Annotated in this window: 199 protein-coding genes, 10 tRNA genes and 2 riboswitches (1 of these 211 running past the window's edge); of the genes, 130 read left to right on the top strand and 79 right to left on the bottom strand. The window is 64.2% G+C overall.

Annotated features, from left to right (window positions below; all coding sequences use genetic code 11):
* From MRBLMU1_RS19390 to MRBLMU1_RS19360, 7 genes are all read left to right on the top strand, one after another.
* Nucleotides 1–97 carry the 3' portion of an acetolactate synthase 3 catalytic subunit gene (locus MRBLMU1_RS19390; RefSeq protein WP_363504345.1) on the top strand. It extends 1,655 nt beyond the left edge of the window, so only the last 97 of its 1,752 coding nucleotides appear in the window; its start codon lies off the left edge, out of view; its stop codon occupies nt 95–97.
* A 1-nt stretch (nt 98) separates the two neighbouring features.
* Nucleotides 99–590, top strand: coding sequence for an acetolactate synthase small subunit (ilvN, locus tag MRBLMU1_RS19385; protein WP_090314507.1), 492 nt, complete (start codon nt 99–101; stop codon nt 588–590).
* Between the two features lie 61 nt (nt 591–651).
* Nucleotides 652–1,668 carry a ketol-acid reductoisomerase gene (gene ilvC, locus MRBLMU1_RS19380; RefSeq protein ID WP_090314506.1) on the top strand — a complete coding sequence of 339 codons (1,017 nt, stop codon included), beginning with the start codon at nt 652–654 and terminating at the stop codon, nt 1,666–1,668.
* A 130-nt stretch (nt 1,669–1,798) separates the two neighbouring features.
* The gene (locus MRBLMU1_RS19375) at nt 1,799–2,194 is read left to right on the top strand and encodes a hypothetical protein (protein WP_363504340.1); all 396 of its coding nucleotides are present in this window, start codon (nt 1,799–1,801) and stop codon (nt 2,192–2,194) included.
* Nucleotides 2,187–2,609 carry a hypothetical protein gene (locus MRBLMU1_RS19370; protein WP_363504337.1) on the top strand — a complete coding sequence of 141 codons (423 nt, stop codon included), beginning with the start codon at nt 2,187–2,189 and terminating at the stop codon, nt 2,607–2,609. Before MRBLMU1_RS19375 ends, MRBLMU1_RS19370 begins: the two co-directional genes overlap by 8 nt.
* Nucleotides 2,610–2,794: 185 nt before the next feature.
* The gene (locus tag MRBLMU1_RS19365) at nt 2,795–3,490 is read left to right on the top strand and encodes a PEP-CTERM sorting domain-containing protein (protein WP_363504334.1); all 696 of its coding nucleotides are present in this window, start codon (nt 2,795–2,797) and stop codon (nt 3,488–3,490) included.
* A 76-nt stretch (nt 3,491–3,566) separates the two neighbouring features.
* Nucleotides 3,567–3,842 (top strand): hypothetical protein, encoded by a 276-nt coding sequence (locus MRBLMU1_RS19360; protein ID WP_363504331.1) that lies wholly within the window; start codon nt 3,567–3,569, stop codon nt 3,840–3,842.
* Here the strand turns inward: MRBLMU1_RS19360 and MRBLMU1_RS19355 are convergent.
* The 3 genes from MRBLMU1_RS19355 to MRBLMU1_RS19345 are packed head-to-tail and all read right to left on the bottom strand — an operon-like array spanning nt 3,833 to nt 5,780.
* Nucleotides 3,833–4,348, bottom strand: a complete 516-nt coding sequence (locus MRBLMU1_RS19355) for a YcxB family protein (RefSeq protein WP_363504328.1) — start codon at nt 4,346–4,348, stop codon at nt 3,833–3,835. The two genes, MRBLMU1_RS19360 and MRBLMU1_RS19355, sit on opposite strands and share 10 nt — an antisense overlap.
* Before the next feature lie 15 nt (nt 4,349–4,363).
* Nucleotides 4,364–5,257 (bottom strand): prolipoprotein diacylglyceryl transferase, encoded by an 894-nt coding sequence (locus MRBLMU1_RS19350; protein ID WP_363504325.1) that lies wholly within the window; start codon nt 5,255–5,257, stop codon nt 4,364–4,366.
* A 10-nt stretch (nt 5,258–5,267) separates the two neighbouring features.
* Complete coding sequence (locus MRBLMU1_RS19345; RefSeq protein WP_363504322.1) at nt 5,268–5,780, bottom strand: type II CAAX prenyl endopeptidase Rce1 family protein; 513 nt, start codon at nt 5,778–5,780, stop codon at nt 5,268–5,270.
* A 151-nt stretch (nt 5,781–5,931) separates the two neighbouring features.
* On the opposite strand from MRBLMU1_RS19345, the gene MRBLMU1_RS19340 reads away from it, so the two are divergent.
* The 5 genes from MRBLMU1_RS19340 to MRBLMU1_RS19320 all read left to right on the top strand — a co-directional run bounded on the left by MRBLMU1_RS19340 (nt 5,932) and on the right by MRBLMU1_RS19320 (nt 11,072).
* Nucleotides 5,932–6,693: an SIMPL domain-containing protein gene (locus MRBLMU1_RS19340; RefSeq protein WP_363504319.1), complete on the top strand. Its 762-nt coding sequence runs from the start codon at nt 5,932–5,934 to the stop codon at nt 6,691–6,693.
* Nucleotides 6,694–6,760: 67 nt separating this feature from the next.
* Complete coding sequence (locus MRBLMU1_RS19335) at nt 6,761–7,531, top strand: SIMPL domain-containing protein (protein ID WP_363504316.1); 771 nt, start codon at nt 6,761–6,763, stop codon at nt 7,529–7,531.
* A gap of 104 nt (nt 7,532–7,635) precedes the next feature.
* Nucleotides 7,636–8,508, top strand: a complete 873-nt coding sequence (pssA, locus tag MRBLMU1_RS19330; protein WP_363504313.1) for a CDP-diacylglycerol--serine O-phosphatidyltransferase — start codon at nt 7,636–7,638, stop codon at nt 8,506–8,508.
* 72 nt (nt 8,509–8,580) lie between these two features.
* Complete coding sequence (locus MRBLMU1_RS19325; protein WP_363504310.1) at nt 8,581–10,128, top strand: 2-isopropylmalate synthase; 1,548 nt, start codon at nt 8,581–8,583, stop codon at nt 10,126–10,128.
* Between the two features lie 8 nt (nt 10,129–10,136).
* A complete protein-coding gene (locus tag MRBLMU1_RS19320) occupies nt 10,137–11,072 on the top strand; it encodes a sugar kinase (RefSeq protein ID WP_363504307.1) in 936 nt (311 codons plus the stop codon).
* A gap of 37 nt (nt 11,073–11,109) precedes the next feature.
* On the opposite strand, the gene MRBLMU1_RS19315 is transcribed toward MRBLMU1_RS19320, so the two are convergent.
* Together MRBLMU1_RS19315 and bamE are read right to left on the bottom strand one after the other, a co-directional pair.
* Nucleotides 11,110–11,922 (bottom strand): hypothetical protein, encoded by an 813-nt coding sequence (locus tag MRBLMU1_RS19315; protein ID WP_363504304.1) that lies wholly within the window; start codon nt 11,920–11,922, stop codon nt 11,110–11,112.
* A gap of 111 nt (nt 11,923–12,033) precedes the next feature.
* Nucleotides 12,034–12,522, bottom strand: coding sequence for an outer membrane protein assembly factor BamE domain-containing protein (gene bamE / locus MRBLMU1_RS19310; RefSeq protein ID WP_363504301.1), 489 nt, complete (start codon nt 12,520–12,522; stop codon nt 12,034–12,036).
* Between the two features lie 167 nt (nt 12,523–12,689).
* Here bamE and rpsO point away from each other — a divergent pair, with 167 nt between their 5' ends.
* From rpsO to MRBLMU1_RS19290, 4 genes are all read left to right on the top strand, one after another.
* On the top strand, nt 12,690–12,959 hold the full coding sequence (gene rpsO / locus MRBLMU1_RS19305; protein ID WP_008450438.1) for a 30S ribosomal protein S15: 270 nt from the start codon (nt 12,690–12,692) through the stop codon (nt 12,957–12,959).
* A gap of 253 nt (nt 12,960–13,212) precedes the next feature.
* Nucleotides 13,213–15,333 (top strand): polyribonucleotide nucleotidyltransferase, encoded by a 2,121-nt coding sequence (gene pnp, locus MRBLMU1_RS19300; protein ID WP_363504297.1) that lies wholly within the window; start codon nt 13,213–13,215, stop codon nt 15,331–15,333.
* 119 nt (nt 15,334–15,452) lie between these two features.
* Nucleotides 15,453–15,896, top strand: a complete 444-nt coding sequence (locus MRBLMU1_RS19295; RefSeq protein WP_363504294.1) for a DUF29 domain-containing protein — start codon at nt 15,453–15,455, stop codon at nt 15,894–15,896.
* A gap of 25 nt (nt 15,897–15,921) precedes the next feature.
* The gene (locus tag MRBLMU1_RS19290) at nt 15,922–16,377 is read left to right on the top strand and encodes a DUF29 domain-containing protein (RefSeq protein ID WP_363504291.1); all 456 of its coding nucleotides are present in this window, start codon (nt 15,922–15,924) and stop codon (nt 16,375–16,377) included.
* A 75-nt stretch (nt 16,378–16,452) separates the two neighbouring features.
* Here MRBLMU1_RS19290 and MRBLMU1_RS19285 read toward each other — a convergent pair whose 3' ends face one another.
* The 14 genes from MRBLMU1_RS19285 to MRBLMU1_RS19220 all read right to left on the bottom strand — a co-directional run bounded on the left by MRBLMU1_RS19285 (nt 16,453) and on the right by MRBLMU1_RS19220 (nt 36,270).
* Entirely contained in the window at nt 16,453–17,877 is a 1,425-nt protein-coding gene (locus MRBLMU1_RS19285; RefSeq protein WP_363504288.1) for a PQQ-dependent sugar dehydrogenase, read from the bottom strand.
* Nucleotides 17,878–17,947: 70 nt separating this feature from the next.
* Nucleotides 17,948–19,537, bottom strand: a complete 1,590-nt coding sequence (locus tag MRBLMU1_RS19280) for a methyl-accepting chemotaxis protein (RefSeq protein ID WP_363504285.1) — start codon at nt 19,535–19,537, stop codon at nt 17,948–17,950.
* A gap of 181 nt (nt 19,538–19,718) precedes the next feature.
* A tRNA-Sec gene (locus tag MRBLMU1_RS19275) sits at nt 19,719–19,811 on the bottom strand.
* Between the two features lie 17 nt (nt 19,812–19,828).
* The gene (gene selB, locus MRBLMU1_RS19270) at nt 19,829–21,754 is read right to left on the bottom strand and encodes a selenocysteine-specific translation elongation factor (protein WP_363504282.1); all 1,926 of its coding nucleotides are present in this window, start codon (nt 21,752–21,754) and stop codon (nt 19,829–19,831) included.
* Complete coding sequence (gene selA / locus MRBLMU1_RS19265; protein ID WP_363504279.1) at nt 21,751–23,208, bottom strand: L-seryl-tRNA(Sec) selenium transferase; 1,458 nt, start codon at nt 23,206–23,208, stop codon at nt 21,751–21,753. The genes selB and selA overlap by 4 nt, the downstream gene beginning before the upstream one ends.
* Nucleotides 23,205–24,218: a formate dehydrogenase accessory protein FdhE gene (gene fdhE / locus MRBLMU1_RS19260; protein ID WP_363504276.1), complete on the bottom strand. Its 1,014-nt coding sequence runs from the start codon at nt 24,216–24,218 to the stop codon at nt 23,205–23,207. The genes selA and fdhE overlap by 4 nt, the downstream gene beginning before the upstream one ends.
* A gap of 96 nt (nt 24,219–24,314) precedes the next feature.
* Nucleotides 24,315–24,989, bottom strand: a complete 675-nt coding sequence (locus tag MRBLMU1_RS19255; protein WP_363504273.1) for a formate dehydrogenase subunit gamma — start codon at nt 24,987–24,989, stop codon at nt 24,315–24,317.
* Entirely contained in the window at nt 24,986–25,900 is a 915-nt protein-coding gene (gene fdxH, locus MRBLMU1_RS19250) for a formate dehydrogenase subunit beta (protein ID WP_363504270.1), read from the bottom strand. Before fdxH ends, MRBLMU1_RS19255 begins: the two co-directional genes overlap by 4 nt.
* 20 nt (nt 25,901–25,920) lie before the next feature.
* Nucleotides 25,921–28,992 (bottom strand): formate dehydrogenase-N subunit alpha, encoded by a 3,072-nt coding sequence (gene fdnG, locus MRBLMU1_RS19245; protein WP_363504267.1) that lies wholly within the window; start codon nt 28,990–28,992, stop codon nt 25,921–25,923.
* Between the two features lie 153 nt (nt 28,993–29,145).
* On the bottom strand, nt 29,146–30,681 hold the full coding sequence (locus tag MRBLMU1_RS19240) for a histidine-type phosphatase (protein WP_363504264.1): 1,536 nt from the start codon (nt 30,679–30,681) through the stop codon (nt 29,146–29,148).
* Between the two features lie 2 nt (nt 30,682–30,683).
* Nucleotides 30,684–32,792, bottom strand: coding sequence for a TonB-dependent siderophore receptor (locus MRBLMU1_RS19235; protein WP_363504261.1), 2,109 nt, complete (start codon nt 32,790–32,792; stop codon nt 30,684–30,686).
* A gap of 118 nt (nt 32,793–32,910) precedes the next feature.
* Nucleotides 32,911–33,828, bottom strand: coding sequence for a carbohydrate kinase family protein (locus MRBLMU1_RS19230; protein WP_363504258.1), 918 nt, complete (start codon nt 33,826–33,828; stop codon nt 32,911–32,913).
* A 1-nt stretch (nt 33,829) separates the two neighbouring features.
* Nucleotides 33,830–35,041, bottom strand: coding sequence for an AGE family epimerase/isomerase (locus MRBLMU1_RS19225; RefSeq protein ID WP_363505117.1), 1,212 nt, complete (start codon nt 35,039–35,041; stop codon nt 33,830–33,832).
* Nucleotides 35,042–35,205: 164 nt separating this feature from the next.
* Nucleotides 35,206–36,270, bottom strand: coding sequence for a LacI family DNA-binding transcriptional regulator (locus MRBLMU1_RS19220; RefSeq protein WP_363504255.1), 1,065 nt, complete (start codon nt 36,268–36,270; stop codon nt 35,206–35,208).
* Between the two features lie 313 nt (nt 36,271–36,583).
* On the opposite strand from MRBLMU1_RS19220, the gene MRBLMU1_RS19215 reads away from it, so the two are divergent.
* The 6 genes from MRBLMU1_RS19215 (at nt 36,584) to axe2C (ending at nt 44,737) form a co-directional block, all read left to right on the top strand.
* Nucleotides 36,584–37,852, top strand: coding sequence for a sugar MFS transporter (locus MRBLMU1_RS19215; RefSeq protein WP_363504252.1), 1,269 nt, complete (start codon nt 36,584–36,586; stop codon nt 37,850–37,852).
* A gap of 38 nt (nt 37,853–37,890) precedes the next feature.
* Nucleotides 37,891–40,194 (top strand): glycoside hydrolase family 3 C-terminal domain-containing protein, encoded by a 2,304-nt coding sequence (locus MRBLMU1_RS19210; RefSeq protein ID WP_363504249.1) that lies wholly within the window; start codon nt 37,891–37,893, stop codon nt 40,192–40,194.
* A 26-nt stretch (nt 40,195–40,220) separates the two neighbouring features.
* Nucleotides 40,221–41,552: a glycoside hydrolase 5 family protein gene (locus MRBLMU1_RS19205; protein WP_363504246.1), complete on the top strand. Its 1,332-nt coding sequence runs from the start codon at nt 40,221–40,223 to the stop codon at nt 41,550–41,552.
* Nucleotides 41,553–41,562: 10 nt separating this feature from the next.
* Nucleotides 41,563–42,777, top strand: coding sequence for a glycoside hydrolase family 27 protein (locus MRBLMU1_RS19200; RefSeq protein ID WP_363504243.1), 1,215 nt, complete (start codon nt 41,563–41,565; stop codon nt 42,775–42,777).
* A 149-nt stretch (nt 42,778–42,926) separates the two neighbouring features.
* The gene (locus MRBLMU1_RS19195) at nt 42,927–43,673 is read left to right on the top strand and encodes a GDSL-type esterase/lipase family protein (RefSeq protein ID WP_363504240.1); all 747 of its coding nucleotides are present in this window, start codon (nt 42,927–42,929) and stop codon (nt 43,671–43,673) included.
* A complete protein-coding gene (gene axe2C, locus MRBLMU1_RS19190) occupies nt 43,673–44,737 on the top strand; it encodes a bifunctional acetylxylan esterase/glucomannan deacetylase AxeC2 (protein ID WP_363504237.1) in 1,065 nt (354 codons plus the stop codon). The genes MRBLMU1_RS19195 and axe2C overlap by 1 nt, the downstream gene beginning before the upstream one ends.
* Nucleotides 44,738–44,780: 43 nt before the next feature.
* Here axe2C and MRBLMU1_RS19185 read toward each other — a convergent pair whose 3' ends face one another.
* Entirely contained in the window at nt 44,781–47,447 is a 2,667-nt protein-coding gene (locus MRBLMU1_RS19185; protein WP_363504234.1) for a TonB-dependent receptor, read from the bottom strand.
* 469 nt (nt 47,448–47,916) lie between these two features.
* Here MRBLMU1_RS19185 and MRBLMU1_RS19180 point away from each other — a divergent pair, with 469 nt between their 5' ends.
* The 31 genes from MRBLMU1_RS19180 to ispF all read left to right on the top strand — a co-directional run bounded on the left by MRBLMU1_RS19180 (nt 47,917) and on the right by ispF (nt 80,277).
* Entirely contained in the window at nt 47,917–49,245 is a 1,329-nt protein-coding gene (locus tag MRBLMU1_RS19180) for a sugar MFS transporter (protein ID WP_363504231.1), read from the top strand.
* A gap of 43 nt (nt 49,246–49,288) precedes the next feature.
* Nucleotides 49,289–51,934: a TonB-dependent receptor gene (locus tag MRBLMU1_RS19175; protein ID WP_363504228.1), complete on the top strand. Its 2,646-nt coding sequence runs from the start codon at nt 49,289–49,291 to the stop codon at nt 51,932–51,934.
* Between the two features lie 27 nt (nt 51,935–51,961).
* Entirely contained in the window at nt 51,962–54,547 is a 2,586-nt protein-coding gene (locus MRBLMU1_RS19170; protein ID WP_363504225.1) for a family 20 glycosylhydrolase, read from the top strand.
* Between the two features lie 101 nt (nt 54,548–54,648).
* The gene (locus tag MRBLMU1_RS19165; protein ID WP_363504222.1) at nt 54,649–56,052 is read left to right on the top strand and encodes an ABC transporter substrate-binding protein; all 1,404 of its coding nucleotides are present in this window, start codon (nt 54,649–54,651) and stop codon (nt 56,050–56,052) included.
* Entirely contained in the window at nt 56,027–56,734 is a 708-nt protein-coding gene (locus MRBLMU1_RS19160) for a response regulator transcription factor (RefSeq protein ID WP_363504219.1), read from the top strand. Before MRBLMU1_RS19165 ends, MRBLMU1_RS19160 begins: the two co-directional genes overlap by 26 nt.
* The gene (locus MRBLMU1_RS19155; protein ID WP_363504216.1) at nt 56,727–58,199 is read left to right on the top strand and encodes an ATP-binding protein; all 1,473 of its coding nucleotides are present in this window, start codon (nt 56,727–56,729) and stop codon (nt 58,197–58,199) included. The genes MRBLMU1_RS19160 and MRBLMU1_RS19155 overlap by 8 nt, the downstream gene beginning before the upstream one ends.
* A gap of 197 nt (nt 58,200–58,396) precedes the next feature.
* A complete protein-coding gene (locus MRBLMU1_RS19150) occupies nt 58,397–59,167 on the top strand; it encodes a GIN domain-containing protein (RefSeq protein ID WP_363504213.1) in 771 nt (256 codons plus the stop codon).
* A 31-nt stretch (nt 59,168–59,198) separates the two neighbouring features.
* Complete coding sequence (locus MRBLMU1_RS19145) at nt 59,199–59,807, top strand: tetratricopeptide repeat protein (protein WP_363504211.1); 609 nt, start codon at nt 59,199–59,201, stop codon at nt 59,805–59,807.
* A 74-nt stretch (nt 59,808–59,881) separates the two neighbouring features.
* Entirely contained in the window at nt 59,882–60,862 is a 981-nt protein-coding gene (locus tag MRBLMU1_RS19140) for an NAD(P)H-quinone oxidoreductase (RefSeq protein ID WP_363504208.1), read from the top strand.
* A 108-nt stretch (nt 60,863–60,970) separates the two neighbouring features.
* Nucleotides 60,971–61,726, top strand: a complete 756-nt coding sequence (gene tpiA / locus MRBLMU1_RS19135; RefSeq protein WP_363504205.1) for a triose-phosphate isomerase — start codon at nt 60,971–60,973, stop codon at nt 61,724–61,726.
* A gap of 140 nt (nt 61,727–61,866) precedes the next feature.
* Entirely contained in the window at nt 61,867–62,283 is a 417-nt protein-coding gene (gene secG / locus MRBLMU1_RS19130) for a preprotein translocase subunit SecG (protein ID WP_363504202.1), read from the top strand.
* 215 nt (nt 62,284–62,498) lie between these two features.
* Nucleotides 62,499–62,583 (top strand) — tRNA-Leu (locus tag MRBLMU1_RS19125).
* Nucleotides 62,584–62,758: 175 nt separating this feature from the next.
* Complete coding sequence (locus tag MRBLMU1_RS19120) at nt 62,759–63,118, top strand: NADH-quinone oxidoreductase subunit A (RefSeq protein ID WP_090314448.1); 360 nt, start codon at nt 62,759–62,761, stop codon at nt 63,116–63,118.
* A 3-nt stretch (nt 63,119–63,121) separates the two neighbouring features.
* Nucleotides 63,122–63,598 (top strand): NuoB/complex I 20 kDa subunit family protein, encoded by a 477-nt coding sequence (locus MRBLMU1_RS19115; RefSeq protein WP_008450353.1) that lies wholly within the window; start codon nt 63,122–63,124, stop codon nt 63,596–63,598.
* Nucleotides 63,599–63,616: 18 nt separating this feature from the next.
* A complete protein-coding gene (locus MRBLMU1_RS19110) occupies nt 63,617–64,207 on the top strand; it encodes an NADH-quinone oxidoreductase subunit C (RefSeq protein ID WP_090314447.1) in 591 nt (196 codons plus the stop codon).
* 3 nt (nt 64,208–64,210) lie between these two features.
* Nucleotides 64,211–65,464: an NADH-quinone oxidoreductase subunit D gene (locus MRBLMU1_RS19105; protein WP_315214675.1), complete on the top strand. Its 1,254-nt coding sequence runs from the start codon at nt 64,211–64,213 to the stop codon at nt 65,462–65,464.
* Nucleotides 65,465–65,475: 11 nt separating this feature from the next.
* A complete protein-coding gene (gene nuoE, locus MRBLMU1_RS19100) occupies nt 65,476–65,967 on the top strand; it encodes an NADH-quinone oxidoreductase subunit NuoE (protein ID WP_363504195.1) in 492 nt (163 codons plus the stop codon).
* Nucleotides 65,964–67,259, top strand: coding sequence for an NADH-quinone oxidoreductase subunit NuoF (nuoF, locus tag MRBLMU1_RS19095; protein ID WP_008450345.1), 1,296 nt, complete (start codon nt 65,964–65,966; stop codon nt 67,257–67,259). The genes nuoE and nuoF overlap by 4 nt, the downstream gene beginning before the upstream one ends.
* 22 nt (nt 67,260–67,281) lie before the next feature.
* Nucleotides 67,282–69,621: an NADH-quinone oxidoreductase subunit NuoG gene (gene nuoG / locus MRBLMU1_RS19090; protein ID WP_363504191.1), complete on the top strand. Its 2,340-nt coding sequence runs from the start codon at nt 67,282–67,284 to the stop codon at nt 69,619–69,621.
* Complete coding sequence (gene nuoH / locus MRBLMU1_RS19085) at nt 69,621–70,706, top strand: NADH-quinone oxidoreductase subunit NuoH (protein ID WP_315214686.1); 1,086 nt, start codon at nt 69,621–69,623, stop codon at nt 70,704–70,706. Before nuoG ends, nuoH begins: the two co-directional genes overlap by 1 nt.
* A 12-nt stretch (nt 70,707–70,718) precedes the next feature.
* A complete protein-coding gene (gene nuoI, locus MRBLMU1_RS19080) occupies nt 70,719–71,207 on the top strand; it encodes an NADH-quinone oxidoreductase subunit NuoI (protein ID WP_090314443.1) in 489 nt (162 codons plus the stop codon).
* A 91-nt stretch (nt 71,208–71,298) separates the two neighbouring features.
* Nucleotides 71,299–71,943: an NADH-quinone oxidoreductase subunit J gene (locus MRBLMU1_RS19075; protein ID WP_315214689.1), complete on the top strand. Its 645-nt coding sequence runs from the start codon at nt 71,299–71,301 to the stop codon at nt 71,941–71,943.
* Nucleotides 71,940–72,248 (top strand): NADH-quinone oxidoreductase subunit NuoK, encoded by a 309-nt coding sequence (gene nuoK / locus MRBLMU1_RS19070; RefSeq protein WP_363504186.1) that lies wholly within the window; start codon nt 71,940–71,942, stop codon nt 72,246–72,248. Before MRBLMU1_RS19075 ends, nuoK begins: the two co-directional genes overlap by 4 nt.
* Nucleotides 72,249–72,296: 48 nt before the next feature.
* Complete coding sequence (nuoL, locus tag MRBLMU1_RS19065; RefSeq protein WP_363504183.1) at nt 72,297–74,417, top strand: NADH-quinone oxidoreductase subunit L; 2,121 nt, start codon at nt 72,297–72,299, stop codon at nt 74,415–74,417.
* 31 nt (nt 74,418–74,448) lie between these two features.
* Nucleotides 74,449–75,948, top strand: coding sequence for an NADH-quinone oxidoreductase subunit M (locus MRBLMU1_RS19060; protein WP_363504180.1), 1,500 nt, complete (start codon nt 74,449–74,451; stop codon nt 75,946–75,948).
* A 19-nt stretch (nt 75,949–75,967) separates the two neighbouring features.
* Complete coding sequence (nuoN, locus tag MRBLMU1_RS19055) at nt 75,968–77,473, top strand: NADH-quinone oxidoreductase subunit NuoN (RefSeq protein WP_363504177.1); 1,506 nt, start codon at nt 75,968–75,970, stop codon at nt 77,471–77,473.
* Complete coding sequence (locus tag MRBLMU1_RS19050; RefSeq protein WP_363504174.1) at nt 77,473–77,778, top strand: DUF2818 family protein; 306 nt, start codon at nt 77,473–77,475, stop codon at nt 77,776–77,778. The genes nuoN and MRBLMU1_RS19050 overlap by 1 nt, the downstream gene beginning before the upstream one ends.
* A gap of 30 nt (nt 77,779–77,808) precedes the next feature.
* Nucleotides 77,809–78,363, top strand: a complete 555-nt coding sequence (locus tag MRBLMU1_RS19045; RefSeq protein WP_363504171.1) for an NUDIX hydrolase — start codon at nt 77,809–77,811, stop codon at nt 78,361–78,363.
* Nucleotides 78,364–78,367: 4 nt separating this feature from the next.
* Nucleotides 78,368–79,063, top strand: coding sequence for a hypothetical protein (locus tag MRBLMU1_RS19040; RefSeq protein WP_363504168.1), 696 nt, complete (start codon nt 78,368–78,370; stop codon nt 79,061–79,063).
* A gap of 5 nt (nt 79,064–79,068) precedes the next feature.
* A complete protein-coding gene (gene ispD / locus MRBLMU1_RS19035) occupies nt 79,069–79,773 on the top strand; it encodes a 2-C-methyl-D-erythritol 4-phosphate cytidylyltransferase (protein WP_363504165.1) in 705 nt (234 codons plus the stop codon).
* Between the two features lie 15 nt (nt 79,774–79,788).
* Nucleotides 79,789–80,277 (top strand): 2-C-methyl-D-erythritol 2,4-cyclodiphosphate synthase, encoded by a 489-nt coding sequence (ispF, locus tag MRBLMU1_RS19030; RefSeq protein WP_363504162.1) that lies wholly within the window; start codon nt 79,789–79,791, stop codon nt 80,275–80,277.
* A 10-nt stretch (nt 80,278–80,287) separates the two neighbouring features.
* On the opposite strand, the gene MRBLMU1_RS19025 is transcribed toward ispF, so the two are convergent.
* Nucleotides 80,288–81,139: an NAD(P)H-binding protein gene (locus MRBLMU1_RS19025; protein WP_363504159.1), complete on the bottom strand. Its 852-nt coding sequence runs from the start codon at nt 81,137–81,139 to the stop codon at nt 80,288–80,290.
* A gap of 98 nt (nt 81,140–81,237) precedes the next feature.
* On the opposite strand from MRBLMU1_RS19025, the gene MRBLMU1_RS19020 reads away from it, so the two are divergent.
* Nucleotides 81,238–82,143, top strand: coding sequence for a LysR family transcriptional regulator (locus MRBLMU1_RS19020; RefSeq protein WP_363504156.1), 906 nt, complete (start codon nt 81,238–81,240; stop codon nt 82,141–82,143).
* An 83-nt stretch (nt 82,144–82,226) separates the two neighbouring features.
* Here MRBLMU1_RS19020 and MRBLMU1_RS19015 read toward each other — a convergent pair whose 3' ends face one another.
* The gene (locus MRBLMU1_RS19015) at nt 82,227–82,736 is read right to left on the bottom strand and encodes a DUF433 domain-containing protein (RefSeq protein WP_363504153.1); all 510 of its coding nucleotides are present in this window, start codon (nt 82,734–82,736) and stop codon (nt 82,227–82,229) included.
* On the bottom strand, nt 82,654–82,938 hold the full coding sequence (locus MRBLMU1_RS19010) for a BrnT family toxin (protein WP_363504150.1): 285 nt from the start codon (nt 82,936–82,938) through the stop codon (nt 82,654–82,656). The genes MRBLMU1_RS19015 and MRBLMU1_RS19010 overlap by 83 nt, the downstream gene beginning before the upstream one ends.
* A gap of 188 nt (nt 82,939–83,126) precedes the next feature.
* On the opposite strand from MRBLMU1_RS19010, the gene MRBLMU1_RS19005 reads away from it, so the two are divergent.
* Entirely contained in the window at nt 83,127–83,429 is a 303-nt protein-coding gene (locus tag MRBLMU1_RS19005) for a hypothetical protein (protein WP_363504147.1), read from the top strand.
* Nucleotides 83,430–83,570: 141 nt separating this feature from the next.
* Here MRBLMU1_RS19005 and MRBLMU1_RS19000 read toward each other — a convergent pair whose 3' ends face one another.
* Entirely contained in the window at nt 83,571–84,818 is a 1,248-nt protein-coding gene (locus MRBLMU1_RS19000) for an MFS transporter (RefSeq protein ID WP_363504144.1), read from the bottom strand.
* A gap of 104 nt (nt 84,819–84,922) precedes the next feature.
* Between MRBLMU1_RS19000 and MRBLMU1_RS18995 the strand changes: the two genes are divergently transcribed.
* Nucleotides 84,923–85,531, top strand: a complete 609-nt coding sequence (locus MRBLMU1_RS18995; RefSeq protein WP_363504141.1) for a TetR/AcrR family transcriptional regulator — start codon at nt 84,923–84,925, stop codon at nt 85,529–85,531.
* A 161-nt stretch (nt 85,532–85,692) separates the two neighbouring features.
* On the opposite strand, the gene MRBLMU1_RS18990 is transcribed toward MRBLMU1_RS18995, so the two are convergent.
* From MRBLMU1_RS18990 to MRBLMU1_RS18975, 4 genes are all read right to left on the bottom strand, one after another.
* Nucleotides 85,693–86,691 (bottom strand): FHA domain-containing protein, encoded by a 999-nt coding sequence (locus MRBLMU1_RS18990; RefSeq protein ID WP_363504138.1) that lies wholly within the window; start codon nt 86,689–86,691, stop codon nt 85,693–85,695.
* Nucleotides 86,688–88,280, bottom strand: coding sequence for a S1 family peptidase (locus MRBLMU1_RS18985; protein WP_363504135.1), 1,593 nt, complete (start codon nt 88,278–88,280; stop codon nt 86,688–86,690). The genes MRBLMU1_RS18990 and MRBLMU1_RS18985 overlap by 4 nt, the downstream gene beginning before the upstream one ends.
* Nucleotides 88,281–88,310: 30 nt before the next feature.
* Nucleotides 88,311–88,964 (bottom strand): GTP cyclohydrolase II, encoded by a 654-nt coding sequence (gene ribA, locus MRBLMU1_RS18980; protein WP_363504133.1) that lies wholly within the window; start codon nt 88,962–88,964, stop codon nt 88,311–88,313.
* 135 nt (nt 88,965–89,099) lie between these two features.
* Complete coding sequence (locus tag MRBLMU1_RS18975) at nt 89,100–89,801, bottom strand: pirin family protein (protein ID WP_363504131.1); 702 nt, start codon at nt 89,799–89,801, stop codon at nt 89,100–89,102.
* A gap of 173 nt (nt 89,802–89,974) precedes the next feature.
* Between MRBLMU1_RS18975 and MRBLMU1_RS18970 the strand changes: the two genes are divergently transcribed.
* The 6 genes from MRBLMU1_RS18970 (at nt 89,975) to MRBLMU1_RS18945 (ending at nt 95,902) form a co-directional block, all read left to right on the top strand.
* Nucleotides 89,975–90,907, top strand: a complete 933-nt coding sequence (locus MRBLMU1_RS18970) for a LysR family transcriptional regulator (RefSeq protein ID WP_363504129.1) — start codon at nt 89,975–89,977, stop codon at nt 90,905–90,907.
* 113 nt (nt 90,908–91,020) lie between these two features.
* Nucleotides 91,021–92,031, top strand: coding sequence for an EAL and HDOD domain-containing protein (locus MRBLMU1_RS18965; RefSeq protein WP_363504127.1), 1,011 nt, complete (start codon nt 91,021–91,023; stop codon nt 92,029–92,031).
* A complete protein-coding gene (locus MRBLMU1_RS18960; RefSeq protein ID WP_363504125.1) occupies nt 92,024–94,183 on the top strand; it encodes a putative bifunctional diguanylate cyclase/phosphodiesterase in 2,160 nt (719 codons plus the stop codon). The genes MRBLMU1_RS18965 and MRBLMU1_RS18960 overlap by 8 nt, the downstream gene beginning before the upstream one ends.
* A 123-nt stretch (nt 94,184–94,306) precedes the next feature.
* Entirely contained in the window at nt 94,307–94,888 is a 582-nt protein-coding gene (locus tag MRBLMU1_RS18955) for a BPSL1445 family SYLF domain-containing lipoprotein (RefSeq protein WP_315214749.1), read from the top strand.
* Between the two features lie 247 nt (nt 94,889–95,135).
* The gene (locus MRBLMU1_RS18950) at nt 95,136–95,501 is read left to right on the top strand and encodes a glutaredoxin (protein WP_363504123.1); all 366 of its coding nucleotides are present in this window, start codon (nt 95,136–95,138) and stop codon (nt 95,499–95,501) included.
* Nucleotides 95,501–95,902 carry a PPC domain-containing DNA-binding protein gene (locus MRBLMU1_RS18945; protein WP_363504121.1) on the top strand — a complete coding sequence of 134 codons (402 nt, stop codon included), beginning with the start codon at nt 95,501–95,503 and terminating at the stop codon, nt 95,900–95,902. Before MRBLMU1_RS18950 ends, MRBLMU1_RS18945 begins: the two co-directional genes overlap by 1 nt.
* Here the strand turns inward: MRBLMU1_RS18945 and MRBLMU1_RS18940 are convergent.
* The 3 genes from MRBLMU1_RS18940 to MRBLMU1_RS18930 all read right to left on the bottom strand — a co-directional run bounded on the left by MRBLMU1_RS18940 (nt 95,899) and on the right by MRBLMU1_RS18930 (nt 97,545).
* On the bottom strand, nt 95,899–96,198 hold the full coding sequence (locus tag MRBLMU1_RS18940) for a protealysin inhibitor emfourin (protein ID WP_363504119.1): 300 nt from the start codon (nt 96,196–96,198) through the stop codon (nt 95,899–95,901). The genes MRBLMU1_RS18945 and MRBLMU1_RS18940 overlap by 4 nt on opposite strands.
* A 17-nt stretch (nt 96,199–96,215) precedes the next feature.
* Nucleotides 96,216–97,247, bottom strand: coding sequence for a M4 family metallopeptidase (locus tag MRBLMU1_RS18935; protein WP_363504117.1), 1,032 nt, complete (start codon nt 97,245–97,247; stop codon nt 96,216–96,218).
* Nucleotides 97,248–97,335: 88 nt separating this feature from the next.
* The gene (locus MRBLMU1_RS18930) at nt 97,336–97,545 is read right to left on the bottom strand and encodes a DUF3820 family protein (protein WP_315214762.1); all 210 of its coding nucleotides are present in this window, start codon (nt 97,543–97,545) and stop codon (nt 97,336–97,338) included.
* Between the two features lie 194 nt (nt 97,546–97,739).
* On the opposite strand from MRBLMU1_RS18930, the gene MRBLMU1_RS18925 reads away from it, so the two are divergent.
* Together MRBLMU1_RS18925 and MRBLMU1_RS18920 are read left to right on the top strand one after the other, a co-directional pair.
* A complete protein-coding gene (locus tag MRBLMU1_RS18925) occupies nt 97,740–98,951 on the top strand; it encodes an MFS transporter (protein ID WP_363504115.1) in 1,212 nt (403 codons plus the stop codon).
* Between the two features lie 151 nt (nt 98,952–99,102).
* The gene (locus tag MRBLMU1_RS18920) at nt 99,103–100,737 is read left to right on the top strand and encodes an ATP-binding domain-containing protein (RefSeq protein ID WP_363504113.1); all 1,635 of its coding nucleotides are present in this window, start codon (nt 99,103–99,105) and stop codon (nt 100,735–100,737) included.
* Nucleotides 100,738–100,749: 12 nt separating this feature from the next.
* Here MRBLMU1_RS18920 and MRBLMU1_RS18915 read toward each other — a convergent pair whose 3' ends face one another.
* Nucleotides 100,750–101,304: a sugar O-acetyltransferase gene (locus tag MRBLMU1_RS18915; protein ID WP_363504111.1), complete on the bottom strand. Its 555-nt coding sequence runs from the start codon at nt 101,302–101,304 to the stop codon at nt 100,750–100,752.
* Between the two features lie 161 nt (nt 101,305–101,465).
* Between MRBLMU1_RS18915 and MRBLMU1_RS18910 the strand changes: the two genes are divergently transcribed.
* The 3 genes from MRBLMU1_RS18910 to sppA all read left to right on the top strand — a co-directional run bounded on the left by MRBLMU1_RS18910 (nt 101,466) and on the right by sppA (nt 105,708).
* Nucleotides 101,466–102,248: a DeoR/GlpR family DNA-binding transcription regulator gene (locus MRBLMU1_RS18910; protein WP_363504109.1), complete on the top strand. Its 783-nt coding sequence runs from the start codon at nt 101,466–101,468 to the stop codon at nt 102,246–102,248.
* An 89-nt stretch (nt 102,249–102,337) separates the two neighbouring features.
* Entirely contained in the window at nt 102,338–103,801 is a 1,464-nt protein-coding gene (locus MRBLMU1_RS18905) for a sodium:solute symporter (RefSeq protein WP_363504107.1), read from the top strand.
* Nucleotides 103,802–103,833: 32 nt separating this feature from the next.
* The gene (sppA, locus tag MRBLMU1_RS18900) at nt 103,834–105,708 is read left to right on the top strand and encodes a signal peptide peptidase SppA (protein ID WP_363504105.1); all 1,875 of its coding nucleotides are present in this window, start codon (nt 103,834–103,836) and stop codon (nt 105,706–105,708) included.
* A 41-nt stretch (nt 105,709–105,749) separates the two neighbouring features.
* Here the strand turns inward: sppA and MRBLMU1_RS18895 are convergent, their stop codons facing one another.
* A complete protein-coding gene (locus MRBLMU1_RS18895; protein WP_363504103.1) occupies nt 105,750–107,015 on the bottom strand; it encodes an ATP-binding protein in 1,266 nt (421 codons plus the stop codon).
* On the bottom strand, nt 107,015–107,743 hold the full coding sequence (locus MRBLMU1_RS18890; RefSeq protein WP_363504101.1) for a response regulator transcription factor: 729 nt from the start codon (nt 107,741–107,743) through the stop codon (nt 107,015–107,017). Before MRBLMU1_RS18890 ends, MRBLMU1_RS18895 begins: the two co-directional genes overlap by 1 nt.
* 287 nt (nt 107,744–108,030) lie before the next feature.
* Here MRBLMU1_RS18890 and MRBLMU1_RS18885 point away from each other — a divergent pair, with 287 nt between their 5' ends.
* The 9 genes from MRBLMU1_RS18885 (at nt 108,031) to MRBLMU1_RS18845 (ending at nt 125,215) form a co-directional block, all read left to right on the top strand.
* A complete protein-coding gene (locus MRBLMU1_RS18885) occupies nt 108,031–109,404 on the top strand; it encodes an MdtA/MuxA family multidrug efflux RND transporter periplasmic adaptor subunit (protein WP_363504099.1) in 1,374 nt (457 codons plus the stop codon).
* On the top strand, nt 109,404–112,523 hold the full coding sequence (locus tag MRBLMU1_RS18880; RefSeq protein WP_363504097.1) for an efflux RND transporter permease subunit: 3,120 nt from the start codon (nt 109,404–109,406) through the stop codon (nt 112,521–112,523). The genes MRBLMU1_RS18885 and MRBLMU1_RS18880 overlap by 1 nt, the downstream gene beginning before the upstream one ends.
* The gene (locus tag MRBLMU1_RS18875; RefSeq protein WP_363504095.1) at nt 112,520–115,819 is read left to right on the top strand and encodes an efflux RND transporter permease subunit; all 3,300 of its coding nucleotides are present in this window, start codon (nt 112,520–112,522) and stop codon (nt 115,817–115,819) included. The genes MRBLMU1_RS18880 and MRBLMU1_RS18875 overlap by 4 nt, the downstream gene beginning before the upstream one ends.
* A complete protein-coding gene (locus MRBLMU1_RS18870; protein WP_363504093.1) occupies nt 115,816–117,267 on the top strand; it encodes an efflux transporter outer membrane subunit in 1,452 nt (483 codons plus the stop codon). The genes MRBLMU1_RS18875 and MRBLMU1_RS18870 overlap by 4 nt, the downstream gene beginning before the upstream one ends.
* 161 nt (nt 117,268–117,428) lie before the next feature.
* Entirely contained in the window at nt 117,429–120,035 is a 2,607-nt protein-coding gene (locus MRBLMU1_RS18865; RefSeq protein ID WP_363504091.1) for a chemotaxis protein CheB, read from the top strand.
* Nucleotides 120,032–121,771, top strand: coding sequence for a PAS domain S-box protein (locus tag MRBLMU1_RS18860; RefSeq protein WP_363504089.1), 1,740 nt, complete (start codon nt 120,032–120,034; stop codon nt 121,769–121,771). The genes MRBLMU1_RS18865 and MRBLMU1_RS18860 overlap by 4 nt, the downstream gene beginning before the upstream one ends.
* An 83-nt stretch (nt 121,772–121,854) precedes the next feature.
* Nucleotides 121,855–123,993, top strand: a complete 2,139-nt coding sequence (locus tag MRBLMU1_RS18855; protein ID WP_363504087.1) for a S46 family peptidase — start codon at nt 121,855–121,857, stop codon at nt 123,991–123,993.
* On the top strand, nt 123,993–124,670 hold the full coding sequence (gene pnuC / locus MRBLMU1_RS18850; RefSeq protein ID WP_363504085.1) for a nicotinamide riboside transporter PnuC: 678 nt from the start codon (nt 123,993–123,995) through the stop codon (nt 124,668–124,670). Before MRBLMU1_RS18855 ends, pnuC begins: the two co-directional genes overlap by 1 nt.
* Complete coding sequence (locus MRBLMU1_RS18845) at nt 124,667–125,215, top strand: ATP-binding protein (protein ID WP_363504083.1); 549 nt, start codon at nt 124,667–124,669, stop codon at nt 125,213–125,215. The genes pnuC and MRBLMU1_RS18845 overlap by 4 nt, the downstream gene beginning before the upstream one ends.
* A gap of 47 nt (nt 125,216–125,262) precedes the next feature.
* Here the strand turns inward: MRBLMU1_RS18845 and MRBLMU1_RS18840 are convergent, their stop codons facing one another.
* Complete coding sequence (locus MRBLMU1_RS18840; protein ID WP_363504081.1) at nt 125,263–127,413, bottom strand: TonB-dependent siderophore receptor; 2,151 nt, start codon at nt 127,411–127,413, stop codon at nt 125,263–125,265.
* A 56-nt stretch (nt 127,414–127,469) separates the two neighbouring features.
* Nucleotides 127,470–127,568: riboswitch (TPP riboswitch) on the bottom strand.
* A gap of 197 nt (nt 127,569–127,765) precedes the next feature.
* On the opposite strand from MRBLMU1_RS18840, the gene MRBLMU1_RS18835 reads away from it, so the two are divergent.
* Nucleotides 127,766–128,254 carry an Imm26 family immunity protein gene (locus tag MRBLMU1_RS18835; protein ID WP_363504079.1) on the top strand — a complete coding sequence of 163 codons (489 nt, stop codon included), beginning with the start codon at nt 127,766–127,768 and terminating at the stop codon, nt 128,252–128,254.
* Here MRBLMU1_RS18835 and MRBLMU1_RS18830 read toward each other — a convergent pair.
* The 3 genes from MRBLMU1_RS18830 to ompR are packed head-to-tail and all read right to left on the bottom strand — an operon-like array spanning nt 128,238 to nt 131,113.
* The gene (locus MRBLMU1_RS18830) at nt 128,238–128,954 is read right to left on the bottom strand and encodes a hypothetical protein (protein WP_363504077.1); all 717 of its coding nucleotides are present in this window, start codon (nt 128,952–128,954) and stop codon (nt 128,238–128,240) included. The two genes, MRBLMU1_RS18835 and MRBLMU1_RS18830, sit on opposite strands and share 17 nt — an antisense overlap.
* Nucleotides 128,954–130,321 (bottom strand): sensor histidine kinase, encoded by a 1,368-nt coding sequence (locus MRBLMU1_RS18825; protein WP_363504075.1) that lies wholly within the window; start codon nt 130,319–130,321, stop codon nt 128,954–128,956. The genes MRBLMU1_RS18830 and MRBLMU1_RS18825 overlap by 1 nt, the downstream gene beginning before the upstream one ends.
* 24 nt (nt 130,322–130,345) lie before the next feature.
* Nucleotides 130,346–131,113, bottom strand: coding sequence for a two-component system response regulator OmpR (gene ompR / locus MRBLMU1_RS18820; RefSeq protein ID WP_315214819.1), 768 nt, complete (start codon nt 131,111–131,113; stop codon nt 130,346–130,348).
* Nucleotides 131,114–131,284: 171 nt separating this feature from the next.
* On the opposite strand from ompR, the gene MRBLMU1_RS18815 reads away from it, so the two are divergent.
* From MRBLMU1_RS18815 to MRBLMU1_RS18805, 3 genes are all read left to right on the top strand, one after another.
* Nucleotides 131,285–131,680: a hypothetical protein gene (locus MRBLMU1_RS18815; protein WP_363504073.1), complete on the top strand. Its 396-nt coding sequence runs from the start codon at nt 131,285–131,287 to the stop codon at nt 131,678–131,680.
* 252 nt (nt 131,681–131,932) lie between these two features.
* On the top strand, nt 131,933–133,843 hold the full coding sequence (locus MRBLMU1_RS18810; protein ID WP_363504071.1) for a flagellar assembly protein A: 1,911 nt from the start codon (nt 131,933–131,935) through the stop codon (nt 133,841–133,843).
* A 121-nt stretch (nt 133,844–133,964) separates the two neighbouring features.
* On the top strand, nt 133,965–135,833 hold the full coding sequence (locus MRBLMU1_RS18805; RefSeq protein ID WP_363504069.1) for a flagellar assembly protein A: 1,869 nt from the start codon (nt 133,965–133,967) through the stop codon (nt 135,831–135,833).
* Here the strand turns inward: MRBLMU1_RS18805 and MRBLMU1_RS18800 are convergent.
* Nucleotides 135,830–136,738 (bottom strand): LysR substrate-binding domain-containing protein, encoded by a 909-nt coding sequence (locus tag MRBLMU1_RS18800; RefSeq protein ID WP_363504067.1) that lies wholly within the window; start codon nt 136,736–136,738, stop codon nt 135,830–135,832. The genes MRBLMU1_RS18805 and MRBLMU1_RS18800 overlap by 4 nt on opposite strands.
* Before the next feature lie 82 nt (nt 136,739–136,820).
* Between MRBLMU1_RS18800 and MRBLMU1_RS18795 the strand changes: the two genes are divergently transcribed.
* A complete protein-coding gene (locus MRBLMU1_RS18795) occupies nt 136,821–137,606 on the top strand; it encodes a sulfite exporter TauE/SafE family protein (protein ID WP_363504065.1) in 786 nt (261 codons plus the stop codon).
* On the opposite strand, the gene arfB is transcribed toward MRBLMU1_RS18795, so the two are convergent.
* Nucleotides 137,596–137,994 carry an alternative ribosome rescue aminoacyl-tRNA hydrolase ArfB gene (arfB, locus tag MRBLMU1_RS18790; protein ID WP_363504063.1) on the bottom strand — a complete coding sequence of 133 codons (399 nt, stop codon included), beginning with the start codon at nt 137,992–137,994 and terminating at the stop codon, nt 137,596–137,598. The genes MRBLMU1_RS18795 and arfB overlap by 11 nt on opposite strands.
* 168 nt (nt 137,995–138,162) lie before the next feature.
* Between arfB and MRBLMU1_RS18785 the strand changes: the two genes are divergently transcribed.
* Nucleotides 138,163–138,666, top strand: coding sequence for a chemotaxis protein CheW (locus MRBLMU1_RS18785; RefSeq protein WP_363505114.1), 504 nt, complete (start codon nt 138,163–138,165; stop codon nt 138,664–138,666).
* 21 nt (nt 138,667–138,687) lie between these two features.
* Here MRBLMU1_RS18785 and MRBLMU1_RS18780 read toward each other — a convergent pair whose 3' ends face one another.
* From MRBLMU1_RS18780 to MRBLMU1_RS18765, 4 genes are read right to left on the bottom strand one after another with little or no spacing between them, the layout of a single operon-like run.
* Nucleotides 138,688–140,688, bottom strand: coding sequence for an ATP-binding cassette domain-containing protein (locus tag MRBLMU1_RS18780; RefSeq protein ID WP_363504061.1), 2,001 nt, complete (start codon nt 140,686–140,688; stop codon nt 138,688–138,690).
* Nucleotides 140,689–140,736: 48 nt separating this feature from the next.
* A complete protein-coding gene (gene prmB, locus MRBLMU1_RS18775) occupies nt 140,737–141,624 on the bottom strand; it encodes a 50S ribosomal protein L3 N(5)-glutamine methyltransferase (protein WP_363504059.1) in 888 nt (295 codons plus the stop codon).
* Nucleotides 141,625–141,684: 60 nt separating this feature from the next.
* The gene (gene dapE, locus MRBLMU1_RS18770) at nt 141,685–142,818 is read right to left on the bottom strand and encodes a succinyl-diaminopimelate desuccinylase (protein WP_363504057.1); all 1,134 of its coding nucleotides are present in this window, start codon (nt 142,816–142,818) and stop codon (nt 141,685–141,687) included.
* An 8-nt stretch (nt 142,819–142,826) separates the two neighbouring features.
* Nucleotides 142,827–143,180 (bottom strand): ArsC family reductase, encoded by a 354-nt coding sequence (locus tag MRBLMU1_RS18765; protein ID WP_315214850.1) that lies wholly within the window; start codon nt 143,178–143,180, stop codon nt 142,827–142,829.
* 189 nt (nt 143,181–143,369) lie between these two features.
* On the opposite strand from MRBLMU1_RS18765, the gene MRBLMU1_RS18760 reads away from it, so the two are divergent.
* Nucleotides 143,370–143,543, top strand: coding sequence for a hypothetical protein (locus MRBLMU1_RS18760; protein WP_363504056.1), 174 nt, complete (start codon nt 143,370–143,372; stop codon nt 143,541–143,543).
* A 14-nt stretch (nt 143,544–143,557) separates the two neighbouring features.
* On the opposite strand, the gene MRBLMU1_RS18755 is transcribed toward MRBLMU1_RS18760, so the two are convergent.
* From MRBLMU1_RS18755 to dapC, 3 genes are all read right to left on the bottom strand, one after another.
* Nucleotides 143,558–144,700, bottom strand: coding sequence for a PilT/PilU family type 4a pilus ATPase (locus MRBLMU1_RS18755; RefSeq protein WP_363504054.1), 1,143 nt, complete (start codon nt 144,698–144,700; stop codon nt 143,558–143,560).
* A gap of 144 nt (nt 144,701–144,844) precedes the next feature.
* On the bottom strand, nt 144,845–145,672 hold the full coding sequence (gene dapD, locus MRBLMU1_RS18750) for a 2,3,4,5-tetrahydropyridine-2,6-dicarboxylate N-succinyltransferase (RefSeq protein WP_363504052.1): 828 nt from the start codon (nt 145,670–145,672) through the stop codon (nt 144,845–144,847).
* Between the two features lie 11 nt (nt 145,673–145,683).
* The gene (gene dapC / locus MRBLMU1_RS18745) at nt 145,684–146,901 is read right to left on the bottom strand and encodes a succinyldiaminopimelate transaminase (RefSeq protein ID WP_363505111.1); all 1,218 of its coding nucleotides are present in this window, start codon (nt 146,899–146,901) and stop codon (nt 145,684–145,686) included.
* A 179-nt stretch (nt 146,902–147,080) separates the two neighbouring features.
* On the opposite strand from dapC, the gene MRBLMU1_RS18740 reads away from it, so the two are divergent.
* Complete coding sequence (locus tag MRBLMU1_RS18740; protein WP_363504050.1) at nt 147,081–148,922, top strand: DUF4153 domain-containing protein; 1,842 nt, start codon at nt 147,081–147,083, stop codon at nt 148,920–148,922.
* A 27-nt stretch (nt 148,923–148,949) separates the two neighbouring features.
* Here MRBLMU1_RS18740 and MRBLMU1_RS18735 read toward each other — a convergent pair whose 3' ends face one another.
* Complete coding sequence (locus tag MRBLMU1_RS18735; RefSeq protein ID WP_363504048.1) at nt 148,950–149,924, bottom strand: dipeptidase; 975 nt, start codon at nt 149,922–149,924, stop codon at nt 148,950–148,952.
* Between the two features lie 117 nt (nt 149,925–150,041).
* Between MRBLMU1_RS18735 and MRBLMU1_RS18730 the strand changes: the two genes are divergently transcribed.
* The gene (locus MRBLMU1_RS18730) at nt 150,042–151,310 is read left to right on the top strand and encodes a DEAD/DEAH box helicase (RefSeq protein ID WP_363504046.1); all 1,269 of its coding nucleotides are present in this window, start codon (nt 150,042–150,044) and stop codon (nt 151,308–151,310) included.
* An 18-nt stretch (nt 151,311–151,328) separates the two neighbouring features.
* On the opposite strand, the gene MRBLMU1_RS18725 is transcribed toward MRBLMU1_RS18730, so the two are convergent.
* The 6 genes from MRBLMU1_RS18725 to MRBLMU1_RS18700 form a co-directional block, all read right to left on the bottom strand.
* On the bottom strand, nt 151,329–151,679 hold the full coding sequence (locus tag MRBLMU1_RS18725) for a translation initiation factor Sui1 (protein WP_363504044.1): 351 nt from the start codon (nt 151,677–151,679) through the stop codon (nt 151,329–151,331).
* Entirely contained in the window at nt 151,676–152,662 is a 987-nt protein-coding gene (locus tag MRBLMU1_RS18720) for a nucleoside hydrolase (protein WP_363504042.1), read from the bottom strand. The genes MRBLMU1_RS18725 and MRBLMU1_RS18720 overlap by 4 nt, the downstream gene beginning before the upstream one ends.
* Nucleotides 152,663–152,761: 99 nt before the next feature.
* Entirely contained in the window at nt 152,762–153,433 is a 672-nt protein-coding gene (locus MRBLMU1_RS18715; protein WP_363504041.1) for a hypothetical protein, read from the bottom strand.
* Nucleotides 153,430–154,410 carry an MlaD family protein gene (locus MRBLMU1_RS18710; RefSeq protein ID WP_363504039.1) on the bottom strand — a complete coding sequence of 327 codons (981 nt, stop codon included), beginning with the start codon at nt 154,408–154,410 and terminating at the stop codon, nt 153,430–153,432. Before MRBLMU1_RS18710 ends, MRBLMU1_RS18715 begins: the two co-directional genes overlap by 4 nt.
* Nucleotides 154,411–154,431: 21 nt before the next feature.
* The gene (locus MRBLMU1_RS18705; protein WP_363504037.1) at nt 154,432–155,220 is read right to left on the bottom strand and encodes an MlaE family ABC transporter permease; all 789 of its coding nucleotides are present in this window, start codon (nt 155,218–155,220) and stop codon (nt 154,432–154,434) included.
* Nucleotides 155,221–155,272: 52 nt separating this feature from the next.
* Nucleotides 155,273–156,139 carry a LysR family transcriptional regulator gene (locus MRBLMU1_RS18700; RefSeq protein WP_363504035.1) on the bottom strand — a complete coding sequence of 289 codons (867 nt, stop codon included), beginning with the start codon at nt 156,137–156,139 and terminating at the stop codon, nt 155,273–155,275.
* A 115-nt stretch (nt 156,140–156,254) separates the two neighbouring features.
* On the opposite strand from MRBLMU1_RS18700, the gene MRBLMU1_RS18695 reads away from it, so the two are divergent.
* Complete coding sequence (locus MRBLMU1_RS18695; RefSeq protein WP_363504033.1) at nt 156,255–157,658, top strand: MFS transporter; 1,404 nt, start codon at nt 156,255–156,257, stop codon at nt 157,656–157,658.
* Between the two features lie 104 nt (nt 157,659–157,762).
* On the opposite strand, the gene ribB is transcribed toward MRBLMU1_RS18695, so the two are convergent.
* A complete protein-coding gene (ribB, locus tag MRBLMU1_RS18690; RefSeq protein WP_363504031.1) occupies nt 157,763–158,425 on the bottom strand; it encodes a 3,4-dihydroxy-2-butanone-4-phosphate synthase in 663 nt (220 codons plus the stop codon).
* A gap of 95 nt (nt 158,426–158,520) precedes the next feature.
* A riboswitch (FMN riboswitch) is annotated at nt 158,521–158,670 on the bottom strand.
* Between the two features lie 95 nt (nt 158,671–158,765).
* Between ribB and MRBLMU1_RS18685 the strand changes: the two genes are divergently transcribed.
* Together MRBLMU1_RS18685 and MRBLMU1_RS18680 are read left to right on the top strand one after the other, a co-directional pair.
* Nucleotides 158,766–161,612 carry a M16 family metallopeptidase gene (locus MRBLMU1_RS18685; RefSeq protein ID WP_363504029.1) on the top strand — a complete coding sequence of 949 codons (2,847 nt, stop codon included), beginning with the start codon at nt 158,766–158,768 and terminating at the stop codon, nt 161,610–161,612.
* Between the two features lie 53 nt (nt 161,613–161,665).
* Nucleotides 161,666–161,866 carry a hypothetical protein gene (locus MRBLMU1_RS18680; RefSeq protein WP_363504027.1) on the top strand — a complete coding sequence of 67 codons (201 nt, stop codon included), beginning with the start codon at nt 161,666–161,668 and terminating at the stop codon, nt 161,864–161,866.
* Between the two features lie 7 nt (nt 161,867–161,873).
* Here the strand turns inward: MRBLMU1_RS18680 and MRBLMU1_RS18675 are convergent, their stop codons facing one another.
* Nucleotides 161,874–162,272: a VOC family protein gene (locus MRBLMU1_RS18675; RefSeq protein WP_363504025.1), complete on the bottom strand. Its 399-nt coding sequence runs from the start codon at nt 162,270–162,272 to the stop codon at nt 161,874–161,876.
* Nucleotides 162,273–162,409: 137 nt separating this feature from the next.
* Between MRBLMU1_RS18675 and MRBLMU1_RS18670 the strand changes: the two genes are divergently transcribed.
* The gene (locus MRBLMU1_RS18670) at nt 162,410–162,856 is read left to right on the top strand and encodes a hypothetical protein (RefSeq protein WP_363504023.1); all 447 of its coding nucleotides are present in this window, start codon (nt 162,410–162,412) and stop codon (nt 162,854–162,856) included.
* A 3-nt stretch (nt 162,857–162,859) separates the two neighbouring features.
* Here MRBLMU1_RS18670 and MRBLMU1_RS18665 read toward each other — a convergent pair whose 3' ends face one another.
* Nucleotides 162,860–165,298 carry a TonB-dependent receptor gene (locus tag MRBLMU1_RS18665; protein WP_363504021.1) on the bottom strand — a complete coding sequence of 813 codons (2,439 nt, stop codon included), beginning with the start codon at nt 165,296–165,298 and terminating at the stop codon, nt 162,860–162,862.
* 285 nt (nt 165,299–165,583) lie between these two features.
* Here MRBLMU1_RS18665 and MRBLMU1_RS18660 point away from each other — a divergent pair, with 285 nt between their 5' ends.
* Genes MRBLMU1_RS18660 through MRBLMU1_RS18650 form a run of 3 tightly spaced genes read left to right on the top strand, consistent with a single transcriptional unit; the run spans nt 165,584 to nt 169,405 of the window.
* Nucleotides 165,584–166,984 (top strand): flavin-containing monooxygenase, encoded by a 1,401-nt coding sequence (locus tag MRBLMU1_RS18660; RefSeq protein WP_363504019.1) that lies wholly within the window; start codon nt 165,584–165,586, stop codon nt 166,982–166,984.
* Nucleotides 166,985–166,992: 8 nt separating this feature from the next.
* A complete protein-coding gene (locus MRBLMU1_RS18655; protein WP_363504017.1) occupies nt 166,993–168,510 on the top strand; it encodes an aldehyde dehydrogenase in 1,518 nt (505 codons plus the stop codon).
* A 19-nt stretch (nt 168,511–168,529) separates the two neighbouring features.
* On the top strand, nt 168,530–169,405 hold the full coding sequence (locus tag MRBLMU1_RS18650; protein ID WP_363504015.1) for an SDR family NAD(P)-dependent oxidoreductase: 876 nt from the start codon (nt 168,530–168,532) through the stop codon (nt 169,403–169,405).
* Nucleotides 169,406–169,425: 20 nt separating this feature from the next.
* On the opposite strand, the gene MRBLMU1_RS18645 is transcribed toward MRBLMU1_RS18650, so the two are convergent.
* A complete protein-coding gene (locus MRBLMU1_RS18645) occupies nt 169,426–170,490 on the bottom strand; it encodes an AraC family transcriptional regulator (RefSeq protein ID WP_363504013.1) in 1,065 nt (354 codons plus the stop codon).
* Nucleotides 170,491–170,665: 175 nt separating this feature from the next.
* On the opposite strand from MRBLMU1_RS18645, the gene MRBLMU1_RS18640 reads away from it, so the two are divergent.
* Nucleotides 170,666–171,853: a hypothetical protein gene (locus tag MRBLMU1_RS18640; protein ID WP_363504011.1), complete on the top strand. Its 1,188-nt coding sequence runs from the start codon at nt 170,666–170,668 to the stop codon at nt 171,851–171,853.
* Here MRBLMU1_RS18640 and MRBLMU1_RS18635 read toward each other — a convergent pair.
* From MRBLMU1_RS18635 to MRBLMU1_RS18620, 4 genes are all read right to left on the bottom strand, one after another.
* Complete coding sequence (locus MRBLMU1_RS18635) at nt 171,831–173,189, bottom strand: diguanylate cyclase domain-containing protein (RefSeq protein WP_414646094.1); 1,359 nt, start codon at nt 173,187–173,189, stop codon at nt 171,831–171,833. The genes MRBLMU1_RS18640 and MRBLMU1_RS18635 overlap by 23 nt on opposite strands.
* 317 nt (nt 173,190–173,506) lie before the next feature.
* Nucleotides 173,507–174,700 (bottom strand): PLP-dependent aminotransferase family protein, encoded by a 1,194-nt coding sequence (locus tag MRBLMU1_RS18630; protein ID WP_363504007.1) that lies wholly within the window; start codon nt 174,698–174,700, stop codon nt 173,507–173,509.
* A 105-nt stretch (nt 174,701–174,805) separates the two neighbouring features.
* Entirely contained in the window at nt 174,806–175,267 is a 462-nt protein-coding gene (locus MRBLMU1_RS18625) for a RidA family protein (protein ID WP_209715361.1), read from the bottom strand.
* A 101-nt stretch (nt 175,268–175,368) separates the two neighbouring features.
* Nucleotides 175,369–176,256, bottom strand: a complete 888-nt coding sequence (locus tag MRBLMU1_RS18620; protein ID WP_363505108.1) for a DMT family transporter — start codon at nt 176,254–176,256, stop codon at nt 175,369–175,371.
* A 224-nt stretch (nt 176,257–176,480) separates the two neighbouring features.
* Between MRBLMU1_RS18620 and MRBLMU1_RS18615 the strand changes: the two genes are divergently transcribed.
* A complete protein-coding gene (locus tag MRBLMU1_RS18615; RefSeq protein WP_363504004.1) occupies nt 176,481–178,124 on the top strand; it encodes a PLP-dependent aminotransferase family protein in 1,644 nt (547 codons plus the stop codon).
* 93 nt (nt 178,125–178,217) lie between these two features.
* Complete coding sequence (htpG, locus tag MRBLMU1_RS18610; RefSeq protein WP_363504002.1) at nt 178,218–180,137, top strand: molecular chaperone HtpG; 1,920 nt, start codon at nt 178,218–178,220, stop codon at nt 180,135–180,137.
* Nucleotides 180,138–180,265: 128 nt separating this feature from the next.
* Here the strand turns inward: htpG and MRBLMU1_RS18605 are convergent, their stop codons facing one another.
* The 4 genes from MRBLMU1_RS18605 to kynU all read right to left on the bottom strand — a co-directional run bounded on the left by MRBLMU1_RS18605 (nt 180,266) and on the right by kynU (nt 183,817).
* Nucleotides 180,266–180,886 carry a CHRD domain-containing protein gene (locus tag MRBLMU1_RS18605; protein WP_363504000.1) on the bottom strand — a complete coding sequence of 207 codons (621 nt, stop codon included), beginning with the start codon at nt 180,884–180,886 and terminating at the stop codon, nt 180,266–180,268.
* Nucleotides 180,887–180,966: 80 nt separating this feature from the next.
* Nucleotides 180,967–181,512, bottom strand: a complete 546-nt coding sequence (locus MRBLMU1_RS18600) for an RBBP9/YdeN family alpha/beta hydrolase (protein ID WP_363503998.1) — start codon at nt 181,510–181,512, stop codon at nt 180,967–180,969.
* A 156-nt stretch (nt 181,513–181,668) separates the two neighbouring features.
* Nucleotides 181,669–182,556 (bottom strand): tryptophan 2,3-dioxygenase, encoded by an 888-nt coding sequence (kynA, locus tag MRBLMU1_RS18595; protein WP_363503996.1) that lies wholly within the window; start codon nt 182,554–182,556, stop codon nt 181,669–181,671.
* 10 nt (nt 182,557–182,566) lie between these two features.
* Nucleotides 182,567–183,817 carry a kynureninase gene (gene kynU / locus MRBLMU1_RS18590; RefSeq protein WP_363503994.1) on the bottom strand — a complete coding sequence of 417 codons (1,251 nt, stop codon included), beginning with the start codon at nt 183,815–183,817 and terminating at the stop codon, nt 182,567–182,569.
* 630 nt (nt 183,818–184,447) lie between these two features.
* On the opposite strand from kynU, the gene flhD reads away from it, so the two are divergent.
* The 16 genes from flhD (at nt 184,448) to MRBLMU1_RS18510 (ending at nt 198,850) form a co-directional block, all read left to right on the top strand.
* Nucleotides 184,448–184,765 carry a flagellar transcriptional regulator FlhD gene (flhD, locus tag MRBLMU1_RS18585; RefSeq protein ID WP_018059336.1) on the top strand — a complete coding sequence of 106 codons (318 nt, stop codon included), beginning with the start codon at nt 184,448–184,450 and terminating at the stop codon, nt 184,763–184,765.
* Nucleotides 184,766–184,843: 78 nt separating this feature from the next.
* On the top strand, nt 184,844–185,389 hold the full coding sequence (gene flhC / locus MRBLMU1_RS18580) for a flagellar transcriptional regulator FlhC (protein ID WP_363503992.1): 546 nt from the start codon (nt 184,844–184,846) through the stop codon (nt 185,387–185,389).
* Nucleotides 185,390–185,451: 62 nt separating this feature from the next.
* Entirely contained in the window at nt 185,452–186,186 is a 735-nt protein-coding gene (locus MRBLMU1_RS18575; RefSeq protein ID WP_363505105.1) for an SAM-dependent methyltransferase, read from the top strand.
* Between the two features lie 132 nt (nt 186,187–186,318).
* Nucleotides 186,319–187,179, top strand: a complete 861-nt coding sequence (gene motA / locus MRBLMU1_RS18570) for a flagellar motor stator protein MotA (RefSeq protein WP_363503990.1) — start codon at nt 186,319–186,321, stop codon at nt 187,177–187,179.
* A gap of 45 nt (nt 187,180–187,224) precedes the next feature.
* Nucleotides 187,225–188,172 carry a flagellar motor protein MotB gene (gene motB / locus MRBLMU1_RS18565; RefSeq protein ID WP_363503988.1) on the top strand — a complete coding sequence of 316 codons (948 nt, stop codon included), beginning with the start codon at nt 187,225–187,227 and terminating at the stop codon, nt 188,170–188,172.
* A gap of 54 nt (nt 188,173–188,226) precedes the next feature.
* Nucleotides 188,227–188,775, top strand: a complete 549-nt coding sequence (locus MRBLMU1_RS18560) for a chemotaxis protein (RefSeq protein WP_209715333.1) — start codon at nt 188,227–188,229, stop codon at nt 188,773–188,775.
* An 84-nt stretch (nt 188,776–188,859) separates the two neighbouring features.
* On the top strand, nt 188,860–189,225 hold the full coding sequence (locus tag MRBLMU1_RS18555; RefSeq protein WP_090314352.1) for a response regulator: 366 nt from the start codon (nt 188,860–188,862) through the stop codon (nt 189,223–189,225).
* A 39-nt stretch (nt 189,226–189,264) separates the two neighbouring features.
* Nucleotides 189,265–191,460 carry a chemotaxis protein CheA gene (cheA, locus tag MRBLMU1_RS18550; RefSeq protein ID WP_363503985.1) on the top strand — a complete coding sequence of 732 codons (2,196 nt, stop codon included), beginning with the start codon at nt 189,265–189,267 and terminating at the stop codon, nt 191,458–191,460.
* Between the two features lie 31 nt (nt 191,461–191,491).
* Nucleotides 191,492–191,980 (top strand): chemotaxis protein CheW, encoded by a 489-nt coding sequence (locus tag MRBLMU1_RS18545; RefSeq protein WP_315214975.1) that lies wholly within the window; start codon nt 191,492–191,494, stop codon nt 191,978–191,980.
* A gap of 135 nt (nt 191,981–192,115) precedes the next feature.
* Nucleotides 192,116–193,843 (top strand): methyl-accepting chemotaxis protein, encoded by a 1,728-nt coding sequence (locus tag MRBLMU1_RS18540; protein ID WP_363503983.1) that lies wholly within the window; start codon nt 192,116–192,118, stop codon nt 193,841–193,843.
* Between the two features lie 62 nt (nt 193,844–193,905).
* The gene (locus tag MRBLMU1_RS18535) at nt 193,906–194,781 is read left to right on the top strand and encodes a CheR family methyltransferase (protein WP_363503981.1); all 876 of its coding nucleotides are present in this window, start codon (nt 193,906–193,908) and stop codon (nt 194,779–194,781) included.
* Between the two features lie 3 nt (nt 194,782–194,784).
* Nucleotides 194,785–195,381: a chemoreceptor glutamine deamidase CheD gene (gene cheD, locus MRBLMU1_RS18530; protein ID WP_363503979.1), complete on the top strand. Its 597-nt coding sequence runs from the start codon at nt 194,785–194,787 to the stop codon at nt 195,379–195,381.
* A 56-nt stretch (nt 195,382–195,437) separates the two neighbouring features.
* Nucleotides 195,438–196,508: a protein-glutamate methylesterase/protein-glutamine glutaminase gene (locus tag MRBLMU1_RS18525; protein ID WP_363503977.1), complete on the top strand. Its 1,071-nt coding sequence runs from the start codon at nt 195,438–195,440 to the stop codon at nt 196,506–196,508.
* Between the two features lie 180 nt (nt 196,509–196,688).
* Nucleotides 196,689–197,078 (top strand): chemotaxis response regulator CheY, encoded by a 390-nt coding sequence (gene cheY, locus MRBLMU1_RS18520; RefSeq protein ID WP_008450066.1) that lies wholly within the window; start codon nt 196,689–196,691, stop codon nt 197,076–197,078.
* A 92-nt stretch (nt 197,079–197,170) separates the two neighbouring features.
* The gene (locus MRBLMU1_RS18515; protein WP_363503974.1) at nt 197,171–198,400 is read left to right on the top strand and encodes an EAL and HDOD domain-containing protein; all 1,230 of its coding nucleotides are present in this window, start codon (nt 197,171–197,173) and stop codon (nt 198,398–198,400) included.
* Nucleotides 198,401–198,484: 84 nt separating this feature from the next.
* Nucleotides 198,485–198,850, top strand: coding sequence for a hypothetical protein (locus MRBLMU1_RS18510; RefSeq protein ID WP_363503972.1), 366 nt, complete (start codon nt 198,485–198,487; stop codon nt 198,848–198,850).
* Here MRBLMU1_RS18510 and panC read toward each other — a convergent pair.
* The 3 genes from panC to MRBLMU1_RS18495 all read right to left on the bottom strand — a co-directional run bounded on the left by panC (nt 198,847) and on the right by MRBLMU1_RS18495 (nt 200,901).
* Entirely contained in the window at nt 198,847–199,686 is an 840-nt protein-coding gene (gene panC / locus MRBLMU1_RS18505) for a pantoate--beta-alanine ligase (RefSeq protein ID WP_363503970.1), read from the bottom strand. The genes MRBLMU1_RS18510 and panC overlap by 4 nt on opposite strands.
* A 69-nt stretch (nt 199,687–199,755) precedes the next feature.
* Nucleotides 199,756–200,673 carry a segregation and condensation protein A gene (locus MRBLMU1_RS18500; protein ID WP_363503968.1) on the bottom strand — a complete coding sequence of 306 codons (918 nt, stop codon included), beginning with the start codon at nt 200,671–200,673 and terminating at the stop codon, nt 199,756–199,758.
* An 18-nt stretch (nt 200,674–200,691) separates the two neighbouring features.
* Nucleotides 200,692–200,901, bottom strand: coding sequence for a DUF3460 family protein (locus MRBLMU1_RS18495; protein ID WP_090315205.1), 210 nt, complete (start codon nt 200,899–200,901; stop codon nt 200,692–200,694).
* A 137-nt stretch (nt 200,902–201,038) separates the two neighbouring features.
* Here MRBLMU1_RS18495 and MRBLMU1_RS18490 point away from each other — a divergent pair, with 137 nt between their 5' ends.
* Entirely contained in the window at nt 201,039–201,941 is a 903-nt protein-coding gene (locus tag MRBLMU1_RS18490; protein ID WP_363503966.1) for a DMT family transporter, read from the top strand.
* Here MRBLMU1_RS18490 and MRBLMU1_RS18485 read toward each other — a convergent pair.
* On the bottom strand, nt 201,938–202,849 hold the full coding sequence (locus MRBLMU1_RS18485; protein ID WP_363503964.1) for a LysR family transcriptional regulator: 912 nt from the start codon (nt 202,847–202,849) through the stop codon (nt 201,938–201,940). The two genes, MRBLMU1_RS18490 and MRBLMU1_RS18485, sit on opposite strands and share 4 nt — an antisense overlap.
* A 121-nt stretch (nt 202,850–202,970) precedes the next feature.
* On the opposite strand from MRBLMU1_RS18485, the gene MRBLMU1_RS18480 reads away from it, so the two are divergent.
* Entirely contained in the window at nt 202,971–203,594 is a 624-nt protein-coding gene (locus MRBLMU1_RS18480; protein ID WP_363503962.1) for a glutathione S-transferase family protein, read from the top strand.
* Between the two features lie 3 nt (nt 203,595–203,597).
* Entirely contained in the window at nt 203,598–204,572 is a 975-nt protein-coding gene (locus tag MRBLMU1_RS18475; protein WP_363503960.1) for a pyridoxamine 5'-phosphate oxidase family protein, read from the top strand.
* Nucleotides 204,573–204,714: 142 nt separating this feature from the next.
* Here the strand turns inward: MRBLMU1_RS18475 and MRBLMU1_RS18470 are convergent, their stop codons facing one another.
* A complete protein-coding gene (locus MRBLMU1_RS18470) occupies nt 204,715–205,650 on the bottom strand; it encodes a LysR family transcriptional regulator (protein ID WP_363503958.1) in 936 nt (311 codons plus the stop codon).
* Between the two features lie 137 nt (nt 205,651–205,787).
* On the opposite strand from MRBLMU1_RS18470, the gene MRBLMU1_RS18465 reads away from it, so the two are divergent.
* The 4 genes from MRBLMU1_RS18465 (at nt 205,788) to MRBLMU1_RS18450 (ending at nt 212,680) form a co-directional block, all read left to right on the top strand.
* Nucleotides 205,788–206,576: a putative hydro-lyase gene (locus MRBLMU1_RS18465; protein WP_363503956.1), complete on the top strand. Its 789-nt coding sequence runs from the start codon at nt 205,788–205,790 to the stop codon at nt 206,574–206,576.
* Between the two features lie 84 nt (nt 206,577–206,660).
* Entirely contained in the window at nt 206,661–207,938 is a 1,278-nt protein-coding gene (locus tag MRBLMU1_RS18460) for an MFS transporter (RefSeq protein ID WP_363503954.1), read from the top strand.
* A gap of 36 nt (nt 207,939–207,974) precedes the next feature.
* Entirely contained in the window at nt 207,975–211,598 is a 3,624-nt protein-coding gene (locus MRBLMU1_RS18455) for a hydantoinase B/oxoprolinase family protein (RefSeq protein ID WP_363503952.1), read from the top strand.
* A gap of 17 nt (nt 211,599–211,615) precedes the next feature.
* Nucleotides 211,616–212,680 (top strand): porin, encoded by a 1,065-nt coding sequence (locus tag MRBLMU1_RS18450; protein WP_363503950.1) that lies wholly within the window; start codon nt 211,616–211,618, stop codon nt 212,678–212,680.
* A gap of 57 nt (nt 212,681–212,737) precedes the next feature.
* Here MRBLMU1_RS18450 and MRBLMU1_RS18445 read toward each other — a convergent pair whose 3' ends face one another.
* The 4 genes from MRBLMU1_RS18445 to metG form a co-directional block, all read right to left on the bottom strand.
* Nucleotides 212,738–213,097, bottom strand: a complete 360-nt coding sequence (locus MRBLMU1_RS18445) for a hypothetical protein (protein WP_363503948.1) — start codon at nt 213,095–213,097, stop codon at nt 212,738–212,740.
* A 146-nt stretch (nt 213,098–213,243) separates the two neighbouring features.
* Entirely contained in the window at nt 213,244–214,980 is a 1,737-nt protein-coding gene (locus MRBLMU1_RS18440; protein WP_363503946.1) for a PHB depolymerase family esterase, read from the bottom strand.
* Between the two features lie 543 nt (nt 214,981–215,523).
* Nucleotides 215,524–216,003: a GNAT family N-acetyltransferase gene (locus MRBLMU1_RS18435; protein ID WP_363503944.1), complete on the bottom strand. Its 480-nt coding sequence runs from the start codon at nt 216,001–216,003 to the stop codon at nt 215,524–215,526.
* Nucleotides 216,004–216,016: 13 nt separating this feature from the next.
* Nucleotides 216,017–218,170 carry a methionine--tRNA ligase gene (gene metG / locus MRBLMU1_RS18430; RefSeq protein WP_363503942.1) on the bottom strand — a complete coding sequence of 718 codons (2,154 nt, stop codon included), beginning with the start codon at nt 218,168–218,170 and terminating at the stop codon, nt 216,017–216,019.
* A gap of 133 nt (nt 218,171–218,303) precedes the next feature.
* On the opposite strand from metG, the gene apbC reads away from it, so the two are divergent.
* The 3 genes from apbC (at nt 218,304) to MRBLMU1_RS18415 (ending at nt 220,575) form a co-directional block, all read left to right on the top strand.
* A complete protein-coding gene (apbC, locus tag MRBLMU1_RS18425; protein WP_414646093.1) occupies nt 218,304–219,392 on the top strand; it encodes an iron-sulfur cluster carrier protein ApbC in 1,089 nt (362 codons plus the stop codon).
* A gap of 16 nt (nt 219,393–219,408) precedes the next feature.
* Nucleotides 219,409–220,023 carry a TetR/AcrR family transcriptional regulator gene (locus MRBLMU1_RS18420; RefSeq protein ID WP_363503938.1) on the top strand — a complete coding sequence of 205 codons (615 nt, stop codon included), beginning with the start codon at nt 219,409–219,411 and terminating at the stop codon, nt 220,021–220,023.
* 147 nt (nt 220,024–220,170) lie between these two features.
* Nucleotides 220,171–220,575: a VOC family protein gene (locus MRBLMU1_RS18415; protein ID WP_363503936.1), complete on the top strand. Its 405-nt coding sequence runs from the start codon at nt 220,171–220,173 to the stop codon at nt 220,573–220,575.
* Between the two features lie 34 nt (nt 220,576–220,609).
* Here the strand turns inward: MRBLMU1_RS18415 and MRBLMU1_RS18410 are convergent, their stop codons facing one another.
* The 3 genes from MRBLMU1_RS18410 to MRBLMU1_RS18400 are packed head-to-tail and all read right to left on the bottom strand — an operon-like array spanning nt 220,610 to nt 222,341.
* On the bottom strand, nt 220,610–221,473 hold the full coding sequence (locus MRBLMU1_RS18410) for a DUF2141 domain-containing protein (RefSeq protein WP_363503934.1): 864 nt from the start codon (nt 221,471–221,473) through the stop codon (nt 220,610–220,612).
* 29 nt (nt 221,474–221,502) lie between these two features.
* On the bottom strand, nt 221,503–221,793 hold the full coding sequence (locus MRBLMU1_RS18405; protein WP_363503933.1) for a transcriptional regulator: 291 nt from the start codon (nt 221,791–221,793) through the stop codon (nt 221,503–221,505).
* Nucleotides 221,794–221,804: 11 nt separating this feature from the next.
* Nucleotides 221,805–222,341 carry a hypothetical protein gene (locus MRBLMU1_RS18400; RefSeq protein WP_363503931.1) on the bottom strand — a complete coding sequence of 179 codons (537 nt, stop codon included), beginning with the start codon at nt 222,339–222,341 and terminating at the stop codon, nt 221,805–221,807.
* Nucleotides 222,342–222,520: 179 nt separating this feature from the next.
* On the opposite strand from MRBLMU1_RS18400, the gene gltX reads away from it, so the two are divergent.
* From gltX to MRBLMU1_RS18355, 9 genes are all read left to right on the top strand, one after another.
* Nucleotides 222,521–223,927 carry a glutamate--tRNA ligase gene (gene gltX / locus MRBLMU1_RS18395; RefSeq protein ID WP_363503929.1) on the top strand — a complete coding sequence of 469 codons (1,407 nt, stop codon included), beginning with the start codon at nt 222,521–222,523 and terminating at the stop codon, nt 223,925–223,927.
* A gap of 83 nt (nt 223,928–224,010) precedes the next feature.
* Nucleotides 224,011–224,086 (top strand) — tRNA-Ala (locus tag MRBLMU1_RS18390).
* A gap of 60 nt (nt 224,087–224,146) precedes the next feature.
* Nucleotides 224,147–224,222: transfer RNA gene (locus MRBLMU1_RS18385), tRNA-Glu, on the top strand.
* 127 nt (nt 224,223–224,349) lie between these two features.
* A tRNA-Ala gene (locus MRBLMU1_RS18380) sits at nt 224,350–224,425 on the top strand.
* A gap of 44 nt (nt 224,426–224,469) precedes the next feature.
* Nucleotides 224,470–224,545, top strand: a tRNA-Glu gene (locus tag MRBLMU1_RS18375).
* Nucleotides 224,546–224,612: 67 nt separating this feature from the next.
* Nucleotides 224,613–224,688: transfer RNA gene (locus tag MRBLMU1_RS18370), tRNA-Ala, on the top strand.
* Nucleotides 224,689–224,710: 22 nt separating this feature from the next.
* A tRNA-Glu gene (locus tag MRBLMU1_RS18365) sits at nt 224,711–224,786 on the top strand.
* 184 nt (nt 224,787–224,970) lie between these two features.
* Nucleotides 224,971–225,046, top strand: a tRNA-Glu gene (locus MRBLMU1_RS18360).
* A gap of 61 nt (nt 225,047–225,107) precedes the next feature.
* Nucleotides 225,108–225,183 (top strand) — tRNA-Glu (locus tag MRBLMU1_RS18355).
* A gap of 55 nt (nt 225,184–225,238) precedes the next feature.
* Here the strand turns inward: MRBLMU1_RS18355 and MRBLMU1_RS18350 are convergent.
* Nucleotides 225,239–227,114: S8 family serine peptidase (locus tag MRBLMU1_RS18350; RefSeq protein ID WP_363503927.1), on the bottom strand; the 1,876-nt coding region annotated here is incomplete at its 5' end.

The following is a 227,114-nucleotide window of genomic DNA, read 5'->3' as shown; positions in this document are numbered from 1 at the left end:
CATGAACTTCATTACCGATCAATCGGAAAACGTCTGGCCGATGGTGAAAGCGGGCAAGGGGCTCTCTGAAATGCTGTTGGGTTCGGAGGACTTATAAGATGCGACACATTATCTCTGTATTGCTGGAAAACGAAGCCGGCGCGCTGTCCCGCGTCGTCGGGCTGTTCTCGGCGCGCGGCTACAACATCGAAACGTTGACCGTGGCCCCGACCGAAGATCCGACCCTGTCGCGCATGACCATCGTCACCAGCGGCTCGGATGACATCATCGAGCAGATCACCAAGCACCTGAACCGCCTGATCGAGGTGGTGAAAGTGGTGGACCTGACCGAGGGTCAGCACATCGAACGCGAGCTCATGCTCATCAAGGTGCGCGCGGTCGGCAAGGAACGGGAAGAGATGAAACGGACGGCGGACATTTTCCGCGGCCGCATCATCGACGTCACCGAGAAGACCTACACGATCGAACTGACCGGCGCCAAGAGCAAGCTCGACGCGTTCATCGATTCGATCGACCGCGCCTCCATCCTGGAGACGGTACGTACCGGCGGTTCCGGCATCGGACGCGGCGAACGCATCCTCAAAGTTTAATTGGCATGGCCGCGAGGCCCGCCGACACCCCAACATTAAAAATTATTACTAAGGAATTATCATGAAAGTTTTCTACGACAAAGACGCCGACATCTCCCTGATCAAGGGCAAAAACGTTGCCATCATCGGCTACGGCTCGCAGGGTCACGCGCACGCACAGAACCTGAGCGATTCGGGCGTCAACGTCACCGTCGGCCTGCGCAAGGGCGGCGCCTCGTGGAACAAAGTTGAAAAGGCCGGCCTGAAAGTCGCCGAAGTGAACGACGCCATCAAGGCCGCCGACGTCATCATGATCCTGCTGCCGGACGAGAACATCGCCCAGGTCTACAACGAAAACGTCGCGCCGAACGCCAAGCAGGGCGCGGTGCTGGCCTTCGCCCACGGCTTCAACGTGCACTACGGCCAAGTCGTGCCACGCGCCGACCTGGACGTGATCATGGTCGCACCGAAGGCCCCGGGCCACACCGTGCGCGCCACCTACACCCAGGGTGGCGGCGTGCCGCACCTGGTCGCCGTGTACCAGGACAAGTCCGGCATCGCCCGTGACATCGCCCTGTCGTACGCCTCGGCCAACGGCGGCGGCCGCGCCGGCATCATCGAAACCAACTTCCGCGAAGAAACCGAAACCGACCTGTTCGGCGAGCAAGCGGTTCTGTGCGGTGGCGCCGTCGAGCTGATCAAAGCTGGTTTCGAAACCCTGACCGAAGCTGGCTACGCTCCGGAAATGGCGTACTTCGAGTGCCTGCACGAGCTGAAGCTGATTGTCGACCTGATCTATGAAGGCGGCATCGCCAACATGAACTACTCGATCTCGAACAACGCCGAATACGGCGAATACGTGACCGGTCCGAAGGTCGTGACGTCGGCCACCAAGGACGCGATGCGCCAGTGCCTGAAGGACATCCAGACCGGCGAATACGCCAAGTCCTTCATCCTGGAAAACAAGGCCGGCGCACCGACCCTGATCTCGCGCCGCCGTCTGACCGCCGAGCACCCGATCGAAGAAGTCGGCGCGAAACTGCGCGCGATGATGCCTTGGATCGCCAAGAACAAGATGGTCGACCAGTCGAAGAACTAAGTTTTATCTTCGTCATGAAAAAGCCGGCGCGAGCCGGCTTTTTTGCGTCTGGGACAGCGTTGGTGAGAATGTACGTACTTTGAGGTGTTTCATCCGAGTATGATTGCCAATCCATAAACTTCGTTGGCCCATGATGAAACGTCCCACCTCCGTCTCCATTATCGCCTGGTTCCTGATCGCGACCTCGCTCATTTCCGTCATCACCAGTTACACCAGCCTGGACAATCCCATTGCGCAGGAACTGATGGCCAAAAACCTGTTGCCGCTCTCCGTGCAGTACGTGATGTTGTACTTCGGCCTGGCAATTTCCGTGGCGTCGGGTGTCGCGATGTTGAAGGGCTGGAACTGGGGACGCACGCTGTATGTCGCCTGGAGCGTGTTTGGACTGGTGATCGGCTTGGTGACGTCGCCGATGAAACTGGTTTTGATCCCGAGCGCCATCGTCCTGGCGATTATTGTGTTCTTCCTGTACCGCCCGAAAGTGAACGCGTTCTTCTCGTCACGGCAGGCCGCCAACGATGCGTAAGGTGCTGAGCGTCCTGTGCCACATCGTCGCGGGCTTCCTTTTCAACATTGTCAGCGTGCTGGCATTCATCAGCGCGCTACCGGCGACCGCCAAATTCCTCATGCTCGCCGGATTTTCGCTGCCGGCGCTGATCGCTCTTGTCGTGGGGCTGGCGTTCACGGGCTTCCGCGATTGGAAGAGGGATGCCGGCATTGTGCTGCTCTCGACGTCGGCCTGGAGCGCCTTCATGGTCTTGACGATGGCGTGCTTGCTGATGAGCGAAGAATTCACCAGGCTGGTCCCGCAGAGCGCCTCCGCGCCGATGGACGATTACCTCACGGGCGGCCTGTTCATCATCGTGCTGGCGATTGGGGGATGGCTTCTGTTCAAGGGCGGGGAGCCAGCGGGGCGGGGCGCCGCGGCCGGGATGAAGTGACGCCGTCGCGTCGCGCCGCGCGACAAAAGTGATGCTGGTTTGCTGCACTGCAGCGATTTCGATAGACTTCCGGTCAATAATATTTTTATAATTAGTTGCGAGATTTGAAATTTTGCTCTCGTCGTGCGCGAGCCGCTTCCCGCGTCGGAAGCCGCCCGCTTTATCCACCTGATGATGGAGTAACGATGACAACGCTTAAATATTCGACGCTGGCCGCCGCCGTCACGCTCTGCCTGCTGTCCGCCACCGCCTCCGCCGACCCGGTCCGTATCACCTTCGACGCCGATGATCCGATCGGCGGGCTGGCCGAAGGCGAAACGCTGAGCAATCAATATGCCGCCTACGGTGTGACCTTCGCTCCCAGTCCGTTCACGGGTCCTGGCGGACCCGTCACCGACTGGGCCACCAACACGGATATGACGATCGTCTCATCCGAAGGCTTCGACGTTGGCGGCGTGGGGACCCCCCCACTGGTCAGCGGCAACGTCTTGCACAGCTTTTTCGGTTGGCTGGCTGAAGACGGCGATCCCAACTTTGGCGCCTACTTCAGCCAGGGTGTGACGTCATTCAGCGTCGACTTTGCCGGAGTGTTCTTCCCGGACTCGGTCGCCTTGTACGCCTACAACGGCTCGACCTTGCTGGGCACGGTGGGCAGCACCGTCCAAACCGGCCAGTTCACGCTCAGCTTCGCCAGCGCCACGCCGATCACCAGCGTTGTCATCAACCACGGCGCCTTTGATGATTGGGTCGGGGTCGACAACATCACCTTCAACACGGCGGTGTCGGCGGTGCCGGAACCGTCCACGTACGCCATGTTCGGCCTCGGATTGGGTTTGCTGGGGATGGTGGGGCGCAAGCGCGCCATTGGCGGCAAGCGGTAATTAAACGGCCCTTCATTGTGCAAAAGCCGGCGGGAGCCGGCTTTTTCTTATATGGGTTCGTTGGTCGATGGACACGATGGATCTACAAAATTACACAAACCGCTACGATGACAGCGATCCAAAACGCGATACCGATGAATGTGGCGGTCTCGCCGCCAATCACCACTTGCCCGTCTTCGCGCCACCACAACTTAAACGTTGTGAGGTATCGGCGCGCACTCCATTTGTCGACGCGCGCCGTACCCAAGGACAGCACTGGAATGACGACTCGTCCGGTGCCGTAGCAAAACACTTCCGCGACTATTCTTACCAGCACTTCGCCCACGAAATCGAGCGCCATGGCTACCTCTGAATCATCGCCCTGAAGCGGGCGCGTTGATCGGCGTTCAACAGGCGGTAGGGGATGGGCATTGAGGTATCCGCCAGGCGCAGCAAATAACCGGTCGGATAGGGCCGGACCTCGCGCACGTCGCGCCAGCTCCAGACCGACGTGCCGCCGGCGCCGGTTCGCCTGATCTGCTGCTCGTCGATGTCGATGGCGCTCGCTGTCTCATGGCGCACGCGCAGGTAGTACCACAGCGCGCCTGCCACCGTGTCCGGCAGGCGCATTTTGTTTTTCTTCGATCGGGTATTCGCCCACCGGAAATCAAGATATTCTCGCAGCTGCAACGCCACGCTGATGCGGATCGGCGCGGCGATCCCTGCCATCGCGCCGGCTCGCTGCCTCCACTCGGGGATGGACACATCCTCGTGCTCGACCATAATGGTGGTCGTATCCGGCGGCGGCAGCGTTTTTTGCTCGGCCATCTGCATGGCGACCGCTTTGGTGATGAAGGGCTTGGGATGGCTGAACCACATATCGCTTGTCCTCTCTCAGCTTGGATTGAGCAGTTTTCCGTCGTCGGCTTGCCGTTGGCCGAGCAGCACCGCGCCCGCCAGTCCCAGCGCGATCAGCACGACGGCGATCAGCTCCGCCTGCGTGGCGCGCACGCCCAGAAAGTCCAGCACCGGATTGACGCGTATCTGCTCGATCAGCAAGCGCTCCACGCCGGCCAGGATCAGATACACCGAAAATAGCCAGCCCGTGCGGAACGGATGCCGGCGCAGCGCCCACAGCATCAGGAAGCACACCGCCGCCATCGCCGTCTCGTAGATCGGCGCCGGATACACGCCCGGCGCGGCGAGCACTTCGCCGAAGATGTTGTTGTCGTAGGTTTGCGCCCAGAACCACGTCGGCAACCAGTCCGGCTTGAGCGCCATGTTGGCGACGGTGCCCCAGTCGCCGTCGCCCGACACCTGGCAGCCGATGCGCCCGATCGCGTAGCCGATCATCATGGCCGGCGCGGCCGCATCGAGCAGCGGGCGCACCGGCAGGCGCCAGCGCCGCACGCAGACCATGCCGGCCAGCGTGCCGGCGATCAGTCCGCCGAAAATACTCAGTCCCGAGCGCGTGAAGATCATGCTCATCGGATCGGCCATGAACTGGCCGGTGTGCTCAAGGATGTGGAACAGCCGCGCTCCGATCACGCCGGCGATCAGCACCACCACCATGAAGTCGCTGACCACGTCCTGCGGCGGCACGGCCACGCCGCGCCGTTGCGCCGGTCCGATGCGCCCCGTCTGGTGCAGACGCTGCAATTCGGCCCTGAAGCACGCGGCGGCGGCCAGCGCGCCGAGCGCCACGAACAGACCGAACGTGGCCAGCGGCAGCGGCAGGTCGTAGCCGGTGTAGTCCTTCACTACGTCACTTAAATAGGGGTACGACATGTTTGTCCTGTTATGAAAACAAAGGGACCACTGCATAAAAAAGCAGTGCGTTGTGGCTTGCATGCGCGCTGAACGCAGCCATGTAGCTCGCGCCGACGCCCCGCTCGCGCACCGACACATAGGCGTAGGCGAAAACGCCCCCGCCGATGAAGGTCGCAACGGCATTGGCAATGCCGCCGTTGTACAAGTGCCCGAGGCTAAATAGCGCCGCGCTGATGAAGATGCACACTTGGCCGCTCGCACCGCCGCGACGCGCCAATTCGATCGGCAAGATCTGACCGACGACGGTCTCGAATAAAGGCGCCAACACGACGGCGGCGAGGAAAATGTACCAGCCAGGTTTTCCGATCAGCCCCTCCGCTGCTGAACTGCCCAATACGTCCAAAGGAAATGCCAAGTACAGAATTCCCGTCGCGATGGACGCAAGGGACACGCTGACGAGCGACAGGCTCATTCCCCTAGCCACCGGATGGCGGGGCAGGCGTGCGCCACTGACCGCGATCCAATTCCTTGCTGCCAGCATCGGGGTTCTCCATGTTGTCATTTCCTGAACAAACTCTAGCACACCCACTTAGTTGCGTGGCAATGTTACAAAGAGTCACCATGTCTTACAAGTACAACGTGTAATTTCGGGTAAAGTTCGCCTTGTCGTAATCTCAACTTTGGAGTCCGCAATGACCGTAATGAAAAATCTCGCCGCAGCCGCTGCCGTCGCCTTCGCACTCGCCGCTCATGCCGCGCCGGCCGACTCGCTGCCGACCACCGGCACCTTGGTGGTGGTGCCCGCCTTCGGCGAGGTCAAACACGCCAACGATCAGGTCATCGCCACCCTGGCGATCGAAGAGCAGGACAAGGACAAGGCCGCCGCCGCCTCGCGCGTCAACCAGAAGATGAAGCAGGGCCTCGACATCGTCAAGGCGGCCGATCCGCAAGCCAAGCTCAAAACGCAGGGCTACTACACCTATCCCGTGTATCCGGAAGACCGTCCGCTGCCGAACGGCCAGATGCCGAAGCAGCGCGTGCCGACCGCCTGGCGCGTGGGCCAGTACCTGGAAGTGACCACCACCAACCTCGACAAGCTGCCGAAGACCGTGGCCGCCGCGCAGAAGGTGCTGACCCTGAACGGCCTGCAGTTCGGTTTGACGCCGGAAACCACCAAAAAGCTCGACGACGAGCGCATCGCCGCCACCTACAAAAACCTGAACGAGCGCATCAACTCGATCGCTAACGCCATGGGCCGCAAGGTCGGCGACGCCGTGCTCGACACGGTCGACTTCGAAGGCTCGGGCAACTACGCGCAGGAGCGTGCCCAAGCCCCGGCACCAATGATGATGCGCGCCAAGATGGCTGACAGCGCCGAGGTCGCCGAGCCGAGTTTCGAGCCGGGCGAAACCACCCTGCAGATGCAACTGGTCGGCAAGGTGCGCTTCAAGTAAATCCGCGCCGCGCAAGTGTTTCAGGTAAAGTTGAAATTGCTTTTCCATTAACTTCGGAGATCGACCAATGACCCACCTGAAACACCTGGCCGCCGCCGTGGCGGCCGCCTTCACGCTGGCCGCGCACGCCGCGCCGGAATCCCTCGCGACCACCGGCACCTTGGTGGTGGTGCCGGCCTCCGGCGAGGTCACGCACGCCAACGACCAGGCGGTCGTCACCTTCAGCATCGAGGAGGTCGACAAGGACAAGGCGGTGGCCGCCTCCAAGGTCAACCAGAAGATGAAGCAGGGCACCGAGATCGTCAAGCGGGAAGACCCGCAAGCCAAGCTCAAGACCCATGGTTACTACACCTACCCGGTCTATCCGGAGGAACCGCCGGTGCCGGCCGGTCAGCCGGTCCGGCCATCCAAGCCGCGCGTGCCGACCGGCTGGCGCGTGGGCCAGTCGCTGCAGGCGACCACGACTACGCTGGCGACCCTGCCGAAAACGGTGGCCGCCGCGCAAAGCGTGCTCGCGCTCAATGGCGTGCGCTTCGGCCTCGCGCCCGAAACCACCCGCAGGCTCGACGAACAGCGCATCGCCGCCACCTACGCCAACCTGACCGAGCGGATCAATTCGATCGCCGCCGCCATGGGGCGCAAGGTCGGCGACGCCGTGCTCGACACCGTCGATTTCGAAGGTTCCGGCAACTACGGTGCCCGCAATGTGACCGCTTACGCGAGCGCTCCGGCGCCGATGAGCTTACGCAGGAGCGAAACAGCCGTGGCCGAACCCAGTTTCGAGCCGGGCGAAACCACCTTGCAGATGCATCTGGTCGGCAAAGTGCGCTTCAAATAAGTAAAGTTGTGCAGAATAGGGGGATGGGGCGCCATCCCCCTTTTTTATTGTCGGCTCCTCTATAATGATGGCGCAGCAAGACCACATAATGAGAATGGAACCCTATGCCGAACTTTCCCCGCCGCCGCGCTAAAAACGTCGCCGCCCAAGCCAAACTGCCCAAGACGTCGCGCTTCAGCCGTTTTGCGCGCCGCGCCAGGGGCGAGGGTCTCGACAAGCCGCGTCACCGTGGGATTTACCTGCTGCCGAACGCCTTCACCACCGCCGCGCTGTTCTGCGGCTTCTACGCCATCGTCATGGCGATGAACCAGAAATTCGAACACTCGGCCTGGGCGATCTTCATCGCCATGGTGCTCGATGGCCTAGATGGCCGCGTGGCGCGCCTGACCAACACCCAGAGCGAATTCGGCGCCCAGTACGACAGCCTGTCGGACATGGTCTCCTTCGGCGCCGCGCCGGCGCTGGTGATCTACGAATGGTCGCTGCGCGGCCTCGGCAAGCTGGGCTGGATCGCCGCCTTCGTCTACTGCGCCGGCGCCGCGCTGCGCCTGGCCCGCTTCAACACCAATATCGAGGTGGTCGACAAGCGCTTCTTCCAGGGGCTGCCGTCGCCGTCGGCCGCCGCGCTGGTGGCCGGCTTCATCCTGCTGATGGTCGACCAGGAGGTCTCGGGCCTGGAACTGCGCTGGATCTCGTGGGGCATCGCCGTCTTCGCCGGCCTGTCGATGGTGACCAATGTGCCGTTCTATAGCTTCAAGGACGTCAACTTCCGCAAATCGGTGCCGTTCATCGCCGTGTTCCTGATCGCGCTGGTGTTCGCGCTGGTGTCGATCGACCCGCCGAAGGTGCTGTTCCCGATCTTTATCGCCTACGGCCTGTCCGGCTACGCGGTGCTGGTGTGGCGGCTTGCCAAGGGCAAGCCGGTGAGCCTGATCCAGACCGAAACCGACAGCGACGATCCGAGCGAGCGCCACTAACCCGGGTCTTCAACATATGGGCGGTAGGCCCTGAGCATTTTCAAGCAACGCAGCCACAGCAACGGAGCTAATATGAACAACTCATCCAACCGCCTGATCATCTTCGACACCACCTTGCGCGACGGCGAGCAATCGCCCGGCGCGTCGATGACCAAGGACGAAAAGGTCCGCATCGCCAAGCAGCTCGAGCGGCTGCGGGTGGACGTCATCGAGGCCGGCTTCGCAGCCGCCTCGCAGGGCGACTTCGAGTCCATCAAGGCGATCGCCTCGGTGGTGCGCGAATCGACCATCTGCTCGCTCTCGCGCGCCAACGACCGCGATATCGCCCGCGCCGCCGAGGCGCTGGCGCCGGCCGAGCGCAAACGCATCCACACCTTTATCGCCACCTCCAATCTGCACATGGAGATGAAGCTGCGCATGCTGCCCGACCAGGTGCTGGAACAGGCCAGGAACGCGGTGCGCTTCGCCCGCCAGCATACCGACGATATCGAATTCAGCCCCGAGGACGGCAGCCGCTCGGACGAGGATTTCCTGTGCCGCGTGCTGGAAGGCGTGATCGCCGATGGCGCGACCACGATCAACTTCCCGGACACCGTCGGCTACGCCGTGCCGGAGATTTTCGGCGAGACCATCCGCCGCCTGCGCGAGCGCATTCCCAACTCCGACAAGGCCGTGTGGTCGGTGCACTGCCACAACGACCTGGGGCTGGCGGTGGCCAACTCGCTGGCCGGCGTGATGATAGGCGGCGCGCGCCAGATCGAATGCACCATCAACGGCCTCGGTGAGCGCGCCGGCAACACCGCGCTGGAGGAGGTGGTGATGGCGCTGCGCACGCGCGGCGGCTACTACAACCTGGAAGTCGGCATCGACACCACGCAGATCGTGGCGGCGTCGAAGCTGGTGTCGCAGATCACCGGCTTCGCCGTGCAGCCCAACAAGGCGGTGGTGGGCGCCAACGCCTTCGCGCACGCCTCGGGCATCCACCAGGACGGCATGCTCAAATCGCGCGAGACCTACGAGATCATGCGCGCCGAGGATGTCGGCTGGGCCGCCACCAAGATCGTGCTGGGCAAACTGTCCGGCCGCAACGCTTTTAAGCAGCGCTTGCAGGAGCTGGGCATCGACCTGGAATCGGAGGCGGAGGTCAACGCCGCCTTCATCCGCTTCAAGGAACTGGCCGACCGCAAGTCCGAGATCTTCGACGAGGATATCCTGGCGCTGGTCTCGGACGAGCAGCAATCGCAGGAAAGCGAGTTCTATCGATTCGCCTCGCTGTCGCAGCAATCGAACACCGGCGAGACGCCGAGCGCCAAGGTGGTGTTCTTCATCGACGGCGAAGAGCACACCTCCGAAGGCAAGGGCGACGGCCCGGTGGACGCCACCGTCAACGCCATCGAATCGGAAGTCGGCAGCGGCGCCGAGCTGGTGCTGTTTTCGGTGAACGCCATCAGCACCGGCACCCAGTCGCAGGGCGAGGTGACGATGCGCTTGTCGAAGGAGGGGCGCATCGTCAACGGCGTCGGCGCCGATCCCGACATCATCGTCGCCTCGGCCAAGGCTTACCTGTCGGCGCTGAACAAACTGCACTCGAAGATCGAGCGCGTCAACCCGCAACCATGAGGTTTTGAGTGGCAAAAGATTCTGAGAAGAGTTTCGACATTGTGGCGCTGGGCGAAGCCATGGTGGAGTTCAACCAGGCCACGCCCGGCGAAGCAAACTACCGCCAGGGCTTTGGCGGCGACACCTCCAACGCGGTGATCGCCGCCAGCCGGCAGGGCGCGCGCACCGCGTATCTGAGCCGCGTCGGCGACGACACTTTCGGCGGCATGCTGCTCGATTTATGGCGGGGCGAGGGCGTCGATGTCAGCGCCGTCGCGCGCGACGCCGATGCGCCGACCGGCCTGTATTTCGTCACCCACGGCCCCGATGGCCACGCGTTCAGCTACTTGCGCGCCGGCTCGGCGGCCAGCCGCATGCAGCCACGGACGATGGATCTGGGCCTGATCGAATCGGCGCGCTGGCTGCATGTGTCGGGAATTTCGCAGGCGATATCGGCCAGCGCATGCGACACGGTATTCGCCGCGATCGACATCGCCCGCCGTGCGGGTGCGAAGGTCAGCTTCGATCCGAACCTGCGCTTGTCGCTGTGGCCATTGGCGCGTGCGCGCGCGATCATGGGCGCCACCATCGGCATGACCGATCTGTTCATGCCCAGCCAGGACGAGGCGGTGGCGCTGGCCGGCACGGACGACGTGGAGACGATGTTCGCGTGGTGCCGCGCGCAGGGTGCGCGTTCGGTGGTGCTCAAGTGCGGCCCCAAGGGCGCGTGGTATGCGGGCGAGGGCGAAGCACCGCGATTGGCCGAGGGCTATCCGGTGCAAGCGGTGGACGCCACCGGCGCGGGTGACTGTTTCGACGGCAGTTTGTTGGCGCGTCTGGCGGCGGGCGATGCGCTGGGCGACGCCGTAAGGTATGCCAACGTCAGCGCCGCGTTGTCGACGCAAGGGCACGGCGCCGTCGCGCCGATACCGAGCGCCGCGCAAGTGCGCGCGGCGTTGGCATAAATGCCGGCCAGCGGCAAAGCCGCCTGGCCGGGCTAACTTAGAACCGCACCTTGAGATAAGCCGCCGGTCCGTTCAAACGGATATTCACCGCCAGATCGTCGCGCTCGCGCCTCAAGCTGATCTTCGATGCGCTGTACTCGGCCACCACGCCCACCATCGGCGTCACATACCACTCCACCCCGACGGCGCCGCCGTAAATGTGGCCGTTGATGCTGCCGCCATTCTTCTTGATGCCGTTGGCATCCGCATACATGCGCACCTGCGGCGAGAACTGATGGCGCCAGCCCAGTTCCACCAGCGGCGCGTAAGCGCTCTCGTTCTCCGAATAACGCGCATTGCCGCTGATGCCATTCAGTACCCCGTTCGCGGTGCCGTCGATGCGCGCGCGGTAATAGGCAGCGCCCACGCCCACGCCAAACACATCCGCGCCGCTACCGAGCCACCATTTATAAGCGACATTGGCCAGATCCAGTTTCAGCTTCGCGTTCAGCTTGCCGTTGCCCGTCAGCGGCAAACCATTGACGTTGGTGCTGCCCGTCAGGCCCGGGTTGTATTCTTTATCGTAGCGGTAGTAATCGAAGTCGAACCCGTGCGAGTCGCCGATCAGTACGCTGGCCTTGGCGCGCGGCAGCGTGACGTTGTCCGATTTATAGGTGCCGGTGTCGATGCGGCCATAGTTGGTGTCGCCCTCGACCTTGATGCGCGGTTCGGTGTAGAACGCGCCGGCCGACAGGCTGACTCGGTCCAGCGCCGGCGACGGTTCCGCCCAGGCCATTGCGGTGGCGGTGGTCAGTGCGATAACGGTGGCGGTGTAAATAGCGTGGCGTGCGGAAGGCGTACGTAAAGACATGAATTCTCCGAAGTGGGTTGCGTTTGATATAAGAAAATCATAGCAACCAGGAGAAATATTTCACGTCGGCGCACTGCCAAACTGCGCGTGGGACTGCTCCTACCGACCCGGTCAGCGCAGCCAGCGCGGTTCGCGTTCCTCGTCCGGTCCGTTGACCAGGGCCTGCACCACGCCATTGCGGTCGAACTGCACGTCCATCAGCGAGTTCCACACATCGCTTTCCTTGTAGCGGTATTGCCAGACGTCGCCGTCGACGCTGTAATAGCGCACCTGTTTGGCCGGACGGCCGAGGATGGCCAGCACGCTGTCCTTGGTGTCCCGGCCGATTTTGATGGTGCCGAACTTGGCGTTCGTCAGCACCTGCTCGTAGGTGACCAGCCGGCCGTCCGGGCCGATGCGCGCCATCCAGGTGTATTGGCCGAGCGGCCCCATGGCGTACTCGAGCATCGTGTCGGGACCGTTCCGGTAGACGCCGGTCGGCTGGCCCAGCTTGGTTTTGACCACCTCGGCGCTGTCGCCCGGCGCCGGTGGCGGGCCGAACAAGCTGGCGCAGCCGGCCAGCGATCCGCAAAACGTTGCCAAAACAAACAGTCTTTTCATGTCGCAGCTCCAAAAAGAGGCGGGAAGGTGACAAATTGTAGCCAAGCCGGGATACACGCGGCGCTTTTTCCGCTATACTTTCGGGTCTGGTCTTCGGACCGGTTTTTTTTGAAGTTCACGGTGTGCAGGGTTCAGACTCCGCGCACCGCATGTTAAAGGTAAATATCATGACCGTAGAAAACATCAACAAAGCCGCGATCATCGCGGACAACGCCCGTGGTCAAAAAGACACCGGCTCCCCAGAAGTGCAAGTTGCACTGCTGACCGCGCGCATCAACGAACTGAACGGCCACTTCAAGGCCCACAGCAAGGATCACCACTCCCGTCGTGGTCTGATTATGATGGTTAACCGTCGTAAGAGCCTGCTGTCGTACCTGAAGGGCAAAGACGCAACCCGTTATCGCGATCTGATCGCCAAACTGGGCCTGCGTAAGTAATATTTGCGTCATCCGGCTTAATCGAAATGCCTGCGCCAGTTTGTCTGTCGCGGGCATTTTGTCATTTTCGCGGGTAAAAACTTGCCAGATGGAATTCGATCTTGGCAACGCAGCATGGAATCCCGGAGACACGTAACCAACGTGATCCAATGTTTTAGCAAGTGTGGTTGTAGCAAAGACGGCGGGTATGCCGTCTGTGGTGAGGTGAACGACAGCCCCTGAAAATCTGTCGGCAAATAGAAAGGGATTACCCATGTTTAACAAAGTTACGAAAACCTTCCAGTACGGCCAACATACCGTCACGCTGGAAACCGGCGAAATCGCTCGCCAGGCATCCGGCGCGGTGATGGTGTCGATCGAAGACACCGTCGTACTGGCAACGGTCGTGGCACGCAAGGATGCCAAGCCAGGTCAGGACTTCTTCCCGCTGACCGTCGATTACGTCGAAAAAACCTACGCTGCCGGTAAGATCCCGGGCGGTTTCTTCAAGCGCGAAGGCCGTCCTTCGGAAAAAGAAACGCTGACGTCCCGTCTGATCGACCGTCCTATCCGTCCGCTGTTCCCTGAAGGCTACCTGAATGAAGTGCAGGTCATCATTCACGTGCTGTCGGTCAACCCGGAAATCGATCCGGACATCGCCGCCATGATCGGCGCATCGGCCGCCCTGTGCGTGTCGGGCGTGCCATTCAACGGCCCGGTCGGCGCCGCGCGCGTCGGCTACGCCAACGGCCAGTACATCCTGAACCCGACCGTCGAACAACTGAAGACTTCGCAAATGGATCTGGTCGTCGCCGGTACCGAGACGGCCGTGCTGATGGTCGAATCGGAAGCCCAGCAGCTGTCCGAAGAAATCATGCTCGGCGCCGTGGTCTTCGGCCACACCGAAATGAAAGCGGTCATCGACGCGATCCACGACCTGGTGCGCGACGGCGGCAAGCCGGAAGTCGAATGGGTTCCACCAGCGAAAAACGAAGCGCTGATCGGCCGCGTGGCGCATTTCGCCGCCAGCAAGATCAACGAAGCCTACCAGACCAAGGACAAGCAGGAGCGCACCGCCAAGCTCAAGGCCGCCACCAGCGAAGTGCTGGCCGACCTGTCGGCTGAAGCCGCCGCTTCGGGCGCCGCGCCGATCGACGCCGCCGAGGTGAACAACATCCTGTTCGACATGGAAGCGAAAATCGTCCGCACCCAGATCCTGGACGGCGAGCCACGCATCGACGGCCGCGACACCCGCACCGTGCGTCCGATCTCGATCCGCACCTCGGTGCTGCCACGCACCCACGGTTCGGCCCTGTTCACCCGTGGTGAAACGCAGGCGCTGGTCGTCGCCACCCTGGGCACCGCCCGCGACAGCCAGAAGATCGACGCGCTGATGGGCGAGTTCACCGACTCCTTCATGCTGCACTACAACATGCCACCGTTCGCCACCGGCGAAACCGGCCGCGTCGGCACGCCGAAGCGCCGCGAAATCGGCCACGGCCGTCTGGCCAAGCGCGCGCTGATCGCCGCGCTGCCGGCACCGGAAGAGTTCAGCTACTCCGTGCGCCTGGTGTCGGAAATCACCGAATCGAACGGTTCGTCGTCGATGGCTTCGGTCTGCGGCGGCTGCCTGGCGCTGATGGACGCCGGCGTTCCAATGAAAGAGCACGTCGCCGGTATCGCGATGGGCCTGATCAAGGAAGGCGGCAAGTTCGCCGTGCTGTCGGACATCCTGGGCGATGAAGACCACCTGGGCGACATGGACTTCAAGGTCGCCGGCACGCGCAACGGTATCACCGCGCTGCAGATGGACATCAAGATCATGGGCATCACCAAGGAAATCATGCAAGTGGCGCTGGCGCAAGCCAAGGAAGGCCGCGAGCACATCCTGGGCGAAATGCAAAAAGCCATGCCGCACGTGAAAACGGAACTGTCCGATTTCGCGCCGCGCCTGATCACGATCAAGATCAACCCTGAGAAGATCCGTGACGTCATCGGCAAGGGCGGCGCCGTCATCCGCGCGCTGACCGAAGAGACCGGCACGCAGATCGACATCAGCGACGAAGGCGTGGTCACCATCGCCTCCGTCGACGCCGCCGCCGGCCAGGAAGCCAAGCGTCGCATCGAAGAGCTGACCGCCTCGGTCGAAGTGGGTAAGACCTACGACGGCGTGGTGTTGAAGCTGCTGGACTTCGGCGCCATCGTCCAGGTCATGCCAGGCAAGGATGGTCTGCTGCACATCTCGCAAATCGCCAACGAGCGCGTCAACGCCGTCGCCGACTACCTGAAAGAAGGCCAGGCAGTGCGCGTCAAGGTTCTGGAAACCGACGACCGCGGCCGCCTGAAGCTGTCGATGAAAGCCGCCGCTGAAGAAGCGGCCGCCGCAGCGAACTAATCTCGGACCAGTCCGCTAAAAACCGCGCCGTGTGCTTGCACATGGCGCGGTTTTTTTTCGTCTTGAACTTTTGATCATGGTGCCTGTCCAACCTGGTGTACGCGGTTGGAGGAGAAGTCATGGGCACGCTTTACGACGAGGATGTTGTCGCCTGGGCCGAGCAGCAGGCGGCGTTGCTGCGCGCGGGTCGGTGGTCGCAGCTGGACATCGACAATATCGCCGGGGAGATCGAGGATATGAACATCAGCCACCGGCATCAGTTGGCCCATCGCATGACGAAGCTGTTGGGACATCTGCTCAAGTGGCGATATCAGCCGACCCTACGCGGCGCCAGCTGGGAATGCACCATCCGCAACCAGCGCAACAGGATCTGCAAACTACTTCAGCGCATGCCCAGCCTGCGGCGTTTGTTGAGCAGCGACGAGTGGCTGGCCGAAGTATGGGAGGATGCGCTGGAAATTGCCGTCCACGAGGCGCATCTGGAGCTTGCGGACTTGCCTGCCGCGTTGCCTTGGAGCGTGGAACAGGTGCTGTCGCCAGACTATCTGTCCGACGCGACTTGACGGGCGTGTGACCGGGAGTTCAATCATGGGCAATCTTTACGACGACGACGTCATCGCATGGGCCGAGCAGCAAGCCTCGCTTCTTCGCGCGGGCAGGTGGTCGGAGCTGGACATCGACAACATCGCCGAGGAGATCGAGGATGTGGGCAAAAGTGAAAAGCGGGAATTGCAAAACCGGCTCGCGTTGTTGATCGCACATCTGCTGAAATGGGCATATCAGCAGGATATGCGAGGCCACAGCTGGGTCTACACGATTCGTGAGCAGCGCGCCGCGATCCAGCAGGATCTTACTAAAGGTCCGGGGCTAAAACCCTTGCTGACGGACACCGCATGGGTGCGGCAAACCTACCGTTATGCAAAAGTCAAGGCGTACGAAGATACGCATGACCTGATACTGCCGGATGAATTGCCTTGGACGATGGAACAGATTCTTTCCACGGATTTTATGCCGGATACGGGAACGGATTATTCGCCGCCATAAAATGAGCCCTGCCGACGCCCGTGGGTGTCCAGCAGCCGTTTTGCCGCGCGAGACACCCACCGCCGTCTTCATGAATCACTTGCCGTCGTACGTTACGCGGAACACACGCCCGCCATGATCGTCCGACACCAGCATCGAGCCGTCGGCCAGGGTGACCACGTCGACCGGCCGCGCTACCACTTCCTCGCCGCGCAGGAAGCCGTCGATGAAGGCGGTATCGCTGACGACCTTGCTGCCGTACAGCGTGATCAGGCGCACGCTGTAGCCGCTCTTGGTGGTGCGGTTCCACGAACCATGCTCGGCGACGTAGACGTTGTTGCGGTATGCCTCGGGGAACTGCTTGCCCGTGTAGAACGTCAAGCCCAGCGGCGCGACGTGCGGCCCCAGCTTGGCGACCGGCTCGACGAACTCCTCGCAGGCGCGGCCCTTGAAGGTCGCGTCCGGCACCACGCCGCCGTGGCAGTACGGGAAGCCGAAATGCAGGCCGGCCTTGGGCGCGATGTTCAGTTCGCACGATGGGCTGTTGTCGCCCAGTTGATCGGCGCCGTTATCGGTGAACCACAAGGCCTTGGTGGTCGGATGGAAGGCGAAGCCGACGGTATTGCGGATGCCGCGCGCATATTCTTCCAGCCCGCTGCCGTCGGCGTTCATGCGGTAGATTTTGGCGTGCTTGGTGTCGTCGGTGTCGCAGATGTTGCAGGGAGCGCCCACCGGAATGTACAGCTTGCCGTCCGGGCCGGCCTTGATGACCTTTTCGCCGTGCCATTTGTCGTCCGGCAGATCGACCGTGACCACTTCGTACGATGGTTTTTGCGCGTAGCGCTTGTCGATATTGTCGAAGCGGATCACGCGGCTGATCTCGCCGACGTACAGCGCGCCGTTGAGCAGGGTGACGCCGATCGGATTTTCCAGGCCGGAAGCGATGGTGACCACCTCGGCCGTCTGTTTGTCGCCGCGCGGTACCAGCGCGTACACCTTGCCGGCCTTGCGCGAGCCGACATAGACGATGCCGCTGTCGGACACGGCCATGCTGCGCGCGGCGTCGACCTGGCTGGCGTAGACGCTGATGCGGAAGCCTTTGGGCAGTTTGAAACCGCTCAGGTCGATACCGTCCGGGGCGGCCTTGGCGGCGGCTGCCGGCGCGGCGGCCGCCACGGTGGTCGGGGCAGCGGCAAGGATCGGCTTGTTGGCGCCGGCGGCGATGTAGTCGGCCAGCAGCGCGATCTGCGGTGCGCTCAGCGCGGGGGACCAGGCCGGCATGTTCTTCTCCGGCACGCCCTTGCTGATCACCTTGATCAGGTTGGCCTTGGTTGGCTCGCCGTGCAGCCAGGTGTGCTTGCCCAGGGTCGGACCGATGCCACCCTCCATCTTGACGCCGTGGCAGGAGGCGCAGTTGGCCTGATAAAGTTTTTCTGCTGCCACCGACGGTGCGGCGGCGTGCGCGGCATACGATGCGAACGCCATGGCGATGGCCAAGGCGCGCGGAGCGATGTGTTTCATGTATGTCCCCAGGTAAGTGATGGCGTATTGTGCCAGTATTCTTGCGCTGGAGACATCTTGAAAGTGGGAATCAGCGCAAGGCCAGCGCTTGCCCACGCGCGGGCGTGTCGTCCAGCTTGAACATGCTGACCAGCTGCGCCAGATGGCCGGACTGCCCTTGCAAGGCAGCGGCGGCGGCCGCCGCCTGTTCCACCAGCGCCGCGTTTTGCTGCGTCACGCCGTCCATCTCGACGATGGCCTGGTTGATCTGCTCGATGCCGGCCTCCTGCTCGCCGCTGGCGGTGGCGATCTGCCCCATGATGTCGCTCACGCGCTGCACGCTGGCGACGATCTCGGTCATCGTGTCGCCCGCCTGGCCGACCAGCTTGGCGCCGTCGTCGATCTTGCCGACCGAATCCCCGATCAGCTGCTTGATGTCCTTGGCGGCGCTGGCCGAGCGTTGCGCCAGATTGCGCACTTCCGACGCCACCACCGCGAAGCCACGGCCTTGTTCGCCGGCGCGGGCCGCTTCCACCGCCGCGTTCAGGGCCAAAATATTGGTCTGGAAAGCGATGCCGTCGATCACGCCGATGATGTCGACGATGCGGCGCGACGAGGCGCTGATCGAATCCATCGTCGTCACCACCTCGGCCACCACGCCGCCGCCGCGCACGGCCACCGAGGCGGCGCTGGCGGCCAGCTGGTTGGCCTGGCGCGCGTGGTCGGTGTTTTGCTTGACGGTCGAGGTCAGCTCTTCCATCGACGAGGCGGTCTCCTCCAGCGAGCCGGCCTGCTGCTCGGTGCGGGTCGACAGGTCCATATTGCCGCTGGCGATCTCGTTCGACGCGGTGGCGACGGCGTCGGTGGTGCTGCGCACTTCGCCGACGATGGCCGCGAGCCGGTCGCGCATGGCGGCGATGCTGAACAGCAGGCTGGAGCGGTCGTTCGCGCGCAGCGCGACGTCCACCGTCAAGTCGCCGGCGGCGATGCGGTCGGTGATGCCGGCCGCGTAGTCGGGTTCGCCGCCGAGCTGGCTCAGCAGCGAGCGGGTGATCAACCAGCCCAGCAGCAGCGCCACGGCGATCGAGGCCACGGAAAGGATCAGGATGGTGATGACGGCCGCTTCGCTGCGCCGCTGGATACCATTGCCGATCTCATCGATGGCGGCTTTCTGGCGATCGGCGAGCGCATCGATGCTGCCGACGTAGACATCGCCGGCAGGCACGAATTTCTGCTCGATGATGATGTTGGCCTGGTCGATGTCGCCTTGCGCCTTGGCGTCGAACGCCGCTTTGCGGTGGCCTTGGTAGATCGCGCGGTTTTCCAGGGCTTTGGCGAACAACTCCTTGGCGCGCGGGTCGATCAGTAGCTTGCCGATTTTCTCCTGCGCCCCGGCCACCCGCTTTGACGCGCGGGCGATGCCGTCTTCGAAGAATTTCTGCGCCTCGGGATCGCTGGTCTTGGCGGCGGCCTGCGCGCGCTGCACGTTCGCTTCGATGATGCCTTTCCATTCCGTGACCAGGCGCTCGGTTTGGAGTTGCTGCTCGAGCAGGTTGGTGGTGTCGGCGGCGATGCTGCGGATGGTCAATTCACTGGCCGCGGAGATCGTCAGCAGCAGCAACAGGGCGGCGCCGAAGCCCACCGCCAGCCGCTTGCCGACCTTCATCTTGGAAAAAATCATTGTGCTTCCTTACATTAAAGCGGGTCGATGCGACCGATTCATGGTAGACGAAAATATTTTGTCATTGATAACACATGTTTCTCTGATGTAATTTTACACGCTATTTGTACAGGACGTACCTACGTAGTTTCCCGCGCGGTGGCCGCAGGGAGTCGGAGCGTGGGAGGTGGAGGAAGGGGGGCGGAAGGCAGTAGGAGTCGAACTTACAGGAGAGCGTCTGACGCCCCCCACCGGGTTTGAAGCCCGGCCCCATCACCGGATGAGATTGCCTTCCGTGGTGCGATATCGGCGCTATTCCGTGCTGAACGACCAAGCCGCGTTGGGCCTGATCAGGTGGACGTTGCCGACGCGCCGAGTATAGCCGACACGATCGAAGAACTCCAAGATTTGAATCGCGCGCTTGCGTCCCAGGCCGGTGGCGTCGCGGAACGACGAGGCTTGCACTTCACGCAAGGTCGCCACCAACTCCGCCAGTTCGGCCAGCGGCGCCGGATGGTAGAACAGATCCGGCACCAGCTGGCTGATTTCGCCGGCCTTCGACAGTTTGAGCAGCAGGCGCCGCACTTCCGCCTCCGGCATCCCGTGTTGGCGCACCAGATCGCGCACCCACGGCGGATCGAAGCGGCCCGCGTGCAAGGACACCAGCAGCGGTTGGACCAGCGCCTGTTCGGCCTCGCTCAATTCCACGCTGTGACTGGGCAGGTGCAGGCTGCGGCCGCGCTGCCTGACCTGCCCGGCGCCGGTCAGCGTCTCGACCAGACGGCTCCACAGCCGGTCCTCCATCTCCGGCGCGACGATGCGTTTGAGGCGCCACAGCTCCGGTCCCGCCTCGTCGGGCGCGCGGGCGTGGAATTCGGACAGGCCGGCGAGGATGCGCGCCTCGAGCGCCGCCACTTCGGCCGTCGCGATCAGCAGCGCGTCGCCGCCGGACAGCGCCACTTCGACGGTGCCCGGTGGCGGCACGATCTCGCGCGCCGGCAGCTGCGACAGCCGCACCAGCGTCGACACGCGCAGTCCCATGGGGCTGCGCGCCAGCAGTGCGCCAATGCCGCCCGCGCCGTCGTCCCGATCGTGATTGCGATCGATGAAATCGGCCAGCGCCCGCAGCCACTCCAGCCGCGCCGCGCCGCGCCGCTTGCGCGCCGGGCCGAAAGGGTCGAGCACCACGCCGCCGCCGATGGTGGCGGTGGCCTGGGCGTTGCGGATCACGAAGCGGTCGCCCGGCACCGCGTGCACCGGTGCGTCGAGCACCAGCTGCGCGCGGCCGCTGCCGCCCGGCGCCAGCGTGTCGCCGTCCAGCGGCACGATGTTGGCCACGTGGTGCGCCGCGCCCAGATGCACGTGCAGCGGCGACCATGGTTTGAGGGTGACGCCGCTATCCGGCGTCAACGTCAGTTCGACGTCGATACGTTCGGAGCACGCGGCGAGGGCGGGGGCGACGATCCAGCTGCCGCGCGCTATCTCGTCCTTCGATACGCCGCTCAGGTTGAGCGCCAGGCGCTGGCCGGCGCGGCCGGTGTCGGCGGCGCGGTTTTGCGCGTGGATGCCGCGTACCCGCATCTGTCGCTCCCCCGGCGCCAGTTGCAGGGTGTCGCCCACGCGCACGCTGCCCGCCAGCGCGGTGCCGGTGACGATGGTGCCCTGGCCGGAGAGGGTGAACACGCGGTCGACGCCCAGGCGGAACAGGCGGCGTTCATCGCCGGCCGGCAGCGCCGCCGCCATCGTTGCCAGATGCGCCAGCAAGGCCTTCACGCCGGTGTCGCCTTCGCTGGTGGCGTTGGTGCGGAAGATTTGCGCGCCGGCGAAATCGGTGTTCGCGAGCAGCGCCTCGATGTCGGCTTCGACGCGCGCAAGCTGCTGCGCGTCGGCGCGGTCGATCTTGGTCAACGCCACCGCGCCGCGCCGCACGCCGAGCAGCCGCAGAATGGCCAGGTGCTCCAGCGTCTGCGGCATGATGCCGTCGTCGGCGGCGATCACCAGCAGCGCGGCGTCGATGCCGGTGACGCCGGCCGCCATCGTGCGGATGAATTTTTCGTGGCCGGGAACGTCGATGACGCCGAGGATATCGCCATTCGCCAGCGGCGCGTAGGCGTATCCCAGTTCGATCGAAATGCCGCGCGCCTTTTCTTCCTTCAGGCGATCGGTGTCGACACCCGTCAGCGCGCGCGTGAGCGTGGTTTTCCCGTGGTCGATATGACCTGCCGTGCCGACGATCATGCGGGCGTGTGCCTCAATAGAGGCAGTTGTTCGGTGAAGCGCTGCTGCTGGTGGTGGTCCAGGCAGCGCAGGTCGAGCCACAGCGCGTCTTGCGATACGCGGCCGATCACGGGCAGCGGCAGCGCGCGCAGGCGCTGTTCCAGCACGCCCAGCGCGTTGCCGGTGCGGACCGTCGCGGCGGCGCGTATCACCAGCCCGTGGCTGTGCAGCTGATCGACGGGCAGGGCGCCGCTGCCGATCTGGCTCATCATCGCTTCCGCGCTCACCGTGTAGCCGTCGCCCAGCACCGCCTGCAGTTGCGGCAGGATGGACTGCGCCTGTTCGCGCATGGCGGCGGCGGGGCGCGTCAGCAGCTTCAGGGTGGTCAGGCGTTCCGGCAGCAGGTCAGGCGCGCGGTACAAGGCCAGCACCGGCTCCAGCGCCGCCAGCGTCAGTTTGCCGACGCGCAGCGCGCGCTTGAGCGGATTCTTTTTGATTTGCGCGATCAGGTCCGCGCGGCCGACGATGATGCCGCACTGCGGGCCGCCCAGCAGCTTGTCGCCGCTGAAGGTCACCAGGTCGGCGCCGCCGGCGATGGTTTCGCGCACCGTGGTCTCGTGCGGCAGGCCGTACTGTTCGAGGTCGACCAGGGTCCCGCTGCCCAGGTCCACGGCGGTCGGGATATTGTGCTTGCGCGCCAGCGGCGCCAGTTCCGGCAGCTCGACGCTTTTGGTGAAGCCGGTGATCGCGTAGTTACTGCAATGGACCTTCATCATCAGCGCGGTCTGCGGGCCGGCCGCCTCGGCGTAATCCTTCAGGTGCGTGCGGTTGGTGCTGCCCACTTCGCGCAGTACGGCGCCGGCGCGCGTCATGATGTCGGGGATGCGGAAGGCGCCGCCGATTTCCACCAGTTCGCCGCGCGAGACGATCACCTCGCGGCCCTGCGCCAGGGTGTTCAGCATCAGCAGCACGGCGGCGGCGTTGTTGTTGACGATGGTCGCCGCTTCGGCGCCGGTCAGTTCCAGCAGCAGTTCCTCGACCAGGTTGTCGCGGTCGCCGCGTTTGCCGGTGTCGATGTCCCACTCCAGGTTCATGGGCCAGCGCAGCGCTTCGGCCACGGCCTGTACCGCGCTGTCGGGCAGCAGGGCCCGTCCCAGATTGGTGTGCAGGACGGTGCCGGTCAGGTTGAAGACGGGGCGCAGCGGCGAGCGGTTGGACTCGCGCAGCCGGGCGGCCAGCATCGTCAGCAGGGTGGGGATGGAGGTGTCGGTGGCGACCGGGCCGTGGCCAGAGCCGTCGCGCGCCGCCACCAGCAGGCCGCGCAACTCGGCCAGCAGCGCGCGCGCCGCCTCCGTTGTCTGCGCGCGGCCGTATTCCGTGATCAGCGCCTCGCAGCCGGCATCCGACAGAATCAGGTGCACGGCCGGGAGGTGGATCGCACCGGCCGCTTTCACCGGGTTGGCGGGGCCGCTCATGCGGCGTTGAACCACAAGAGCGGATTGCCGCTGGCGCGGGCGTAGCCGGCTTCGCCGACCAGCAAATCCAGGGTCAGACTGGCCAGATCGTCGGCCAGCGGTTCGACGTTGAAGTCGTGCTCCTGGTTGAAGATCTTGCGATAGGTTTTGCAATCGTCGCAAGTTTCGGCGCGCGCCACCTTGCTTGGATCGTTGGCCTTGTTGACCGGAGCTGAGTCGGCTGCCACCACCTCGGCCTTGTCCTCGTTCGTCTCCAGGCTTTGGTAGGCGATCCTGGACGTGTGCTCGCAGCACGAGCATTTGACCCGCACCATGTGCCATTCGCTGGCGCAGGCGCTGCAATGCAGGTAGCGGTAGCCTTGCGACTGCCCGCCGATGCGGATCACGCTGGCCACCGGGTGCGAGCCGCACACGGGGCACAAGGTGTTGGTCACCAGCGGCTGCACCGCCGGGGAGTCGAGCTGGCTGGCGCGCATCGCCCACACCACCTGCAGCGCGGCGGCGACGAACGGGGCGTGCAGCGGATCGACGCCCTCGGTCACTTCCGCCAGCACGGCGTCGGCGCAGCCTTCCAGCTGGGCGGCGTCGAGCTCGCGCAGCTGCGCCAGCACCCCGGCCATTTGCGGCTGTTCCCTTGCCAGCGGGGCGAGTTGATCGAGGAGGGCGGTGAATACGGTGCGCCATGAGGCGGGACGCGTGCCGCTGACCGGCAGCGGCGGCATATTGTGCTCCAGCGACAGCGCGATTTCCGCCGCATCGGGCAGGGCGAAGGTCTCGGCCGGCAGCGACGCGGCGACGGCGGCCTGCGCGTCGACCAGGGCCGCCATCAGTTGAAGGTAGCCCTGCATCGATTCGCCGACGGGAATTCCGGTGATGTCATTGTTCGCCAACTGGCGCAGACGGGCGGCGCGCGCGGTGAAAAGACTGCTTGCTTGCGGCAGCAGCAGGCGCGGTATGGCATTGTGGTCGAGCGATTCGATTTCGCCCGGTTCAAGCAGACGTTGTACCAAAAGATGTCTCCCAGTTTGCCGGCGGCGTCGTCACGATTGCGATGCGTGTGACCCCGGCCGCCGGCTTGGGAACTATTTTAATCCCAAATTGATAAATCAATCGCGCGGTTTGTTGGTGCTCCGTGCGACTTCTTCGAACCAGCGCGGATGGTGCTTGCGCGCCCACCCGTAGGTGACCGTGCCGCGCACCATCGCGCCTATCGACCCTTTGACCCACAGGCCCGCATAAATGTGAACAATGATCGAACAAATGATCACAAAGGCGCAGAACGCATGCAGCAGCGCGGCGAAGCGTACCACCTCGATCGGGAAGTAGAACGCGAAGTACGCGCGCCAGATCACGATGCCCGAGAACAGAAGGCCCAGCATGCACAGGATCAGCACATAGAACAGCACCTTCTGGCCGGCGTTGTAGCGGCCGACCTTGGGGAGCTTTTCCTCGCGGTTGCTGACCACGTCGCCGACCTGCTTGAGCCACTGCGTGTCGCCCTTCTCGAAGCGGTTGTGGTGCCAGAATCGCACCACCAGCAGCGCGAACGAGACGAACATCAGGATCCCGAAGAAGGGATGCAGGATGCGTGTCCATTGCCCGCCGCCGAGGAACACCGCCATCCACGCCGTCGCCGGGTGGAACATGGCGAGGCCGGACACCGTCAGCACGATAAAGCAGATGGCGGTGATCCAGTGGTTGCTGCGCTCATTGGGCGTATAGCGCTCGATCAGTGGATTGCCGTCCTTGTCGCGCGCGGGTTTGCTTTCGGGTGTGCTCATTTTTCGCTCTCCCTGATCCGGTTTGCCTCATGCAGCGCCTCCGCTTCCTCGTCCTTGCTGACCTCATTCGGGCCGACGCGCGAATAGTGGAACCAGCCCGCCAGCGCCGTCGCGGCGATGCCGGCCAGCGCGAGCGGCTTGGTCAAGCCCTTCCACAAGCCGACCATCGGGCTGATGCTCGGATTCTGCTTCAGTCCATGGTACAGCGGCGCCTTGTCGGCGTGGTGCAGCACGTACATCACGTGCGTGCCGCCGACACCGGCCGGATCATACAGGCCGGCGTTGGCGTAGCCGCGCGACTTCAGGTCCTCGATGCGATCGGCGGCATGCACCTTCATGTCTTCCTTGGTGCCGAAGACGATCGCGCCGGTGGGGCAGGTCTTGACGCAGGCCGGTTCCTGGCCGACGGCCACGCGGTCCGAGCAAAGCGTGCACTTGTAGGCGCGGTCGTCCTTCTTGGAGATGCGCGGCACGTCGAATGGACAGCCGGCGACGCAGTAGCCGCAGCCGATGCAGTTCTCCTGATGGAAATCCACAATGCCGTTGGTGTACTGGACGATGGCGCCCGGGGCCGGACAGGCCTTCAGACAGCCAGGGTCCTCGCAGTGCATGCAGCCGTCCTTGCGGATAAGCCATTCGAGGTTGCCGTCGCTGGTCTCGTGTTCCGAGAACCGCATCACGGTCCACGATTGCGGCGTCAGGTCGAGCGGGTTGTCGTACACGCCCGTCGTCTCGCCGACGTCGTCGCGCAGGTCGTTCCATTCCATGCAGGCGGTCTGGCATGCCTTGCAGCCGATGCACTTCGACACGTCGATCAGCTTGGCCACGGTGCCGGTGGCCGGCGTGCGCGCCACCGGAGTCTGGACCGTGGTGGCGGACATGCGTTTGATATCAAGTGATTGTAAAGCCATGTTTTATTCTCCTCGGGCCGTCATGCTTTTTCCACTTTCACCAGGAACGACTTGAATTCCGGTGTCTGTGAATTGCCGTCTCCAACCGTCGGCGTCAGGGTGTTGATCAGGTAGCCCGGTTTGGTGACTCCCTTGAACCCGAAGTGAATCGGCAGTCCGACCTGGTGGGTCTTCTTGCCGTCGATGGTCAATGCCTTGATACGCTTGGTCACCACGGCCTTCGCCACGATGTGTCCGCGCTTGGAACTGACTTTGACACGGTCGCCGTGCGATACGCCGATCTCCTTGCCGAGGTCTTCGCCGATTTCGACGAATTGTTCCGGCTGGATGATCGCGTTCAGGCGCGCGTGCTTGGTCCAGTAGTGGAAGTGCTCCGTCAGGCGGTAGCTGGTCGCCACGTGCGGGTACTCGTTCGCCTTGCCCAGCTTCGCCCTGTCGCCCGGGAACATGCGGCCGGCCGGATTGCTGGTGGCGCGCGGGTTATTCGGGTGCATCGGGTTGTGGCCGATCGGCGTCTCGAACGGCTCGTAGTGCTCGGGGAACGGACCTTCGGCCATGGCGTCGCGCGAGTAGAAGCGCGCCACACCCTCGGCCAGCATGATGAAGGGACCCATGCCGTTTTCCGGTGGCTCGTCGGCCTTGAAGTCCGGTACGTCCGCGCCGGCCCAGTTGGTGCCGTTCCAGCCGATCAGCTTACGGGTCGGATCGAACGGCTTGCCCTTGGTGTCGCAGGAGGCGCGGTTGTACAGCACGCGGCGGTTGGCCGGCCAGGCCCAGGCCCAGTTCAGCGTATTGCCGATGCCGGTCGGGTCGCTGTTGTCGCGGCGGCCCATCTGGTTGCCGGCGGCGGTCCACGAACCGGCGAAGATCCAGCATCCACAGGCGGTGCTGCCGTCGTCGCGCAGTTGCGCGAAGCCGGCCAGTTGCTCGTTTTTCTTCAGGATGACTTTCGTCGGGTCCTTCGGATCGGTGAGCTCCTTGAGCGCCTTGCCGTTGAACTCCATCGCGATCTCCTCCGGCTGCGGGCTCAGAGGCTGGGCGTAGTTCCACGTCAGGTTGAGGATCGGGTCGGGGAATTTGCCGCCATCGGTCTGGTACATCTTCTTGATGCGCATGAAGATGCCGGACATGATCTCCAGATCGCTCTTGGTCTGGCCCGGGCCTTCGGCGCCTTGCCAGTGCCACTGCAGCACGCGCGAGGAGCTGACCAGCGAGCCGCGTTCCTCGGCGAAGCAGGTGGTCGGCAGGCGGAACACCTCGGTCATGATCTTGGTCGGATCGACCTGGTGGAACTCTCCGAACGGACGCCAGAATTCCGCCGTCTCCACGGCCAGCGGGTCCATCACCACCAGGTACTTCAGCTTCGACAGCGACTCGGTGATCTTCTGCTTGTCCGGCGCCGACGCCAGGATGTTGAAGCCCTGGCAGATGTAGCCGTTCATTTTCCCCTGATGCATAAGCTCGAAGGCCTGCATCATGTCGTACGGCTTGTCCAGCTTGGGCAGGTAGTCGAACGCGTAGTTGTTCTCCTCGGTGGCGGCGTCGCCCCACCAGGCCTTCATGAAGGAGACCAGGAACTTCTTGGCGTTGCTGTAGTAGCTAAGCTGGTTAGGACGCAGAGGCTTGAGCGCGCGCTTGGCCGCATAGGCTTCCCAGTCCTGTTCCGCCTCGCCGGGCAGGGTCAGGTAACCGGGCAGCATATTGGTCAGCAGACCCAGGTCGGTCAGGCCCTGGATGTTGGAGTGGCCGCGCAGGGCGTTCATGCCGCCGCCGGCGATACCGATGTTCCCCAGCAGGAGCTGCACCATCGCGCCGGTACGCAAGGTTTGCGCGCCGGTCGAGTGCTGGGTCCAGCCCAGCGCGTACAGGATGGTCGCGGCGCGCCCGGGAACGGCGGTCGACGCCAGCATCTCGGCGACCTTGTGGAATTTCTCCGGCGGCACGCCGCAGGCCTTCTCCACCATCTCCGGGGTGTAGCGCGAGTAGTGCTTCTTCATCAGCTGATACACGCAGCGCGGATGCTCGAGTGTCGGATCGATCTTGGCGTAGCCGTCGTCGCCCATCTCGTAGTTCCAGCTGCTCTTGTCCGCGTACTTGCCGGTGGCCTCGTCGTAGCCCGAATACAGGCCGTCGTTGAAGGCGAAGTCCTCGCGGACGATGAACGGCATGTCCGTGTAATTGCGGACGTATTCGTGCTGGATTTTGTCGTTCGTGAGCAGATAATTAATTATCCCGCCCAGGAATACGATGTCCGAGCCGGTGCGGGTAGGGACGTAATAGTCGGCTACCGAGGCGGTTCGGGTAAAGCGCGGATCGACCACGACCAGCTTGGCGCCGCGATGCGCCTTCGCTTCCGTGACCCATTTGAATCCGCAAGGGTGTGCTTCAGCGGCGTTTCCGCCCATGACCAGGATGACATCCGCGTTCTTGATGTCTACCCAGTGATTCGTCATCGCACCACGTCCAAATGTCGAGGCAAGACCTGCCACCGTCGGACCGTGTCATACGCGTGCTTGATTGTCGAATGCGAGCATGCCCAGACTGCGCATGGTTTTATGGGTTAAGTAGCCTACTTCGTTGGAACCGGCCGACGCGCACAGCATGCCGGTCGTGGTCCATCGGTTGACGGTTTTGCCATCGGCGCTCTTCTCGACGAAGTTGGCGTCGCGGTCGGCCTTCATCAACTTGGCGATGCGCGTGAGCGCGTCGTCCCAGGCGATCGGGCTCCATTCCGTGGCGCCCGGGGCGCGGTACTCCGGCACCATCAAGCGATTCGGGGAGTGGATAAAGTCGATCAGGCTTGCGCCCTTTGGACACAGCGTGCCGCGATTGACCGGGTGGTCGGCATCGCCTTCGATGTGGATGATTTTGGCGGTGGCGTTTTTAGCGCCGTCGCCCAAACCGTACATCAGGATCCCGCAGCCTACGGAGCAGTAGGGGCAGGTGTTGCGGGTTTCGGTGCTGCGCGCCAGCTTGTACTGCCGGACTTCGGCCAGGGCCGTTGCCGGCGCAAAGCCGAGGAGCGCGATGCTCGAACCCGCGATGGTCGCGCCAGTCACCCGAAGGAACTGTCGCCTGGACATCTGGTTCATGAAAAGGCCTTTCAGTGAGGACAAAGACCTTTCGAGTGTAGCACTACAAAAACATTCATGTTTATGCTGACACGTATCAAACGTTGGGTTAACGCCAGTGCGGTACTTTTGACATAGATGAATACACAATATTCCATGTCAAAAGGATAGCTTTTATTTATCTCTATAGCAGTTCTTAAGTTTTTGATAATCATAATAGCGGCTGCCGGCGGCGAACCTGGAGGCGTCGCAGGCGGGCTTGAAATCGCTCTCTTTTTCGTTGTAGAGCAGGCGCACCAAGGTGCGGCCCCTGTCGTTGCGGTAGACATCCCACTGGATGTTGGCGGCCATCGGTGCGACCGCCTCGCCGCGCCAGCCGCTGTTCTCGTAGCTGTACATGGCGGCGCGCGGCAACTGTCCGGACATGCCCGGCAGGCCGAGGATGGCGGCCATCGGGATGACGATTTCGGCGTGCGCGAAGCGCAGCTTGGCGGCGTGCCGCATGTCGCCTTTGGCGACGGCGTCCACCTCGGCGAAGAAGTCGTCGAGCAGCGTACCGGCCATGCGCCACGTCAGGTCGCCGTTTTCGGCGATGCCGGGGCCTTTTTCGTAAAAGGCCAGCGCGTCCTCGATCGACGCGAATACGCCGGCTTGCGCCGGCGGCATGTAACGCGTGAAATCGGCCTGCACCTCGCTGCGCATGTCCGCCGCCGCCGCATACAGTTCGTACAGCGCCAGCGCGGCGTCGGTGACCGAGGCGATTTCGGTTTCGCCGTCGCCGACAAGCGTGTTGGTGAACTTGCCGTCGGCGCTGGTGAAGCTGAAGCCGCCGGTGTTGGCGACGTGGTGGCCGCCCTGTTCCAGCGCCGCGATAAACGCGGGCTGGAACAGGCGTTCGAGCGTGGCGCGCGCCGCCTGCGCCAAACGTGGTTGCGCCATGATCGCGGCCACGCGGGCGCGCAGTTCATCGCTATCCAGCCAGCCCTGGTAGGCCAGGCTGGCCTGGTAGGTGGCGCGCAGCGGGTCGGCGGGAGACGCCACCTTGTCCTGCTTCGCACCGAGCTTGTGGAAGTAGAGCAGGAAGCGATCGGTGCCGGCCGGGCGGCTGGCATGATCGGATTCGCCGCGCGGCGCCAGCGACGCGGGGTAGGTCAGCAGGGATTCCAGGCCGGCCTGCCGCGCCGCCAGCGACCGGGTGAAGAAATAACCGCTGTCGACGGCCCGGTCCTTGCCGGAGGTGACCACCACGATGTCGCGCCGCTTGTTGGCGGCGTCGCGGAACAGCTCCGGCAGGCGCTGGTGCATGCGTTGCGCGAGTCCCGCGTGTTCGGCCACGCCCTGCGAGGTCTCGTTGCCATAACCCGGTTTGCCGATGCCGGCCACGCCGTAGCCGAGCAGGAAGTTCGCTTTCATCAGCGCCAGGATATCCGGTCCCAGTTGCGCGCCCAACGGCGTCAACGCGCCGTCCTTTTCCGCCTGCTGCCACAGCCGGTACATCGCCAGATCGGTCTTGAAGCCGGTCAGGCCGCGCGATCCGTGGCGGGCCAGCAGCTGTGTCGATACGGCCCGGTAACCTGCCGGCGGCGCCTGGTAGCCGGCGCCGTCGGGAGGCGGCTGATAGGGCGTCTTGGTCTGGTAATACTGCTCGCCGGAGGCGTTCGATAGCAGCAGGGACAGCGCGGCGCCGGCCGCCAGATGCGGTGCCTTCATGCCTAGAAGTCCACCCTCGCGTTCACGCTGGCGGTGCGTGGCGCGCCCACGTTCAGGTAATTCTCCTGGTAGTAGGTCCAGTATTTGCGGTTGGCGATGTTGGAGACGTTCGCGCGCAGGCTGACCATCTTGCCGAAGAAGTGGTGACGATAGTTGAAGCCCGCGTCGAACAGCGCCACCGAAGGCAGATGGTTGACGTTGGCCGCGTCCATCGGCAGATCGCCCAGGTACTGGGTGCCGGCATGCAGCGCCAGGCCTGGCAACACTTCGCGCCAGGTCGCCTGCAGGGAGGCCTGGCGGCGCGGTGCTCCCACCGCGTGCTTGCCGCCGTAGCCCGGCGCGGCGTCCTCCAGTTTGGCGTCCAGCAGCATGATGCCACCTTCGACCGACAGGTTTTTCGCCACTTGCACCACGCTGTTGAACTCCAGACCCTGGTACTTGGTCTGGCCGTCGGCTACATAAACGTTGGCGGCGTTGGTGTACTGGGCGCCGCGCTCGATGTGGAACAGCGCCGCGCTGGCGTTCCAGAAGCTATGCTCCGTCTTGACGCCGATCTCGGTCTGCTTGCTCTTGATCGGGGCGAAGACCTGGTTGGCGTTGGCGGTGGACGTCGGCGCGCTGGCGGCCTGCTCCAACGCCTCGACGTAGCTGCCGTAGATGGTGGTGTCGGCGGCTGGCTTGAACATCAGGGCGACGGTCGGCGTGGTTTTGTTGGCCGGGTATTCGGCGGTGACCGCACCCTTGGTGGAGTAGGCGGTATCCTTGAAGCGCGTGTAGCGCGCGCCGGCCAGCACCGACCAGTTGTCGGTCAGTTTGACGGTGTCGCTGGCGAAGACCGCCTCCTGGCGCGTCGCCTCGTCACGATAGGTGCCGCCGCTGTAATTGACGCCGGCGACATTGAGGATATTCGGCGCGTACAGGTTGCCATTGCCCAGATAGGTCTTGGGCGTGACCACCGACGATTCCGATTCCAGCTTTTGCGTCATGATGCCCGCCACCACCTCGTGCCGCAGGCCGGCGGTGTCGAACTTGCCCTGCAAGGTCGCCTGAACCTGGTCGAAGCCGTAGTCGTGCAGTTCGGAGGTGACGCGGTCGCGGTAATCGCCGTTGTTGTTGCCGATGTAGTACTGATCTTTTTTGTAGACGCGGCTCGAATCGGAGGTGCGGTACGAAACGTTGGCCATCCAGTCCGGCGCGAGGCGGTATTCGAGGCCGAGCGTAAACAGCGAGTATTCGACGTCGCTGCCGGCCCCCAGGCTGCTCAGCTTGCTGTCGCCGGCGATCGGCGCAGGCACCTTGACCGAAGGCGAGATGACGACATCGGTGCCGCCGACGCTGCGGCGGCGCTGGTAAAGCGCGTCGTAGGTCAGCGCCAGGTCGTCGCTGAGGCGCCACGCCAGATTCAGTCCGGCCGCGTTGCGGTTGATCGAGCCGCTTTCCTCATGCAGGTCGCCGTCTTCGTGCACCAGGTTGATGCGGTAGCCGAAGCCTCCTTCCTCGCCCGCGCGGCCGCCCATGTCGATATGTTCCTTGACCGCGCCGCCTTCCTGGTAGCCCATCGCGGCGCTGAAGCTTTGGTTGGTGGTGGGGCGCTTGCTGACGTAGTTGACGGTGCCGCCGGGAGAGCCGAAGCCATACATAAAGCCGGTCAGGCCCTTGAGCGCTTCGACGCTCTCGAACATCTCCAGCGGCATCTCGGTGCCCCGGTTGATGTTGGCCAAGCCGTCGACCTTGTAGCCGTTCAAATCATCGAGCCGCAGGCCGCGCATCTGGATGGTGGCGGGGTGGGTGCTGATCGGCGGGCTGATGGCGGTGACGGAAGCGTCGTATTTCAGCACTTCCGAGATGCTGGTGGCCAGGCGGTCCTCGATCTCGTCGCTGCTGACGGCCTTGGTGGAGAAGGGCGTATCGAGTTCGGACTTGCGGCCCAATGCGCCGCCGCCGACGCTGTCCGCCAGCTTTTTCTTCTCGACCGTCGCTGTGACGACGACGGTCGATAGCGCGCCGCCGGTGGCCTCTTCGGCGATGGCGGCGGCATGCAGCGCGCACAGGCCAGCCGCGGCCAAGGCCAGTTGCAAACGGGACGGAGCAAAAATAGTTTTCGAGGACATGTGGGGCTTAAAGAAGGTGGCTGGATAAAACCGACGATCTTGAAGCCCCGATATGACCGCCGTGTGACGGTTTGCCTACCTTACCGATCTGTAATGTGCGCCAGGCTTTACGTTGGCGTCACGTCAGCAGCGCCTCGATCGCCGCCAGCGATGGCGGCGACGCGCCCGGCGCCAGGCAGGCCGCCGCGCCGGCCGCCACCGCGAAGCGCAAATGCTCCAACGGCGCGCGATCGGCGTGGTGCATCATGCTGTACGAAAGCGCGGCGATGCTGGCGTCGCCGGCACCGACGGAATCGATCACGGTGATGCTTGGCGCCGGCAGCGACCATTCCTCGTCGCCGATGTGCAGCGAGGCGCCGTCGCCGCCCTTGGTGTACAGATAGGTCGCCGCCGGATTCCAGCTTCGCAGCGTGGCGAACGCGGTCTCGATGTCGCCGGTGCGGAACAGGCCAGCCAGATCCTCCTCCGACACCTTGACCACATCGGCCAGCTCCGTCATGCGGCGCAAGGTGGCGTCGTAGCGCTCGTCCATCAGCAGGCGGTAGTTCGGATCGAAGCTGATGCGCACGCCGTCCCGCTTGAGCTGCTCGGCCAGCGCCACCAGCTTGCCGGCCAGCGGCTGGCGCGCCAGGCTGATGCCGCCGAAGTGCACCCATTTGCAGTGCGCGCGCCAGCCTTCCGGCAGCAGCGCCGCGTCGAAGTGCAGGTCGGCGCTGTCGTCGCCGACGAAGAAGTAGGCCGGTGGATCGGTGCGGTGCACGATAGCGAGCAGCGGCGACTTCGCGTAGCGCTGCAGGAAGCGCAGGTCGAGGTTGGCCGCTTCGCTGGCGCCATGCAGCGCGTCGCCGAAGACGTCGATGCTGACGGCGCCGGCGAAAGCGGTCGGCACCTCCAGCTTCGCCATCGTGCGCGCCACGTTCCAGGTCGAGCCGCCGACCTGGCTTAGCCAGCGCTGCGGATTGGGCTGGTCGCCGTCCTGCACGATCATGTCGGTCAGCGCTTCGCCCGCCGCGACAAACAGAGGAAAATTCGCCATCTCAGTCCTTCTTCAATACGTTCAGCACTTCGTAGCAGGCGCCCATGGTGTGGTAATCCACTTTGCCGGCCGGGCTTTTCTCGTCGGTCAGCTTGCTGTTGTCGGCCCCGAGGATGCGGTACCAGGCTCCGTATTGGTGATCGACGAAATGCTCCCAGCTGTAGCCCCAGATCTTGTCGTACCAGGTCCAGTAGCTTGCCTCGCCGGTGCGCGCGCCCAGCAGGGCGGCGGTGGCCAGGCTCTCGGCCTGCACCCAGAAGTATTTGAGGTCGTCGCAGATGCTGTCGTCCGGCCCGAAGCCGTAGTAGATGCCGCCGTGCCGCGCGTCCCACGCCTTGTCCATCGCCGCGTTGAACAACTCCACCGCGCGCGGCAGCAGCCAGTCCTTGCCGCCCTCCAGCTGGTCGCCGTGGCGTTCCAGCAGCAGCAGCAGCTTGGCCCATTCGGTCAGGTGGCCGGGCTGGTAGCCCCATGGACGGAAGATATTGCTTTTGTCGTGGCGGTTGTATTCGGTGTCGACCGACCAGTCGGCGTGGTAGTGTTCCCAAATCAGATTGCCCGCCAGCGCCGCCTGGCGTTGTGTGATGTTGCGGGCCAGCGTTTCGGCGCGCAGCAGGAAGGCGCGCTCGCCGGTCGCTTCGAAGGCGGCGATCAGCGCCTCGCAGGCGTGCATGTTGGCGTTCTGGCCGCGGTAGGCGTCCAAGGTCGACCAGTCGGCGCTCGCCTCGTCGGCGTACAGGCCGTATTTGGCGTCCCAGAAGCGCCGCTCCATCAGCTCGAAGGTCTCGTCTATCCAGGCGCGGGCCTCGCTCTCGCCGGCCATCAGCGCGTGGCTGTAGGCGAGCAGCACGAAGGCCAGGCCGTAACAGTGGTTGGTGCCGTCGGTGACGCGGCCTTCGCCGTTGTTCCAGTCCAGTTGCCACGCGTAGCCGCCGGTTTCCGGGTTGCGGTGGGCGCCGCGCAGGAAGGCCAGGCCGTGGCGCAGGCGCTGCTGGTCGGCAGCCTCGCCGAACTGGCGCCACGCCATCGCGTGGGTGAAAATGAAGCGCGTGCTGCTGACCAGATGGCGGGTGCGGGTGTCGTAGACGGTGCCGTCATCCTTGTAAAAGTGATAGAAGCCGCCGCTCGGGTCCACGCAACGGCTGTCGTAGAAGTGGCGGGTATGGCGGATGTGGTTCAGCAGCGTCGCGCGGGATTGAAAATCTGGTACCATCATTGGGTCCGTTGTTGGTTGATAGGCGGGCGCTTTCTTATCGCGTCCCGAGTTTGTACGAGCTTGTATGTTCATCAGGCGCACACCATTCCCCGCGTCGCGGCGAAGCCGGACGCCAAGTGGTGCTCGATGTTGGTTAAATCCGCTTGTGAATCAGCCGGCGTCTAGGCTGCCGCCACGCCGCCTCCTTTGCCCTGCGGCTTCTGTACCCGCCAGCCGTCGAACACCGTGCTGGCCCGCACCACCAGTTCCACCGGCGCGATTTTCTCCACCGGGTCGTTGTGCGGTCCATTCAACAACAATTCCACACCCAGCGCGCCCAGTGCTTTTTTATCGATGCGCAGCGTGGTCAAAGGGCGATGTCCCAGCACGGCGGTCGAGATGTCGTCGAAGCCGACGATCGCGATGTCGTGCGGGACCTTCAATCCCTTGGCCAGGCAGCAGCGCATCGCCACCAGCGCGGCGCTGTCGTTGTAGCAGAACACGGCGTCGGGCGGATGGGGCAGGGCCAGCAACTGCTCCATCGCCTCCCATGCGCCGGTTTCCAGATCGACGCCGTCCGGCAGGCCCGCTTCGAGACGCGGATCGGCCAGGATGCCCTCTTCGAACAGCGCCTGGCGGTAGCCGCGTGCTCGTTCGCGAATGCTGTAGTGCGACAGCGGACCGGAAATGAAGCCGACCCGCGTGCGGCCGGTGTCGATCAGGTGCTTGGTGGCCAGGTAGCCGCCCATCATATTGTCCGGATTGACGGAACTGTAACCGCGCAGCTTCATATCGATCAGCACCAGCTGCTTGCCGGTGGAGCGCAGGGCGCTCAGCGTCTCCGGTTCGAAGAAGCCGGCGCAGACGATGCCGTCCGGTGCGTGCATTCGTATCTGGTCGATCAGGCCGTCGGCCGGGCCGACCGCCATGAACGACAGCACGATGCCCTGCTTGCGGCAGGCCTCCTCGGCGCCGTGCAGCACCGGCGAATAGAAAGGACTGCTCGAGGCGGTGTTGTGTTGGCGGTGTAGCAGGAAGGTCAGGCGCCGCAGCCGTTTCGGCCGCAGCTTGCAAAAGTCGTAACCGAGTTCGCGTGCCGCCTCCAGCACCATCTGGCGTGTCGCCTCGGTCAATCCCGGCTCGTTCTTCAGGGCGCGTGAAATGGTCCCCGCCGACACGCCGGCCACGCGTGCGATATCCCGTATTGTCACTCCGGTGGTCGCAGCGCTATTTGTGGAATCGCCCATCTTTGTCTCCCAAATCTCTCGATGAACCGGCTCGCGGCGGTGCCGTCGGCGGGTTTCTGGTGTGAATACAGTCTTGCATAATCGTCCAGCCACGGTCAAACGACACGTCGACTTTCAGGAAAAGTTTAGCGCAATTTACTAAACACGCGAGTTTTAGCGGTTCGCTGCGCCGCAACACGGCGTATCGCCTTGCATCGTGTGTTTAGTGAATGCGGCTAAACTACGCCTCAAATTCGCTTGCTATTTGACCCTTGGGCCTCGCCGATGCAGAATCTTTTCATTAATATAAAAACCATCCAAGAGGAGACAGCTGATGGAGCACGTTGCGCCGGCAACTTTGAGTACCCACGACCATGCGCGTCAGGCAGGAGGCAGCAATACCTTCCCGATGATGATCATCACGCTGTTGTTCTTCATGTGGGGGTTGATAACGTCGCTGAACGATGTCCTGATTCCCCACCTTAAATCGATTTATACGCTGACCTATGTGCAGGCGATGCTGGTGCAGTTCTGCTTCTTCGGCGCCTACTTCATCGTCTCGCTCCCCGCCGGCATGTTGATCAAGCGCCTGGGCTACCAGCGCGGCGCGGTCGCGGGGCTGGTGGTCGCCGCCACCGGCTGCGCCATGTTCTATCCCGCCTCGATGGGCGGCTACGCGCTGTTCCTCCTGGCCTTGTTCGTCCTCGCGGGCGGCATCACCATCCTGCAAGTCTCCGCCAATCCCTACGTCGCGGCGCTGGGCGCGCCGGCCACCGCGTCGAGCCGCTTGACGCTGACGCAGGCGTTCAATTCGCTCGGCACCGCGATCGCCCCGGCGCTGGGCGGTTTCCTGATCCTGTCCGAAGGCGTTCCCGCCGTCGCCAATGTGGTCAAGACCAAGGCCGAGGAAGCGGCCACCGTGCAGGGACCGTATCTGGTGCTGGCCGCCACGCTGCTGGCCATCGCCATCCTGTTCGCACTGGTGCGCCTGCCGAAGATCGTCGATGCCGAAGAAGCCGGCGCCTACACGCTGGACAAAAAAGTGACGTCGCACCGCCACCTGGTGCTGGGCGCGATCGGCATCTTCCTGTACGTGGGTGGAGAGGTCAGCATCGGCAGCTTCCTGATCAACTTCCTGGGCGAGTCCAACATCGCAGGCATGTCGCACGGCGCCGCCGCCAACTACGTCAGCTTCTACTGGCTCGGCGCCATGATCGGCCGCTTCATCGGCTTTGGCGTGATGCGCTACGTCAGTCCGGGCAAGGCGCTGGCGTTCAACTCGGCCGCGTCCATCGCGCTGCTGCTGACGGCGATCTTCTCCCACGGTCCGGTCGCCATGTGGGCGGTCATCGCCGTCGGCCTGTTCAACTCCATCATGTTCCCGACCATCTTCAGCATGGCGCTGTACAAGCTCGGTCCCCTGACCAGCCAGGGTTCCGGCATCCTGTGCATGGCCATCGTCGGCGGCGCGCTGGTGCCGTTCGCGCAAGGCCTGCTGGCTGACACGATCGGCCTGCAGCTGTCGTTCTTCGTGCCGGCCGCCTGCTATACCTTCATTCTGTACTACGGCCTGAAATATGCCGGCATGTACTCAGACCGTTGATTTTTGATTTCGCCCTCCAATAATAAAGAGAGACAGCTATGAATTCCGAACTGAATCTGCGTCCGCTGGCCATCGCGCTGGCGGTGGCGGCAACGCTTGCCGCCGCCACCGTCGTCACCGTGGCCACCGCGCTGCCTTCCTACGCCGCCGGACAAGAGGCCGGCGCGCCGGCCGAACCGGCCTCCAAGCCGTGGCTGGACAAATCGCTCGGCGCCGACAAGCGCGCCAAGCTGGCGCTGGAAGCCATGACGCAACAGGAAAAACTGAACTGGGTGCTGGGCTACTTCGGCGCCGATTTCGTTCCGAACAAGACCAAGAAGCATCCGGCCGCGCTGCCTTTCTCGGCCGGCTACATCCCCGGCGTGCCGCGTCTGGGATTGCCTGCGTTGTTCGAGACCGACGCCGGCCTGGGCGTGGCCACGCAACTGAGCAAGAATCCGCGCGAGCGCACCTCGCTGCCATCCGGCCTGGCCACCACCGCCACCTGGAACCGCGACCTGGCCTACCAGGGCGGCGCCATGATCGGCCGCGAGGCGCGCGCCTCCGGCTTCAACGTCATGCTGGCCGGCGGCGTGAACCTGCTGCGCGAGCCGCGCAACGGCCGTAACTTCGAATACGCCGGCGAAGATCCCCTGCTGGCCGGTACCATGGTGGCGCAGCAGGTCAAGGGCATCCAGTCCAACAATCTGATCGCGACGATGAAGCACTTCGCCGTCAACGACCAGGAGACAGGCCGCTTCGTGCTCGATGCGCGCCTCGACGACGCCAGCAACCGCATGTCCGACCTGCTGGCGTTCCAGTTCCTGCTGGAGCAGGCGAATCCCGGTTCGGTCATGTGCTCCTACAACCGCCTGAACGGCGTGTATGCCTGCGAAAACGACTACCTGCTCAACCAAGTGCTGAAAAAAGACTGGGGCTTCAAGGGTTATGTGATGTCCGACTGGGGCGCCGTCCACAGCACCGTCGAATCGGCCAACGCCGGCCTGGACCAGCACTCCGGCTGGGAGTTCGACAAGTCGGCCTACTTCGGCGGCGCGCTGGAGGAGGCTGTCGAAAACGGCCACGTGCCGCAGTCGCGCCTGGACAACATGGCGTACCGCGTGCTGTGGGCGATGTTCGACAAGGGCGTGGTCGACAATCCGGTCAAGGAGGGCGGCGCGATCGACTTCGAAGCGCACAAGCTGGTCAGCCAGGCCGACGCGGAAGAGGGCATTGTCCTGCTGAAGAACACCAACAGCGTGCTGCCGCTCAAGGCCGGCGCGAAGAAAATCGTCGTCATCGGCGCGCACTCGGATGTCGGCGTGCTGGCCGGCGGCGGTTCGTCGCTGGTGTATCCGATCGGCGGCAACCCGGTGCCGGGCATCGAGCCGACCATCTGGCCTGGTCCAGTGGTGTACCACCCGTCGTCGCCGCTGAAGGCGATCAAGGCCCGCGCCGGCAACGCCAAGGTGGTCTATAGCGACGGCAAGGACGCCGCTGCGGCGGCCAGGGAAGCGGCCGACGCCGATGTCGTCATCGTCTTCGCGGAACAGTGGGTGGGCGAGGCGCTCGACGCCGTGTCGCTGTCGCTGCCGAACAACCAGGACGCGCTGATCGCCGCCGTCGCCAAGGCCAACCCGAAAACGGTGGTGGTGCTCGAGACCTCCGGTCCGGTGCTGATGCCGTGGGTCGACCAGACCGCCGCCGTGGTGCAGGCCTGGTACGCCGGCAGCGGCGGCGGCGAGGCGATCGCCCGCGTGCTGTATGGCGAAGTCAATCCGTCGGGCCACCTGCCGACCACCTTCCCGGTCTCCGAAAGCCAGCTGCCGCGTCCAAAGCTCGACGGCGATCCGAAGAAAGACAGGGAGCGCTTCACCGTCAACTATCATGAAGGCGCGGCGGTCGGCTACAAGTGGTTCGATGCCAAGGGTCTCAAGGCGCTGTTCCCGTTCGGCCACGGTTTGTCGTACACGCAGTTCTCCTACTCCGGCCTGGCCGCGAGCCAGAAGGACGGCAAGCTGCAACTAAGCTTCAAGGTCACCAACACCGGCGCCGTCAAGGGCAAGGACGTGCCGCAGGTTTACGTCGCACCCGTCGGGACCAAGTGGGAGGCGCCCAAGCGCCTGGCCGGCTGGGACAAGGTCGAACTGGCGCCCGGCGAGAGCAAGGAAGTCAGCGTGACGGTCGATCCGCGCCTGCTGGCCATGTACGACAGCAAATCGAAGACCTGGCGTGTCGCCAGCGGCGGCTACAAGGTATTGCTGGCGCACGACGCCGGCAATGCCAACGATAGCAAGGCCGCCAGCATCACCGTGCAGCTACCGAAGCAGACCTTGAACGTCGCCGGCAAGCCAATCAAATAACCATCGATAAAAAGAAAGAACGAGACATGAAACAACTCTACAAATTCTGCGCCACCGCGTTGATGATCAGTGCCTGCGGCATCGTTTCCGCCGCCGATGGCGCGTCTGTCGGCAAAGGCGATTTCGTCACCGCCAAGAAGACCCACTTCGCTCGCAAGGGCCAGGCGTACTACATCGTCGGCGCCAACTTCTGGTACGGCGGCTATCTTGGCGCGCCCAAGGGCGTGGGCGAGCGCGCCCGCTTGCTGAAGGAGCTCGATAGCATGCGCGCCATCGGCATCAACAACCTGCGCGTGCTGGCCGTATCCGAGAAGACCGAGATGAAAAGCGCCGTCAGCCCGGCGACCACCGCTAAGCCGGGCGAGTACGACGAGAATCTGTTGATCGGCCTGGACTTCCTGATGGTCGAAGCGGCCAAACGCGATATGACGGTGGTGCTCTACCTGAACAACTTCTGGCAGTGGTCGGGCGGGATGACGCAATACTTGAACTGGTTCGAGGGCACGCCGGCGCTGGACCCGAACGTGACCAAGGACTATGACGACTACATGAAGAAGAACGCGCGCTTCTATGTCAACCCGGCCGCGCAAAAAGAGTACCGCAACGTGATCCAGAAGATCGTCAAGCGCGTCAACACCATCACCGGCAAGCCTTATTCGGAAGATCCGATCCTGATGTCGTGGCAATTGGCCAACGAACCGCGCCCCGGCAATGGCAACGCCACGCCGGAAGAGAAGAAGGCATACATCAAATGGATCGACGAAACCGCCGCTTATATCCATAGCCTGGACAAGAACCATATGGTCAGCAGCGGCAGCGAGGGCCTGGCCGGTTCCGCCCAGGACGCGCAGCTGTTCCTCGACTCGCACCGCACCAAAAATATCGACTACCTGACGTATCACCTGTGGCCGAAGAACTGGGGCTGGTTCGACTCCAAGGACCCAACCGGTTCGTGGGACGGCGCAATCGCCAAGAGCCGCAACTATCTGACCTCGCACATCGACCTGGCCAAGAAGCTCGACAAGCCTATCGTGCTGGAGGAATTCGGCCTCGATCGCGACGGCGCCTCGTTCAGCATCAAGGCCACGACCAAGATCCGCGACCGCTTCTATCGCGAAGTGTTCGACTTCGTCTACGACGGCGCCAAGAAGGGCGACCCGATCGCCGGTTTCAATTTCTGGGCCTGGGGCGGCGCCGGGCGCGCGGCGAACGCGGATTACTGGTGGAAGCCGGGTAACGACTTCGTCGGCGATCCACCGCAGGAAGAACAAGGTCTCTACTCGGTGTTCGATTCGGACACCAGCTCGCTCAAGCTGATCAAGGAGTATGCCGACAAACTCCATGCCATCAAGCGTTAAGGAGCCACGCATGAAACGTACCTTGCTAAGCATGGTGGCGGCATCCGCTTGCGCATTCGGTCTCAACGCCCACGCGCAGAAATTCGATGGACTGGCCGACACGCCTCAGATGGGGTGGAACAGCTGGAACACCTTCGCCTGCGACATCAATGAGCAACTGATCAAAGACACCGCCGATGCGATGGTCAAAAGCGGCTTGAGGGACGCCGGCTATCAGTATGTCAACATCGACGATTGCTGGCACGGCAAGCGTGACGAGACGGGGGTGATCCATCCGGACAAGGAGCGCTTCCCGTCCGGTATGAAAGCGCTGGCCGACTACGTCCACAGCAAGGGCCTCAAGATCGGCATCTATTCGGACGTCGGCGCCACCACTTGCGGCGGCCGTCCGGGCAGCCGTGGCTACGAATACCAGGATGCGCGAACCTATGCTTCCTGGGGCATCGACTACATTAAGTACGACTGGTGCGACAGCAAGGGCTTGTCGTCGGTGGGCGCTTACACCACCATGCGCGATGCCATCCGCGCCGCCGGCCGGCCGATGTTGTTCAGCATTTGCGAGTGGGGCGACACCAAGCCCTGGGAATGGGCCAAGGACGTCGGTCACTCGTGGCGCACCACCGGCGACATCCATATGTGCTTCGATTGCGAATTCAGCGAGGCGTCGTATTCGAGGTGGGGTGTGCTGCAGATCCTCGACAAGCAGGCGGGCTTGCGCGTGCACGCCGGTCCGGGACACTGGAACGATATGGACATGCTCGAAGTGGGCCGTGGCTTCACCGAGGACGAGGACCGTACGCACTTTGCCGCCTGGTCGATGCTGGCGTCGCCGCTCATCCTCGGCAACGACGTGCGCAAGATGTCCGAGGCCACGAAACGCATCCTGACCAACAAGGCGGTGATCTCGATCAACCAGGACAAGCTGGGCATCCAGGCGTGGCGTTTCATGCAGTCCGGCCAGTTGGAGTATTGGGCCAAGCCGCTGGCCAACGACGAGTGGGCGGTGATGATCCTGAACCGCAGCGACGAGGCCAAGCCGGTGACTTACCAGTGGTCCGCCTCCCGTATCAACGACGATGCGAACAAGCGCGTGCTCGATACCACCAAGACGGTCTTCAACTGGACCGATGCCTGGACCGGCAAGACCGGGGACACCAGCAAAAAACTGGAGAGCAAACTCGCCCCGCACGGCGTGATTGTTTTGCGCTTGAAGGCCCGTAGCTGAAATGAAGCGCGCGATGACTGCGGCGAAGTGCCTGCCCTGAACGGCAAATTGACCTTGTTAAATGCGGACGGCGAGAGGATACTGCCGGTGTATTTTTCGGATAATTAGGCCGCATCGCTGCTGGTAAGTGCGCAATGAAAGGATTTAAGATGAAGAAGTCCCTGATCTCCGCGGTCGTCGCCGCCGGCCTGCTGGCACTGGCCAGCGCCCCGAGCTACGCCGACGCGGCCCTGAGCCCGGCCGCCTGCAGCACCACGCCGGCCCCTCGAAAGATCGAATATCCCTGGATGTCGGTGGCGCGTTGGAACCAGATGTTCCAGGAGGACGTCGCGGTCGCCGATGCGGGCAACGTCGACCTGCTGTTCGTCGGCGACTCCATCACCGAAGGCTGGAATCAGGATATCTGGAACAAGTCCTTCGGCTCATGGAAGGCGGCCAATTTCGGCATCGGCGGCGACCACACCGGCAACGTGCTTTGGCGGCTCGACAACGGCCACGCCGAAAAACTGCACCCGAAACTGGTCGTGCTGACGATCGGCGTGAACAACTTCTTCCACTGCGGCGCCGCTCCGGCCGACGTGTTCGAGGGTGTGCAGGCGGTGGTCAAGAAGCTGCGCGCGCTGTACCCGGACGCGAAGATATTGCTCAATGCCGTGCTGCCTTACGAGCAATCGGCGCAGAATCCGAAGCGGCAGCAGATCATTGAGTTGAACCGCAAGATAGCGACGCTGGGCGACGGCAAAGCCATCATCTTCAAGGACTACGGCGCGCGTTTCCTGCTGTCGAACGGCGACATGTCGCCGGAGGTGATGGCCGATTTCCTGCATCCGACGCCCAAGGGCTATCAGATCTGGTCCGACGCGATGCTGCCGGACATACAGAAGTTGATGAAGTAATGAGCGGCGCCCAACGCCGTATCGCCGGCTGCGCGGCATTGCTTGCCGCGCTGTGGGGCCAGGCCCCCCTTGTCGCGGCGGCGTCGATGACGGCCGCCGATCCCCACGTCGCCCGCATGGGCCGAACCGATATCAACGCCGACGGCGTGGTGCGATTCAGCTACCCGGGCGTCAGTTTTTATCTCAATTTCGAAGGCAAGCGGCTGAGCGTCGAGGCGGAGGCCAGCGGCGAAAACAGCTACCTGGACGTGATTGTCGACGGCGTCGCCCGCAAGGTGCGGCTGGCTGCCGGCAGACAGACGGTTACTTTGTTCGAAGGCGCTTCCGCCGGCAAGCATGCGGTGGAAATCGTCAACCGTTCCGAGACCTGGCATGGCACCGCCGCGCTGCTGCGCTTCGACACCGATGGCAAGTGGAACGCCGCGCCTGTCCTGCCGCAACGCAAAATGCTGATGCTGGGAGATTCCGTTACCTGCGGCGAGGCGATCGACCGCGTGGCCGGGGCGAAGAAGGAACCGTCCTGGTGGAATGCGCGTTCGTCCTACGGCATGTTGATGGCGCGCGACCTGCACGCGCAGGTGCAGCTGGTCTGCTACGGCGGGCGGGGCTTGATACGCACCTGGGAAAACAAGACCGATGAACAGAATCTGCCGGATTATTATCAATTGGCGATCCCGGACAGGAAAGATCCGGTTCAGTGGGACCAGCGCGATTATCGGCCCGAGGTGATACTCAGCGCGATCGGGAACAACGATTTCAATCCAGGTATTCCGGATCGCGAGCTGTATGTGGAAACCTATGTGCGCTTTGTGCGGACGCTGTTGAGGGATCATCCGCAGGCGCAGGTCGTGCTGACCGAGGGCGGTTTGATGACCGGCGAGAAGAGGGTGGCGCTGATCGAGTACATCGCCGAGACGGTGAAGCGGGTAGGGGACAGGCGCGTGCACGCGATCGCGTCGAAGCCCTATTCGGGCGATGCGGATGACGGGCATCCGACCAGGGAACAAACCGTCAATATCGCCAACGATTTGCTCCCCCAGGTTCGCGCCATTATGAATTGGTGAACATAGGCAGGATTGGCCGTTCCGGCCAATCCTGCCAAACGCCTTAGTAGCTGGCGCCGACCCGGAACCCGAACATGCGGGGCTGCACGAAGTTCGCCTCCATGAACCCCCCATACACCGAATTGCCGCTCAACTTCGCGTGGCTGTCCGAGATATTGCGAACATACAGCTCCGCGTGCCACTTGTCGTCCGGCGCCTCCAGCCGCACCGACGCATCGCCCATCGCATACGCCTTCTGGTAACGGCCGATGTGCGAGAACTCCGAATTGAGCATGTCGAAGTAGGCCTTGTCGCGCCAGTTCACCTTCACGTACGGGATCACCTTGTAGCCGTTCTCAAACCCGAACTCCTGCGAGAAGTTGATGTTGAACTGGTACTTCGGCGTGTTCGGCAGGTGGTTGCCATCGATATTGGCCAGGCGGCGGCCCAGCAAGGTCTTGTCCGGACCATTGTAAGCGCTCGGGCAGGCGGGCAGGCCCAGTTCCACGCGCACGTCGCACTGGTAGTCGTCGCTGTACGAGTTGTAGTCGTGGATGCTGGAGTTGATGTAAGCGAAACCGCCGCCGATACGGCCGCCGCGCCATGGCTTGTAATCCCATTCCAGTTCCAGGCCCGGGATATTCACCTTGCCCACGTTGATGGTGCGCCAGCCTTCATACACGTCGCATTTCGGCTGGTCGGCCGGGCAGGGCAGGCCGTTCGATGGGATGATCTGGTTGATGAAGTAGGTGCCGGTCACCTGCATGTCCTTGTACTTCATGAAGAACGCGGTGGCCGACAGGCTCAAACGGTTGTCCAGGAACTTGCCCTTGAAGCCCAGCTCATAGTTGGTGACGGTTTCCGGCTCATACGGCAGGAAGGTCTCGACGCCGGGTTTGCCATCGGCGCACAGACGGTAGTTGCAGCTGTCCGTCTTGTCGGCGAAGCCGCCCGCCTTGTAGCCGGTCGATACGGAGGCGTACACCATCTTGTTGTTGTCGAGCTGCTTTTGCAGGCCGGCGCGCCACGTCACTTTTTTCCATTCCTGTTTGTGGTCGTTCGAGGTCGGCGCGCCATACAGGCTGTAGGCCGCTACGCTGCCGCCCATCGCCGGCGTCAGGTCGGTGCCGTCGTGGACGTGGAAGCCCGGCGTGCCGGGCGTGCCTTGCGAATACAGGCCGTTGTAGTAGGCCGAGTTGCCGATCCAGTTGGCGCCATACACCTTGCCGCCCTTGTCCTCTTTGCTGTCGATGCTATAGCGCGCGCCGAGGGTACCCGTCCACGTCGGAATGAACTTCCAGTCGGCTTGGGCGAAGACCGCCTTGGCGTCGACCTGGCGGTTAGGCTGGTTATACAGCACGCTGCCGACATCGCCGTACGGCTTCTGGATGGTGTTGGTCTGTTCGTAGTCGATGCGGTTACGCTCGTGCATCCAGAACAAGCCGCCCACGTACTGCACATTGCCCAGCTGCTGCTTCAACTGCGCCTCGTGCACGGTCGACAGGTAGCGCGAATCGAGCGTGCGGTGGAAGGAATCGGTCAGCGGCCAGGTGCCCCAGTTGCCATCGACCGAATTCGGATACGCGCCATTGATCTGGAACGGCGCGGCGTGCTGCATGCCCAGGTCGTCGTCGGTGATCTGCGAGCGGGTTTGGTCGGCGACCTGGAAGGTGTAGTCGAAGTTGGTGTGGTCGTTGATGTTCCAGTTGATCCCGGTGCGCAGCGTTTTGATGGTCAGATCGTTCTGTCCGGGGACGTTGACGTTGATGTCCCACTTGCCCTGGCCGGGGCCGCAGGCGTAGCGGGTGCCGGCGGTGGCATCGCAGTCGCGGAAGGTGGCGCCGCCGGCGCCGGAATCCTGGAACTGCTCATACGACGCCTTGGCCGTGATGTCCTTGTTGATCTTCAGAAGACCGGTCAGGCGGCCGGCCCATTCGTCCTGGTTGGTGTAGTAGTCGCTCGGGCCGATCACGCGGTTGAAGCGCTGGTCGACATCCGGCTTGCCGTTCGGGACCCAGCCCAGGGCGGGCGCGTTGGCTTCGCTCAGGTCGCGCGTCTGGTTGGCGTAGCCGTCGCGCTTGACCTTCATGAACGTCGCGCGCAAGGCCAGCGCGTCGTTGACGACGATGTTCTGCACCACCGAGATCTGCTTCTTGCGGTAGTTGCCGATATCGATGTCGGCCTTGCCGTAGTTGCCCGTCCAATCCGGCTTGGCGGGAATCACGTTGACGCTGCCGCCGGTGGAGTTACGGCCGAACAGCGTGCCTTGCGGGCCGCGCAGCACCTCGACCTGTTCCAGGTCGAACATCAGCGCCTGCGCGCCTTGTGGACGCGGCGAGTACATGCCGTCGACGTGGAAGCCGACCGCCGGGTCGCCGGTCTCGGTGAAGTTGGTGGAAGTGATGCCGCGGATGGTGATCTGCACGGCAGAATCCTCGCCGGTGTTTTCGATCACGACGTTGGGCATCTCGCCGCTCAAATCGGAGAGGCTGGTCGCGCCCTTGCGGGTCAACTGCTCCTGGCTGAGCGCCGCGACGGCCAGCGGGGTGCGCAGCAGCGAGGTGGAATAGCGGGTGGCGGTGACACGCACTTCCTGGATCTGGTCCGGATTGGACGGCGAAGCGGCAGGTGCGGCGGCGGTGGCCTCGGCCGGCGCGCTGGCTTGCGCTTCGGCCTGCGCCTGGGCGCTGAGCGTCATGAACGAACAGGCGCTGGCGACGGCCAGACTCATGAGAGTGCGTCTTGCGGGTTGCAACATGGTGTCTCCTCGATGTTTTTGGAATTATGGAAAATCGCCAGCGCCGCAGGTTGTCTGATACGGCTTAGCTTCCTGGCAACCCGGAGTATTGATCCGTAAATTTCGAGGGTCAAATGAAACTAAATTTGCAACCGATGTTTAACATACTTTACTAAACATACAATATTTATGCTGTTTTCCAGTCAACGTGGCTTTGACGACACAAGCCTGGATTTTGCCAAGTGTTTTGTAAAGATTTGCAAGCATGCATCGCGCATGTTCCCGGGCGGAAGAGGGCGCCAACGCGGGCTTTGTAAAGAAATGTAAGCGGTATTAAGTTCGAAAAATATCAATTCCGAATAAAAACAAAGACTTAGGTGCGATACGGGGAGCGCTGGCTTAACTGGTATTGCACTGGTAGCATGACTCATCGATAACTTGGGGGAGCCCCATGGAAATGAGTGTGAACACAACGGAGCAGCGACCAAGTGCCTCCTCGCGAACGGTCGTGGTCGGCATGCTGTTCGTGGGCCTGCTGTTTTTCATTCTTGGCTTCGTCACCTGGCTGAACGGATCGCTGGTCCCCTTTCTCAAGATCGTTTGCGGCCTGAACAACTTCCAGGCGCTGTGGGTCACGTTCGCGTTCTACATCGCCTACACGGTGATGGCGCTGCCGGCCGCCGCCGTGCTGGGACGGATCGGTTACAAAAAGGGCATGACCCTCGGGCTGGGCATCATGGGCGCGGGCGCCTTGCTGTTCATTCCGGCGGCGCGCAGCACGCATTACGAACTGTTCCTGGCGGCGCTTTTCACGCTGGCCACCGGCATGACGCTGATGCAGACGGCCATCAATCCCTACATCGTCCAGATCGGCGACCGCGACAGCGCGGCCATGCGCATCAGCATCATGGGCCTGTTTAACAAGGGCGCCGGCGTCGTCGTCCCATTGGTGTTCAGCTCGCTGATGCTGGCCGACATCGACAGTTTCTCGCACACCGCGCTGGCGACGCTGGAGCCGGCCGCGCGCGACGCCATGCGCGCCACCTTGGCCGAGCGGCTGGTGTTCCCCTACGCCTGCATGGCTGCGGTGCTGTTCGTCATCATGGCGTTCATCCATTTTTCCAATCTGCGCGACATTCCGCCCGAGGCGGACGACGCCACCGCCAACGTCGAGCGCACCGGCGTGCTGCAATTCCCGCAGTTGGTGCTGGGCGCGCTGGCCCTGTTCGGCTACGTCGGCGTCGAGGTGATCGCCGGCGACACCATCGGCCTGTACGGCCACGAGCTGAACGTCGCCAATTTCGGCGTGCTCACTTCCTACACGATGGTGTGCATGGTGCTCGGCTACGTGGTCGGCGTGGTGGCGATCCCGCGCTACCTGTCGCAGAAGGGCGCGCTGATGGTGTCGGCGCTGCTGGGTCTGGTGTTGACGGTCGGCGTCGCCACCGGCTCCAGCCGGTCGAGCGGCATCGCGCTGGTGCTGCTGGGCTGGTCCGGCGTGCCGCTGGTGCCGGACACGGTCATGTGCCTGGCGCTGCTGGGGCTGGCCAACGCGCTGGTGTGGCCCGCCATCTGGCCGCTTGCCCTGCAAGGTCTGGGGCGCTATACCGCCGCCGGGTCGGCCGTGCTGGTGATGGCCATCTCCGGTGGCGCCGTGCTGCCGCTGCTGTATGGCCGCTTGTCCGACGCGTCCGGTCCGCAAGCGGGTTACTGGCTGATGCTGCCCTGCTACGCGATGATCCTCTGGTACGCCGCCAGCGGCCACAAGATCCGCAGCTGGCGTGGCGCCTGATTATCGAAGCGGTTCTTTTTTTGAATAAAACCTGGAGAATCAAATGATGACGACGACCACCACCAAGCCGCAGTTGAAGAAAAAACTGTTACCCAAGCTGATCGCGCTGGCGCTGGGAGGCGCTTTCGCTCCGCATTTATATGCCGCCGATCCGGCGGGTGCGCAGGCGGCGCAGGTGGCCGAGGCCGCGCCGGTGGGCGATCCTGCGGTGGTCGAGGTGAAGGGCATCCGCGAACGCCTCAAGCGCAATCTGGCCGAGAAGCGCGACTCGGGCAACGTGATCGACACGGTGACGGCGGAGGAGGTGGGCAAGTTCCCGGACAAGAACGTGGCCGATTCGCTGCAGCGCGTGCCCGGCATTTCGGTCGACCGCACCTGGGGCGAGGGCCGCGACATCTTCGTGCGCGGCACCGACAAGAATTTGAATCTGACGCAGTTGAATGGCCAGGCCGTGGCCTCGGGCTACTGGTGGAAAAACGACTCGCAAAGCCGTGGCTTCAACTACGACATCCTGGCGTCGGAGCTTGTGGGCAGCATCGACGTCTATAAAAGTCCGTCGCCCGACCTGGACGAGGGCAGCATCGGTGGCCTGGTCAACGTCAAGACCCGCAAACCGTTCCAGCTCAAGCCTTTCGTGGCGCAGGTGTCGGCGGAAGCGACTTACAGCGAACTGCCGAAGAAGACCGATCCGCAGTTCTCCGGCCTGCTCAGTTGGACCAACGAGCAGAAGACCTTCGGCGCGCTGGTCGCCGTGAGCCAGCAAAAGCGCACGATGCGCCGCGACGGCCTGGAGAACTTCACCGATACGACCAAGTACAACATCGTCGACCAGAACGGCGCGGTCACGCCTGGCGCCTACGCGTCGTGGGGCGGCGGCACGCCGATCTTCCGCCAGGACCGCGAACGCACCACCGGCAACGTCACCTTGCAGGCGCGCCCGAACGCCAATACGGACATCTCGCTGAACTACATGAACTCCGATATGAGCATGGACAACAGCAACCAGAACTACCTGTGGCAAGCGGGTGGCCTGGTCGACGCGCAAGGGAACATCGCCGTCACCGATCCGCGCTTCATCACCACGTCGGACGGCACCAAGGCGCTGGTCGGCGGCACCGTCGGTCCGACCAACGGCGTATCGTTCGAGCCGATTTTCCGCCAGTCCTACGTCAAATCCCAGGTGCTGGACCTGGAAGGCACCTATGACGCGGACAACTGGAAGTTCCACGGCCAGGCCGGCACCACCAAGGGCTCCGGCGGCAGCGATCATGACCGCAATTTCTGGTTCACCGGGAATACCCGCGCCACCTTCAACCTGGCGCCCGACACGTATGAGATCAAGTACCTGGATATGAATCCGCTCGATCCGACCAAACTGACCTTGCAAAGCACGCGCGACTGGATACGCCGCATGGAGACCAAGGAAAACTACGCACAGGGCGATCTGACGATAGACCTGGGCGGCGCCTTCTTCAAATCGATCAAGGTCGGCGTCAAGCTGCGTGACACCAAGGTGCAGAACCGCCGCGTCATCGGCACCAATGGTCCCGGCAATCCCGGCTGGGAGACGCTGACGCTGGCGGACCTGTCGACCGGGCCGTCGCCGCTGATCTCGCAGGAGGCGGCGAGCGCCGGCTCGCTGACGCAGTACGCGTGGGTCGATGACGGGCTGGCGTCGTCGAGGGGCTTCGCCATGTTCGACAAGGGCATGGTCTACGCCGAGGCGAAGGGCGAGTACTACCGCATCAAGGAGAAGATCTACGCCACCTACGTCCGCGCCGACTTCGCTGCGGGGCAGTGGCGCGGCGACTTTGGCGCCCGGCTGGTCAAGACCGACCAGACTTCGGAAGCCTACCAGGACCTGAACGGCAACGGCAATTACGTGTTGGGCAGCGTCTCGCGCACCTACAACGATGTGCTGCCAAGTCTGAACGCGGTGTACTCGGTGAGCAAGGATTTGCTGGTGCGCGGCGCGGTCGCCCGCGTGATGGCGCGTAACACCTACAGCGATTTGAGTGCCAGTACGGAAGTCAGCGGCACCACCAACGCCGCCACCGCCGGCAATCCCTTCCTGAAGCCATACCACGCCAACCAGGCGGAGATCGGCGCCGAGTGGTACTACGCCGACGCTTCGCTGCTGTCGGCGACGCTGTTCGCCAAAAAGCTCGATACCTTCATCTACTCGAAAAGCGCGCAGGAAAACGTCGCCGGCGTCACCCGCTCGGTTACGCGGCCTTACAACGCCGACAGCGGGCAGACCGTCAACGGCCTCGAACTCCAATGGCAGCAGGTGTTCGGCAGCGGCTTTGGCGCCGTCGTCAACTACACCTTCACCGACGCCAAGACCGGTGCCAACGCCAACGGCCAGAAGCTCAATGTGGTGGGCAACTCGCGCAACCAGGCCAATGTCAGCGGCTTCTTCGAGAAGGGCGGCTACAGCGCCCGGCTGTCGTACAACTACCGCTCCAAATCCTACGGCGGCCTGAATGAGGGCGGGCAGGATGTGACCAGCGCCTACGGCCAGTGGGACGCGTCGGCCAGCTGGGACGTCACGCCTAAAATCAGCTTGTACCTGACGGCGGTGAACATCGGGAATGAACTGATACGCACCAATACCACCGACGGCCTGCCGGTCGGCGTGTATGAGAACGGCGCCCGGTATAGTGTCGGCCTCAAAGCCAAGTTTTAATTACTCATCGTCACCCGGGGGAGCGGAATGCTGAAACGGAAAATGGCCGGCGGTATCGGACTGGCGTCGCTGTCGTTGTCGTTATTGATGGCGGTGGCGCCGGCCACGGTGGCGCTGGCGGCGGAGTTGACCCCGGCCGTCGCTTCCGTCCCCTCCGCCGGAGGCCACGGTCTGCGCCTGCGCTGGGAGCTGGAACGCAACGAGTTCAGTCCCCAAGCGCCGGGCGGCATCACGCATGCGCGTTTCATTCTCACTAATCTGGACAAGTATCCGTTGCCGTCCCAAGGATGGTCGCTTTACTTCAACTGCATGGACGGTGTCGCGACCGGCCCGCTGGCAGGCAATCTGACGGTGGAGAAGGTCGCGGGCGGCTTGTTCCGCATCCGTCCCGTCCCGGGTTTTGCCGGCGTGGCGCCGGGCCAGACCTTGAATGTGCCTTACATTCATCCCAACCTGGTGATCAAGCTGGCGAAGGCGCCGGCCGGCCCGTATCTTGTCTACGACAGCGCACCCGATCTGGGGCAGAACATCGTGGACTACGAACTGCTGCCCGTCGATCGTCCCGAACAACTCGACAAGGGCGGCAGCGGTGCCAAGGCCGTCGTCACGCCGCAGGACACCTACCGCCGCAACGCCAATGCCGATCCGCTGCCGGCGGAGGCGCTGCCACCGTTGTTCCCGACGCCGCTGCGGCTGGAACGGGGCCAAGGCCGGCTGCGGGCGACTGCGCAGCCGAAGCTGGTCGCGCCGGCCGCGCTGAAGACGGAGGCCAGTTTTGCGCGTTCGCTGTTTTCGCCGGCCTTGCCTGCCGCCGCCGGCACCGGCGCGGGCGCGCCGGAGCTGCGCCTGAGCATAGGCGCGGTCGCCGGTCAAACTTCTCCGGAAGCATACAGCCTGACCATCAAGGCCGATAGCGGCATCGCCATTGTCGGCAACAGCGCCGCCGGCGTGGCCTACGGCGTGCAATCGCTGCGCGACCTGATGCCTTTACCGGGCGCCGGCGGCATCGATTTGCCCGAGCTGACCGTCGTCGACGCGCCACGGTTTCCATATCGCGGTTTCCAGCTGGACGTCAGCCGCAACTTCCACACAAAACAAACCGTATTCAAGCTGCTGGACCTGATGGCCCGCTACAAGCTCAATACCTTCCACTTCCATCTCACCGACGACGAAGGCTGGCGGCTGGAGATTGCCGGCCTGCCGGAGCTCACCGGCATCGGCGCGGTGCGCGGCCACAGCGCGAAGGCGGGTGTGCGTCTGCAGCCGGCCTACGGCTCCGGCGGCAATCCGGACAACACCACCGGTACCGGCTACTACACCCGCGCCGATTACATCGAGATCCTGCGCTACGCCGCCGCGCGCCACATCGACGTGATCCCCGAGATCGAAATGCCGGGCCATGCCCGCGCCGCCGTGCAGGCCATGGAGGCGCGCTACCACCGCCTCAAGGCCGCCGGCAAACGCGACGCGGCGAAATACCTGCTCAACGACTTCGAGGATAAATCCGTCTACAGCTCTCCGCAGCATTACAACGACCATGTGATCAACCCCGGCCTGGAATCGAGCTTCACCTTCATCGAGCATGTGGTCGGACAGGTCGCCGCGCTGCACCGCGAGGCCGGCGTCAAGCTGCGCACCATCCATGTCGGCGGCGATGAGCTGCCGCACGGCGCATGGGAGAAATCGCCGGCCAGCCTGGAGGTCATGCGGCAGAAAAAGCTGGAGACCGTCGCCGACCTGTGGGACTACTTCTACGACCGTGTCGATGTCATCCTGCGCAAGCACGGCCTGTTCGCCTCCGGCTGGGAGGAGATGGCCGCGCGCTCCACCATGCTGCGCGGGCAGCATAAACTGATTCCGAATCCCCGCTTCACGCAGCGTGGCTTCAGCGCCTACGTCTGGAACAACACGGAGGGCGCGGAGGACTTCGCCTACCGGCTGGCCAACGCCGGCTACGACATCGTGCTGGCGCCGGTGACCAAGATGTACATGGATATGGCCTATAACGCCAACCCGGAGGAGCCGGGCGTTAATTGGGGCGACTACGTCGAGCTGGATACCGTCTACGACTTCATCCCGCTGGACTATCTGAAGAACGCCCCGCAGCCGGTGCCCGGCAAGGACGCCTTGACCGATTACGGCAAGCGCCGGATCCGTGGGCTGGAAGCGACTTTATTCACCGAGACGGTGCCGACCCCGGACCGCATCGACTACCTGGTCATGCCGCGCCTGCTGGCGATGGCCGAGCGCTCATGGGCGCCGGACCCCGCCTGGGCCACGGAAAACGATGCGGACAAAGCCGCCGTGCTGCACCGCGCCGCGTGGTCGGGTTTTGTCAACGCGCTGAGCCAGCGCGTGCTGCCGCGCCTCGACCTGGAAAAAACGGGCGTCAACTACCGCATCGCGCCTCCCGGCCTGCTGATCGAGGGCGGCCGGGTGCTGGTCAACCACGTCTTGCCGGGCATCGCGATGCGCTACACCACCGACGGCGCGGCGCCGGACGCCAACAGCAAACCGGTGACGGGACCGATCACGGAGAAGGGCGTCATCCGGGTCGCCGCCTTCGACCGCAACGGCAGGGCGGGTCTGGTGGCGCGCGTGGAAAACCGCTAGCTTGCCGGCCAAGCCGCCGGCATGACGGGCCGTCCCCGGAGGCGGTCATCTCCGTTATAATCATCGCACTGTTTTCTCAGGGATGATGAGTGATAGCGTCGATGGAAAAAGTACTCCCGCCCCGGTTAGGCCGGTTACGATTTCGTTCGAGCGCGCGCCGCGCATCCGCCATCCGCGCATTCACGTTCGTCCTGTTCGCCACCACGGCCTGTGCCGCCGACCGCGGCGCTTTATCGCCGGCGTCGGCGTCGCCGGTGTCGCCGCCACCGGCGCAGGCCCCGGCCAACACCTTGCAAGTGCTGCACTGGTGGACTTCCGCCAGCGAGCGCAAGGCGGCGGACTTGCTGGCCGCGCGCATGGCGGACGAGGGACTGGTGTGGAAGGACGCCGCCATTCCGGGCGGCGCCGGCATCGGCGCCGGCAAGGTGCTCAAGGGCCGCGTGCTGGCCGGCGACGCGCCGCAGGTCACGCAGATCATCGGCGCCTCCGTCGCCGAATGGGCCGAACTGGGGCTCCTGCTGGAAATCGACGGCGTCGCCAGCGCCGGCGATTGGAACGGCTTCCTCTTCCCAACGGTCCAAAAGCTGATTCAGCACCGCGGCCACGTGGTGGCGGCGCCGCTTGGCATCCATCGCGTCAACACGCTGTACTACAACCGCGCGCTGTTCGCACGGCTCCAACTCACGCCGCCGCGCACCTGGGCCGAATTCGAAGCCGCCGCCCGCAAGCTCAGGGCGGCCGGCGTGGCGCCGCTGGCGCAGAGCAGCGAGTCGTGGCAGGTGGCCGCGCTGTTCGAAAACCTGGTGCTGGCCGAGAGCGGACCGGAGTTCTATCGCGAGCTGCTGGTCAAGCGCAGTCCGGCGGCCGCCGCCGATCGCCGCACCGCCGAGGTGCTGGAACGGCTGCGCATCGTCAAGGGCTGGATCGGCCGCGAGATGGAGGAACGGCCCTGGCCCGAGGTGGTGCGCCAATTCGCGCGCGGCGAGGCGGGCATGATGATCATGGGCGACTGGGCCAAGCCGGAGCTGGCCGAACGCGGCATGACCCTGGACGAGGACTACGGCTGCGCCGCCGCGCCGGGGACGGCCAGGTACCACCTCTACAGCGTCGATACCCTGACGATGTTCGCCGGCGCCAACCGCCACAGGCCGGCGCAGGAAAAGATGGCGCGGGTGCTGGTGTCGCCGTCGGTGCAGGCCGATTTCAATGCGCTCAAGGGCGCCGTGTCTGTGCGGCGCGACGCCGACCCGGCGCGCATGGACGGCTGCGCGCGCGCCTCCTGGACCATCTTCGCGCAGGGCGCGGCGGTGCAGGCTCCCAGCTTGGTGCACCGCATGGCCTCCGACGAGGCCAGCCGCGACGCCATCATCGCCGAGGTCCACCGTTATTTTCTCGATGACAGGGCCACGCCGGCGCAGGCGCAGCGGCGTCTGGGCGCGCTGTTCCGACTATTCAACCTCAGAAGCCAAGGAGCACCCGGTGCGCAAGATACTGATCGTGGATGATGACCAAAAAACCCGCGTGCTGCTCAAGACCTACCTGGAGAAGAACCAGTACGAGGTGATTTTGTCGCACAACGGCGAGAGCTTCCTGGCCGAACTGCAGGCGCACGCCGACCAGCTGTCGCTGGTGATCCTCGACGTCATGCTGCCGGACACCGACGGCTTCGCGCTGTGCAAGCAGGTGCGCCAGCGTTCCAACGTCGCCATCATCATGTTGACCGCCAGCTCCGACGAAACGGACCGCATCGTCGGCCTCGAACTGGGCGCCGACGATTACATCGCCAAGCCGTACAGCCCGCGCGAGCTGCTGGCGCGCATCAAGGCCATCCTGCGGCGCAGCGCGGTCGAACCGCCATCGGCCCGATACTACCGCTTTGTCGGTTTCACGTTGGACCTGAAGGAGCGCAAGGTGGTGGACCGGGACGGCAACCCGGTGCTGCTGACCGGGCTCGATTTCCAGCTGCTCAAATACTTCGCCGAGCATCCGGGAGTGATCCTCGACCGCGGCGTGTTGTGCGAAGAGACGCGCGGGCGCGACGCCGGCCCGCTGGACCGTTCGCTCGACGTCCAGATCAGCCGCCTGCGGCTGCGGCTCAACGACGACGGCAAGCAGCCGGCCCTGATCAAGACGGTGCGCGGGGCCGGCTACGTGTTCTCGGCCGACGTCAGCGTTTCGCATGCGTAGACGGCTGCCCGCGCTGTCCATGTGGTTGCACAGGCTTTTGCCGCAATCGCTGCTGGGGCGACTGACCCTGGTGATGGTGGCTGGACTGCTGGTGACGCAACTCGCCGCCAGCATCATCTGGGCCAGCCAGCTGCGCGCCAAGGCCCAGGTGGAGGCGCAATCGGCGTCGCAGTACGTGGCGCACAGCGCGTCCGGTGCGATCCGGTTTTTCCGCAGCCTGCCGGCCAACTACCGCCTGCTGCTGATCCAGCAGCTGCGTGAGATGGGCGGCACGCGCTTTTTCGTCAACCTCAATCGAGCCTACGTGCCGGTCACGCGGATCGCCGAGCATCCGCTGGCACGCAGCGTCATCGACACCGTCGGCGCGACGCTCAAAAGCGACCTGCCGCATTCCCCCGGCTTCCACCTGGCGTTCGCGTGGCCGGATCAACTGGTGGTGTCGGAAAACGACGTCCACCTCAGCGACCTGCCGGACGCCTGGGTGCAGCACATCCTGCTGCTGCAGCCCGACCCCGCGCCCATCTTGGTGATACAGACGGAGATCGAACCTGGCAACTGGCTGTACATGGCGGCGCTGATGCCCAACCCGTACTTCTTGAGCAGTAACGATCCGCTGGCGTGGGACCGCCTGGCGCTGCAAGGGCTGTCGCTGGCGGCCGTGCTGCTGCTGTGCCTTCTGGTGGTGCGCTGGATCACGCGTCCGCTGGCGGCGCTGTCGGAAGCCGCCGCCGCCTTCGGCAACGGCCAGGACGACCGCGCGCCGCCGCTGCCGGAGACGGGCAGCCGGGAATTCATCAACACCGCGCGCGCCTTCAGCGCCATGCGCGAGCGCATCCAGCGCTACATCGAGGACCGCGACCGGCTGTTCATCTCCATCTCGCACGACCTGCGCACGCCGATCACGCGCCTCAAGCTGCGCTCCGAGCTGCTCGACGACGAAGTCCTGCGCAACGAGTTCGAAGAGGACCTCGATGAACTGGACATGATGGTCAAGGGCGCGCTGCAATGCGTGAAGGACAGCGACATCCACGAGAACCCGGCCGAGGTCAAACTCGACGCCATGCTGGGACGCCTGGTGCGCAGCGCGCGGCTGGCCGGGCACGAGGTGGGCTATCGCGACAGCGGCCTGTCGGTGCGGGCCAAGCCGCTGGCGCTCAAGCGGGCCATCGGCAATCTGCTCGACAACGCGCTGTTCTACGGCGACCGCGCCGAGATCGACGTGCGCGGCGAGAAGGGCGCGGTCGCCATCACGGTGCGCGATCACGGCCCGGGCGTGCCGGAGGAGGCCTTCGCCAGCCTGTTCGAGCCCTATGTGCGGCTCGAGCACGGCCGCGAGCAGAACGACGGCGGCATGGGCCTGGGGCTGGGCATCGCGCGCAGCATCATCGAGGCGCACGGCGGCGAGCTGGTACTGCAGAACCATCCTGAAGGCGGCCTGAACGCGACGATCCGCCTGCCGGCCTGAAAATCTCCCGGCTTCCACCATCGCCCATTCCCGTTTTTCGACGCCCGGTCGCCGTTTTGTGCAGTTCGTCGCAATCCGCGCCGGCGTTGCTCCAGCGATTGATATAGTGACCACATCCATCATGGGTGGTTGGCGGCCGTCGCTATTGTTGCTATATTGACCACTGCCAGCTTGTTAAAAAATATCAGAGGATTGAGATGATGACGAAGCTTTTCCAGTTTGGCCTCCTGTTTGCCGCGTTCTGTTCGCTGTTTGCCCGCGCCAGCGCCGCCGAGGAGAGCGAAACGCGCGTGGTGACGATCGACGCGCGCGTCGTGCGCGTCAAGCTCGACGGCGTGATCGACGTCAAAATGCGGCAGGGCGACATGCCCTCGCTGCGTATCACTGGAGACAAGCGCGACATGGAAAAGCTGAACGCGGCGCAAACCGGCGACACCTTATACCTCGACAGCGACAGCGGGCGGGGCGTCAAGGTCGGGCGATCTAGCGCGCGCGCCGAGCTGACCTTGCCGAGTTTGCGCGAGGTGGTCTGCGAGGGCGTCGGCACGACCGACATCAGCGGCTTCAGCGGAGACGAGCTGGCGTTGACGATGGACGGGGCGGGCAGCATGAGGGCGGTGGTCGACTACAAGGTTCTCAAGGCCAATCTGGGCGGCGTCGGCAAGATGCACCTGATGGTCGGCGAGAACGAGAGCGTCGAGCTCGACTTGCGCGGCGCCGGCTACATCACGCTCGGCGGGCGCAGCAAGTTGCTCAAGGCCACACTCGGCGGGTTGGGCGGACTCAACGCCCAGCAGTTCCAGGCGGAGTCGGTCAACGTCGACCTCAGCGGCCTGGGCAACGCCACCGTCCACGCCACGGCCAACGCGACATTGAACCTGAGCGGCCTCGGGTCGGTCATTGTCTATGGCAAGCCCCTGAACCGCAACGTCACCGTTGACGGCCTGGGCAAGGTAAGTTGGAAATAAAACCAAATAAACGTACCCACTTATACGCGATATGAAAAAATTCATACTAGCGATAGGTCTCGCACTTGCTCTGCAACAGAGTGCGATGGCTGGATTCGCCGAAGGCGCCACCGCCTACAACAACAAGAACTACGCGGTGGCTTTAAAAGAGATCACGCCCCTGGCCAAGGCCGGCAACGCGGACGCCCAGCACCTGTTGGGGCTGATGTATTACATGGGCCGTGGCGTCAAGCAGGACTACAAGCAGGCGCTCAGCTGGCACCGCAAGGCGGCGCTGCAGGGCAAGGCCGACGCGCAATACGTGGTCGGCGCCATGTACTACACCGGCAACGCCGTGATCCAGGACCACAAGCAGGCGGTCGGCTGGTTCCGCAAGGCGGCCGAGCAGGGGCATCCGGACGCGCAGCAGGTCATGGGGCTGATGTACCGTTACCAGATGGCCGGCATGCCGCAGGACAACGTGATCGCCTACATGTTATGGAACCTGGCGGCGGCCAAGGGCTCGGTCAACGCCGCCGAGCAGCGTTCGGCCGTGGTCAAGCACATGACGCAGGAGCAGATCGAGGAAGGGCAAGCGTTGTCGGCCGCGTGGAAGCCGAACACGCCGTTGCCGACCAAATCGCGCACCGGGGGAGGGTAGGGCTCGGATCGCTCCCACGCTCTGCGCCGCCGGGGCGTCTCGCGTACAATCGCCGTTTTATCCGGAGATGCCCCATGCGCGCGATTGAAATCACCCAGCCCGGCCCGGCCGATGTGCTGAAACTGTGCGAGCGTCCGATGCCGGTCGTGAAGGCCGGCGAGGTGCTGATCAAGGTCCACGCCGCCGGCGTCAACCGGCCGGACGTGTTCCAGCGCATGGGTAATTACGCGCCGCCGCCGGGCGCCTCCGATCTGCCGGGCCTGGAGGTGGCCGGCGAGATCGTCGACGGCGACCTCGATTACACCACCCTCGACATCGGCGACCAGGTTTGCGCGCTGGTGCAGGGCGGCGGCTACGCCGAGTATGTCGTGGCGCCCGTGGCCCAGTGCCTGCCCATTCCCAAGGGCTGGAGCATGCTCGAGGCCGCGTCCATCCCCGAGAACTATTTCACCGTGTGGAGCAATGTGTTCGACCGCGCCCACCTGAGCGCCGGCGAGACCTTGCTGGTGCAGGGCGGCACCTCCGGCATCGGCGTGGCGGCGATCCAGCTGGCGTCGGCCATGGGCCATCGCGTGTTCGCCACCGCCGGCAGCGACGACAAGACCGCCGCCTGCGTCAAGCTGGGCGCCGAACGCGGCATCAATTACAAGACCGAGGATTTCGTCGAGGTCGTCAAATCGCTGACCAACGACCGTGGCGTCGACGTGGTCCTCGACATGGTCGGCGGCGACTACGTGCCGCGCGAGATCGCGGCGTTGGCCGACGATGGCCGCATCGCGCTGATCGCCACCCTGGGCGGCGGCAAGGCGACCGTCGACCTGGGCCAGGTGCTGCGCCGCCGCCTGACGATCACCGGCTCGACCCTGCGCCCCCGCTCGGTGGAGTTCAAGGGCGCGATCGCCAGGAATCTGCTGAAAAAGGTGTGGCCGATCATGGCGGCGGGAAAAATCAAGCCGGTGATCCATACGGTGTTCCCGCTGGAGCAGGCCGCCGCCGCGCATGCGTTGATGGAGAGCAGCAGTCATGTCGGCAAGATCATGTTGCAAGTAATCTAACGGCTTGACGTGGTATTTTTGCAATTTTCGCCGGCCCCTCGCCGCCGGCTGGTTTGACCCGCCCCCGGCCCCGCGTTAAAATAGCGGGTTATTGAATTTTAGGCTACTATGCGACGCAAACTCGTCATCGGCAATTGGAAAATGAACGGCAATCGCGCCGCCAACACGGCTTTGCTGTCCGGCGTCGTCGCCGGCCTCAAGGCCGATGGCGTCCCGCGCGCCGATTGCGCGGTCTGCGTGCCCGCTCCTTACCTAGCCCAGTGCCAGGCCGAGCTGCAAGGCACCCCGGTCGCCTGGGGCGGGCAGGACCTGTCGGTCCACGCCAGCGGCGCCTACACGGGTGAAGTGGCGGCAAGCATGCTGGTCGACTTCGCTTCCACCTACGTGCTGTGCGGCCATTCCGAGCGCCGCGCCTACCACAACGAAAGCAGCGAACTGGTCGCTCAAAAGGCTGTCGCCGCGCTGGCGGCCGGCCTGACCCCGGTCATTTGCGTCGGCGAAACGCTGGAGCAGCGCGAAGCGGGCACCACCGAGTCGGTCATCTGCGGCCAGCTGCAGGCGGCGCTCGACGTGATCCCGCCAGCCGAGCTGACCAAGGTCGTGCTGGCGTACGAGCCGGTCTGGGCGATCGGCACCGGCAAGACGGCCACGCCGCAAATCGCCCAGGACGCCCACCGCTTCCTGCGCGCGCGCCTGGAGCAAAAGAACGCCGAGGCGGCGGCCACCGTGCAAATCCTGTACGGCGGCAGCATGAAGCCCGAAAACGCGAAAGAATTGATGGCGCAGCCCGATATCGACGGCGGCCTGATCGGCGGCGCCGCATTGAAGGCGGTGGATTTCCTTGGAATCATCCACGCCGTCTAAGCGGGCAGTCCAAGTGTTGTGTAACTGCCGCATTGGTAGTCAAGCGGTAATGACGCGATGGTAAAACAGCCTGTTGGCAGCTTATAAACAGGTGTGAAACAAAACGATACAAAACTATTTAATTTTTTGAATGGAATAACATGAGCAGCTTCTTCAACCTTGTAGTCATCGTGCAAGTCGTTTCGGCCATCGCCATCATCGGCCTGGTCCTGCTGCAGCACGGCAAGGGCGCCGACATGGGCGCGGCTTTCGGCTCGGGCGCCTCCGGCAGCCTGTTCGGCGCGACCGGTTCGTCGAACTTCATGTCGAAGTCGACCGGCGTCGCCGCCGCGATCTTCTTCAGCGCCACCCTGGCGCTGGCCTACATCTCGGCGCAAGGCCACAGCACGGTCAGCGGCGGCGTGATGGACAAGGCGCTGCCAGCGGCGCCAGCCCCGGCGCCTGCAACCGGCGCGGCGGCCATCCCGACCGCGCCAGCGACCGCACCGGCAGCTCCGGCCGCGCCGGCTCCAGCGGCACCGGCGCCGGCAGGTCCTGCAGGATCGATCCCGAAGTAATATAATTACAGTCTGAGTGGCGCGGCAATCCATCGGCCGCGCGGCATTTGCCAATTGTTTTGGCAGAAGTTACGGTAGTTTTAGAAGTGCCTCCGGTTCCCCGGCCGGAAAATCAATCGGGTGATCAAAGAAGTAAAGATTTATCGTTTTTCTCCTTGTTTTAGCGCAATACGCATTAACAACAGCGTGAAAACACAGTAGAATAGCGGCCTTATGCCGACGTGGTGAAATTGGTAGACACGCTATCTTGAGGGGGTAGTGGCGAAAGCTGTACGAGTTCGAGTCTCGTCGTCGGCACCAGAAATATATAGAGGCCAGCAAGGGAGTAGTGTGTACCTGAGCTGGCTTTTTTACGAGGATGTGTCGTTCGATCCTGGTCTAAGTTGTACGATTGGGGCGAACGTTAAGAGAGCACCGCGGAACATCGCAAGTCCTCGCAGTCCCTAACCGATCGTTCAATTTAAGCTCATCAATCGTGAACCTCGAAAATTATCTCCCCGTTCTGTTGTTTATCCTCGTCGGTCTCGGCGTAGGGATCCTTCCCCAGGTGTTGGGCCACGTACTCGGTCCGAACAAGCCCGACGCGGCAAAACTCTCCCCGTATGAATGCGGCTTCGAAGCGTTCGAAGACGCGCGCATGAAATTCGACGTGCGTTACTACCTCGTCGCTATCCTCTTTATTTTGTTCGATCTGGAAACGGCATTCTTCTTCCCGTGGGGCGTCTCCGTGCGCGAACTGGGCTGGAACGGGTTCCTCGTGATGATGAGCTTCATCGCTGAATTCGTCGTCGGTTTTTGGTATATCTGGAAGAAAGGTGCCCTTGATTGGGAATAAGCCATGGCTATTGAAGGCGTATTAAACGAAGGTTTCATCACCACCTCGGCCGACAAGCTGATCAACTGGGCGCGCACGGGTTCGATGTTCCCGATGACGTTCGGTCTGGCTTGCTGCGCGGTCGAAATGATGCACGTGGGCGCTGCCCGTTACGACATGGACCGCTTCGGCGTGGTGTTCCGTCCATCGCCACGTCAGTCCGACGTGATGATCGTGGCCGGCACGCTGTGCAACAAGATGGCGCCGGCGCTGCGCAAGGTCTACGACCAGATGCCGGAACCGCGCTGGGTCATCTCGATGGGCTCGTGCGCCAACGGCGGCGGCTACTACCACTACTCGTACTCCGTGGTGCGCGGTTGCGACCGCATCGTGCCGGTGGACGTCTACGTGCCGGGCTGTCCGCCGACGGCCGAGGCCCTGCTGTACGGCATCATGCAGCTGCAAAACAAGATCAAGCGCACCAACACGATCGCACGCTAAACGAGGCCGCTTCAGAAGATGACTACACAATTAGAACAACTGCAAACCGCCCTCGGCACCGCCCTGGGCGATCGCGTTAGTATCGCCGTCGCGCTGGGCGAGGTGACCATCACCGTCAAGGCCGCCGACTACTACGGCGTGATGCAAACGCTGCGCGACGACAAGTCGCTCGGCTTCGAACAACTGATCGACCTGGCCGGCGTCGACTACCTGAGCTATGGCGACGGCGCCTGGGATGGCCTGCGTTTCGCCGTCGTCGTGCACCTGCTGTCGATCCAGCACAACTGGCGCGTGCGCGTGCGCGCGTTCTGCGCCGACGACGAAATGCCGCTGCTGCCGTCGCTGGTGCCGCTGTGGCGCGCCGTCAACTGGTACGAGCGCGAAGCGTTCGACATGTTCGGCATCCTGTTCGAAGGCCACAACGACTTGCGCCGCATCCTCACCGACTACGGCTTCATCGGCCATCCGTTCCGCAAGGACTTCCCGGTGTCGGGCTATGTCGAAATGCGCTACGACCCCGAGCAGAAGCGCGTGATCTATCAGCCGGTCACCATCGAGCCGCGTGAAAACGTGCCGCGCGTGATCCGCGAAGAAAATTACGGGAAGTAAAAAATGGCTGAAATTAAGAACTACACCCTGAACTTCGGTCCGCAGCACCCGGCCGCGCACGGCGTGCTGCGCCTGGTGCTGGAACTGGACGGCGAAGTGATCCAGCGCGCCGATCCGCACATCGGCCTGCTGCACCGCGGCACCGAGAAGCTGGCCGAGCAGAAGACCTACCTGCAGTCGGTGCCGTACATGGACCGTCTGGACTACGTCTCGATGATGTGCAACGAGCACGCCTACGTGATGGCCATCGAGAAGCTGCTGGGCCTGGAAGTGCCGCTGCGCGCGCAATACATCCGCGTCATGTTCGACGAGATCACCCGCATCCTGAACCACCTGATGTGGCTGGGCGCGCACGCGCTCGACGTCGGCGCGATGGGCCCGTTCCTGTACGCCTTCCGCGACCGCGAAGACCTGTTCGACTGCTACGAGGCGGTGTCGGGCGCGCGCATGCACGCGGCCTACTACCGTCCGGGCGGCGTCTACCGCGACCTGCCGGACTCGATGCCGCAGCACAAGCCGTCGATCATCCGTTCGGACAAGGCGATCGCCAACCTGAACGAGAACCGCCAGGGCTCGCTGCTGGACTTCATCGAGGATTTCACCCGCCGTTTCCCGACCTACGTCGACGAATACGAAACGCTGCTGACCGACAACCGTATCTGGAAACAGCGTACCGTCGGCATCGGCGTGGTGGCGCCGGAAGACGCGCTGGCGATGGGCTTCACCGGCGCCATGCTGCGCGGTTCGGGCATCCAGTGGGATCTGCGCAAGCACCAGCCGTACGAAGTGTACGACCTGATGGACTTCGATATTCCGATCGGCACCAACGGCGACTGCTACGACCGCTACCTGGTCCGCGTCGAGGAATTGCGCCAGTCCAACAAGATCATCAAACAATGCGTAGAATGGCTGCGCAACAATCCAGGTCCGGTCATCACCAGCAATCATAAAGTCGCGCCTCCGGGCCGCGTCGACATGAAGACCAACATGGAATCGCTGATTCACCACTTCAAGCTGTTCACCGAGGGCTTCCACGTGCCGCCGGGCGAAGCGTACAGCGCGGTGGAGCATCCGAAGGGCGAGTTCGGCATCTATCTGCTGTCGGACGGCGCCAACAAGCCATACCGTATGAAGCTGCGCGCACCCGATTACGCCCACCTGCAGGCGCTGGACGAAATGGCGCGTGGACACATGATTGCCGACGCCGTGACCATCATCGGTACGCAAGACATCGTGTTCGGCAGTATTGACCGCTAAAAGGTAAAAGTATGTTGTTATCAGAGCAGTGCTTAAAAAAAATCGATCGCGAATTGGCCAAGTATCCGGCCGACCAGCGCCAGTCGGCCGTGATGGCCTCGCTGGCCCACGCCCAGGTTGAACTGGGCTGGATCTCGCCGGAAACCATGCAGGAACTGGCCGACTACATCCAGATGCCGGCGATCGCCGTGCAGGAAGTGGCCACTTTCTACAATATGTACAACCTGAAGCCGGTCGGCACGCACAAGATCACCGTGTGCACCAACCTGCCGTGCGCGCTGTCGGGCGGGGAGCGCGCCGCGCACCACCTGAAGCAAAAGCTGGGCATCGACTACCGCGACACCACCGCCGACGGCAAGTTCACGTTGATGGAAGGCGAGTGCATGGGCGCCTGCGGCGACGCGCCGGTCATGCTGGTGAATAACCACCGCATGTGCAGCTTCATGTCGAACGACAAAATCGACGGTCTCGTCGAGGAACTAAGCGGGAACAATACGAAATGACGTCACTCCACAATCGTCACATCGACCCTGTCATTCTGGCCGGCCTGGACGGCAAAAACTGGCATCTGGAAGATTACGTCAAGCGCGGTGGCTACAGCGCCCTGCGCAAGATCCTCGAAGAGAAAATCACCCCGGAACAAATCATCGCCGACCTCAAAGCGTCGTCGCTGCGCGGCCGTGGCGGCGCGGGTTTCCCGACCGGCTTGAAGTGGAGCTTCATGCCGCGCCAGTTCCCGGGCCAGAAGTATCTGGTATGTAACTCAGATGAGGGCGAGCCGGGCACTTTCAAGGACCGCGACATCATGCGTTACAACCCGCATGCATTGATCGAGGGCATGGCCATCGGCGCCTACGCCATGGGCATCACGGTCGGCTACAACTACATCCACGGCGAGATCTTCGAGGTCTACACGCAGTTCGAGGACGCGCTGGAAGAGGCGCGCGCCGCCGGCTTCCTGGGTGACAAGATCATGGGCAGCGAGTTCAGCTTCCAGCTGCACGCGCACCACGGCTATGGCGCCTACATCTGCGGCGAGGAAACCGCGCTGCTGGAGTCGCTGGAAGGCAAGAAGGGCCAGCCGCGCTTCAAGCCGCCTTTCCCGGCCTCGTTCGGCCTGTACGGCAAGCCGACCACCATCAACAACACCGAGACCTTCGCCGCCGTCCCGTTCATCCTGAACATGGGACCGGAAAAGTACCTCGGCATGGGTCGTCCGAACAACGGCGGTTCGAAGATCTTCTCGATCTCGGGCGACGTTGAACTGCCGGGCAACTACGAAGTCCCGCTGGGCACGCCGTTCGCCAAACTGCTGGAACTGGCAGGCGGCATGCGCGGCGGCAAAAAGATCAAGGCGGTCATCCCCGGCGGCTCGTCCGCACCGGTGATCCGTGGCGAACTGATGATGAACACCGACCTGGACTACGACTCGATCGCCAAGGCCGGTTCGATGCTCGGTTCGGGCGCCGTCATCGTCATGGACGAAACGCGTTGCATGGTCAAGGCGATGGAACGCCTGGCGTACTTCTACTTTGAAGAGTCGTGCGGCCAGTGCACCCCTTGCCGCGAAGGCACCGGCTGGATGTACCGCATGATCCACCGCATCGAAAACGGCCAGGGCCGTCCGTCGGATCTGGACGTGCTGAACTCGATCTGCGACAACATCCAGGGCCGCACCATTTGCGCGCTGGGCGACGCGGCGGCCATGCCGATGCGCGCGTTCATCAAGCAATTCCGCGAAGAATTTGAATATCACGTCGAGCACAAGCATTGCTTAGTGCCCGCTTACATCTAAGCTGCGTCAGGTAACGATCACCATGGTTGAAATCGAAATAGACGGCAAAAAAGTCGAAGTCCCTGCTGGTAGCATGGTGATGGACGCCGCCAACAAATTGGGAACCTACATTCCGCACTTCTGCTATCACAAGAAATTGTCGATCGCCGCGAACTGCCGCATGTGTCTCGTCGAAGTGGAGAAGGCCCCCAAGCCTTTGCCAGCATGCGCCACGCCGGTCTCGGCCGGCATGATCGTGCGCTCCGCGTCGGACAAGGCCGTGCAGGCCCAGAAGTCCGTGATGGAATTCCTGCTGATTAACCACCCGCTGGACTGCCCGATCTGCGATCAGGGCGGCGAATGCCAGTTGCAGGATCTGGCCGTCGGCTACGGCAAGGGCGAGTCGCGCTACGAGGAAGACAAGCGCGTCGTCGTGCCGAAGGACGCCGGTCCGCTGGTCTCCATGCAGGAGATGGCGCGCTGCATCCAGTGCACCCGCTGCGTGCGTTTCGGCCAGGAAGTGGCCGGCGTCATGGAGCTGGGCATGATCGGCCGTGGCGAGCACTCGGAAATCACCGCCTTCGTCGGCCAGACCGTCAACTCTGAAATGTCGGGCAACATGATCGACCTGTGCCCGGTCGGCGCGCTGACGTCCAAGCCGTTCCGCTACAGCGCCCGTACGTGGGAACTGTCGCGCCGCAAATCGGTGTCGATGCACGACGGCCTGGGTTCGAACCTGATCGTTCAGGTCAAGGGCGGCAAGGTCATGCGCGTGCTGCCGCTGGAAAACGACGCCGTCAACGAGTGCTGGATCTCGGACAAGGACCGCTTCGCCTACGAAGGCTTGAACGCCAACGACCGCCTGACCCAGCCGATGCTGAAGCAGGGCGGCGAGTGGAAAGAAGTGAGCTGGCAGACCGCGCTGGAATACGTGGCGCACGGCCTGAAGAACATCAAGCACGAACACGGTGACAAGGCGCTGGCTTCGCTGGCCACCCCGCATTCGACCCTGGAAGAACTGCACCTGCTGCAAAAGCTGACCCGCGCCATGGGCTCGGACAGCGTCGACACGCGCCTGCGCCACAGCGATTTCTCGCTGTCGGACGTGACGCCTTGGCTGGGCATGAGCATCACCGAATTCGGCGCCTTGAACCGCGCTTTCGTGATCGGCTCCTTCCTGCGCAAGGATCACCCGCTGCTGGCGACGCGCCTGCGTACCGCCGTCAAGGGCGGCGCCAAGCTGTCGATCCTGAACGCGACCGACGACGACCTGCTGATGAAAGTGGCGAACAAGATGATCGCCGCGCCGTCGGAGTGGTTGTCCGCGCTGTCGCAAGTGGTGGTGGCTGTCGCCAAGGCCAAGGAAGTCTCGGCGCCCGCCGGCTTCGAAGGCGTCGAGGCGTCGGACGCCGCGACCGCGATCGCCGCGTCCTTGGTATCGGGCGAGAACAAAGGCGTCTTCCTGGGTAACGCGGCAACGCAACACCCGCAAGCCGCCGCGCTGCACGCCGCCGCGCAATGGATCGCCGAACAAACCGGCGCCAAGCTGGGCTACCTGACCGAAGCCGCCAACACCGTCGGCGCCTACCTGGTCAACGCCAACGGCGCCAAGGCTCCGGCCTTCACCGAACCTAAGCAAGCTTACATCCTGCTGAACGTCGAGCCGGAACTGGACGCCTACAACCCGCAAGCCGCCGTCGCCGCGCTGAAAAAAGCCGAGATGGTCGTCGTCATGTCCGCCTACAAACATGGCATGGACTACGCCGACGTGCTGCTGCCGGTGTCGCCATTCAGCGAAACCTCGGGCACCTTCGTCAACTGCGAAGGCCGTCCGCAAAGCTTCAACGGCACCGTCAAGCCGCTGCTGGAAACCCGCCCCGCGTGGAAAGTGCTGCGCGTGCTCGGTAACATCCTCGGCCTGGCCGGTTTCGACTACGACACCTCGGAAGCGATCCGCGACGAAGTCGTTGGCGCTGGAGACGGTTTCGCAAACTTCGCGGCAAAGCTGAACAACACGAGCAAGCAAGCCGTCGTGGCGTCCAACTTCGCCGGTTCGATCGAGACCACCGGCACCGAACGTATCGCCGACGTGCCGATCTACTTCGCCGACGCCGTTGTGCGCCGCGCCGAGTCGTTGCAGAAGATGGCCGATTCGGCCGCGCCTAAAGCGCATCTGTCGGCCGCGCTGGCGCAGCAGCTGGGCGTCGCCGCCGGCGACACCGTCAAGGTAACGCAAGGTTCGGGCAGCGCCATCCTGGTCGCCGCCGTCGATGCAAGCCTGCCAGCGAACGCCGTGCGCGTCGCAGCGGCCCATCCGTCGACCGCCGCACTGGGTGGCATGTTCGGTCCTATCACCGTTGAAAAAGCAGGGGAGGGTAAATAATGGCTCTGCCTGAATTCGTCACTACATTGTATGACCTGGGCGCCACCAGCCCGATCGCGCCGGTGTGGCCTATCGTCTGGACGATGATCAAGATCGTCGTCGTCCTGCTGCCGCTGATGGGCCTTGTCGCCTACCTGACGCTGTGGGAACGTAAGTTCATCGGCTGGATCCAGATCCGCGTCGGTCCGAACCGCGTCGGTCCGATGGGCCTGCTGCAGCCGATCGCCGATGCGCTCAAGCTGCTGTTCAAAGAGATCATCATGCCGGCCAAGGCCAACCCGGGCCTGTTCGTCATCGGTCCGATCATGACCATCATGCCGGCGCTGGCCGCATGGTCGGTGGTGCCTTTCGGTCCGGAAGCGGTGCTGGCCAACGTCAACGCCGCCTTGCTGCTGCTGATGGCGATCACCTCGATGGAAGTCTACGGCATCATCATCGCCGGCTGGGCGTCGAACTCGAAGTACTCGTTCATGGGCGCGATGCGCGCCTCGGCGCAGATGATTTCCTACGAAATCCCGATGGGCTTCGTGTTCGTCGTGATCCTGATGGTTTCGGGCTCGCTGAACTTCGGCGACATCGTCGCCATGCAGCAGCGCGGCATGATGGCCGACCAGGGTCTGAACATCCTGTCGTGGAACTGGCTGCCGCTGCTGCCGCTGTTCGTGGTCTACCTGACCTCCGGCCTGGCCGAAGCGAACCGCCACCCGTTCGACGTGGTCGAGGGCGAGTCCGAGATCGTCGCCGGCCACATGGTCGAGTACTCGGGCATGGCCTACGCCATGTTCATGCTGGCCGAATACGCCAACATGATCCTGATCGCGACCATCGGTTCGATCATGTTCTTGGGCGGCTGGTCCGCACCGTTCGCCTTCCTCGAATTCTGGGGCGGTTTCGGCGGCTTCTTCTGGCTGTTCGCCAAGGCGTTCTTCCTGGTGTCGGTCTTCATCTGGGTGCGCGGTACCTTCCCACGCTACCGCTACGACCAGATCATGCGTCTGGGCTGGAAAGTGTTCATTCCTCTGACGCTGGTGTACCTGGTGTTCGTGGCCGGCTGGATGCAGACATCCTGGAATATCTGGAAGTAAGGACAAGAGAAAATGGAACGATTAAAAGACTTTTTCGGCAGCTTCATGCTGGCCGAATTGATCAAAGGGATGGCGCTGACGGGCAAGTACATGTTCTCGCGCAAAATCACCGTGCAGTACCCGGAAGAGAAGACGCCGATGTCGCCGCGCTTCCGCGGCCTGCACGCGCTGCGCCGCTATCCGAACGGCGAAGAGCGCTGCATCGCCTGCAAACTGTGCGAAGCGGTGTGCCCGGCGATGGCCATCACCATCGAATCGGAACAGCGTGACGACGGTTCGCGCCGCACCACGCGTTACGACATCGATCTGACCAAGTGCATCTTCTGCGGTTTCTGCGAAGAGTCCTGCCCGGTCGATTCGATCGTCGAGACGCACGTGCTGGAGTACCACGGCGAGAAGCGCGGTGATTTGTACTACACCAAAGAGATGCTGCTGGCCGTTGGCGATCGCTATGAAAACCAGATCGCCGAAGCCCGCGCAGCCGACGCTCCTTACCGGTGATTTGCGGCGCGCCTTGGCCTCGCCTTGGCGAGGTTAAGGACCAGCCGCTCATTGGTGCCGATAATAAAACTGTACGTCTCTTGGGTTAGTTATGGAATTTAAAACTGCTTTGTTCTACGCCTTCTCAGCCATCATGGTATTGGCTGCGACGCGCGTTATCACGGCCCGCAATCCGGTGCACGCAGCGCTGTTCCTGGTGCTGGCGTTCTTCTCGGCCGCCGGCATCTGGATGCTGCTCGAAGCCGAGTTCCTGGCCATCGTGCTGGTGCTGGTCTACGTCGGCGCCGTCATGGTGCTGTTCCTGTTCGTGGTCATGATGCTCGACATCGACACTGACAAGATGCGGGAAAACTTCTGGGGCTACCTGCCGATCGCGTCGTTCGTCGGCGTCATCATCGTGCTGGAAATGGCCGCCGTGCTGTGGCGCTCCTTCCTGTCGTTCGACCAGCAGGCCGTCAGCGCCGGCAACATCGGCGGCACCAAGGAACTCGGTATCCTGATCTTCACCAAATATGTCTACGGCTTTGAAATCGCAGCGGCGATCCTGCTGGTCGCGATCGTCGCGGCAGTGGCGCTGACCCTGCGCAAGCGTAAGGACACCAAACATTTCGACCCGGCCGATGCGGTTCGCGTCAAGCGCAACGACCGTCTGAAGATCGTCAAGATCGACGCGGTCACCACGCGTGGCGCCGATGCAGCCGTTGCCGGTTCGGCCGAAGCAAAGGAGACCCCATGACTTTATCGCTAGCTCACTACCTCGTTCTTGGCGCGATTCTGTTCGCGATCTCGATCGTGGGTATTTTCTTGAATCGCAAGAACATCATTATTCTGCTGATGGCCATCGAATTGATGCTGCTGGCGGTGAACATGAACTTCATCGCGTTCTCCCACTATCTGGGCGACGCGGCCGGGCAAGTCTTCGTTTTCTTCATCCTGACCGTGGCGGCCGCCGAATCGGCGATCGGCCTCGCGATTCTGGTGGTGATGTTCCGTAATCTGGACACCATCAATGTGGAAGACCTGGATAGCCTTAAGGGTTAATCCCGCGGCTTTAGTTCTAATCTCGAAAAATAACGATTAAGGTTCATCATGGCGGGTACTCTTCTTAACCCTAACCTCCTACTAGCCGTACCTCTGGCGCCGCTGGCCGGCGCTGCGGTCGCGGGTTTGTTAGGAACCAAATTCTTTGGCAACGTTGTGGGTCGCAAGACTTCGCACACCGCGACCATCCTCGGCGTGCTCGTCGCGCTGATCCTGTCGGTGATGACGCTGAACGATGTGCTCAACGGCGCCACGTTCAACGGCACCATCTACCACTGGATGACGGTGGCGGGCGTGAAGTTCGAAGTCGGCTTCCAGATCGATTCGCTGTCGGCGATGATGATGTGCGTGGTGACCTTCGTGTCGCTGATGGTGCACATCTACACCATCGGCTACATGGCGGAAGACGAGGGCTATAACCGCTTCTTCGCCTACATCTCGCTGTTCACGTTCTCGATGCTGATGCTGGTCATGGCCAACAACTTCCTGCAGCTGTTCTTCGGCTGGGAAGCGGTGGGCCTGGTCTCGTACCTGCTGATCGGCTTCTGGTACACCCGCCCAACGGCGATCGTGGCCAACATGAAGGCGTTCCTGGTCAACCGCGTCGGCGACTTCGGCTTCATCCTCGGTATCGGCCTGTTGCTGGCCTATGCCGGCACCATGAACTACCAGGAAGTCTTCGCCAAGAAGGAAGCGCTGGCGCTCCTGACCCTGCCGGGCACCGACTGGATGCTGCTGACCGTCGCCTGTATCTGCCTGTTCATCGGCGCCATGGGTAAATCGGCGCAGTTCCCGCTGCACGTCTGGCTGCCGGATTCGATGGAAGGCCCAACCCCGATCTCGGCACTGATCCACGCCGCGACGATGGTGACCGCCGGTATCTTCATGGTGTCGCGCATGTCGCCGCTGTTCGAATTGTCGGACACCGCGCTGTCGTTCATCCTGGTCATCGGCTCGATCACCGCGCTGTTCATGGGCTTCCTGGGCATCATCCAGAACGACATCAAGCGCGTGGTCGCTTACTCGACCCTGTCGCAGCTGGGCTACATGACCGTGGCACTGGGTTCGTCGGCATACTCGGTGGCCGTGTTCCACCTGATGACCCACGCGTTCTTCAAGGCGCTGCTGTTCCTTGGCGCCGGTTCGGTGATCATCGGTATGCACCACGACCAGGACATCCGCAACATGGGTGGTCTGCGCAAGTACATGCCTATCACCTGGATCACGTCCTTGCTCGGTTCCCTGGCGCTGATCGGCACGCCGTTCTTCTCCGGCTTCTACTCGAAGGATTCGATCATCGAAGCGGTGCACGAGACCCACATCTGGGGTTCGGGCTTCGCCAACTTCGCCGTGCTGGCCGGCGTGTTCGTGACCGCGTTCTACTCGTTCCGCATGTACTTCCTGGTCTTCCACGGCAAGGAGCGTTTCGGCCAGGCCCACGCCCACGACCATCACGCGCACGACGCGCATGCGCCGAAGGCGGCCCACGGCGCGCACGCCGATCCGGCCGCGCACGGCCACGATTCGGACGCGCATCATGAAGAGGAAGAGGACGACCACGCGCACCACGGCCTGGAGCCGGGTCAGAAGCCGCATGAATCGCCATTCGTGGTCTGGTTCCCGCTGGTGATGCTGGCCATCCCTTCGGTGCTGATCGGCTATCTGACGATCCAGCCTATGCTGCACGGCGACTTCTTCAAGGGTGTCATCTTCATCGGTGAAAACCATGAAGCGATGAAGATCCTGGGCGAAGAATTCCACGGTCCTCTGGCCATGGCGATCCATTCGCTGACGTCGCTGCCACTGTGGCTGGCGATTGCCGGTGTCGCTACTGCGTACTACTGCTACATGATCAATCCACGCGTACCGGCATGGTTCTTCGCCAAGTTCAAGGCGATCCATACCTTGTTGGACAACAAGTACTACATGGACAAGTTCAACGAGGTGGTGTTCGCCGGCGGCGCGCGCCTGCTGGGTAACGGCCTGTGGAACGTCGGCGACAAGACCCTGATCGACGGCCTGCTGGTCAACGGCAGCGCCAAGGTCGTGAACTGGTTCTCGAAGCTGACGCGTTTGGGGCAGACGGGTTACATTTACCACTACGCATTCGTCATGATCCTGGGCATTCTGGGGTTCCTGGTCTACTTCCTGCCGTTTTGGCACGCTTAATTAGCTGATACGCAAAGAGATAACGATAACCATGATGCAGTCAACTATATCTACCTTACCTCCGTACCTGAGCCTGGCGATCTGGCTTCCGATTGTCTTCGGCCTGATCGTCCTGGCCGTCGGCCGTGACACCAACGCGGCGCTGGTCCGCGTCGGTTCGCTGATCGGCGCGATCGTCAGCTTCGCCGCTACGATCCCGCTGATCACGAACTTCAACAACGCCGCCCACGGCATGCAGTTCGTCGAGAAATCGCCCTGGATCGAGACGTTCAACATCTACTACTCGCTGGGTATCGACGGCCTGTCGCTGTGGTTCGTGCCGCTGACGGCATTCATCACCGTGATCGTCGTGATCTCGGCCTGGCAGGTGATCCAGAAGCGCGTTGCTCAATACATGGGCGCCTTCCTGATTCTGTCCGGCCTGATGATCGGCGTGTTCTGCGCGATGGACGGCCTGCTGTTCTACTTCTTCTTCGAAGCGACCCTGATCCCGATGTACATCATCATCGGCGTGTGGGGCGGCGAGAACCGCGTGTACGCGTCGTTCAAGTTCTTCCTCTACACCTTCTTCGGCTCCTTGCTGACCTTGGTCGCGATCATCTACCTGTACCGCGTGACGGGCACCTTCGACATCCTGACCTGGCACCTGACGCCGTTGACGATGCGCGAGCAGATCTTCATCTTCATCGCCTTCTTCATGGCCTTCGCCGTCAAGGTTCCGATGTTCCCGGTCCACACCTGGCTGCCGGACGTCCACGTCGAAGCGCCGACCGGCGGTTCCGCCGTGCTGGCCGCGATCATGCTGAAGCTGGGCGCTTATGGCTTCCTGCGTTTCTCGCTGCCGATCACCCCGGACGCGTCGCACTACCTGGCCGGTTTCGTCATCACCCTGTCGCTGATCGCCGTGATCTACGTCGGCCTGGTGGCACTGGTACAGAAGGACATGAAAAAGCTGGTCGCCTACTCGTCGATCGCGCACATGGGCTTCGTCACGCTGGGCTTCTTCATCTTCAACGCCATCGGCGTGCAGGGCGCGATCGTGCAAATGATCTCGCACGGATTCATCTCCGGCGCGATGTTCCTGTGTATCGGCGTGCTGTATGACCAGGCGCACTCGCGTCAAATCGCCGACTACGGTGGTGTCGTCAACAAGATGCCTAAATTCGCCGCGCTGTTCATCTTCTTCTCGATGGCCAACTGCGGTCTGCCTGCGACTTCCGGCTTCGTCGGCGAGTTCATGGTGATCCTGGGCGCCGTGCAGTACAACTTCTGGATCGGTTTGCTGGCCGCGACCGCGCTGATCTTCGGTGCGGCGTACTCGCTGTGGATGGCCAAGCGCGTCATCTTCGGCAAAGTCACCAACCACCATGTGGCCGCGCTGGTCGATGTCAATGGCCGCGAGTTCTTCATGCTGGGTATTCTGGCGATCGCCGTGCTGGTCATGGGTCTGTACCCAGCGCCGTTCACCGACACGATGCAAACCTCGGTCGCCGACCTGCTGACGCATGTCGCAAAAAGCAAGCTGCCTTAAGAAAAACGGAAACGCATAAATGACTACACCTATTCCACAAGAGGCGTTCAATCTCGCACCGGCGTATGCCGAGGTGACGTTGATCATTGGCGCCTCGCTACTCCTGCTGGTGGACATGTTCCTGTCCGAGTCCAAGCGGTCGATCACCTACGTGCTGTCGCTGGCGATACTGGCGGTTTTGGCCGGCATCACCTTCGCCGACTTCAGCGCCGGCACCACCGCGTACACCTTCCACGGCATGTACGTCAACGATCCGATGGCGAACCTGCTCAAGCTGGCCACCTACGTGGCCGTGGCGCTGACGCTGGTGTATTCGCGCCAGTACGTCACGCAGCGCGGCATGATGAGCGGTAACCTGGGCGGCGAGTTCTACGTCCTGGCGCTGTTCGCGATGCTGGGCCAGATGGTCATGATCTCGGGTTCGAACTTCCTGACGATCTACCTGGGCGTCGAACTGATGTCGCTGTCGCTGTACGCGCTGGTCGCGCTGCGCCGCGATAACCACAAGGCCACCGAGGCGGCGATGAAGTACTTCATCCTCGGCGCATTGGCATCCGGTTTCCTGTTGTACGGTATCTCGATGCTGTACGGCGCCACCGGCACCCTGGAAATCAGCAAAGTGGCCGCCGCCGTCGCAGCGGGCACCATCAAGCCGACCATCCTGGTGTTCGGTATCGTGTTCCTGGTCGCCGGTCTGGCGTTCAAACTGGGCGCCGTGCCGTTCCACATGTGGGTACCGGACGTCTACGAAGGTTCGCCAACCGCGGTGACGCTGCTGCTGGGCGGCGCGCCGAAGATCGCCACTTTCGCGATCTGCATCCGCCTGCTGGTGGAAGGCCTGCTGCCGATGGCGTTCGACTGGCAGCAGATGCTGATGGTCCTGGCCGTGCTGTCGCTGGCCATCGGTAACCTTACCGCTATCGCCCAGACGAACCTGAAGCGCATGCTGGCTTATTCGACCATCGCGCAAATCGGCTTCGTGCTGCTTGGCCTGCTGGCCGGCGTGGTCGGCACCACCGACCGTACCGGCATCGCCGCCGCCTACAGCTCGTCGATGTACTACATCCTGACCTACGTGCTGACCACCGTCGGCAGCTTCGGCTTGTTGATGCTGTTGTCGCGCTCCGGCTTCGAAGCCGAGACGCTGAACGACTTCAAGGGCCTGAGCAAGCGCAGTGGCTGGTTCGCGGTCGTCATGACGATCCTGATGTTCTCGCTGGCCGGCGTGCCGCCGATGATGGGCTTTGCCGCCAAGTTTTCGGTACTGAGCGCCGTGCTGGGCACGGGCCAGATCTGGCTGACCGTGGTCGCGGTGATGTTCTCGCTGATCGGCGCGTTCTACTACCTGCGCATCGTTAAACTGATGTGGTTCGACGAGCCGACCGACAGCTCGCCGATCGTCGCCCACGGCGACATGAAGTTTGTGCTGAGCGTGAACGGCCTGGCCATCGTGGTGCTGGGTATTCTGCCCGAGCCGCTGCTGGCGATGTGCATGAAGGCCATGCAAGCGACCCTCGCCACCTGATGGATGTTTCCGTCGCAAGCTGGTTGGTGATCGCGATAGCCATCGCGGCCGCCAACCTGCCTTTTTTCAACGACAAGGTATTCGCCCTGGTCCCGGCCACGTGGCGGCGCAAGCCGCTGATCGTGCGCCTGGTCGAAATGGTGGCGCTGTACTTTGTCGTTGGTTCCATCGGCTTCGCCCTGGAAGGCCACATAGGCAACCGCTTCCCCCAGACCTGGGAGTTCTACGCGATCTCCGGCTGTCTGTTCCTCGTTTTCGGCTTCCCCGGATTCATCGCGCGCTACCTGCGCAAGCGTCACGACTGATACACTAGCGGCTTCAATCAAGGAGCCGACATGTCGACACTGACAGAAACCCGCATCGACGGTGAATTGGTCTACGACGGCCACTTCCTCAAAGTCCAACGCGACACCATAGAACTCCCCGACGGCAAACGCACCGGCCGCGAATACATCCTGCATCCCGGCGCGGTCGTGATCCTGCCGCTGCTCGACGACGGCAAGGTGCTGCTCGAGCGCCAGTACCGCTATCCGCTGCACGACGTGTTCATTGAATTCCCGGCCGGGAAAATCGATCCGGGCGAAGATCCGCTGGCAAGCGCGAAACGAGAGCTGGAAGAGGAAACCGGCTACACCGCCACCGACTGGCAGTTCGTCAGCAAGATCCACAACGCCATCGCCTATTCGGACGAACATCTGGACCTGTACCTCGCGCGTGGTTTGAAGCTTGGCGAGCAAAAGCTGGACGATGGCGAGTTCCTTGAACTGTTCACCGCCACCATCGACGAACTGCTGCAGTGGGTACGCGAAGGTAAAGTCACCGACGTCAAAACCATCATCGGCGCGTTCTGGCTCGACAAGCTGCGCGCGGGCGACTGGAAGCTGGACTAAGGTTATGAAGCCGGCGGCACTGATCTTGTTGTGCTGCGGCGCCGGGGCTGGCGTGACCCAGGCGGCCGAACGCACACCGTTCCAGATCCGCTGCGAGGACACGATCAGCAAAACCATCTCGGTGCTGTCGACGAAGAGCAATGGCTTCACGATCAACAACCAGCTGCCTTACCGCGCGTTGACGCTGAAAACCGGCAGCATCGACGGCCGCAGCGAGACGCTGGGCCTGACGGTCACGCGCGCACAGTTTTCCGCCACGTTGGGCGGGCCTATCCTGCAGGACAAGGTCAGCGGCTACGAATGCGTGGCGCCGCGCGTGGAGATCAAGATGAACTACTCGCCGGTGCTGATTTATGTCGGCAACGAGTTCGTCCCCGGCAGCTGCGGCTACAACACGATCCTGGAGCACGAGCAGCGCCACCTCAAAGCGTATATGGACAATCTCTCGCGGGTCGAAAAGGTGGTGCGCGATGCGCTGAACCGCCGCTTCGAAGGCAAGCCTCTGTACGCGCCGTCGGGCACCGCGCAGTCGGCGCTGCAGCACGAGATCAACAGCCAGTGGTTCCCATTTATTCAGTCGGAATTCGACAAAGGTAATCTGGAGCAGGCTAAAATCGACACCCCCGCCGAATACGCGCGCCTGGCCGGTACTTGTAACGGCGAGATCCGGGAAATCGTCCAGCGCAGGCGCAGAAGATAGAGAACATGACAGCACATACGAATACACCGCGCTATTTCGCGCTGCTACCCGCCGCCGGCGTCGGCGCGCGCATGGCGGCCGATGGACCGAAACAATACCTGATGGTGGGCGGAAAACCGATGCTGCGCCACGCCATCGACGCCTTCCGCGGCAGCGATCTGGTGGCGCACACCTACGTTGTCGTCAGCGCGGTGGACGGCCAGATCGACGCGGTGCTGCCGCCGGGCCTCGATGGCGTCACGGTGCTGCGATGCGGCGGCGTCACCCGCATGGATACGGTGCTCAACGCCTTGCGCGCGCTGGACGGCATCGTCACGGACAAGGACCTGGTCATGGTGCACGACGCCGCGCGCCCCGGCCTAACGCCGGCCTTGATCGCCAAATTGATACAGGGTGTTGGCGACTACGCCGCCGGCGGCCTGCTGGCGCTGCCGGTGGTCGACACGGTCAAGCGCAAGGCGGGCGACGACGTCGCCACGGTTCCGCGCGACGGCCTGTGGCTGGCGCAGACGCCGCAGATGTTCAGCTACGCGCTGCTGCTGCGGGCGCTGGGCGGCGCGCCGGACGCCAACGCCATCACCGACGACGCCAGCGCCGTAGAGATGCTGGGCATGTCGCCGCGCCTGATCGAAGGCCACCCACGAAATTTGAAAGTCACGCTGCCGGCCGACATTCGCATCGCCGAGATGTATCTGGCCGCCGGCGAATAACCAAGGAAACCCCCTATGACAAAACTACCGTTCCGCATCGGCCAGGGCTACGACTGCCACGCTTTGGTGGAAGGCCGCAAGCTGATCATCGGCGGCGTCGACATCCCGCACCACGTCGGCCTGCTGGGTCACTCGGACGCCGACGTGCTGCTGCATGCGATCACCGATTCGATTTTAGGCGCGGCGGCGCTGGGCGACATCGGCAAGCATTTTCCGGATACGGACGTGCAGTTCAAGGGCGCCGATTCGCGCACCTTGCTGAAGGAGGCCGCGCGCCGCGTGATGGCCACCGGCTACAGCATCGGCAACGTCGATTGCACCATCATCGCCCAGCGTCCGAAGATGGCGCCGCACATCCAGTCCATGCGCGCGAACATCGCGGAGGATTTGGGGCTGGACATCAGCCAGGTCAACGTCAAGGCCAAGACCAACGAGAAGCTGGGTTACCTTGGACGCGAAGAAGGCATCGCGGCCGAATCGATCGCGATGCTGATCGCAGTGTAAGCGTGGCGGGTTAGCGCGCCAGCAGTCCCGCAATGGCCTCGTCCAGTGTGACGACGCCTTTGCGCGGCGTTCCTTCAAAGGCGATCCAGCCTTCATTGAACCCGTCCAGCATACGCATGCGTGGAGCGGGATTCTTCATACCTTGAGAAACGAATAGCTCCGCCCACGTATCGCGCGGTACCGCATGCGTTTTGACGGCGGTGCCCAGCAGCCTGGCGAAGCTCGCCGCGATATCGGCAGGGCTGATGTGCTCCGGACCTTCCAGCTCCACCACGCGCAGCCCGCTCCAGGTTTGCCGCAGCAGCTCGTGGGCCACCGTCGAGATATCCGCGCAGGCGACCATCGGCACCGGACGGTCGAGTGGTTGCAGGAAACTGGCGATGTCGCCGCTGGCACGGGCGGACGCCACGTCCCACTGGCTGTTCTCGATGAACCATGCCGCGCGCAGGAACGCGACCGGCAAATCCAGCTTGCCCAGTTCCTGTTCCATGATGCCAAGCTGGTTGAGCAGGTTCGGGCGCGCCGATTGAGCGCCGATAGTCGATAGCGCGACCACGCGCCCAGGCCGTGCCGCCGTCAACGCTTCGCGCAATGCCGCGATGCTGCGTCGCGCTTCCGGGAAGCCGTCCGATGGATCGAAGGTCGGCGGCAGCAGCACGAACACCGCCTCCGCACCGGTGAAGGCTTGCGTCAGTGCGGCGGCGTCGTTGATGTCTGCCAGCGCCACTTCGGCGCCGCGCGCGGTCCAGGCGCCGCCTCTAGCCGCGTCGCGCACCACGGCGCGCACTGGCAACCCCGCCGCGAGTAGTTGGAGGCCCAGCGCCGAGCCGACTTGTCCCGTGATACCGGTGATTGCATACATGGTGTTCTCCTATAAAGATCGATAAGGAGAATTTTGATGCAAACCGGCTCATACTCCGATAGCATGGAATGCATATCATTAATGACTAGTTGGCATATATGTCTTTTGACGAACGGGTGGTGAACGGCATGCGGGTGCTGGCGGCGATCGTCGACAGCGGCAGCTTTGTGCGTGCCGGCGAGGCGTTGGATATGTCGCAGTCGGGCGTAAGCCGCGCCATCGCGCGACTGGAATCGCGTCTCAATATCCGGCTGTTCGACCGCACCACGCGCAAGGTCTCGCTAACCGATGAGGGACGCCGCTTCTACGCGCAGATCGGTCCTTTGCTGGCGGGGCTGGAGGAGGCCGTGGCGTCGGCCGGGGAGGGGGCGGTGGCCGTGCGCGGCAAGCTGCGCGTCAACGCCGATCCGCTGTTGGCGCGTTTGCTGCTCGGCCCGAGGCTGGGGGATTTTTTAAAGCTGCACCCGGAGCTGGAACTGGATCTGTACGCGCGTGACCAGATCGGCGACATGGTCGGCGACGGCGTCGATCTGGCCATTCGACTCGGGCAGCCGCAGACATCTTCACTGATCGCCCGCAAGTTGATGGACACGCGCGTGCTGACCGTCGCCACGCCTGGATACCTGCGCAAGCACGGCGTGCCGAAGAAACCGTCGGATTTGGAGGAGCCGGGCCATACGTGTATCCACTTCCGTAATCCCGCAACGGGCAGGCCGTTTGAGTGGGAGTTTCATCGTGGAGGCAAAGTTACCTACGTTCAGCCGCGCAGCCAGATCACCCTCAACGATGCGGGGACGATGGAAAGTGTGCTGTTGTCCGGCTACGGTCTGGCGCAGGTGATCGATATCGCCGTGGAGCCGCTGCTGCGTTCCGGCGCGCTGACGCCGGTCCTCACTGCCTGGCCGGATGAACGCTTTCCGCTGTACGCACTGTACCCATCGCGCCAGCACCCGCCAGCCAAGACGCGGGCGTTCCTGGAGTTTTTCCAGTCGCTGCTAGCGTGACAGGCCAGGATATGTACGCATATCCTGGGGCTGGCTTCCGACTGCCTCAATGTTGTCCAGGCCGTCACGCGAATGATGGTGCGCTAAACGGGATGCTTTGCGATTCTAAGGGGGGCTGCCCCTGAGTCCATCGCATTGCTGATCTCTTCGTAAAACAGCGTTGCATCGCTTTCCAGTACGGCAGTCGCGGTGTTTTGTGACACCGTCGGATGATCGTGCAGAAAATCATCCATGGTTTTCCCGACAAGCAGATAGTCGAACATGCGTTTGATCGGCACGAGCGTATTTTTAAACACGGGCATACCGCCGAGGATGTCGGGTTCCATCTGCACCAGAGGCGTGATCGATTTCATGAACGCTAGCACTTCCGGGTCATAAGGATCGGTAGGGGACGTACGTGGGGGAATGATACGGCCTCTGAAGCGATGCACTGGTTCGGTGAAGTAACGTGGATCATATTCCGGGCAGTCTTCGTCAATCTCGATCTCGTCGTCATGGTTCGGCATCACGTCAATCCAACCGGCAGACTCGTCGCGTGAAGTCCCGCCTTTCTCGGCGCGTTGCCCATCTAAAAGAGATGATTCGTATTTCATCGTTTTGCTCCGTGTAAGTAATTGAAACCACGTTGCCTTGAAAATAACCCAACGCATTGTATCGACGTTCGCCGTAGCTAAAACGGGTATCTTCCGTTGAGTAGGAATCATTCTCCAGCACAGCGGGCGCATCAGCAAAATCCAGCCCGTGCTTGCGCAGGTTGCTTTTGCGTTTGGCCTCGTCCCAAGTGTAGGTGGTCATGTTCAGTGTAGTGGCTTGAGGATATCCTTCAAGCGGCACTGAAGAAAAAAAGCCAGGCTGCCAGGACGTCTCGCGACATCCTGCGCCCGGCTTTATCATCGGTCGTTCGGTCAGATCAATGGTGCGTGGTTATGTCATGCCGGTGGAAAACGATCTGCTACCATGGCGGTTTTTCAGCAAGGATGACCATGGCGCGCGATATTTATGCTTACCGGCAGGTGGCGGTGCACTCGGTGCGGCGCGGAGGCGTGGTCGAGATCCATCCGGTGCCGGGGCAGGCGTTTTCGCCGGAGCTGGCTGTGCATTGCTCGCGGCGCATGAGCGATACGGCGTTGTATCCGTTGGGGACCTGCTTTTTGCTGGACGCTAAGCTGACCGATCGCCAGGGCGGCACGCCGTACCTGTACGCCTGGCACGGCGACGACATCAAGGTGTTGTCGGCCAGGGAGACCAAGGCTTTCCTGGCCGAGTTTAGGCGCGGTAGAATCTAGGTGGGCGCTGGCGTTGCTGGCGACTCATACATGGCGGATTACGCCGTTCCGGCTAATCCGCCCTACGTGTTCCAGCGTGTTGCCGCCGACCAGTCCGTAGCGCGCAATTTATATGCGCCTCGGGCTCGCAGTGGTCGGTGCTCAGTGCACGGCGTGCAATTTAGCTGACGGCTTGCCGTCGTCCTCGCCCCATTTTGCGATGACCGCCGCCATCGCCACGGCGAACACGCCGCCGACCACCATTGCGCTCGATACGCCCAGATGGTCGACCGCCACGCCGCCCACCAGCGCGCCGCTGGCCAGCGAGATCTGCGCGGTGGCGACGAACACGGCGCCGCCGCTTTCCATCGCATCCGGCGCTGCGCGGAACATCCATGTTTGGACGGAGATCGGCATCATGCCGAAGGCCAGGCCCCAGATCACGATCAGTGCCGTTGCGCCGATCAGCGAGGTGCCGATCAACGGCAGCGCCGCCGCCGACAAGCCCATGACCAGACCGGTGGCGATCATCGACATGCGCACGCTGCGCGCCACCGTCCAGCCGCCGATCAGGTTGCCGACGAAGCCTGCCGCGCCATAAGTCAGCAGCAGGGCGCTGATGGTCGTTGCGTTCAAGCCGCCGACCTGGCTCAGGAACGGGGTGACATACGTGTAGGCGGCGAACTGGCCGATGAAGATCAGCAAGGTGGCCAGCATGCCGAGCCGCGCCTTCTTCACGCGCAGCAGCGCCGGCAATTGCGCGAAGGTCAGCGATTGCGTCGTCGGCAGGCGTGGCAGCAGCCACATTTGCGTTAGCAGCACCAGCACGGCGACCGCGCCGGCCGCGTAGAAGGCCACCCTCCAGCCGACCAGTTCACCGATCAGCGCGCCGGCCGGCACGCCGGCCACGGTGCCGAGCGAGATGCCGGCGAAGATGATCGACGTCGCTCGCGTTGCGTATTCGGGCGGCACCAGCCGGTTGCCCAGCGCGCCGCCGATGGCCCAGAAGCCGCCGACGCCGATACCGAGCAAGGCGCGGCCGATCAGGATCACGATGAACGAGTCGGACAGCGCCACCATCAAATTGGAGACGATCAGGGTGCCGGTCAGCGCCCAGATCACATAGCGGCGGTCGGTCTTGCCGACGCCGATGGTGACCAGGATGGCGGCAAAGGCGGCCACCAGGCCGGGAATGGTGACCATCATGCCGGCCAGGCCTTCGGTCACCTTCAGTTCGGCGGCGATCGACGGCAACAGGCCGACCGGCAGGAATTCCGTCGTGACGAGGGCGAACGAGCCGACGGCGACGGAGAGCACGGCCAGCCAGGCGGCGCGGGTGGGGGCGGGCGTGGTGAGCGCCGACGGTTGACTTACAGGCGGCACAGCCTGCGCGTTGGATGTTGGTTGCATGGGAAATAGTCCTGGGTAGTCGTAAAAATGCTTGAGTTTTTTACTGATCGGTTCATAATGACGGTTGGAGAGCACGTTGTCAATATAATTTTTAACCGATTGGTATGAAAGAGAATACTTCCACAGTCCGCAAGACGGGCCGTCCGCGCACTTTCGATGCTGAAACCGCGCTGGACAAAGCGATGAAGGTGTTTTGGGAGAAGGGTTACGAGGGTAGCTCGCTGCCGGAACTGACCGAGGCGATGGGCATGAACCGGCCCAGTTTGTACGCCGTGTTCGGTAACAAGGAAAACCTGTTCCGCCTGGCGCTCGACCGGTATGGCGCGACGCACGATCCGCTGTTCAACGCGGCGCTGAAGGAACCGACCGCGCGCGCCGTGGTCGAGCATTTTTTGCGCGGCAATGCCGATGCGCAGACCGAGACCGACAAGCCGCATGGCTGTCTGGTGATCAACGGCGCGCTGGCGTGCAGCGACGATGCGCTGCCGATTCGCAATTCATTGATCGAGCGCCGGGCCGCGAGCGAGGAAAAGCTGCGCGAGCGTTTCGAGCGGGCGAAGGTGGATGGCGATTTGCCGGCCGACAGCTGTTCGGGGCAGATGGCGCGCTATGTGATGACGGTGTCGAACGGCATGGCGGTGCAGGCCGCCGCCGGCGCGACGCGCGAACAGTTGCAGGGCGTGGTCGACCAGGTGTTGCGCGGTTGGCCGTGAGGCCGGCTCTTACACGGGGCCACGCATCACCACGGATACACGTAGGGCGGATTAGCGCAGCGTAATCGGCCATGCATGCGCCGTCGGCGGCTCATATATGGCCGATTACGGCGTTCCGCCTAATCCGCCCTACGTGTCTCCGAGGTATTCAAACGTCGTAGTCACTCGGCGCTGTTGTCATCGTCGTCATCGTCCGTGTCGTCCACGCCGTCCTTGACGCCGCGCGCCCGGGCTGCGTCGGTGTCGGCCTTGAGCTTGGCGGCGTCGCCCATGAATTGGTCGACGCTGCGGTCGGGGCTGCGCTTGACTTCCGGCGGCAACAATACCGACATGTAGAGCTCGTCCGCCACGCGGCCTGTGCCTTGCAGGTTGGTCATCAGCATCAAGCCGGCGCCGACCAGCATCATGATCGTGGCGGTGGTGGCGAACTGCTTCGTTAGATGCGGCTTGATGGTCTTCAGATGGAAGAACAGCATGCCGCAGACGATCGCCAGGGTGACCAGGTTGCCATACCGCGTGAATCCTTCGGCCGACCACGCATACGCCATGATGCTGCTGGCGGCGCGCCAGATGCCTACCACCGCCAGGCCGCTGCCCAAGATGAACAGGTGCCGGCCCATGCGCGCGTGGCTGCCGAACAGGCGGTTGGCCAGCGCCCACACGCCGCTCCACAGCAAGCCCGCCGCCAGGCTGGACGCGAGCACCAGCAGATAACGGATCAAAGCGAACGGTTCGACATCGGACAGCCACGTTTCCAAAACGCTGAAGACGGCGATCAGCAGCAGGCCGATGGTGGCCGGCGTCGCGCCTTCCCAGCCGTGCATGGTGGTGTCGGCGATTTCGGCCGGCACCGGGAAGTCGGCGGCGCGGATGCGCAGGCGGGTGTGGCCGAGACGCACTACAGTGTCGCCGCCCAGCACGACCTCGGTCTGGCGCTTGCCGCGCGCGTAGGTGCCGTTCTTGCTGCCGAGGTCGCGCAGCACCAGCTTTTCCTGCGCGTCCAGGTCGACGATGGCGTGCGCGGCGGCGCTATGGGCGTCGTCGAGGATGATGTCGTTGTCGTAGCTGCGTCCGAGTCGGATCGGCAAGGTGTCGGCCTTGTGCCGATGCAGCACGTCGCCGTTGCGGGCGAGGATTTCCACGAAGTAGGGGGCCATCATTGCGCGCCTCCCGTGGCCGGCTTGGCCGGGGGCGGGGGCTGTTTATCGGCGGTTCCGCCCGGCGGCTTGCCTGCCTTGCCGGCCGGCGCGCGCGCGGGCATGGCCGCGCCGGCCGGTGCCAGCGACAGCGATTCGAGGAACACGCGCGACAGGCGCATGCCGTTGTCGTACGAGACGCCGCGCGCATCGAGCCGGCTTTGCAGGCTCATCAACCCTTGGTCGGTGGTGGCCGTCAGCAGCGCGAAATCGTACAGGCCGGCGAACTTGCGGTAGGCGCGCACGCACAGCACGGCGCGCAGCGGCAGGTTTTTGTTCTTGACGAAGTCTTCGGTGCAGTTGGGGCCGGTCAGGCGGGTGTCCTTGTTGCTGCCGAAATGCTCGTTCTTGAACGAGGCGCTGGCCAGTTGCGCGAAGCGCAGCTTGTCGAGGCCGGTACCACGGATGAACTGGTGGCGGATGCTGAGCTGCCCCGTTTGCAGCGAGCCGCTGACGAAGATCGCCGACTCCATCGCGCAACTGGCGTCGTCGACCGTGAACGGCTTGTCGGCCTTGACGTTGGAGCGTCCCCAGCAGCGCATCTGTTCGGACTCGCGCACCGGCACCTGGTACGGTCCCATCGGTTTCAGGCTAAGCGGGCTCGACAGCAGTTGATCGACCATCGCGCGCTGATGGCTCAGCAGCTGGCCGGCCACCACCGACGTGAAATCGGCTGGCGCCTTGGCTTGTTGTTCGACCTTGCGCAGCAGGTCCTGGGCGAAGCGGGCCGGCACCAGGAAGCTGACCAGTTCGCCATCGAGGCGCTTGGAGACGTTGACGCCGGCCACCGAGCCGTCGACCGTCACGCTGGGGCCGCCGCTCATGCCGGAGTTGATCGGACCGGTGAACATCAGCTGGTCGTAGAAACTGCGCGCGATGACGCCGTTGTAGGCGCCCTCGGAAATGGCAAAGCCCAGATCGAGCGGATTGCCCATCGAGTACAGATACTGGCCCTGCGTCAGGCGCGCCAGCTGGTCCGGCATCTTGAAGAAGCCGGTGCCGTTGCGGTTGACGCGCAGCACGGCCAAATCGTGCAGCACGTCGACCGCCAGCAGTTCCACATTGCCGCGCTGGCCGCTGGTGTCGACCCATTCGCCGACGTAGGTGTCCGGATCGAGCGCGAACTGCGACACCACGTGGTAGTTGGTGACGACCAGGTTGCTGGTGCCGATCAAGAAGCCCGAACCCACCGACGATTGCGTGCGGCCGCTTTTCAGCAGCGAGCGCACTTGCAGGATATCGTTCTTGGCCGACGCATACAGATGCTGGGCCGCGCTCGACGGTGGCGGCAGCGGCGCGGTATCGGCGGCTGCGGACGGGTCGGCGGAATCAGGGGATGTGGGTGGAGCGGGCGGGACCGGCTGCGCCGACTGCGGCTGCTTGCCCTTGGCGGGCGCAGTGGCGGTCGTTGCGGTCGTGGTCGCCGCTGCGGTCGCCGCGTTGGCGGTTGCGGCCAGCGTCGGCGCGGCGGGGTTTGCGGTGGTGGAGGCGGCCAGCGCGCCAGCGCAGGCCCCGGTCAAGGCGATGGATGTGGCAAGCGCGGTAAATTTCATGCAAACCTTAGACTTATTCTATCGGCAACCTCAGAGCGCGCCATCTTCCACGGCGGCGGGCGTCAAAGGCGTCATCATGTGACCCAGCTTGGCAGCCTTGGTGTTCAGATAGTGCTGGTTGAACGCGTTGCGGTTGACGAGCAGCGGCACGCGCTCGGCCACTTCGATGCCAAGTTTGGTCATGGCATCAATCTTACGCGGATTATTGGTCATCAGGCGCAGGCTTTTGACGTCGAAGCGGGCCAGCATCGGCTTGACCAGCCCGTAGGTGCGCTGGTCCGGCTTGAAGCCCAGCTGTTCGTTGGCCTGGACCGTGTCGGCACCGGCCTCTTGCAGGCGATAGGCGCGGATTTTGTTGATCAGGCCGATACCGCGGCCTTCCTGGCGCAGATACAGCAGCACGCCGCGGCCTTCGGCGGCGATCTTCTTGAGCGCGCCTTCAAGCTGGGCGCCGCAATCGCAACGTTGTGAGAACAGCACGTCGCCGGTCAGGCACTCGGAGTGCACGCGCGCCAGCACCGGCTCGCCGTCGCCGATATCGCCCAGCACCATGGCCAGATGTTCCTTGCCGGTGGCTTTTTCGACAAAGGCGTGCAAGGTGAACTGTGCCCAGGGCGTCGGCAAGGCGCACGAAGTCATGTAGTCCAATTCGTCTTTTGCCGGTGTTTCCGCGCTCTGCAACATAGCTATGCTCTTCAAATATTGATGATGTAATAAGTAAAAAAGGCGCGCCGGGCTGTTCGAACAGACCCGGCGCGCCCTTCATCATACCAAAACTGGCGAAAAATTATTTTAGGCCAGCCTTTCCCATGGGAAGGGTCAGTTAGGCAAGTCAAACACCAGCACCTCGGCGTCGGTCGCCTGTTCCAGGGTGACCAGGTTTTCCTCGGTGATCTTCAGCGCGTCGCCGCCTTTGAGCGCGGTACCGTTGACGGTCACGTCGCCCCGGATCACATGGACGTAGGCGATGCGGCCTTTGCCCAGCTCGTGCTTCAGGTTGTCGCCGGCGCCCATGATCGTCGCAAAGATCGCCGCATCCTGATGCACCAGCACCGAGCCTTCGCGGCCGTCGTTCGAAGCGATCAGGCGCAGCCGGCCTTGTTTGCTTTCCGGCGTGAAGTGCTTTTCCTCGTAGCTCGGAGGAATGCCGGTCTGGCCGGGCTGGATCCAGATCTGCAGGAAGTGCACCCGGTCTTTTTGCGAACCGTTGAACTCGCTGTGACGCACGCCGGTGCCGGCGCTCATGCGCTGGACGTCCCCGTAGTGCAGCACCGAACCGGTACCCATGCTGTCCTTATGCTCGAGCGCGCCGCTCAACACGTAGGAGATGATCTCCATGTCGCGGTGGCCGTGGGTGCCGAAGCCCTGGCCGGCTTCGACCTGGTCTTCGTTGATCACCAGCAGCGGGCCGAAACCGACGTGTTTTGGATCATGGTAGCTGCCGAACGAGAAGCTGTGGCGGGAATTCAACCAGCCGTGATTTGCCAGACCGCGTTCTTCACTTTTACGAATTTGCAACATGATGAGCTCCGTTTCTTCGATTGTTTTCAAGGTTGTTTTCAGCCGATGTGCGATAATTTTGAAGGCTGATTCGCTGTTTCTTCAGTCATCGCCGCATCCATGAATCACAGTATAGACCTCGGATTCCGGATTAAAAAACGGAAAATTTACCCCTCTACTATCGAAAAAATCGAATGCTCAGATTAAGCCTCGAAGCGCTGCAAATCGTCGACGCCATCGACCGTCGCGGATCGTTCTCGGCCGCCGGCAAGGAGTTGCACCGCGTACCGTCGACCATCTCCTATACCGTTGGCAAGCTGGAGGACGACCTGGGCGTCCAGGTGTTCGAGCGCAACGGCCCGCGCGTGGTCCTGACGGCGGCCGGCGTCGAACTGCTGAAGGAAGGGCGCTACCTGCTCAGGGCGGCGCAGGATCTGGAACACCGGGTGCGGCGCGTGGCGTCCGGCTGGGAGACCGAACTGGCGGTCGGCATGGATTCGATGTTCTCACCCTGCATGTTCCTGGAAGACATCAACGCCTTCTACGAGGTCGCGCAGCAGACCCGGTTGCGCGTGGTGAAGGAGACGCTGTCCGGCGCCTGGGAAGCGCTACTGGACCGCCGCGCCGACCTGCTGGTGGGCGTGGCCGGCGACGGCCCGGCCGGCGGCGGCTATGTCTCCGAGCCGATCGGCAAGGTCGAGTTTGTCTTCGCGGTGGCGCCGTCGCACCCGCTGGCGGCCGTCGACGGCCGGCTCGACCGTGTGCATTTACAGCAATACCGCGCGGTCAGCGTGTCCGATTCGGCGCGCCAGCTGGCGCCGCGCACCGTCGGCCTGCTGCTGGGGCAAGATACCTTGACCGTGCCGGACATGAAGACCAAGCTGCAGTTCCAGCTGGCCGGCACCGGTTTCGGCTTCCTGCCGGAGCCGTGCGCGCGCGCCGCCATCGACGCCGGGCTGCTGGTGGAAAAACAGGTGGAGGAACCGAAACCGGCCGAAACCTTCTACCTGGCCTGGCGCAGCGGCGAGCACGGCGCCGCGCTGAATTGGTGGATCGACCGCATGCGCCAGCCGGGGCTGTTCGAGCGGCTGTTGAGCCATTTACCCCACCATACGCAATCCGTTTGACGCAGAACAGGAAAGCGGCGGGCGAAAGCGCCGCCCGGCTTGACAATGTTGACCGACGCCAACAGTTTCGGAGTACCATAGCAGGATAACTGACTGTTTTTGCTGGATCATTTATGACCGCCCTGATTGCCATCCCGCCCGTTTTCCTGCATCCGCTGGCCGACCGCAACGGTCACCCCGGCGCGCTGCTGTTCGACGCCGGCGTTCTCGACCAGCACGATCAGCTCGATCAGCCCCCCGCGCTGCCGGAGGCCATCGTCGCGGTGCTGCGCGACGTGGCGGGCGGCAGCATGAGCTGCTTTTACCGCGCCGGCCTGACCGAGGCCCTCGGCCGATTGCTGGACCAGGCGGGCTGGAAAAAGCTGCCCGCCGAGAAGCTGCACCGCGCCGACGCCGAGCTCGTTAGCACCTTGCCGTCCACCGTGGCCTGGATCGAGGGCGAATGGTTCCTGGCGCCGCCGTCCAAACCGGTGGGCAGCCAGGTCGCCTCGCGCGCGCTGGCGCTGCAACTGGTGCAACTGGTGTCGGCCGACGCCGACACCCACGAGATCGAAGCGCTGCTGCGCCAGGACCCGACCTTGTCGTACCACCTGCTGCGGCTGGTGAACTCGCTGGGCATGGGCGCCGGCCGCCGCGTCACCAGTTTTTCGCAGGCGATCCTGATCCTGGGCCGCGCGCAGCTGCGGCGCTGGCTCAACCTGATGCTGTTCTCGTCGCGCGAGGGCGACCAGCGCTCGCCGATGCTGCTGGCGCGGGTGGCGGTGCGGGCGCGGGCGATGGAATTGCTGTCGCGCGACGCCGGCCTGGGCAAGGCGCAGCAGGAGCAAGCCTTCATGGTGGGCATGTTCTCGCTGCTGGGCGTGCTGTTCGGCCTGTCGCTGCCCGAGGTGCTCAAGCCGTTGACGATGAGCGAGGCGGTGCAGCAGGCGCTGCTGGCGCACGAGGGCGAGCTCGGCGAGCTGCTCGGCGCGGTCGAGGCGGCCGAGCGCGACGACCACGCCGCGCTGGCCGAACGGCTGCAAGCGCTGCAGATCGACATGGACGATTTCAACCAGGTCGCCGCCGACGCCTATCTGTGGATGCAGACGGTGGCGTCCGGCAAGGCGGGTAAACCCCATGCTTGACGCGATCGAGCGTTGTCTGGCGCTGAGCCAGCGGGCCCGCGGCGAGCAGGGCGAGGCGCTGGCGCTCACGCTCGCCAGCCTCGACGCCGCGCTGGCCGAAACGCGCGCGGCGATGGCGCCGTCGGTCGACGCCGACGACCACGCGGTGCTGGAACTGGACCTGACCGGCTACCTGACGGCCTGGAGTCCCGGCGCGGCGCAGATGTTCGGCTATAGCGCCGACGAGGCGCTGGGCCAGCACGTGCTGTTCCTGTACGCCGAGAACGATGACGACGGCAACATCGCCGAACTGTATTTCGACGCCGGCGGCGAGGCCGGCGCCACCGCCGAGGTGCGCCGCCGCAAGAAAAACGGCGAGATCATCTGGGTCAAGATGCACATCTTCCTGCGCCACGACGACAGCGGCGAGCCGGTCGGCATGCTGGTGCGGCTGGCGCAGGTGGACGAGGCGCTGTCGGCGGCCGACAAGATCAATCTGCACGCGCGCATCATCGAGGACAGCGACCAGGGCGTGCTGATCACCGACGCCCACGAGCGCATCGTCTCGATCAACTCCTCGTTCACGCGCATCACCGGCTACACGCCGGAAGAGTCGATCGGCAAGACGCCGGACCTGCTGCGCTCGGGCGTGCACGACGCCGAGTTCCGCGCCAAGGTGCGCGCGGCGATGCGCGGCGCCGGGCCGTGGCGCGGCGAGATCATCGGCAAACGCAAGAACGGCGAGCTGTTCCCGCAGTCGGTGACGATCAGCGTGGTGCGCGACAACCAGGGCAAGATCAGCCACACGTTCTCGCTGTTCTCCGACATCAGCGAGCACAAGGACGCGCAGGCGCGCATGCAGCGCATGGCCAACTACGACCCGCTGACCGGCCTGCCCAACCTGTGCCTGCTGACGCAGCTGGTCGGCCAGGCGCTCACCGAGAACCGCCGATCGCAGGAGCACGGCGCCATGCTGGTGGTCGAGATCACCCGCGTCGGCGCCATCAGCGACACGCTCGGCAGCGACATCGGCAACGAGCTGCTGTGCGAGATCGGCCGCATGTTCCGCGCCGTGCTGCGCGAGGCGGACGTGCTGGCGCGGCTCGACGGCCACAAGTTCGCCGTCGCGCTGCTGCACATCGAAAAACGCGAACACGCCGCCATCGTCGCGCAAAAGCTGCTATCGGTGCTGGCCGCACCGATCCAGATCGCCGCCCACAGCCTGCAGGTGGGCGCGCACATCGGCATCACCGTCTACACCGAGGACGCCGCCGACGTGCCGACCCTGATCCGCTACGCCGACGTCGCCATGAACAAGGCGGCGCAGAACATCGAGGCCGACTTCCTGTTCTACAGCGAGGAGATGAACCAGCGCGCCAAGGAGCATTTGCGGCTCGAGAGCGAGCTGCGCCAGGCGCTCGTCAACGACGAGCTGCTGCTGTACTACCAGCCGAAGGTGAGCCTGCGCAGCGGCCGCATCGTCGGCGCCGAGGCGCTGCTGCGCTGGCGCCATCCGGTGCGCGGGCTGGTTTCGCCGGGCGTGTTCATCCCGGTGGCCGAGGAGAGCGGGCTGATACTCGACCTGGGCACCTGGGTGCTGGAGCAGGCCTGCCGCCAGATCCGCGATTGGCGCGAGGACAACCTGATCATGCCGCCGGTCGCCGTCAACCTGTCGGCGCGGCAGTTCGACAGCCAACTGCCGCAGCGCATCGCGGCGGTGCTCGAGCGCTACGGCGTGCAGCCGGACCAGATCAACCTGGAAATCACCGAGAGCCTGCTGGTGCGCGGCACCGACAACGTCATCGCCATCATGAACGAACTGGTGGCGATGGGCATGTCGCTGGCGCTGGACGACTTCGGCACCGGCTATTCGAGCCTGGCCTACCTGAAGAAATTCCCGATCAGCACCCTGAAGATCGACCGCTCGTTCGTGGTGGGGCTGCCGTATGAGGAAAACGATTGCGCCATCGCGCGCGCGATCGTGACGATGGCGCAGCAATTGCGCCAGGAGATCGTCGCCGAGGGTGTGGAGACGGTCGAGCAGATGAGTTTCCTGCGCGAGCTGGGCTGCGACCAGCTGCAGGGCTACCTGTTCAGCCAGCCGGTGCCGGCGGTGGACTTCGCCGCGATGTTGCGCGAAGGCAAGCGATTGGCCTTCGGCACGCGGGTTTAGCCGGGGTAGGGCCCCTTGTCGCGCACCTGAGACAAGGCGAGTTGGCACGTTTTCAATAAAGGTGCCAAAATCGGACTGCTATTTTGGCAAGCTGGCTCACTCGATATTCCTCAGGAGACTTCTATGCAAAAACGTACATTTCTGATGCGCGCCACGGCCGCCGTCGCTTTCGCCGGTCTGGCCCTGGGTGGCTGCACCACCACCACCACCGACGCCAAGTCCGATCCGGCCGCCGTCAAGACGGAGATCGAGCGCGGCTCCTACGACACCTTGGAGCGGCTGTACAAGGAGGTCAAGGGATCGCGCGAGCTGGTGCGTAAGGCCAATGGCGTGCTGGTGTTCCCGCGCGTGCTGGCGGCGGGTCTGGTCGTGGGTGGCGAATATGGCCGTGGCGTGCTGCGCACGGGAGGGCAGACGGCCGACTATTACAGCATGACGTCGGTGTCGGTCGGCTTCCAGGCCGGCGCGCAATCGAAGGCGGTGGTGCTGCTGTTCATGACGCGGGAGGCGCTGGATAAATTCCGCAATAGCAAAGGCTGGACGGCCGGTGTGGATGGTTCGGTGGCGTTGTTGAAAGTCGGCGCCAATGGCGAGATCGACACCACCACCGCCACGGGGCCGGTGCAGGCGCTGGTGCTGACCAACGCCGGCCTGATGGCCAACCTGAATCTGGAAGGCACCAAGATCAGCAAGCTGGCGCTGTAAAAGCGATTCGCTGACGGAACCTTGCTGCAACCACGGATCCACGTAGGGCGGATTAGCGAAGCGTAATCGGCCATGCATGCGTTATCGGCGGCGCATGCATGGCCGATTACGGCGTGCCGCCTAATCCGCCCTACGTGTTTTAGATGTTATTTGCGCGACAGGCCCCCGCGCGGTGTCGCGCGGAAAAGGCTGGCTCTTCGCGCCCGTTACGGCTACGCTTGCGGTTTTCATGATCACGAGGAACACGATGAGCCGCAACATCCTGGACGAAGCCCACATCCACCCCGCCATCCGCGAACGCATCAGCGACTACCGCCGCGACCTGGTCGCCGAAGTCCAGGCCGCCATCGCCGCCAACAAGGTCGTGGTGGTCGGCATGGGACTCAATCCCTTCCCCCGCAAAGCCCGTCAAATCCTCGACGCCAACGGCACGCCCTACAAGTACCTCAGCTACGGCAACTACTTCTCCGAATGGCGCCCCCGCACGGCGTTGAAGATGTGGACCGGCTGGCCGACCTTCCCGATGATCTTCGTAAAGGGCGTACTGATCGGCGGCGCCACCGATCTGCAACGGCTCATCAAAAACGGCGAGTTCGCCACCATGGTGGCGTGATGCTGACCTTGCCGCTACGTCTGCAGCCCGGCGACGACGTGCGCGGCGCGGTGGTGGCCGCCTTGCTGGCCAGCGGCCACCAGGCCGGCTTCGTGCTGCAAGGTATCGGCAGCCTGAGCGTGGCGCAACTGCGCTATGCGGGGCAGCCGCAAGCGACCGCGCTGCACGGCGATCTGGAAATCCTGACCCTGGCCGGCTCGATCGCGCCGGACGGTGCCCATCTGCATATGTCGGTGTCCGACGCGCGCGGTCAGGTGTTCGGCGGCCACGTCGGTCCCGGCTGTGTGGTGCGCACCACGGCCGAATTGCTGCTGGCCCTGCTGCCGGAGCGGCGCTTCGCGCGCGAACACGACCCGCTCACCGGCTATCCGGAACTGCGCATCGACTCAATCCCCGACTAGTCCGGGTCGACCTCGTCGTTGATCTTCTCGGTCAACGCCCGCAACTGCTCCGGCACCGCGTCCAGATGGTAGCGCACGGTATGGGCCTGCTGGCCCTCGTCGACCTCCAGATCGTACTGGAAGTCCCAGGATTTCGGCTCGCTCTTGACCAGCTTTTCCGGCAGCGCGAAAAAGTCGCAGGCCTGCACCAGCTGCTGCATTTGCTCGGCCTGCTCACGGGGCAGCCGCGCCAGGTCGATGGTGCGCGTCTGCGCCCCGGCCGGTCCGGCGAAGCCGCCTGTGCATCGCAATGTCATACGCATCATGCTTCCTTTCAAATCACACCGACCAGCTTCCACGCGGCCTGCACCGCGTGTTGTTCCTTCGAATCGGCGCCATATAGCAGCTCGGCGGACTGCATGGTCGCCCTGGCCATGTCGGAGAAGGTGGCGTTGGATGTCAGCAAGGACAGCGACTTGTACCAGATCGGCCCCGCCTTGTCCCAGGAATTGCCGTTGAGCGCGATGCAGGCCGCGTAGAAGGCGTGGTTGGGAATGCCCGAGTTGGTATGGACGTCGCCGTCCTCGATATAACCGGCCATCGTCTTGGGTTGGTCATCGCCGGACCACGTAAGTTCCTTGTTGCCGGGATCGGCCATCGAGCGCAGGGCCTTGCCGACGGTCGGCCCCATGATGCCGGCGCCGATCAGCCAGTCGGCCTGGGCGCTGCTCTGCTTGAGTTTCCACTGCTTGACCATGCTGCCGAACACGTCGGAGATGGACTCGTTGAGCGCGCCGCTCTGGTCGTCGTAGACCAGGCCGCCGGGCACGGCGTTCTGCGTCAGGCCGTGGGTCAGTTCGTGGGCGATGACGTCGATGGCGCTGGTAAAGCCCAGGAACAGCTTGCCGTCGCCGTCGCCGTAGACCATTTGCTGGCCGTTCCAGAACGCGTTGTTGAAATTCTTCTGATAATGGACGGTCGAATCGAGCCGCACGCCCTTGTCGTCGATCGAATTGCGCTTCAACACCTCGAACAGAAAATCGTAGGTGGCTCCGGCGCCGTCGTAGGCCTGATTCACGGACACATCGTTGCTGGCCTTGGCGCCTTCGCCGCGCACCAGCTTGCCGGGCAAGGTGGACTTGTTCTTGGCGTCGTAGACGGTGCGGCGCTTCTCGCCGGTCGCGGTGATGCCGAAGGCGGCGGTCGTCGGCGTCGCCACCGACCGCTGGCCGCGCAAATGTGCCGACAGTTCGGCCTGGTCCAGGAGCAGACAGCGTTCGTGCTCATCGGTCGTCTCATCGGCCAGCAGGCGCAGCATTTTCGATGAAATGATGAAGCAAGTGCAGCGATACGGGTGGTGCGCCATGGGCGATCTCCTCTGTTAGCGATAAGTGACTTTATACACGGAATCCAAATTGTCCGATGTCACGTACTGCAACCGAAAAGTGCCGATTTCACCGCCGCAGCGGATCGAGCAGGGCACGCAAATCGTTATGATCGAGCTCGTACATCAACGCGATCAGCGCCCCGAGTTCGCCGGACGGAAAGCCCTCGCGCGCGAACCAGCCGAGGTAATGGCCGGGCAGATCGGCGATCTTGCGCCCCTTATATTTACCGTAAGGCATTTCGCGCGTCAGCAGCAACGCGAGTTTTTCTGAGTTCATGTCGTGGTGGCTGGAAGAAGTCGGCAGCCCGCCATCATAAATCACTCCGGGGTCAGGTCCACCATTTCTACACGAGCTGAAGCTCTGCGGACCTATATTTGCTTCGCAAGCAAATATGTTCTACCCGTTAGGGTCTTTTTCTCAGCAACGAAAGTCCGGATACTGCATGACATCAACTTTTCAGGAGTGAAGTCATGCCACTTGCCTTGCTGGCGCTGACCATCAGCGCGTTCGCCATCGGTACCACCGAATTTGTCATCGTCGGCTTGTTGCCGACCATCGCCGCCGATCTGGGCGTGAACCTGCCGTCGGCCGGCCTGCTGGTCAGCCTGTACGCGCTGGGCGTCGCCGTCGGCGCGCCGGTGCTGACCGCGCTGACCGGCAAGCTGCCGCGCAAGACGCTGCTGGTGTCGCTGATGGTGTTGTTCACCGCCGGCAACCTGCTGGCCTGGAAGGCGCCCAGCTACGAATCGCTGGTGATCGCCCGCATCCTGACCGGCCTGGCGCACGGCGTGTTCTTCTCGATCGGCTCGACCATCGCCACCTCGCTGGTGCCGAAGGAGAAGGCCGCCAGCGCGATCGCCATCATGTTCACCGGCCTGACCGTCGCGCTGGTGACCGGCGTGCCGCTCGGCACCTTCATCGGCCAGCACTTCGGCTGGCGCGAGACTTTCCTGGCTGTCTCGGCGCTGGGTGTGATCGCCTTCATCGGCAGCCTGCTGTTCGTGCCGTCGACGATCCAGCACAGCAAGCCTGCCTCGCTGCTGCAACAGGTCAAGGTGCTGGGCGAGCCGCGCCTGCTGCTGGTGTACGCGATGACCGCCGTCGGCTATGGCGGCACCTTCATCGCCTTCACCTATCTGGCGCCGATACTGCAAGAGATTTCCGGCTTCAGCGCCGGCGCGGTCGGGCTGGTGATGCTGGTGTACGGCGTATCGGTCGCCGTGGGCAACATCTGGGGCGGCAAGCTGGCCGATACACGCGGACCGATCGGCGCGCTCAAGATCATTTTCCTGGGCCTGGCCGCCGTGCTGCTGGTGGTCACGTTCGTGGCGCCGTTCAAGTGGCTGATGCTGGCGACAGTGCTGGTGTGGGGTGCCTTCGCCTTCGGTAACGTTGCTGGATTGCAGGTGTATGTGGTGCAGCAGGCCGAGCACTTCACGCCGCGCGCGGTGGACGTCGCCTCGGGCCTGAACATCGCCGCCTTCAATCTCGGCATCGCAGGCGGCGCCTGGGGTGGTGGTTTGATCGTCGAACACGCCGGCCTGGTGCACACCGGCTGGATCGGCGCGCTGGTGGTGCTGGGCGCGTTCGGCCTGACGGCGCTCAGTGGCCGCCTCGACCGGCTAAACCCGCGCCAGCAGGTGGCGGGAGAAGCCAAGCGCGTCCGCGTCGCCGCCCACTAGTAGTTGTGGCAACCCGGGGTCAGGTCCACCATTTCTACACGACCTCTGCCCTTGGAGGCCTTAGCGCTGAGCTTGTGTAGAATTGGCGGACCTGACCCCGGATCTGCCTTACAATGTTTTTTCACATTAATGGCAGACCCGCCCACACTTCATGGCTCATCTTCATCCTACCGGCTGGCAAGAGATGGCCGTCACCGGCACCGCCGCCCGCGAGATCGAGACGCTGACGTATCTCGAATCCACCCTCGCCAGCGTTCCCTATCGCATCTATCACGGCGTCCACTGGACCAACGTCGAGAACGGCTTCTCGGCGTTCGGCGAGATCGATTTCGTTATCGTCGCGCCCAGCGGGCGGATGCTGCTGATCGAGCAGAAGTCTGGCTTCCTTAACGAGACCGAGGAGGGCCTGGTCCGCAACTACGAGGGCAAGCCGCGCAAGGTGGCCAACCACATCATGCGTTCGATCAAGGGTTTGACCGAACGCTTCGGCAGTGAGTTGTCCATCGACTACCTGCTGTACTGCCCGGACTACATCGTGCGCAATCCGCACCTCGCGGGCATCGATCCGCGCCACATCATCGACGCTACCAGCAAGGACCGCCTGGCACAGGTGGTGCGCGAAATCCTGCCCGTCACCGATCCCAAGCCCGGCGAACAATTCGACAAGGTCACGCGCTTCCTCGGCAATATGCTGAGCCTGCGCCCCGATCCCAGTTCGATGATCGGCAATGCCGCGCAGATGGTCGCGCGGCTGTCCGGCGGTCTGGCGACCTGGGCGCGGCGGCTGGAATTCACGCCGTTCCGCCTGCACGTGGTCGGCACCGCCGGCAGCGGCAAGACCCAGCTGGCGCTGGCCGAATACGCCGCCGCCATCGATGCCGGCCTGTCGCCGCTGTACGTGTGCTACAACCGGCCGCTGGCCGACCATATCGAGCGCCTGGTGCCGCCCGGCGGCAAGGTCGCCAGTTTCCACATGCTCAGCGATGCCTTCATGCGTGCCCAGGACCAGGTGCCCGAGTACGGCGCGCCCGGCGTGTGGGAGGAGATCGAGGCCAAGATGACGGTCTCGCCGCTACCCGCCGAGTGGCGCTACGATGTGGTGATCGTCGACGAGGGCCAGGATTTTTCGCCGGCCTGGCGCGACATCCTGCTGCGCATGCTCAAGGACGACGGCCGGGCGATCTGGCTCGAGGACCCGAACCAGAACCTGTACGGCCGCGAGATGGTGCCGCTGCCGGGCTGGGTCACGCTGCGTTCGGACACCAACTACCGCAGCCCGCGCCAGATCGTCGCCATGCTGGCCTCGATCGGCGCGACCACCTCGCCGGTGGAGGCGGGCAGCCCCTTCAAGGGCGCCGATATCGAGGAATTGATGTATCCCGAGGGCGATACCGAGGCGATGCTGGCGCAAACCCGCAAGGCCGTCACCTTGTGCCTGGGCGCGGGATTCGCGCGCCACGATATCGCCATCGCCTCGTTCCGCGGGCGCGAAAAGTCCGCCATCCTCAACCTGGACAAGCTGAGCGACGTCCACACGCTGAAGTCGTTCACGGGCGAGTACGACCTGTTCGGCAATCCGCAATACCGGGAAGGGGGCTTGCTGGCGGAGTCCGTCTACCGCTTCAAGGGCCAGTCGGCCCCGGCGGTCATTTTCACCGAGATCGACTTCGCCGAAATCGACGAGCGCGTGCTGCGCAAGCTGTTCGTGGGCATGACGCGCGCCAGGCTGAAGCTGGTGCTGGTGCTCAGCGAGCGCGCCGAACAGCAGTTGCTCGACCGGATGTGATCCGGCCCGCGCTCAAGCGGAGCGGGGACGCGCCGGATTACCCATCACCGTCACGCCCGGCGCCACGTCGCGCGTGACCACGCTGCCGGCGCCGATCAGCGCGTCGTCGCCGATGGTCACGCCCGGCATGATGAGCGCGCCCGCGCCTATCCACACGTTGCGTCCGATGCGGATCGGACGCCCGAACTCCAGCCCTTGTGCCCGCAACGCTGGATCGCGCGGGTGGTCGGCGGTGAGGATTTGCACGCCCGGGCCGATCTGGGTCATGTCGCCGATCTCGACTTGCACCACGTCCAGGATCACGCAGTTAAAGTTCAAAAACACTCCATTGCCGACCTTGATGTTGTAGCCGTAGTCGAAATGGAAGGGCGGGCGGATGACCACGCCTTCGCCGACGCCGCCGAGGCGCTCAACCAGCAGCTGGCGGTGCTGATCGGGCGTCAGGCCAACGCTGCGGTTGTAGCGTTCCATCCAGTCGCGCGCGCCCGCTTGATCGGCTTGAATCTCGGCATCGGCGGCGTTGTAGAACTCGCCTGCCAGCATTTTCTGTTTTTGCGTCTGTTCCAATTGAGTATCCTTTATGCATAAACGTGCATGAACGTGCACTAACGTGGATTGCGACAATACGCCGATCCCATGCGTATTGCAACCGGTTTACGCGTGGTCGCCCCGTTGAGCGGCGACGACTGTCGATTGTTTGTGCACGTTTGTGCGTGTTATCATGGCGCATGAATGCTATCCTCCCCCTTGAACGCCGCGCCGCCATCGCCCGGCGGCTGGCCGACGGCCAAACGGTTTCCGCCGCCTTGCTGGCGGCCGAATTCGCCGTCTCCGAGGACGCCGTGCGGCGCGACCTGAGAGCCTTGGCGGCGGAAGGCTTATGCCAGCGCATCTACGGCGGCGCCATGCCGACCTCGGCGGCGGCGCAGCCGATCGCTGTCAGAAAACAAACCGCGCAGCGCCAGAAGGCGGCGCTGGCGCGCGCGGCCGCGGCCACGATCGAGCCCGGACAGCTGATTTTTCTCGATTGCGGCAGCACCAACCTGCTCATCGTCGAGTTTCTGAAAGAGGGGTTGGATTTGACGGTGGCCACCAATTCCATCGACATCGCCGCCGCCGTGCTCAAGCGGACCGATCTGCGTCTGATCCTGGTCGGCGGCGTGGTCGCCCCGGCGCTGGGCGGCAGCGTCGACGCCGGCGCCATCGCCACGGTGTCGGGCATGAATATCGACGGATTGTTTCTTGGCGCGTGCGCGATCGCCGCGTCCACCGGCGTCAGCGCCTTCGACCCGGCCGACGCGCAGTTCAAGCGGGCGCTGGTCGCGGCCAGCGCCCGCGTGACGGTGCTCGCGACCAACGAGAAGCTGGGCACCAGCGCGCCGTTCCGCGTGGCGCACATCAACGGCATCAGCGGCTTCATCCTCGAGCACGACGTGACCGACGCCGCGCTCCGGCCGTTGCTGGAAGCGGACGCCGTGGTGTCCAAGGCGGGGCCGTGGGAAGCGGTGTGATCCCGCAGCCGGCCTAAGGGGCCCGCACGCGGGCGGAGGCGGCGGTGTATATTGGCGGCGATTTCAATACTTGCCGTTGGATAACCCACATGTCTGCTGTCACGCTGTTTTGCCTGGTTTTCGCCTATTTCGCCTTGCTGCTGGTGGTCGCCTGGCGCACTTCCCGCAACGCCACCAACGACAGCTTCTTCATCGGTAACAAAAGCAGCAACTGGATGCTGGTGGCGTTCGGCATGGTCGGCACCACCCTGAGCGGCGTCACCTTCGTCAGCGTGCCGGGCGCCGTGGGCCGCGACGGCTTCGGCTATCTGCAGGTGATCCTCGGCTACGTGCTCGGCTACATCGCCGTCGCCTACATCCTGCTGCCGCTGTATTACCGCCTCAAGCTGACCTCCATCTACCACTACCTCGACGTCCGGCTCGGCCAGCGCTCCTACCAGAGCGGCGCCGCGTTCTTCATCCTGTCGCGCACCTTGAGCGCGTCGGCGCGGCTCTACCTGGTCGTCAACATCCTGCAGATCACCATCCTCGACAACATGGGCGTGCCGTTCTGGCTGACCACCTTGGTGATACTCGGCATGATCCTGCTGTACACCTACGAGGGCGGCGTCAAAACCATCGTTTGGACCGACACCCTGCAAACCACCGGCATGGTGCTGGGACTGGTGATCTGCGTCGCCTGGCTGTTGCACGACATGAACCTGAGCCTGCCCGAAAGCCTGGCCCGCATGCAGGCCCAGGGCCTGACGAACGTGGTCACGACCTCGGTCGACAGTCCCGCCTATTTCTGGAAGCAGGTGCTGGCCGGCTTCTTCATCGTGCTGGCGATGACCGGCATGGACCAGGAGATCATGCAGAAGAATATCTCCGTCAAGACCTTGCGCGACTCGCAAAAGAACATGCTGATGCTGACGGTGATCCTGTTCGCCGTGCTTGTGCTGTTCATGTTCCTCGGCGGCCTGCTGTACCTGTACGCGCCGACGGTGGGCCTGGCGGCCAGCGGCGACAAGATCTTCCCGGCGGTGGTGATGGGCCACATGCCGGCGGCGGTGCAGCTGATTTTCTTCATCGGCCTGGTCTCGGCGCTGTTCCCCAGCGCGGACGGCGCGATGACCGCGCTGACGTCGACCTTCTGCATCGACATCCTCGGCATCCAGCGCCGCGCCGATCTGGCCGAAGCGGCCAAGGTGCGGTTGCGTCATCGCGTCCATCTGGGCTTCTGCGCGCTGTTCTTGCTGCTGGTGTTGATGTTCAAATGGATAGACAATGCCAGCATGGTGGGGCTTGTGCTGAAGCTGACCGGCTATACCTATGGCCCGTTGCTCGGGCTATTCGCCTTCGGCATACTGACACGCCGCGCGGTGCGCGACCGCTGGGTGCCGCTGGTGGCGCTGGCCGGTCCCGCGCTCTGTTATGTCGTTGACGTCAATCAAAAATTACTATTTGGTAACTATCGTTTGGGCTTGGAATTGCTTATCATGAACGGTTTGCTGGTATTTGGAGGCTTGCTCCTTATTTCGGTACCGGGACAGCGCAGGCCGCATACAGTATGATCTTGTAAATTACGCAATCACTTGGAGTATCAATGGCCCGATCACCGTTTTCCTACATTCGTAGCGGCTTCGCTTTCTTCTGGCGGGCGCTCGATGCCGGCCGCCGCACGATCCTGAACCTGCTGTTCCTGGCGCTGTTGATCGCGCTGGCCTATGCCATCTTCGGCGGCGGCTTCAAACCGCTGGGACCGAAGACCACGCTGGTGCTGGACCTCAAGGGTCAACTGGTCGAACAGTCCAGCGTCAGCGCGCGCGAGGCGCTGGTCACCACCGCGCGCGGCGGCGAAACGCTGAAGATGATCCAGCTGCGCGACGTGCTGACGGTGCTCGACACGGCCGCCAAGGACCCGTCGATCGGCGCCGCCGTGCTGCTGACCGACGAAATGGAAGGCGGCGGCCAGGCCATGCTGCGCGAAGTGGCGGCGGGGCTGGACCGCTTCAAGGCGTCCGGCAAGCAGGTGGTGGCCTGGGGCTCCAGCTACGATCAGCGCCAGTATCTGCTGGCCGCCCACGCCAATGAGGTGTATATGCACCCGATGGGCATGGTGCTGATGGAGGGCTTCGGCCGCTATCGCAACTACTACCGCGACGCCCTCGATAAAGTCGGCGTGACGGTCAACCTGCTGCGCGTGGGCACCTACAAGAGCTTCGGCGAGCCGTATGTCGCCAACGGCCCGTCGCAGGCGGCCAGCGAGGCGGAATCGTATCTGAACAACGCGCTGTGGACGTCCTACACCAACGACGTCGAGAAGGCGCGCAAGCTGCCGCAGGGTCAGATCATGAAGACCATCAACGACCTGCCGGCCCAGGTGGTCGCGGTCAATGGCGACCTGGCCAAGCTGTCGCTGTCGGCCAAGCTGGTCGACGGCCTGAAAACCCGCGATGAAATCCGCCAGATGATGATCAAGCGCGGCGCGCTGGACCTGGAAGGCAAGAGCTTCCGCCAGGTCGGCTTCGACGAATACCTGGCGCGCGCGCCGCACAAGCTGACCGGCGACGCCGTCGGCGTGATCGTGGCGCAGGGCGAAATCAGCGACGGCACCGCCGGCCCGGGTTCCATCGGCGGCGATTCGACCTCCAAACTGATACGCGCCGCGCGCGAGGACAACGGCATCAAGGCCATCGTGCTGCGCGTCGATTCGCCCGGCGGCAGCGCCTTCGCCTCGGAGCTGATCCGCCGCGAGCTGGAACTGACGCGCGCCGCCGGCAAGCCGGTGGTGGTCTCGATGGGTAACGTGGCCGCTTCCGGCGGCTACTGGATGTCGATGGCGTCCGACGAGGTGATCGCCGATCCGAACACCATCACCGGCTCGATCGGCGTGTTCGCCATCCTGCCGACCGCCGACAAGGTGATCGACAAGCTGGGCATCCACACCGCCGGCCAGCCGACCACCTGGCTGGGCGACGCCGGCAATCCATTGCGTCCGCTCGATCCGCGCTTCGCGCAGGTCATCCAGGGCAGCATCAACCATATCTACGCCGAGTTCACGACCCGCGCGGCCAAGGCGCGCAAGACGACGCCGGAGAAAATCGACGCGGTGGCGCAGGGCCGTGTATGGACCGGGGCGCAGGCCAAGGAGCGCGGTCTGGTCGATACGCTGGGCAGCTACAACGACGCTTTGAAGTCGGCCGCCAAGCGCGCCAGCCTTGGCGGTGATTACCGCGTGGTGTATATCGAGCGCGAAACCAGCAAGTTCGATCGCGTGATCGATATGCTGGGCGGTTCGGCCGCGCAGGCGGTGGCCAAGGCGATCAGCCAGCAGGTGAATCTGGGCGTGACGGCCAGCACCGGTTTGCCGCCAAGCGCGGCGAACGGCATCGCCAAGGATTTGGGTTGGTTGTCGGAGCTGACGGCGTCGCGCAAGCCGTTCACCGCGATCACGCATTGCCTGTGCGAGTCGCCGTAATTTATTGACGCTGTCGGCGGCCCGTGTGGGCCGCCGACGTATTATGCTTTACCCGATGCCAGCGGCAAGGTGATCTCGAAACCGCTGCGCCCATCGGCCATTAACATGCAACGCGCCTCGCCGCCATGGCGACGCGCGATCTGCCGCACCAGCGCCAATCCCAGCCCCGCGCCACTGTTGTCCCGCGTATTGCGGCGGCGATAAAACGGCTCGAACACCCGCTCGAATTCCGCTTCCGGAACGCCCGGTCCGTTATCCCACACCGTCACCCTGGCCGTGCCCGCGTCATTGGCGATGCTCACGTTTGCCGGCGGCTTGCCGTGCCGGTGCGCGTTCTCCAGCAGATTGCGCAACAACCGCCGCAGCAGGCGCGGATCGCCCTGCATGACGGCCGATTCGCCATCGAGCACCGCTTCGTCGTAACGCGCGCATTCCTCCGCCGCCAGCGCCAGCAGGTCGATTTCCTCCAGCGTGGTGTCGTCGACCACGGCGCCCAGCCGGCTGGCCAGCAGGATCTCGTCCAGCAGCTCGTTGAGTTCGGCGATATCCTGTTCCAGACCGGCGCGGCGCTTGGCATCGACGCCGTCCTTGATCAACTCCAGCGCCAGGCGGATGCGCGCCAGCGGCGTGCGCAATTCGTGCGAGGCGTTGGCCAGCAGCGTCTTGTGCGCGCCGACCAGTTGCTCGATCTGGTCGGCGGCGCGGTTGAAGCTGAGCGCCAGCCGCGCCACCTCGTCCTTGCCCTCGACCTGCACGCGCGCCTTCAGGTCGCCCGCGCCCAGCAAGTCGACGCCGTGCTGCAGGCGTTCGAGCCGCTTGGTCAGCCCGCGCACCAGCGGAAAGGCGGCGATGCCCAGTCCCACCGCCAGCAGCATCAATGCGTTGTTCAGCATCGCCTTGGGCCGGGCGAAGCCCAGTGGCTCGCTCGATAGCAGCTTGCGGCCGTCGGGCAGCCGCACGAACGATTCGGGCGGCGGGCCGGTGATGCCGCGCTGGCGCCAGTGGCGCGACGGGATCTGGTCGCCGACCACCGCCAGCGTCTTCCAGTCGCGGGTGTAGAGCGTCATGTGCGCGTTCAGGCCCCGGGCCACGTTCTCCAGCGCCGCCTGTTGCTCCTCGCGCGGCGCGTCCGGCGGCGCCAGCACGTTCTGCATCACGCGCGACAGCGTGACGTTGGAGCGCTCCAGCGGCCCGCCGCCCCGGCTCCATACCTGCATCACGGCCAGCGAGAACAGCAACAGGATGACCAGTATCGCCGCGTAGAAGCGGATGTACAGGCGCGGCAGCCCGATGTTCAGGCGCTTCATCAATCCTGCACCTTGGCGAACAGGTAGCCGGCGCCGCGCACGGTGATGATGCGGCGCGGCTTTTTGGGGTCGTCCTCGACGGCGGCGCGGATGCGCGACATGTGGACGTCGATGGAGCGGTCGAACGCTTCGATCGGCTCGCCCTTGAGCAGTTCCATCAGACTATCGCGCGAGAGCACGCGGCCGGCGTGGCGCGCCAGCACCAGCAGCAGGTCGAACTGGTAGGCGGTCAGCTCGCAGGGCACTCCGTCGATCCTGGCGGAATGCGAATCGGGGTCGATCTCCAGCCGGCCGAAGCGCAGGAAGTCGCCGCGCGGCGGCGCGCCCCGGCGTGCGCTGTCCAGATGACCGAGATCGACGCGGCGGCGCAGAATGGCGCGCAGGCGTGCCAGCAGTTCGCGCGGTTCGAAAGGCTTGGGCAGGTAGTCGTCGGCGCCCATTTCAAGGCCGACGATGCGGTCGATGGCGTCGCCGCGCGCGGTCAGCATCAGCACCGGCACGTCCGAGACGGCGCGCGCCTGGCGGCAGACCTCCAGGCCGTCCATATCGGGCAGCATCAGGTCGAGCACCACGGCGTCGACCTCTCCGGCGCCGATGTGGCCGACGGCCGTGCGGCCGTTGGGCGCGTGGGTGACGCGGAAGCCGGATTGGCTCAGGTATTCGGTGAGCATCTCGGCCAGGCGGGGATCGTCCTCCACCAGCAGTATGCGGTCGTTTGTCGTGTTCATGCGGTTCATTCTACGGACAGGCGGGCGGCTTCACAAGGTTGTGCGGCCATCGCCATATCCCAGCCTCAAAGGTGGCAAGTGTGCCGTTTAAGCATGTCGCAGGAATGTCAAATCCGTAAAGAAATGTAAAGCGGGATTAACGCTCAGTGGGGAAACGCCCTGTTTTGTAGCGAGTTTGTAACCCGGGGTTGCAGGCCACTGACACGGCAGGGTGCATATGCTAGAGTCCACGCATCAACCGCCATGGTGTTTTTGCCATGGACACGCAAGCCTATAAAAGGATAACAATGGATTCGCAAGCCAAGCCGACACAGAACGTCAACCCACAAAAGCGCAGCCGCCGCGGCAAAGTCGTCGGCGGCGTGATCGCCGTCGCCGCGATGGCGGCGCTGGGTGGCCTGGCCTGGTATCTCACGCACCAGCCGGCGGCGCCGGCAACGGCCGGCGGCCCGCCCGGCGCCGGCGGTCCGGGAGGTCCTGGCGGTCCAGGAGGTCCAGGAGGTGGCGGCGGCCGGCGCGGCGCGCCAGCGACCACCGTTGGCGTTGCGACCGCGCAGAAGACCGATATTCCGGTGACGCTCGATGCGCTGGGCACCGTGACCGCCGCCGCCACCACCACCGTGCGTCCGCAGGTGTCGGGCATTTTGCAGAAGGTGCTGTTCAAGGAAGGCCAGATGGTCAAGGCCGGCCAGGTGCTGGCGCAGATCGATCCGCGCCAGTTTGAAATGGCGCTGCTGCAGGCCAGCGGCCAGCGCCAGCGCGACGAGGCGCAGCTGGAAAACGCCAAACTGACGCTCAAACGCTATCAAACGCTGCTGGGGCAGGACTCGATCGCCCGCCAGGACGTCGATACGCAGGCGGCGCTGGTCAAGCAGCTCGAAGGCACGGTCATGACCGACCGCGCCGCCGAGGGCACGGCCAAGCTCAATCTGGGCTACACCAAGGTGATCGCGCCGATCACGGGCCGGGTTGGCCTGCGCGTGGTCGATATCGGTAACCTGGTCGGATCGAGCGATGCCACCGGCATCGCCGTGATCACCCAGCTGTCGCCGATCGACGTGGAATTCTCGATCCCGCAGGACAGCGTGCCGGGCGTGATGCAGCGCGTGAACGATGGCGCCGCGCTGCCGGCGCTGGCGCTGGACCGCACCCGCACCAATACCCTCGACAGCGGCAAGTTCGCGGCGATGGACAACCAGGTCGATACGCAGACCGGCACCGTCAAGGCCAAGGCGCGCTTCGACAACGCCAAGTTCTCGCTGTTCCCGAGCCAGTTCGTCAACGTGCGCCTGGAGCTGCGCACCATCAAGGATGCGATCATGGTGCCGGTGAACGCCGTGCGCCATGGCACCAAGGGCGATTTCGTCTGGGTGCTCAAGGATGACAAGAGCGTCACCATGCGCAGCATCACGCGCGGCGAGGCCACCGTCGACAAGGTGCAGATCGCCAGCGGCCTGCAAGCGGGCGAGCAGGTGATCACCGAGGGCGCCGACCGCCTCAAGGAAGGCGCCAAGGTGACCTTGCCGGGCGCCGGCGGCGGCGGCCGCCCACATAATGGCGCCGCCGGCGCGGCCCCCGGCACGCCGGCCGCGGCGGCCGAAGGCGCGTCGGCTCCGGCCCACGAGCGCCGCCACCGCAAAGAACAGGGCGCGGCACAATAATGAGTCCATCCGCTCCATTTATCCAGCGGCCGGTGGCGACCTCGCTGCTGATGCTGGCGATCGTGCTGGCCGGCCTGGTCGGCTTCAAATTCCTGCCGTTGTCGGCGCTGCCGCAGGTCGATTTCCCGACCATCCAGGTGCAAACGCTGTACCCCGGCGGCAGCCCGGAGGTGATGGGACAAACCGTGACGGCGCCGCTGGAACGCCAGTTCGGCCAGATGGCCGGCCTGCAGCGCATGAGCTCCACCAGCGCGGCCGGCGTCTCCATCATCACGCTGCAGTTCGGCCTGGGCCAGACCCTGGAGGTGGCCGAGCAGGAAGTGCAGGCCGCGATCAACGCCGGCTCCTCGCTGCTGCCGACGGACCTGCCGGCGCCGCCGATCTACGCCAAGGTCAATCCGGCCGACGCGCCGGTGCTGACCTTGGCGATCACCTCGGACACGATGCCTCTGACCGAGGTGCAGAACATCGTCAACACGCGCCTGGCGCTGAAGATCAGCCAGGTCTCCGGCGTGGGCCTGGTCACGCTCAGCGGCGGCCAGCGCCCGGCGGTGCGGATCCAGGCCGACACCAACGCCCTGGCGTCCTACGGGCTTGGACTGGACACGCTGCGCACCGCGATCACCGCCGCCAACGCCAACGGCGCCAAGGGCAGTTTCGACGGCCCGACCCGCGCCTACACCATCAATGCCAACGACCAGCTGGTGGCCGCCAGGGATTACCAGAACCTGATCCTGGCCTACAAGAACGGCGCCCCGGTGCGCCTGTCCGACGTGGCGCAGGTGGTCGACAGCGCGGAGAACGTGCAACTGGGCGCATGGTCGGGCAACAAGCAGGCCATCATCCTCAACGTGCAGCGCCAGCCGGGGGCCAACGTGATCGCCACGGTCGACGCCATCAAGGCCCGCCTGCCGGAACTGGAGGCGGGCCTGCCCGGCGCCATGAAGCTGGAGGTGCTGAGCGACCGCACCACCGGCATCCGCGCCTCGGTCAAGCACGTCGGCATGGAGCTGGTGCTGGCGGTGCTGCTGGTGGTGCTGGTGATCTTCGCCTTCCTGCACAGCGTGCGCGCCACCGTGATCGCCAGCCTGTCGGTGCCGATTTCGCTGATCGGCACCTGCGGCATCATGTATCTGCTCGGGTATAGCCTGAACAACCTGTCGCTGATGGCGCTGACCATCGCCACCGGCTTCGTGGTCGACGACGCGATCGTCATGATCGAGAACATCGCCCGCTACATCGAGGAGGGCGAGACGCCGATGGCCGCCTCGCTCAAGGGCGCCAAGCAGATCGGCTTCACCATCATCTCGCTGACGGTGTCGCTGATCGCTGTGCTGATACCGCTGCTGTTCATGGGCGACGTGGTGGGCCGCCTGTTCCGCGAGTTCGCGATGGCGCTGGCGATCACGATCCTGATCTCCGCCGTGGTCTCGCTGACCCTGGTGCCGATGATGTCGGCGCGCTGGCTCAAGAGCCACGCCGAGGAGACGCCAAGCCGCTTCGCCGTGCGCTTCCAGCAGTTCTTCGACTGGGTGATCGGCCACTACGACCGCGGGCTGACCTGGGTGCTTAAACACAGCGGCCTGACCCTGCTGGTGGCGCTGGCCACGTTGCTGTTGACGGTGCTGCTGTATGTGGTGATCCCGAAAGGGCTGTTCCCGACGCAGGATACGGGCCAACTGCAGGCGCGCCTGGAGACCGGCAAGGCCGTCTCCTACGCCAGGATGGCGGAGCTGCAGCAGCAGGCCGCGCGCCTGGTGCTGGAGGACCCGGACGTGGCCACGCTCAGTTCCGTGGTCGGCGTCGACGCCGCCAACAACACCATGCTCCATACCGGCAGCATGCTGATCAACCTGAAGCGCGAGCGCACCGGCAGCCAGCAGGAGACCATGGAACGCCTGCGCAACCGCGTGGCGACGATCGCAGGCCTGACGTTGTATCTGCAGCCGACGCAGGACCTGACCATCGACGCCGAAACCGGGCCGACCCAGTTCCGCGTGTCGATCGAGGGCGCGGACAACGCTTCCGTCAACGAGTGGGCCACCAAACTCGCGGAACAGATGCGCACCAAGAAGGAGCTGCGCAACGTCGTCTCCGATGTCGGCGCCAGCGCCAACGCCGCCTACATCACCGTCGACCGCGATACCGCCTCGCGCCTGTCGGTCACCGCCGCCTCGATCGACGACGCGCTGTACAGCGCCTTCGGCCAGCGCATCGTCTCGACCATCTTCACCGAGACCAACCAGTACCGCGTGATCCTGGAGGCGAAAAGCGACGACATCACCAGTCCGCAAGACCTGGGCAACCTGCAATTGCGCACCGGTTCCGGCAAGTCGACGCCGCTATCGGCGCTGGCCACCATCAGCGAGCGCCCGGCGCCGCTGCAGGTGACGCACGTGGCGCAGTATCCGGCCACCACGCTGGGCTTCGATACCGCCCCCGACGTTTCCCTCGGCACGGCGGTCGACAGCATCAAGCAGGCCGCCGCCGAGATCAAGTTCCCGCCGTCGGTGACGCTGACCTTCCTCGGCGCGTCCGGCGCCTACCAGGCCTCGCTGTCCAACCAGCTTTGGCTGATCCTGGCGGCGGTGGTCTGCGTCTACATCGTGCTGGGCGTGCTGTATGAAAGCTATGTGCACCCGCTGACGATCCTGTCGACGTTGCCATCGGCCGGCGTCGGCGCCTTGCTGGCGCTGATGATCAGCGGCCAGGACCTGGGCGTGATCGGCATCATCGGCATCATTCTGCTGATCGGCATCGTCAAGAAGAACGCGATCATGATGATCGACTTCGCCATCGACGCCGAACGCGAAGGCGGCAAGCCGCCGCGCGAGGCGATCCACCAGGCCGCGCTGCTGCGCTTCCGTCCCATCCTGATGACGACCCTGGCGGCGCTGTTCGCCGCCGTGCCGCTGATGCTGGGCTGGGGCGAGGGCGCCGAACTGCGCCGCCCGCTGGGCCTGGCGATCTTCGGTGGCCTGATCGTCAGCCAGCTTTTGACCTTGTTCACGACGCCGGTCATCTACCTGGGCTTCGATAGCCTGGCACGGCGCTTCGGCGGCGGCAAGCCGAATGCGGCGACATCGAAATCCGCGCCGTCCGAAGGTGGTGCGCTGTGAACCTGTCGTCGCCATTCGTCAAGCGGCCGATCGCCACCGTCCTGCTGACGGTCGGCATCGCGCTGGCCGGCATCGGCGCGTTCTTCGTGCTGCCGGTGGCGCCGCTGCCGCAGGTCGATTTCCCCATCATCACGGTCAACGCCAACCTGCCGGGCGCCAGCCCGGCGACCATGGCCAGCAGCGTCTCGACGCCGCTCGAGCGCCATCTGGGCGTGATCGCGGGCGTCAACGAAATGACGTCCAGTTCCAGCACCAGCTCCGCCAATATCACGCTGCAGTTCGATTTGAACCGCAACGTCGATGCGGTGGCGCGCGAGGTGCAGGCTGCGATCAACGCCAGCCGCGTCGACCTGCCGGCCACTTTGCGCAGCAATCCGACCTACCGCAAGGCCAACACCTCCGGCTCGCCGGTGATGATCCTGGCGCTGACGTCCAAGACGCGCACGCCGGGCCAGATCTACGACGCCGTTTCCAACACCGTGCTGCAGCGCCTGTCCCAGGTGACCGGCGTGGGCGACGTGGAGCTGGGTGGCGGTTCGCTGCCGGCGGTGCGCGTCGAACTCAATCCGTATGCGCTGAACCGCTACGGCCTGTCGATGGAGGACGTGCGCGCGGCGATACAGGCCACCAACGCCAACCGTCCCCGCGGCGCGCTGCAGGGGCAGGGCCGCCGCCTGCAGATCTACACCGAGTCGGCCAACGCCAGCGGCGGGCGCAACGCCAGGGACTACCAGGACCTGGTGGTCGGATGGCGCAACGAGACGGCGATCCGCCTCAAGGACGTGGCGGATGTGGTCGACGGCGTCGAGGACGTGAACAATCTGGGCCTGTTCAACGGCCAGCCGGCGATCGTCGTGTTGATCCGGCCGCAGGCGGGCGCCAATGTGATCGAGACGGTCGACAGCGTGCGCGCGCAACTGCCCGCGCTGCAGGCGCAGATGCCACCCGACGTCAATATCGCCATCGCCAGCGACAGCACCAATTCGATCCGCTCGTCGCTGCACGAGATCGAGGTCACGCTGATCATCTCGATCCTGCTGGTGGTGCTGGTGGTGAGCGTCTTCCTGCGCAACCTGCGCGCGACCATCGTGCCGGCGGTGGCGACGGTGGTGTCGCTGCTGGGCACCTTCGGCGTGATGTACCTGCTCGGCTTCAGTCTGAACAACCTGTCGCTGATGGCGCTGACCGTGGCCACCGGCTTCGTCGTCGACGACGCCATCGTGGTGCTGGAAAACACCCAGCGCCACATCGAGGCCGGCATGGACCGCCTGTCGGCGGCGCTGCTGGGCGCGCGCGAGGTGGGCTTCACGGTGCTGTCGATCAGCCTTTCGCTGATCGCCGTGTTCATTCCGCTGCTGTTCATGGGCGGCCAGTTCGGCGCGCTGTTCAAGGAGTTCGCCATCACCTTGTCGGCGGCGGTGATGATTTCGCTGGTGATCTCGCTGACCACCACGCCGATGATGTGCGCCTGGCTGCTCAAGCCGGACCAGCACGGCAAGCCGCCCGGCCGCGTGGCGCGCTTCTTCGAGAAAGGCTTCGACAAGATCCTCAAGGGCTATGAGCATAGCCTGGACTGGGCGCTGTCGAGCGCCTGGCTGGTGATGCTCAGCCTCGTGTTCGTCATCGGCCTGAACGTCTATCTGTTCGCGGCCATTCCCAAGGGTGGCTTTCCGCAGCAGGACACGGGCCAGGTCAGCGGCGGCATCCGCGCCGACCAGAGCATCTCGTTCCAGGCCATGCAGGGCAAACTGCGCCAGCTGGTCAACATCATCAAGGACGATCCCGATGTCGCCACCGTGGTCGGCTTCACCGGCGGACGGCGCGCCGGCGGCGGCTTCATGTTCATCAACCTGAAACCGGCCAGCGAGCGCACCGTGGCGGGCAACGCCGTGATCGCGCGCCTGCGGCCCAAGCTGGCCAAGGTGACCGGCGTTAGCCTGTTCCTCAGTCCCGTGCAGGATTTGCGCTCGGGCGGGCGCTCGGCCAACGCCAACAACCAGTACACGCTCAAGAGCGACAACGAGGCCGATCTGAAGAAATGGGCCACGCGTCTGGCGGATGCGATGAAGGCCAAGAAGTCGATGGTCGATGTCGATAGCGACCAGGCGGAGAACGGCGTCGAGACCTACGTCACCATCGACAAGGACAGCGCGTCGCGCCTCGGCGTGTCGGCCAAGGATATCGACAACGCCTTGTACAACAGCTTCGGCCAGCGCCAGGTGGCGACCATCTACGGCGAGGTGAACCAGTATCACGTCATCATGGAGGTGGCGCGCGACTACAGCAGAAGCCCCGAATCGCTGAAGGACGTATACGTGCCGTCGAAGGGATTGCCGGCGCCCACCGCCAGCAATCCGAGCGGGGCGCCGACGGTCACCACGGCGGCCGCCACGACGGCGACCACCACCACCGGCGGCGCAAGCAGCACCGCCAGCACGGCCACCGCCGCCAACGTCGCCGCGCCGGCGGTCAGGGACGCGTCGTCCGGCTCGGCGCTGAGCACCACGGCCACCACCATGGTGCCGCTGTCGACGATGGCCAGGTTCGCCGAAAGCTCGGCGGCGACGTCGATCAACCACCAGGACGGCGAACTGGCGACGACCATCGCCTTCAACCTGGCCGACGGCGCCAGCCTGTCCGACGCCGCCGCGGAGATCGCGGCGGCGGAGGCGGAGATCGGCATGCCGAACAATGTGCGCGGCAGCTTCGCCGGGGCCGCCAAGACGGCGCAGGACAGCAACAAGTCGCTGCCGCTGCTGATCCTGGCGGCGATCGTGGTGATCTACATCGTGCTCGGCATCCTGTATGAAAGCCTGGTCCATCCGGTGACGGTGCTGACCACCTTGCCGTCGGCGGGCGTGGGCGCCGTGCTGGCGCTGCTGATCTTCAAGATGGAGTTCTCGACGATCGCCTTGATCGGCATCTTCCTGCTGATCGGCATCGTCAAGAAGAACGCCATCCTGATCATCGACTTCGCGCTGGAGGCGGAGCGCTCGCGCGGCCTGTCGCCGCTCGAAGCAGTGCGCGAAGCCTGCCTGCTGCGCTTCCGTCCCATCCTGATGACGACACTGGCCGCCGCCCTGGGCGCGCTGCCGCTGGCGATCGGTTTCGGCGAGGGCTCGGAGCTGCGCCGGCCGCTCGGCGTGGCCATCATCGGCGGCCTGATCGCCAGCCAGTTGCTGACGCTCTTGACCACGCCGGTGGTCTACATCCTGATGGACAAGCTGCGCCGGCGCGGCCCGTCCGAACAACAACTAAGCAAAATCCACAGCGATCCGTCGCCGAGCACACCATGAGCACACACGCACCAACCATCCCCAGCCGAACGCCGCGTCATAGGGCGATCGCGCTTGCCGTCCTCGCGGCCCTGGCCAGCGCCGGCTGCGCCGTCGGCCCGGCCTACAAGCTGCCGGAGACGCCGTCGCCGGCGGCCTTCAAGGAAACCGCCACCGACGCCGAGAAGGCCGCCGCCGGATGGACCGTCGCCGCGCCGGCCGACATGCTCGAACGCGGACCGTGGTGGCAGTTGTTCGGCGATCCGTTGCTGAACCAGCTGGCCGACAGCATCGAGGTCTCGAACCAGAACGTCGCCATCGCCGCCGCCAACTACGCGCAGGCGAGGGCGCTGGTCGGCGAGCAGCGCGCCGCGCTGTTCCCGGCGGTCGATTTGAACGGCAGCGCCACCCGCTCCGGTGGCGGCGGCAACACGCAGAACTCCAGCCAATACCGCGCCAACATCGGCGGGAGCTGGGAGCCGGACATCTGGGGCAGGCTGCGCGCCGGCACCAACAGCGCCCGGGCCAGCCTGCAGGCCAGCGCCGCCGACCTGGCCGCCGCCCGCTTGTCGGCGCAGGGCGAGCTGGCCACCAACTACTTCCTGCTGCGCCAGGCCGACGCCGAAAAAGCGCTGCTCGACGCCACCACCGAGGGCTACGAGCGCGTGCTGCAGATCACGCAGAACCGCTTCGACGCCGGCGTCACCACCAAGTCGGACCTGCTGCAGGCGCAAACCCAACTGGCGAACGCCCGCATCGACCAGGTCGCCCTGGTGCAGCAGCGCGCCACGCTCGAACACGCGATCGCGGTCCTGCTGGGCAAGGCCGCCAGCGACTTCGCGCTGGCGCCGGCGCCATGGAACGTGACGGTGCCGGACGTGCCGGCCGGCGTGCCTTCGACCTTGCTGCAGCGCCGTCCGGACATCGCCTCGGCCGAACGCTCGGTGGCCGCCGCCAACGAGCAAATCGGCATCGCGCGCGCCGCCTATTTCCCGAGCCTGAACCTGACCGGTTCCTACGGCTTCGGCTCGAATGCGGCCTCCGGCCTGTTCAACGCCTCCAACAGCCTGTGGTCGCTGGGGTTGTCGGCGGCGCAGACGCTGTTCGATGCCGGCGCCACCAGGGCCCGCGTGGCCGGCGCCGAAGCGTCGCGCGACGCCGCCATCGCCCGCTACCGCCAGACCGTGCTGACCGCGTTCGCCGACGTCGAAAACCAGCTGTCGGCCACCAGGGCGCTGGCGCGGCAGCAGGACCTGCGCCGGATCGCCTCGGAGGCGGCCGACCAGGTCGAGGCGCAAATGCTGAACCGCTACCGCGCCGGCCAGGTTAGCTACACCGACGTGGTGACCGCCCAGACCACGGCGCTCAACGCGCGCCGCGCGCTGGTGCAATCGCAGGCCGACCGCCAGACCACGGCGGTCGCATTGATCCAGTCGCTCGGCGGCGGCTGGCATGCCGCAAGCGACTAGGATGTGGAAAGGGCTCGGGCCCGGGGCGGGGGAGCTTGGTTTTTGGGCGTGATCTTTGTATAATCATCTGGCAAGATGTAGACAAAAACCACATTCCCTGCTGCCCGCATTCCTTGTTGTGTAGCAGGCGGCGGGGGCCTACTGTTGGTTTTAAAGCCACGATGACGAAACGCCCGCTCTCCAACGCCATAGCCCCCCTGGTCGCCGCCGTCGATGGCGCGCCGGCGCGTTCGGACGCCGCGCTGTTGCCGGTGACGGTGGTGGGTATCGGCGCCTCGGCCGGCGGGCTCGATCCGATTTGCGAATTCCTCGTGGCGGTGCCGTCCTCCAGCGGCTTCGCCTATGTTGTCGTGCAGCATCTTGATCCGTTCCACAGGGGCATGCTGCCCGAATTGCTGCAGCGGGTGACGCCGATGAAGGTCGCCGAGGTGACCGACGGCATGGAGGTCGAAGCGGATCATGTCTACGTGATCCCGCCCGATCGCAACCTCGGTTTCGAGGACGGCCGGTTCGCGGTGCTGCCGCCGGCGGCGCAACGCGGCTTGCGTTTGCCGATCAATAGCTTTTTCCTCGCGCTGGCCCGGCATGGCCGGGAGCGCGCGGTCGGCGTCGTCCTTTCCGGCATGGGCATGGACGGAACCCAGGGGCTGGCGGCGATCCGCGAGAACGGCGGCCTGACCATGGCGCAGCAGCCCGGATCGGCGCGTTTCGATCCGATGCCGCTCAGCGCCATCGACGCCGAGGTGGTCGACATCGTCGCGCAGCCATCGGAAATGCCGGCGCACCTGGTGGCGTGGCGCGGCGGGCACGAAGGCGCCTTGCCGGCGCAGGCGTCGGCACAACGCGAGGCCCTGCCGCGGTTGTTCCAGCTGTTGCTCAAGCAGACCGGCGCCAATTTCTCCGACTATAAGCTGAGCACCGTCATGCGCCGCATCGAGCGGCGCATGAAGCTGCGCCAGTGCGCCTCGTTGAGCGCCTACGTCGACTACATGGCCGGGAATCCGGGCGAGGTGGATCTGCTGTTCAAGGAACTGCTGATCGGCGTGACCAACTTCTTCCGCGATCCCAAGGTGTGGGAATACCTGATGGCGAGCGCGCTGCCGCAGCTGCTGGCCGAGCATCCCGACGGCGCCGCCTTCAAGGCTTGGGTGCCGGCCTGCTCGACCGGCCAGGAGGCGTATTCGCTGGCGATCGCCTTCAACGAGGTGCTCGAGCAGTTGCGGCCATCGGCGCGCTACACGCTGCAGATCTTCGCCACCGACCTTGACGAAGACGCCATCGACCGCGCGCGCCAGGGCGTCTTCGGCGCCGCCATCGAGGCCGACGTCCCGGGCGAACTGCTGCAGCGCTACTTCATGCCGGCCGAGAAGGGCGGCTATCGCATCCGCAAGGACGTGCGCAACACCATCATCTTCGCGCGTCAGAACATTATTTCCGATCCGCCGTTCACCAAGCTCGATATCCTGTGCTGCCGCAACCTGCTGATTTATTTCACGGCCAAGCTGCAGGAACAACTGATCCCGCTGTTCCACTACGCGCTCAAGACCGGCGGCCTGCTGATGCTCGGCAGCGCCGACACGCCCGGCCACTTCATCGAACTGTTCGCGCCGATGACCGGCGCCGGCCGCATCTACCGGCGGCTGGACGCGTCCACCCACCGCGTGGCCAACTACTTCCCCACGCGCGTCAGCAGCGTGCCGATTCCTTTTGCCAGTGAGCCTATCAACCCATCCATGAACGGAAACCTCCAAACCCAGGTCGAGCAGCTGCTGCTTAAGAAGCACGCGCCGGCCGCCGTGCTGCTCAACGTCCATGGCGACATCCTGTACATCCATGGCCGCACCGGCGCCTACCTGGAGCCGGCCGCCGGCAAGGCCAACTGGAACATCCATGCGATGGCGCGCGACAGCCTGCGCCACGAACTGGCCGACCTGCTCAAACGCGCTCCGCAGAGCGACGGCATGATCGCCGTGCGCGGCCTGATACAGCGCGACGCGGCCGGCAAACCGTCGCACTCGCTGGACCTGACGGCCGAAGCGATGCCGGAATCGGGACCGCTGTCGGGCACCTTGATGGTGACCTTCGCCAGCTTGCCGCTGCCGCCGGAAAGGCGCCGCTCGCGCTCTTCCAACCCGCAGGTGCTGGAGCTCGAGCAGCAACTGGCGCAGGCGCGCCTGGAGATCCAGGCGGTGCGCGACGAAATGCAGGCCTCGCGCGAGGAACTCAAGTCGGCCAACGAGGAGCTGCAGTCGACCAACGAGGAGCTGCAATCGACCAACGAGGAGCTGACCACCTCCAAGGAGGAGATGCAGTCGCTGAACGAGGAACTGTACACCGTCAACGCCGAGCTGCAGTCGAAGGTGGACGATCTGTCGCTGGTCAACGGCGACATGAAAAATCTGCTCAATAGTACCGACGTGGCGACCATCTTCCTCGACAACAAGCTGCGCATCCGCCGCTTCACCGACCAGACCACCCGCATCTACAAGCTGATACCGGGCGACGTGCAGCGGCCGTTGGGCGACATCGTCAACGACCTGCTGTATCCGGAGCTGGAGGCCGACGCGCGGGAGGTGCTGCGCACGCTGGTGTTCTGCGAAAAACAGATCCCCACGCGCGGGGGCGGCTGGTACACGGTGCGCATCATGCCTTACCGGACCGTGGAGAACGTGATCGACGGGGTGGTGGTCACCTTCATCAACATCACCGAATCGAAATTGCTGGAGGCGCAACTGCGGTCCATGCAAAAAGGTCCGGGGCCGCAATGAACAAGCGCCAGCGCCCCGAACTCGATCCCGACCGGCTGCGCTATGTGGCCGAGCAGGCGGTCGCGGCGCTGGCAAAGACCGGCCGTCCGCCGCCGGCCGACGCCGACACCGAAACGCTCAAGCGCTGGCACGAACTGCAGGTGAGCCAGATCGAGCTCGATATGCAGAGCGTGGCGCTGGCCGAGGTGCAGACCGAGCGCGATCTGGCCGAGGCGGCGCGCGAGCATTACGCGGCGTTGTACGACCAGGCGCCGGCCGGCTATCTGTCGCTCGATCCGGACGGCCGCATCACGCGCGCCAACCACGCCGCCGCCGATTTGCTGGGCTGCCGCCGCGAGGAGCTGCCCGGCCGGTCGTTCGAGCAGTTCGTGGCGCCGCAATCGCAGGCCGGCCTGCGCCGGTTTCTGGCCGAGCTGCTGGTCAGCGGACAGCGCGGGGTGCTGGAGGTGCCGCTGTTCGCGGCGCTGCGCCAGGTGCGCATCGAGGCCAATCTCGATGTCGCCGCCCGCAAGTGCCGCATGATCCTGACCGACATCGGCAGCGCCGGCGTGCGCGAGGCCGCGCGGCGGCGCGCCTTGCAGGTGATCGACAGCATGGGCGAGGGCGTGATGGTGTGCGACGTCGAAAAACGCATCGTCTCCGTCAATCCCGCCTTCACCGCGCTGACCGGCTATCCGGTGGAGGAGGCGCTGGGCCGCGATCCGCGCTTCCTGGGCCGGCCCGGCGCCCATCCGCTGGGCTTCCACGCCGAGGCGATGCGCTGCCTGTGCAGCTATGGCCGGTGGCAGGGCGAGGTGTTCAACCGCCGGCGCGACGGCGTGCCCTACGTCGCGGCGATGTCGCTGACCGTGATCCGCGACGAGTCGGGCGCCATCACCCACTTCATCGGCGTGTTCTCCGACATCACGGCGCGCCAGCGCGCCGATGCCGACCTGCTGAAACTGTCGCGCGAGCTCGATGGACGGGTGGCGGCGCGCACCGCCGAGCTGACCGAGGCGAACCGCCTGCTGATGCTGGAGGTGGCCGAGCGCAAACGCGCCCAGGCCGCGCTGCAGGAATCGCGCGACCAGCTGCGCAAACTGGCCGAGCACCTGGAGACGGTCAAGGAGGACGAGCGCAAGCGCATCGCCCGCGACATCCACGACGAACTGGGACAGAACCTGCTGGCGCTGCGCATCGACATCTCCATGCTCAGCGCCCGCACCGGCGAGCGGCACGCGCGCCTGCACCAGCGCGTCAACGGGGTGCTGGAGAATATCGACACGACGATTCGCAACGTGCGCGGCATCATGAACGAACTGCGTCCGGCGGTGCTCGATCTGGGCCTGCCGGCGGCGATGGAATGGCAGGCCGCCGAATTCCGCAAGCGCAGCGGCATGACCTGCGCGCTCACCTTGCCCGACGAGGCGACGCTGGCGACGATCGCGTCGGACATGGCGATCGTGCTGTTCCGCGGCATGCAGGAAGCGTTGAGCAATGTGCGCCGCCACGCGCATGCCAGCCATGTCGACATCGTGCTGGCGGTGCGCGGCGCGCGCCTGGTCTTCAGCGTGGCCGACAACGGCATCGGCATCGCGCCGCACCAGCGGGACAAGAGCGAGTCCTTCGGCTTGATCGGCATGGCGCAGCGCGTGGCGGCGCTGGGCGGCAGCTTCGAGATCGGCCGGTACGTGCCGGGCGACGGCTGCACCCTGACCCTGGGCTTCGACCTGCGGGACGACCAAGGCGCCGATTAGCGGCTCGGGGATGCGCAAAAAGCATTTTCAGCCATCCGCATAAGGAATATACTGCCGCTGGAACTCAATCAGGGGCTTTTATCTTGTTAAAATATCTAGTGCTGCCGGCCGCTATCCTCGGCGCGGCGGCGGCTCACGCCGACGAAGGGCAGTGGCAGCCATACCAATTGCCACAGCTGAAATCCGAACTACAACGCATCGGCATCACCATCCCGGCCGAAAAGCTGGCCGACCTGTCCAAGCATCCGATGAGCGCCATTGTCGCGCTGCCCGGCTGTTCGGCGTCGTTCGTGTCCGACGCCGGCCTGGTGGTCACCAATCATCACTGCGCCTATGGCGCCATCCAGCGCAACGCGACGCCGGAACACAATTACATCGTCGACGGCTTCCTGGCCAAGACCCGCGCGCAGGAGCTGCCGGGCGGCCCCAATGCGCTGGTGTACGTGACCGACAAGGTGGAAAACGTCACCGCCCGCGTGCTCAAGGGCGTGACGCCGGCGATGAGCGGCAAGCAGCGCCACGACGCGGTGGAAAAAGCCGTCAAGGCGCTGATCGCCGAGTGCGAAGCCGACAAGAGCTACCGCTGCTCGGTACCGGCCTTCCATCGCGGGCTGGAATACTACCGCATCCGCCAGATGATGATACGCGACGTGCGCCTGGTGTACGCGCCGCCGGACATGATCGGCAACTATGGCGGCGACGTCGATAACTACGAATGGCCGCGCCACACCGGCGACTTCGCCTTCCTGCGCGCCTACGTGGGCAAGGACGGCCGTCCGGCCGACCCGTCGCCGGACAACGTGCCGTATCGGTCGAAGGACTTCCTGGTGCTGTCGGCCGAGGGACTGAAGAACGGCGACCCGGTGCTGCTGGCCGGTTATCCGGGCCGCACCAGCCGCTATAAGCTGCCGTCGGAAATCCGCGCCGCGCGCGACGTCGGCTATCCGGCACGCGTGGCCGAGATCCAGGCCGACCTCGACGTCATCGCCGCCGCCACCAAGGGCAGCCCGGCGGCGGAAGTGCGCTACGCCAGCGTCGCCAAGAGCTTGAACAACGTGATGAAGAAATCGCAGGGCCTGATGGACGGCTTCGCGCGCAAGGACATCGCCGCCGTCAAGGACGTGCAGGACGCGGAGTTCCGCGCCTGGTACGCCGCGCAGAAGGACGTGTCGAAAACGCTGCTGGCCGAACTGGACGCGGTGATCGCGGCCGATATCGCTTTGAGCGACGAGGAGTTCGGCTATAGCGTCGCCACCACCGGCGATCTGCTGAAAAGCGCCAATACGCTGTACCGCCTGGCGCTGGAAAGCGCGAAGCCGGATGCCGAACGCGAAACCGGATTCCAGCAGCGCGACGCCACCTTCATCAAGGCGCGCCTGAACCGTCTGGAGCAGTCGTACGTGGCGGAGGTGGATCAGGCGCGTTTCGTGGCGTCGCTGCGGCGCTACGCCAAGCTGCCGAAGTCCATGCACGTGGCGGGCCTCGACGCGTTGCTGCCGGCGCCCGATGCGGTGCCGGCGATGTATGCCAAGACGCGGCTGGGCGACACCGCCACGCGGCTGGCATGGGTCGGCAAGGACGCCGCCGCCGTCAAGGCGTCGGACGACGCCTTTATGCAACTGGCCGCGAAGCTGGACGACGCGGCGCAGTCGCTCAAGGAGCGCCGCAAGGAGCTGGACGGCAATCTGGAGCGCGTGATCCCGCGCTACATGGAGGCCGTCATCGCGTGGAAGAAATCGCTGGGCAAACCGGTGTACCCGGACGCGAACGGCACCTTGCGCGTGACCTACGGCACCGTGGCGCCGTATTCGCCGCGCGACGGCATCGTCAAGGGACCTTTCACCACCGTTGAAGGCATCGTTGAAAAGCACACCGGCAAAGATCCGTTCAACGCGCCGCAAAGGGAGCTCGACGCCATCAAGGCGAAGCGCTATGGACGGTTCAAGGACGCCATCCTCGGCACGGTGCCGGTCGACTTTTTGAGCAGCGCCGATACCACCGGCGGCAATTCCGGTTCGGCGGTGATGAACCGCAGGGGCGAGTTGATCGGCCTGAACTTCGATTCAACTTATGAGTCGATCACCAAGGATTGGTACTTCGATCCCGCCATCACCCGCGCTATCCATCTGGATATCCGGTATATGCTGTGGGTGATGAGCGAAGTCGATCACGCCGACAATGTGCTCAACGAGATGACCATCAAATATCCGGCGGAAAAATAATGCACGAATTATCGGTTCTGTTGGGGTACCTGAATTTGCCGCTGCGTCTGGCGGGATTCCCCACGACCCCGTTGGAACTGGTGTCGTTCATTCTGGCGGTGATCACGGTGTGGCTCAACATCCGCCAGAGCCATTGGGCCTGGCTGTTCGCCATCATCTCGTCGGCCACCTATGGCCTGGTGTTCTACGGCTCGCGGCTGTATGGCGACATGGGGCTGCAACTGGTGTTCATCACCGTCTCGTTCTATGGCTGGTACCAGTGGCTGCACGGGGATGATCGCCACGAACGGCTGGCGGTCACCGCGCTCGACGCGCGCGGCCGCTGGATCGCCGTGGCGGCGTGGCTGGCCGGCTTTGTGCTGCTGGCGTGGTTCCTCAAGGCCTATACCGATACCGACGTGCCGCGCTCCGATGGCTTCCTGACCGCCGGCAGCCTGGTCGGACAGCTGCTGCTGTCGCGTAAAAAGATCGAGAACTGGCATGTATGGATCGTTGTCGATGTGCTGTACGTCGGCCTCTATCTGCACAAGCACTTGATGCTGACGGCGATTTTGTACGCGGTCTTCGTCGGCATGGCGGTGGTCGGCCTGCGCACGTGGCAGCAGTCGGCCGGCATGGGGAGCGGCGGTGGCGGCGAAGGCGACGAAACCGGCGGCCGCAGGCTGGTACTGGAATGACATCGGCCGTCTTGCCGCTGCGCGTGGCGATACTGGGCACGGCTTCCTCCGGCAAGACCACGCTGGCGGCCGCGCTGGCGGAGCGCCATCGGACGGTGTGGGTGCCGGAGTATTTGCGGGAGTTCGTCGATGTGCAGGGGCGGGTGCCGGTGGCGGGGGACCAGTTTCACATCGCAAGCACCCAGCGTGAACGCGAGGACGCGGCGGCGCAGGCGGCGGGCGGGTATCTGTTCTGCGACACGGCGCCGTTGATGACGGCGGTCTACAGCCGTCATTATTTTGGCGGGATCGATGACCAGCTGGCGCGGCTGGCCGATGGGCACCAGGGCGACTATGCGCTGACCTTGGTGACCGCGCCGGATATCCCCTGGGTGGCCGATGGCTTGCAGCGCGAGTGCGAAGAGGTCAGCGTGATCATCAACCGTCTGCTGATGGAGGAGCTCGCGGCGCGCCGGATACCGTATGTGCTGGTGTCGGGCGACCCGGAGCAGCGGTTGGCGCAGGTGGAGTGTGTATTGCCCCCGGTTACACGTAGGGCGGATTAGGCGGAACGCCGTAATCCGCCATCTTCGAGCCGCCGCCGAATCACGCTTTACAGATCGAACTGCGCCGACACCCGGAACGTACGCGAGGCACCCGGCATCAAATATCCGCCCAGATCCTGCGTCACATCGCGCCAATAGAACTTGTCCAGCGCGTTGTTCACACTGGCGCGCAGCGTGGTCGAGACGCCGCCGATGCGCGTGGCATACGACGCCCCCAAATTCAGCACATGGTAGCTCGGCACGAACACCTGGTTCTCCGGATCGAATGCCTTCTTGCCCGAGTACTGCCAGTTCGCGTTCACGCTCAAGCCTTCCACTTGCGGCACCGCGTAATCCGCATACACCGACGATTTGAAAGCGGCGACGTTGGTCACGCGCTTGCCGTCCAAACTGGCCAGGCCCGTATCGCTTTGCCTGGTGTTCAGCGCGGTGGCCGAAACGCCCACCGCCAGCTCGCGCGTGGCTCGGCCGTTCAACGCCATCTCCAGGCCACGGTTCCGGGCCTCGCCATTGCGAACGAAGAAATTCCCTGCATCGGTATATTCCAGCCCCTTGCGGATCTCGAACAGCGCGACGGTGGCGCTCAGGTCCGGACGGATATCGGCCTTGATACCGACTTCCACCTGCTTGGACTTGGACGGCGTTAGCGCCTGGCCTTCGTTCCTGGTCCGCATGGGCGCAACGCCGCCAAGCTCCAGACCCTGCGCGTACGAAGTGTAGAGCGAGACGTTGGGACGCAGGCTGTAGACCAGCGCCACGTTCGGCAGCCAGAAACCGGCGTCGGTGTTCGTATCCGGCAGCAGCACGCCATCGTCGTTGTATCCAACGTATTGCACCCGCTTGACCTGCACGTAACGCGCGCCGGCGTGCAGCTTGAGCTGCGCGTTCAAACTGACGATGTCCTGCGCGAACAGCGAGCGCTCGTTGCCGTGGCGGCGCTCCGCCACCGGACCGCTGGTGCCGGGCGCGGGCGCGACGACGACCGGGCGGTAGATGTTGCTGACGCCCGAATAGTCGTACAGGTAGTCGCCCCATTTGTCGCTGTTCTTCTGGAACGATGCGCCGCCGGTGAATTCATGCGCCAGCGCGCCGGTGGCGAAGCGGCCCTGCAACAGCGCCTGCACCGTCAGCGGTGACTTCTTCTCGCCCAGGCTGATGTAGTTGTAGACGTCGTAGTCGCCGTTGCCGCAGTAGCCGGGATACAGGTTTTGCTCGCCGCAACCGTAAGGGAAGGCGGTGTAGTCGTCGCGCTTGAAGTGGTGCTGGTTGGCGCCGACCGTGGTGCTCCAGTCGGACGAGAACTTGTATTCGAAGCGCGCGCCGATGTTGCTGGTGGTGGTTTCCACCGGACGGCTCCACGGTTGATCGTTGAGCATCGTGTCGGCGTCGACCACCGGCAAGGTGGTGTTGTTCAGCAGCTGGAAGCCCGGTGCGGTGACCTGGGATTTACGCTGGTAGTCGGCGTCGATCTGCAGCAGCGCCTGCGGCGAGATGCGCCAGTCGAAGGCGGCGGAGACGAACTTGCGGTTGCCGTCCGCGCCCTTGATGTAGGAGCGCAGGCGCTCGCCGGCCACGTTGACCCGGTAGCCGAAACGGTTGTCCTCGAAACGGCCGCCGACATCGACGGCGCCGTACAATGTGCCGCGCTCGCGCGCCTCCAGCACGACGGTGCGCACCGGCGTGTCGGTCGGGCGTTTGGTGACGTAGTTGACGATGCCGCCCGGCGCGGAGACGCCGGCCTGCAGGCCGGACAGGCCCTTGAGCACTTCCAGGCGTTCCTTGTTTTCCAGCGGGATCTGGGTGTCGCCGGGGATCGCCATGCCATCCTTGCGGTAGCTGGAGGCGTTGTCCAGCTTGAAGCCGCGGATCGAGAACTGCTCGGCGTAGCCGACGGCGTTGTACGAGTCGCTCAGGCTGGCGTCGAATTTGGCGGCGTCGGTGGTCGAGCGGATTTGCAGGTCCAGCATCTGCTGCGACGTCAGCACGCTGACCGAGGCCGGCGTTTCCAGCAGCGGGGCGTTGCCGAAGCCGGCGACCGAGGCGGTGTTGGCGCGCAGCTTGGTGGCGCTGACGATGACTTCCGGCATGGACTGCTCGGCGGCGGCCTCGACGGCCGAGTCGGCGGCGACGGCGGCGCCGGAAAATGCGTGGAACACCGCCAGGGCGATGACCGAAACTGCGAAATGTGGTGTGGACATGTCTGCTCTCTACTTGTTCTCGGCTGGAAGCCGCGAGGAGAGCCATCAAAGGAGGGGAGAACTACTTTGCGCTTTCCTTCGCTGGCATTATCCAGATCAGGTACGAAGGGTATCTCTCACCCGGAACAAAATGCCCAGGACCCCTAGCGAGCCGGCAGTGTATCACACCCGGCGCGGCGGCCGGCGCGCGCGAGATGGCGTGCGACGCGTTTTGCGCCGCGCCGATACACTTCGGGTTTGCGCCGCACGGCGCCAATGAAGCAGTCACAGCATGTGTGGAGGCGGCCGTATGTCCTGTTCGTCAGTGCATTTCGGCGCCACTTTGCTGGTTCGTGCTAGCGAAAGGAGTGGAATGAGGCAGTCGTATCATGAAGGAAGCTGGTTTGCGGTGCCGTTGCTCGATGGCGGCTACGGCTGGGGCCTGGTCGCGCGTTTGTCGCCGGGCAGCAAGATCATGCTGGCCTATTTGTTCGGGCCCAAGCTCGACAGGTTGCCGTCGATCGACGAACTCAACACTCTGCAGCCGCACGACGCCGTCAAGGTGCTGCGCGTGGGCGACATGGCGCTGGCCAGCGGCCATTGGCGCGTGCTGGGCGAAGCCGTCGACTGGAATCCCGCATTGTGGCCGATGCCGCAGTTCCTGCGCCGCGCCGACGCCTTGAAGCGGGCCTGGCGCGTGACGTATTCCGACAACGATCCAAGTCGTTCCGAACGGGAAGAATCCGTGCCCTACGATACGCCGGGCCTGGAGGCCGACTCGCTGTACGGCTACGGTTCGACCGAGTTGCTGCTGACCAAGTTGCTGGAGTCGCGCGAGCACCCGATCAACCGGAGCAACTGACGTTCCAGGCGGTGTATTCGCCACGGTGCTTGCGCACGGCGACGGTGGCGACAGTGTCGCGGTCGCTTTCAAACACCAGCCCGAACATCACCGGCGCGCCGGCCGTGGCGGCCGCCGGTTTCAGCGCGGCCAGCCGGAAGGTGAGGGCGCGTTGCCGTGCACACTGGGAGTTGCCGGCGAACAGCAGACGCGCGCGCAGCAGCAGCTCGCGATGCTGCCTCAGCAGGGCCACCGCGTCCGCCGAAGGCACGGCCTGATTCATCAATACCGTATATCTGGCCGCCTGGCATGGAATGTTGGGTTGCGCCAGCCATACATACCATTGCGGCGCCTCGGCGGCGTCGGTCCAGCGTTCACCCTTGGGTTTGGCCGCGTCATAGACAAAGCTGGAGCGGATTTGCCGGCACAGATCCGGCTCCGAGCGGCGCGGCGCGGAGTCGACGCGGGCGATCACGCTCCACGGCTTGCCGCGCTGGCGTTCGACCTCGAACGCGGGGGCGAACAGCGGCGCGGCGCCCCATGGACGCTGCGGTTGCGCCGCATTGAGGGCGCGGAAAAAATCGTCGAAGGAGTCCCGCTCCGCCACCGTCGGCGCGCGCTGCTCGATGCGCGGCACGGGCGCGGCGAGCGTGCCGGCCGGCAGCACCGCCAGCACCACCGCGCCGGCGAAAACGCGTCGACGTATCGGACCTCCTCGCATCACACCGCCTTCATCGCGATCTGGATCACCAGCCCGCCGCCTTCGCGGTTGCTCAGGGTCAGCTCGGCGCCGTGGCGCAGCAGCACGCGGTCGACGATGGCCAGTCCCAGGCCGGCGCCGTTGGCCTGGCCGCGCGCGGCGTCGAGCCGGGTGAAGGGCTTGAGCAGTTGTTCGATCTGGTCGTCCGGCACGCCGCAGCCATGGTCCCCCACCTCGATGACGACGCGCCTGGAGGCGCCCACGCCCTTGACGGCGCACTTGATGTCGATCTCGGTGATGTCGGTGTCCGGCGTTTTGCCGTAGCGGCGGGCGTTTTCGACCAGGTTGTTGAAGACCCGTTTCAGATCGGTGCCGTTGCCCATCACGTGGGCGCCGGCGGCGATGTCGGTGCTCACGCGCACGTCCTGCAAGCGCTCGGCTTCGTGCGCGGTGTCGGCCAGCAGCTCGCTGACGTCGACGTTGGTGAAGCTCGACGCCTCGGTCGGTTTGGCGTAGTCGAGGAACTGGCCGATGATGGCGTCCATCTGGCCGATGTCGGACTGGATGCCTTCGCGCGCCTCGTTCGACAGATTGGCCATCTCCACTTCGAGCTGCATGCGCGCCAGCGGCGTGCGCAGGTCGTGCGAGATGCCGGCCAGGATCACGGCGCGGTCGGATTCGACCTGCTGCAGCTGGTCGACCATCTGGTTAAAGCTGCGGTTGGCCTCCATGATTTCGGCCGGGCCGCTTTCCGGCAGCGGGTCCGGCCGCTTGCCCTGCGCGAAGGCGCGGGTGGCCTTGGTCAGGCGGCGCAGCGGCAGGTTGATCAGGCTGGAGATGAAGGCCGCGCCCAGCAGCGACACCACCGACACCACGCTGGCCCAGCCCAGCCACTGGATGCCGGTCAGGCCGCGTATGCGTTCGCGTTCGAGCATCAGCCAGTACTGGTCGTCGTCGATCTTGAAGCTGACCCAGAAGCCGGATACGCCGTTCACCTTGGCCGAGAAGCGCGTGTCCGCGCCCAGCTTGGCCTTGACCAGCTTTTGGATGTCCGGCATCAGCGCGTTCTTCGGCGGCGGCTCGACCTTGTCGTCCTCCTCCAGCGGGAACACGCGGATGCCCTCGTTCGACACCAGGTCGAACAGCAGCTCGCGCCGTAGTTCGGGCGCCGAGTGGGTGAGGGCGGCGTGGGTGATGGTGACGACCGAGATCACCTGCGCGGAGATCTGCTGTACCTGCGGCTCGTGCTGCACCACGCTGATCATGCCGACCCACGCGGTCATGCTGGTCGTCGTCAAGGCGCCGAGCAGGAAGAAGGTGCGCCAGAAAAGGCCGCTTTTCATGCTGGCCAGCCGAAAAGCGAAACGGAACTTCGAAAGAGACTTCATGCGCATCTTCGCGGTTGTCGCGACTTAGCGCGGCTGCCCCTCCGGGATGAACACATAGCCCAGGCCCCAGACGGTCTGGATGTAGAGCGGGCTCGATGGATCGGGCTCGATCAGTTTGCGCAGGCGCGAGATCTGCACGTCCAGGCTGCGGTCGAACACCTCGTATTCGCGGCCGCGCGCCAGTTCCATCAGCTTTTCGCGCGACAGCGGTTGGCGCGCATGGCGGGCGAATACTTTTAGTACCGAAAACTCGCCGGTGGTCAGCGGCACCGTCTCGCCGTTTTTCTTCAGCGTGCGCGTGCCGAGGTCCAGGATGAACTGGCCGAACTCGAACGATTGCGGCGTTTCCGACGGCGCGCCGGGAATCTCGTCAGGACCGCGCCGGCGCAGCACGGCGCCGATGCGGGCCACCAGTTCGCGCGGGTTGAACGGCTTGGGCAGGTAGTCGTCGGCGCCCATTTCGAGGCCGACGATGCGGTCCACGTCCTCGCCTTTGGCGGTCAGCATGATGATCGGCGTCTGGTCGCCGGCGCCGCGCAGACGGCGGCAGATCGACAGGCCGTCCTCGCCGGGCAGCATCAAGTCCAGCACCAGCAGGTCGTAGCGCTCGCGCAGCCACAGCTTGTTCATGGCGGTGGCGCTCTCGGCCGTGAAGACGTTGAAGCCTTGCTCGGTCAGGTAGCGCCGCAGCAGATCGCGCAGACGAACGTCGTCGTCCACTACCATGATCTTGGCCTGGTGGCCGTGCTGGTTGGCGGAGTTGTTGCCGGATTCAGTCGTTGTGCTAGTCATTTGCTCTGTCAGAATTGTCTTATTGATGTTGCTATGGTAACGTCATATCCGTTTTGCGAAAACGTCTGTGACGACCCATTACAAAGTGTTACAAACTTTACCCAATTGGTCTTACCCCCTCGGTTAAAGCATCATACACTTCAAGCACGGATTCAGCTTTTTAGGAACATCATGTTCATCGATCACAAAAAAATACACGCGGCAGCAAGCGCATCTTTTTGCGTTCGATCCTCCATGGGTTCGTTATTGCTGTGCTGCGGTTTGTTGGGGGCGGGGCTTGTCTATGCCGAGCCCGGCGACGGACCGCGTCGCGAGGACAACCGTCCTCAGCAGGTGCAAATCCAGCGCCAGGCCGATCCGCGCCAAGCCGACCAGCAGCGCCAGATCGACCAGCGCAACAGCTACGAGGCCCGTGCCGAAGAACAGCGCCGCGCGATGCAGGAAGCCAGCCGCAACGCTGAAATGAACCGCCGTGTCGGCCGCTTGACGCCGGACGAGCGTCGCGATCTGCGCCGCCAGATCAACGAAGTGGGCCAGGACATTTACGCCAATCCGCCACGCCGCTAAGCGTCGGCCGGGATCGCCCCGGCCACGCTTGATACCATCCCCTCCATTGTTTTTGCTTCCTCCCGCGTGCACCGCCAAGCCCTATTGACAGCCGTTTGACCTGTTAAGTATCAAATTGTTATTGATCTGTGACAATAACATCACGCTTGTAGAGCTTTTACCACGAATACCGCTATCTTTTTCTTTGTCTGCGTGTAATATTAATTAATTGCACGCAATGCCCTTCGGCCGCGTGACGCCTGGAGGAAAATCGTGGTTCAAGACGTTGCACCCGCAGCGCCCTTTCCCGTTGACGAGCCATCGGCTCCCGACGCCGTCCTGCCTATCGGTTTGGTGCGCAGAACCGACGGCGTTTACATCGATGTCGGCCTGCCGCGGCCGGCGCTGATCGCCGCGATCAACCAGGTGTTCCGCGCCGGCTACTATCTGCCGGGCCTCAATTATCCATTGATGATCAAGGCGCTGTACGGCGTCGGCCCCGATCTGGGCGCGGCCCAGGCGGTGCGCCTGTGCGACGACGTGCGCCTGTTCGATCCGCTGCGCGTTCCGCTGTACAAAAATCCCAAGATGGGCCACGGCTACGCCGAGTACTACTTCGAGCCGCTGTATCTGGACGAGGAGGTGCTCCCCGACGGCACCGTGATCCCGGAACGCCAGACCCGCCTGGACGTGGACGAATTTGTCGCCGACATGTGGCTCAAGGGCATACAGTTCGGTATCGACGTGGCGGCGGTGGCGACGGCGATGGCGGCCTCCAAGCCGGACCGCATCACCTTCGCCACCGATCTGGAACCGCTGCCTGGACAGAACGCGACCGTGATGGAGGTGTCGTCCGATCTGCACCGCAGCGACGCGCCCAAGGCGCGCGCCGACGGCCGCATCGATCTGCAAAGTTTTCAGAACCGCTTCCCGCAAATCAAAGCGAATGTCAGGCTGCTGAAAAAAGTGCCGGCGGTGCCCGGCCAGCCGGGCTTCGACCTGTCCGGGCGCATGACGGCGCCGGAACCGCCGCAGGACCTGACCCTGCGCTTTTATGCCGGCGACGGCACCGAGGCGCAAACGATTGGGGACGATGAGTATCTGGTGTCCACGCGCGAGGGCTTCCTGAGCGTGGACTCGAAGTCCAACCGCATCTCCATCACCGACAAGATCGTCAGCCTGGAAGGCGTGAGCGGGCGCACCACGGGCAACCTGCAGTTGGCGGGCGCCTACGAGGAATACGGCGACGTGCAGGAACAGCGCGACGTCACCGGCGGCGACATCACGGTGCACGGCAACGTCTACGGCAATATCCATTCGCGCGGCGGCGTGGTGGTGCTGGACCAGAACCTGGTCAGCGGCAGCGTGCAGAACGCGCTGGGCTCGATCAGCATCGCCGGCGTGGCGTCGAATTCGGTGATCCACACCAGCGGCGGCACGATCACGATAGGGCGCGCCGAGAATTGCGTCATTTCCGGCAGCAGCGTCAAGATCGAGGAGGCCTCCAATTGCGAGATCGTCGCCGACGAGGTGTTGATCTCGGTGGCCGAGGGCTGCGCGGTGGCCGGGCGCAACGTGGAAATCGAAAGCGCCGGCCCGCGCCGCCGCACCGAGATGGTGATCCATGTGCTGGTGCGCGACGTGAAGCGGTTCGACGACGAGATATCCGAACTCGATGTGCGCCTGGCCGACTTCGCGCAGACCATCGAGGCCGCCGAGCAGGAGGCCGCGCGCATCGCCGCGTTGCCCGACGTGCGCCGCTATCTGGCGCTGGCGGTCAAGCTGCGCACCCAGGAGCTGACCTTGACGCCCGAGCAGGGCCAGTTCCTGCGCAAGATCGCCGGGGCCGTGGCGACCGAGATCCAGGCGATCGAGCAGTTGAAGAAGGAGATCCAGGTCGCCCAGACGCAGCAGACGCTGTTGCGGGACCGGCTGGCGCGGGTGATCGAGCAGAAGGTGGCGGCGGCCGGCGTGGCGCGCTGCGGCCTGCACATGGTCAACGGCGAGACCACGGTGCGCACCATGCCTTTCGCGGCCGACGGCGTGTCGTTGACGCTGCTGCCGCCCAAGGAGATCAAGCAGCGCCTGCGCGGCACGCCGAACGGCGGCGAGATGCTGTTCTGCGACAGCGCCGGATCGCTCGACTGGCACCTCGACCCCCGCGCCAGGGCATCGGCCGATTAGCCGCCCGTTTTGCCTGCAAGGCGACGCGCGCGCACAATGCCGTGCGTTCATGCTAATCTACAAATAACATTAAAAAAGTGAAGGGGCGCCGGCTCCGACGTACATCTTTGTGGGGACTACCGTGTCAGACGACGCAACGACGCTGGAACATACTGCGGAAGGTGATTTGCCCGCGGCGATCGTCAAGCGCGATGACGGCGTTTATTTCGATGCCGAGGCGACGGCGGTATCGTGCGTCGCGGCCGTGGGGCAGATTTTTCTCGGCGGTGCCTACTTCGCGGGCCTCGACTACGCCGTCTTCACCAGGATGCTGTACAACTGCGGCCCCGAGCTGCCGGCCGGCCTGGCCGGCAAGCCGCTCTTGCGCTTCGCCGACAGCATCGAGCCGTTTCACACCGTGCGCCGCGCCCTGTACAAGACCGTCAAGATCATCGCCGGCGAGGCCGAATACTATTTCGAGCCGGTGTTCTTCGAGATCCCCGACCTGCCGCCGCAGCCGGCGCGCCTGAAGTTCGACGAATTCGTCGCCGACATGTGGGGCAAGGGCATACGCTTCGGTATCGACGCGCCGGCCGTGCGCGACGTCATCGTCAGCGGGCGCCTTGCGCGCATTATCGTCGCGCGCCGGCTCAACGCCGTGCCGGGGCGCGACGCTACCATCGTGGAAGTATCGCGCAATATCCACCGCAGCAACGCGCCGCGCGAGACGCCCGACGGCAAGCTCGATCTGCAGACCTTCCAGAACCGCTTCCCGCAGGTCAAGCCCAATGTCAAGCTGCTGCGCAAGGTGCCGCGCACGCCAGGCGTGCGCGGTTTCGAGTTGTCCGGCGCCGTCCTGGAGCCGGCGGTGCCGCGCGATATCGAACTGACCTCCGTGGCCGGCGCCGGGACGGTCATCGAAAACCTGCGCGACGGCGAGTACCTGGTGTCGGCGGTCGAGGGCTTCCTGAGCGTGGAGCCGGGCAGCAAGCGCATCTCGATCGGTCCGAAGATCATCAGCAGGGAAGGGGTAAGCGCCCGCACCACCGGCAATCTGCAACTGACCGGCGAGTACGAGGAGTTCGGCGACGTGCAGGACCAGCGTTCGGTCGACGGCGGCAACATCACCATCCACGGCAACGTCTTCGGCAATATCAGCTCGCGCGGCGGCGACATCGTCCTGGGCCGCAATCTGATGGGCGGCACCGCCATCAACGCCGAAGGAGCGATCCGGGTCAAGGGCGTGGCATCCGGCGCGGTGCTGCAGACCAAACGCGGCGAGGTGGCGCTGGCGCGGGCCGAGAGCTGCATCATCTCCGGCACGCGGGTGGTGATCGGCGAGGCAAGCAACTGCGAGATCATGGCCGACGAGGTGATCATCAAGGTGGCCGAGGGCTGCGCGATCGCCGCCCGCAAGATCGAAATCATCCACGCCGGCCCGCGCAAGCAAAGCGAGATGCTGCTTTACACGCTGGTGCCGGATGTGACGAAGTTCGACAGGAAGATCGCCGAGCTGCTGCCCAAGGTTTCGCAGGCGCAGCGCGATGCCGAGCAGCGCAAGGCCGAGATGGACGCCATCACCGGCCAGCCGGAGGTGCGCAATTATCTGAACCTGGCGACACGGGTGCGCAAGCGCGAGGTGATACTGACCACGGAGCAGGAACCCTTGTTCCACAAGATGGCGACGGCGGTGGGACCGTCGCTGCGCGCGGTCGCCAAGATCTCGCTGGCGATCAAGGCGGCGCAAGCGCAGCAGGAGCAAGCGCGGGAAGAAGTCAGCCAGGTGGAGCGCGAGAAGAGCGCGCTGATGAACGGTTCGCGCTGCACCGTCCACATGCTGACCGGCGACGTGCTGGCGCGGACGATGAGTTTCGTGCCGGATGGCCCGCCGCCGTACGACCGCCCGCCGAAGGAACTGAAAGCCAAAGTGCGCGGCGCCGACGCCGGTATGACGAAAATCTTCTCCGGCCACGTTGGCCCGATCAACTGGACACTATCCGGCGACTCCTAACCCCGCCGCAACGCCCCGACCAGCTCCCTCACATGAACCGGCAACGCCGCATGATCGCGCACGCAGATCAGCAGCTTGCGATCCGCCCAATCGTCGTTCAACGCCACCACCCGCAGCGCCTCCAAATCCGAGCTGCGCCGCGCCGCAGCCTCCGGCAATATCGCCACACCGGCCCCGCTGGAGACCATCCGGCAAACCGCCTCGAAGCTGCGCAACCTGATCTTGCAATGCATTTTGCGCCCCAGCCGCGACGCCTGCTCGGCCGCGTACTGCTGCAAGGCGCTGTCGCCCGCCAAACCGATGAAGTCCTGATCCAGCACGTCGGCGAACAGCACTCCGCGCCGTTTGCCGCGCCCTTTGCCGATCCGCTGGGCCAGCGGATGTTTGCGCGCCATCACCAGCACCAATGGATCGTCACGGAACGGCAAGGTTTGCAGCGCCGCGCTGTCCACCGCGTCGGTGACGATGCCGATATCGGCCGCGCCGTCGGTGACGGCCCGCACGATGTCGCGGCTGAGCCTTTCCTCCAGATCGATGCTCAGTTGCGGATGGCCGGCCAGGAAGCCGGCCAGCGCCTCCGGCAGGAACTCGGTCATGGCCGAGGTGTTACAGAGCAGGCGCACCTGTCTTTTCAGGCCCGAGCCGAATTGGGCCAGGTCCGCACGCATGTCGTCCAGCTGGCGGGCGATGGCGCGCGCGTGATGGAGCAGCGCGCGTCCGGCCTCCGTGGGCTCGGCGCCGCGACGTCCGCGCTCCAGCAGCGCCAGGTTCAAGCCTTCCTCCATGCCGTGGATGCGCGCGCTGGCCGAGGGCAGCGACAGGTGCGCCAGCTTGGCGCCGGCGGTGATGCTGCCGCTCTCGGCGATATGGACGAATAATTTCAGGTCGATCAGGTCGAAGCGCATGGTCCAGCCTACGGATAATGTGAAGTCAGGCTAAGTATATTCCACATTCCCAGGCAAGCTTCCGGAGTGCAGAATAGCCCCCATGACTACATCGACACTTTTTATCGCATTGGTTTTTGTGCTGGCCGGCCTGGTAAAAGGCGTCACAGGAATGGGCCTGCCGACGGTGGCGATGGCCTTGCTGACATTGACCTTGCCGCCACTGGAAGCGGCGGCGCTGCTGATCGTGCCTTCGGCTGTGACGAATGTATGGCAGTTGGCCACTGGGCCGGCCCTGTATCCGCTCTGGCTGCGCCTGCGGACCCTGCTGGTGGCCGTGTGCGTGGGCACGGCCGCCGGAGGATGGCTGCTGTCGTCGCCACCGCCGCCCGACGATTTCATCGCTTCCGGCGCTGCTGGCGTGTCCGGCGGCGCCTGGGCGCCGTTGGTGCTCGGGCTGGCGCTGGCCGCCTACGGCGCATTGGGTTTGAGCGGCTGGCGCGGACGCGTGGCGCCGCGCGCGGAGCCGTGGGCCGGGCCGCTGGCAGGCGCCGCCACCGGCGTGCTGGCTGGCATAACGGGAGTCTTCGTCATGCCGGTCGCTCCCTATCTGCAAGCGCTCAACCTGGAGAAGGACGATCTGGTGCAGGCGCTGGGATTGGCCTTCACCGTCTCGACGCTGGCGCTGGCCGTGGTCTTGACCTGCAGGGGAAACTGGCAGGTGTCGGCCGCCGGCGGGTCGGTGCTGGCGCTGCTGCCGGCCGGCGCGGGCATGATGCTGGGGCAGTGGCTGCGCGGGCGCATGCCTGCGGCGGTATTTCGTCGATGCTTTTTTGTCAGCCTGCTGGCGCTGGGCGCGCATCAGTGCCTGCGCGTCGCTATAGGGTGATTTTGCCGCGCAGTTGTTTGCGCTCGCCGTCCTTGGTTTTTCCATCCAGCCTGCGGCGCTGCGAGCCGCGCGTCGGCTTGGTGGCGCGCCGCACGGTGGGCAGCACCGCGATGCTGTCGACCAGTTCCTGAAGGCGCCTCAGGGCATCCTCCTTGTTGGCTTCCTGGCTGCGCGACTGCTGCGCCTTCAATACCACCACGCCGTCCTTGGTGATGCGGCTGTCGCGCATCGCCAGCAGGCGCTCCTTGATATGCTCCGGCAGAGAGGACGCTACGATATTAAAACGCAGGTGCACCGCGCTGGAGACCTTGTTGACGTTCTGTCCCCCCGGTCCCTGTGCGCGGATCGCACTGAGCTCCACGTCGTTCATATCAATTAGGTTTGTCATTGGATTGCCCGCACTCTTTGTCGCATTGTAGCAAACGGCCGCCGGCCGCCGGGCTAACGTTGATGCCAATCAATCCCGCCCCGTAAGCGCGCGGTTAGGATGATTCATGCCTGTTACCGCACGTCAATAGACGAAAGGATGATCATGATTCTCTCGAAGATGCAAGCTATGAATGCCAACGCCGTCAACGGCACCAAGCGCCCGCCCGACAACGGGGCGCAGCAGTATCTCGTGTTCCGGCTCGGCGGCCTGGATTATGCGCTGGACTTCAGCAAGGTGCAGGAACTGCGTCCGTTGAAGGAGCTGGAACGCTTCGCCTCGGACGGCGAGATTATCAGCGGGGTGGCGGTGTCGCGCGGCGTGATCATGCCGATCGTCGACATGCGCATCGCCTTCGGTCCGCGTCCGCCGGCGCACGACCCGCTGACGGATGTGATCATCCTCAAGCTGTCGACCTGCGTGATGGGGATGGTGGTCGATGGCGTGACCGATATCGTTTCGCTGACGCTCGACGAGCTGCTGCCCATACCCGGCACCGGCGCCGGGACGGCGCCGCCGGTGGATTACCTGCTCGGCCTCGGGGAGGTCGACGGGCGCCGTTTGATCGTGGTCGACATCGACAGGCTGATGTCGATCCGCAAAGTGCCGGTCGGCGCCCGCCAAGCCGCCTGAGCGCCCGTGCGGGCGGCTCGATCAGGCCAGCGCTTCGAGCTGCTCCTGCAATTCCAGCCATTCCGCTTCCAGCTGGCCGAGGTCCTTGGTGAAGAAGCTCTGATCGGCCAGCAGCTGTTTCAGCTTGGCCTTGTTGGCCGCTTCGTAGATCGAAGACTCGCCCAACTGGGCATCCACATCCGCTTTCTGCGCGCTGCGCTTGGCGATTTGATCGTCCAGGCGCTTGATCTTTTGCTCCAGCGGCTTGCGCAGCGCGGCCAGGCGCTGACGGTCCTCGGCCTGCTGGCGCTTCTGGTCCTTGCTGGGCGCCGGCGCGGCGGCCGCCGTTGGCGTGGCGACCGGCGAGACCACCGGGAAGTCCGTCTTGTTGGCCTTGCCGGCGGCGGGCAGCACGTCGGTGCCTTTCCCCAGCTTGGTCTTGAACAGCCAATCCTTGTAGTCGTCCAGATCGCCGTCGAACGGCTGCAGCTTGCCGTCGGCGACGATGATGAATTCGTCGGTGGTGGCGCGCAGCAGGTGGCGATCGTGGGATACCACGACCAGCGTGCCTTCGAACTGCGCCAGCGCTTCGGTCAGCGCTTCGCGGGTTTCCAGGTCCAGGTGGTTGGTCGGTTCATCGAGCAATAGCAGGTTGGGGCGTTGCCAAACGATCAGCGCCAGCGCCAGGCGGGCCTTCTCGCCGCCGGAGAACGGCGCGATCGAGCTGGTGACCATGGTGCCCGGGAAGTTGAAGCCGCCCAGGAAGTTGCGCAGTTCCTGTTCGCGCACGGTCGGGGCGATCTTCGCCAGGTGCCACAGCGGCGATTCGTCGTGGCGCAGCATCTCCACCTGGTGCTGGGCGAAGTAGCCGATGTTCAGGCCCTTGCCGATGGTGGCGTCGCCGGTCAGCGGCGCCAGTTCGCCGGCGATGGTCTTGATCAGCGTCGATTTACCGGCGCCGTTCACGCCCAGCAGGCCGATGCGCTGGCCGATCTGCAGCGAGAACTTGATGTTGTTGACGATGGTCTTGTGCGTGATCTCGCCGGTCTGTTCGTTCTCGATCTTGTAGCCGGCGTCGACGTCCTCCATCACCAGCAGCGGATTCGGAGCGCTCAGCGGCTCGCGGAATTCGAACGAGAATTCGGCGGCGGCGCGCAGCGGCGCCAGTTCTTCCATCTTGGCCAGCGCCTTCATGCGGCTCTGCGCCTGGCGGGCCTTGGAGGCCTGCGCCTTGAAGCGGTTGACGAACGATTCCAGGTGGGCGCGCTTGCGCTGCTGCTTTTCCAGCGCGCCGGCGGCCAGGATCATTTGCGCCGCGCGCTGACGTTCGAACGACGAGTAGTTGCCCGAATAGCGTTTCAGTTTGCGTTCGTCGATGTGCACCACCACGTTGACCACTTCGTCGAGGAAGTCGCGATCGTGGGAAATGATCAGCAAGGTGCCGGCGTAGCGTTTGAGCCAGTCTTCCAGCCAGATGATCGCGTCAAGGTCCAGGTGATTGGTCGGTTCATCGAGCAGCAGCAGGTCGGAAGGGCACATCAGCGCCTGCGCCAGATTCAGGCGCATGCGCCAGCCGCCGGAGAAGCTGGCCACCGGCTGCTGCATCTGGTCGAGCGTGAAACCCAGGCCGAGCAGCAGCTGTTCGCCGCGCGACTGCACGGTGTAGGCGTCGGCGTCGGCCAGCGCGCTGTAGATTTCGCCGATGGCGATGCCGTTTTCCGACGATTCGGGTTCCGATTCGAGGCGTGCCAGTTCCGCTTCCAGCTTGCGCAGGGTGACGTCGCCGTCGATGGCGTAGTCGAGGGCCGCGCGGTCCAGCGGCGGCGTTTCCTGCGCAACGTAAGCGACGCGCCATTTGGCCGGGAAGTCGATTTCGCCCTGGTCCGGGTGCAGCTCGCCGCGCATCATCGCGAACAGGCTCGATTTGCCGGCGCCGTTGGCGCCGATCAGGCCGATCTTGTCGCCCGGATTCAGTGTGACATCGACTTGTTCCAACAGCGGCTTGGTGCCGCGCATCAGACTTACTTGTATAAAGCGGATCATCTTGTTCTTCTACGTTTGAACCCCGGCGAACCGGGGTACGGGTTTGGTTTACAGTTTGAGCTGGTCGGCGGTCAGCAGGAAGACCATGTCGTCGCCGGCGCTGGTGGTGAGCCAGGTCAGGCCCAGCGCGCCGAAGGCGGCTTCGGCGAATTCGCGCTCGTTGCCGATTTCGACGATCAGGATGCCGTCATCGGTCAGGCGCTCGGCGGCGCCGGCGACGATCTTGCGCACCAGGTCCATGCCGTCGCTGCCGCCGTCCAGCGCGATTTGCGGTTCGGCCAGGTATTCCTTCGGCAGCTTGGACATCGAGCCCGAATTGACATACGGCGGATTGGTGATAATCAGGTCGTACTTCTTGTCCGGCACATTGGCGTACAGGTCCGACTGGATCAGGGTCAAGCGGTCTTCCAGCTTGTAGGTGGCGACGTTTTTCTTCGCCACTTCCAGCGCGTCGGCCGAAATGTCGACCGCGTCGACATGGGCGTCTGGGAAGGCGTCGGCCAGCATGATGGCCAGGCAGCCGGAACCCGTGCACAGTTCCAGGATGTTGGCGATGTTGTCAGGCTGGTTGACCCACGGCGCGAAGTAGTCGGGGATCAGTTCGGCGATGAAGGAGCGCGGCACGATGGTGCGCTCGTCGACGTAGAAGCTGTAGGTGCCCAGCCACGCCTCGTTGGTGATGTAGGCGGCAGGCACGCGGTCGACGGTGCGGCGGTCGATCACCGCCAGCACGGACGCGACTTCCTCCGGCAGCAGGCGCGCGTCCAGGAACGGCTCCAGCTTGTCCAGCGGGAGCTTGAGCGTGTGCAGGATCAGGTAGGCCGCTTCGTCGAAGGCCTCGACGCTGCCGTGGCCGAAAAACAGCTGGGCGGTGTTGAAGCGGGTGACGGCGTAGCGCAACAGGTCGCGCGGCGTGGTGAAAGGAGTCGTGTTCATGGTTATCTCGGTAAAACGGTAATCGGTTCGCGCACGCCGCGCGGGCAGCCGGCCCGTGAATCAGGCCAGCAGGTTTTCCAGGGTACGGCGATAGATATTCTTCAGCGGATCGACAAAACGCAGCTCGATATGCTCGTCGATCTTGTGGATACTTGCGTTGGGAGGCCCGAATTCTATCACTTGGGGGCAGATCTGAGCGATAAAGCGTCCATCCGAGGTGCCGCCGGTGGTCGACAGTTCGGTGTCGACGCCGGTTTCCGACTTGATCGCCGCCGACAGCGCGTCGCTCAGGGTGCCGCGCGGGGTCAGGAACGGCAGGCCGCTCAGCGCCCATTTCAGGTCGTAGTGCAGATCGTGCTTGTCGAGGATCGCGTGCACGCGGCGCTTCAGTTCCTCGTGGGTGCTGGCGGTCGAGAAGCGGAAGTTGAAGTCGATGACCATCTCGCCGGGGATGACGTTGTTCGCGCCCGTGCCGCCGTTGATGTTGGACATTTGCCAGGACGTCGGCAGATAGTATTCGTTACCGGTGTCCCAAACCTCGGCCACCAGCTCTGCCAGCGCCGGCGCGGCCAGGTGGATCGGGTTCTTGGCCAGCTGCGGGTAGGCGATGTGGCCCTGCACGCCCTTGATGGTCAATTTGCCCGACAGGGAGCCACGGCGGCCGTTCTTGATCACGTCGCCCAGGGTTTCATCGGAGGTCGGCTCGCCGACGATGCAGTAGTCCAGCGTCTCGCCGCGTTCCTTGAGCATGTTGCAGACGATGACGGTGCCGTCGGTGGCCGGGCCTTCCTCGTCGCTGGTGATCAGGAAGGCGATCGAGCCTTTGTGGTCGGCGTGGGCCGCGATGAACTCCTCGCAGGCGACGACGAAGGCGGCGATCGAGGTTTTCATGTCGGCGGCGCCGCGTCCATACAGCTTGCCGTCGCGGTGGGTCGGGGTGAAGGGCTGCGAGCGCCATTGTTCGACCGGGCCTGTCGGCACCACGTCGGTGTGGCCGGCGAACACCAGCAGCGGCGCGGTCGTGCCCTTGCGCGCCCACAGATTGGTCACGCCATTCGATTCGATCACTTCGCAGACAAAGCCCAGCGGCGACAGCAAGTCGATCAGGTGCTGCTGGCAGCCTTTATCGTCCGGGGTGACAGAGGAGAGGGCGATCAGTTTTTCGGTCAGCGCCAGGGTCTTGGAAGGTGTCATGGTGAAGGTCAGAGATTGAAAATTTGTTTGTACTGGGCGTCGGAGAAGCTGACGGCGAAGGTGCCGTCCTTGTCGAGCACCGGGCGCTTGATCACGGAAGGGTTCTCCAGCATCAGCGCGATGGCCGATTCGTCATCGACGATGGAGGCCTTGCGCTCGTCGGACAGGGCGCGCCAGGTCGTGCCTTTTTTATTCACCAGCACATCGCGCGACAGGTGTTTAAGCCAGCCGGCGACGATTTCGCGGGTCAGTCCCTGTTTCTTGAAGTCGTGGAAGGTGAATTCCTGCTGCTGGTCGGCCAGCCATACGCGGGCTTTTTTGACGGTGTCGCAGTTGGGGATGCCGTAAAGGGTGGTTTTCATGTGCGTGCGGTGTCGGGCGAAAGGCCGACAGAATACCATGGGCCGTCGGAGGAGGGTACGGCCGGGCGTCACGTCGGGGCGGCGCTGGTATAACAATTTGATATTGCCACTTATCGAATTGGCATTGGTGGTCAGCCGATCCGCTGCCTAATATGGATCGGTTGTCGTACAACTATCAGGAGCCGTGGGATGGAATTGCCGAACAAGCCGACCAAAGAACAGATCCGTCAGTATATGAGCGAGCGTTTGACGCAACAGTGCTCGCCGCCGTCGACCGGGGATATCCGCCGGCAGCTTGGTTGGGGTTTGGTGCCGTCCACCGAGGAAGACCGTCCGCCGTCCGACCCGCAGCCACGCCGCTGACCGGAGTAACCTGTTCAGGTGTTGAGCGTGAACTCGGTGAAGGACGCCTCGTCGGGAGGCGGCTTGGCCTCCGGTTCGGCCTTGGCGGTCTTGCTGTCAGGGCCATTATTCAGTAGCCACAGCAGGTTGGTGGCCGAATCGGCGTTCGCCAGCGCCTCCTCCTGGCTGATCAAACCATCCTGCACCAGCTTGAGCAAGGCCAGCTCGAACGACTGCGAGCCAGGCGACAGGCTTTTCTCCATCGCTTCCTTGATCTGGCCGATGTCGCCTTTTTCGATCAGGTCCGAGATGTAGCGGGTATTGACCATCACTTCCACCGCAGCCGTGCGCGTGCCGCCGTTGATCGAGCGGACCAGCCGCTGCGAGACGATCGCCTTGACCGTCGACGACAGGTCCTGCAGCAGCGCCGCGCGGTTCTCGATCGGGTAGAAACTGATAATACGATTTAGCGCGTTATAGCTGTTGTTGGCGTGCAGGGTGGCCAGCACCAGGTGGCCCGACTGCGCGTAGGCCAGCGCCGCCGCCATGGTCTCCTTGTCGCGGATCTCGCCGATCAGGATGCAGTCCGGCGCCTGGCGCATCGAATTGCGCAGCGCCGTGGCGAAATCCTTGGCGTCGCTGCCAATCTCGCGCTGGTTGACGATCGACTTTTTATTCTTGAACAGGTACTCGATCGGGTCTTCCAGGGTCAGGATGTGGCCCGAGCGCAGTTCGTTGCGGTAGTCCAGCATCGAGGCGATGGTGGTCGACTTGCCGGAACCGGTCGAGCCGACCAGCAGCAGCAGACCGCGCTTTTCCATGATCAGGTCCGACAATACCGGTGGCAGCCCCAGATCGGCCAGCACGGGGATGGAGGCGGGGACGAAGCGGAACACGGCGGAGATGGTGCCGCGCTGCTTGAAGGCCGACAGGCGGAAGCGGCCCAGGTTCGCCACCGATACGCCCATATTGAGCTCATTGGTGGCGGCCAGTTCCTCCATCTGCGCCGGGGAGGCGATTTCGGCCAGCATCGATTCGATGTTGCCCGGTTCGAGCTTCTGCTGGTTGATGGGAATGAGATTGCCGTTGATTTTGATGTGTACCGGCGAATTCACCGCGAAGAACATGTCCGACGCGTTTTTTTCCTTCATCAGCTGGAACAGGCGGTCCATGGCCATGATGCGCTCCTCGTTTTTAACCCAGAACCTTGATGCCGGGGTCGGACCCAACGGGTCCGACCCCTTGCCTATGCGTGAGCCACAGACCGTAGATAAGCTGTAGGGTCGGACCCCACGGGTCCGACCCTGGTTGGCCGTGCGGGTTCAGATCCCGCGCAGCAGTTCGTTGATGCCGGTCTTGGCGCGGGTTTTCGCGTCCACGCGCTTGACGATGACGGCGCAGTACAGCGAGTACTTGCCGTCTTCCGATGGCAGGTTGCCCGAGACGACCACCGAACCGGCAGGCACGCGGCCGTAGGTCACTTCGCCGGTGGCGCGGTCGTAGATCTTGGTCGATTGGCCGATGTACACGCCCATCGAGATCACCGAGTTCTCTTCGACGATCACGCCTTCGACGATCTCCGAACGGGCGCCGATGAAGCAGTTGTCTTCGATGATGGTCGGATTGGCCTGCATCGGTTCCAGCACGCCGCCGATGCCGACGCCGCCCGACAGGTGGACGTTCTTGCCGATCTGCGCGCACGAACCGACGGTGGCCCAGGTGTCGACCATCGCGCCTTCATCGACGTAGGCGCCGATGTTGACGTAGGAAGGCATCAGCACCACGTTCTTGGCGATGAAGGAGCCACGGCGCGCGACGGCCGGCGGCACCACGCGGAAACCGCCCTTGGCGAAATCTTCAGGCGTGTAGTTGGCGAACTTGGTCGGGACCTTGTCGTAGAACTGCATGGTGCCGTCGGAAGGCATGACCACGTTGTTCTCCAGGCGGAAGGACAGCAGCACCGCTTTCTTGACCCACTGGTTGACCACCCAGTCGCCGCTGGTTTTTTCGGCCACGCGGATGGTGCCGGCGTCCAGGCCCGCAATCACGTGCGAGACCGCGTCGCGCAGTTCGGCGGCGCCGTTGGCCGGGTTGATGTTGGCGCGGTCTTCCCATGCCTGGTCGATGATGTTCTGGAGTTGTTGGGTCATGATTTGCTCAATTATTTGTTAAGGAGGGACTTGCAGAATTGGACGATGCGCTTGGCCGCTTCCAGGCCTTCCTCCGTTTCGGCGACGAGCGCCATGCGGATGCGGTTGCGGCCCGGATTGGCGCCGTGGGCGTCGCGCGCCAGATAGCTGCCCGGCAGTACCGTGACATTATATTCGGCGTACAGGCGCTGCGCGAATTCGGTGTCCGACAGGCCGGTGCGGCTGACGTCCGCCCACAGGTAGAATCCGGCGTCCGGCAGTTCCACCGCCAGCACCTCTTGCAGCAGCGGCGTGATGGCGTTGAATTTCGCGCGGTATTTTTCGCGGTTCTGTTCGACGTGGGTTTCGTCGTTCCAGGCCGCGATCGAGGCAGCTTGCACGGAAGGGCTCATGGCTCCGCCGTGGTAGGTGCGGTACAACAGGAATTTTTTCAGCACGTCGGCGTCGCCGGCCACAAAGCCCGAGCGCATGCCGGGAACGTTGGAGCGCTTCGACAGGCTGCTGAACACCACCAGGCGCGCATACGGCTTCTCGACCGTCGACAGGCCCAGCGTGTGGGCCGCTTCCAGCGCGCCCAGGGGCGCCTGCTCGCCGTGGAAGATCTCGGAGTAGCACTCGTCGGCGGCGATGATGAAGTTATAGCGCTCGGACAGGGCGAACAGGTTCTCCCAGTCGGTCAAGGTCAGCACGGCGCCGGTCGGATTGCCCGGGGAGCACAGGAACAGCAGCGAGACGCGCTCCCAGACCGAGGCCGGGATGCTGTCGTAGTCGCAGCCGAAATTGCGGGCCGGGTCGGAGTTGACGAAGTAGGGCTCGGCGCCGGCAAGGTAGGCGGCGCCTTCGTAGATCTGGTAAAACGGGTTGGGGCATACCACCAGCGACTTGGCCGCCGGATCGATCACCGTCTGCGCCAGCGCGAACAGCGCCTCGCGCGAGCCGTTCACCGGCAGCACCTGGGTGGCCGGATTCAGGGCCGGCAGGCCGTAGCGGCGCTCCAGCCAGCCGGCGATGGCGCCACGCAGCGCGTCCGAACCGATGGTGGTCGGGTAGTTGGCCAAGCCGTCGATATTGTCGATCAACGCCTGCTGAATGAACGCCGGCGTCGGATGTTTAGGCTCGCCCATGCCAAGGCTGATCGCCTTGTGGTTTGGGCTGGCGCTGACCTGCGCGAACAACTGGCGCAGCTTTTCGAACGGGTAGGGTTGCAGCTTTTCGAGATGTGGATTCACGTGGCGGACCGGATGCGGATCGTTGAAAAAGGGACGGCGTAGGTCAGGCATTATAGCGCCTATGGCGCACAGGGGCCATTCGCCGTCTGGACGCTTTGTCATCAATGCTAAACAGCCAACATGGCGGGATTGATAATCGTGCGATACTCGTCGCATATAAGGTAACCAGGGGACGAATCATGGAGTTGTCGGCGGTGGAGCGGGATGAGATGGCGCTCGGCGCGGGTGTCAGCCGGAGCGTGATGGCCGCAAGGCTGATAACGGGACTGCTGCAGGGCGTGCTGCTGTATTGGCTATACCGCGCGGGCAAGGATGGCGTCTGGCCGGCCACAGCCCCGTATCTGATGGTGCCGTTGATGATGCTGGCGCTGTTCCTGCCGGTGCTGCTGGTGTCCGCGTTGGGCCATATGCCGGCCCGCAAGGCGGCGGCCTGGCTGGCGACGGCGTCGCTGGTCATTCTGGCGATGGCGCTGCACGACGCCTGGCGCGGCCATCACGGCTACCCGATGTTCGACAATTGGGCGGACCGGCGCGTCTACTCCCCGTCGCAGATACTGGCGCTGTGCAGCGTTCCGTTTTTCTTCATCGCCCAGTCCCTGGTGCTGTCCGGCGTCCATGATGGACGCCGGGTGGCAAGTTACGGCACCTACTTCGAGACCGCGTGGAAGCTCGGGGTGCAGCTGCTGTTTTCGGCGTTCTTCGTGGGCGCGCTGTTCATGGTGCTGTTCATGGGCGGCGCGTTGTTCAAGTTGATCAAGTTGAGCTTCCTGGAGCAGCTGCTCAGGGAGGCATGGTTCAACGTACCGGTGGTCTTCACCGCCTTTTCCTGCGCCATGCATATCACCGATGTGCGGCCCGCCATCGTGCGCGGCATCCGCACGCTGCTGCTGGTGCTGATGTCGTGGATCTTGCCGGTGGCGGCGATCATCGTGACCGGGTTCCTATGCAGCTTGCCATTCACCGGCCTGCAGGCGCTGTGGGAGACGCGGCACGCCACGTCGGTGCTGCTGTCGGCCGTGGTGGTGCTGGTGGTGCTGATCAACGCCGCGTTCCAGAACGGCGAGGCGGTGGCCGGCGTCCAGGCGATCGTGAGACTGAGCACCCGCGCCGCCTGCATCCTGATCTTCCCTTTGACGGTGATCGGCATTTACGCGCTCGGGCTGCGGGTGGCGCAGTACGGCTGGACCACCGATCGCATCATCGCGGCGGCCTGCCTGCTGGTGGCCAGCTGCTACGCGATCGGCTATGCGTGGGCGGCGTATCAATACGACACATGGCTGCGTCCTCTCGCGCCGGTCAACGTCACCGCCGCCTTTCTGGTGATCGCGGTGATGCTTGCGCTGTTTACGCCGGTCGCCGACCCCGCGCGCATATCGGTGAACAGCCAGATGGCGCGGCTGGAAAGCGGCAAGACCGCTCCCGGCCAGTTCGATTTCCGCTATCTGCGGTTCGAGGGCGGGCGTTATGGCAAGGCCGCCCTGGAGCGGCTCAAGCAATGGTCCGCCGGCGGCGATGCGGCAACGGTGCGCCGGGAGGCCGCCCTTGCCCTGGCGTTGGCGGACAACCAGCGTTGGACCGGGAACAAGCTTGCAGCGGTGCCGATCTCGGTCGAGGAAAATGTCACCGCCTGGCCTGCGGGCGCCAAGCTGCCGGCCAGTTTCGTGTCGCAGAAGTGGGAGGCGGTCGCCGACGACAGCAAACCCAATTGCCTGAACAGTAGAAAGGGCCGATGCGACGGTTTCATGATCGATATGACCGGCGATGGCGTCAAGGAGGTGCTTCTGATCGACGTCAATAGCGGCGACAACGCGCTGATGTCCCAGGGACCCGATGGCAGTTGGCGGTTGATCGGTTCCATCAACTACCAATATTCGCGCTGCAAGCCTTTGCTTGAAAAGCTTAAAAGCGGTGACTTCAGCGTGGTCGCGCCCAGCTTGCGGGAACTGGAGGTCGGTGGTCAGCGTGTCGGGCTGGTTATGCGCCCCGTGCCGCCGGACGCCGGCTGCAAGGCGATCAAGTAGCGTAGCGGCTTGGCGGCCGCACAAAAATCAGATTTGCGGCTTGTGCCACACCTGCTGCGCCACCCGCATCATGTTACGGCCCATGACCAGCGCCGTCTCCTGGTCGCTCATGCCGACCTTGCGCAGGGCGGCGGCCAGTTCGCGCCAGACTTCCGGCGGCGTGAAGGCCGGCGGTTTGTCGGCGCGGTAGCCGGCCGACGCGGGCCACCAATAGGCCGGGTCGAAATCGCCCGGCGGCGTGTCGTCCAGGCCCGGCTGCTGGAAGCAGATATCGAGGCCGATGCCGACGTGCGGCACGCCTACCAGATCGGCGATGTAGGCGACGTGCCGCGCGACGTCGTCCGCGCCCGGCTGGTCGGCGCCAAGGAACCAGGACAGGCCCGATACGCACACGACGCCGTTGGTGTCGGCGCAGGCGCGGATTTGTTCGTCGGTGACGTTGCGTCCATGCTGGACCAGCGCGTAGGCGTTGGTATGGCTGAAGATCACCGGCTTGGACGACGCGGCCATGATATCGAGGCTGCACAGGCGTCCGGTGTGCGAACAGTCCATCAGAATGCCGGCGTCGTTGATGGCGGCCACAATGGTGTGTCCGAGCGGCGTCAGGCCGCGCGGCAGGTCGTGGCAGCCGTCGGCCACGCTGTTGTTGCGGTTGTAGGCCAGGTGGATCTGGCGCACGCCCAACTGCGCGTAGAGCGCCACCATCTCCGGCTGGTCCAGCAGCGGCATGGCGCCTTCCAGGTCGAAGGTGATGGCCATGCGGCCATCGGCGGCGGCCTTGATGATGTCGTCCACGCTGGACACCAGCGTATAGCGTTCGGGTTCGGCGGCGATGGTTGCGCGGTAGCCGGCGATCACGGACATGACCTGTGACACCGGATTCATATCGGCGCCCACGTTCAGGGAGACGTAGTTCACACCGGCCGCGTGCAGCTTGCGTACGGGCGTGAAGTCGGCGTGCGGGTGCTGCGGCAGGCAAACGTGGGCGTCCCAATTGATCATGGCGTTTTCTTTGTCTAAAAGGCCACTTTACCCGAGAACGGCGCCGCATGCCAAGGGATGGCGCTCCCGCATGCTTTATACTGTCGGCCAATTCACACGCTTACTTCATAGGCCAACATGTCATTTGCTTCGCTGGGCCTTGCTCCCTCCCTGATCAACGCGGTCACCGAAATCGGCTATCTGGAGCCGACGGCGATCCAGAGCGCCGCCATTCCCGCCATTTTGCGCGGCGAGGACGTGCTGGGCGCGGCGCAGACCGGGTCCGGCAAAACCGCCGCCTTCGCGCTGCCTTTGCTGCAAGCGTTGCTGGACAACCGCAGCGGTCCGCGCCAACTGCATGGCCTGATCCTGGTGCCGACCCGCGAGCTGGCGGCGCAGGTGGGCGAGTCGGTGCGCAAGCTGGCGTCGCATCTGTCGATGCAGGTCAAGGTGTCGATCGTGTTTGGCGGCGTGTCGATCAATCCGCAGATGATGGCATTGCGCGGCGGCGCCGACATCGTCATCGCCACGCCGGGGCGCCTGCTGGACCTGATCGACCATAACGCATTGAAGATATCCCGCACGGCGATGCTGGTGCTGGACGAGGCGGACCGCCTGCTGGACCTGGGCTTCAGCGAGGAATTGAACCGGATACTGGAACTGCTGCCCAAGCAGCGCCAGAACCTGTTCTTCTCTGCGACGTTCCCGCCGGCGGTGCAGGCGCTTGCCGACAGCATGCTGCACCAGCCGACCCGCGTCGAAGTGCTGTCCGAGCCGCTGAGCAAGCCCGATATCGCCCAGCGCGCGATCATGGTCGACGTGCCGCGCCGTACCATGCTGCTCAAGCATCTGATCCAGGAACAAAAATGGAGCCGGGTATTGGTGTTCGTCGCCACCAAGTACGCGGCCGAACACGTGGCCGACAAGCTGAATCGCAACGGCATCCGCGCCGGCGCCTTCCATGGGGAATTCAGCCAGGGCGCGCGCACCGAGGTGCTGGGCGATTTCAAGGCCAGCCGGCTGCAGGTGCTGGTGGCGACCGACGTCGCCGCGCGCGGCATCGACATCGCGCGCCTGCCCGCAGTGGTCAACTATGATTTGCCGCGTTCCGCCGTCGACTACACCCACCGCATCGGCCGCACCGGCCGCGCCGGCGAAAGCGGCGTTGCGATCAGCTTCGTCAGCGCCGAGACCGAACAGCATTTCCGATTGATCGAGAAGCGCCAGGATATTCTGCTGCCGCGCGAGCGGATCGCCGGTTTCGAACCGGTGGAGACGCTGCCGCCACCGGCGGCCGATTCGGTCACCGACACCGTCAACGGCGGCATCAAGGGCAAGCGCAAAAGCAAGAAGGACAAGCTGCGCGAGGCGGCCGCCCGTGAAGGTGGCGAGACCTCCGGCGAATAAAACGTTCGAAAATCGGCCTTAACCGCCGGTACGTTTGGGGTTGTGGCCCTGTTTTTTCAGCGTTTCCATCACCAGGTCGCAGTGGTCGCCCTGGATCTCGATCACGCCATCCTTGACAGTGCCGCCGGAGCCGCAGGCGCCCCGCAGCTGCTTGCCCAGCAAGGCCAGCGCCATGGCGTCGAGCGCCAGGCCTTTGACCAGGGTGACGGTCTTGCCGCCGCGCCCCTTGGATTCACGCGATACCTTGACGTTGCCGTCGCCCGCGGGCTTGGCTTTGGCGGCCGTTTTGCAGATGCAATCGGCAAGCGGCTTTGCGCAATCGGGACAGATGCGGCCCGTCTCCGTCGAATAAACGAGGCGGGTGCTCATGGTTTGTCCTCCAGCAGTCGCGGCATCAGTATGTTGAAGAAGCGCTTTTGATCGGACGCCAGGCAGACCGCCGCATTCGGCTTGCCCGCCTCCTCGCGCGTGTAGCCGTCGTCGCTGACGACGATGCGCAGCGGGGTGGTGGGACAGGTGGCGGGATCGATCATCCACGTCACGGGCACCACGTCGAACAGCGACGGCATGTTGCTCGACCATGGCTGGTAGGCGTCGATCCACTGGTGGTACATCAGCGCCAGCGCATCGGTGACGGGCGAGCCGTGGCCGAGCAGGGCGTTGCGCTCGACTTCATCGAGGCGTATCTGGGTCGAGTCGAGCGGCATCATCACGATCGGCACGCCGGACTTGAACAGCTTTTGCGCGCCGCCGATATCGGAGGCGATGTTGTATTCCTTGTCCGCCGGCCGCGCCGGCACGTACTGCGATTTGCGGTAGCCGGCGCGCACCGAGCCGCCCATCATCGCCACCTGTTTCAGCTTGCCGAAGGTGGCGGGGTCGCGCTCGATCGCGGCGCCCACGTTGGTCAACGGGCCCAGCGCCAGCAGCGTGATCTGGCCCGGCTGGCGTTTGATTTGATCCAGCAGGAAGTCCACCGCCGGCACCTTGGCCGGCAGCTTGCCGCGCCGGGCGTAGCGCGCTTGTGTGAACGGTTGCGGATTGCCGGTGCTGGCGATGCCTTGCGCGACCGGGATGCCGCTGTGGCCCGTCTCGCGCAGCATACGCTCCAGCAGCTGCGCGCGCAGCGCGGTGTCGCCCCACGCGGTGGTGATGCCGACGATCTCGATCTCCGGGCTTTGCAGCAGCAGCGCCAGCGCGAAGGAATCGTCGATGTCGTCGCCGATGTCCATATCGACGATGACCTTGATCTTGTCGGCGGAATGGGCCGGCGGCGCCAGCATGGCGCATGACAGCGCGAGTATGGAGAGCAGGCCGCGCAGCGGCCGGGATAGGGAGTAAGAAATTGGCATTCGGGTCATTCGGGTCGTTCAATCGTTGTTGAATCACTTGGGTGGATTACGCGGTACGTGATTCCACATGGTTCCGGCGCCGTAGTCAAGTGTTCATCGTCAGGGTTTATTGGCGACCAGGTCGATGCGACGTTTGATGCGCTGGGCTTCGCCGGCGTCGCCGGCCTGCTCGGCGCGCATCGCCTGCACGCCCAGCCACGCCAGCAGTGGCCGGCGCCAGCCCTGTGACGATGCGGTTTCCACGGCGTCGGCCAGGACCGCCGGCGTGGCCTTGTTCGCGCGCAGCAGCACACCGGAGGCGACCAGTTTCGATAGCGGGTCCGCGATCGCCTGCACCGCGCTGGCGGCGGCCGTGTCGCCGGTCGCCGCCGCCACCGGCTGGTGCTGCGCGGGCAGCAGCGCCGCATCGGCGGCGGTGGCGCGGCCGGACAGGTAGGCCGCGTAGGCGCGGTCGGCCGGGCTGGCGTCCGCCGCCAGCTTGTCGAAGCCGGCGCAGTCTTCGAAAACCAGCGATGCCACGCGGGCGGCGCAGCGTATCAATTCGGCGCGGATGATCAGATCGACCTTGCCGGTGCTGCCCAGCGCGTCGCGGGCGCGTTTGTATTCGGCTTCTTCCACGCGGGCGTTGCCGGTCATGTAGGCGGCGGTCGACCGTTCAATCGAGCTTTGGGCGTTCATTTGCCAGTCCGGCACCGGCGGATTGTTGCCGCAGGCGGTCAGCATGGCGGCCATGGACATGGTGACGGCGATCAGCGCAGCGGTATTCTTCATGGCAGTTTGATCTCCGTATCGCGCTTGAATGGCCATTTTTTGTTGATTTCGTTGACCAGTTGCTCGACCCGCCGCAGGCTGCTTTCCACCTCGGCGCGCAGCGTACCCAGATCGGCGGTGGCTTCCTTGGCGTTGGCGCCGACGGCTTGCGCCTCCACCAGCACCGCGTCCATCTTTTTCAAGCTGTTGCGGGCGTCGGCCAGCAGTCCATTCAGCTGGACGATGGTGGCCTGCGCATCGGTCACCACGCCTTGCGGCCCGAAGACCTGGGTGTCGGCGTGGCCGATCAGGCTATCGGCTTTGGTGGCCAGCGCGTTGACGGTGACCAGCAGCTTGTTGGCGCGCTCGGTCAGCTGCTGCGCGTTTTTGTCGTCGCCGGCGATCAGACCCATGGCGCCCGACGGGCCGTTCAGTTTTCCGGTGACGCCCTGGATGTTGGCTAGGCTGGCAGCCAGCGCGGAATTCTCAGCCGTCAGGGTATTGAGGTTTTCCAGCAGGTCGCGGGCCGTGGCCAGCAGGCGCGGAATTTCGGCGCCCGGATCGCCCACCAGCAGCGCGCGCGCGGCGCCTTCCTCCAGCGGCGGGTCGGTCGGAATGCCGGTGAATGCGCGCAGCTTGGCGCCGCCCACCAGGCCGCGCTCCAGCGTGAAGATGCTCGACTTGCGCAGCCAGTGCGCGTCGTCGCGCGGCACGTCGACGACGATGCGGGCCTTGCCTTCCTTGCTCAATTCGATGCGGCGCACGCGCCCAATCGGGAAGCCGGCGAAGGTGACGTCCATGCCGACGACGACGCCTTCGGAATCGTCCGCCTCCAGGAACAGCGTCTGCGTCGATTCGAAGGCGCCGCGCGCGTACAGCAGATACACCGCCGCGCCGGCGACCAGCAGCACCATGATCACCAGCAGCACGGCGGCTTTGAATTCGGCGTTGCGCACCGGCGGCGCGGTGTGGGTTGTTTGGGTCGGTTGTTCAGTCATGGTTTTTCGGGTTATCGCCGCTTAGTAGTAGTTGCCCATCAGTGAGGCGACTTCGATGAGGAGGATCATGGCGAACAGCCGTACCATGTCCGACAGGCCGTGCGTGACCTTGACGCGATAGTTGGCGCCGAAGTAGAACGAGGACGCCATTGGGATCAGGCCGACCGCAAAACTGAAGAAGACGACCTTCAGCACCAGTATCAGCGTGACGGCGGGGTTGAACACCTGGCCGACCACGCGCGTGTAGCCGGTGAGCGCCCATGGCGTGAAACCATACAATGTCAGGTAGGCCAGGATCAGGGTCAGCACGCAGCTGACGGCGGCCAGCATCCAGACGGCGAAGACGCCAGCGGCCACGCGCGGGAAAAATTCGCCATGCAGCTCCTGCGCGGTGGCGACGGTGCCGGCGCTCCGGCCTTGCGAGAACTCCAGGCCGGCCGGTAGCGTGGTGCGCAGGGCGACGAAGGCGGCGGCGGTCAATGGAATCAGCTCCAGCACCAGCACCCGCACCACCATCTCCAGCGCGAAGCGCGACAGGCCGTAGCTTTGCGAGGTGACCACCACGATGCGGATCAGCACCAGGCTGACCAGCGCGGACAGCACGCCGAACCACGCCAGGTTGGGCACCGTGTCTGCCACCAGGTGGCGCGCCAGCACCGGGCGGTTGGCGCGGCCGTAAGTGGCCGGCGTGAGCGCGACCGACAGCATCAGCACGGCGAACTGCGCCAGCCGCCACCACGTTTGCAGCCAGTCGACCGCGCCATGGTGGAGCCGTTGCAATATGGATGGAGTCGATGCTTGAGCGTTCATGTTGGCATATTAGCACCGGGACGGCGCGGGCAGGTGTTCGTCATGGCCGCCCTCACGTTTGCGGGAAGCTGTCGATGATGGCGTCGGCGGCGGCGCGCACGCGCGCGCTGCGACTCAGATCGCTGTGCATCACCAGCCAGACGTCGTAGTGGTCGACCCGGTCCGGCCAGACACGGGCGAGCTGCGGATCGCCGTCGGCCATGTGGCACGGCAGTTCGGTCACACCCATGCCTTTGCGCGCCGCCTCCAGCAGCATCAAGCCGCTATTGACCTCGATCGCCACGCGGGCGTTGGCGACCGGCTCCAGGCAGATCTTATCGCGATGGCGCGGCGCCACCGCGCTTTGATAGATCACGATGTCATGGCCCGCCAGGCCATTGCCCGGTATCGGCATGCCGCGCTCCTTCAGGTAGCCGGGTGTGGCGTACAAGCCCATGCTGCGCTTGGTGAGATGGCGCGAGATCAGGTCCGGGCTCGTTGGCTTGAGCGTGCGCACCGCCAGGTCGGCTTCGCGGCGCGTCAGGCTGGTGATTTCGGTGCCGGTGCTCAGGACGATGCGGATTTCGGGGTGCGTCACGTGCAGCCGGCGCATGGCGTCGATGACGAAATGGCTCGCCATCGTGTCCGAGGTGGTGACGCGCACGGCGCCGGAGAGTCGGTTGTCGATGCCCTGCATTTCGCGCTGAAACCGCAGCGCCGCCTGTTCCATCGATTCGGCGGCGGTGAGGGCCAGTTCGCCGGCCGGCGTGGCCATGTAGCCGGACGGCGTGCGCAGGAACAGGCGCGCGCCCAGCGAGTCCTCCAGCGCGTTGAGGCGCCGGCCGACGGTGGCCTGGTCGATATTGAGCTCGCCGGCGGCCGCGCGCAGCGTGCCTTTGCGGTAGATGGCGAGGAAAATCCTGGCGTTGTCCCAGTCCATGGCTAGTCGGCCCGTAGTTTGTGATGCATTTTTGCATCGGAGTGCCGATGTTATGCGCATTTACCGCATCAGGCAAGCGGCCTAAGATGGAGCGGATCTCTTTGAAGGACGCTCCATGACCACCCAATCCACCACCGTGACCGCCGTTTCGGCGCCCGCCCGCCAGGTTCCCCCGCTACTGATGCTGATGACGCTGGCCATCGGCTTCGTGATGGCGATGATCGACGTCACCGCCGTCAACACCGCCTTGTCCGATATCTCGGTCAGCCTGTCGGTGCCGCTCACCGGCCTGGTTTGGGTGGTGGATGGTTACACGCTGACCTTCGCCGCGCTGCTGCTGGCCGGCGGCGCTCTGGCCGACCGTTTCGGCCCCAAGAACGTTTATCAGGGCGGCTTGGGCGTGTTCATACTCGGCTCGGTGGCGTGCGCTCTGGCCCCGAGCGGGAACGCGCTGATCGCCGCGCGGCTGCTGCAGGGCGCCGGCGCCGCGCTGTTCATGCCCAGTTCCCTAAGCCTGCTGACGCACGCCTACGAAGACCAGGGCACGCGGGCACGCATGCTGGGCACCTGGTCGGCCATCGTCGGATGCTCGGCGACCGCCGGCCCGCTGGTGGGCGGGCTGCTGGTCCATGAATTCGGCTGGCGCAGCGTGTTCTGGGTGAACGTGCCGATTGGCCTGGCCGGTATCGTGCTGACGCAGATGCTGGCGCCGGCCACGCCGCCGCACCGGCGCGCGTTGTCGATGCTGAGCCACGTGCTGGGCGTGGCGGCGCTGGCGGCGCTGAGTTTTGTGCTGATCGAGGGACCGGTGCTGGGCTGGATGTCGGCGGCTGTGCTGGCGGCGGCTTTCGCCGCGGTGGTCTGCGGCGCGCTGCTGGTGGCGCGCGAACGCACCGGCGCGCATCCGCTGCTGCCGCGCGCCTTATTCGATACGCCGGCCTTTGCGGCGGCCAATGGTGTCGGGTTCCTGATCAACTTCGCGGTGTTCGGGCAGTTGTTCCTGCTTAGCCTTTATATCCAGCAGGGCGGGGCGGATGCGCTGGACACGGGATTGAAGCTGATACCGATGATGGGTGCCTTCGCCATCGGTAATCTGAGTTCGGGCGTGATTGTGGCGCGTGTGGGGACGCGGCCGCCGATGTTGTATGGGTTGATGGTGGGGTTGGGGGCGGCGCTGGCGATGCTCACCGGGCTGTCGCCGCAGACGCCTTACTGGCTGTTGGTGCTGGGGGCTGTCGTGATGAACGTCGCCATCGGGATCGCGATTCCGGGAATGACGGCGACGGTGATGCTGGTGGCGGGCAAGGCGCATGCCAACAGCGCAGCCGCCGCGCTGAACGCCAATCGCCAGATCGGCGCGCTGGTCGGCGTGGCGATGATGGGTACCGTGTTGCATGTGACGGGGGATTGGGCGTGGCGCTTGCCGATGGCGTTCGGGTTGGTGACGTGCGCTTATGCGGCGGCGTTGGCCCTGGTGTATTTTTATGTGAAGCCTTTGAGTTCTCGTGGAGACACGTAGGGCGGATTAGGCGGAACGCCGTAATCGGCCATCGATGAGCCGTCGGCGGCGCACGCATGGCCGATTACGCTGCGCTAATCCGCCCTACGTGTCTCCGATGAGGATCAGGCTTCGTTGGTCTTGCGCCACTCGATCATCTCGGCGATCGTCAAGATCGGCATCGCGTGCAGCTCGGCGAAGCGTTCGATCTCGGCGCCGCGCATCATCGTGCCGTCGGGGTTCATCAACTCGCACAGCACCGCCGCCGGCTGCAGGCCGGCCATCGTGGCCAGGTCCACCGAACCTTCGGTATGGCCTTTGCGCGCCAGCACGCCGCCTGGCGTCGCCCGCAACGGGAACACGTGGCCGGGATGCACGAGATCCCCCGGACGCGCGTCGGCGGCGATGGCGGTGCGGATCGTCGTCACGCGGTCGGCCGCCGAAACGCCGGTGGTGACGCCTTCGCGCGCCTCGATCGATACCGTGAACGGCGTGCCGTAACGGCTGCCGTTGTCGGCGGCCATCGGCGGCAGTTCCAGCGCGCGCACCTTGTCGGCGCTCAGGCACAGACAGACGATGCCGCTGCATTCGCGGATCATCAGCGCCATCGATTGCACGGTGATTTTTTCGGCGGCGACGATCAGGTCCGCCTCGTTCTCGCGGTCGAAATCATCAAGCAGGATGACCGGCACGCCGGCGCGCATGGCCTCGAGCGCGGCGGCGATGCGGCCTGCCAGGTCGTCCGAAACGAGGGAGTAGGGGGATACTGCGGATACTTGGTCAAACATGGTGGAACGCTCCTCGCAATAGCGAAAAACGCAACAGGGCAAGCGAATACGCGCGGCCCGCCACACCGATCGCTCGGGCGGGAGGCCGCGTCACCGCACATCTTCTTTCATCCGGACTATACCGTCGGCCCTGGAGTCGCACCAGATCTGCTGACCCTTTCCGATAAGCCGGAAAGGCGCTCGCGGGCTTGACCATCGCTGGCCTTACCGCCGGTGGGGAATCGCACCCCGCCCCGAAGACGTAAGTTAGCGCCTGCCGGTCGGCAGGCGAACAAGGATTCTAGCCCAAATCAGGATTTTCGGTGTAAGGTAGCTTTTTCCGATTTTTACTGTCTGCCGAATGAAATTGATTAAATTGCGGGTGCTGTCCGGGGCGTTGCTGCTGTCGTTTTCCTTCCTGGCGCAAAGCCAGGGACAAGTTGAGGGCCAGGGCAAGGAGCCTGCGCTCAAACTAAGCGACGTGCTGCCGATCGGGCCCCAGGTCAAGGTTGGCAAACTGGCAAACGGCCTGACATACTATCTGCAAAAGAACGCGCGTCCCGAGAAGAAGCTGGAACTGCGGCTGGTCGTCAAAGCCGGTTCGATCCTGGAGGACGACGACCAGCAAGGGCTGGCCCACTTCACCGAGCATATGGCCTTCAACGGCTCCACCAATTTCAAGCGCAATGAGTTGGTATCGTATCTGCAGTCGATCGGAGTAAAGTTCGGCGCCGACCTGAACGCCTATACCAGCTTCGACGAAACCGTCTACATCCTGCCGATACCGACCGACAAGAAGGAGATCGTCGAGCAGGGCTTCCAGGTGCTGGAGGACTGGGCGCATGGCCTGTCCTTCAATGACGCCGACATCGACAGCGAACGTGGCATCGTGCTCGAAGAACTCCGCATGGGCAAGGGCGTCGACGACCGCATGAACAAGGTGGTGCTGCCGAAGGTGCTCAACGGGTCGCGCTACGCGCAGCGCATGCCGATCGGTAAAGAAGACATCATCAAGAACTTCAAGTACGACGCCATCAAGCGCTTCTACCGCGACTGGTATCGTCCGGACCTGATGGCGGTGGTGGTGGTCGGCGACATCGAGCCGGAAGCGGCGCAGAAGCTGATCGAACAGCATTTCGGCCAGTTGAAGAACCCGGCGAACCCGCGTCCGCGCGAATACGCCAAGATCCCCGAGCGCCAGGAGTCGGAAGGCATCGTCTTCACCGACAAGGAAGTCAGCAGCAACTCCGTTTACATTCGCTATCCGATCCAGCCCTGGCCGGCCGGCGAGACCCTTGCAGACTACCGCCAGAAGCTGATCGAAAACCTGTACAGCTTCATCCTCAGCCAGCGCATGTACGAATTGACGCAGCAGGCCAACCCGCCGTTCCTGCAAGGCGGCAGCGGCATGAACAAGATCGTGCGCGGCTACCGTTCGTTCGGCGCCGGCGCGGTGCTGGGCAAGGGCGGCGTGACGCCGGCCATCAACGCGCTGGTGGAGGAGGACGAGCGCGCCCGCCAGTACGGCTTCACGGCCTCCGAGGTGGAACGAGCCAAGAAGGGCATCCTGCGAACCTACGAGAATCTGTACAACGAGCGTGACAAATCCGATTCGTCCGACTACGCGGCCGAATACATCCGTCACTTCCTGGAGGATGAAACCATCCCGGGAATCGCCGCCGAATACCGCTATGCGCGCGAGCTGATTCCGGATATCTCCCTGTCGGAAGTGAATGCCGCCGTCAAGGTCGCGATCCCGGACAACCAGAGCAAACTGGTGATCTACACCGGTGTCGACAAGGCCGGAGTGGCGACTCCGAAGGCGGCCGATCTGGTGGCCATCGCCAACGCGGCAGAAAAGATCAGCGTCAAGGCGCAGGAAGAGAAGATCTACGCCAACCAGCTGATGCCGGTCCTGCCGAAGCCGGGCACCATCGTCAAGCAAACCGCCAACGCGAAGCTTGGCACCACGGAGCTCGTGCTGAGCAACGGCGTCAAGGTGGTGCTGAAGCCCACCGACTTCAATAACGACCAGGTGATGATGGCGGGCCTGCGCTACGGCGGCTGGTCGCTGTTCGACGACAAGGATGTCTTCGCGGCCCACTATGCCAGCAGCATCGTCGGCCAGATGGGCATCTTGAACTACACGCCCAATGATGTGGTGAAGGTCCTGGCTGGAAAAAGCGTCAGCTCCCAGGCCACCGTCAACTCACTCAACGAATCGGTGGGCGGCGGTTCCGGCAGCAACGATATCGAGTCGATGCTACAACTGGCGTATCTGCAAATGACGCAGCCGCGCAAGGATGCCGCCATCTACAGCGCCTACGTCGACCGCCAGCGCGAACTGGCGCAGAACAATATGGCGCGGCCGGAGTCGGTGTTCTACGATACGATCACCGCGACGATCTACAACAACAGCCCGCGCGTGCTGCGCGCCGCAAAACCGGCCGACTTCGATCAGCTGACGCTGGACCGTGTGATGGAGATTTATAAAAGCCGTCTGTCGAGCGCGCGCGATTTCACCTTCTTCATCGTCGGCAGCTTCGATGTGGAAAAGATCAAGCCGCTGATCGCGACCTACCTGGCCAGCCTGCCGACCGCCGAGATCCCGGTGGCCTTCAAGGATGAAGGTGTGCGTCCGGTCCGGGGCGTGGTCAAGAAGGAGGTGCGCGCCGGCGCCGATCCGAAGAGCACCATTTCGCTGTCGTTCACCGGCGAGGCCAAATACTCGCGCGAGGAGCGCATGCGGCTGCAGGCGCTGGTCGAGGTGTTGAACATCAAACTGATCGAGGTGCTGCGCGAGAAGATGGGCGTTATTTACAGCGGCGGCATGAACGGCTCGCTGAACCGCATCCCGTACGGGAACTACTCGATCAGCGCCAATTTGCCGTGCGCGCCGGAGAACGTCGACAAGGTGATCGCCGCGACCTTCGCCGAGATCGAGAAGATCAAGCGGAACGGCGCCGACGAGGCGGACCTGAACAAGGTCAAATCCGCCTGGCTCAAAGGCTACCAGAAGGGCATGCGCGAGAACGGCTACTGGATGGCGTCCCTGCAGAACGCCTTTTTCAACGACAGCAATCCCGAGGATATCCTGAAGTACGAGGAGCGCGTGCAGGCGCTCAAGCCGTCCGATCTGAAGGAGGCGGCCAAGCGCTACTTCGACATGAATAATTATGTGCAGGTGGTGCTGTACCCGGAGAAGTAAGCCTGCCGCCTGTTACACTGGAGGCTCGTACCCACCCGATGTAGAGGTAAATCATGGCAAGGAAAAAAGAGGAACTGGATCCGGAAACCCTGGAGTTGATCAACTGGTGTATCGAGGTCGAGGGTTTCCTGGTCAAAGGTGGCGCGACGGTGGCGGAGGCGCAGGATCACATCGAAGAGCAGGTCGAATGGTTCACCGACCAGTTCTACGACGGCCTGACGCCGGAGGAGGCGGCCAAGGAGGCGTTGGCCTGATTTTGCGTTAAGGACCGGCGGCGTCGTGGCAGACGACGCCCAGTTTATTCCCCTCCGGGTCGCGGAAGTAGGCGCCATAGTAGTTGTCGTGGTACTGCGGACGCAGCCCCGGAGGTCCCTCGCATTGGCCGCCATGCGCCAGTGCCGCCGCGTGGGCGCGGTCGACCGCCTCGCGCGAGGTCGCCATCAGCGCGATCATCTGGCCGTTGCCGCATCCCGCCGGCTGGCCGTCGTACGGTTTGCCGATGATGAACAGCGGCCGTCCGCCTTCCGCCGGCATCCACGCCGCCCACGGCTTGGCCGGATCGCTGAAACGCAGGCGCGTGCCGAGCGCCTCCATCATTTCGCTGTAAAACCCGAACGCCTTTTCAAAATCGTTGGTGCCGACGTAGACATGCGATAGCATTGGTTCTCCACAGATGGGTGTCAATTCGATAATTATATACGTGGAGAAACGAGCTTTCAGCGGCGCGCCGAAAGATCGCCGGCCCGTTTATGCTTTAATAGCTTAAATGACAAAACAATCTGGCGTGGGGGGATGCAATGATGAGCAGAGTTCTTTTCCTGACGGCCGCGCTCACGGCCTCGTTGGCGCTCGCCGGCGCGCCGACGACGGCCTGCGCCGCGCCGGTGCGGCACGATCATCCGTACATCGGCATCTGGAAAATCACGCTGCCCGATGGCTCCTGCAGCGAGACCTACCGGGTGCGCGGTGACGGCAGCACGCTGGTGTTCAGCAACGAGGAGGTGGCCGAGTCCACCTTCGTCATCGCCGACCATCCGGACAAACAGGGCTTCTACAAGTCGGTCGACACCCTCGTCAAGGACAACGGCAAACCCGATTGCGCCGGCCAGATCACCAAGCCGGGGCGCTCGGTCACCAATTACCTGCTGTTCCATCCCGGCGGCGACATGTTCCTGATGTGCGTGGAGCGCAGCATGGAGCGCTGCATCGGCCCCTTCGTGCGCGTCTCGGGCAGCGCCATCTGAGGTCTACAGGCTGCCCCTCAGCTCCAGCGCGACGGTGCGCGGCGGCGTGACGATGGCGTACGGCAGGCCGAACGGTTTGGTCTGGCCGTCGAGCGTGTACGCATACTGTTTGTCGAACAGATTATTCACCAGCAGGGCGATACCGAATTTGCCGTTGGCGTTGTCCCAGCCCAAGCGGAAGTCGGCCTTGCTGCGCGCCTCGCCGGTGCGGAAGGCCGGCGCGTTCAGGCATTGCAGCGCGCGGGTGTCGTCGTTGCAGCGCGCCTTGCTCTGGTAGGTGCCTTGCAGGGTGGTGCTGATCCTGCCGCCCAGCGCCTCCCAGCTGGCGTTGACGCCGCCCATGCCGTTGAAGGTCGGCGTGCCGACCGTCTGGCCGGACAGGTCCAGGGCCGCGCCGCTGTCGTCGATGGTGAGGTAACGCTTATAGGTCTGGTCGATCAGCTCCATCCCCGCGAACAGCGTCAGATTCGGCGATACGCGGATGCGGCCATCGAGATCGAGTCCCTTTGCTTGCTGGTCGCTGTTGACCACGTTGTAGGTCGGTATGGGGCCGGTGCCGCCAAGCTTGATGTCCTGCAGGTTCTTGAAGCGGTAGGCGAACACGGAACCGTTGAGCGTGGCCTTGATGGATGGGACATACAGTTTGAAGCCCAACTCCAGATTGGTCATTTTCTCGGGATCGTAGCTCGGGTCGCGCTGTCTGGGGTTGGCGGAGGCCGGATTCGGCGGCGTGAAGACATTGAAGCCGCCGGCCTGGTAGCCTTTCGACAGGGATGCGAACAGCAGCAGGTCGGGCGTCAGCTTGTGGTCCAGCACCAGGCGCGGGCTCCAGTCGGTCCAGCTCTTGGTCGACTGGACCGGGGTGGCCGCCAGCTGGCCGGCGGCGTAGAAGATCTGGTTCGACGGCAGCGCGGAGGCGTCCAGTCCCGCCAGCGGGCCGTAGGTGTTGAGCAGGGCGTCCAGCGCCGGCGACTCGCGCCCGGGCACGTGCCATTCCATGTTCTTGCGGTCGCGGCTCCAGCGCAGGCCCAACGTCAGGTTGGTGGACGGGGTGGCGTGCCAGATCACGTCCTGGTAGACCGAGAAGGCGCGCGTCCGCAGGTAGTTGTGGGTGGTTTCGCCCCACGGGAAGTTGGACGACGCGTCGACGCCCGGAATGCCGGCCTGTCCCAGCGCGCCGAACAGGTTCGCCAAGTCGGCGTTGCCGCCGCCGAGCAGGCTGACGTTGTCCAGGGTCGCGGTATTGAGCAGGGCGGTCGAGGATTGCCGTTCGCGGTTGTCGTAGAAGCTGGCGCCGGCGATCCAGTCCAGGTGTTCGGTTTTACCCGATAGTTTGAACTCCTGCTGCCAGTTGTAGGATTTTTTCTGATCGGTGTTCGCCAGCGAGAAATCTCGGCGCGCGGTGCCGTCGTTGTCGGTCAGGTTGTAGGTGGAGAAGGTGCGGTAGGCCGTGATCGAGCGCAGCGTGAGGCCGCCCAGCGGCAGTTCGGCGCGCAGGGTGGCGCCGTCGAAGGTGCGGCGCTCGCTGCCGCCGGTGTCGTTCTCCAGCGGCGCCTTGCGCGGATCGACGAAGTTGGCGACGTAGGCGGCGTCGTAGACGCCGGTGAAGCCGGCGAACGGCAGCGCCGGGTCCTTGACGACGCCGAAGGCCGGCCAGCCTTTCTGGCGCAGCTGCTCGTGTTCCAGGGTCAGGTTCAGGGTCGCGTCGCCGGCCTTGTGCTTGAGCGAGAGACGCGTGGCCCAGGACTTGTCGCCGGCGGTCCGTTCTCCGGTGGTGGCGTTGCGCACCCAGCCATCGCTTTCGGCGCGTACGAAGACCAGGCGCGCCGCCGTGTTGTCCGCCAGCGGCACGTTGACCATCGCGTCCATATTGGCGCGGCCATACTCGCCGAACTTGAGGTGGCCGTTCAGGTCGAACGTCTGATCCGGCTCGTTGGTCACGACGGAGATCGCGCCGGCGGCGCTGTTGCGGCCAAACAGCGTCCCTTGCGGCCCCTTGAGCACCTCGACGCGCTGGATATCGATGAAGTTCATCAGCGCGCCGCCGGTCTTGCCGGTATAGACCCCGTCCACATAGATCCCGACCGGCATGTCGGTGCCGATGCCGAAGTCTCCCGCCTGCACGCCGCGTATGCCGAAGATCGGTTGCGTGGGCTGGGTGGCCTCCACCTCCAGGCCGGGAAGATAGCCGTTCAAATCGCCCAGGTTCTTGGCGCCCAGGTTGCGGATGTCCTTGGCCGTTACGACCTCCATCGAGATGGGGACCTCCTGCGCCGATTGCGATCGCGATTGCGCGGTGACGACCACCTTCTGTATGTCGTCCTGGGCCAGCGCCCCCAGGGGCAGGGCGGCGGTGCCGGCGAATGCCACGGCGATGCTGTGCGCCAGTGTGCGCAACGCTACCTTGCGGCCGGACCGCGCCTGTTTTTCGTTTGTCTTCACGATATCTCCCCGTTGTTATGTTTGGTCTTACGGACTGGTCTTTTTTAAGTTTCTGTCATCGAATGTAGTCGCGCGCCGGACCTGCAAAGGGGCCGGATCGGACAGCGGAGGACGCCGGGGTGGCCAAACAGGCCCCGGTGTTGCGTGACCGCCCGAAAGACGGCGTTGGCCGGAAATGCTCCCTGCCTGTCCCTTTGGCCCCCATGCGCCGGCCACTTTGTTTGCACAATGAATTCAAGCCGAAAGCGAGGCTGCACACACAACGACACACAAGGGAGACTAAAAATGGGACAAGAGCAGACCGACCAGATTATCGACTGCGGCAACGCCGTCTGCGTGATCGGCGCGGGTCCCGGCGGCCTGTCCGCCGCCCGCGCGCTCAAGGGAATGAAGCTGCCGTACGAGCAGTTCGAACGCCACTCGGACGTCGGCGGCATCTGGGACATGCACAACCCCGGCAGCCCGATCTACGAATCGGCGCACTTCATCTCGTCGCGCGACCTGTCGGGCTTCATCGGTTTTCCGATGCCGAAGTCCTATCCCGACTATCCGACCAACCAGCAAATATTAAGCTATGTGCGCAGCTACGCCGACGCCTTCGGCCTGCGCGAGGCGATCCGCTTCAATACCCCTGTGCGGGACGTGCGCAAGGAACATGACGGCAAGTGGGTGGTGACCCTGGGCGACGGCGCCCGCCGGCGCTACCTGGCCGTCATCTGCGCCACCGGCTGCAACTGGGACCCGAACATGCCCGAGATCAAAGGCCATTTCAACGGCGAGATCCGCCATTCGGTGACCTTCAAGAGCAGCGATGAATTCAAGGGCAAGCGGGTGATGATCGTCGGCGCCGGCAATTCCGGCGCGGATATCGCCTGCGACGCCGCCACCCGCGCCGACAAGGCCTTCATCAGCATGCGGCGCGGCTACCACTTCATTCCCAAGCACTTGTTCGGGCTTCCCGCCGACCAGGTGGGCGAGAGCGGCCCGCCACTGCCGATCTGGATCGCGCGGCCGGTGATGAGCGTGCTGCTGAAAATGTTCACCGGCGATCTGACGCGCTTCGGGCTGCCCAAGCCGGACCACCGGCTGTTCGAGAGCCATCCGCTGCTCAATTCCCAGCTGCTGCACAATCTCCAGCACGGCAACATAGCGGTCAAGCCGGACGTCTCGCACTACGACGGCGACGACGTCGTCTTCAAGGACGGCAGCCGCGAGGCGCTCGATCTGGTGATCTACGCCACCGGCTACAAGTGGAGCTGCAAATACGCCGGCGAATACTTCGAGTGGCGCGGTGGCAGGCCGCAGTTGTATCTGTCGATGTTCAGCCGCGATCACCGCAATCTGTTCGGTATCGGCTATGTCGAAACCAACTCCAGCGCCTACAAGCTGTTCGACACCGAGGCCTTCATGATCGCCGCCTACCTGCGCGACCAGCTGGACAACCCTGGAAAGGCCAGCCCTTTCGACGCGCTGATCGCCAGCGACGATCCCGATCTGTCTGGCGGGCTCAAATTCGTCATGTCGCAGCGGCACGAGGTTTATCTGGAGGCGCATGCGCTCAAGTCGTATCTGAAGCGTCTTCGCAAGAAAATGGGTTGGCCGGAATTGAGCGAGTCCTATTACGACAGCCTGCGCGACAGCGTGGCCGCCTCGCGGTCCCCGACCGGCCTGCGCGCGGCGGCTTAGGGGGGAACATGGACAAGACACTGCACTACTACCAACAACGGGCCGCCGGCCTGGATTTCGAAACCCGCGCCCTGATCGGCGGACGCTTCGTCGACGCCATCTCCGGCAATCGGCTGGACACCTTCAATCCCGCCAACGGCGCCCGTCTGGCAAGCATCGCCAGTTGCGGCGCGGCCGACGTGGACGTGGCGGTCGGCGCGGCGCGCCGGGCATTCGACAATGGCGACTGGTCTCGCGCGTCGCCCAAGCATCGCAAAAAGGTGCTGCTGCGACTGGCCGACCTGGTCGAGGCGAATCTCGAAACGCTGGCGCTGATGGAGAGCCTGGACTCGGGCAAGCCGATACGCGACGCGCTGTCGGCCGACCTGCCGGACATGATCGAAAGCCTGCGATGGCACGCCGAGGCGGCCGACAAACTGTACGACCAGGTGGCGCCGACCGCGCCGGACGTGGTGGCGATGATCGTGCGCGAGCCGATCGGCGTGGTGGGCGCGGTCCTGCCGTGGAACTTCCCGATCTACCTGGCGGGATGGAAGATCGGCCCCTCGCTGGCCAGCGGCAATTCGATCGTCATCAAACCGGCCGAACAGACCACCTTGAGCGCGCTGATGCTGGGCCGCCTGGCGCTGGAGGCGGGCATTCCCGAGGGCGTGCTCAATATCGTGCCGGGCTACGGCGAGACCGTGGGCCAGGCCATGGGCCGCCACCGCGATATCGATTGCATCAGCTTCACCGGCTCGGGCGAGGTGGGGCGGCTGTTCCTGAAGTACTCGGCCGAGTCCAACCTGAAGCGGGTGGTGCTGGAATGCGGCGGCAAGAGCCCCGCGCTGGTGCTGGCGGACGCCTTCGACCTGCCGCGCGTGGCGCGGCAGGTGGCCACCGGCGCGCTGTTCTGCCAGGGCGAGAACTGCAGCGCCGGGTCGCGCCTGATCGTCCACCGTTCGCGCAAGGATGAGCTGCTGGAGGAGGTCAAGCGCGCCTTCGACGAATGGCCGGTCGGCGACCCGCTCGATCCGGCCACCCGCGTCGGCGCGCTGATCGAGCCGGGACACATGCGGCGCGTGCTGGGGTATATCGCAGGCGGCAGCGAGCAGGGCGCGCGGCTGGCGCACGGCGGCGCCCAGGTGCGCCGGGACAGCGGCGGCAGCTTCGTCGAGCCGACCATCTTCGATGGCGTCCTGCCGTCGATGACGATCGCGCGCGAGGAGATATTCGGGCCGGTGCTGTCGGTGATGGAATTCGATGATCTGTCGCAGGGCGTGGCCATCGCCAACGATACCAGCTACGGCCTGGCGTCGTCGGTCTACACCAGCAACCTGGATTCCGCCCACGGTGTGGCCAAGTCCATCCGCGCCGGCACCGTGTCGATCAACTGCTTCTCGGAAGGCGATACCGGCGTGCCGTTCGGCGGCTACAAGGAATCCGGCTTCGGCGGACGCGAGAAATCGCTGCTGGCCCATGACCAGTACACCGAGACCAAGACCATCTGGATGCAGCTGGGCGCGGCCGGCCATAAAAACAACTAAGACCACTAGAGGAATACACATGGCGATGACAACGAACGCCGGCCGGGCGGGGCGGGTTGCCCTGGTCACGGGCGGCGCGGGCGGCATAGGGAGGGCGATCTGCCGCGGTTTTGTGGAGCGGGGCATCACGTGCGTGCTGGCCGACCGCGACCAGGCGGCGCTGGACCGGGCGACGGCGGAACTGGGACCGAGTGCGGTGGGCGTGCGGGTCGATCTGGACGATTTGGACAAATTGCCGTCCCTGCTGGCCTTTATCGAGGAGCGCTTCGGCCGGCTCGACATCCTGGTCAACAACGCCGCCATGACCGGAACGGGGAATTTCGAGGAGCGTTCGGTCGATCACATCCTGGCGGAATTGAATATCAACCTGCTGTCGCCGATCGTGCTGACCCGGCTGGCCTTTGGCGCCTTGCAACGCGCCGGCGACGGCCGCGTGATCAACACCGTGTCGCTGGGCGGGATTTTCCCGTTGCCGGAAACCGGCATCTACTCGGCCACCAAATTCGGCCTGCGCGGGGCAATGCTGTGCCTGGGCCTGGACCGCGAGCGGCATGGGGTGCACGTTGGCAGCGTGCTGCCGTCGGCGACCGAGACGCAGATGCTGATGCGCGAGGCTATCGATGGCGGCAACACGCTGCAGTTCATGGATCCGCCGCAGCAGCCGGAGGACGTCGCGCGCCAGGTCATGCGCATGCTGGACAGCCCATGCCTGGAGCGCTATCCGCGTGTCAGCGAATCGTGGACGGTGAGGCTGGCGATGCTGGTGCCGAACATGCTGCCCAAGCTGATACCGCTGTTCCGCAAAAAAGGGGTGCGCGGCCACGCGCGCTATCTGGAGTCGCTGCGGCGGCGTGGGCTGGTGGTGCTCCGCGCCGGCAAATGGGAGATACCCTGACGGTAGTCAGTCCACCCGCGTCAGTCCGCCCGCTCCGGCATCAGCAGCCGTGGGGCGGGCATGCCTTGCCGTATCTGGTTCGGCAGGATGCCGGACCAGCGTTTGAAAGCGCGGCGGAAGTTGCGGGCGTCGGTGAAGCCGGTCGCCATCGCGATATCGACCAGCGGCATCGCGCTGCGCCGCAGCAGGTCGAGCGCGCACTCGTAGCGCACCTGGTCGACCAGCCGCTGGTAGGACGTGTCCAGCTCCGCCAGGCGGCGGCGCAGCGTGCGCTCGCTCATATTGAGCGCCGCTCCGGTTTGCGCCAGTCCCGGCATCTCGTCGACCGAGGCCCGCAGCACGTTCATGATGGATTCGACCAGGTCGTTGCGCGGCGTGTCGATCGACAGCAACTGGTCGATCTGCGCCTGCAGGCTGTCCTGCATGAAGCGGTCATGCGTCGGCAGCGGGCAGTGGTACCAGGTCATGTCGCAGATCAGGCGATTGAGCGGCGCGTTGAACACCACCGGGCAGCGGAAGTACTCGCTGTAGGCGCTGGCGTAGACTGGACGCGGATAACGCAGCTCAAGCCGCGCCGGCCGGAAATGCGAGCCGACCATCGCGCGCGCCACCTCCACGCCGCTGACGAAGATCTCCTCGATGAAAAACGGTTCCAGTTCCGGATCGTGGAAGCGGGTCGCCACTTCGATCGTGAAATGGCGCTCGTCGACCACCGCCAGCTCGTTGATGGTCAGCGCCCCCGCCGCGCGCTGGTATTTGATCAGGTAGAGCAGCGCCTCGCCCAAGGTGGGACAGGTGAGCATGCCCAAGCCGGGCAGGCCGAAGCACACCACCGTCTGCCGCGCGCCGGTGGCGATGCCGATGGCCGGGTCGCCCCAGCGCTGCATGGCGCGCCGCACCAGCATGCTGGTTTGCCGGTAGGAGACGCGAAAACCGGCGTCGCACAGATTCTCCGGCGTGAATCCCAAGCCCTTGCACAGCCTTTCGCCCGAGTGGCCACGGCTGGCCAGCAACTGCAAGACCTGGCGTATCACATGGGGCGGAACGTCGGCTTCCGAGTCGGGGAGGTGCGGTTTTACCGGCATGGGCCACTCCTTCAAGTTGATGAACGAGGCTAGCACAGGATTTGCGGGCCGGCGCGTCGAGGTGCGTTAAATGGCCGCTTGTGTGTCGTTTTTGGCCGCTTTGGCCCCGTCCTTCGTGACATCCGTCGTATGCTTTGATCACGGCAAATCGTGCCGCCACCACCATGGACCAGCGATGACCACCATACCCGCAGCGCCCCTGCCCGATGTCGACGCCGTGAAAACCACGACCGGTTCAACCCTGACACTCGCCTCCGCGTGGGCGCTGGGCATAGGCGGCACCACCATGATGCCGCTGCTGGTGACCAACACGATGGCGCGCTTGCACTTCGATGAGGGCCAGGCCACTTTGATGACCGGCGTCGAGATGGTCGGCATGCTGGCCGGCTGCATCCTGCTGCCGCCGATGGCGCGGCGCTGGCCGGGGCGGTGTACGGCCGTGGCGCTGGTGTTGCTGGCGCTGTGCCAGATGCTGACGGCGGTGACGCTTTCCACACCGCTGTTCGGCGCGCTGCGGCTGGCGGTCGGCGTTTGCGAAGCGCAGATGATCGTCATGGTCGGAATTTGCCTGGCCTGCCACCGCGACGCCGACCGTCTGTGGGGCATGGTGCTGCTGCTGTCAGGGTTGGCCGTAGCCGGCGTGTTCACGCTGGTGTCGCTGTTGCCGGATGTGGCGGCGGGCGACGGAGTCTGGATCGGCCTTGCGATGCTGGCGGCGGTGCTGGGCGTGGCGGCCGTTCGCACACCGGCTCTGGTGCCCGCGCGCGCGCCTGCGCCCATGGGGACGAGCGCCGGCAGGCGCCGCGTCGGCGCCGGCGTATGGCTGGCGTGGGGCGTGTTCGTCGGCGTCTACAGCGTGCAGGCAGGTGTGTGGGCGGTATCGGCGTTGCAGGGCGAGCGTATCGGCCTGTCGCTGCCGACGATCGGGACCCTGCTGGCGGTGTCCTCGTTGCTCGGTTTCTTTGGCGCGGTGGTGCCGGCGATACCGGCGCTGGCCGCGCGGCGCGGATTGACGGTCATGGGCGCGCTGCTCGTGATGTTCGCCTCGGTTGCCTGCTTCTTCACCGCCAGCGGCGCGGTGCTGTTCTTCGCCGGCCAACTGATGTTGAACATGGCCTTCTACGCCATCATGGCGGTGCTGAACAGCTTTATCTCGGCGCAGGACCGCGACGGCAGCCTGCTGTCGCAATCGGTGGTGGTGACGTTTGCCGCCGTGGCGGCGGGCACCGTCGGCGCCGGAGAGTTGTTCCAGGACGCCGGCGGCGTTGGCGTGATCGTGTTTTCGTTGCTGGCGCTGGCCGTCAGCGTGCCGCTTGGATTGAAGGCGCTGAGGGGCCGGGTCAGCGCATCACCAGCGCTTTGACCGCCTCCAGCGCGGCGCCGCCGGTGCTGGTCGACTGGACCTGATTGCGGCCGCCTTCCTTGGCGACGTACATCGCGCGGTCGGCGGCGACGAACAGCGATTCGGTGTTGTCCAGCTGGTGCGGGTGGATGGTCGCCACGCCGATGCTGACGGTCAGCCACTCGGACGTCGTCGACCGCGGGTGGGGAATGCGCAGCGATTCGATGTGGGCGCGGATCGCCTCGGCCATCATGGCCGCCGTTTCGGCCCCGGTCTCGGCGAACAGCAGCACGAATTCCTCGCCGCCGTAGCGCGCCGCCAGGTCGGTGGGGCGCAGCGCGTGCGAGGCGATGGCGGCCGCCACCCGCTGCAGGCAGGTGTCGCCCGCCGGGTGGCCCAGCGTGTCGTTGTACAGTTTGAAGTGGTCGACGTCCAGCACCACCAGCGATAGCGGCTGGCCGCTGCGCATGGAGCGCTGCCACTCCTTTTCCAGGAAGCTGTCGAAGTGGCGCCGGTTGGCGATCTGCGTCAGCGGATCGACCATGGCGGCGCGCTGCAGCGCGTCCTCCGATTGTTTGTGGTGCGTGATGTCGTGCAGCAGACCGATGAACAGCGGCTGGCGCAGGTACATCGGCGTCAGCGTCAGGTCCATGCACACCGAACTGCCGTTGCGGTGGCGGATGATCACCTCGCGCGTGCCGTGGCTGTGCGCCATCTCGGGCGAGGCGGCATAGCGGGCGAAGTATTCCAGGTATTCCTGCGCCACCAGGGGGTTGAGCAGCTCCGAGATGGCGCGGCCGGCCAGCTCGTTCTCCTGGTAGCCCAGGTATTTGTCGCAGGCCGGATTGGTGAACTGGATGCGTCCGTCCGCCTCGATGATCAGCAGGCCCTCGGCCATGTTGTTGACGATGGTGCGCAGGCGCTCGGCCTGTTCTTCCTGGGTTTCGCTGTTGCTACGGATTTGCAGCTGCGTGCGCACGCGCGCGCACACCTCGGCCATGCGCAGCGGTTTGCCGATGTAATCGACGGCGCCGATGTCGAAGCCGGCCACCACATCGTCGGTGTCGGTTTTCGCGCTCATGAAGATGACGGGGATGCGTTGCGTGGCCGCGTGGCTTTTGAGCTGGCGGCAGGTCTCCAGGCCGTCCATCCCCGGCATCACCACGTCGAGCAGTATCAGGTCCGGATGGACGCGGCGGGCGATCTTGAGCGCTCGCTCGCCGGAGGTGGCGACAAACGTCTGATATCCCTGTTCGACCATCAGCTTGCGCAGCACGGCGAGATTCTCCGGCGCGTCGTCGACGATCAGTATCGCGGCATCGCGCCGCGTGGCCAATCCGGAACTCACGGGTATCATTGCGCGTCGCCTTTGGCCTGATGGATCGTTTCGGCGTGGGGCCGCGAGCGCGCGGGGCGGCGGCGCAGGGGGCGAGCTGGGGAAGTTTGTACACGCATGAACAAAGGCTTGCCTTACTAAGTGACTATCCATTCAAATCATACCGCGTTGCCCGCCTGATATGTAAAAATTCAGCGCATGATTTTGGAGGGATACTTCAGGCTTGAAAGCGACGCCGGCCCAACGGCAGCAAGGGACCGTGCTTTTTTTTGTAGGGAAGACAAGAGAGGGAGTGTGGGCGGCGAACGCCGCCCACGGGATGCCACAATGAGCCGTCTTTAGATCTTGGCGGCGATCAGTTTGCCGAGGATCTCGATGCCGGCGCGGATGCGTTCCGGCGGCACGGTCACGAACGAAAGGCGCAAAGTGTTGGTTTCCGGTTCGTTGGCGTAGAACGGCGAACCCGGTACGAAGGCGACCTTCTGGGCGATCGCCTCGTCCAGCAGTTTCATCGCGTCGATGTGCTTGGGCAGCGTGACCCAGATGAACATGCCGCCTTCGGGCTTGGTCCACTCGACGCCGGCCGGGAAGTACTGCGCCATCGCATCCAGCATGACCTGGCACTGGTTGCCGTACAAGGTGCGGATTTTCGGGATATGCCGCTCCAGGAAGCCGTCCTTGATCACTTCATGCACCACCATCTGCGTCAGCTGCGAGGTGTGCAGGTCGGCGGCCTGCTTGGCCAGCTCCAGGCGGCGCACCAGCGGCAGCGGAGCCACCACGTAGCCCAGACGGATGCCCGGCGTCAGTACCTTGGAGAAGGAGCCCATGTAGATCACGCCTTCGGGGTTCATCGCCACCATCTTCGGCAGCGGATCGCCCTTGTAGCTCAAGGCGCCGTACGGATCGTCCTCGATCAGCGGCAGGCCCAGACGGGCGCAGGTTTCCACCAGTTCCAGACGGCGCTCGACGGACAGGGTGCGGCCGGTCGGGTTCTGGAAGTTCGGCAGCGCGTACAGCAGGCGCGCGCCGGCGGCGACGGCGTCCAGCGACGACGGCACCAGGCCATGTTCGTCGGTGTCGACCGATTTGAACTCCGGACGGTAGACCGAGAAGGCCTGCAGCGCGCCCAGGTAGGACGGGGTCTCGACCAGCACGCGGCTGCCTTCGTCGATCAGCACTTTGCCCAGCAGGTCCAGCGCCTGCTGCGAGCCGGACGTCATCAGCACCTGTTCAGGGATGATCTTGGCGCCGTTGGCCGACAGCGAATCGGCGATCCACTGGCGCAGCGGCAGGTAGCCGTCGGTCGGGCCGTATTGCAGCGCCACTTTGCCGTTGGTCTCGAGGACCTTGTCGAAGGCGATCTTCATTTCGTCGACCGGGAAGGTCAACGGCGACGGCAGGCCGCCGGCGAAGGAGATGATCTCGGGCTGCTGCGTGATCTTCAGGATCTCGCGGATGAAGGACGATTGCAGCTGGTCGGCGCGTTCGGAGAAGCGCCACTGGATCGGGTTCGGATTTTCGATTTTCATACATGTCTCACTAGATGTGTGCCGCCGGAGGGGACAGGCAATTCAACAAGCGCGCTTGTGGCGGCTTTTATAAAAAGGAACGGCGCCGGATAGGACGCCGCCCGCTTACGCGACTTCCGCGATCAGTTCGATTTCGACGCAGGCGCCAAGCGGGATTTGTGCGACACCAAAGGCCGAGCGGGCGTGTTTGCCGGCGTCGCCGAAGACTTCGCCCAGCAGCTCGGAAGCGCCGTTGGTGACCAGGTGCTGTTCGGTAAAATCAGGGGTGGAGTTCACAAGGCTCATCAGCTTGACGATGCGGCGCACGCGGTTCAGGTCGCCGCCGACGGCCGCCTGCAGGGTGCCGATCAAGTCGATGGCGATGGCGCGCGCGGCTTGCTTGCCTTCGGCCGTGTCGATGTTCTTGCCCAACTGGCCCACCCACACGCTGCCGTCGGCGCGTTTGGCGATGTGACCCGAGATGAACACCGTGTTGCCGGTTTGCGCATACATGACGTAGGCGGCGGCCGGGGTGGCGGGTGCGGCCAGGGTGATATCGAGCGCTTTCAGTTTTTCGTAGACAGACATGTGCTTATCCATATAGTAAGTGGGTGGGGCTGTAGACCGATATTGTACTCTTGAGACAGGCCATGCCTGCAATTGAGCCAAAATCAGAATACTCCACGGTTTTAGCGGCGTTTCACCTGCATTTTGCGGCCGATGCCCACCGTGGCGATGACGGCGATTGCAAATATCACGGTTGGCCACTCCAGCGCCTCGCCCAGGATCAGGGCCGCCCCGAGCAGCGACAGGAAGGGCTGCACCAGCTGCACCTGGCCGACCCGCGCCACGCCGCCCAGCGCCATGCCGCGATACCAGAAGAAGAATCCGATGAACATCGAGAATACCGAGACGTAGGCGAAGCCGGTCCAGGCGGCCGCGCCGGCGGCGGCGATTTGACCGGCGTCGTGCCAGCACAGCCAGCCGACCACCGGGACCAGCACCGGCGCGGCCAGCACCAGCGCCCAGCAAATGGTCTGCTGACCGCCCAGGGTCTGCGACAGGCGCCCGCCGGCGGCGTAGCCCATGGCGGCCAGCAGCACGGCGGCGAAGATCGCCAAATCGGCCAGATGCAGGCCGCCGCCGCTCTGGCGCAGTGCGAAGCCGGCCACCAGCGCCGAGCCGCACAAGGCCATGATCCAGAAGCCGGCCGAAGGTTTTTCGCCGCCCAGCAGGGCCGCGAAGACGGCGGTGGCCAGCGGCAGGATGCCGATCAGGACGGCGCCGTGGGCGGCCGGCAGCGAGCGCATGGCGATGGAGGTCAGCCACGGGAAGCCGATCACGCAGCCGACGGCCACCGTCGCCAGCGGCGCCAATGCGGCGCGGGGAGGCAGCGGCGCGCGCTTCCACAGCAGCCAGGCGCCGGCCAGCGCGGCGGCGACCAGCGCGCGCCCCAGCGCGACGAACATCGGCGACAGGCCGGTGGCGCCACCGGTATCGCCGGCGGCGCCGACGGCGAGCCGGGTGAAGGGCAGGGTCAGGCTGAAGATGGCGACCCCGATGAGGCCCAGCAGCATGCCGGCCGTTTCGTCGCTGATGCCGCCGAGGCGGGAACCGTGGGTCGGGATCGGGGCTACCGTGGTGGGCGGGGCGCTGTGGGTGGCGATGCGGGTCATGCTGGCTCCAGTGGGTTTGCTTGGATTTGCTTGGATTTGCTCGTCCTATGGGTGTATCCTACGGTACAAAAGCCAGTACAGTGCCAGTACACTTTAAACTTAATTTCTTATACTGTGACGGTAGCATGACCAATACACGCAAGCGCACATCGCTTTTAGGCGCCGCCGCCTCGGCCGCGGCCGAGGCTGTTAATGAGGCGTTGGCGGCCGCGCACGCCCGCGCCGTGGCCGCCGCCGCACCCGGACCGGCGGTGGCGTCGGTGCCGGCGGGCGGGAATGCCAAGGCGGTTAAAGCGGCGTCCAGGCCCAGGTCCGCCGCCGGACCGTTGGTGGGATTGCTGTCGCGCGAATCGGGCGAAACGCTGATCGACCAGATCGTGCGCTCGGTGGCGGCGCGCATCGACGACCGGCTGCTGCGGGGCGGGGCGCGCATGCCGTCGATCCGCGCGTTCGCGGCGGCGCATGGCGTGTCCGCCTTCACCGTGGTGGCCAGCTACGACAAGCTGGTGGCGACCGGCTACCTGGAGTCGCGCCGGGGCGCCGGCTTTTTCGTGCGCGAGCGGGCGCCGATGGCGCTCAACGCCACCGACGCGGCAAGCGCCCCGGCCGGGGCGGGCGCCTCCCGTTCCCGGCTAGACGCCAAGCCGATCGACGTGGTCTGGCTGGTGCGGAACATGTTCCGCCAGATGCCGCACCACCAGATGCCCGGCTCCGGCGTGCTGCCGCCCGAATGGCTGGACGGCACCGCGATCGCCAACGCGCTGCGCGCGGTCAGCCGCCAGAATCCCAATCTGCTGGTGAGCTACGGCCTGCCGCAGGGCTTCCTGCCGCTGCGCCAGCAACTGCAGCACAAGCTCGCCGAGCTGGAAATCGCCGCCGCGCCGGAGCAAATCGTCACCACCGCCGGCGTCACGCAGGCGCTGGACATGGTGGCGCGCGAGTTCACCCGGCCCGGCGACACCATCTTCGTCGACGATCCGGCCTGGTTCCTGATGTTCGGCTCCTTCGCCGCGCTGGGCGCCAACGTGATCGGCATTCCGCGCCTGGCCGACGGCCCGGATATCGCCCGGCTGGCCGAGCTGGCGGCGATCCACAAGCCCAAGCTCTATATTATTAACTCGGTGCTGCACAATCCCAGTTCGACCTCGCTGTCGGCGGCCAAGGCGTTCCAGGTGCTGCGGCTGTCGGAGGAGCACGACTTCATCATCGTCGAAGACGACATCTACTGCGACCTGCACCCCGGCAGCGCGGTGCAGCCGGCCACGCGGCTGTCGGCGCTGGACCAGCTGCAGCGGGTGATTTACCTGGGCGGCTTCTCCAAGACGATGGCGGCCAACCTGCGGGTCGGCTTCATCGCCACGTCGGCCGAGCGGGCCGAGAGGCTGGCCGACCGCAAGATGCTGTCCACCCTGACCACCAGCGATATCGGCGAGCGGGTGGTCTATAAAGTGCTGTCCGAGGGCTCCTACCGCAAGCACGCGGACCGGGTGCGCACGCGGCTCGACGGCATCCGCGCCAAGGCGGTGCGGCAGATGGAGCGCGTCGGCCTGAAGGTGGACGTGGCGTCGCCGGCCGGGATGTTCGTCTGGGCGGACGCCGGCTGCGACACCAGCGTGCTGACCGAGCGCGCCATGGCCGACAATCTGCTGCTGGCGCCGGGCAGCCTGTTCTCGCCCACGCAGCTGCCGTCGACCCGCATGCGGCTCAATGTGGCGGCGATGCAGGAGCCGGGCGTGTGGAAGTTCCTGGAGCAGCAGTTGGGAAAATAGCAAGCTGCTCTTGAAAACCATTTTATAATCCCCACTTTCGCCACACCCGTGCGACTTCGCGCACGTACACTAAGACTATTAGAGGCTCTAAAAATGGCAGATAACGATAAGCAAACCCTTGGTTTCCAGGCTGAAGTGAAACAGCTGTTGCAGCTGATGATCCACTCCCTGTACTCGAATAAAGAGATTTTCCTGCGCGAATTGATCTCGAACGCGTCCGACGCGTCCGACAAGCTGCGCTTCGAGGCGATCAACAACGACGCCCTGTATGGCAACGACCATGAACTGAAGATCAAGGTCAGCTTCGACAAAGCCGCCCGCACCATCACCATTTCCGACAACGGCATCGGCATGAGCCGCGACGAGGCGATCTCGCACCTGGGCACCATCGCCAAATCGGGCACCAAGGAATTCTTCGGCAAGCTGTCGGGCGACCAGCAGCAGGACGCGGCCCTGATCGGCCAGTTCGGCGTGGGCTTCTACTCCGGCTTCATCGTCGCCGACAAGATCACCGTCGAAACCCGCCGCGCCGGCGCCGAGGCGTCCGAAGGCGTACGTTGGGAATCGGCCGGCGAGGGCGATTACTCGGTCGAGCAGATCGAAAAGACCGGCCGTGGCACCGACATCATCCTGCACCTGCGCGAAGGCGAGGACGAGCTGCTGTCGTCGTGGAAGATCAAATCCATCATCCGCAAGTACTCGGACCATATCTCGCTGCCGATCGTGATGCAGAAAGAGGAATGGGACGACGAGAAGAAGGAAACCGTTCTTAAAGACGAATTCGAGACCGTCAACCAGGCCAGCGCGCTGTGGGCGCGCAGCAAATCGGAGATCACGCCGGAGCAGTACGAGGAATTCTACAAGCACGTCTCGCACGACTTCCAGGCGCCGCTGGCGTACACGCACAACCGCGTCGAAGGCCGCAGCGAGTACACGCAACTGCTGTACATCCCGGCCAAGGCGCCGTTCGACCTGTGGGACCGCAACAAGCGCGGCGGCATCAAGCTGTACGTCAAGCGCGTGTTCATCATGGACGACGCCGAGCAGCTGATGCCGGCCTACCTGCGCATGGTCAAGGGCGTGATCGACTCGGCCGACCTGCCGTTGAACGTCTCGCGCGAGATCCTGCAGGAGTCGCGCGACGTCAAGGTGATCCGCGACGGCTCGACCAAGCGTGTGATCGGCATGCTGGAGGAACTGGCCAACGCCGAAGAGCAGGAGAAGAAGGACAAGTACGCCACCTTCTGGAAGGAGTTCGGCCAGGTGCTGAAAGAGGGCATCGGCGAGGACGCGACCAACAAGGACCGCCTGGCCAAGCTGCTGCGCTTCGCCTCGACCGCCAACGAGAACGACGAGCAAAGCGTCTCGCTGGAGCAGTATGTCGCGCGCCTGAAGGAAGGCCAGGACAAGATCTACTACGTCACGGCCGATAACTACGTCGCCGCCAAGAACAGCCCGCACCTGGAGATCTTCCGCAAGAAGGGCGTCGAAGTGCTGCTGCTGACCGACCGCGTCGACGAGTGGATGCTGTCGTTCCTGACCGAGTTCGAAGGCAAGGAGCTGGTGTCGGTGGCCAAGGGCGGCCTGGATCTGGGCGCGCTGGAAGACGAGGCCGAGAAGAAGGAGCACGAAGAGACCGAAAGCTCGTACAAGGATTTGGTCGGCAAGATGAAGGAAGCCTTGTCGGACAAAGCCAAGGACGTGCGCGTGACGTTCCGCCTGACCGATTCGCCGGCCTGCCTGGTGGCGGACGAGCATGAGCTGTCGGGCAACCTGCTGCGCATGTTGAAGGCGGCCGGCCAGAGCGCGCCGGAGTCCAAGCCTATCCTCGAGATCAATCCGAACCACCCGCTGGTGACGCGTTTGAAGTACGAGGAATCGGGCACCGCGTTCGGCGACTGGGCCAACATCCTGTTCGATCAGGCGTTGTTGGCGGAGGGCGGTTCGCTGAGCGACCCGGCCACGTTCGTCAAGCGTCTCAACGAGATGCTGCTGAGCGGCGCGGGCAAGTAAGCGCAAGAGTTACCACAGATCCACGTAGGGCGGATTAGGCGGAACGCCGTAATCGGCCATCTATGAGCCATCGACGGCGCATAGATGGCCGATTACGCTCCGCTAATCCGCCCTACGTGTTTTAGAAGTTATTTTGATTTGACCGAATTTTTCGAGCGCCGCCGCGCCAGCATCAGCAGCACCGGCAGGCCGATGCCCAGCATCGCGACGCTTTCCGGCTCCGGTATCGCCGCCGCCGGTGCCAGCGCATAGAAGCCGCGCACCTCGCCGGCGGACGCGTAGCTGGTATGGATGTTGAAATACGCGCTGCCGTTTTTGAGCGCGTTATCAAACGCCGCTTCCGCGAACGCGGTGCTGTTGCCCCAGCTGCTCAGGAAGCTCGGGCTCCAGCTCGACGCCAGCGAGGTGTCGTAGGTGTGGGTGTAGACGCCGCTGTGTACCCCCTGCGGAAAGCCGCTCAGATTCGGCACCGGCGTCATGACGCCGGCGATGCCGGTGCCCGGCGCCGTGGTGCAGCAGTGGATGTGCGCGGCGTAGGTTTCCCCCGCCAGACCGCTGAAGGTGACGTTGATTTCCAGTATATGGGTGGCGGGATCGAAACTGATCGTGCTGGCGCCGATGGCCGGCGAGGTGTTGGGCGGCTCTTCCTGCTGGCCGGTAAGGATGGCGCTGTAGTTGGCGGCGCCGGCGCTCGCGGCCGACAACATCAAGCCTGCCGCCGCCAGATACGTGCGGATACGCGGGTTCATTCTTGTCCCCTCCTTGTTATTGATGCGTTATTGGGCCTTCTTGCGTCAATGTTAGAGGGAATACCCGTGCGCGAGTTCCCTCAGCGCTGGACCTTTTTGCAGAGGTTCAGTAGTAGCTTTTCACCTTCCGGCCACGGGCCGTAGCCAGCATCGCCGTTGATATGGCCGGCGTTGCCGATCTCATTGTAGTCACTTCCCCAGGCCTTTGCGAACTGTTGCGCGCGCTGTGTGCTGACGTAGGGATCGTCGGCGCTGGCGACGACGATGCTGGGGAACGGCAGGCGCTCCAGCAGCATCGGCTGGAAACCGGTGGTGCAGTTGGGGTAGGAGGGCGCGTCGGTGTCGCTGGGCGCGACCAGGAAGGCGCCGGCGATCCGGTACGCGGAGCCGGAGGCGGCCCAGCGCGTCACCAGGGAGCAGCCCAGGCTGTGCGCGGCCAGCACCGGCGGACGCTCGCACCGGGCGATGGCGGCGTCCAGTTCGGCCACCCATACCTCGCGGTCGGGGGTGTCCCAGTCGCGGTGCGGCACGCGGACCCAGGTCGGATGGTTTTGCTCCCATCGGGTTTGCCAGTGGGCAGGGCCGGAATTCCACAGGCCGGCCAGGGTGAGTACCTCGTAGTCCATTTACTTCCTTGCTGGATAGAATGGTTTGCATCTTAACCCGGCCACGGCGCGGCGCCGCGCGGCACCAGGTGATATGCGCAAGCGGGGACAAGTGGGGTTATCCTGGGTCCTTACGGCCCAGCCCGTGTCCGAATGACAGACTTGACCCCCGGGGTTTTACAACGCCGTGCGCAGCGCGAACAGTTCGGGGAATAGCACCACGTCGAGCATCTTGCGCAGGTAGCTGACGCCGGCCGTGCCGCCGGTGCCGGTCTTGAAGCCGATGATGCGCTCGACCGTGGTGACGTGGCGGAAGCGCCAGAAGCGGAACGCCGTCTCCAGGTCGACCAGCTTTTCGGCCAGCTCGTACAAGGCCCAGTACTTCGTCGGGTCGCGGTAGACTTCCAGCCACGCGTTTTGCACCGATTCGTCGGCGGCGGTCGGCAAGGTCCAGTCGGCGTTCAACCGTTCTGCGGCGATCGGCAGACCGTTGCGCGCCAGCAGCTTGACCGCTTCGTCATACACCGACGGCTCGCGCAAGGCCTTGTCGAGCACCGCGAAGGCCTCCGGCGCGGTGCTGTGGACGTTCAGCAGGGCGGCGTTCTTGTTGCCGAGGATAAACTCGATCTCGCGGTACTGGTACGACTGGAAGCCCGACGAGGCGCCCAGATACGGACGGATCGCCGTGTATTCGGGCGGCGTCATCGTCGCCAGCACGTCCCAGGCGTGCACCAGCTGGTCCATGATGCGGGCCACCCGCGCCAGCATCTTGAAGGCCGGCGCCAGGTCGTTCGATTGCAGGCGCGCGCGCACCGCGTGCATTTCGTGCAGCATCAGCTTCATCCACAGTTCGCTGGTCTGGTGCTGGACGATGAACAGCATTTCGTTGTGGTTGGGCGACAGCGGGTGCTGGGCGTTGAGGATCTGGTTCAGGCCCAGATAGTCGCCATAGCTCATCGAGTTGCTGAAGTCCATCTGCGCGCCGTGCCATTCGGCGTCGCCGGCGCCGGGGTTCGTCTTCGCGTGCATCGGGCAGCCGTCGGCCGCCGGTTTTTGTTCGGTCATGATGATCTCGTCAGGTGACGGCGTCACGCTTGGCGTCGACGTCGTAGTCTTTGCGGTCCAGGATGTCGCGCAGGATGTCGACCGCGTCCCAGACTTCGGTGTAGCTGGTGTACAGCGGCGTGAAGCCGAAGCGCATGATGGCCGGTTCGCGGTAGTCGCCGATGACGCCGCGCGCGATCAGCGCCGACATCACCGCGTAGCCGTGCGGATGGGTGAAGCCGACCTGGCTGCCACGGCGCGCGTGCGCGCGTGGCGTGACCAGTCCCAGCGGGTGGTCGGCGCAGCGTTGCTCCACCAGTTCGATGAACAGGTCGGTGAGCGCCAGCGATTTTTCGCGGATCGCCGCCATCGACGTGTGTTCGAACACCTCCAGCCCGCACTCGACCAGCGCCAGCGACACCACCGGTTGCGTGCCGCACAGCGCGCGGCCGATGCCGGCGGTCGGGGCGAAGTCCGGCGCCATCGCGAACGGCGCGGCGTGGCCCCACCAGCCCGACAGCGGCTGCGTGAAGCGGGCCTGGTGCCGGCGCGGCACCCAGATGAAGGCCGGGGCGCCGGGGCCGCCGTTCAGGTACTTGTAGGTGCAGCCGACGGCCAGGTCGGCGCCGTCGCCGTTCAAGTCCAGCGGCACCGCGCCCGCCGAGTGGGCCAAGTCCCAGATGATCAGCGCGCCGGCCGCGTGGGCCAGGGCGCTGGTGGCGCGCATGTCGTGCTGGTAGCCGGTGCGGTAGTTCACGTGGGTCAGCATGACGACGGCGGTGTCGGCGCCGATGGCGGCCGGCAGCTCCTCCACCGAGTCGACCAGCTTGACGGTGTAGCCGCGATCGAGCCAGCCGCTCAGGCCCTGGGCCATATAGATGTCGGTCGGGAAGTTGGAGCGTTCGGTGACGATCACGCGTCGGTTGGCGTTGGCCGGGTCGTTGGCCTGCATGTGCAGCGCGGCGGCCAGCGCCTTGAACAGGTTGAGCGAGGTGGTGTCGGTGACGACGACCTCGTCCGGGGCGCCGCCGATCAGCGGCGCCAGCCTGTTGCCCAGCCTTTTCGGCAGGTCGAACCAACCGGCGGTGTTCCAGCTGCGGATCAGGTCGTGTCCCCATTCCTGCGCGATGACATGCTGGGCGCGGGTGAGGGCGGCCTTCGGACGCGCGCCCAAGGAGTTGCCATCCAGATATATCACGCCGGCAGGCAGATCGAAGCGTTCGCGCAGCGCGGCCAGCGGGTCCCGCGCGTCGCGTTGTAGGCAGTCATTGCGAGTTGTCATTAAATTACCTTTTTTTGAGTCCGTAAATACTTTAGGCTTAAACAAGTTGTCTGATGCGCCAGTGTAGCAGGAAAAACCGCCGGTTTTGCCGGCGCCCGGACCGCCCGCGGCACCACCCGTCACCCCGCAAACCCGCATGAATGCTGGCTTTGCGGGGTGTTCGAGAACTATTTTCGATTTTTTTTCAAAAAAATTCAAAAAAACCCTAAAGTTCCCGCAGCCGCTGCCGTTACCAGATTCATGAAGAGGGTAAAAGCAGGTAAATCGCGCTTCGGCTTGCAAGGATGTAGTCGAAAATAATTTAAAATTTTTCTGTGGAAACCCTAAAGTTCCCGAAAAAGCTGCCGTAACCGGGTTAGATGTAGCAAAAAAGAGTCGCCATACGAACTATTTTTTCGTGTCATGACAGGACTTTTTTGAAGATTCTTAGCCATAAAATTTCCACGCCGCAAGGGCGTAGAGCCTCGATCCCAGAGTGTTTGTCAGACAAACACCGACGGGTCGCGTTCGCTATTTCCTGACTGAAAATACGGAAAGTATCCTCTACTCGTATTTTTGTTGCTCCCGCAGAATGTATCTCACTGGAAACGCAATTGTGTTCCGCAGTGAAACAAATACTGGGAGATGGAAATGACCGCAAACGATATGATGGCTGAAATTCGCGATGCTAACCTGAGCTACCTGATGCTCGCGCAGCAGATGATCCGCGCCGACAAAGTCACCGCGATCTTCCGTCTGGGCATCGCCGCCGAGATCGCCGACCTGATCGAAGGCATGAGCAACGCTCAAATCCTCAAACTGGCAGGCGGCAACATGATGCTGGCCCGCTTCCGCTTCGACGACGGCGCCATCCTGTCGATGCTGACCAACTATAATAAAGATCGTTCCCTGGCCCAGTCGCACGCCGCCATCCTGATGGCCGGCCAGGCTGTCGAGGAAATCGCTTAATCGCGGCGCACCGTCGTACCGAACGCCATCGCAGCGCAAAGCGCATTACCATCATCTAGACAGCCGGGAGCAGGGATCATGACCAAGAAAAGCGTAGTGTCTGAAGCACAAGAGATTCAGCTTGCGATTGAACTGATCCAGCTGGGCGCGCGCCTGCAATTGCTGGAAACCGAGGTGTCGCTGTCGCGCGAGCGCCTGCTCAAGCTGTACAAGGAGTTGCGCGGCGTGTCGCCACCGAAGGGCATGCTGCCGTTCTCGACCGACTGGTTCCTGACCTGGCAGCCGAACATCCATTCCTCGCTGTTCATCAACATCCATAAATTCCTGGTCGACCACGCCGGCGCCACCGGCATCGAGGCGGTCATGAAGGCCTACAAGCTGTATCTCGAACAAATGCCGCCGGAAGCGGGCGAAGAGCCGCTGCTGTCGCTGACCCGCGCCTGGACGCTGGTGCGCTTTTTCGGCAGCAAGATGCTGGAACTGGCCCCTTGCGGCAAATGCCAGGGTAAATACGTGGTCAACTGCATGGACCTGAACGGCAGCTATGTCTGCGGCCTGTGCCACATGCCTTCGCGCGCCGGCAAGACCAAGAAGTCCCGCGACGCCGACGCCCTGGCCGCGTGACCCGCCACCTTCCCCACGCGTCCTATCTCCAACGCATCGTCCGCGCGCCCGCCGTGCGGGCCTTGCTGATCCAATGCGGCGCCGCGCCGCTCAGCCTCGGCCTGGTGTACCTGCTGGCCACCTTCCATTTTCCCGTCGATTACCTGACCGTCGCCGTCGTGCACGGCCTGCTCGCCGCCGCCCTCACGTGGCTGGCGGGGCTGGCCGTGTGGTGGCGCGCGATCGAATTCTTTTTCCCGCTGGCGGTGCTGGCGGCCTTGTCGCTGCGGCTGCCGCCGTGGCTGTTCCTGGCGGTCTTCCTGTTGTTGCTGGGCCTGTACTGGTCGACGTTCCGCACGCAAGTTCCTTATTACCCGTCGCACCCGGCGGTGTGGGACGCGGTGCGCCAGCAGCTTCCGCCGCCGCGCGCCGACGGCCGGCCGCTGCGCGTGATCGATATCGGCAGCGGACTGGGCGGGTTGGTGATGTACCTGGCGCGCGCGCGGCCGGATATCGAATGCGTCGGCATCGAGCTGGCGCCGCTGCCCTGGTTGTATAGCCGCGTGCGCGCCGCCATCGGCCACAGCCGCGCGCGCTTCCTGTTCGGCGATTACGAGCGCCTCGATTTCGGCCAATTCGACCTGGTGTTCGCCTATCTGTCGCCGGCCGCGATGGCCGGTTTATGGCGCAAGGCGGAGGCTGAAATGTGTCCTGATGCCATACTTATAAGCTATGAATTTGCAATCGACGCAAGGGCGCCGGATCAGACCATTCTCGCCACAGACGGCGACGCCGCTCTCTATAAATGGTACTTTTAAGCATCATTTGGCGTTATTCACTTGCTCGGCCACCCCCGGACACGTTATTGTAGTTCTACACGTAAATTTATTGAAATCGGGCCGCCGTTAGTTGACATTTTGGCCTTGTTTCACTATGGGGAGTCAGGTCACTTGTTAGTCATAATTGGATATGTGGTGGTGTTGGCCGGGGTCTTCGGCGGCTATGCGATGGGGGGCGGGCATCTGGCCGCGCTGTTCCAGCCGCTGGAGCTGGTGATGATCGGCGGCGGCGCGATCGGGGCTTTCATCGTTGGCAATAACGGCAAGACCTTGAAGGCCACGCTGGCCGCGCTGCCCACCCTGTTCAAGGGATCGCGCTATACCAAGGATTTGTATATGGAGCTGATGTCGCTGCTGTTCGACGTCCTCTCCAAGGTGCGCAAGGAAGGCTTGATGTCGATCGAAGGCGATATCGACAGCCCGGAGCAAAGCCCGCTGTTCAGCAAGTATCCGAGCGTGCTGGAGGACCACCACATCGTCGAATTCATGACCGATTACCTGCGCCTGATGGTGTCGGGGAATATGGATGCGTTCCAGATCGAGAACCTGATGGACAACGAGATCGATACCCACCACCACGAAGGCGCGGCGCCCGGCCACGCGATCGCGCGGCTGGGCGACGGCATGCCGGCGTTCGGTATCGTGGCGGCGGTGATGGGCGTGGTGCACACGATGGAAAACGTCGGCTTGCCGCCGGCGGAGCTGGGCATCCTGATCGCCCACGCGCTGGTCGGCACCTTCCTCGGCATTTTGCTGGCCTACGGTTTCGTCGGTCCGCTGGCCAGCCTGCTCGAGCAGAAGCTGGAGGAGTCGACCAAGATGTTCCAGTGCGTGAAGGTCACCTTGCTGGCAAGCCTGAACGGTTACGCGCCGGCGCTGGCCGTGGAGTTCGGCCGCAAGGTGCTGTACTCGACCGAACGTCCGACGTTCAGCGAGCTGGAAGACCACATCAAGAAATCGAAGTCGAAGTAAGCCGGGTGCGGATTGGCATTATGTTCGAATTATTAAGGAATCGTCATGGCTGAAGAGGGCTTACGGCCAATTATCGTCAAGCGCATCAAGAAACACGGCGGCGGCCACCACGGCGGCGCCTGGAAGATCGCGTATGCCGACTTCGTGACGGCGATGATGGCGTTCTTCCTGCTGATGTGGCTGCTTGGCTCGACCTCCAAGGGCGATCTGAAGGGCATTTCCGATTACTTCAAGACGCCGCTGAAGGTGGCCATGCAGGGCGGCTCGGGCAGCGGCGACAGCTCGTCGGTGATCCCCGGCGGCGGCAAGGATTTGACCCGCAAGGATGGCCAGGTCAAGGCCAGCGACGATCCGGTGGTCAAGAAAACCTTCAACCTGACCGCCGCCCGCGCCGCGATCGAGGCCGAGGACGCGCAGCGCCTGAAGGCGCTGAAGGAAAAAATCGAGGCCAAGATCGAAACCAATCCGGTCTTGGTCAAGTACAAGAACCAGTTGCTGCTCGATATTACGACCGAGGGCTTGCGGATCCAGATCGTCGACGAGCAGAACCGTCCGATGTTCGCGCTGGCCAAGGCCGATTTGCAGCCGTACACGAAAGAGATTTTGCATGAGATCGGGTTTGTGCTGAACGACGTGCCGAACCGCATCGGCCTGTCGGGCCACACCGATTCGACGCCGTACATGAGCGAGACCGGCTACAGCAACTGGGAATTGTCGGCCGACCGCGCCAATTCGTCGCGGCGCGAACTGATCGTCGGCGGCATGGCCGACGCCAAGGTGCTGCGGGTGGTGGGGCTGGCGTCGGCGGCCAATCTGGACAAGGCCGATCCGTTCAACCCGATCAACCGCCGCATCAGCATCCTGGTGATGAACAAGCGGACCGAAGAGAGTGTGATCCGCGACGGCGGCCGCCAGATCGCGGTCGGCGCCGAGGAGGAGGCGGCGGCCCCGGCCGCGGCCGCGGCGCCGGCGGGGCCGCCGGTCCGTAAGTAAGTAGTCAACGCAATACCTAAAGCGCGCAGCGAAGAGTAGAACAACGAGAATGTTATGACGAGAAAAAAAATCCTTGGGTCGCATGTAAAACGCCTGCTGTCGGGCGTGTCTGACCACGGGCGCAAGCATTTGACCGAGGTCGAGACCGATCTGATCCAGACCCGGCTGCTGCTGGAGGAGGCCATCGAGAAGTTGTCGTTCAACTTCATGGCAATCCACCAGACGGTGGAGGCCGAGCAGGCCACGATCCAGCTGCTGCTCGACGGCGGCATCGCCACGCCCGAGCAGCGCGCGCAGCTGCAGGCGCTGCAGGGCCAGGTGGGCGGCTATGTCAACGCCGCCATCACCAGCATGCAGTTCCAGGACATGACGAGCCAGCTGATCGACCGCACGCTCAAGCGCGTCACCGGCCTGCGCGAATTCCTCGGTACCCTGGGCGCGCACGGCGCCGAGATGCTGCCCGAGAGCGACAACGAGGAAATCGTCGCGCTGCTGGGCAAGGTCAGCATGGCGCTGGCGATACAGAGTTTGGAACTGCGCAGCGTGTTGCGCAAGGCGGTAAGTCAGCAACACCTGGAGAGCGGCGACATCGAATTGTTTTAAGGGTCGAGCAGACCCCCGCTGAACACCGATTGTTTTAAAAAAAATGGACGTGCGCGTCCAGCATTGATAAGAGTGAGAACCAAGATGGCCAAGACAATACTTGCAGTTGATGATTCCAGTTCCCTGCGCCAGATGGTGGCCTTCAGCCTCAAGGCCGCCGGCTACCTGGTGGTGGAAGCGGTTGACGGCCAGGATGGCCTGGAAAAAGCCAAGCTGCAAAGCGTCGACCTGGTGCTGACCGACCAGAACATGCCGCGCATGGACGGCCTGCAACTGATCGCGCTGCTGCGCGAGCTGCCGACCTACGCCAAGACGCCGATCCTGATGCTGACCACCGAGTCGTCCGACGAGATGAAGGCCAAGGGCCGCGCTGCCGGCGCCAACGGCTGGCTGGTCAAGCCGTTCGATCCGCAGCGCCTCATCGAGGTAGTGAAGAAGGTCATCGGCTGATAAGGCGCGAGCAATGAGCGAACTTTACGGAGTATCACCATGACCATCGACATAAGCCAGTTTTTCCAGGTCTTCTTCGATGAGGCCGAGGAACTGCTGGCTGAAATGGAGCGGCTGCTGTTGGCCGTGGACGTTGCCGCCCCCGATGCCGAGGATCTGAACGCGATCTTCCGCACCGCCCATTCCGTCAAGGGTGGCGCCTCCACGTTCGGCGTCACCGACATGACGGAGGTCACGCACATCCTCGAGACCTTGCTCGACCGCATCCGCAAGGGCGAGATGGCGCTGACGTCCGAGCACGTCGACGCCTTCCTGGCGGCCAAGGACATCCTCAAGATGCAGCTCGACGGCCATCGCCTCGGCAGCACCGTCGACCAGGACGCCGTCGGCGACGTGCGCATGATGCTGCAGTCGCTGACCCAGGACGTGCCGGTGGTGGCGCTGTCGCCGGTGGCGCCGGCGTTCAACGCGACCGAGGCGAAAGTGGTCGACCATAGCGGCGGGCGCCGCTACCGGCTCGAGCTGCCCGTCATGGTGCACCGCGAGGTGACCGCGCTCGGCGCCGAGCTGGGACTGATGGGCCACGTGTCGATCACGCCGCTCGACAAGGACCGCAACGCGATGGTGGTGACCACGCACGAAAGCCTCGACGACATCATCGCCATCTGCTCCTTCGTGCTCAATCCGGACGACATGGTGGTGACCGAATTGCCGGCGCTGAGCGAGAAGCAGGCGCGCGCCGAGAAGGCCGAGCGCTCCAAGGTCGAGAGCGACCTCGGTTACGGCTTTTTCGACGAAACCGAATTGCATCCGGCGATGGCCGGCGGTGGCCAGGGCTACGGCTTCTTCCAGCCGCTCGACGAGATCCGCGCCAACGCCAAGGAGGGCAACGACGACGCCAACGGCTACGGCTTCTTCCAGCCGGTCGAGCAGATCCGCGCCGCCGCCGGCATCGTGATCGAGGCGCCGCCCGCGCCGGCCGTGGTCGAGGAACAAGAGAAAAAAGCCGCCAAGAAGGACGAGAAGGGCACGCCGGGCGCCGGCGCCGAATCGTCGTCGATCCGCGTGTCGATCGAGAAGGTCGACCAGTTGATCAACCTGGTGGGCGAGCTGGTGATCACGCAGGCGATGATCGAGCAGCGCGTCGACACGCTCGATCCGATGGCGCACGAACGCCTGCTCAACAGCGTCAGCCAGCTGACCCGCAACACCCGCGACCTGCAGGAAGCGGTGATGTCGATCCGCATGATGCCGATGGACTTCGTGTTCTCGCGTTTCCCGCGCATGGTGCGCGACCTGGCCGCCAAACTGGGCAAGAAGGTCGACTTCATCACCAACGGCGCCGCCACGGAACTGGACAAGGGCCTGATCGAGCGCATCGTCGATCCGCTCACGCACCTGGTGCGCAACTCGATCGACCACGGCATTGAAATGCCGGACGTGCGGCGCGCCGCCGGCAAGAGCGAGTCGGGCCGCCTGTTCCTGTCGGCCTCCCACCAGGGCGGCAACATCATCATCGAGGTGTCCGACGACGGCGGCGGCTTGAACCGCGAGCGCATCCTGGCCAAGGCCGGGCAAAACGGCCTGCCGGTGAGCGAAACGATGAGCGACGCCGAGGTCTGGCAGCTGATCTTCGCGCCCGGCTTCTCGACCGCCGAGGTGGTCACCGACGTCTCCGGACGCGGCGTCGGCATGGATGTCGTCAAGCGCAACATCACCGCCATGGGCGGCGTGGTCGACATCCGTTCGGCCAAGGGCTTCGGCACGACGATCTCGATCTCGCTGCCGCTGACCCTGGCGATCCTGGACGGCATGTCGATCCGGGTCGGCGAGGAGGTCTACATCCTGCCGCTGGGCTTTGTCATCGAGTCGCTGCAGCCGGTGGCCGACGACGTCAAGGAAATCAGCGGCAAGGGCCGCGTCATCAAGGTGCGCGGCGAGTACCTGCCGTTGGTGCCCTTGTACCAGATGTTCGACATCACGCCGCGCTTCACCGATCCGACCCAGGGCATCGTGGTCATCATCGAGACGGACGGCCGCAAGGCGGGCCTGTTCATCGACGACCTGGTCGGCCAGCAGCAGGTGGTGGTCAAGAACCTGGAATCGAATTACCGCAAGGTGGCCGGCATTTCCGGGGCCACGATTTTGGGCGACGGCGGCGTGTCGCTGATCCTCGATGTCGCCGCGCTGATCCGCTCGTCGCGCCAACTGGCCGACGAACAGATTTTCTCCTGACCGAACCACGCAACGTAGATAGGAAACCATCATGGCAGACGTACTAACCACCGGCGCGAACGAGATCGCCGGTCACGAATACCTGGCCTTCACGCTGGGCTCGGAGGAATACGGCATCGACATCCTCAAGGTGCAGGAGATCCGCGGCTACGAAGTGGTCACCCGCATCGCCAACGCGCCCGAATTCATCAAGGGCGTGATCAACCTGCGCGGCATCATCATCCCGGTGGTGGACATGCGCATCAAGTTCAACCTGGGCGAGCCGGTGTACGACCAGTTCACCGTCGTCATCATCCTCAACATCAGCGGCCGCATTGTCGGCATGGTGGTCGACTCGGTGTCCGACGTGACCACGTTGACGCCGGAGCAGGTCAAGCCGGCGCCGGAGATGGGCACCGCCTTCAGCTCCGACTACATGATCGGCCTGGGCACCATCGACGAGCGCATGCTGATCCTGGTGAACATCGACAAACTGATGTCAAGCGCCGAAATGGGCTTGATGGAACAACTGGCGGCCTAAAACTTGCCCCCGAAGCGGCCAGCGGTCGGCCGCGGAAGCGCCCCACAGAGGGCGTGCCAAAAGACTATAACGATCATCGGCCTGGTAGCACCGTTCCGGCGAGCACACGCATAGACAGCAAGGGGAGAAAACAACATGAACTTACGCGATTTCACCATCGGTACACGCCTGCGCATCGGGTTCGGCGGCATTTTGCTGATCCTGGTGGCGATGGTCTTGATGACCAATTACCTCAACTTCAGCAACAAGAGCAAGCTGACCACGGGCCTGGAGCTGAGCACCGCCAAGAACCTGCAGGCGGGGGCGATGAAAAGCGCGATGCTGGAGACCGGCATCGCCATGCGCAATATCGGCCTGCAGTCGGACGTGAGCCTGATGCAGAAGGAAGAGCAGAAGGTCAAGGACCATCGCGCGCGCTACGACAAGGCGATCGCCGACATCAAGGCGCTGGGCCTGAGCGACGACGAAAAGAAAGTGCTGGCCGATATCTCCAAGCTCGACGCCGATACCGACAGCGCCTTCAAGGAGGCGATCGGGCAGGTGCTGGCGTTTAACAGCGAGGGCGCGGCCAAGGTCATCTCGGGCCGCATCGATCCGCTCAACCAGCAGACCCTGACGCAGATCAACAAGCTGGTCGAGATGCAGCAGGCCGACGCCAAGCATGTGATGGACGGTTCCGTCACCGCCGACCGGTCGCTGATGTTCGTGCTGTTCGGCCTGGGCGCCGTGGCCGTGGCGCTGGGCGTGGTGTGCGCGGTGGTGATCACCCGCTCGATCGTGGTGCCGCTCTCGGGCGCGGTGGCCGTGGCCCAGCGCGTGGCCTCGGGCGAGCTGACCTCGGACGTGCGCGTCGAGGGCAAGGACGAGACGAGCGAACTGTTGCAGGCGCTGCGGGACATGAACGAGAGCCTGGCCAAGACGGTGGGCGATGTGCGCAGCGGTACCGAGTTGATCACCACGGCCTCGCACGAAATCGCCGCCGGCAACGCCGACCTGTCGTCGCGCACCGAGTCGCAAGCGAGCTCGCTGGAGGAGACCGCGTCGTCGATGGAGGAACTGACGTCGACCGTCAAGCAGAACGCCGACAACGCCCGCCAGGCCAACCAGCTCGCGGTGACCGCGTCGTCGGTGGCCGAGAAGGGCGGCAGCGTGGTGTCGCAGGTGGTCGAGACGATGGGGTCGATCAAGGCCAGCTCGAGCAAGATCGTCGACATCATCGGCGTGATCGACGGCATCGCCTTCCAGACCAACATCCTGGCGCTCAACGCCGCCGTGGAAGCGGCGCGCGCCGGCGAGCAGGGCCGCGGCTTCGCGGTGGTGGCGTCGGAGGTGCGCAACCTGGCGCAACGTTCGGCCGGCGCGGCCAAGGAGATCAAGGAATTGATCGGCGACTCGGTCGACAAGGTCGACGCCGGCAGCCGCCTGGTCGACGAGGCCGGGCAGACCATGGACCTGATCGTGACCTCGATCCGCCAGGTGGCCGACATCATGGGCGAGATCACCGCCGCCACGCAGGAACAGAGCAACGGCATCGAGGAGGTCAACCAGGCCATCACGCAGATGGACGAGATGACGCAGCAGAACGCCGCGCTGGTCGAGCAGTCGGCGGCGGCCGCCGAGAGCATGCAGGAGCAGGCCGAGCTGCTGGCGCAGGCGGTCAGCGTGTTCAAGCTGGCCGAGCATGCCGGCACGCGCCGGCCGGCCGCCGCCGTCGCCGCGCCGCCGAGCAAGCGTGCCGCGCCCAAACCGGTCGCCGCGCCGGCGGCGCCCGCCGTAGCGGCGCCGGCCAAGGCCAAGGCGCCGCCGGCGCCGAAGAAGCTGACCACGTCGCCGACCAGCGGCGACGAGTGGGAAGAATTTTAAACCGCGATTTCAAGCAGTAGCGTTACACAGCAGCACCAGTGTAGTAAACCAAGGAATACCCAATGCCGCATACTAAAGACACCGTCAAAGAGTTCGATTTCAACGCCAAGGATTTCGAACGTGTTCGCGGCCTCATCTACAAACGCGCCGGCATCTCGCTGGCCGACAGCAAGCAGGAAATGGTCTACAGCCGCCTGGCGCGGCGGCTGCGCGCCACCGGCATCGCCTCGTTCGCCAAATACCTCGACGACCTCGAGGCGGGCCGCCTGGGCGAGGAGTGGGAGTCGTTCACCAACGCGCTGACCACCAACCTGACGTCGTTCTTCCGCGAGGCGCACCACTTCCCGCTGCTCGCCGAGCATGTGAAGAACAAGCGCGAGCCGATCACCATCTGGTGCTCGGCCGCCTCCACCGGCGAGGAGCCGTATTCGATCGCGATGACGGTGTGCGAGGCGTTCAACACGCTGACGCCGAACTGCCACATCATCGCCACCGACATCGACACCAACGTGCTGGCCCACGCCGCCAACGGCGTCTACACGATGGACCGGCTCGAGAAGATGTCGCCGGAGCGCTCGCGCCGCTTCTTCCTCAAGGGCAAGGGCGACCGCGAGGGCATGGCGCGCGTGCGCCCCGAACTGCGCAACATGATCACGTTCAAGCCGCTCAACCTGCTGGCCGACGGCTGGCCCATCAGCGGCCAGTTCGACGTCATCTTTTGCCGCAACGTGATGATTTATTTCGACAAGCCGACCCAGCGCAAGATCCTGTCGCGCTTTGTCCCACTGATGAAGCCGGACGCCTTGCTCTTCGCGGGCCATTCGGAGAATTTCCTCTACGTGTCCGAGTCGCTCAAACTACGCGGCAAGACGGTGTACGAGTTGGATGATCAACACCGCGGCGCCGCTTCGAAAAGCGGCGCGACCAACACGAGATAACCCATGGACCTTGAACAATTTGCCACGAACGTGTATTTCGATCGCACGTTCGACTGCGACGCCGCCAAGATATTGCCCGGCGAGTATTATTTCACCAACAAGGACATGTTGATCGTGACCGTGCTCGGCTCGTGCGTGTCGGCCTGCATCCGCGACCGGGTCACCGGCCTGGGCGGCATGAACCACTTCATGCTGCCCGACGGCGGCGGCGACGGCAGCCCGGTCTCGGCCTCGGCGCGCTACGGCACCTACGCGATGGAGATCCTGATCAACGATCTGCTCAAGGCCGGCGCCAAGCGCGAGAACATGGAGGCCAAGGTGTTCGGCGGCGGCGCCGTGCTCAAGGGCTTCACGGCGATCAACGTCGGCGAGCGCAACGCCGCCTTCGTGCTCAGCTTCCTCAAGACCGAGAAGATCCGCGTGGTGGCCGAGGACTTGAACGACATCCACCCGCGCAAGGTGTATTTCTTCCCGCGCACCGGCAAGGTGCTGGTCAAGAAGCTGATGCAAACCCATAACGACACGCTGGCCAAGCGCGAGATCGAATACGCCAGCCGCCTCAAGAAGGCGCCGGTCGGCGGCGAGATCGATCTGTTCTGACCGAGCGATACGAGTACATAGAGTAGATAAGGGCCAGGCCCGGAAAGCAATGTTTTATGAAGATCAAAGTCCTCATCGTCGATGACTCCGCGCTGATCCGCAGTGTCATGAGCGAGATCATCAACAGCCAGGCCGACATGGAGGTGGTGGGCGTGGCGCCCGATCCGCTGGTCGCGCGCGAACTGATCAAGCAGACCAATCCCGACGTGCTGACCCTGGACGTCGAGATGCCCAAGATGGACGGCCTCGATTTCCTGGAGAAATTGATGCGTTTGCGCCCGATGCCGGTGGTGATGGTATCCTCGCTGACCGAGCGGGGCTCGGAAATCACGATGCGCGCGCTGGAACTGGGCGCCGTCGACTTCGTCACCAAACCGAAAATCTCGATCCAGGCGGGCATGCGCGAGTACACCGACCTCATCACCGACAAGATCCGCGCCGCCGCCAAGGCCCGGGTGCGCGCGCGCGTGCTGCCCCAGCCCGGCGCCGAGGGGCAGGTGCCGCTGCCGCAGCTGCGCAATCCGCTGACGTCGTCGGAAAAACTGATCATCATCGGCGCCTCCACCGGCGGCACCGAGGCGATCCGCGAATTCCTGATGCAGATGCCGTCGGACTGTCCCGGCATCCTGATCGCGCAACACATGCCCGAGGGCTTCACCCGCTCGTTCGCCAAGCGGCTCGACACGCTGTGCAAGATCTCGGTGCAGGAGGCGGCCGGCAACGAGCGGGTGCTGCCGGGCCACGCCTACATCGCGCCGGGCCATTCGCACCTGTACCTGACCCGCAGCGGCGCCAACTACATGACCCGCATCGACCAGGCCGATCCGGTCAACCGCCACCGGCCGTCGGTCGACGTGCTGTTCCGTTCGGCGGCGCAGGCGGCCGGCAAGAACGCGGTCGGCGTGATCCTGACCGGCATGGGCAAGGACGGGGCCGCCGGTATGCTGGAGATGCGCACGGCCGGGGCGTATAATTTCGCCCAGGACGAGGCCAGTTGCGTGGTGTTCGGCATGCCGCGCGAGGCGATCGCGGTGGGCGCCGCCCACGAGGTCGGCGCGCTGCAGGCGCTGCCGGGCATGGTGCTGGGCCACCTGGCCGCGCACGGTTCGCGCGCCTTGCGGGTGTAGTCGGTATTTCAATTGCTGGTGCAATTACCTCGGTAATTGCGGGGAACCCGGGCTAAATGTGTCCCGGGTGACGTTTTACTGCTACTTTGTTCGCCTTAGAGCAACGAAAATGCTATCCTACAACTTGATGGAAATTGTAGGCATTATTCACAACCGCGTAGAGAATCAACGGAGTAATTCATGGCTGATCCAAAGATGAAATTTTTAGTTGTTGACGATTTTTCGACGATGCGCCGCATCGTCCGGAATCTGTTGAAAGAACTGGGTTATGCCAATGTCGACGAGGCCGAAGACGGCGTGATGGCGCTGGCGAAGCTGCGCGCCGAATCGTTCGACTTCGTCGTGTCCGACTGGAACATGCCGAACATGGACGGTCTGACGATGCTGCAAAACATCCGTGCCGACCCGGCGCTGGCCAAATTGCCGGTGCTGATGGTCACCGCCGAAGCGAAGAAGGAAAACATCATCGCCGCCGCCCAGGCCGGCGCCAACGGCTACGTGGTCAAGCCGTTCACGGCCGCGACGCTGGACGAAAAGCTGAACAAGATCTTCGAAAAACTCGGCGCTTGATGATGGTTTAAGCAACAAGACAGCGCCGTCGTGGCGCTGTGCCCCCGTCGCCCGCGCCTTGTGCCCGGGTCGCGGGCTCACCTCTCATAGCCATGCACCAGACCAATTTCCTCGTTCGTGAGCCGTTGTTGGATGCCAAGCAGCGGGTGGTGGGCTATGAATTGTGCTGGCAACAGCAGAAGCAGACCCAGAGCGGGGCGCCGGCCTCGACCCCGGCCGAGCTCGAGTTGCTGGTCGACTTCGTCGCCGAACAAATGGTCGACGAGGACGATGGCGGCCGCTGGCTGCTGCGCGACAAAATCCTCTTTTTAGAAGCCGTGCCGGCCATGCTGTCGACCGACGCGCTGCATCGCCTGCCGCCGGAGCGCACGGTGCTGTCGCTCAAGGCGGCCGCGCTGGCCAATCCGGACACCCTGGCGGCGGTGCAGGCGCTGCGCGCCGGCGGCGTCGGCATCCTGCTGCGCGAGGCCGACCTGGCGCGCAGCGGCGCCCGGCTGCCGACCCTCGCCTCGTATGTCGAGGTGCGCTTTTCCGGCGCCGACGTCGCCACGCAGGCGCGCACCTACGCCGCCTTCAAACAATCGACGGTCGGCATGATCGCGCGGCCGGTGAGCAACTGGGCCGATTTCGACGCCTGCGCCGCGCTGGGGCTGAACGCCTTCGTCGGCAAGCTGCACCTGACTCCACGCACCAGCCTGCTTTCGGGCGGCATGAATCCGGCGCAGACCATCATCATGCAGCTGATGCAGATGGTGCGGCAGAACGCCGACATCGGCCAGATCGAAACCGTGCTCAAGCATGACGCCACCTTGTCGTACAAGCTGCTGCGCTTCATCAACTCGGCCGGCTTCGGCGCCGGGCGCGAGGTGCAGTCGATCCGGCAAGCCTTGGCCTTGCTGGGCTACACGCCGCTGTACCGCTGGCTGACCTTGTTGCTGGCCACGGCCAGCACGTCCGGCTACTCGCCGGTGCTGCTGGAGACGGCGGTGGTGCGCGGCCGCCTGGCCGAGCTGCTGGGGCAGGCCGCGCTGGGCAAGAGCGAGGCCGAGAACATCTTCGTGGCCGGCATGTTCTCGCTGCTGGACCGGCTGCTGGGCATCAGCATGAAAGAGGTGCTGGCCAACATCCAGCTGTCGGACGACGTGGTCGCGGCGTTGCTGACGCGCGGCGGCAAATACGGGCCGTATCTGGCGCTGGCCGAGGCTTGTGAGCTCAATTCCGCCCTGGTCGCCTCGCTGGCGGCGACGCTCAAGCTGAGCCCGGAGGACGTCAACACGGCGCACCTGTCGGCGCTGGCGTGGGCGCAGACGGTGGCCGCGTAACGCTTCTTAAGCTGGCGCAAACGCGGGCCGGATATCTCCCGTGCGCGCTTTGACACCGCCGCCGGTCCGGCGGAAGATAAACGCATGAACGCCAATGCCGATAAGGATTACATCGACGCCAAGACCGAAGCGGTCCGCGCCGACATGAACGCAAGGCTGGATGCTTTCGAGGCGAATGTGAATGGCCGATTCGCCGAGCTCAACGCCAAGATCGATAAGCTGGGCGCCGAGCTGCGTAAGGAGATCGCCGAATCCAGCGCGCGCATGGTGCAGTGGATGGTCGGCATCTTCCTTGCCTCCATGGCGATCTTCATCACGGTCATGACCTTCGTGCTGAACAACGCCGTGCCGAAAGCAGCACCGGCCGCGCCGCCGGTGATCATCCAGCTCTCGCCGCAGGGCGTGACCATCCCGCCGCCGGTCGCACCGGCGGTGAAACCGCAGCGTTAAATCTCCAGATTGTCGATCAGGCGGGTCGAGCCCAGCTTGGCGGCGGCCAGCACCACCAGCGGCGAGCCCTGCGCCAGGTCGCCGGCGCTGGGCGGCTGCAAATCGCTGCGCTTGCGGATCGACACATAGTCCGGCTTCCAGCCACGCTTGGCCAAATCCTCCATCGCCTTGTGCTCGACCTGGAAGATGTCCAGATGGCCGGCGCGCATTTCGTTGGCGACGTAGTTCAGGCTCTGGAACAGCGCCGGCGCCTCCGCGCGCTCCGCTTCCGACAAGTACATATTGCGCGACGACAGCGCCAGGCCGTCCTCGGCGCGGTAGGTTTCGGCGCCGATGATCTCGGTCGGCAGCGCGAACTGGCGCGCCATGTTGCGCACCATCATCAGCTGCTGGTAATCCTTTTTGCCGAACACGGCCACCTTCGGCTGCACGCACGAGAACAGCTTGAGCACGATGGTGGTCACACCGGTGAAGAAGCCGGGACGGAACTCGCCCTCCAGCGTATTGCCCAGGTCGGCGGGCGGGTTGACGCGGAATTCCTGCGGCTCCGGATACAGGTCCTTCTCGGTCGGCGCGAACAGCACGTAGACGCCTTCCTTCTCCAGCTTCTCGACGTCGGCCTGGAAGGTGCGCGGATACTTGTCGAAGTCCTCGTTCGGGCCGAATTGCAGGCGGTTGACGAAGATCGACGCGACCACCGGATCGCCGTGCTTGCGCGCCAGGCGCATCAGCGACAGGTGGCCCTCGTGCAGGTTGCCCATCGTCGGGACGAAGGCGGTGCGCAGTTGACCGCTCAGTTGGTCGCGCAGTTCTTCTATGGTGGTGATGATTTTCATGACATTGTTCGCTATCGGCGTAAAAAGGGAATTCGGTAAAGGGTGGGCGGGGCCACGGCCCGGCCGCGTTCAGGCGGGCGAATAGGCCAGGCGCACGTAGATGGGGGCGAACGGCTCGGCCTGGGTGATTTCGATCAGCGTTTCCTTGGCCAGTTCGAGCAGCGCGATAAAGTTCACCACCACCATCGGCACGCCGCCGGCGCTGTCGAACAGGTCGGCGAATTCGACGAAACGGCTCGATTGCAGGCGCCGCAGGATGCCGGTCATGTGCTCGCGCACGGACAGCTCCTCGCGGCTGATCTTGTGGTGCTGGGTCAGCTTGGCGCGCTTGATCACGTCCAGCCAGGCCTGCTGCAGGTCGACCGGCGCCACCTCCGGCCAGGTCGGCACCAGGCTTTGCTCGATGAAGATCTGCGTGCGCACGAAATCCCTATCGACCTGGGGGATCGCGTTCAGGTCGTAGGCGGCCAGCTTGATCTGCTCGTATTCCAGCAGACGGCGCACCAGCTCGGCGCGCGGATCGTCGTGTTCGATCTCGAGGTCCGACTGCCGCTGCGGCAACAGCATGCGCGACTTGATCTCGATCAGCATCGCCGCCATCAGCAGATACTCGGCGGCCAGCTCCAGGTTCGACAGGCGGATCTGGTCGACATATTTCAGGTATTGCAGCGTCAGCTGCGCCATCGGAATGTCGAGGATGTTGAAGTTTTGCTTGCGGATCAGGTAGAGCAGCAGGTCGAGCGGCCCTTCGAAGGCGTCGAGGAAGATTTCCAGCGCGTCCGGCGGAATGTACAGATCGTTGGGCAGCTTGAGCAGCGGCTCGCCGTACAGGCGGGCGAGGGCGGCCACTTCGGACGTTACGGCGGCCGCCGCATCGGCGATCTCCGGCGACACGGGGGCTTCCGCGGCGTCGCCGTCGGCGGTTACCGCCGGCGGCGGGTTCGGAACCTCGCCGGCCGGCTGTTCAGCCGTATCGTCTGGCAACATCCGTGCCGCCCCAAGTCCTTAGACTTTGTTCTGGTAGACGTAAGCTTGTTGCTTGACGGCCGACTCGAGCTGGCGTTCCTGCTCGTCGAGCGACAGCGGCGCCTTGTCCCACAGCAGCGCGCGGCCCAGACGTTGACCTTCTTCGATCGCCGGATTCTTTTCCTTCAGCGACTTGATGAACAAGGTATGGTCGGATTCGTACATCGAATGTTGTTTAGAGAATTTCATATAGTCCAAGTGAGTGGCTCAGCAATGAGTATTTTACCGCGCCGCGGCGCCGACGCGCTAATTCTATCGCCGCCGCCCACGCAAAGTGGTGGAATCGGGTATGCTCAAAGGCGTAATGTTGCATAGATATAACTATAATGACCGCACGCCTGAGCCCTAAAACCATTTTTCTGCTGACCTTGCCGCCGCTGCTGTGGGCCGGCAACGCCATTGTCGGCCGCCTGGTGCACGATATGTTGCCGCCGGTGTTGCTGAATTTCCTGCGCTGGGCGATCGCCTTGCTGATCCTGCTGCCGCTGGCCGGCCCGGTGTTTCGGCGGGACAGCGCGCTGTGGCCGCACTGGAGGCAGTACGCCCTGCTGGGGCTGATGGGCATCGGCCTGTACAACACGTTCCAATACATGGCCCTGCAAAGCTCGACGCCGATCAATGTCACCCTGGTCGCCTCGGGACTGCCGGTGTGGATGATGTTGACGGGCCGGCTGTTCTTCGGCGTGCCGGTCACGGGGCGCCAGATGGCCGGCGCCGCGCTGTCGATCGCCGGCGTGCTGGTGGTGCTGGCGCGCGGGGAGTGGCGGCATGTGCTGGAGCTGCGGCTGGTGGCGGGCGATCTGTTCATGATCCTGGCCACCATCGCCTGGTCTTTCTATAGCTGGATGCTGATGGGCACCCGGGAACCGGCAGCGATCCGCGCCAACTGGGCCGGCTTCCTGGCGGCGCAGGTGGCGTTCGGCGCGCTGTGGTCGGGCGGGTTCGCGCTGGGCGAGCAGTGGTTGGGGGCGATTCCGGTGCAATGGAGCTGGTGGCTGGCCGCCGCGCTGGTGTATGTCGCGGTGTTCCCGGCGGTGATCGCGTTCCGCTGCTGGGGTGAAGGCGTGCAGCGCGCCGGCCCCGCCATCGGCGCCTTCTTTGTCAACCTGACGCCGCTGTTCACGGCGTTGCTGTCGTCGGCCTTCCTCGGCGAGGCGCCGCACGCCTACCACGCGGTGGCGTTCGCGCTGATCGTCGCCGGCATCGTGGTCTCGGCGCGCAAAGGCTAAGCGGACTGTGAAGTTGCCGCCTTCAGCGCGTCGATAAACACGCGCACTTTCTGCGGCACGTGGGGCGAGGCCGGGTACACGGCGTGGATATCGCTGGCGGCCTGCGACCAGCCCGGCAGCAGCCGCACCAGCCGGCCGGCGGCCACGTCCTCCTGTGTCAAAAAGGTGGTGGCGCGCAGCACGCCGACCCCTGCCAGCGCGGCGGCCCGGCTGGCGTAAGCGGTGTTGGTGGAAAATACCGTGTTGCGCATGCGTATCTCGCGCGCCTGGCCGGCGCCGTCGTCCAAAGTGAACACCCTCGGCTGCGGCAGTACGGACAGCGCGATGAACGGCAACGCCTCCAGCGCGTCCGGATGGTCCGGCATGCCGTGGCGGGCGATGAAGTCCGGCGTGGCCACCAGCCAGCGCTCGAGCGGCCCCACGCGGCTGGCCATATGGCCCGAATCGGCCAGCTTGCCCAGCCGGACCGTGACGTCGATGCCCTCGGCGATCAAGTCGATCACATGGTCGGCGCACACCAGCTCGATGTGCAGGGCCGGGTAGCGCGCGCGCAACCGCGCCAGCACCGGCGCCACCACCATCGCGCCGTAATCGATTGGCGAGGCCACGCGCAGCGTGCCTTGCGGGCTGTCCAGGCCGGTGCGCGCCTGCTCGATCGCCTGTTCGGCCGATCGTAGCAACTGGCGGCTGGACTCATAGAAGACGCGCCCGGCCTCGGTCAGGCTCAGTTTGCGTGTCGATCGCACCAGCAGGCCGACGCCGATTTCCGCTTCCAGCAGTTGCATATGTTTGCTGACCATGGACTTGGCCAGGCCCAGCCGCTCGGCGGCGGCCGTCAACGAGCCGGCCTCGACGACGGCGACGAAGGTAACCAGGCGGTTCAGATTGACACTGTTGAGATCGATCATCGCCTCATTATGCCTTGATTGTCCACTTTGGGTGAACTGTGATTCCGGCATTGTCCGGCTTATCGGGACGGCGAGGCTTCCCTATACTGGCTTCATTCGCCCATCCACATAAGGACTCTTCATGAAACTCTACGGCTTCCCGCTCTCCGGCCACTCGCACCGCGCCGAACTGCTGCTCAACCTGCTCAAGCTGCCGTACGAGTTCGTGCCCATGCCGTTGGCTGGCGGCAAACACCGTACGCCGGAATTCCTGGCGATGAACGGCTTCGGTGAAGTGCCGGTCCTGGAGGACGGCGACGCCGTGCTGTCCGATTCGACCGCGATCCTGGTCTACCTGGCGGCCAAATACGACGACAGCGGCCGCTGGCTGCCGCGCGATCCGCTGGCCGCCGCGCAGGTGCAGCGCTGGCTGTCGGCCGCTTCGGGCAAGATCGCCTACGGTCCGGCCGCCGCGCGCATGGTCACGGTGTTCGGCGCCAAAATCGATCACGAGTACGTCAAGGGCGTGGCCGTGCGCCTGTTCGACGTGATGGAGCGCGAGCTCGAAGGCCGCCGCTACCTGGTGGGCGAACACGCCACCATCGCCGATGTCGCCGCGTTCAGCTACATCGAGCACGCGCCGGAGGGCGGCGTCCCGCTCAAGCCGTATCCGAACATCCGCGCCTGGCTGGGCAATGTACGCGCGCTGCCGGGCTTTGTCGCCATGCAGGCGACGCAGGCCGGCGTGGCGCCGGAACAGGTGTAGGCCATGGACTCCTCGGGCTCTCCATTTCACGCCGGCGAACTGGCGATCCAGCAGCGCGTCGGCATGCGCGAGCGGATCGCCGCCGCCGGAAGCGCCGGCGTGCGCGATCACATGCCGGAGCAGCATCGCCAGTTCTTCGAGGAGCTGCCGTTCTTCTTCATCGGCGCGCTGGACGAGGCGGGCCAGCCGTGGGCCACGATGTTGGCCGCCGATCCGGGCTTCATCGTCACGCCGGATGCGCGCACGCTGGACATCGCCGGCGGCATGCTGGCGGGCGATCCGCTGCAAGGGCGGTTGCGCGCGGGCGATCATATAGGCGGCCTGGGACTGGCGCCGACCACGCGCCGCCGCAACCGCGTCAATGGCGTGATCGCGGCGATTGATGGTGACGGTATGCGTATCGCGGTCGTCCAGAGCTTCGGCAACTGCCCGCAGTACATCCAGCATCGTCAGCATGGCGCTGCGCCTGATATCGGCACGGCCGGCGCCGAGCGCGTGTCGCGCGCCACGGCGCTCAGCGAAGAGGACCGGACGCTGATAGCGCGGTCGGATACCTTTTTCATCGCCAGCGCCAACCTGGACGCCGATGCCGGCCGCGCGCGCGGTGTGGATGTTTCGCACCGGGGAGGGCGGCCCGGCTTCGTGCGGGTCGATGACGCTAACACGCTGACATCGCCCGAGTTTCGCGGGAATTTTTTCTTCAACACGGCGGGGAATTTGCTGGAGCATCCGCGCGCCGGCTTGCTGTTCATCGACTTCGAGCGCGGCGACCTGCTGCATCTGGCGGTGGAGGCGGAAATCATCTGGGACGGGCCGGAAGTGGAAGCCTTCACCGGGGCAGAGCGCCTGCTGCGGTTTCGCATACGCGAAGTGGTGCGCAACGCCGGCGCGCTGCCGTTTCGCTGGACAGAGCCGCAGCCTGCGGTGCAGATCGCCCGCACCGGCAGTTGGCGCCAAGCGGAACATGGAGACACGTAGGGCGGATTAGGCGGAACGCCGTAATCCGCCACTCGATGAGCCGTCGAGACGCATGCATGGCGGATTACGCTTCGCTAATCCGCCCTACGTGGTTTAGAAGCCGCCAGCGCAAGTGGCCGGAAGCCGCCGGCGCTGGTGGCCGTTAGCCCAGCGATTTGATGTAACGCGGGTCGACCTGTGCGCAATAGGTGGCGCACGCATGTCTGGCGGCGTTGGCCGCCGCGTGCACCAGCATCTCGGCGTTGGTGTGGAAGCACAGCGAGACGATGATCGACGGCGGCTCCGGCTGCACCGGCAGTTCGATGAATTCGCCGCTCTCCAGCGAGGCCACCACGAACAGGCTGGGAATCGCCGCCACGCCGTAACCGTCCTTGACCAACTGGACGATCGCCGCCACCGACGGCGAGCAGGTGATGCGCGTCTGCTCCAGCGGGATCGCCGCCAGGTTGGCCATCTTGCTGACGATTTCCTCCAGCGCGCGTTGCGGCGCGGTGCCGCGTCCGAAGGTCAGGATCGGCAACTGCAGCAAGCGCTGGTTCAAACCCTCCTTGCGCGTGTCGAGCAATCCGCGGCGCGCGATCCAGTGCAGCGGATAAACCGCCAGCGCCTCGGACACGATGTCGTTGCTCTCGACACCCTCGACCTGGATCACCAGATCGAGCTCGCGCGCCCGCAGGCGGCGCTCCAGCACATTGCTGATATCGACCGCCAGGTCGACTTCGAGCTCCGGATACAACACATTGAGCTGCCGGATGTACTGCGCCAGCCAGCTGTGGACCACCGATTCGATCACGCCGAGACGCAGCCGTCCGCGCACCGCACTATCTTTGTGCGCCGCCGCCTGCAGCCTGCGGGTGGCGTCGACCACCGCCTTCGCATGCCCCAGCAAGTACTCGGCGTTGGCCGTCAGCCGGAAGTCCTTGCAGCTCCGGTCGATCAGCTCCGTCTGCAATTCCTCCTCTAGCGACTTGATCCGCAACGAGATCGCGGCAGGCGTCGCGTGCAGCGCGCGGGCCGTGGCGCGGAAGCTGCGCAACTGCGCCAGCGCGACGAAGGTTTCGAGGAATCGGGTATTCATGCAACAAGAATACCTTAACCTTATGCACCGGGATAGCGCACGGCGGTAAGAAAAACTATACAACAACAGCAAAAATAACTAGATAGCATGAAGCGATATTCGAGTTTATTCTGAACTCATGCAGTTTTCACATCACTATGAGCGAAACGACCATGACTCCACTTGAACTCAGGCACAAAGTCCGCAGCGGCGAATTCCGCCTGCCCACGGCCGGCTATTGCGGCGACTACGCCCAGGCCAACCTGGTGATCCTGCCGCAGGCTCATGCCGACGCCTTCCTGCTTTTTTGCCAGCGCAACCCGCGCGCCTGCCCGCTGCTGGCGGTCGGCGAACCGGGTCAGTGGAATGTCGCCAGCCTCGGCGCCGACATGGACCTGCGCAGCGACACGCCCGGCTACAACGTCTATCGCGACGGCGTGCTGGCGGCGCAAACGGCGGCGTTGCACGACATCTGGCGCGACGACCTGGTGGTGTTCGCGATCGGCTGTTCGTTCTCGTTCGAACAGATGTTGATGGACGCCGGCATCCAGCTGCGCCACATCGAGCAGCGCCGCAACGTCGCCATGTACCGCACCAATATCCGCAACCAGGCCGCCGGCCCGTTCGGTGGCGAGATGGTGGTGTCGATGCGGCCGATGAAGGCGGCCGACGCCATCCGCGCGATCCAGATCACCAGCCGCTTCCCGGCCGTCCATGGCGCCCCGGTGCATCTGGGCGACCCCGCGCTGATCGGCATCGCCAATCTTGGTCAACCCGACTACGGCGACGCGGTCGAGGTCATGCCGGACGAGATTCCAGTCTTCTGGCCGTGCGGCGTCACGCCGCAGGAGGCCATACGCCATGCGCAACTGCCGCTGGTGATCACCCACCAGCCGGGCTACATGCTGGTGACGGATATACGCAACGCCTCGCTAGCCGCATTCTAAGTTAAACAACATGGCAACGTCCTCGCTATCGGGTCCGCACAGGCACCCGGGGGACCGCCGCATTCTAAAAAAAGGGAGAGCACTATGAACACAAAAGTAGCCAGCACCAGCCAGCCGGAAGGATATTTCGCCTGGTTCCACGCCTTGACCGGCAAGGAGCGCCGCACCTTCTGGAGCTGCAAGATCGGTTACGCGCTGGACGCGATGGACACCCAATTCCTCAGTTTCGTGATTCCGACGCTGATCGCCACCTGGGGCCTGTCGAAGGGCGACGCCGGCTTGATCGGCACCGTCACGTTGTTGACCTCCGCCGCCGGCGGTTGGATCGCCGGCATCATGTCGGACCGCATCGGCCGCGTCAAGACGCTGCAGATCACCATCTTGTGGTTCGCCTTCTTCACGGTGTTGTGCGGCCTGGCGCAGAACTTCGAGCAGCTGTTGTGGGCGCGCGGCCTGATGGGCTTTGGCATGGGCGGCGAGTGGACCGCCGGCGCTATCCTGATCGGCGAGGTGATACGCGCCAAGGACCGCGGCAAGGCGGTCGGCATGGTGCAGGCGGGATGGGCGCTCGGCTGGGGCATGTCGGCCTTGCTGTACGCGCTGATGTTCTCGCTGCTGCCACCGGAATGGGCCTGGCGTTCGCTGTTCCTGCTGGGGATACTGCCGGCGCTGTTCGTGATCTTCATCCGCCGCTTCGTCGATGAACCGGACGTTTTCATCGCCGAGCAAAACAAGGTGCGCGTCAACAGCGAGGAGCGCATCAACTTCACCGCCATCTTCGCGCCGAAGATGCTCAGCGTGACCTTGCGCGCCGTGCTGCTGACCACCGGCGCCCAAGGCGGCTACTACGCCATCACCACCTGGCTGCCGACCTTCCTCAAGACCGAACGCCACCTGACCGTGCTGGGCACCGGCGGCTATCTGGCGATGGTGATCGTCGGCTCGTACGTGGGCTACATCGTCAGCGCCTTCCTGACCGACTACCTGGGCCGCAAGAAGAACTTCATCCTGTTCGCCACCGGCTCGATGTGCATTGCACTGGCCTACACCCGGTTGCCGGTGACCGACAGCGTGATGCTGTTCCTCGGCTTCCCGCTCGGCTTCTGCGTGTCCGGCGTCTTCAGCGGCATGGGCGCATTCCTGACCGAGTTGTTCCCGACCTCGATGCGCGGTTCGGGCCAGGGCTTCAGCTACAACATGGGCCGCGCCATCGGCTCGCTGTTCCCGCTGATGATCGGTTTGAGCAGCAATTCGATGGCGCTGGGCCACGCGATCGGCATCTTCGCCGGCACCGCCTACGGCGTGATGATCCTGGCGGCGCTGACGCTGCCCGAAACCGCCGGCAAGAAACTCGAATCCTGACGCATATTCACAGTACGAAAGATCAAAGGCATCAACATGAAAAACGACATTCCAACCCAATCCATGCTGTGGCAATTCTGGGTCGACCGTGGCGGAACCTTCACCGACATCGTCGCCCGCCGTCCGGACGGCAAGCTGGTAACGCACAAGCTGCTGTCCGAGTACCCGGAGCGCTACGACGACGCGGTCACCCAGGGCATGCGTGACATGCTGGGATTGAAAACCGGCGATCCGCTGCCGTCGGACCAGATCGAGGTAATCAAGATGGGCACCACCGTTGCCACCAACGCGCTGCTGGAGCGCAAAGGCGCGCGCACCGCGCTGGCGATCACGCGCGGTTTCGCCGACCAGCTGCGCATCGGCTACCAGGACCGGCCCGACATCTTCGCCATGCACATCGAACTGCCGGACCTGATCTACGAGGAAGTGATCGAGATCGACGAGCGCATCGGCGCCCACGGCGACGTGCTGCAGGCACCGGACGAGGCGCAGCTGCGCCGACAGTTCGCAGGATTGCGGGAGAAGGGCATCGCCGCCATCGCCATCGTCCTGATGCACGCCTACCGCTATCCCCGGCACGAGCTGCGGCTGCGCGCGCTGGCCGAGGAGGCCGGATTCACGCAGATCTCGGTCAGCCACCAGGTCAGCCCATTGATGAAGATCGTCGGCCGTGGCGACACCACGGTGGTCGACGCCTACCTGTCGCCGGTGCTGCGCGATTACGTTTCGCGTGTATCGGCCGACACCGGCGATACCCGCATCATGTTCATGCAGTCGAACGGCGGCCTGACCGACGCCGGCCGCTTCCAGGGCAAGGACGCGATCCTGTCCGGCCCCGCCGGCGGCATCGTCGGTGCCGTCAAGAGCTGCGAGGCGATCGGCCTGAAACAGGTGATCGGTTTCGACATGGGCGGCACCTCGACCGACGTCGCCCACTACGACGGCGCCTACGAGCGCGTGTTCGAGACCGTGGTGGCCGGCGTGCGGGTGCGCGCGCCGATGATGCACATCCATACGGTGGCTGCGGGCGGCGGATCGATCTGCAGCTTCGAGAACGGCCGCTTCAAGGTGGGGCCGGAATCGGCCGGCGCCAATCCGGGACCAGCCAGCTACCGCAAGGGAGGCCCGCTGACCGTCACCGACTGCAACGTCATGCTGGGCCGCATCCAGCCGGAGCACTTTCCGCGCGTCTTCGGCCCCAACGGCGACCTGCCGCTGGACCGCGACGTGGTGGTGCGCGCCTTCGGCGAGCTGGCCGCGAAGATCGAACGCGAAACCGGCACCCGTTTGTCGCCGTCGGCGGTCGCCGATGGCTTCCTGGCGGTCGCCGTCGACAACATGGCGCAGGCGATCAAGTCGATCTCTGTGGAGCGCGGCTATGACGTCAGCCGCTACGCCATGTGCTGCTTCGGCGGCGCCGGCGGCCAGCACGCGTGCCGCGTGGCCGACGTGCTGGGCATGACCAAGATCGCCATCCATCCGTTCGCCGGCGTGCTGTCGGCCTTCGGCATGGGCTTGGCCGACATCCGGGCCATGCGCGAGGGCGCTGTCGAGCAGCCGCTGGACGCGGCCTCGCTGGAGGCGTTGCGGCCGCAATTGGCCGAACTGGCGCGCCAGGCCCACGCCGACCTGTTGGCGCAACAGGTGGCGCCGGACGATATCCGCGTCGAACTGTGCGCGCGCCTGAAATACCAGGACAGCGATTCGGCCTTCGTTATCGCGCTTGCCGACGTCGACGAGATGGCGGAGGCGTTCGCGGTGCTGTACCGCGGCCGTTTCGGCTTCGTCATGGAGGGCCAGCCGTTGGTGATCGAATCGGTGTCGGCGGAGGCCATCGGCGCCGGCGATGGCGCCGACTTTGTCATCGAGGTGCCGGCCAACGGCGGCGCGGACACGGGCTCCGGCCGCGTCTACAGCTACGTCGACGGCCAGACCGTGCCGATCGCGCTGCACGTGCGCGCCGAATTGGCGGTCGGCAGCCGCGTCGCCGGCCCGGCGCTGATCCGCGAGGAGATCGCCACCACCGTGGTCGATGCCGGCTGGAGCGCAAGCGTGCTGCCGGACCGCACCCTGCTGCTCGAGCGCAGCGGCGCCACCGGCAGCGCCCACAAGATGACCACCGCCGCGCATCCGATCCACCTGGAGATCTTCAACAACCTGTTCATGGCCATCGCGCGCCAGATGGGCACCACCCTGGAGAACACCGCCTACTCGGTCAACATGAAGGAACGGCTGGACTTCTCCTGCGCGATCTTCGACCGCGACGGCAACCTGATCGCCAACGCGCCGCACATCCCGGTCCATCTGGGCTCGATGAGCGACAGCGTGTTGTGCGTGATCCGCCAGCACGCCAAGACCATGGCGCCGGGCGACGCCTATGTGCTCAACGTGCCGTACAACGGCGGCACCCACCTGCCGGATATCACCGTGGTGTGCCCGGTGTACGGCGAAAGCGGCTGGGGCGCGCCGCTATTCTACGTCGCCGCGCGCGGCCACCACGGCGACGTCGGCGGCATCACGCCAGGCTCGATGCCGCCCAACAGCACCACCATCGAGGAGGAGGGCGTCCTGCTGGACAACGTCAAGATCGTCGACAAGGGCGTGTTCCTGGAGCCGCTGGTGCGCGGCCTGTTCGCCGCCGGCCCTTGGCCGAGCCGTAACATCGACCAGAACATCTCGGACCTGATCGCCCAGCTGGGCGCCTGCGAGACCGGCGCCAACGAACTGCTGAAGGCCGTCGCCACCTACGGCGAGGACGTGGTGCTGGCCTACATGGGCCACGTGCAGGACAACGCCGAGGCGGCGGTGCGCAAGGCCATCGTCGGCCTGCGTGACGCCAGCTTCGCCTACGAGATGGACGATGGCGCGGTGGTCAAGGTCAAGCTGACCATCGACCATTTCAGCGGCGGCGCCATCGTCGACTTCACCGGCACCAGCGACCAGCGGCCGACCAACTTCAACGCACCGCTATCGGTGTGCAAGGCGGCGGTGCTGTATGTGTTCCGCACCCTGATCGACAGCGACATCCCGATGAACGAGGGCGTGCTCAAGCCGCTCAAGCTGATCATCCCCGAAGGCTCGATGCTCAATCCGCGCTACCCGGCCGCCGTGGTGGCCGGCAACGTGGAGGTGTCGCAGTACGTCACCGACGCGTTATACGGCGCCCTGGGCGTGATGTCGGCCTCGCAGGGGACGATGAACAACTTCACCTTCGGGAACGACGAGCACCAGTACTACGAGACCATCGCCGGCGGTTCCGGCGCCGGTCCCGGTTTCAACGGCACGGCGGCGGTGCAGACGCACATGACCAACTCGCGCATGACCGATCCGGAGGTGCTGGAATGGCGCTTCCCGGTGCTGGTCGAGACGCATGCGATCCGGCGCGGCAGCGGTGGCGCTGGCAAGCACCACGGCGGCGACGGCGCGCTGCGCCGCATCCGCTTCCTGGAGGCGATGACGGCCAACATCCTGGCCGGCCACCGCCGCATCGCGCCGTTCGGGCTTGAGGGCGCGCAGCCGGGTGCGCTGGGACGCAACTGGGTCGAACGCGGGGATGGCTCGGTGGAGGAATTCGGCGCCACCCACACCACAGACATGCAAGCTGGAGACGTCTTCGCCATCGAAACACCGGGCGGCGGCGGCTTCGGTTCAAAACAATAACGATCAAGGATCAAAAAATGAAAAAAACCATGCTTGCGCTGATGCTCGCTGCATCGGCGGGGACGGCTGTCGCCCAATCGAACGTCACTGTGTACGGCATCGTCGACATGGCGGTGGTGCGCGAAAGCGGCGGCACCGCGACCACCACGAAGCTGACCAGCGGTGTCGAGGCGGGCTCGCGGCTCGGCTTCAAGGGAACGGAGGATCTGGGCGGCGGCATGTCGGCGGTCTTCCTGCTGGAGAACGGCTTCCAGTCCGATACCGGCGCGATGGGACAGGGCGGACTGCTGTTCGGACGCCAGGCCTACGTCGGACTGCAGACCCGCTCCGGCACGATCACGCTGGGCCGCCAGTACACGCCCCAATACCTGGCCGTGGCGACGGTCGATCCCTTCGGCTCCGGCACGGCGGGCGACACCAAGAACCTGATGGCGTCCACCGGCAACAGCGCCAGCCGCATGGACAACGCGGTTAAATATGTCTCGCCGGCGTTGGCCGGCTTCACCGTGGAGCTGGTGTACGGCGCGGGCGAAGTATCGGGCGACAGCGCGGCCGGCCGCCAGTTGGGCGGATCGCTGATCTACCACCGGGGCGCGCTGACCTTGCGCCTGGCGACGCACCACCGCGACAACGACACCGCCACGCTGAAGAACACCAGCGCGGCCAATAACACGGTGCTGACGGCGTTATACGACGCAGGCTTCATGAAGCTGCACGGAGCCTATGGTATCGACAAAGGGTTGAACAGCGCGCTGCCGCGCAATGTGGCCAATCCGTTCGGCTACGCGGTCGCGCCGACGCCGAGCACCGACAGCGACGTGATGCTGCTGGGGGCGACGGTGCCGCAAGGGAGTGGGGTTTGGCTGGCGTCGTACATCCGCAAAAACGACAAGACCAACTTCAATCAGGACGCGCAGCAGTTCGCCGGCGGGTATCGCTATTATCTATCGAAACGTACGGACTTGTATGGCGTGTACGCGTACATCCGCAATAAGAACGGCGCCGGATACACGGTGGGCAGCGCGATCGAAGGCGGGACCGGAAACCGGGGCGTCAACCTCGGCATCCGTCACGTCTTCTAAAAACCGGAGTGGGGGATCGACGGCAAGCCCGCCGATCCCCACGTGCTGTCAAGCATCTCAACGCTTGATGGTTTTGGTGTCGCATCCTTCGGCGGTGGAGGTGCCGCTATGCGTTGGCGCGGTCGCGTGGCCGTCCGTGTGGCCCTGGGCGCAATCGGCATTCACCTTGGACTGTTTCATCGACTTGTCGGCCTTGCGCTGGGCATTGCGCGGCGTCGCGGTGTTCTGGGTGTTGCTGTTATTTTGCATGGTGGTGGCGTTTTGCTCACCGCTATTGCTGGTGCTCTGGCCCACGGTTGGCGTGCCGGTATTGCTCGTGCCGGCGGCGGTCGCCGACTGGCCGGTTGGCTGGGTCTGCGCGAACACGCTCGCGCTCATGCACATTGCGGCAATCATTACGGTCAATTTGGTGTTCATGGGTGACTCCTTGTTGTTCGATGAATGGAGCCCCATTTTTTCACAGCAAGCTCAACGCTTGCGTAGGACGATTTCTCGCGTGACGGTCGGAATTGACGCGTTAAAAATGCCGTCCCGCATGCTGCTGCGGGACGGCAAGTTATCGCTTAAGGGCAGCTACCGACGATGTAATAGCCGGCGGCGGTCTGCGCCAAGGTCCGCACGAAGAAGATGCTGTACAGGCCCATCACCTGGTCGGAGCCGTTGGCCAGCGCATAGCCCAAGACCTGGTGGGCGCGGCCGGCCTTCACGTGCGCATAGTTGCTAGCGGTAACCGTCGTGCAGGCGAAGCCGGAACTCGTGGTCACGCTCACCGGTGCCGAAATGGCGCTTTCGCCGTCGGGACCCACCGCCGAGACAGCGAAGCTGTACGTGGTGCCGGCGGTCAGGCCGGTCGCGGTGTAGGTCAGCGTGGTCACCGGGGTGGCCGTCACCTTGACGCCGTTGCGGTAGACGTTGTAACCGGTGGCGCCATTGACGGCGTTCCAGCTCAGCGGTACCGCGGTGGCGCTGGCGCTGCCGGCGCTCAGGCCGGACGGCGCCGGGAGGCTGGGCGCGCTGCCCACCAGGAACTGCGCGACCACGCAGGCGGCGGACGTCTGGCCGAGGTTGTCGGTGGCGGTGACGGTGCCGCTGTAGTAGCCGTTGCCCAGGTTGTACGTCTTGCTGAAGTTGGGGCCGCTACCAGCCGCGCTGTCGTTGACCGGGGTCGGCCCGTTCAATGCGACGGTGTAGTTCGCCACGCTGCCGGGGGTGGTGGCGGCGCCGCTGATGCTCGCGCTGGTGGCGCTGACGACGTTGGCCGAGCAGGCGGTCATGGTGGGGCCGGCGACGCTCGACACGCGCAGGTTGTTCTTGAACCAGAAATCCATGACGAATTCCGGGTAGTCGACCTTGGTGCTGTCGACGTAGTTCATGTTCTGCCCGCCGGCGCCCGCCGGCCACGAGTGGCCCATGCCGCTGACGGTGATCTCATGCGTGCGCACCTTGCCGTTGCTGTCGCGGTAGGGGACATTGCTGCCGCCGCCCGGCACCGACTCCGCCGCGCCCGCTGTGAACGTGCCGCCGTAGACCTGACGCATCGCCGCCGCGCCGAGCGGCCCGTAGGCCTGCCCGACGGTGTAGTCGAAGGTGCCCCAGATGGTGCCGGCAATTTGCGTGGAGAAGTTGCTGGCGCTGGCGCCGGCCATCGCCTTGCACTTGTTGGCCGCCGTGGCGGCGGTGTAGCCGGATGGCACGGCGCCGATCTGCAAGGTCGTGGTGCCCGGCGTCGGGCCGGCGTTGATGCCGATACCGGCGAATACATCCGGTGCCAGGCAGCCCAGCGCCATCGTCTCGCCGCCGCCCGAGGACAGGCCGGTCACATACACCTGGTTGGGATCGATCGCATATTTCGGATCGGCGACGAAACGGTTGACGACGTCGAGCAACACGGCATCGTGGCCGCTGCTGCGGTTGTGGTTGGTGCTGGCGTAGTCCCAGCAGTGATTCGAGTAGACATTGCCGGTGGCGTTGGGGGCGATGACGACGGCGCCGTATTTCTCGGCCACCGACTTCCAGTTGTAGCCGCCGTCGGTGCTGCTGTTGATGACGTCGTTGGTGGCGGTTTGCAGGCAGCCGTGCAGGACCAGGACCAGCGCCCGCTTGCCGGCCAAGGTCGGTTGCGACGCGGGCCAATAGTAGTAGCCGGTGAGCGTGCCGCCGTTGACCGTGTCGGTCGCCCAGCTTTGCTGCGTGCTCCATGTACCGGGCCCGGCCGTAGCGGCGTGGGCCATGCAGGCGGACGCCAGCATGACGGTAGCGGCGAGCGCGCGCGACACCAGGCGTTTGATGTTGATTGCCATGATTTGTTGTCTCCGTTATATAGATATATTTTCGACCGCTGAGCAGCGGGGTGAGGAAAATATTAGTGCAAAAAAATATGCTTACAAGCACCCCAGTATTTCTACTGTTGTGCGCGCGATTCGCTTCTGCGAGCGATTGGAGAGAGCGCTTCGAACCTGCGCGCGGCAGCCGCCGCGAGCCTTTACGGCCGCGGACGCTAGCCTTGCGCCTGGGAGTGGATGACTATCGAAATGATGGTATGACCGCGTCGCGGTGATACCCGCATCTCGATAAATTGGCCGCTGTTTTGCGCGCAAACGATAACGATATCGTCGTCACGCAGGCCCGGTCCCGCTTCTCTCTACAGCTTTGACATAGATCAAAAGAATTAGTTCCGCGAGAAAATGGTGTTCGCGTTTATTTTTTTCGTCGAGGCAAGGGGATGAATTGCCCTGCGTTGGCTGGTGGCGTGATGGGGGCTCAATGATGCTTGCGGAACGCAACCTTCCGGGCTTGGCCGGGGAGGACGAGGAGGCGGTAGGAGGGGCGGCTAGCGCCCGTCGTCAATGGCGTAACGAGCGGCGCATGACCAGCGGCGGCGTTTCCAACGGGTTGGCGTGCGAGTATTCGAGTTCTTCCGCCAGTTCGAATTCGTAGGCGGCGTAAAAATCGATCAGCTTGGGCTGATCGGCCCGCACGGCCAGGCGCACCTCGCCGAGGCCGCAGGCCAGGCCGTGGTGGATCACCGCCTCCAGCAAATGTTGCGACAGGTTGCTGCCCCGGTAACGCGGCAGTACGCCCATGCGGCAGATCTCCCAGACGTCCGGGTCGGCGTCGAGCGGCAACCAGCGCACCGAGCCGACCGGCTCGTCGTCGACCAATAAAACAAAACCGCCGCCGTCGCGCAGATGGTCTGCAACGACGACGGCGGTTTCGCGGTGTCCGCTGGAGGTGACGCTGACCTTGCCGGCCCACGCGGCGCGCGTGAGCTCGGCAATCAGTTTGGCATCTTCCTCCGTCGCTTCACGCACTACGATCTTCATGCCCGGACTGTCCTTAACGGATGCGCATGCCCGGCTCGGCGCCCGGCCACGGATTCAAAATGTAGATGCCCGGATTGGCCTTCTCGTCGGCCGCCGAGGCCGCCAGTACCATGCCTTCGGACACGCCGAACTTCATCTTGCGCGGCGCCAGGTTGGCGACCAGGACGGTCAGCTTGCCGACCAGCTCTTCCGGCTTGTACATCGACTTGATGCCGGAGAAGACGTTGCGGTGGCGGCCTTCGCCGACGTCCAGCGTCAGGCGCAGCAGCTTGTCGGAGCCGTCGACGTGTTCGCAGTTGACGATCCTGGCGATGCGCAGATCGATCTTGACGAAGTCGTCGATCTTGATCTCCGGGGCCAGCTCCTCGATGCCGGTGGCGGCCGGCGCGGCGGCGGTTGCGGCGGGCGCGGCGACAGCGGCCGGGGCGGCGGCGGCCGGAGCGGGCGCGTCGAACAGCTCCTCGATCATCTTGGCGTCGACGCGGGTCATCAGGTGGCTGTAGGCGCCGATGGTACGGCCCAGCATGGCTTGCGAGACGGCGCCGCTGGCGACATCGGTGTCGGCCCACACCAGTTGTTCGTCGTTGAGGAACTTGGCGACGTTGGCGGCCACGCCCGGCAGCACCGGCGACAGCAGGATGGTCAGCTGGCGGAACAGGATCAGCGCGGCGGTGCAGACGTCGTGCAGCTCCGCAATCTTGGCCTCGTCCTTGGCCAGTATCCACGGCTTGTTCTCGTCGACGTACTGGTTGGTGATGTCGGCGATCTCCATGATCTCGCGCAGCGCCTTGCCGAACTCGCGAGCCTCGAAATTGGCGGCGATGCTGGCCTGGCGCTCGACGCCCTCGGCCGTCACCAGCGCGCGCTTGATCCAGCCCTGCGCGCCGTCGGACAGCGACGTCGCCAGCTTGCCGTCGAATTTCTTGGCGATGAAGCCGGCGCAGCGGCTGGCGATGTTGACGTACTTACCGATCAGGTCGCTATTCACGCGGGCGACGAAGTCCTCGCCGGTGAAGTCCAGGTCTTCCACCTTCGAATTGAGCTTGAAGGCGATGTAGTAGCGCAGCCATTCCGGGTTCATGCCCAGGTTCAGGTAGCGCAGCGGCGAGATGCCGGTGCCGCGCGACTTGGACATTTTTTCGTTGTTGACGGTCAGGTGGCCGTGCACGTTGACCTTGAGCTTGTCGATCACCGGATGGCCGGCGAACTTCAGCATCGCCGGCCAGAACAGCAGGTGGAAGGAGACGATGTCCTTGCCGATGAAATGGATCTGTTCGGTGGCCGGGTCGTTCAGCAAGGCGTCGAAGTCGATGCCTTGCTTGTCGCAATAGTTTTTCAGGCTGGCCAGGTAGCCGACCGGCGCGTCCAGCCAGACGTAGAAGAACTTGCCCGGCGCGTCCGGGATCGGGATGCCGAAGTAGGGCGCGTCGCGCGAGATGTCCCAGTCGGCCAGCTTTTCGCCGGACTCGCCGAGCCATTCGCTGACCTTGTTGACCATCTCCGGCTGCAAGCGGCCGGGCGTGTTCAACCATTCCTTGAGGAATTCGTAGCAGCGCGGATCGGACAGCTTGAAGAAGTACTGTTCGGAATCCTTGAGCACCGGCGTGGCGTTGGTGAACACCGAGAACGGATTGATCAGTTCGGTCGGCTGGTAGGCCGCGCCGCATACCTCGCAGTTGTCGCCGTACTGGTCCTTGGCGTGGCAGACCGGGCACTCGCCCTTGATGTTGCGGTCGGCCAGGAACATGCCTTTGACCGGGTCGTAGAAGCGCGGCACGATCTTGGTCTGGATCAGGCCGGCGTCACGCAGCTTGCGGTAGATGCCTTGGGACAACTCGACGTTTTCCGGCGAGTCGGTCGAGTACCAGTTGTCGAAGGCGATGTGGAAGCCGTCGAGGTACTGGGCGCGGCCGGCGGCGATCTTGGCGACGAACGCCTGCGGCGTGATGCCTTCCTTTTCGGCGGCGATCATGATCGGCGTGCCGTGGGTGTCGTCGGCGCCGACGAAGTGCACCGTGCGTGGCTGCAGTTGTCCGTTTACCTCGTCGCGCTGCATTCGCTGGAACCGGACCCAGATGTCGGCCTGGATGTACTCCATCATGTGGCCAATATGGAAAGCGGCGTTTGCGTAGGGCAGGGCAGTGGTGACGAACAGCTTGCGGGTCATGGTTGATGCACTTTGTGGGTGGAAAAGGAGCATTTTAACAGTGGAAGCGGCAACAGGTCACTCCGGCAATGGGGCGCGGCCGGTAATTATGGCGCGATGCGCTAAAATGGCTGCACATTTCACGGAGAGTCACATGAGCATCACAGTAGAAGACGTCAAGGCAGCGCTGTCCAAAATCATTGATCCAAATACAACGAAAGATTACGTCAGCGGCAAGGCCGTCAAGAATTTGAGGGTCGACAACGGCGATATCTCCCTCGATATCGAGCTGGGCTATCCGGCCAAGAGCCAGGTCGACGCGATCCGCGCCAGCGTCATCGCCGGCCTGAAGGCGGTGCCGGGCGCGGGCAACATCAGCGTCGGCGTCTCGACCAAGGTCATCCCGCACACGGTGCAGCGCGGCCTGAAGCTCATGCCGAACGTGAAAAACATCATCGCCGTCGCCTCCGGCAAGGGCGGGGTCGGCAAATCGACCACCGCCGTCAACCTGGCGCTGGCGCTGGCCGCCGAGGGCGCCTCGGTCGGCCTGCTCGACGCCGACATCTACGGCCCGTCGCAGCCTATGATGCTGGGCGTGTCGGGCCGTCCGGAAACCAAGGACGGCAAATCGATGGAGCCGCTGGAAAACCATGGCGTGCAAGTGTCGTCGATCGGCTTCCTGATCGATCCGGACGAGCCGATGGTGTGGCGCGGCCCGATGGTCACGCAGGCGCTGCAGCAGTTGCTGGAGCAGACCAACTGGCGCGACCTGGACTATCTGATCGTCGACATGCCGCCGGGCACGGGCGACATCCAGCTGACGTTGTCGCAGAAGGTGCCGGTCACCGGCGCCGTCATCGTCACCACGCCGCAGGACATCGCGCTGCTGGACGCGCGCAAGGGCCTGAAGATGTTCGAGAAGGTCGGCATTCCGATCCTCGGCATCGTCGAGAACATGAGCACGCACATTTGCTCGAACTGCGGCCACGCGGAGGAAATCTTCGGCGCCGGCGGCGGCGCCAAGATGTGCAAGGACTTCAATGTCGAGTTCCTCGGCGCGCTGCCGCTGACGATGGCGATCCGCGAGCAGGCCGACTCCGGCAAGCCGACCGTGGTGGCCGATCCGGACGGCCAGGTCGCCGCCATCTATAAGGACATCGCCCGCAAGATCGCGGTGCAGGTGTCCGAGAAGGCCAAGGACATGACCAGCAAGTTCCCGAGCATCGTCATCAAGAACGACTAGCAAGGAATCGCTGGCAATGGCCGCTGCCGCTCCACTGGGCCCGCGCAAGGCGCCACGCCAGCGGCGCTCGGCCCACACGGTCGAGGCGTTGCTTGAGGCGGCGGCCCAGGTGCTGGAGCTGCGGGGGCTTGAAGGTTACAACACCAACGCCGTGGCGCGCCGGGCCGGTGCGAGCGTGGGCACGCTGTACCAGTACTTTCCCGGCAAGGACGCATTGACCCTGGCGCTGTTGCTGCGTGAAGACCGTTTGTTCCACGAGGCCGCCGCCGCCACCGTTGCGTTGCCCGGCTTTCACGCCGCGCTGGGGGCGTTCATCGACGTCGCCGTGCGCCAGCAATTGTCCCGTCCCAACCTCGCGCGCCTGCTCGACGAGCAGGAGGGGCGTCCCGAATTCCGCGCCGCGCTCAGCGGCAAGTACAGGTTCCACGACTTGCTGGCGGAGATACTGTCCAAACCGGACGCGCCCGCGCGGTGGCAAGACCCGCCGCTCTGTCGCCTGGCGGCGGACGACTTGCTGGCGCTGATGCGCGGCATGACCGACGCGGCCGGCGAACGCGGCGAGCGCGACGCCGACGATCTCGCGCGGCGCATCGGCGCGGCGGTGTTCGGTTATCTGGCGGCGCCTGGCTGAAATGCGAGCAGGCCCGCTGTTCCGGTCGATGGGAATGTCCAAGTCATTGTTTTAAAATATGTTTCTTGCCGCCCGGCGGCCGCTCAAAGCGAGTTGATGGCGCCCCTCGCGGGCCGTATTCTGTTGCCTTCACAACAGGAGAAACACATGCTATTCAATCATCTGAGCTTCCCCTCGACCGACGTGGCCGCCACCGTGGCCTTTTTTGTCGAGCAACTCGACTGCTCCGCCGAAGCCTTCGGCACCAGCGCGGTGCTCAAGCGCGCCGGCTTCGACATCGTCATCGAGGACGCCACCGATCGGCTCGACGAGGTGGTCTGGCCGGATAACTTCCACCTCGGTTTCGAGCTGCCGTCGGTCGACGCGGTGCGGGCGCTGCATGCGCGCTTTCGCCTGGAGGGCGTGTCGATGAAGACGGAGGTCTTCCATCATGCGCGCGGCTCGCGCTTCTTTTGCGAGGCGCCCGGCGGTTTGCTGTTCGAAATAAATACCCGGGCCGATGCCGAGCCGCGCTACCGGGCCGGATTCGCGCACCGGACGCCGATCGAGTAACAGCGGCGGTGGTCCTGGGTCCGGCGACGCGCGATCATTTGTGCAGGTCGATGGCAAGGGTTTTGTCATCGGCCGGCATCGTGAAGCGGGCCGCTTCATATTTCGGCGGGCCGAAATTGCTCGGAGCGTTGTTGCTGGTGCCGGTCGGCTCGGACGGGATGCCGAACACCAGCGTATCCATCTTGCCGTTGTCGTTGATGTCCTGGTAGAGCGACACCGCGTACTCGCCGGGCGCCAGGTCCGGTAGTTTCACTAGCGTCGTGCTGGCGGTCGCGGTCGCCTTCAGCGTGCGCATCGGCTTGCGCAGGAAATCCTTGCCGTTGTCGTACACGGCGACCATCAGCGGTCCCTTGCCGGCGGCCACGCCGGTGAGATCGAGGGTTAGCGTGCCGGCCTGCGCCGTGCTTGTCAGCGCCGCCAGCGCCACTGCCGCCGCGCCGTTGCGCGCGGTCCTGCCCCAGAAGTACGACAATATCATCAGGAACATGATCATCGCCGCGCCCTGCGCCAGGCCGACCAGTGCCCGCTCGCCCTGCAGCGCCGGCACGCGCACGAACGCTTCGTTGATCAAGCCGCCGATCAGCTGGTAGTAGCTGAAGACGATGGCGCTCAGGTGGATGCGCAGCCAGTGGCGCCCCGGCTTGCGCCAGCGGGCGCTGGCGAAGGCGATCGCCAGGCTAGCCAGGGTGCACAGCGCCAGCACGTGAAAGACATTGAAGTGGCCGATCTGGTAGATGCCCAGCGCAGTCACATTGACCACGAGCATCGCGCACAGGTAGCGTCGGCCATCGCGGCGGTGGGTGGTGCCGCCCTTGGCGCGCCACAGCACCAGGCCGCCGATGTACAAGGCATAAACGCAGGCGAGCGTGTGCAGCCATCCAATGAATGTCAGATGCATGGTGTTTCCTTTCGGTTCGGAGGAGGGGGCTACATATCCAGCAGCGAGCGCAGCTGCGCGACGTGGTGGCGGTAGGCCGCGCGCCCGGCCGCCGTCGAGCGGATGCGGGTCAGTGGCTTCTTGCCGACGATTTGTTTGTCGATTTCGACATAGCCGGCGCGCGACAGGGTCTCCAGGTGTGCGCCGAGGTTGCCGTCGCTGGCGTTGATCAGCGCTTTCAGGCGCACAAACTCGATCCACTCGTCTTTCTTGAGGGCGTGCAGGCCCGTCATGATGCGCAGCCGCGTGCTTTGGTGGATGACTTCGTCGAGATCGCTCATGCCGTTTTCCTTCAGCGCGCGTGGCGCAGCCAGGTGCCGCCCAGCAGCAGGCCGCCGCCGGCGGCGATGGCCATGACCAGGTTGAACCACGGCGTCAGCAGGAAATAGGCGACCAGGCTGATGACCGTCACGGCCGCGCCCAGCACGGTCCAGCGCAGACCTGACCACAGGCCGTGCAGCATGTAGCCACTCATCACCAGGCAAGTCCAGAAGACGTCGATGGCACGGCTTTTGGGGCCGATCAGCACCGAGCCCAGCACGCCGAACAGCAGCACGATGCAGCCGGCCCAGGCCAGCCGGGCGTCGAGCCGCTCGGCGCCGCCGCGCGTATTCAGAAAGATCGTTCCGGCGATGCCGATGGCGTCGCCGATCATCCAGATGCGGCCGGCGTCGCCCGGCATGGCGTGGATGGCCAGGTGGGCCGCGATCCACACCACGCCCCACAGCTGGACGATGGCGCCACGGCGCCAGTAGCCGAGGAAGCGTTCGCTGCGTTGTTGCGTTTGCTCGATCTCGGCGAGCATGTCTTGCGCTTGCTGTGGGTTCATGGCTATCTTTCGTAGAGTGCTCTGTATTGCAGAGTACTTTAGAATGGAAGCGGAGCGGTGTCAACGGCTTTCTTCGCCCGGCGCGGACGGGGCGGGGTGGCGGCCGCGTCGGCGCCGGGCGCCAGGCGCTTGCCGACACTGTAAAATAGCGTCTTTTACATCCCGGCTTTGATACTTCGATGACTACCTCCGCTACGCCTGTCCGTACCCGCTTCGCTCCCAGCCCGACCGGCTTCCTCCACCTCGGCGGCGCCCGCACGGCGCTGTACTCGTGGGCCTTCGCCCGTCACTTCGGCGGCACCTTCGTGCTGCGCATCGAAGACACCGACCTGGAACGCTCCACGCCGGAAGCCGTGCAGGCGATCATCGAAGGCATGGAATGGCTGGGTCTGAGCCACGACGAGGGCCCGTTCTACCAGATGCAGCGCATGGACCGCTACCGCGAGGTGGTGGCGCAGATGCTGGGCGCCGGCACCGCTTATCACTGCTACTCGTCGCCGGAAGAAGTCGAGGCGATGCGCGAGCGCATGCGCGCGGCCGGCGAAAAGCCGCGCTACGACGGCACCTGGCGTCCCGAGCCGGGCAAGACCCTGCCGGCGATTCCGGAAGGCCGCAAGCCGGTGGTGCGCTTCAAGAATCCGCTCGACGGCGAAGTGACCTGGGACGATTTCGTCAAAGGGACTATCACCATCGGCAACAAGGAACTGGACGATCTGGTCATCGCCCGTCCGGACGGCACGCCGACCTATAACTTCTGCGTGGCCGTCGACGACTGGGACATGCAAATCAGCCACGTGCTGCGCGGCGACGACCATGTCAACAACACGCCACGCCAGATCAACATCCTGCGCGCGATCGGCGCGCCGCTGCCGCTGTACGGCCACCTGCCGATGATCCTCGGTTCCGACGGCCAGAAGATGTCCAAGCGTAAGGACGCCGTCAACGTCATGGAATACCCGGCGCAAGGTTATCTGCCGGAAGCGATCCTGAATTATCTGGCGCGCCTGGGCTGGAGCCACGGCGACGACGAAGTGTTTTCGATGGAGCAGGTGATCGCGTGGTTCGACGGCTCGCACCTGTCCAACTCGGCCGCGCAATTCAATATCGAAAAGCTGAACTGGCTCAACAACCACTATATCAAGCAGGCCGACAACGCACGCCTGGCCGAGCTGGCCAAGCCGCGCATGCTGGCGGCCGGCGCCGAGTTCGCCGGCGCGCCCGACCTGCCGGCCGTGCTGGCGTTGATGAAGGAGCGCACCAACACCGTCAACGAACTGGCCGACGCGGCGATGCTGTTCTACCGCACGCCACAGCCGGACGCTGCGCTGCTGGCCCAGCACTTGACCGACGCCGTCAAGCCGGCGCTGGCGCAGTTCGCCGACCGCTGCAAGACGGTGGAGTGGAGCAAGGAGGCGCTGGCCGCGATGATCAAGGAAGTGCTGGCCGCGAACACCCTGAAGATGCCGCAGATCGCCATGCCGCTGCGTTTGATCGTCACCGGCCAACTGCAGACGCCGGCCATCGACGCGGTGTTGCAGATCTTCGGCCGCGAGGCGATTGTTGCGCGTCTGGCGAAATATCTCTGAGTTTGAATTAAAACCAGAGCAAAGTTGCAAAAGGGTATTTGCATAGTGCGGCTTCTTTGCTATACTCTTGTTTCTGCGCCAACGGGGGTATAGCTCAGCTGGGAGAGCGCTTGCATGGCATGCAAGAGGTCAGCGGTTCGATCCCGCTTACCTCCACCAAGAAACACCTGGTGAATGTTGAAGATGCGCAGAAACGTAGTGGCAGTTTGGTTGTTCGCGGTCCCCATCGTCTAGAGGCCTAGGACATCACCCTTTCACGGTGAGTACGGGGGTTCGAATCCCCCTGGGGACGCCAAGTTGTAGTAGTAGAGTTGTAGTTGACGTTGTTTGTACTGATTTGTTTGATGTTTAGCTTCATGCTGGATAGATACAAGTAGTGAAAACAAAAGTCGCGCAAGCGGCTTTTATTATTTCTGCGCCCGGGGGGTATAGCTCAGCTGGGAGAGCGCTTGCATGGCATGCAAGAGGTCAGCGGTTCGATCCCGCTTACCTCCACCACCGCGCGGAGATGATAGCGGCAAGGTAGTAACCGTAGTGCCGAGGTCCCCATCGTCTAGAGGCCTAGGACATCACCCTTTCACGGTGAGTACGGGGGTTCGAATCCCCCTGGGGACGCCAGCTTTGCCAAGCTGACGAGTAGTAGAAGTAGAAGTGCCGTAGTACGACAGAAGACTTTCTGCGCCCGGGGGGTATAGCTCAGCTGGGAGAGCGCTTGCATGGCATGCAAGAGGTCAGCGGTTCGATCCCGCTTACCTCCACCATTAGCGCAGAGAGCACCGACATGTCCCCATCGTCTAGAGGCCTAGGACATCACCCTTTCACGGTGAGTACGGGGGTTCGAATCCCCCTGGGGACGCCAGTATTCGATTCGATGACAAAGCCGCCTTGAGCGGCTTTTTTGTCTTCGCGCCACCGCTTTCGTCCGCTTTTGCTTTGGCGCGCGTCCATTGCCGGGCTGCCAATCTTGCGGGAATATCGTGCAAAAACAAGGGTTTGCTATTGCGCTCGGTGAATTTGGCTGCTATGATTCGCGCCTTGGAAAAGTCCCCATCGTCTAGAGGCCTAGGACATCACCCTTTCACGGTGAGTACGGGGGTTCGAATCCCCCTGGGGGCGCCAGGATTTTTCCAGTTTTACCAGCAGGTCACGCAGTTCAGGTCGGCAACACGGACAGATTTCTGTCCCCATCGTCTAGAGGCCTAGGACATCACCCTTTCACGGTGAGTACGGGGGTTCGAATCCCCCTGGGGACGCCAAACAAGCAGTATGCAAAAAGCCGCCTCGTGCGGCTTTTTGCATTCCTGGACGCCTTCACCAATGGAAGGTCGGATACTGCGGCGGCATCGTCGGCGATATCTGGTACCACGGCCCGGTGCGTGGGATATTCCACGGCGCGCGCGCCAGCTCCAGCCCGAACGGTTCCATGCCGCCGGCCATCAATGGCGCCAGCATGCCTTGCGGCGCCACCGCCGGCGGCTGCACCGCTTGCCCGCTGTGCGTTTGCAGACCGACCGCCACCAGCACATCCGGCATGCCGAAACCGGTGCGGCTCGGGTCGCCCAGGCTGACCCGGCGCGCGCTGGCGCGGATGATCTGGAACAGCCGCTCGACGCGTTCGGCGCCGCGCGCCTTGTACTGCGGGTTCTGGAAGTCCGGATGGTGCGCCAGGGTCAGCGCGGCCAGGCCGGTGATGTGCGGCGTCGCCATCGAGGTGCCGTCCCAGGCCGCGAAGTTATTCGGCGGCACGCAGGAGGTGATCGCCACGCCCGGCCCGCACACGCCCACCTGCGGTCCGAAGCAACTGAACTTGGCGGTGAAATAGCCGTAGGCGTCGACATTGGCGTCGAGCGTCTGCGCGTGGTAGCTGTCGATCGGGAACTCGTCGAGCTTGCCGATGGCCGCCACCGCCAGCACGTTCGGCGACGAGGCCGGGTATTGCACCGGACCGCCCGAGTTGCCGGCGGCCACGATGCAGGCGATGCCGGCCCGCTTGGCGCGCAGGATCTGCTGTTCCAGCGCCTCGGACACCTCGGCCCCGCCCAGGCTCAGGTTGACCACATCGATCTGCTTGTCGATGCAGTACTCGAGCGCGTCGATCAGCTGGCTGACCTGGCCGCCCGGGAACAGCTTGCACGCGTGGACCTCGGCGTCGGGCGCGAAACCGCGGATGCCGGAGGTGATGTCGGCCGCCGCGATGACGCCGGCGCAATGGGTGCCGTGGCCCATCGTGTCCTGGTCCCAGCCGTCGGGATTGGTCTTCTTGTTGATGACGTCGAAGCCGGCCTTGATGCCGTGCAGATTGTCGTGCGAGGTGGCCGCGCCGGAATCGACGACGGCGATCTTGATGCCCTGGCCCCGGTAGGCGCCCGGCAACTGGTCGAGCCGCATGGCCTTCTGTCCCCAGCCGAGCGCGCGCTGGCGTGGAAAGCCCGCCAGCGCCGGCCAGTCCGACAGCGCGCGCAGCGCCACCACATTGGCCTCGTCGGTGCTGATGTCCGGATCGCGCTGGTAGAAGCTCCAGTAGTCGGCCTTGGGCTTGACATACAGGCCGGTGATCGACTCCGGCGTCTCGCCGAACAGCGACAAGGTGACCTGGCCGTTGGCGTCGGTCTTGCCGCTGGCCGGCAGCATGCCGCCGAACAGCGACACCTCGGCGTCGGCCTGCGGCGCGCCGTCCTTGCCGATCACGCTGATGACGGCGTTGACGACCGGGCCGCCGCCGTTGGGCATGACGCCGGTCACCATCTGCGGCTGGCGCAGCGCCGGCTCCATCAAGCTCAGGTGCTGGTCATGCTCGACCAGCAGCCGGCCCTGTCCCTGCTGGTGCAGCAGGGCCGCTTTCTGTTCAGTCATGCGCGCCACCAGCACGCCCTGGCTGCCGCCCAGGCCGTCGGCCAGCGCACCCAGCACGGATTTGGGACCGACGGTGTCGACCACCTCGATGTCGGCGCTGTTGCGCAGCGCCTGTTCCAGCGCCGAGAACTGCAGCGGCTGGAAGCCCAGCGTTTGCAGGCCCTCCGGCACCTGGCGCGGCGCGACGACGTATTGTTTTTTACGCGAGCCGATGGCGCGGCCGACGCTGTCGGCCCGGCTGTCGGCCGCCCGCGCGGCATTGCCGTCGGCGGGAGCGGCGCCGGCGGTGGTGGCGGGGCCGGCGGCGGAAGCGCCGGCGGCATCATCGCTGACG

Origin of the sequence: Burkholderia sp. LMU1-1-1.1, from assembly GCF_040675865.1 — a bacterium.
Classification (GTDB): domain Bacteria; phylum Pseudomonadota; class Gammaproteobacteria; order Burkholderiales; family Burkholderiaceae_D; genus Rugamonas.
This window is presented reverse-complemented; position numbering and strand designations above follow the sequence as displayed.

What these genes read in the sequence shown, in the direction of transcription:
- MRBLMU1_RS18685 (WP_363504029.1), top strand. Translation starts at nt 158,766, where the DNA reads ATGAAATTGATTAAATTGCGGGTGCTGTCCGGGGCGTTGCTGCTGTCG.
- MRBLMU1_RS18675 (WP_363504025.1), bottom strand. Translation starts at nt 162,272, where the DNA reads ATGCTATCGCATGTCTACGTCGGCACCAACGATTTTGAAAAGGCGTTC.
- MRBLMU1_RS19145 (WP_363504211.1), top strand. Translation starts at nt 59,199, where the DNA reads ATGAAAAAATTCATACTAGCGATAGGTCTCGCACTTGCTCTGCAACAG.
- MRBLMU1_RS18935 (WP_363504117.1), bottom strand. Translation starts at nt 97,247, where the DNA reads ATGGCGCACCACCCGTATCGCTGCACTTGCTTCATCATTTCATCGAAA.
- MRBLMU1_RS18630 (WP_363504007.1), bottom strand. Translation starts at nt 174,700, where the DNA reads ATGAAAATCGAAAATCCGAACCCGATCCAGTGGCGCTTCTCCGAACGC.
- MRBLMU1_RS19165 (WP_363504222.1), top strand. Translation starts at nt 54,649, where the DNA reads ATGGAAAAAGTACTCCCGCCCCGGTTAGGCCGGTTACGATTTCGTTCG.
- MRBLMU1_RS18895 (WP_363504103.1), bottom strand. Translation starts at nt 107,015, where the DNA reads ATGAAGCGCCTGAACATCGGGCTGCCGCGCCTGTACATCCGCTTCTAC.
- MRBLMU1_RS18435 (WP_363503944.1), bottom strand. Translation starts at nt 216,003, where the DNA reads ATGAAGATCGTAGTGCGTGAAGCGACGGAGGAAGATGCCAAACTGATT.
- MRBLMU1_RS18785 (WP_363505114.1), top strand. Translation starts at nt 138,163, where the DNA reads ATGAATGCCAACGCCGTCAACGGCACCAAGCGCCCGCCCGACAACGGG.
- MRBLMU1_RS18500 (WP_363503968.1), bottom strand. Translation starts at nt 200,673, where the DNA reads ATGTTGCCAGACGATACGGCTGAACAGCCGGCCGGCGAGGTTCCGAAC.
- MRBLMU1_RS18695 (WP_363504033.1), top strand. Translation starts at nt 156,255, where the DNA reads ATGACCACCCAATCCACCACCGTGACCGCCGTTTCGGCGCCCGCCCGC.
- dapE (WP_363504057.1), bottom strand. Translation starts at nt 142,818, where the DNA reads ATGACACCTTCCAAGACCCTGGCGCTGACCGAAAAACTGATCGCCCTC.
- htpG (WP_363504002.1), top strand. Translation starts at nt 178,218, where the DNA reads ATGGCAGATAACGATAAGCAAACCCTTGGTTTCCAGGCTGAAGTGAAA.
- MRBLMU1_RS19195 (WP_363504240.1), top strand. Translation starts at nt 42,927, where the DNA reads ATGAAGAAGTCCCTGATCTCCGCGGTCGTCGCCGCCGGCCTGCTGGCA.
- MRBLMU1_RS18420 (WP_363503938.1), top strand. Translation starts at nt 219,409, where the DNA reads ATGGCCGCTGCCGCTCCACTGGGCCCGCGCAAGGCGCCACGCCAGCGG.
- MRBLMU1_RS19360 (WP_363504331.1), top strand. Translation starts at nt 3,567, where the DNA reads ATGGATCTACAAAATTACACAAACCGCTACGATGACAGCGATCCAAAA.
- nuoF (WP_008450345.1), top strand. Translation starts at nt 65,964, where the DNA reads ATGACGTCACTCCACAATCGTCACATCGACCCTGTCATTCTGGCCGGC.
- MRBLMU1_RS19315 (WP_363504304.1), bottom strand. Translation starts at nt 11,922, where the DNA reads ATGTCTTTACGTACGCCTTCCGCACGCCACGCTATTTACACCGCCACC.
- MRBLMU1_RS19255 (WP_363504273.1), bottom strand. Translation starts at nt 24,989, where the DNA reads ATGAGCACACCCGAAAGCAAACCCGCGCGCGACAAGGACGGCAATCCA.
- MRBLMU1_RS19175 (WP_363504228.1), top strand. Translation starts at nt 49,289, where the DNA reads ATGATGACGACGACCACCACCAAGCCGCAGTTGAAGAAAAAACTGTTA.
- MRBLMU1_RS18485 (WP_363503964.1), bottom strand. Translation starts at nt 202,849, where the DNA reads ATGATCGATCTCAACAGTGTCAATCTGAACCGCCTGGTTACCTTCGTC.
- MRBLMU1_RS18845 (WP_363504083.1), top strand. Translation starts at nt 124,667, where the DNA reads ATGACATCGGCCGTCTTGCCGCTGCGCGTGGCGATACTGGGCACGGCT.
- pnuC (WP_363504085.1), top strand. Translation starts at nt 123,993, where the DNA reads ATGCACGAATTATCGGTTCTGTTGGGGTACCTGAATTTGCCGCTGCGT.
- MRBLMU1_RS18780 (WP_363504061.1), bottom strand. Translation starts at nt 140,688, where the DNA reads ATGATCCGCTTTATACAAGTAAGTCTGATGCGCGGCACCAAGCCGCTG.
- MRBLMU1_RS19290 (WP_363504291.1), top strand. Translation starts at nt 15,922, where the DNA reads ATGGGCAATCTTTACGACGACGACGTCATCGCATGGGCCGAGCAGCAA.
- MRBLMU1_RS18535 (WP_363503981.1), top strand. Translation starts at nt 193,906, where the DNA reads ATGCCGCATACTAAAGACACCGTCAAAGAGTTCGATTTCAACGCCAAG.
- motB (WP_363503988.1), top strand. Translation starts at nt 187,225, where the DNA reads ATGGCTGAAGAGGGCTTACGGCCAATTATCGTCAAGCGCATCAAGAAA.
- MRBLMU1_RS18835 (WP_363504079.1), top strand. Translation starts at nt 127,766, where the DNA reads ATGAGGCAGTCGTATCATGAAGGAAGCTGGTTTGCGGTGCCGTTGCTC.
- MRBLMU1_RS18765 (WP_315214850.1), bottom strand. Translation starts at nt 143,180, where the DNA reads ATGAAAACCACCCTTTACGGCATCCCCAACTGCGACACCGTCAAAAAA.
- MRBLMU1_RS18995 (WP_363504141.1), top strand. Translation starts at nt 84,923, where the DNA reads ATGAAAGAGAATACTTCCACAGTCCGCAAGACGGGCCGTCCGCGCACT.
- MRBLMU1_RS18715 (WP_363504041.1), bottom strand. Translation starts at nt 153,433, where the DNA reads ATGAAGAATACCGCTGCGCTGATCGCCGTCACCATGTCCATGGCCGCC.
- MRBLMU1_RS19045 (WP_363504171.1), top strand. Translation starts at nt 77,809, where the DNA reads ATGTCGACACTGACAGAAACCCGCATCGACGGTGAATTGGTCTACGAC.
- MRBLMU1_RS18400 (WP_363503931.1), bottom strand. Translation starts at nt 222,341, where the DNA reads ATGAACCCACAGCAAGCGCAAGACATGCTCGCCGAGATCGAGCAAACG.
- MRBLMU1_RS19155 (WP_363504216.1), top strand. Translation starts at nt 56,727, where the DNA reads ATGCGTAGACGGCTGCCCGCGCTGTCCATGTGGTTGCACAGGCTTTTG.
- MRBLMU1_RS19280 (WP_363504285.1), bottom strand. Translation starts at nt 19,537, where the DNA reads ATGATTTTTTCCAAGATGAAGGTCGGCAAGCGGCTGGCGGTGGGCTTC.
- MRBLMU1_RS18560 (WP_209715333.1), top strand. Translation starts at nt 188,227, where the DNA reads ATGACGAGAAAAAAAATCCTTGGGTCGCATGTAAAACGCCTGCTGTCG.
- MRBLMU1_RS18545 (WP_315214975.1), top strand. Translation starts at nt 191,492, where the DNA reads ATGGCAGACGTACTAACCACCGGCGCGAACGAGATCGCCGGTCACGAA.
- MRBLMU1_RS18740 (WP_363504050.1), top strand. Translation starts at nt 147,081, where the DNA reads ATGGAGTTGTCGGCGGTGGAGCGGGATGAGATGGCGCTCGGCGCGGGT.
- MRBLMU1_RS18965 (WP_363504127.1), top strand. Translation starts at nt 91,021, where the DNA reads ATGACCGCCCTGATTGCCATCCCGCCCGTTTTCCTGCATCCGCTGGCC.
- MRBLMU1_RS18870 (WP_363504093.1), top strand. Translation starts at nt 115,816, where the DNA reads ATGAGCACACACGCACCAACCATCCCCAGCCGAACGCCGCGTCATAGG.
- MRBLMU1_RS18445 (WP_363503948.1), bottom strand. Translation starts at nt 213,097, where the DNA reads ATGAACACCAAATTGACCGTAATGATTGCCGCAATGTGCATGAGCGCG.
- MRBLMU1_RS18710 (WP_363504039.1), bottom strand. Translation starts at nt 154,410, where the DNA reads ATGACTGAACAACCGACCCAAACAACCCACACCGCGCCGCCGGTGCGC.
- MRBLMU1_RS18720 (WP_363504042.1), bottom strand. Translation starts at nt 152,662, where the DNA reads ATGCCAATTTCTTACTCCCTATCCCGGCCGCTGCGCGGCCTGCTCTCC.
- MRBLMU1_RS19235 (WP_363504261.1), bottom strand. Translation starts at nt 32,792, where the DNA reads ATGTCCTCGAAAACTATTTTTGCTCCGTCCCGTTTGCAACTGGCCTTG.
- MRBLMU1_RS19370 (WP_363504337.1), top strand. Translation starts at nt 2,187, where the DNA reads ATGCGTAAGGTGCTGAGCGTCCTGTGCCACATCGTCGCGGGCTTCCTT.
- MRBLMU1_RS19340 (WP_363504319.1), top strand. Translation starts at nt 5,932, where the DNA reads ATGACCGTAATGAAAAATCTCGCCGCAGCCGCTGCCGTCGCCTTCGCA.
- MRBLMU1_RS18460 (WP_363503954.1), top strand. Translation starts at nt 206,661, where the DNA reads ATGAACACAAAAGTAGCCAGCACCAGCCAGCCGGAAGGATATTTCGCC.
- MRBLMU1_RS18925 (WP_363504115.1), top strand. Translation starts at nt 97,740, where the DNA reads ATGCCACTTGCCTTGCTGGCGCTGACCATCAGCGCGTTCGCCATCGGT.
- MRBLMU1_RS18680 (WP_363504027.1), top strand. Translation starts at nt 161,666, where the DNA reads ATGGCAAGGAAAAAAGAGGAACTGGATCCGGAAACCCTGGAGTTGATC.
- cheA (WP_363503985.1), top strand. Translation starts at nt 189,265, where the DNA reads ATGACCATCGACATAAGCCAGTTTTTCCAGGTCTTCTTCGATGAGGCC.
- ompR (WP_315214819.1), bottom strand. Translation starts at nt 131,113, where the DNA reads ATGACTAGCACAACGACTGAATCCGGCAACAACTCCGCCAACCAGCAC.
- MRBLMU1_RS18940 (WP_363504119.1), bottom strand. Translation starts at nt 96,198, where the DNA reads ATGACATTGCGATGCACAGGCGGCTTCGCCGGACCGGCCGGGGCGCAG.
- MRBLMU1_RS18730 (WP_363504046.1), top strand. Translation starts at nt 150,042, where the DNA reads ATGTCATTTGCTTCGCTGGGCCTTGCTCCCTCCCTGATCAACGCGGTC.
- MRBLMU1_RS19220 (WP_363504255.1), bottom strand. Translation starts at nt 36,270, where the DNA reads ATGGGCGATTCCACAAATAGCGCTGCGACCACCGGAGTGACAATACGG.
- MRBLMU1_RS19230 (WP_363504258.1), bottom strand. Translation starts at nt 33,828, where the DNA reads ATGGCGAATTTTCCTCTGTTTGTCGCGGCGGGCGAAGCGCTGACCGAC.
- MRBLMU1_RS18905 (WP_363504107.1), top strand. Translation starts at nt 102,338, where the DNA reads ATGTCTGCTGTCACGCTGTTTTGCCTGGTTTTCGCCTATTTCGCCTTG.
- panC (WP_363503970.1), bottom strand. Translation starts at nt 199,686, where the DNA reads ATGAAAATCATCACCACCATAGAAGAACTGCGCGACCAACTGAGCGGT.
- MRBLMU1_RS18725 (WP_363504044.1), bottom strand. Translation starts at nt 151,679, where the DNA reads ATGAGCACCCGCCTCGTTTATTCGACGGAGACGGGCCGCATCTGTCCC.
- nuoL (WP_363504183.1), top strand. Translation starts at nt 72,297, where the DNA reads ATGGCGGGTACTCTTCTTAACCCTAACCTCCTACTAGCCGTACCTCTG.
- MRBLMU1_RS19040 (WP_363504168.1), top strand. Translation starts at nt 78,368, where the DNA reads ATGAAGCCGGCGGCACTGATCTTGTTGTGCTGCGGCGCCGGGGCTGGC.
- gltX (WP_363503929.1), top strand. Translation starts at nt 222,521, where the DNA reads ATGACTACCTCCGCTACGCCTGTCCGTACCCGCTTCGCTCCCAGCCCG.
- MRBLMU1_RS18955 (WP_315214749.1), top strand. Translation starts at nt 94,307, where the DNA reads ATGCAAAAACGTACATTTCTGATGCGCGCCACGGCCGCCGTCGCTTTC.
- MRBLMU1_RS18885 (WP_363504099.1), top strand. Translation starts at nt 108,031, where the DNA reads ATGGATTCGCAAGCCAAGCCGACACAGAACGTCAACCCACAAAAGCGC.
- MRBLMU1_RS19325 (WP_363504310.1), top strand. Translation starts at nt 8,581, where the DNA reads ATGAACAACTCATCCAACCGCCTGATCATCTTCGACACCACCTTGCGC.
- MRBLMU1_RS19210 (WP_363504249.1), top strand. Translation starts at nt 37,891, where the DNA reads ATGAATTCCGAACTGAATCTGCGTCCGCTGGCCATCGCGCTGGCGGTG.
- prmB (WP_363504059.1), bottom strand. Translation starts at nt 141,624, where the DNA reads ATGAACACGACTCCTTTCACCACGCCGCGCGACCTGTTGCGCTACGCC.
- MRBLMU1_RS18920 (WP_363504113.1), top strand. Translation starts at nt 99,103, where the DNA reads ATGGCTCATCTTCATCCTACCGGCTGGCAAGAGATGGCCGTCACCGGC.
- MRBLMU1_RS19115 (WP_008450353.1), top strand. Translation starts at nt 63,122, where the DNA reads ATGGCTATTGAAGGCGTATTAAACGAAGGTTTCATCACCACCTCGGCC.
- MRBLMU1_RS18645 (WP_363504013.1), bottom strand. Translation starts at nt 170,490, where the DNA reads ATGCCGGTAAAACCGCACCTCCCCGACTCGGAAGCCGACGTTCCGCCC.
- nuoI (WP_090314443.1), top strand. Translation starts at nt 70,719, where the DNA reads ATGGAACGATTAAAAGACTTTTTCGGCAGCTTCATGCTGGCCGAATTG.
- MRBLMU1_RS19170 (WP_363504225.1), top strand. Translation starts at nt 51,962, where the DNA reads ATGCTGAAACGGAAAATGGCCGGCGGTATCGGACTGGCGTCGCTGTCG.
- MRBLMU1_RS19000 (WP_363504144.1), bottom strand. Translation starts at nt 84,818, where the DNA reads ATGCAACCAACATCCAACGCGCAGGCTGTGCCGCCTGTAAGTCAACCG.
- MRBLMU1_RS18960 (WP_363504125.1), top strand. Translation starts at nt 92,024, where the DNA reads ATGCTTGACGCGATCGAGCGTTGTCTGGCGCTGAGCCAGCGGGCCCGC.
- fdxH (WP_363504270.1), bottom strand. Translation starts at nt 25,900, where the DNA reads ATGGCTTTACAATCACTTGATATCAAACGCATGTCCGCCACCACGGTC.
- MRBLMU1_RS19015 (WP_363504153.1), bottom strand. Translation starts at nt 82,736, where the DNA reads ATGAAATACGAATCATCTCTTTTAGATGGGCAACGCGCCGAGAAAGGC.
- MRBLMU1_RS18635 (WP_414646094.1), bottom strand. Translation starts at nt 173,189, where the DNA reads ATGATACCCGTGAGTTCCGGATTGGCCACGCGGCGCGATGCCGCGATA.
- MRBLMU1_RS18760 (WP_363504056.1), top strand. Translation starts at nt 143,370, where the DNA reads ATGGAATTGCCGAACAAGCCGACCAAAGAACAGATCCGTCAGTATATG.
- ribB (WP_363504031.1), bottom strand. Translation starts at nt 158,425, where the DNA reads ATGTTTGACCAAGTATCCGCAGTATCCCCCTACTCCCTCGTTTCGGAC.
- MRBLMU1_RS19335 (WP_363504316.1), top strand. Translation starts at nt 6,761, where the DNA reads ATGACCCACCTGAAACACCTGGCCGCCGCCGTGGCGGCCGCCTTCACG.
- MRBLMU1_RS19075 (WP_315214689.1), top strand. Translation starts at nt 71,299, where the DNA reads ATGGAATTTAAAACTGCTTTGTTCTACGCCTTCTCAGCCATCATGGTA.
- MRBLMU1_RS19200 (WP_363504243.1), top strand. Translation starts at nt 41,563, where the DNA reads ATGAAACGTACCTTGCTAAGCATGGTGGCGGCATCCGCTTGCGCATTC.
- MRBLMU1_RS18455 (WP_363503952.1), top strand. Translation starts at nt 207,975, where the DNA reads ATGAAAAACGACATTCCAACCCAATCCATGCTGTGGCAATTCTGGGTC.
- MRBLMU1_RS18555 (WP_090314352.1), top strand. Translation starts at nt 188,860, where the DNA reads ATGGCCAAGACAATACTTGCAGTTGATGATTCCAGTTCCCTGCGCCAG.
- MRBLMU1_RS19375 (WP_363504340.1), top strand. Translation starts at nt 1,799, where the DNA reads ATGATGAAACGTCCCACCTCCGTCTCCATTATCGCCTGGTTCCTGATC.
- bamE (WP_363504301.1), bottom strand. Translation starts at nt 12,522, where the DNA reads ATGAAAAGACTGTTTGTTTTGGCAACGTTTTGCGGATCGCTGGCCGGC.
- MRBLMU1_RS19350 (WP_363504325.1), bottom strand. Translation starts at nt 5,257, where the DNA reads ATGTCGTACCCCTATTTAAGTGACGTAGTGAAGGACTACACCGGCTAC.
- nuoK (WP_363504186.1), top strand. Translation starts at nt 71,940, where the DNA reads ATGACTTTATCGCTAGCTCACTACCTCGTTCTTGGCGCGATTCTGTTC.
- axe2C (WP_363504237.1), top strand. Translation starts at nt 43,673, where the DNA reads ATGAGCGGCGCCCAACGCCGTATCGCCGGCTGCGCGGCATTGCTTGCC.
- MRBLMU1_RS18795 (WP_363504065.1), top strand. Translation starts at nt 136,821, where the DNA reads ATGACTACATCGACACTTTTTATCGCATTGGTTTTTGTGCTGGCCGGC.
- apbC (WP_414646093.1), top strand. Translation starts at nt 218,304, where the DNA reads ATGAGCATCACAGTAGAAGACGTCAAGGCAGCGCTGTCCAAAATCATT.
- MRBLMU1_RS18660 (WP_363504019.1), top strand. Translation starts at nt 165,584, where the DNA reads ATGGGACAAGAGCAGACCGACCAGATTATCGACTGCGGCAACGCCGTC.
- MRBLMU1_RS18825 (WP_363504075.1), bottom strand. Translation starts at nt 130,321, where the DNA reads ATGAAGTCTCTTTCGAAGTTCCGTTTCGCTTTTCGGCTGGCCAGCATG.
- MRBLMU1_RS18480 (WP_363503962.1), top strand. Translation starts at nt 202,971, where the DNA reads ATGAAACTCTACGGCTTCCCGCTCTCCGGCCACTCGCACCGCGCCGAA.
- metG (WP_363503942.1), bottom strand. Translation starts at nt 218,170, where the DNA reads ATGACCCGCAAGCTGTTCGTCACCACTGCCCTGCCCTACGCAAACGCC.
- MRBLMU1_RS18475 (WP_363503960.1), top strand. Translation starts at nt 203,598, where the DNA reads ATGGACTCCTCGGGCTCTCCATTTCACGCCGGCGAACTGGCGATCCAG.
- MRBLMU1_RS18490 (WP_363503966.1), top strand. Translation starts at nt 201,039, where the DNA reads ATGACCGCACGCCTGAGCCCTAAAACCATTTTTCTGCTGACCTTGCCG.
- MRBLMU1_RS18405 (WP_363503933.1), bottom strand. Translation starts at nt 221,793, where the DNA reads ATGAGCGATCTCGACGAAGTCATCCACCAAAGCACGCGGCTGCGCATC.
- ispF (WP_363504162.1), top strand. Translation starts at nt 79,789, where the DNA reads ATGACAAAACTACCGTTCCGCATCGGCCAGGGCTACGACTGCCACGCT.
- MRBLMU1_RS19295 (WP_363504294.1), top strand. Translation starts at nt 15,453, where the DNA reads ATGGGCACGCTTTACGACGAGGATGTTGTCGCCTGGGCCGAGCAGCAG.
- MRBLMU1_RS19020 (WP_363504156.1), top strand. Translation starts at nt 81,238, where the DNA reads ATGTCTTTTGACGAACGGGTGGTGAACGGCATGCGGGTGCTGGCGGCG.
- MRBLMU1_RS18830 (WP_363504077.1), bottom strand. Translation starts at nt 128,954, where the DNA reads ATGCGAGGAGGTCCGATACGTCGACGCGTTTTCGCCGGCGCGGTGGTG.
- MRBLMU1_RS19365 (WP_363504334.1), top strand. Translation starts at nt 2,795, where the DNA reads ATGACAACGCTTAAATATTCGACGCTGGCCGCCGCCGTCACGCTCTGC.
- kynU (WP_363503994.1), bottom strand. Translation starts at nt 183,817, where the DNA reads ATGACAACTCGCAATGACTGCCTACAACGCGACGCGCGGGACCCGCTG.
- MRBLMU1_RS18515 (WP_363503974.1), top strand. Translation starts at nt 197,171, where the DNA reads ATGCACCAGACCAATTTCCTCGTTCGTGAGCCGTTGTTGGATGCCAAG.
- MRBLMU1_RS19185 (WP_363504234.1), bottom strand. Translation starts at nt 47,447, where the DNA reads ATGAGTCTGGCCGTCGCCAGCGCCTGTTCGTTCATGACGCTCAGCGCC.
- secG (WP_363504202.1), top strand. Translation starts at nt 61,867, where the DNA reads ATGAGCAGCTTCTTCAACCTTGTAGTCATCGTGCAAGTCGTTTCGGCC.
- MRBLMU1_RS19140 (WP_363504208.1), top strand. Translation starts at nt 59,882, where the DNA reads ATGCGCGCGATTGAAATCACCCAGCCCGGCCCGGCCGATGTGCTGAAA.
- MRBLMU1_RS18800 (WP_363504067.1), bottom strand. Translation starts at nt 136,738, where the DNA reads ATGCGCTTCGACCTGATCGACCTGAAATTATTCGTCCATATCGCCGAG.
- MRBLMU1_RS18625 (WP_209715361.1), bottom strand. Translation starts at nt 175,267, where the DNA reads ATGTCTGTCTACGAAAAACTGAAAGCGCTCGATATCACCCTGGCCGCA.
- kynA (WP_363503996.1), bottom strand. Translation starts at nt 182,556, where the DNA reads ATGACCGAACAAAAACCGGCGGCCGACGGCTGCCCGATGCACGCGAAG.
- ispD (WP_363504165.1), top strand. Translation starts at nt 79,069, where the DNA reads ATGACAGCACATACGAATACACCGCGCTATTTCGCGCTGCTACCCGCC.
- MRBLMU1_RS18705 (WP_363504037.1), bottom strand. Translation starts at nt 155,220, where the DNA reads ATGAACGCTCAAGCATCGACTCCATCCATATTGCAACGGCTCCACCAT.
- MRBLMU1_RS19285 (WP_363504288.1), bottom strand. Translation starts at nt 17,877, where the DNA reads ATGAAACACATCGCTCCGCGCGCCTTGGCCATCGCCATGGCGTTCGCA.
- MRBLMU1_RS19110 (WP_090314447.1), top strand. Translation starts at nt 63,617, where the DNA reads ATGACTACACAATTAGAACAACTGCAAACCGCCCTCGGCACCGCCCTG.
- MRBLMU1_RS18755 (WP_363504054.1), bottom strand. Translation starts at nt 144,700, where the DNA reads ATGGCCATGGACCGCCTGTTCCAGCTGATGAAGGAAAAAAACGCGTCG.
- MRBLMU1_RS19025 (WP_363504159.1), bottom strand. Translation starts at nt 81,139, where the DNA reads ATGTATGCAATCACCGGTATCACGGGACAAGTCGGCTCGGCGCTGGGC.
- sppA (WP_363504105.1), top strand. Translation starts at nt 103,834, where the DNA reads ATGGCCCGATCACCGTTTTCCTACATTCGTAGCGGCTTCGCTTTCTTC.
- MRBLMU1_RS19050 (WP_363504174.1), top strand. Translation starts at nt 77,473, where the DNA reads ATGGATGTTTCCGTCGCAAGCTGGTTGGTGATCGCGATAGCCATCGCG.
- nuoG (WP_363504191.1), top strand. Translation starts at nt 67,282, where the DNA reads ATGGTTGAAATCGAAATAGACGGCAAAAAAGTCGAAGTCCCTGCTGGT.
- MRBLMU1_RS18650 (WP_363504015.1), top strand. Translation starts at nt 168,530, where the DNA reads ATGGCGATGACAACGAACGCCGGCCGGGCGGGGCGGGTTGCCCTGGTC.
- MRBLMU1_RS18605 (WP_363504000.1), bottom strand. Translation starts at nt 180,886, where the DNA reads ATGAACCCGCGTATCCGCACGTATCTGGCGGCGGCAGGCTTGATGTTG.
- dapD (WP_363504052.1), bottom strand. Translation starts at nt 145,672, where the DNA reads ATGACCCAACAACTCCAGAACATCATCGACCAGGCATGGGAAGACCGC.
- MRBLMU1_RS18620 (WP_363505108.1), bottom strand. Translation starts at nt 176,256, where the DNA reads ATGCTGCTGGGCCTCATCGGGGTCGCCATCTTCAGCCTGACCCTGCCC.
- MRBLMU1_RS18470 (WP_363503958.1), bottom strand. Translation starts at nt 205,650, where the DNA reads ATGAATACCCGATTCCTCGAAACCTTCGTCGCGCTGGCGCAGTTGCGC.
- MRBLMU1_RS19060 (WP_363504180.1), top strand. Translation starts at nt 74,449, where the DNA reads ATGATGCAGTCAACTATATCTACCTTACCTCCGTACCTGAGCCTGGCG.
- MRBLMU1_RS18495 (WP_090315205.1), bottom strand. Translation starts at nt 200,901, where the DNA reads ATGAAATTCTCTAAACAACATTCGATGTACGAATCCGACCATACCTTG.
- MRBLMU1_RS18600 (WP_363503998.1), bottom strand. Translation starts at nt 181,512, where the DNA reads ATGGACTACGAGGTACTCACCCTGGCCGGCCTGTGGAATTCCGGCCCT.
- MRBLMU1_RS18465 (WP_363503956.1), top strand. Translation starts at nt 205,788, where the DNA reads ATGAGCGAAACGACCATGACTCCACTTGAACTCAGGCACAAAGTCCGC.
- MRBLMU1_RS18410 (WP_363503934.1), bottom strand. Translation starts at nt 221,473, where the DNA reads ATGCATCTGACATTCATTGGATGGCTGCACACGCTCGCCTGCGTTTAT.
- MRBLMU1_RS19225 (WP_363505117.1), bottom strand. Translation starts at nt 35,041, where the DNA reads ATGGTACCAGATTTTCAATCCCGCGCGACGCTGCTGAACCACATCCGC.
- selA (WP_363504279.1), bottom strand. Translation starts at nt 23,208, where the DNA reads ATGAGCGGCCCCGCCAACCCGGTGAAAGCGGCCGGTGCGATCCACCTC.
- MRBLMU1_RS18970 (WP_363504129.1), top strand. Translation starts at nt 89,975, where the DNA reads ATGCTCAGATTAAGCCTCGAAGCGCTGCAAATCGTCGACGCCATCGAC.
- arfB (WP_363504063.1), bottom strand. Translation starts at nt 137,994, where the DNA reads ATGACAAACCTAATTGATATGAACGACGTGGAGCTCAGTGCGATCCGC.
- MRBLMU1_RS18890 (WP_363504101.1), bottom strand. Translation starts at nt 107,743, where the DNA reads ATGAACACGACAAACGACCGCATACTGCTGGTGGAGGACGATCCCCGC.
- tpiA (WP_363504205.1), top strand. Translation starts at nt 60,971, where the DNA reads ATGCGACGCAAACTCGTCATCGGCAATTGGAAAATGAACGGCAATCGC.
- MRBLMU1_RS19005 (WP_363504147.1), top strand. Translation starts at nt 83,127, where the DNA reads ATGGCGCGCGATATTTATGCTTACCGGCAGGTGGCGGTGCACTCGGTG.
- MRBLMU1_RS18950 (WP_363504123.1), top strand. Translation starts at nt 95,136, where the DNA reads ATGAGCCGCAACATCCTGGACGAAGCCCACATCCACCCCGCCATCCGC.
- flhC (WP_363503992.1), top strand. Translation starts at nt 184,844, where the DNA reads ATGACCAAGAAAAGCGTAGTGTCTGAAGCACAAGAGATTCAGCTTGCG.
- MRBLMU1_RS18450 (WP_363503950.1), top strand. Translation starts at nt 211,616, where the DNA reads ATGAAAAAAACCATGCTTGCGCTGATGCTCGCTGCATCGGCGGGGACG.
- MRBLMU1_RS19105 (WP_315214675.1), top strand. Translation starts at nt 64,211, where the DNA reads ATGGCTGAAATTAAGAACTACACCCTGAACTTCGGTCCGCAGCACCCG.
- ribA (WP_363504133.1), bottom strand. Translation starts at nt 88,964, where the DNA reads ATGTTGCAGAGCGCGGAAACACCGGCAAAAGACGAATTGGACTACATG.
- MRBLMU1_RS19355 (WP_363504328.1), bottom strand. Translation starts at nt 4,348, where the DNA reads ATGTGGTTCAGCCATCCCAAGCCCTTCATCACCAAAGCGGTCGCCATG.
- MRBLMU1_RS18615 (WP_363504004.1), top strand. Translation starts at nt 176,481, where the DNA reads ATGACCAATACACGCAAGCGCACATCGCTTTTAGGCGCCGCCGCCTCG.
- MRBLMU1_RS19215 (WP_363504252.1), top strand. Translation starts at nt 36,584, where the DNA reads ATGGAGCACGTTGCGCCGGCAACTTTGAGTACCCACGACCATGCGCGT.
- MRBLMU1_RS19150 (WP_363504213.1), top strand. Translation starts at nt 58,397, where the DNA reads ATGATGACGAAGCTTTTCCAGTTTGGCCTCCTGTTTGCCGCGTTCTGT.
- MRBLMU1_RS18655 (WP_363504017.1), top strand. Translation starts at nt 166,993, where the DNA reads ATGGACAAGACACTGCACTACTACCAACAACGGGCCGCCGGCCTGGAT.
- MRBLMU1_RS19205 (WP_363504246.1), top strand. Translation starts at nt 40,221, where the DNA reads ATGAAACAACTCTACAAATTCTGCGCCACCGCGTTGATGATCAGTGCC.
- MRBLMU1_RS19345 (WP_363504322.1), bottom strand. Translation starts at nt 5,780, where the DNA reads ATGCTGGCAGCAAGGAATTGGATCGCGGTCAGTGGCGCACGCCTGCCC.
- MRBLMU1_RS18860 (WP_363504089.1), top strand. Translation starts at nt 120,032, where the DNA reads ATGAACAAGCGCCAGCGCCCCGAACTCGATCCCGACCGGCTGCGCTAT.
- MRBLMU1_RS18540 (WP_363503983.1), top strand. Translation starts at nt 192,116, where the DNA reads ATGAACTTACGCGATTTCACCATCGGTACACGCCTGCGCATCGGGTTC.
- flhD (WP_018059336.1), top strand. Translation starts at nt 184,448, where the DNA reads ATGACCGCAAACGATATGATGGCTGAAATTCGCGATGCTAACCTGAGC.
- nuoE (WP_363504195.1), top strand. Translation starts at nt 65,476, where the DNA reads ATGTTGTTATCAGAGCAGTGCTTAAAAAAAATCGATCGCGAATTGGCC.
- ilvN (WP_090314507.1), top strand. Translation starts at nt 99, where the DNA reads ATGCGACACATTATCTCTGTATTGCTGGAAAACGAAGCCGGCGCGCTG.
- pssA (WP_363504313.1), top strand. Translation starts at nt 7,636, where the DNA reads ATGCCGAACTTTCCCCGCCGCCGCGCTAAAAACGTCGCCGCCCAAGCC.
- pnp (WP_363504297.1), top strand. Translation starts at nt 13,213, where the DNA reads ATGTTTAACAAAGTTACGAAAACCTTCCAGTACGGCCAACATACCGTC.
- MRBLMU1_RS18510 (WP_363503972.1), top strand. Translation starts at nt 198,485, where the DNA reads ATGAACGCCAATGCCGATAAGGATTACATCGACGCCAAGACCGAAGCG.
- MRBLMU1_RS18415 (WP_363503936.1), top strand. Translation starts at nt 220,171, where the DNA reads ATGCTATTCAATCATCTGAGCTTCCCCTCGACCGACGTGGCCGCCACC.
- MRBLMU1_RS18815 (WP_363504073.1), top strand. Translation starts at nt 131,285, where the DNA reads ATGTTCATCGATCACAAAAAAATACACGCGGCAGCAAGCGCATCTTTT.
- MRBLMU1_RS18440 (WP_363503946.1), bottom strand. Translation starts at nt 214,980, where the DNA reads ATGGCAATCAACATCAAACGCCTGGTGTCGCGCGCGCTCGCCGCTACC.
- nuoN (WP_363504177.1), top strand. Translation starts at nt 75,968, where the DNA reads ATGACTACACCTATTCCACAAGAGGCGTTCAATCTCGCACCGGCGTAT.
- MRBLMU1_RS19010 (WP_363504150.1), bottom strand. Translation starts at nt 82,938, where the DNA reads ATGACCACCTACACTTGGGACGAGGCCAAACGCAAAAGCAACCTGCGC.
- ilvC (WP_090314506.1), top strand. Translation starts at nt 652, where the DNA reads ATGAAAGTTTTCTACGACAAAGACGCCGACATCTCCCTGATCAAGGGC.
- MRBLMU1_RS18735 (WP_363504048.1), bottom strand. Translation starts at nt 149,924, where the DNA reads ATGATCAATTGGGACGCCCACGTTTGCCTGCCGCAGCACCCGCACGCC.
- MRBLMU1_RS18640 (WP_363504011.1), top strand. Translation starts at nt 170,666, where the DNA reads ATGACCACCATACCCGCAGCGCCCCTGCCCGATGTCGACGCCGTGAAA.
- MRBLMU1_RS18975 (WP_363504131.1), bottom strand. Translation starts at nt 89,801, where the DNA reads ATGTTGCAAATTCGTAAAAGTGAAGAACGCGGTCTGGCAAATCACGGC.
- MRBLMU1_RS18865 (WP_363504091.1), top strand. Translation starts at nt 117,429, where the DNA reads ATGACGAAACGCCCGCTCTCCAACGCCATAGCCCCCCTGGTCGCCGCC.
- MRBLMU1_RS18990 (WP_363504138.1), bottom strand. Translation starts at nt 86,691, where the DNA reads ATGATGGCCCCCTACTTCGTGGAAATCCTCGCCCGCAACGGCGACGTG.
- MRBLMU1_RS18930 (WP_315214762.1), bottom strand. Translation starts at nt 97,545, where the DNA reads ATGAACTCAGAAAAACTCGCGTTGCTGCTGACGCGCGAAATGCCTTAC.
- MRBLMU1_RS18840 (WP_363504081.1), bottom strand. Translation starts at nt 127,413, where the DNA reads ATGTCCACACCACATTTCGCAGTTTCGGTCATCGCCCTGGCGGTGTTC.
- cheY (WP_008450066.1), top strand. Translation starts at nt 196,689, where the DNA reads ATGGCTGATCCAAAGATGAAATTTTTAGTTGTTGACGATTTTTCGACG.
- MRBLMU1_RS19240 (WP_363504264.1), bottom strand. Translation starts at nt 30,681, where the DNA reads ATGAAGGCACCGCATCTGGCGGCCGGCGCCGCGCTGTCCCTGCTGCTA.
- rpsO (WP_008450438.1), top strand. Translation starts at nt 12,690, where the DNA reads ATGACCGTAGAAAACATCAACAAAGCCGCGATCATCGCGGACAACGCC.
- MRBLMU1_RS18985 (WP_363504135.1), bottom strand. Translation starts at nt 88,280, where the DNA reads ATGAAATTTACCGCGCTTGCCACATCCATCGCCTTGACCGGGGCCTGC.
- cheD (WP_363503979.1), top strand. Translation starts at nt 194,785, where the DNA reads ATGGACCTTGAACAATTTGCCACGAACGTGTATTTCGATCGCACGTTC.
- MRBLMU1_RS18525 (WP_363503977.1), top strand. Translation starts at nt 195,438, where the DNA reads ATGAAGATCAAAGTCCTCATCGTCGATGACTCCGCGCTGATCCGCAGT.
- MRBLMU1_RS18910 (WP_363504109.1), top strand. Translation starts at nt 101,466, where the DNA reads ATGAATGCTATCCTCCCCCTTGAACGCCGCGCCGCCATCGCCCGGCGG.
- MRBLMU1_RS18700 (WP_363504035.1), bottom strand. Translation starts at nt 156,139, where the DNA reads ATGGACTGGGACAACGCCAGGATTTTCCTCGCCATCTACCGCAAAGGC.
- nuoH (WP_315214686.1), top strand. Translation starts at nt 69,621, where the DNA reads ATGGCTCTGCCTGAATTCGTCACTACATTGTATGACCTGGGCGCCACC.
- MRBLMU1_RS18880 (WP_363504097.1), top strand. Translation starts at nt 109,404, where the DNA reads ATGAGTCCATCCGCTCCATTTATCCAGCGGCCGGTGGCGACCTCGCTG.
- MRBLMU1_RS18670 (WP_363504023.1), top strand. Translation starts at nt 162,410, where the DNA reads ATGATGAGCAGAGTTCTTTTCCTGACGGCCGCGCTCACGGCCTCGTTG.
- selB (WP_363504282.1), bottom strand. Translation starts at nt 21,754, where the DNA reads ATGATCGTCGGCACGGCAGGTCATATCGACCACGGGAAAACCACGCTC.
- MRBLMU1_RS18945 (WP_363504121.1), top strand. Translation starts at nt 95,501, where the DNA reads ATGCTGACCTTGCCGCTACGTCTGCAGCCCGGCGACGACGTGCGCGGC.